Origin of the sequence: Novosphingobium rhizovicinum, assembly GCF_040813635.1 — a bacterium.
Classification (GTDB): domain Bacteria; phylum Pseudomonadota; class Alphaproteobacteria; order Sphingomonadales; family Sphingomonadaceae; genus Novosphingobium; species Novosphingobium rhizovicinum.
In genome coordinates, this window is sequence record NZ_JBFNXR010000052.1 from 1 (window position 1) to 230,686 (window position 230,686).

The following is a 230,686-nucleotide window of genomic DNA, read 5'->3' on the forward strand; positions in this document are numbered from 1 at the left end:
GCGGAGCGCGTGGCAAACGAAGCGCCGGGTGTCTCGCTGCACATAGTCGAGGGATATTCGGGCCACTTGCTGCAATGGCTCAAGCAAGGGGAGCTCGATGCCGCGATCCTCTACGGACCCACCCCCTCTGGGGTGAACGCGACCCGGCTCCTTGATGACGAGCTGGTGCTGGTCGGCACGAGGGCTCACGTTCCCGAAAGCGGCGAACTCCCGTTTCGTGATCTAGCTCAGATCCCTCTGGTGCTGCCGAGCCATATCCACGGCTTAAGGGTAGCAGTCGAGACTGCGGCAGCGAAAAGCAGGACCCAGCTTGCGATTGCCTTTCAATCAGACTCGTTTCAGCTGATGATGGATCTCGTGGAGAGCGGGCGGATGTGCACGATCCTGCCGCCATCTGCAGTTCAAAAACAAGTTGCCAGCGCTCGCCTGCGTACCGCTCGGATCATCGATCCAGCACCGAAGCGCCAGGTCTTCCTCGCCATGCAATCGGGAGCACAATCCCCGCGCGCGGTAATTGCAGTGGAGGGCTTCCTAAGAGAGGAACTGGCGAGGCTGGTGGACATGGGGGTGTTTGTCGGCGCCCGCATTCGGGGAACGGCAGATTAGCGCAGGGGTATAGCAAACAGACATACCCCAGCGACCGACATTGTCTTAGTCATATGTCTCCACGATGAGCTAGGCCGCCGAAAGGCGGAACTCGGAGAGAGGATGAACATGCAGATTGGTGTTGCCTACCCGACGACCGAGGTCGCCGGAGATCCCGACGCGATCCGCAAGTTCTGCCTCGCCGTCGAGCAGATGGGCTACACGCACCTCATGGCCTACGATCATGTCGTGAAGTGCCCGCACGAGGGGCGCGAGCCGAAGTTGACCGGGCCCTATACCGACAAGGACACCTTCCACGATCCGTTCGTGCTGTTCGGGTTTGCCGCGGCGATCACTACGAAGCTGCAATTTTCGACCGGAGTGCTCGTTCTGCCCCAGCGCCAGACAGTGCTGGTGGCGCAGCAGGCGGCAGACGTCGACTTGGTTTCGCGTGAGCGGCTGCGCCTGGGCGTGGGCATCGGCTGGAACTATGTCGAGTTCGAAGCCCTTGGGCAGAACTTCAAGACACGCGGGCGGCGGGTCGAGGAGCAGGTTGAGTATCTGCGCAAGCTCTGGACCACGCCCATCCTGACCTTCCAGGGCGAGTTCGACCGGATCGATCGCGCCGGGATCAACCCGCGTCCGCGCCGACAGATCCCGCTGTGGATCGGCGGGCACAGCGAAGTTGCTTATGAACGCGGCGCGCGCATCGGCGACGGCTTCGTCTTCGCCGCTTCGGGCGAAGGTGCGGTCGAGGCATGGGGCCGCGTCCAGCACCATTTGCGCGAACTTGGGCGGGAAGAGGCAGAATTTGGCCGCGAACTCCTGGCGCTGTTCGCGCGAGACAAGCAGGAAACCGTCGATCACCTGAGGCGCTGGCGTGATGCGGGCGGCACTCACGCGGGCGTACCGTCCATGAACAAGGGCCTGGGCGGCGATATCGACGCGCACATCGACTACGCCGCCGACGTCAAGCGCATGCTCGACGAAGGCTGAGACAAGACCAGCCAAGGAACATCACCATGCAAATCACTGATCTGGCCCCGCGGATCGGCTCGCGTGTCGAGGCCGACCGCTCGGAACTTCTATCCGGAACCTACTCCAAGCAGATCCGACAGCTGCTGGAGCAGCGCGGCGTACTGCTGTTTCCCAAGCTCGGCTTCTCCGACGAGGAACAACTGGCGTTCGCCGAAACGCTCGGCGAAGTGATCCAGCAGGGTATCAAGGGTATCTACAAGATCACCCTCGATCCGACGCTGAACGACACCGCCGATTACCTCCATGCCACGACGCACTGGCACGTCGACGGTGCGCAAGACACCGTTCCAACTCTCGCGTCGCTGCTCACCGCACGTGTGTTGTCGGAGGTCGGCGGACAAACCGAGTTCGCGAATACCTACGCCGCTTACGACGATTTGTCGCCGGAGAAGAAGGAAGTCGTCGACGGCCTGCGTGTCATCCATTCGCAAGAGTATATTCAGCGGGCACTTCACCCGGACCCGACCGAGGCTCAGCTGAGTCGCTGGCGCGAGCACCCGGAGCAGAGCCATCCCATGGCCTGGACTCACCGGTCGCGCCGCAAGTCGCTTTTGCTCGGACTGACCGCAGGCCGTATCGAGGGCAAGAGCGAAGCCGAGAGCCGCGCCATCCTTGACGAGATGCAGGCTTGGGCAACCCAGCCGCAGTTCGTCTATCGGCATCATTGGACCGTCGGCGACATGATCATCTGGGACAATACCGGCGTCATGCATCGGGTGGAGCAGTAACCAGCCGACAGCGGTCGGCTGCTCAGCCGCACGACGCTGGTCGGTGAAGAGACGATCGCCTAGAAAAGGGAACGGGAACGATGCCAGCCTACATTATCGTCTATCGCGAGAGCCCGGTCACGAATCAGGCCGCCATCGACGAGTACTCGCGCCGCAATCGCGATAATGCTTCTGCTTCCCAGGAGAAGTTCGGCATTCGACCGTTGGTCGTCTACGGCGCGTCCGACGCTTTGGAAGGCAGCAATCCCGATGGCATCGTCATGCTGCAGTTCCCGACCGTAGAAGATGCTCGCGCCTGGTACGACAGCCCTGCGTATCAGGAGGCCCTTGCCTACCGCAAGGAAGCCGCCGATTGGCGCGTCGTGATCGTCGAAGGGCTGCCCGGATGAGCAGCGGTGGCACGCGCCAAACGCAGCGGATCGAAAATCTCCCGCCGGAGGCTTGGACACCTGAGGTCGAGGCGTTGTTCCCGATCATGCTCCCTCCGGATTCCTCGGCGAAAGGGTCCGACTTCAATTCCATTCTGCTGCTCGCCCATCACCCCCGTTTGTCGGAGCCGTGGCTGCAGTTCAATGCCAAGGTCGCGCGGGGCTTTACTCTCTCGGCGCGTGAGCGCGAGATCGCCATCCTGCGTGTGGCATGGCGCCGTGGCTCGGAGTACGAGTGGGTCCACCACATGCTTTCCGGTGCACGAGCCGGGCTGACGGTCGCTCATTTCGCGGCGTTGCAGAGTGAGGAGGCATCCGGCGATTGGTCGGAGCTTGAAACCGTGTTGATCCGCGCCACAGATGAAATCTGTCTGTCAGGCGGTGTAGCGGCAGGTACGCTCGCGGCACTGCGCCAGCACCTTAGCACCGAACAGCTTTTCGAGCTGCTGTACGCGACCGGTTGTTACATCGCGCTTGCGGCGATCCTGAACACCGCGGGTGCCGCGGTCGAGCCGCAGATCGCTGCGCAGGCTGCGTCAGCCGGACTGCCGCACTTTGATCCGCTACCTAAAGCGCAGGGACGATCCTCATGAAAAATGCCCAAGCACGTGTCGGACGCCTCGGTATCTGGTCGCTCGAGCTTCGCTTCGGTGATCATGGCGAAGCGGCCGAAGCGGCGAGCGAACTCGACGAACTCGGATACTCTGCGATATGGCTACCGGGCGGTATCGGCGGAGACCTGACTGGCGACCTAGACCGCCTGCTCGCCACAACCCGCACAATGACGATCGCGACGGGCATCCTCAACATCTGGAAGCATGAGCCCGCCGAAGTCGCCGAATGGTGGCACGGGCTGGAGCAAACGAGCCAGCAGCGTGTGCTTCTCGGCCTCGGCGTGAGCCACGCCCATGTGATCGGGGACGCGTACAAGAAGCCGCTGGCGGCGATGCGGGACTACCTCGGCTTGCTCGACGAAGTCGGCTTGCCGAGACAGGCGCGGTGTCTGGCTGCGCTTGGCCCCAAGATGCTGGAACTCGCCCGCGAGCGTACCGCCGGTGTGCATCCCTATCTCATCACGCCGGCCCATACCGCGCTTGCTCGAGAAGCTGTCGGGCCAGACAGGCTGGTCGCGCCGGAGCAGGGGGTTATCCTGGAAAAGGATCCCGTGCGTGCACGCGAAATGGGGCGAGCCGCGCTGTCGCACTACAATTCGTACCCGAATTACCGCAGCAGTTGGCAGCGGCTCGGCTTCTCCGAGAGCGAGATCGATGCCTTAAGCGATCGTCTCATCGACGCACTCTTCGCATGGGGAACGCCAGAGGTGATTGCCGAGCGGGTGGGGGAGCACTTCACCGCCGGAGCAGACCACGTCTGCATTCAGGCGATTACCGGCGGAGGTGTGAGTGTCTCGGCGGCCCGGCCTATCTGGCGCGAGCTTTCCAAAGTGCTGCTGTGAACGTATGATCCGAACCGACGTTTCTATTGTTTTCTGTCGCTACAGTCAAAATTATAGATGCTAGTATTTGCAATGATCAATATGCTTAGCAACGCGGCTGCGAGATGTTAACCGCCGATGTGCGGTTGCGGCCGTGGTCTCGGTGGCGGGCAGCAGGGATAGCAATGATCCGTGAGCATCAGGGCAGTACTTGTGATCAGATTGAGAAGAAACTGTTTTTTGATGCTCGCAATCCTGATGGCGAGTGGCTCGGCGCACGCCGAGTCCGTCTACATCGCAAAAGATGCCTCGCTGCCGCAGGCCGAATATGTGTCGCGCCGGTTGGCCTTTGCGCTGAGAGAGGGGGGGCACACTGTTACGGCTGAGCCGAGGGGGTCCGAATACCTGATAAGCGTTGCGGTAGGCGAGGGGCAACTGGCGCCCGAGGCCTTTACGATCATACCCGAGGGGAGACATATCACCGTTTACGGCGGCGACGCCCGGGGAATGGTTTATGGCGGCTTGGCGCTAGCGGAACAGGTGCGCAGCGGTGTGGCGCTTGATCAGGTGAAACCCAGGACGGAGTCCCCGCGTTTCCCATTCCGGGCTATCAAGCACAACCTCCCTTGGGACAGCTACCGGCCCAGCAAGGCCCTGGATCAGCACCTCGCGACGACACGCGACCTCGCATACTGGGAAGCCTTTCTCGACATGATGGTCGAGAATCGCTTCAACGCCTTGACGCTGTGGAACCTGCACCCCTGGACCTACATGATCAGGCCGCGCAACTTTCCCGAAGCCAGCCCGTACAGTGAGAAGGAACTGGCGGACTGGCGCGACCTTCATCAAGGGATCTTCCGTCTCGCCAAGGAGCGCGGGATAGATACCTACCTCGTCCCGTGGAACATCTTCGTTAGCAAGGAATTCGCCGCGGCGCACGGTGTCGGCCAGCTGAATACCTACCCCTACTATAACACCAAGGGGGATACCTCCGAGCTGATCAAGCGCTATGTCCGTGAAAGCGTCGCGCAGGTGCTTGAGGAATATCCCGATCTCACCGGAATGGGCCTGTCGCATTCGGAAGGGATGGGCGGAATGACCGCGGAGGAGCGTGATGAATAGGTTGCTGACACCTATCTCGCGGCGATCCGCAGCGCGAAGCGTCCCGTCAAGATCATCGAGAAGGTGCCGTCATCGTCCGGTCCGGTGATGGACGGCTCGACCAGCCTCGAAACCGAACAGCTCACGCGCCGGAACCTTGAAAAGATAGACTTTGCCGATGGCCCGGTCTGGCTGGCGGCGAAGTACAACTGGTCCCACGGCCATTCGACCCCAACATTGGTCGGCGTGCACGGCGGCGAGCTCACCGACACCTATTTCAAGCCCGAACCTAAAAACTATAAATTTACCTGGATCGTCCGAAACGAGGACTTCTTCGCACTCCGCTGGGGCGACCCCTCGTTCATCCGCAAGCATATCGCGGAAAATGGTTCGGCTAGTTACATGGGCGGCTACATCATTGGCAGCGAGACCTACATCCCAGCGCTCGACTACTTCACGGCCGTCAAAGATGGGGTGAATTGGCGCTATGCGTTCGAGCGTCAGTGGCTGTTCTATAAGTTATGGGGGCGCCTGACCTACGACCCTGAAACGCCAGACGCCGTGTTCGCGCAGCAATTCCACCAGAAGTATGGTCCACGCGGGCACAACTTGCTCCGCGCGTTCGAACTTGCGTCCAAGACTCCGCTGCGCATCGCTTCGCTGTTCAACTCAACCTGGGATCACACGCTTTATAGTGAAGGGTTGATGGCGCTCGACGAAACGACGACGAGATATATCGGCGTCGATCGCCTGATTGCGCAGCCTGTGCTTGACCCGGCTTACGTCTCGGTGGCGGACTATGTCGAAGGATTGTCGAGAGGGCGCAGGTTTGCCGCTGATCGCGTGACTCCGCCGGTCCTTGCGGATCAGCTCGAGACTGACTGCCGCGAAGCCCTGCGCCTGGTTGCGAAGATTGACACCCGGGGCAACACCGCGCTGATGTACGAAGTCGCCGACGTCAAGACGTGGTCACATTTGGGACTTCACCTCGCCGAGAAATTGCGGGGCGCCACGGCGCTGGAGAGATTCCGGCGGGGTGGCAACGATGCTGACAAGGCTCGCGCCATCACTCACCTCGAGAATGCGCTGGCGCAGTGGGACGAAGTCATCACCATTACCCGCCCCATTTACCGCGACATGTTGCTCACCCATATGATCGGCTCAAGCAAGGCGCTGCAGCCCGACGCGGCATTCCACTGGGCGCTGATCCGCACGCAGGTCGCCCAGGACGTGGAAGTGGCGCGAACCGCCGCACGCCGATGAACATCGATGATCAAGACGAGAGCTGCAATAACATTTGCCTCCGTATGAATGCTCGCGAGCTACAGCCCCAGCATGAAGATGTCAGCGCCGGCAAACGCTCCGGAAAAGAAATGCCGTGGGTGCTCCGGTGCGTTGATACAACGCGGTACATTTTTCCCTCAAGCAACCCGGAAAATTCCTGTTATTTGGTTCAAGACATGAATCTTGGGGAGCTTGGAATGACAAGATTGGTCCTGAATGCGCGTCTGACATCGCCTGCATTTTGCTTGGCCCTGGCGGCCTCGTCGGCGCTCGCCCAACCGGCGCCGACAACCTCCTCCACCCGCGCTCAACCCGCGACGGTGAAGGTCGACTTCAACACGTCGCGTGGCGATTTCCAGCACCCGGAGCGCTACAACAACTTTAGCCGCTGGTCAGCTTGGCAGCCGCAGCGAGATGCCGACGTTCGTTTCCTGAACGAGCAGGGCCTGCATGGTAAAGTCTACAAGGTGTGGGTTGACGCCGAGCGGATCCACGACCTAAAGACCAACGCCTACAATTACAAAGGCCTCGACGACTACCTGGCCGACGCAAGCCTCTTGTCGGACGAACTGCTGATGGTGATGGATACGCGCGTGTCGGTGCGTGACATGAAACGAACGCCTGCTGATATCAAGCCGATCATCAAGCGCATCATGACTGATCTGAAGCGGCGCTATCCGCAGATCCGTTATATCGAGGCGTTCAACGAACCCGATCACAATTTGGCCAAGAACGTGACGCCTGCTGGGCTCTACGACTACTACAAGGTTTATTATGAGGCGGTGAACGAGATCAACCGCGAGCTGCAGCCGCAGGTTCCGCTGGAGATCGGCGGGCCGGGTTACATGCAGTATAACGAGAAGTGGATGTACGCCTTCCTCGATCGCTATGCGGCCGACTCTTCCCCGGACAAACGCCTCGATTTCCTGTCATGGCACGCATACGGCGAATTCCCGGAGGGAACCGGCGACAGCGGCGGCCCACGCGCGTTCCATTTCTACAAGGGCAATCCCAGCGAAGTCGCCGGGCAGCGCAAGCTATTGAACGCGGCGCTCAGCAGCCGCGGCCTCGATACGAAGATCCCAGCCTTCATCACCGAAACGGGTATCTATCCTGGTCCCTCGTTCGATAATCAGAACGACCCGCGGCCGGACTACCTTATCGGCGCGGCCGGTGTGCCTGCTCTGCATTATTGGTACATGGAGCAGCCCGACACCTATCCGTTCAATTGGGTCATTCGCCACTCGAGTGAAGAACGCAAGGATCAGTTGGTCACCCGCTCACGCAATGGCGAGCGCATCGCAGTCCGAGGTAATGACAATGCCGAGGGTTTGCCCACCAACACCTTCACTCCCTACGGCAATGCGATGGCGATGATGGCGAAGCTCAAGAAAGAGCGCGTGACGGCTCAGTCTAGTGCCCTCAAGGATGGCATCGGCGTCTACAGCATCGCCACTAAGGACAACTACGGCGCTGCGGTAATGGTGTGGAACTACCAGCACGTCGGCCAGCAACGCTACAACACAACAATCGAAATGGGCGCTCTGCCAGCCAATCTGCGCGGCAAGAGCCTGTGCCAGCGGATGTACCGGATCGACGACAAAGTCAGCAACTACTGGGCCAACCCGGATACCGCCAACCTGCAGCAGATTGCCACAATAACGGTCAAGCCGACGCAACGGCATAGCGTTTCTGTCGATCTTACCCCGAACGCTCTTCAACTGGTCACGCTGGAGCCAGCGACGTCCTGCGCCAGCTGAGAGGCGCGCTGTCACAAGCGCCTGCGTCGGGTTCACGTCGGCTCCGAAGTCGGAGAGTTTCGGCGAGCGGGTGGGGGCAGCTGGCGCTACACCCCACCCGCTCGCTAGATTACAACAGCGGCGGAGGGCCGGACGTCTAGCGCCATCGCAGCCCTGGATATCCGCGGTTCGCACGAGGATGAAGATCAGAGAGTCGCAAGTCCGTCAGGATGTGGAGCTTCCTTACCCTTGACCTTCTTTCCGGCATCATAGCCGCAAGGGGCTGCCGCTTTCCGTGGTTTTCTTTTACTGCCAGTCGATGGCGCCAGCACTCGGAGAGGCTTCTCGGCCCTCGATCTCACACAGATACATGACCAGCATGGCGTTCATGGCGTGGAGAAGGCCCGCATCGCGCCACGCAAAGAAATATCGCTGAACGGTTGAGGCGGCGGGAAGCACTTGGAAGCAGCCTCCATGCACAGCCACTCGCAACGATGTCGAGCGAGGCACTTAGGACTTCGCGCACATCCGTCGTGCGGCGCCGGCCTCCGCGCTTTGCTGGCGGGATGAAGGGAGCCGCTACCAACCATTCCCGGTCCGTCATATCGCTGGAATAGCGAAATCCTTTGCGGGTATCCTCCTGCCGGGCAATACGCGTCTATGCCATCGATCACTTCATCTCTGGAAACGATCGGCGCGTTGAGCGATAACCGCACATCAGCCTGCCAGCATTGGCAGCCTGATCATCCTTGGCCCTGCCGAGGATCGGTGTTCCTACACCAGCCCGCGGGGCACTACACGGAACTCGAACTGAAGCGGTAAGCGACGGTGTTTAAAGGAAAAATTTAGAAGGGTATTTCGCGGGGTATTGGCGCCCGGGAAGTTGATATTGCATCAGCAAAATCGGTATGTTTGTATATCAACTCGACTCCTTCCCGCTCCGCCGCACGCCTGGAAGAGCCATGGTATCGTCACGCGCGCACTTGAGCCGAAGGGCTTGTAGCTTTCAGAACCTCATCGGTTTCAACAAGAATGAATGTTCCATCTTTCTCAGTGTTAAGCGCACGTCCATCTTCAAGCATGTGCTTTCGCGATCGGGTGCCTTCCGGATCGAGACTATCGGCCGAGGCGCCCTCTGGCAGGTCGCTCATTTCAACGATGACGTATTCTTTCCCGCTTGTCCCGACTGCATTGAACTTGTCCGTGACTCTCCACATCGTGTCCTCCTCTCGCGCAGTGTCATCCGTCGTAACGAACAAGCCGGCACTGCTGATCCCATTAATGGCTCACGCGCAAAGCGGCTGCACTGGATCGGCTTAGATAGAGGGTTTGGTGCAGGCTTGACCTTGGCATCAGCCGGGGGGGGCTTGAAGCCCTGCCGCAGCCCGTTGCCCGTTGCCCGGCTGTGGGCGAAACCCTACATGCGAGAGAAGCAAGCGAGGAGCCTTCATGCGTACACCCGAAGCCATTGCCGGAATGGAATGCCCTGTCTGCCGGGTAGGACTGGCTATGAGTGATCGCCAAGGCATCGAAATAGATTACTGCCCTCAGTGTCGCGGTGTCTGGCTGGACCGCGGCGAACTCGACAAGATCATCGAGCGCAGCGTCCCGGAACCCGCCCGCGGCCCAAGCATGCCGCAAGCGCGACCGCAGTCTCCTTGGCAAGAGCAGGATTATCGCGGCCATGATCCGCGCTATCAGAAGAAGCGCAAGAAGAGCTTCTTCGAGGAACTGTTCGACTGACCGAAGCCGAGGCGCTGGCTCGGACGATCGGACAGTTGGGGATGACGCCAGCGCTTGAGCCTTGAGCATAGTCCCGGCTAACTGCGATGCGCTCTCATAGACGCGCTCGTCCATGAGATCAGCACCGCCGAAGATGATAGCTCGTCCTTCCAGTGGAAGACTACCCCCCAGGTGCGGCCCCGCAGGGTGCGGCTACGTCTGTGTCTGGGCCGGTGTAGTCGCCGAGGCCGACATCATCGGCGGGCGCACTGCGAGGATTGCCTCGTTGCTGAAGCATCGCCGGGTCGAGGCATTCTGCCCGGTGTGCACCCTTACGCCATCGAGGAGATGGCGGCGAGCGCTTCTGAGAAGCGTCGCGACCTGGGTCGAGGCTTCCCTGGCCCGGACCGCCCCGAACGGCTCCCCCTGAATTGCCATGCCTGCGACAGAAGAGCATTGATGACAATCGCAGAGGTAAGCACACGAGCCGACACGATGCCGCAGCACGTTTCATTGACAGCGCTGTTCCTCAAGTTTCTGCGCTTTGGATTGCTCGCCTTTGGCGGGCCGGTGGCCCAAATCGCGATGCTGCGCCAAGCACTGGTGGAAGAGGAGCGCTGGATCGACAAGACGCGCTTCAATCGCCTGCTCGCCGTGTTGCAAGTGCTGCCCGGTCCCGAAGCGCATGAACTTTGTGTCCACATGGGTATGATCGCCCGCGGAAGGATGGGCGGTGTGCTTGCCGGGCTTGGCTTCATGCTACCCGGACTTTTCCTCATGCTCGTTGCGGGATGGGCGTACGTCACCTGGATCGCTGGGCGATCCGCTTGGTCCGGGGTTCTCCTGGGCGTGCAGATCGTCGTGCTCGCCATCATCCTGCGGTCGGTGGCGCGGATCGGACAGCACATCATCGAGAACACGTTACTGGGGGTTGTCGCTGCGGCCAGCCTCCTGGCCACGCTATTCGGCGCACCGTTCTGGATCCCGCTTGTCGCGGGGGGTCTCGTCTATGGATTAGCGCGCCGCCTCCGCTGGGCAGCACTGGTCGTCGCAGGCGCTGTCGTTGCAGCAGCGGCGGCCCACTTCCTGCGGGAGCCGGTCGACGCCATCCCTGCGGCAATCTTGACTGAGCCGGCAGTGGGCGCATTGTTCCTGGCCGGGTTAAAGGGTGGGTTACTCACATTCGGCGGGGCTTACACTGCCATACCCTACGTTCGCGCCGATACCGTGGGCCGCGGCTGGATCAGCGACGCGGGCTTTCTCGACGGCATCGCACTGGCCGGTGTTCTGCCAGCGCCTCTGGTGATCTTCGCGACCTTCGTGGGCTATATCGCGGGCGGTCTGCCCGGCGCCTTGGCGATCACCGCAGGGATGTTCTTGCCCGCTTTCGGGTTCTCGCTGATCCTGTTTGAGCGGCTTGAGGCTATCGTCGAGTGGCCCGCCCTCCACCGGATACTCGAAGGCGTGGCAGCAGCAGTGGTGGGCGTGATAGCGGCAACTTTTGTTCAGCTGGGCCAGGCGACCTGGTCCGCTGCGTCTGAACACGCCATCCCGATTGCGATGTTTGTCGCGGCGCTTCTGGCTGCTTGGCGGCTTAGAGGCACATGGGTAACTCCTGTCATCATTGGTGGCGGCGCGCTCATGGGCCGTTTGCTGCTTTCCGCATAAATCATCGCTGTTCGACCAGAGCCGAAGCCTGCAGCGCTGACCTGCGCCAGTTAGCCTTAGAAAGCGCACACCAAGCGAACACCTTGCTCCGGCCACGTTGCATTTGCGGGAAGGGATGCTACATTGTGCCTGTGCGGGCCGGGCCCCTCTGGCGATTGCTTGTGCAGTCGTGATGTCGGACCGCATCGAGTGCGCTCGATGCTGGTCGATACATGTCCTTTATCTCCGGCAAAGTGTGTCACTCGTTCGCTAGACCAGAACCGAGGGCGCTCGTGCCGCAGCAGGACCTGTCATCGTTCCGCTGCCGCCCATCGCATCCTCACCCTGAGAGCACAGCGGCCGGCTTGTGAGCCGCACGAGGAATACGAATGACCGGAATGAAGTTTCGCAGCATTGGTGCAATTGCGATGGGCTTGGCCGCCTTTGCCATGACGGCAATGCCGGCGGAGGCCAAGCGCGGCGGCAGCTTCGGCAGCCGTGGATCGCGGACGGCTGTCGCACCGGCGACTACGGCGACCGCGCCCAAGCAGGTGGCCCCTGTTCAGCGCTCGATGACCGAGAAGGCGCCCGCTCAAAGCTCTGCCAGCCAACGCGCTGCGGCTTCGGCAGCTCCTGCGAAGCAAAGCAGGTTCGGCGGGATGGGCAAGGGGCTGCTCGGCGGTCTGATCGCCGGCGGCCTGATCGGCATGCTACTGGGCAACGGTTTCGGCGCCTTGAATGGTAGCGGAATCCTCATGGCTCTTCTGCAGGTTGCCTTGATCGGTGGTCTCGTCTGGTTTGGATTGCGCATGTTCCGCCGTCGCCCCGCGATGGCTCCAGCTGGCGCGCGAGCTGGTGCGCCGGGCATGTCCGCTTTCACTGCTTCTCGGCCCCAGGAGCAGCAGCACAGTGGCTGGTCCAAGCCGTTTCCCGCATCCGGTGCATCTGCAGCACCCGTGACGCAGGAACTCGCAATCAGCCTTCAGGACAAGGAGGAGTTCGAGCGCCTGCTGACCGAAGTGCAGGACGCCTTCAGCCGCGAAGATTATGCGCGCCTGCGTGCGAGCACGACGCCGGAAGTCATGTCCTACCTGGCTGAAGACCTCAGCGTGAATGCCGGCAATGGCTTGCGCAACGAGGTTTCGGCGACGGAACTGCTCGATGCCGAAGTTGCCGAAGCCTGGAGCGAAGCTGGCGCCGATTACGCGACCATCGCCATGCAGTACCAGAGCATCGACATCATGCGTGACCGCGACACAGGCGCCGTGGTAGAAGGCGATCCGACAACTCCGACGCGTACAACCGAACTGTGGACCTTCGTCCGCCGCGGTGAAGGCTTCTGGATGCTGTCTGCCATCCAGCAAGCGTAAGCGAAAGATTGGCATTCCAACACGGTACAACCGGCGGGCCGCGAACATGCTTATGTCGCGGCCCTTCGACTGGACGCACGTGGATCAATGTTCGATCGCACGCGCCGCTGCGCATAATGCTCCCTGAATTCATCGCCGCTCTTGTTGTTTCGGCTCTGCTATTGCTAGCTTGCTACGACGCAAATCGGCTGCGCATGGCATAATAGCCGGAAGCACGCGCGCGGGGTCTTGCAGACAAGATGGCCGCGAGTTGATCGCGAACCGGGCTGGGAGGAGAGGGGCATTGACGCAGAAGGTGGCTTTTATCACAGGCGCCGCGCGAGGGCTGGGCCGAGAGATCGCACGGGCCCTGGCGAGAGATGGATGCCGGCTGTACCTCGTCGACGTCCTTGGGGACCGGCTGGAGGACACGGCGGCGGAGTTACTCGCGGCTGGACACGAGGTCGTCTCGCGGCTCGTCGACGTTTCGAACCATCATCAATGCGTCGAAGCCGTGTCGGACTGTGTTGAGCGCTTCGGAGAACTCACGGTGCTGGTCAACTGCGCCGCGATCATGCGTATGGAACCCTTCACCGACACTTCCGAGGAGGTATGGAACCACATCCTGGCGGTCAATTTGTCAGGCCCATTCTTCCTTTGCCAGGCAGCGATCCCGCACCTGATCGCCGCACGCGGGAGCATCGTCAACGTGGCCTCGTCGAACGGACTTATGGGCACTCCGTACACCGGACCCTACAGTGCGAGCAAAGCGGCATTGATCAGCCTGACCAAGACGCTTGCTATGGAATATGTTGAGGAGCCGATCCGTGTTAACGCGGTCTGCCCTGGACCGATGGCTACGGAGATCGCCAGCGAAGCAATGCCCCCGGCGAGCATCAAGCGCGAGAAAGTCGCCCGCTATTCCGGGCAACGCGGTCTGGGCGATGCCGTAGACGTCGCCAATGTGGTTGCATTCCTCGCCTCAGACGCGGCAGCGGGCGTTCACGGGGCAATCTGGACGGCCGATCTCGGCACTTCTGCTGGATAGAAGCTCCATAGAGACGCGGTCGGAAAAGTAGCCGGCCTTGTCATGATCGGTGCGTGCGCCGCTGAGATGGCGCGAGCGACCCGGTGTAGTTCTGAGCACTCGGCTCCAGGTACTGGCCACATAAAAATGGCGGTGTCGCCTTTCGACGACACCGCCATTTTTTGAAGCCAGGCTTCAGGGCTTATCGGATCGAGCGACGCGTGAAGAGGTTCACGATTGCAAGCAGCACCACTGCGCCCAGCAGCGAAACCAGCAGCGAACTCAGGCTGAAGTCGCCTGCCGCGATATTCCCGCCACCGATCAGAGGGTTGAGCAGGAAGCCTGCAAGTAATGCGCCGACAATGCCGACGACGATATTCAAAAAGATACCCTGTTGTGCGTCACGATTCATAATGAGGCTGGCGAGCCAGCCAATGATGCCGCCGATTACGATGGCGAGGATAAGTGTCACAGCTGATTCTCCCTCAGGTTGTGACAGATGAACACTTCAGAGTGGACGCAGGTTCCAAAGCGTTCATTTAACCACACCGGATAGAACCGGGGCGCCGGACTCTTCAGTATGATACCGGCATAGCAAGGTAGGACGACCGCGCGCTGATCCTGTAGCTCACCAAATCCGCTGATCGCGACCCTTCGGCCTTTACCGGTCTGACTGGCGTTGCAGCAAAGGGTCGCTAACGATCAGATGCAATAGCTCGATCGTCGCGGCAATGCCAAAGCCTTGAAACGAAGATCCTTCTGTCCGCGCTCGCGGCGGACGACTGGGCTTCGTCTGGGGGCCCACGACCGTTCGTGCGACCCGAACCGCTCGAGCTTGTCCACATGCTACACTCCTAAAACAGCCTGGCCTTAACATAAGACATATTATCAGACTTCGTAGTCGTAGCCCGCCGCCGCGAAACGCCGCAAGATCGCCTCGCCGGTTCCCGCGCTTGCCCCGGTGATGCGCAACCGGCCGGCTTGCCGTGCGCCCATAGGGATCTTCGCTCGACGTCACTTGTGCATTCATCCGGGGGCCTGCTCCCTCTTGAGCCTCTGCGCCCGTACCCCGCTTCGCGACGACCCAGCGCAGCATGTTGGCTTCACTTAGCCGTACGCTGCACAGGATCGCCAAGGAAATGTGGCCGTTCTGCTTCGCTGACAGACGGGAGCAAATCGCATCTCAGTCTCGGGAAAGTCAGCGCGCACAGCAGTGGCATCGCTTGTAGGGGCCCATCGCGTTGCCTCTCCGGACATGGAGAGGCACGTTCAGACAAATTAAAGAAGTCGCAGCAAGTACGAGAGCGCCGGCAGGTGGCGCCAGTTGGGGGAGAAGCTGGTGGAACATACAGCAGCCCGGTCCGGGCGGAGGATGCTTCGCAAGTTGGCGTTTACGTCTTCGATGATCACCCTTTTCACTGCGCAGCCCGGGCTGGCCCAGCAGCAGGATGTTTCCGCCGCCAGCCCGGCATTACAGGCCGAGGAAAACGACGCCGATCGTGCGGACATCGTCGTGACCGCCCGCAGGCGTGAGGAGAGCCTGGCCGACGTGCCGATCTCGATAACCGCCTTGGGGTCTGCGGACCTCGTGGCGCGCGCGGTGGTCACTGACGCCGACCTGCAGCGCACGGTGCCCGGGCTTACGATCCGGCAGACGCAGGGCAACAACTCGCTCACCTACTCGCTGCGGGGGCAGAGCGCGGACATCTTCAGCGGCTCGCCCTCGGCCGTGGTCACTTATCTGAACGAAGTCCCGATGCCTGTCGCCGGCTCCTCAAGCTTCTTCGATCTGGCTTCAGTGCAGGTATTGAAGGGGCCACAGGGCACTCTGTTCGGGCGCAACGCGACGGGCGGCGCAGTCCTGTTTACCTCCGCCAAGCCGACCAACGAGCTGGAAGGCTTCGTGCGCGGACGCCTCGGCAATTACGATCGCCGCGAACTCGAAGGCGCGCTCAACGTCCCCATCGTGGACGACAAGGTGCTGCTGCGCGGCGCGTTTAACTTGTCCTACGCCGACGGCTTCATCGAGAACCGCTACACCGGGGAGGACCTTGGCCGGATCAATCGTGAAAGCGCACGCTTGTCCCTCACCCTCAAGCCCGCACCAGGTGTCATCAACACCACCGTCGCACAATATGCGAATAGCAGGGGCACCAACACCGGCGCATCCTATACCTACAGTGTCTACGGCTGCGGCGAGACAAACAACGGCTTTGCATTGTCCTGCAGTGCCGGGCTGCTGTTCGGTCCCTCACTCGACTCAGTGCTGGGGCCGGGTGCCTGGGCCGCCTACCTGGCTGCGAACCCCAAGGCCTATGCGCCTGGTCTAATCGCCTACGTGGAGGAGCAGCGGCGCCTTGGCCAATACGTCACCAACCACCCGTCCGGCGCCGATCATTTTGGCGAAACCTGGAACGTCTCCAACACCGCGGAGATCGAGTTCGGCGACAGGCTGCGCCTGCGCAACATCTTCGGCTTCGTCGATGCCTACACTGACTCGCAGCAGCCGCAGCTCGGCGCCCCCTACGCGACGATCCTGACTGCGAACGCGGCCGTCGGGCAGTTCGGCAATATCGAAGACATCCGCTCCTACTCCGAGGAGCTCCAGTTGCAGGGCGAGACAGCGGACGGCGCGCTGGAGTTCATCGTCGGGCTTTACATTCAACGCCAGCGCGCCCGTTCGCTCTATCCGCAGACCTACTTCGACCTCCGGCCCAACGCCGGTTTCCCCACGTATGCCCTCAATCACTTCCGCATCAAGAACTACACCGATGCAGTCTATGCTCAGGGAACCTACAACCTGGAGCAAATCGGCATACCGCGTCTCAGCGTAACCGCCGGACTGCGCTACACCCGAGAGCGAGTGCGCGGGTTGCAACTCGCCGGTTCGGACAACTTCGGCGCGCCCGAGCAGAGGCGCACATACGAAGACCCGAGCTGGGAAGCGGGTTTGGAGTACAAGGCCAGTCCAGACCTGCTGTTTTACCTCAAGACGCGCGGCAGCTTCCGCAGCGGCGGCTACAATGGGACGCTTGATCCGGTTGGCATCGTTGCGCTCGGCGGCAGCAACTTTTTCCGCTCAGAAACGACACAGGACATTGAAGGCGGCGTGAATTTCAGCGGCCGCGCTTTCGGTGGTCCGGCCTCGTTCAGTCTCGCGGTTTTCAACCAGTGGATTCAGGACGTGCAGCGGGTTGAGTTCCCGGACCCCGATGGTCCGGCCGGCCCGCTCGCCTCCATCGCTTTCACCACGAACGTCCCGTCCGAGAGGGTCCGCGGCATTGAGGCCGAGGGCGCGGTGATGCCTGCCGAATGGTTGCGGGTCGGCGGCCAGCTCGCCCTTACCGACGCGGACTTCACCGACAATCAGGTGGTGCTGTTCGGCAGCACCTATTCCTACGGCCCGGTGGGCGACACGCCGCGTGCGTCTGGCACGGGATGGGCCGAGTTTTCGCTGCCGATGGCGCCGAATACCGGCGAGGTGATGCTGCGTGGCGAAGTCTATGCGCAGACGGGGCAATACTTCTCCAACGCCGCCGACAGCATCGCGCCGCGTACGCGGCTACCCGGCTACGCCCTCGTCAACGGCCGCCTGAGCTGGAACGACATCATGGGCTCGAACTTCTCGGCCGCCCTCTTCGGCGACAACCTGCTCGACGAGGAGTACTTCGTCGGTGGCATGCAGCTTGCCGTCGCGCTGGGGCATAATGGGGCGGTGGTGGGCCGGCCCCGCACTTACGGCCTCGAAGTCACGCTTCGTTACTGAGCTGTGTGGTCGGCTGGCTGCTGCGAAAGCAGGCGGTGACCAGCATCATGTTCCGCGCAACGAGGATCTCTAGTTGGAAGATAATCTGGGTGCCGTGAACGTGCAGTTGGGGGACGAAAACATGGCGCAGCGCGACGTCGCGACCGCGATCCCGCCGACATACGCAACTTTCCAGTGGATTGAGCCTGGCGTGCGTATCGCGCGCCTCGGCAGGTCCGCAACGCTAACCGTACGCTTGCGAGGGATCGCTACGGCTTTGTGAAGTCCGGCACTCCGGAGTGGGCTGTCCGGAGTGCGGCAAACCGGATATCCTCTGCACGCTTCCCAGGCTTCAGTCCCTGAGCACCGATGTAATCCTGGTCGACTGGGAGAGTGATCGACCAGTCGCGCACCGCCACGCGATGCCGGATCTTCCAGGCCCCCTCCTCGCGCACCAGAGTGTCGATGAAACGTCCGCCCAGTTGGTTGATGACCTCTCCGCCCTGATCGGCATTGACGCGCATTACCGCCAGAAAGTACGTCTCGGCACCGGCTTCGTCGCCGGTCACCGAGATGGTAGACTGGCCCAGGAGATGCGACAGGCTGTTCACGTGCCGCATCTCATCGGTGATCACCTTCGCAAAATCCGCGCCGCGGCCACTGCGTGGGCCATGATCGTCCCAGCTCTCATCCGCGTAGACGGCCGCCATGGCGGGCTGATCACACCTGTCGCACGCAGCGCAGTACGCGCTCAGGACTTTGCGGATCTCATGATGATCGATCATTTCCTGCAGCACGTTGGACATGAGAGAGTCCTTCCTGGGGTGAGCAGCTACGCGCGCCTAGAAGCCGGCGAACCTCGCCGAAAGCCGGACGAACACTTCGCGGCCGCGCTCGGGAATACAGGCGAGTTCGTCCGTCCCGGCAGCATTGCGGACCTGTGCGCCCGAGAGCGTCGGCAGCAGAACTTGCCCCGTCGCCGCGCTGAAAGTGGTGCAATTTGCCGCGACGTACCTGTTGGTAAGATTGTTGCCGATCAACGACAAGCGCCAGGCGTCGTCATCGGGACCGAAGCTGATGTTCGCGTTGATCTTGGCGTAGCTTGGCTGCGTCAGTCCGGGAATTCCGTCGAAGCGCCCGAGACCGCGCAGGAACTTGGACGAATACAGCGCATTGACGCCCAGGTCCAACCGCATCGCCTCGCCTACAGGCATTTCGTAGTCCACGCCGCCGGTCAGCGTCCACTCGGCCGCCTTGGGTAGCGGCGCCCCTGACAGGTCCTGTCCGGCGAACTGCTTCGTTGTTGGAGTGATCGGGACCCCCGGTGCCAGCGGGAGAGGATCGCGATTGCAGCCATCGGCTATGCGCTGCCCACCGTAGCACGGAGCGTTGTCGAACCCGGTGAAGCGCGCGCGGTTCCAGTTGACCGCCAGCCGAGCGGTAAGCCCGTCGATGGTTGGTGGCGCATAGCTCATATCGAAATCGATACCGTAGACCTTGGATGAGGCGGCGTTGATGGTGCGCACCACCGGGATACCGTTCGCCGCCTGTTCGTTGGCGCCCACCTGCAGGTCGCTGTACTTGTAGTAGTAGAACGCCCCGTTCACGATGAGAGCTCGATCAGCGAGGCGCGCCTTCACGCCGACCTCCCCGCCCCGCACGCGCTCGTCACCAAAGGAATTGTCGCTGTTCGGCACGGCCGCCAAGGTCATGACGTAAGAGCCAGACTTGTAGCCCTGCTTGAGCGCGCCGAAGATCGTGAGGTCTTCGTTTGCCGTATAAGTGAGGGTCAACTCCGGCGACCAGTTCTTGGAGCGCAGATCGGGCCGCAGGATCGGAGTCGGCGTAGTCGCCGAGCCGAAGCTGGTGATGGACGAAGCATCGTCGTGCCGCTTCTCGTCAGTGTAGCGAACACCAGCGGCCAATTCGATGATCTGCGAAGGATGCCACCGCAGCTGCCCGAAGGCCGACAAGACATCTATGCTGACGTCGTTAACGCCGCCGGTAAGGAATCGTGGCAGCCCCAGCGCCCGGTTACCACCAACGTAGATGCGGTTGCTCACTTGCCCGTCCTGATAGAAGCCACCGAGTAGGAAATCGATCGGCGAGTCCGGGAAATCCGATTCAAGGCGGAACTCTTGTGTATAGTCGCGACGGTGGAACTGGTTATCGGACAGGAGCGAAGGCCCTGCAGGTCCGGAGTTCACACCGTTGAGCAGACCATCCACCTCATGGTTGAAGAAACCGGTCGTCGACGTGAGCGTGAGGCTCGGTGCGACCATGTAGTCCACCTGCAAAGTCCCGAAAGTCGTCAGATAGCGCATGAACGGAACGCCGCCGTTGCGCGCTTCGGGAAAGGCCGCTGTGTCGAGGTCTACGATGTAGGACAGCCGGTCCACGGCGCAGTCTTCCCTCGGGTCGATGAAGGGAATGCCGATCGGGGAGGCGACACCGTCGGGACAGCTGCCGAGCGGAGCTCCGCCGCCGATGATGCGCTTGCGGGTATTGTTGATTTTGAGCCGGACGCGCACATCGTCGGTAGGCTCCCACAGCAGGGTGCCACGAAGGATGTACTCCTTGCCGCCATTATAGCGAGTGGTCGTGGGCGTTCTGCCGCCAAGGCCGGGTGCCGCAACCGCGCGATTGATAAAGTAACCGTCGTCCTCCGAGTACATACCGGCAATCCGCACACCAACGGTATCGCTGATCGGTAGCGAGTAGATCAGTTCACCGCGCTTTTCTCTGGCTTGAAAACCGTAGAGAGCACGCGCGATCAGCTCGGTCTCGTCGCCAGGGTCGGCAGTCTGAATGGCGATGACGCCGCCCGGGCTGTTCTTGCCGAAAAACAACGCCTGCGGCCCTTTGAGTACTTCGACCTGAGTCATGTCGAAGAGGCCGACGTTATAGCTGGCACCCTGGGTGAGCTGCAGACCGTCGATGTTGATCGACACCGACTGATCGACGCCGGCGTCGAGCGAACTGGTGCCGACCCCGCGCAGCGACACTTGCGTGCCCACGGTAAGGACATTGCCGCCGATCTGGAGGCCGGGCACCTGCCTCGCGATGCCCGAGACATCGGTGATCTGATTGCGGCTGATCACGTCGGCGCTCAGAACCGTCTCGATCACGGGTACTTCGAGGATCGATTCCTGCCGCCTCCGCGCCGTGACGACGATGTCGCTTGGGCTGACGAACGCTCTGGTAGCGGGTGCCTCCTGCGCGGAAGCGGGAGTCGTGATGTGCCACGCCAGCAGCGACACAGCTGCCTTCAGCAAAGCTGACTTCTTCACCCCTCGTCCTCCCGAATAAGGCACCTGCCGTGCGCGTGACGAGAGCAAGAAATCATCACAACAGTGGCAGGTACTTTGTTATGGAGCCAGGTTACTCCAACTCACTAGCAAGTCTTTGCCTGCGACGGTAAGGGCAATTGCCCGAAAGCGTTACCTGCACAGACAAGTGGCGTTTCGGCTGATATTTGAAGGCGCGAACAGCGTTACGTAGTCGCTATTCTTCGGCGACTGCGTAGACAGTCGCATCACAATTCATCTGTGTGCAACGCGAGCGGCTTTGCTCTGGAACCGCGACGGGAACAATGCAGTGCAGGCGACCGCACCGGCGACAAAACATCAAATTCGCGAAGGAAGATGGATGGCGATGCAACTCGATGACTATCGTTTGCTGGGCCGATCAGGTCTGCGTGTTTCTCCGCTGGCGTCGGGTACAATGACGTACCGTGTTGGCGCGGGCTCCTAGGGGCAGCGGCGACGCCCGCGAGATGATTGATACGTACCTCGATTGCGGCGGCAACTTCATCGATACGACTGACTTCTATGGTCAGATGAGCGGTTCGGAGATTCTGCTCGGTGAGCTGGTGATAGGCCGGCGCCATTGAATTGTGATCTCGACCAAGTATACGCTGACGACAAGCCCGAGCGATCCGAATGGCAGCGCCAACCACCGCAAGAATTTGATTTGCTCGATCGAGGACAGACTAAAGCTGATGGGCACCGCCTACATCAGCGTTGTAACTCAGCACGTCGATCCGCCCGAACGTGTCGAGCGCGCATTCGATGATCGCTTTGCCGCCTTCGGGCGTCGCTACACTATCAGTAGACGCGACCGCCTCGAACCCGGAGGAGCGTAGAGCAGCCGCCGCTTCCACTGCCACACCGACATCGCTGCCCGCACCGCTAAGTGCGCTGCCGTTGTCGTTGATGACGAGCTTGGCGCCTAGCGGCCCCAGCAATTCGGCGTAAGCGCGACCAAGCCCGCGTGCGCCGCCTGTGATAACGACAACTCGATCATCGAAGCGCAACGGATTCATTCGCCTCTCCAGGTCGTCACACCGGGGCCCCAAAGCGGTGCGCCACGGCTTTCACGTAGCGATGGGATCGTGCGCCCGTCCTTGTCTGTGAGGCCATACTCAGCCGCGAGCTCGGCGTTGATAAAGGTGCCGCCTGACCGCGCGCCCACGTTGGGGTCGCTCGCCAGCGCGGCGATCACCCGTCCCGGGAACTCAGGCGAGGAACCCACCGCACTATTAAGCTGCTGCGCCATGCCCGGTGCGGACTTCAGGTTCTCCACCGCTCGCTCGGTGTACGTGAAGCCCTGCCACAGTGAGAGCGCCGTGACGCCGGTTCCGGCGAGTTCGTAACCAATGTCGCGCATCATGCGGTCGGTGGCTGTCTTGGTGGTGCCAAAGATCACGTCATAGGTATAAGTTACCCCGACATAACCCGAGAGTGCGGCGATAAGGCCGGAGCCTTGCGGCACCATGATCTGCGCGGCGTGCCATGCGCAGATGAAGGCCGCGCGCATGCCGGTGTCCCAGATTTCCCATTCGTCCAGCGGCTTTTCCCAGAAGCCCACGCGCTGGGTCATGGCGTCCGGGATAGCCATGGCGTTGTTGACCAGCACATCGAGCCGACCCTGCTCAGCCTTGATCCGCTTGAACACAGCGGCGATCTGCGCATCATCGGCAAGGTCCATCTGTGCAGCGATACCCATGCCGCCACGCGCATTCACCTCCGCGACTGTTTCGGCCAAGGTGCCCGGAAGCGTATGGCCGCCTGGGGCGACTGTGCGGCCGGTGACATAGACTGTCGCGCCTTGCTCCGCGAGCGCGCAGGCCGTGCCTTTACCGATCCCGCGGCTTGCCCCGGTGACGAGCGCGACTTTTCCGGCAAGAGCGCCCATCTCATTCCTTCCCTGGGTTGGCCGGCGCCCGCCGGTTGATCAGCGGCCGCTGGTACGACGGATCTTTCTTGCTGCGTGAGGAGACACCGTTCACTTCGATGTCTGGTACGTCCGCAAAGGGGATGGGCATCGGCGGTGGCAGGCAGCCCCATTCGATGACGTTCGTACGAAGCGCGATCCGCCATTCCCCGCCGCGTCTCTGAAGTCGATCGATGTAGCGCCCCCCGGCAATCCAGAGACTCTCGTCGCGATTACGGCCGACGAACTGATAGTAAGTCTCGCTGTGCGCTGTATCGCAATCAAGATCGATGGTCGTCTGCAACAAGGCATGGTGGGTCAGGACCTGCCCCTGCTCGTGCATCGGGATTGCCCAGTCCCAGCAGTCCGCCGCGCTGCCCACAAAGGGGCCGGCTGCCATCTCCGCATCCGGCCAGAAAGCCGAAAGATAGATCTCGCGGTCGAACCGATCCATGCCACGCGAGAAGCGCGCGAGACACTCCAGGATGTCCTGCTTATCGAGCAGCGCTTCCAGCCGCGCCTCACGGCTTGCGGTCGGGTCACTTGCCACGATAATCCACCTCCGAGATTGGCTTCCAGACGGGCGAGCCCCGCGTCGCACGCGCGGACTCGATCACAGAGCCGTCTGCATCCGTTAGCCCATATTCCCGCGCCAGCTCGGCCGTGATGAACTCGCCGCCCGAGCGCTTCATGATGTCGACATCAGTGGCCAGCGCCGCGATCACCCGACCCGGATGCTCGACGCTGCTGCCGTGCATCGACGTGATGGAGCTGGTCATCTTGTCGCCCATCTTGGCCAGATTGTCCTTGGCCTTCTCGGTCAGCGTCAGCCCCTGCCAGATCGCAAGGCTTGCCACCCCGTGCGGTTCAAGTTCGATCGCCATGTCCCGCGCCATACGGTCGACAGCGGATTTCGAAGTGCCGAACACCACGCCGTACGTGTAAGTGACTGCAGCAAAGCCCGAGATTGCGACAATCAACCCGGACTTCTGAGGCACCATCAGTTGTGCCGCGTGCCAAGCCGCAACATAGTTGGACTTTACGCCAACATTCCACATCTCGAGGTTGGAGAGCGGCTTTTCCCAAAACCTTCTGGGCTCCAGCAGGTCGTCCGATAGAGTGAAGGCGTTGTTGACCAGGACGTCGAGCCGCCCTTGCTCCGCCTTCACTTGCGCGAACAGTGCAGCAACCGCCGCATCGTCTCCATGGTCGCAAGCGACCGCGATCCCCTTGCCGCCGCCTTGCTCGCCGCGTTGGCAGCACTCCGCTGCGGTGGCGCCTACTGTGCCGGGAAGGTAGTAGTCCTCTTCCCTGACAGTGCGGCCGGTCACGTAAACCGTCGCGCCCTGTTCGGCGAGGACGAGTGCGATGCCTTTGCCGATGCCGCGGCTAGCGCCCGTAACAACTGCGACTTTGCCAGCGAGAGGCCCGGTCATGCTTGCTGGCCGGCGAACCAGCGCTCGCTGTAGTCGCCCTTTGCGCGCCCGGGGAAATGCTCGGCGGAGAAGGGATAGCCCATCACTCCCTTCGACCAGTCAGCCGCAGCGCCCCATTCCTGCTCCCAGTCGTAAAGCATGACCCGATCTGCGATGCGCCACTCCTCGCCGCGCTTCTCGAACCGATCGAGATAACGTCCGCCAATGCAGGTGTCCCGGTCCCCCTCGCCCATGGCGACCCGGTGATAGGAGATCACTTGCGTCTCCGCCCGCGCACTATCGCCCGACAACTTCAAGTAGGTTTGGCCCAGCACGTGCTGCGTGTTCTTGATGGCGTCGGCGCCCGGCACGACCCAGGCGAGATAGGTCTCGAAATCCCCAGCATGCACGCCATAGTCGAACCTCGCATCCGGCCACCAGCAAGAGCGGATGAGCTCCGCATCCCGCCTGTCCTCACCCCGCGCGAGACGAACCACGCAGCTGCGGATAGCTTCACGGTGAAGTAGTGCCTGTAATGCGGGTTCCATTGCCTCTCCTCTCGCTAGCTTGTGAGCGTTTGGGCAGACCCTATAACCAAACTGCCATCGGCGCTTGACCAATCTGGACAGAACATCCGCGGCAGGTGGCATCATGCCCCTCACCGTCCCGCCGCTTGCGCCCGTAACTCTGTTGGTGAGACGCCCAGATGGCGGCGGCAGAAACGGGTGAAGACCGCTTGCTCGGCGAAGTCGAGCTTGCCGGTGATCCACAGGAAGCTGAGTTCCGTGTGCCGGACGTAGTAGCGCACCAGTTCGCACCGGACCTGGTCCTTGATCTTCTGGAAGGTCGTACCGCTCTCACGAAGACGGCGGTGGAGCGCCCTCGTGTTCATCCCCAGTTCGGCCGCCACATGCGTGTTCGTTGCAAGACCTACCGGTATCAACCGCAGGATTGCCGCACGCGTGGCCGCCTCGATCGGAGGCGCCTGAACAGGCCAATGGGCTAAGACGTTCGCGATGGCCTTTGAAGCCACGCTCCGATCTTGCCCAACGATCGTGTTCGCAAGATCCTGCTTGCTGAAGACGATACCGTCGACAGGCTGATCGAACAGCACTTCGCAGCCAAAGTTGCGGCGATAAACGGCCGGAGATGATACCGGGCGATGGCGCAGGAGGATCTGGCGGCCTCGGCTCCGTCCGCTGGTCAAGACCATGGCGCCCAGGTGTCCTGCCAGCAGAATATGCTCCATCGCCTGCTCCTGCTGGGCGAAATCCCCTACGATGATCTCATGCGAGAACACGATCCCCTCTCGTCCGGGGATGGCATGGCGGGTGATGCGCGCTGCAGGGCTGTGAACATGGGCAAGCTCAACGACGTACTGCAGCGCTTCTCCGAAAGTTCGCGCACTACGCATGATCGTTCCAAGCGGACCGTACAGGTCGGTGCCAGCCTGATGGATCGCCAGGCGCATGCCGAAATCCAGGCAGCCCAGTCGGTTCGAGGCACTCGCCAGTAGATCAACGAACTGCCTGTAGGTCACACGTGCTGGTCTCTGCGTGCCGCAAGGAATGCCGACCGCGCTGAGCAGATCTTCTGGCGTCGCACCCAACGTGGCGCATAGCTGCGGGAAACCTGCGAGCATTTGCGCTCCGACGAGATCGAAGCCCTCGCCTCCAGCGCTGCCATCCGGCTCTCGGGTGCTGTTGATCATCAGGATCTCGATCTCCGAGGGAGGCGAACTCGGCACATCCGGGCAGCGGCGCCAATACGGACTTCGCTACGCGTCCGAATAAATCAAGCCACCTGTGAGAGCAACGTGTAGCCAACACCAGCTGAGCAATGCGGCGTGGGACTCCGCTTGGGGCCCGAACGCCAACAGCTCAGACGCGATTGAACGTGTCTATCCGCACCGGCCAGGATTCAAATCGCACTCTCCATCATCGGGCGGAGCCTCTCATGAGAAAGCATTTAGCCGGCCCGAGCTTGCACAAAGTACCATCCTGAAGGAGCCGGTACAGGCTGTGCAGCAAACCGCGTGCTTGTGCGTTGCTGACCGGTGATTGTGAGGTTGTAGACTGCTGCTGCATCATGGCAGCAGTAGCGAGGCGTTGGTGCGGCAAGGCCGCCAGGGAGGGGCGTGTTCGTGAACAGACTACCGGTTGGGACAGGCCGCGTTGGTAGAGGAAAGGCGCATTTCGCCGTGGTGCTTCCTCTCGCGCCTGTTTGGCGCGCTGCGGGCGCAGTGGAACCGCGGTTGCAACTCCCTGTGCAGAGCGAGCGAACCCGGCCACTCGGACGCCTGCGAGCAGGTCTCGCAGCTCAACGGCTACTCAGCATCCGTCCATGACGACCACGGCAGCACGCCTATGGGTTCCTTACTGCGGCGCAAGTCCGACGCCTGACGAACTCCTCGCCCGCTGGAACTTCGATCCCCTCCTCCTTGTCGGAATGGCTGGCATCTTCGCGTTGATATGGCGGTTGTCGGTCGACTCGCGCGGACGCCAGTTTCTCTGCGGTGCAGCCGCGCTGGCGTTGATCTTATTTGTATCCCCGTTCTGCGCACTGACTTCCGCCCTGTTCTCTGCGCGGGTGACGCATCACGTCCTGCTTACGGCAATGGTCGCGCCTGCGCTTGTTGCCGCGCTGCCAGCCTGGCGAACATGCTTGCCGGGCTCTCTTGCGGTTTGGACAGGCATTCAGGCGCTGACGTTCTGGTTGTGGCATGCACCGGGTTTCTATGCAGCAGCTCTCTCCAGCGACCTTGTCTACTGGAGCATGCAAATCACTCTCCTGGGAACAGCGGTCGGCTTCTGGGCGGCGGTGCGCCGCGCCAGCAGTCCGGCGGCCATTGCGGCGCTGCTGGCCGCAACCGTGCTGATGGGCCTGCTGGGCGCGCTGATCACCTTCGCAGGGGTCCCGCTTTATGAGCCGCACTACTTTACGACCGCCGCCTGGAACATGAGCCCGCTGGAGGATCAGCAACTCGCCGGCCTGATCATGTGGGCTCCCTCTGCAGCGCTGTATCTGGGAGCCGCGCTGTTCGTGATGAGCCGCTTCCTGAAACATGAGGAAGGCCGAATCGCAGCATGATTGCGCGACTGCAGGCTTGGGGCAGAAGTTATACCAACCGGGGGCGCTACACGCCGGTTGGCATCGTGTTCCACTGGGTCATGGCGGGCTTGATCCTGTTCCAGATCGGGTGGGGGTTCTGGACCGACTGGATGATGCCGGGCGGCGACAAGGTGCATGCCTATCAGATCCACAGCGCCGCGGGCCTTCCCATCCTGTTGCTGGCGATGGGGCGGATCGTGTGGCGGATGCTGATCGATGATCCTTACAACGATGCCGATACACAGGGCCTTCAGACGAAGATCGCTCACGGAACCGCTTTCCTGTTCTACGTGACCTTCTTCACTCTCCCGCTATCCGGCTGGATCATGTGGTCCTCGATCGCGGCGCCGGGGCCGCTCTATCTTGGCGGCATCATTCCCTGGCCGCAGATCCCTCTTGGCGAAATGCCCTTGGAACGACAATTCGTTATCCTCGATCTCGCCGAGGATGTGCACATCGGCTCTATCGTTTTGCTGCTCTTGCTGATTCCGGCACATGCAGGGGCGGCCCTGAAGCACCACTTCTGGGACCGCCACGATGTCCTTCGCGGGATGCTGCCGGAGATTCCCGATTGGGAGGACGACCGGGCAACGCGGAGGCATAAGCGCCAAGCGCCCGACCTTCCGAAGGAGTCAGAAGCTGGCTGACTCTCAACATCACGTCGCCAGAATCGTTTCTCCGGCGCCCCGCTCGCCAGAGCTCGAGCTGCTCGGCAAGGTACCCGCCGGGCTGTCCGGCGAGTGGCGGGTTGGCCGGACCGATTCCCTGTCCTTGATCGCCATGGCAGGTGGAACAGGCCGCAAGGCCGCGCGAGGCGTCGCCTTCATGGTAAAGCGGGAGCCGCGCCTCTGGCGCCCCGCCGTTGCCTGGGAATGGAAGCTGAGCGTAGTACTGCGAGACGGCCTGCCGCTCAGTCGGCGTCAGCCGCTTGGCGATCCATCCCATCTGCGCGTGGTCGCGCCTGCCGTCGGAATAAGCCTCGAGCTGACGAACCAGATAGCCGGCGTCGAGAGCAGCCAATCGTGGCGCACCGGCGCCATTGCCCCGACCATCCATGCCGTGACAGGTAAAACAGGCGTTGGCCGCTCCCGCCTTGGCACCGCTCAGAGCGATCAGATGCCCGTCCTGCGCCAGGCGATCCGTCGATTTGCTCTCTACAGCTGTGCAACCGGAGGTCAGCGCACCCAAGAGGGTCGCGGCGGCAAGGAGGGGGCTACGCATCAACACATGCGCGCAATTGCCAGAAGGAGCTGCTGGTTCCCATCTGTCGGGTTGCTCCCGCTGATGCTTGGCATCGCCGCCTGCAAGGCGCCGCCCGATCAGCGCCAGTTCCTGCCGCAAGCGAACGCGGCCCAAGGCAAGATTGCGATCGAGAGCGCCGGATGCGGCGCATGCCACACCATACCCGGCATAAGCTGGCCCAAAGGCAAGGTCGGGCCCAAGCTGGAAGGTCTCGCGGAGCGGGCGCTACTCGCAGGCGTGCTGCCGAATAGGCCGGATGTCCTCGCGGCCTACATCCGCAATGCGCCGAGACTCGTGCCAGGGTCAGGCATGCCGGCAATGCCGGTTACAGAAGACGAGGCGCGCGATATCGCCGCCTACTTGTACAAACAAGGCGGAGAATAAGATGTTCAATGGTTGGCCGCCGCCTGTGCTGGATCCGGCAGGTCCTTACGCTGGATCGATCAGCCTGCTCAGCTGGATACTCTTTGCCATGGCCGCAGTGGTGCTGCTGGTGGTGCTTGTGGCGCTTTATCTCGCCCTTTTCGGGCGACGAGAGCTGCAACGCAAGGTGGGCGGGAAGACAGCGATCTGGGCGGGAGGAGTGGCCTTCCCGCTCGTCGTCCTCACCGCTCTGCTGGTCTACGGCCTGTCGCTCACCAACCATCTGTCGGACCCCATCAGGGGTGACGAGATGCGGGTCCGCATTACCGGCGAAATGTGGTGGTGGCGGGTCGCGTACTTGAACGCGCAGGGGCAGGAGATCATCCTGGACGCGAACGAGCTGCACATTCCCGCCGGCCAGCCGGTTGTCCTTGAGCTCGAATCCGCGGACGTGATCCATAGCTTCTGGGTGCCCCGCCTTTCGGGCAAGCTCGACATGATACCGGGCCGCCGCAACCTGATGCGTATCCAGGCGAATACACCGGGCACATTCGGCGGCCAGTGTGCGGAATACTGTGGCGGACCACATGCGCTGATGGGCTTCACGGTGATCGCACATGATCCAGTGCAGTTCACGCGGCTGATGGAGGCGCGGCTTGCCAAAGCCGCAATCGCCGTCGACGCGACCTCCGCAGGCGCGCGGCTGTTCGACACGGCGGGTTGCTCGGCGTGCCATCGCATCGCCGGCACCGATGCGAACGGCGTCGCCGGGCCAGACCTGACTCACGTGGGCAGCCGCCGCACGCTGGGTGCCGGTATTCTGCCTAACAACCGGGGGACGCTGATGGGCTGGATCGGTAACAGCCAAGCGATCAAGCCGAACAATCGAATGCCCCCCTATACGCTTCTCTCGAGCGAGCAGCTCATGGCGCTCGCCACATACCTCGAGGCGCAACGGTGACGTCGGAAACGGGGTTCGACCCGCAACTTTTCGATCGCTTCCCCACGGCCGAGGCACGGCCGCAAAGCGAAGTCGACGAACTTGAGCGGATCTGGGCCGCACCCAAGGGATGGGCGCGGCTCACCGTCGTCAACAACAACTATATCGGGTTGTGGTACGTCGCGACTGCGTTCCTGTTCTTCCTGCTGGCTGGCTTGCTGGCGCTGGCGGTGCGCACCCAGTTGTCGTTGCCGCTGCTGGGAGTGCTGCCGCAGGAAACCTACAATCAGTTCTTCACCATGCATGGCACGGTGATGATGTTCCTGTTCGCGGTGCCCGTGATGGAGGCACTCGGCGTCATGCTGCTGCCCCAGATGCTGGCGGCCCGCGACCTACCTTTTCCTCGGCTGTCGGCTTATGCATTCTGGGCTTACTTCGTTGGCGGCCTGAGCTTCTTCTGCTCTCTTTTCGTGGGCTTGGCACCGAACGGCGGCTGGTTCATGTACCCCCCGCTGACGAGCACTACCTACTCGCCGGGGATCAACGCCGACTTCTGGTTGCTCGGCATCGGCTTCATCGAGATCTCCGCGATCGCGGGCGCCATCGAGATCCTCGTGGGCATCCTCAAGACACGCGCGCCGGGCATGACGCTGGCGCGCATGCCACTGTTCGCCTGGGCCATGCTGGTGTTTGCGGCGATGATCCTGATCGCCTTTCCCGCCGTCATCCTGGCGACGCTGTTACTGGAGATCGAGCGCGCGCTGAACTGGCCGTTCTTCGATGCCACGCGCGGTGGCGACCCGATGCTGTGGCAGCACATGTTCTGGTTCTTCGGCCACCCCGAGGTGTACATCATCTTCCTTCCCGCAGCCGGGCTGGTTTCGATGATGGTCGCCAGTCTCTCGAAGACGGAACTTGTCGGGTATCAGCTGATCGTGTTGGCCTTGCTAGGCACCGGGTTCATCAGCTTCGGCGTCTGGGCGCACCATATGTTCGCGACAGGTATGCCGACGCTGTCGGTCGGGTTCTTCTCGGCAGCTAGCATGGCGGTGAGCATCCCCGCCGGCATCCAGGTGTTCAGCTGGATCGCCACGCTGGCAACGGGCAAGCCGACGTTCAACACGCCAACACTGTTTGTGATTGGCGGTCTCGTCACGTTCGTCATGGGCGGATTGACCGGCGTGATGGTCGCCATGGTCCCGTTCGACTGGCAAGTACACGACACCCATTTCATCGTCGCTCACCTGCACTATGTGCTGATCGGCGGTGCGGTTTTCCCAGTGTTTGCCGCGTTCTACCATTGGGTGGGAATGACGAGCAGCCGTCCGCTTTCGGAGCGGCTGGGCAAGTGGGCATTCTGGCTGATGTTCGCTGGCATGCACATCACCTTCCTGCCCATGCACCTGACGGGCCTGATGGGCATGCCCCGCCGCGTCTATACCTACCTGCCGGGAATGCAGTGGGAGTGGACCAACTTGCTTTCCACTGTCGGCGCGTTTGTCCTTGCCGCAGGTGTGGCGGTGTTCCTGCTCGATCTTGCGCGCAACTTCCGCTTCACGGTCGAGGACGACGCAGGAAACACCTACGGTGGCGGCACGCTCGAATGGTTGCCTACCGGGCTCTATTCCACCCGCAGCATTCCCGTGGTGCGGAGCCGGCAGCCTCTGTGGGACGACCCGAACATCTGCAAGGACGTGGAAGAAGGCCGCTACATGCTGCCCTTTTCCGCCACGGGCCTGCGCGAGACGCTGATCACAAGCCCGATCCGCGCCGAACCGCAATATCTCACGATCATGATGGGTCCGTCGGTCTGGCCCTTGCTCGCGGCGGTGTTCACGGCCGGCTTCTTCCTGCTCATGACAGTGCAGGCCTACATGCCAGCGGTGATCTGCCTGCCGCTGGCCACGATATCCATCCTGCGCTGGCTGTGGGATACGGACCGTCCTGCGAAGCAGGCCGAAGTCGATGTCGGAGCAGGCGTCATCCTGCCCACGTATGTCACGGGACCAAGCTCGCACGGCTGGTGGGCGATCATCTGCGTGCTCGTCGTGTGCTTCATGATCTTCGTGATGGCAGTGTTCGGCTATCTCTTCGTCTACGGCATCCATCCGGAGTACTGGACTGCCCCGACCGGACAATGGTGGGCGGTGCCGATCGTCGCGGGGTACGGTGCCGCGGCGCTGCTGGTCCTATACGGCTGGCGATTGCTCACACGGGAGAAATCCACCCTGTGGAGCCCAACGGCCGCCGTGTTGTTCGCGAGCGGGTTCATCTTTGCAGCACTACTGCTCGACTGGTTCAGTTGGCGCGCGCAAGGGATCGATCCGGAGCTGACATCCCAAGGGGCACTCTCGCATGCGATGCTGGCGCTCGAGGCGCAGCTCGTTGCGATCGTACTTCTGATGGCCGGCTACCTGGCCGCTCGAACCAGCCGGGGCTTGGTCACTCGCCCCCTGAACACCACGTTCGACGTGACGTGCCTGTTCCTCCTTTACACCGCAGCCCAAGGCGCCGCGACCACGCTGCTCCTGCGCTTCTTCCCGGGCGGCGTGTAGTGAGCACCTGGCGTTTTCTCCTCGGCGGCTTTCTCGCATGGACCGCGCACTTCTTCGGAGTCTACGTGGCGGCCAGCCTCTCCCCTGGAACGGCTGTCGCGCGGTGGTTGGTCCTGGTAATCACCATCGCCGCGCTCACTGTTGTGGGCTGGATCTCTTGGCGCGCGCTGAAGATTGCGAGAGGGTCCGGTACGGACGATCTCAATCGGTGGCTGGCTTGGATCACCGTTGCCGGTGCGGCGATGGCCGGCGTCTCGATTCTTTACCAGAGCTTCCCGGCATTCCTTGTCTGACTTACGTCCGAGCATCGCCTCAACTTATCCTGAGGCCCGGGCAAGGCTGCGGTTACGTCGTCCCTCGGCCACGAGGTTTCGCCAAAAATCAGCCCCTCGTTGGCCCCAGGATGTCTTTCATCTACAATTCCCGGCAACAGTCCAGATTTACGCGGATGGTATGGCAATGAAGGCGATCGGCATCGATCATGTGGTCCTGCGGGTCAGCGACCTTGAACGCTCGATGGCGTTCTATCGGGATGTCCTGGGTCTGACGCTTGATCGTCGCCGCGACGATCTCGGCTTGATCCATATGCGGGCAGGTTGTTCCTTCGTCGACCTGGTAGACGTCGCCGGAGAACTTGGGCAGCGTGGCGGCTCGGCAGCGGGCGCCCAACGTCGCAACATGGATCACCTATGTCTTCGAGTTGAGAACTTCGATGAGACCAGGATCGCGGCCGAGCTCGAAGCCCTCGGCGTCACCATTGGTGAGGTCGATGTCCGATATGGTGCTACTGGCGACGGTGTCTCGATGTACCTGACCGATCCAGACGGAAATGGCGTAGAGATCCGAGGTTGAAACGGCTTCCTCGGCACTCAGAAGCACGTGCGGGCATGCACCCCTGGCTACCGCAAGCTCTTCTGCGTGTCTGGGAGCTGCTGGCAGCGAACAAACGCTCTCAAGGATAGGACACCGCCATCACCGAGGAATGCCACGAGTCACTGGGTAGATCGCAACGGCGCTTGCTGCGCAGGATCTACAACGGCCGCACGGTTCCCATCATCGTTGATGGTCAGCCGTTCCTGACCTACAAGGAAGCGCGCCGCTACCTTCTTTCTTTGACGCCCGAGGCGCGGGAGAAAGTCTACGCGGCGATGAGAGACATCGCGGCCAGTGAGTAGGGATCCGGCGCAGCTCGCGGCCTTCAGCCTGGTACGATGGTCGTCTGACCTGTGCCGATCAAGGATCGCTCGCTTCAGAGGTCAAACTGGCAGAGATCGTGTCTGCGGCTGCGCTCGCTTCAGCGATAAGCTCGCGCAGTGCCTTTGCCGTGTCTCGAAGCAGATCATCGCTGATGGGCCGCTCCCCATTGATGAACCGCCGGATAGCGCGCTCATCTATCCTGAGGCGTCGCGAAAAAGCGGTGACGCCCCCAAACAGTTGGACACAATGGGCGAAATGATCCTGTCGATCTTGCATCCCGCAGACCATAGCTCGTCTGGCGACTGAGGCAATGCTGGCGGCTTATGCACCTGAACCAGCTTGACGACCTTTCTTCCGCTCCATGTTGTGATCACGGATGCAGGGACTGGTCAGCCTGCGACAAGGGGATAGGCCCCCTCATAACCAAGGGCGCGCGACAATTGCTCGCCTGCGGCCATGAGCGCGTGTTCGATGTCGGCGCGTGCGCGCTCGACCCGGTCGGTGGGGCCCGCGACGGAGATGGCGCAATGCACCGCGCCGGTCGCGTCGAAGCAGGGAACCGCGAAGCCGCTAGCGCCTGAGAAGCTGCCGTTGCGGTCGAAGGCAATGCCTCTGGCCCGGACTTCGGCCAAGGCGCCACGAAGGGCTTCTCTGCGCGTGGTCTCCTCGGTGAACAGCTCCCAGGGTTCGATAGCGAGGTATTCCTTCAGCGCCGAGGCAGGAAGGTAGGCGAGGATCGCCTTGCCGGTAGATGCGCTGTGGAGCGGCCGGACGTTGCCCTGAGGGACCATAACCCGCAGCGCCGCGTTCGAATTGATGACATCCACATAGAACACGGCGCGTCCGTGGTCGTCCAGCAGGGCCAGGATCACAGACTCCCCGGTACGTCTGGCAAGATCCTCGAGCACGGGCCTGGCGATATCGGGAAAGCCCTGGGTTGGCAGAGCCCTGTTCATCATCCGCGCCAGCTTGGCGCTTTGTGGCCCGAGCCGGTAAGTGCCCTGCGTGTTGATGACGTAGCCGCCCTGCTCCAGCGTGCGCAGCATGCGGTGCAGGCTGGACCTGGGCAGGTCGAGGTTCTCGCTCAGATCCGCGAAGGTGCGCCCTGCCCGGTTGGCGCTCAGCGCCATCAGCACTTCCGGCACGCGCAGGATGGCCCGCGCGCCGGTGGCGGCCTCGTTGCCCTCGCTGTCCGGCTTCTGCTCCACCATGATCCCTTCAACAGTGTCGTGCGGCAGGCGTCGCGAAGAAACGATGCCTGCCGAGCGATCAGTAGCCGCTGCCCTGGTTCATCGCAGCTTCTTCTTCCGCGCTTTCACCCGACGCGGCTGGCGGCGTGCCCGCAAAGCCGAGGTTGTCGCCTTCCTCGCCGTACCAGGTGCGGAACTCGGCGAAGCCGGGGACGCACGCAAACGAGCTGTTCGCCTCGGCATCGATGACCACGTGGATCAGCGCCGGCTTGCCCGAGGCAAGCGCGCGTTCGACAGCCGGGGCGATGTCCTCGGTACGGTCGACGTACTCGCCATGGGCGCCGAAGCTCTCGGCCGTCTTGTCGAGGCGGACCTGGTGGTTCCACTTGGCACCCGGCGTGGTGGTGCCCTCGCCGAAGTTCGCCTTGTAAGAGGCGACCTCGATACCCCAGGCATGGTCGACCGCTACGATGCAGATCACCGGCAGGTTCTCGCGCACCGCCGTCTCCAGCTCGGCAATGTGGAACAGGATCGAGGAGTCGCCCGTCACCAGCGCCACTCGCCGGCTGTCGCCGACGGCAAGCTGTGCGCCTACGGCATAAGGCAGTCCGGGGCCGATCGCGCCGTAATTGGAGTTCCACATCGCGTCTCGCGGCGCGTACTGGATCAGCCCGGCGAACCACATACCGGAGGCGCCGCCGTCGCGCACCCACACGGTGTCGGGCGGCAGCACGCGCGAGGCCTCGATCGCCAGGCGGCCGGGATGAATCGGCTGCGAGGCGTCAGAGATCGAGCGGGTGAGTTCGACCTTGTCCGCCACATGGCTGCGCGCCAGGTCTGCCACCAGCGGCGGCAGCGCACGCTCGCCAGCGCCGAGTGCCTCGGTGAGCTGGGGCACGATATCGCGCAAGTCGCCGACCAGCGGCACGTCGATGGGGCGGTTGACGCCAATCGCGGTCGGGTCGCGCTCGATGTAGATCCACTTGCGGTCGGGCTTGCCCTTGGACCAGTGATGGCCACGACCATAGTGCAGGTTCTCGCCCAGCTCCGTGCCGATCGCAACCACCGCGTCGGCTTCACCGGCAAGCCGCGAGGCCCCGGCGCTGCCGTAAGGGAAGGTGAAATCGTCGGTGCCCTCGATGATCGCCTCGACCGCTGGCGTAGTGATGATCGGTGCGCCGAGCCGGCGCGCGAGTGTCGCCACCTGCTGGTGCGCGCGCGAGACGAAGGCGCCCTGGCCCACCACCAGCACCGGGTTGTTTGCGCTCTCCAGGATGCGGACCGCCTCCTGGATCGCGGGCGCGCTGGCGTGCTGGCTGGAGAGACGGTAGCGGTCGGGCGCAGGCGCCGGCGGCAACATCAGCCGTGGCTGCATGACGCTGAGCGGCATCTCGACGAAGGTTGGCCCCGGCACTCCGCTCATCGCCTTGCGGAACGCCTCGTGCAGGACCTCGTCGACCTGCTCGGGGTACTCAATGGTGCCGCAGTACTTCATCACCCCTTCGAAGATCGGCGGCTGGCTGAGGTATTGCATCTTGCCGCGCCGCACGCGCTGCTCGTAGATGCGCTGGCGCTGGGCCATGATGAAGACCGCCGGCACGTTCTCCTTGGCAAGGTACACCGCGCCTGCCGCGATGTTGCCGACACCCGGCCCCTTGTTGATGCCCATGACGCCGGGCTTGCCGGTCATGCGGTAATATCCGTCCGCCATCAGCGCCCCACCCTGCTCGTGATGCGGCGCGATGATCCGCAAGCCACGGCGTTCCGCCTCCAGGAACATGTGGAAGAAGCTGGGGTCGGGAATGCCGAAGATCGTGTCCACGCCCTCGGCGGCGATCAGCTCGACGATGCGCTCGGGTACGGTGTAGTCTTTCATCGGTGTTCCTTGAGATGCACTGGAGTGTCGGCGGTGAATGGAGATGGGCGATGCTTGCCGCTCCACTCGTGCATAGCGCCAGCACGGCTATTCTCAATATTGAAATAGAGTATCAGATACGGTACTACTATCGGTGCTAAGTGGCCATCGAGCGGCTCGGCCGTCCGAGTTATGCCTTCGAAGAGATCACGCATGGTGTGACCGGCCTGGAGATGCTCACCGCACAGCTGACATCGTGTCGCGCCAGTGTGCAATGAACCGCTCGATGTCAGAATCTTCCCCCATGCAAGCACCTTAGAGGTTTGGCACAGGCTGGAGCAACACCGCCGTGCCCAGCGCCGCAACTGGGCCGCTGTTTAAGATAGATGAAGGCGAAGAGCGTCTGAGCCAGCGTCACGAGAACCTTGAGCGAGGTCACCATCACGATGCGTGTGCGGCCACCAATCGCCGCAGCTCGTTGTCATCGCAGCCGGCTGATGTGCATTTCATACGAGCAGATTGGTGGGTATACCGAGCGGAGGGCCAGCGTCGGCCAGTTTGCGGTCCAGCGTTTGCAAGATTGCACCCGCTTCAGACGCGATGGCCAGATGAAGTGCATCGCCGGCACGCAGCCCCAGCGTATGCTGATCGGCATGTTGAGCCGCAGCGCGGAAATGACGTCCCGTGACTGGCAGCAGAGTCAGACTCTCAGCGACCAGCTTGTGAAACATAGCGAGCGCGGCTGCGCGCTGCTCCAGCGTGATCTGACCGGTTCTCACCTTGATGGCAAAGGCGGACGACATCTCGGTGATCGTCCACTCGCTGATCGTAAGGGCAGCAGGGTCTTGCTTCGCCAACCAAGCTTGAACCACCTCTGTGGCCGCTTCGTTGGAGAGAGCGGCGACGATCAAGGACGTATCCAGATAGTGCATTAGTAGCGATCGCCATCCCGCATAGATCGCACCAGTTCCTCCGCGCTCTGAGCCGGGGCCGGCATGTCTGCGGTAAGGGCGCGAAGGAGCGAGATATCGATCGGCCTGCGAGCTTTCGACACGGCGGCGAGCCGAGCGACAGGCTTGCCGCGCCTGGCGATGTCGATGGTGTCTCCGGCCTCGACGCGGTCTACGAGCTCGCTCAAGTGAGCCTTGGCATCCGCCAGATTGATGATGTCCATGTCACGCTCCTGACTATGTAGATAGTCATGTACATCATCTGGTTCGAATTTACTAGGAGAGGCGCATGGAACGTAACCTGGCACGGCAGCAGCTCTACGACATGGTCTGGGAGCGCACGGTCTCGAAGGTCGCACCTGAGCTGGGCATCTCGGATGTCGCTTTACGCAAGCAGTGCGTCAAGCACGCCATACCCTTGCCGGATGCAACCTATTGGGGCGGCTCCACGCGGGACGGTATGTGAAACGAAAGCCGCTTGGCCCGGCACCCGCAGGCGCAAGCTATACGATCATCATCGCCCAGAAAGCGCCTCCGCCGCCGGAAACCATCGCAATTGCTATTGGGGAAGAGCGACAGACTGGCGGGCCGATCGTCGTTCCGGACAACCTTCATCCGCTCGTGGCCAAAACGCTCGCCGCTGCCCGGAAGGCACAGCCGGATCAGCATGGCGCGGTGACAAAGTAGGGCTCGGAGGTCTTCCACATCCGTGCTCATCCAGACACGTTGGAGCGCATGGGAACCTTCCTCAACGCGCTCGTCTATCAGGCCAAGAGCCGAGGCTACCGGTTCGCACCGGGGCGCGATGGCTTGGACGTCATTGTCGACAATGAAGCGATCGCCTTTTCTGTTTATCAGACGATCCGGCGAACCCGCCATGTCGAGACCGAAGAGGAGCGACGCAAGGTCGAGCGTTGGGACGCTCGCCACCGGTATGATTGGGCGAGCTGGCAAGGCCGCCCGACGATCCCCTACTATGACTTTCTCCCAACAGGGGAGATGGTCATCGAGCTCGGGCGCTGGACCAGCTACCAGGGTGTTCAACGCAGGTTTGCCGACACTCGCGTACGCAGGATCGAGGATCGAATCGAAGAGGTTCTTGTCTCGTTTGCCGCCTTCGCAGCGGAAGAAAAGGTCGAACGAGCACAGGCGCAAGAGCGAGCAAGACTGGCGGAGATCGCGCGGCTCGAAAGGGCGGAGCAGGCGCGTCTCGCGAAGCTGGAGGCGGATCGGGTTGAGTTCCTCGAGCAGAAGCTCATGCAAGTCGAAGAGCGAGATCGCTTGGCGGCTTTCGTCGCTTCTCTCGAGGGGCAAACTGACCACCCAGATGATGAACGTTACCGAGAGTTCAAGAGCTGGGTTCAGCGACGCTTGGCCGGTATGAACGCCCGTCTTTTACCCGAAGCAATCGCGCGCGAGTTGGCCGCTTTCGAAGCTTTCGCCTCGACGCGAGCCGGGCCCCGCGAGAGTGGGCCGGATACAACGTTCTGATGGCCCCCTGAGGTTTCGAGCCCGGCACACGATCGGGGACGAGCTGTCGCAATCCGACCGTGATTCCCAGGCGTCGAGGTACGCTGCACCACGTTCCAATCGAACAAAGCGGGGGCCGGCGCGAGCTTTCGGCTTTGCCGATCCAGCGGGCGCTAGCATGCCTCCAAGTCCACCATGCCCTGCGGCCTTTTTGGGTCGAGATCGCCTAACAATCGCATCCCCTGAGAGGGCTTCCAGGACGAAGCTGTGCTCCTATGCTCGTGATCGCCATCTGGTCCCCAAATCGGATCTGATGCAGAACAACGACTTTGCGGCGCGGCCCTCGTGGTCTGAACTGGCGCGCTCTCCAGCGCGCCTAAGCTCTTCACTGGACATGGTAATTCAATCTGAGGGCACGCCGGAGATCGACCCGCAATCGGCTTGCAAAAAGTCCCTCATCGACATGCACACCTTAGCATGTGCCGCAGCGCCTTCTGACAGTCATCCATGCACCTTTGCAGCGTGTCGATGATCTGGTCGTGAACACGCCCATCCTCTCGCGACTGTTTGGCAACGGCTGGGTGCGGCTGGTCGTGATCGATCCGAAGGACAATTCCGCGCGGCGTTGGGTTGCAGGCGATACCATTATCCCGGCGAATGTCGCGCCAAACGGGTGGGCGCAGCACCATTTCGCCCATTGATCGTGCAGCAGAAGGCGGAGGGCAACCTAGCTTGTCCGAGTGTCTGGACACCCCTCCGCCTTCTGCACCCGGACATGCCGGCAGACGGCTCACAGTTCAGGATCGGTCAGCCGGGACCGAGGATCTCGGCAACGGCTTGCGGCCCCGATGCGAAATAGAAGTGGGCATAAGTCGCGGTCAGGCGTCCTGACCGATAGATTGCCTCCCCCTGCTCGCCTCCTGGACGCGTTGCAAACCATGACGGTGCGAGTTCAATGGACGCGTCGGAGTAATGGAATGTGTGCCCCCGGATGCTGCCGCCCGGAAGGTCCGCCTGCTGCAGACCCAACGCGGTCAGGCGCGGGCGCATGGTGGCGGATCCCGGCAAAAGGCCAGCGAGTTCCGCGCGGCGCCCGCCACTGTCGACCACTTCTTCCAGACAATAGAGCATCCCCCCGCATTCAGCGAGGATGGGCCTGTCTGCCGAATGATGGTCACGGACAGACGAGATCATGCGCTTGTTCTGTGAGAGTGCGGCGAGATGGAGTTCCGGGTAGCCTCCCGGAAACCAGATGGCGTCGCACTCCGGCAAGGCGGGGTCGTTCAGGGGCGAAAAGAACCGCAGTTCGGCCCCCAGCGAACGAAGGCAGGCCAGGTTTGCCGGGTAGATAAACCCGAAAGCCTCGTCGCGCGCGATGGCGACGCGCGTGCCCCGAAGAAGAGCGGGCAACCGGGTACTTGGGCCGTCGGACCCGCCGAAGTGCACCGGAGGCGGCAGCCAGGTCGCCGCGTCTGGCAGGCTTGCCGCACTTTTGGCGAGACGGTCCTCCAGGTCGCCGATCTCTTGCGCCTGCATCAGCCCCAGATGCCGCTCGGGAAGAGCGATATCCGCGTTGCGCGGCATGGCGCCCAGCCACTGCACGCCGGAGGGAACGCTCTCCTCCAGCATCGCAGCGTGGCGAGCGCTGCCAACCTTGTTGGCGAGTACGGCCGCGAGATTGACGCCCCGACGGTAGGTAGCGAGGCCCTGAACAAGGGCGCCAAACGTCTGCGCCATGGCGGAGCCGTCGATCACCGCCAGAACCGGCAGGTCAAACCGGTTCGCCAGGTCGGCGGCCGACGGGGTGCCATCGAAGAGGCCCATTACGCCTTCCACAAGGATCAGGTCCGCATCCAGTGCAGCGTCGTGCAACAGGCGCCGACACGCGGCTTCGCCAACCATGAACAAGTCGAGTTGATGCACCGGCGATCCGCAGGCGCGTTCCAGCACCATCGGGTCCAGGTAGTCTGGCCCGCACTTGAAGACACGCACCCGCCTTCCGGCGTCGCGGTGACGGCGGGCCAGAGCCGCGGTGACGAGTGTCTTGCCCTGACCTGATGATGGCGCCGCCACCATCAGAGCCGGGCACGAGCCGGTTGTGCTCATAAGGCGGGGCAAACCGGTAGTGCCAAAGGCGCGCTGCTCACTGCGCGTGGGCCCGGCTCAGGCGGGGCTGCGCGGCCTTGTACACCGCGTAGACAGTGGCGCCGATCCCGGACCACAGCAGAGTGGCAAAAAGGGTGCCCGGGAAATAGCGCTCAAGGCGCGGGAGGAACTCAGCGATGGTTGGATCAGGGTAACGTCCGCCCAGGAAGTAGAAACCGCCGCTGGAGAGCAGCTTGGATACCAATGTGGCGGCGATCAGCAATGCGATCCCCGCTGCTAGTGCTGATCGCTCTTCGCCGAACCCGTCGGCGACCACGCGACCGGCAAACCACATCACTCCATAGGCAGGCAGCAGCATCCAGTAAGCGGGCGTGAAGCAGAAGCCAGAGCCACCCATGACGAATATCGTCCAGACGTCGATGGCAAAGCCGAACAGGAACAACCCGGCAAACGCGCTTGCCCGGCGAACCAGGAAGCCCAGCAAGAAGAAACTGGCAAGGCTGGTATCAGGTAAGTGCACTACGTCGCTCAAGGCATGGCTGCGGGTGGTCAGCATCACCAAGGTAAGCGCGCAAAAGGCGACGAATTCGAAACGCGGGGAACGTGTGGACAGGTGACGGTTCATAAAGGGCTTCCGGTCTGAACGTGGAAACGCGACGCGAGCCCGCAGGCCGCGCCGATCGCACGGGGGGAGCAAGGCGGAACATGCTTCCGCCTGAAGCTGATCAGGGCTTGAACATGGCTTCACGGCTCTCCTTCGACGCGACACACGAATGTCGTCCGCCAAGGGCCACTTTCCGCAAGAACGCGGATCCCTCGTCCGCCCGGTGCATCCCGCCCGCGCGAAGGAACGACGATATCAGGCCGGTTTCCTGACTTTCCGGATCAACGCGCTCTTCGCCGCCTTCTCGAAAGCCGGAGCTTTCAATGGCACCGTGGCGATGCGCTCACCGGTTACAGTTGCGGGAGCAGTGCCGGCTTTGGCGATCATGAACCGCCATCCCGGACTTCCCGATTAAGCCCTTTCGGGCACCCGATACGCCCTCTGCCTAGGCGAGACGGCGGAGCACCGCAAGCGGCAGGTACTTGCATGCCGTCACGTCCCGCAGTAGGGGCCGCGCCGCGACGGGTTCCCCGCGAGGGGATCAAAAGGGAACTCGGGTGAAAACCCCGGGCTGCCCCTGCAACTGTAAGCGGAGAGCCATCCGGCCATTTGCCATTGGGACTTCCTGTCCTGAGAAGGCGGCCGGAACGGCGTTGACCCGCAAGCCAGGAGACCTGCCTGACGCAGTCGTTCTTCATCCGGGCAGGGTGCACCGGGTGTTCGAGGGCCCTTCCGTCAGGAGGGGTCATCCCTCGCGCAACGACAGCAACCGCCTTGCCGGGATCTCCGCGCAAGAGGTGTCATGTCGTGCCCTGCGACCTTGCGGGGGCCCTCACGCGCGCGCCTCCTTGCAACGATCGACCGGCAGGGTCCGACGCCGTTTGCAAGTAGGGGATTTCACCTTGCACCGCATGACCTCTGTGGCCACCGTACTGGCCCTCACTGCCTTTTCCATTCAGCCCGCCCATGCCGACGATGCACCTGACGGAAGCATCGTGGTGTCCGCGTTCCGCACTCCTGTCGCGCAGGAGCGCAACTCCGCCAGCGTGACGGTTCTCGACGAAGAAGCGGTCATCGAGGCGCAGCCGATCACCGTAACCGACATTCTCCTGCGTACGCCAGGCATCAGCCTTTCGCGCAACGGGGGATATGGAACAGCCACCTCGCTGCGCATCCGCGGTGCGGACGCCGGGCAGACGGTGATGGTGATCGACGGAATGCGCCTTGCCGATCCCTCTTCGACCGCAGGCGGATACGCCTTCTCCAACCTGATGCTGGACGACATCGAACGCATAGAGATCCTGCGCGGCCCACAGTCCATCCTGTGGGGCAGCGATGCGATCGGCGGCGTGGTCAATGTGCGCACGCGCCGGCCCGAGAAGCCGCTGGAAGGAAGCATGGCCATCGAGGCGGGCACGCACGAGACCGTGTCGGCCCGCGCGGGCATCGGCGGTACAAGCGAGATGGTGGACTGGCGCATCGCCGCCTCGACCTTCACCACCGATGGCATTTCGGCCCGCGCGAACGGGACGGAGGATGACGGCTATTCCCGTCAGGCCGCGAGCGGCACCGCCACTATCAGGCTCTCGCCCGACGTCTGGCTCGACCTACGCGGCTACTGGGCTGACGCACGCAGCGACTTCGACGGTTTCAGCGGAGACACCGCTGCATATGGCACGACCGGCGAATGGTCGGGCTACGCGGGGCTGAACTTCCAGCTGTTCGACGGCAAGCTGGTGAACCGCCTCGCGGTGCTGCAGACCGAGACGGACCGGGAGAACTACGACCCGAACCGCAGCATTCGCCAGATCACCTTCGACGCACAGGGCCGCATCCGCCGGTTCGAGTATCAGGGCATTTACAAGCCTGCGGACATGCTGGACATCGTATTCGGTGCCGAGCGGGAGGAGCAGCGGATGTCCACCGCTTCGCCCACGAACTCGGCGGCACCCTACACCTTGCAGCCTTACAGGGTCGATACCGACAGCCTCTATGGCCAGTTCCGTATCACCCCCCTCACCGGCCTGACGCTGAATGCCGGGGCGCGGTACGATCATAACTCCCGCTTCGGCGACAATACCGTGTTCAGCGCCGGTGGCGCATTCACGCCAAACGGGGGCGCAACCATTCTGCGGGCCAGCTACGATGAAGGCTTCAAGGCGCCTTCGCTCTACCAGCTGTTCAGTGCCTACGGAGTTGCCGACCTTGAGCCCGAAAAGGCGAAAGGCTGGGAGGTGGGCCTTGAGCACCGTTTCGGCGATATCCTCCACGCGTCGGCAGCCTGGTTCGAGCGGGAGACAGACAACCTGATCGACTTTGCCTATTGCCCCACCAGCGGCGCGCAACCAGCGGTCTGCTACATACCGGGCACGAACACGACGCGCTTCGGCTACTATGCCAACGTCAAGGAAAGCCGCGCGCGCGGGCTGGAGCTTACCGGTTCGGCGCGCTGGAACGTCCTGTTCGTGGAAGGCAACTACAGCTGGATCAAGGCTGAGGACCGGAGCGAGGACAGTGCCTTCTTCGGTCGTCAGCTTGCCCGTGTGCCGCGCCACCTCGCCAATGTGGAAGGCGGCATCGAGCTCCCTGACGGTCTGCGCGCCAGCGTGGCGGCGCGCTATTCGGGTGAGAGCTTCAACAGCGCCACCAGCACGGAGGTGCTCGACGACTACTGGCTGGTTGATCTGCGCGCCCAGTACCGCTTGGCCGAGGCCCTGATCCTGCAGGCACGGGTCGAGAATGTCGCGGACAAGGGCTACCAGACGGCGAGCGGATATTCTGCGCTGGGCCGCACGGTCTACGTCGGACTGCGGAGCCGCTTCTGATGTTGCAGCCGGTAGAGCCAGGCGCAGCCGTCGTCGTCTGCTCCACCTGTCGCGCGACTGCGGACGCGCGCGAGGATGAGAATGGGCGGCGCGGGGGTGCCATGCTGGCAGACGCTTTGCGCGCCGTTCAGCAGGAAGAGCCCGGACTCGCCGGCGTCGCCGTGCAGGAGATGCCATGCCTCTTCGCCTGTTCCCGCCACTGCACGGTGCACATCCGCGCGCTTGGCAAGGTGGGGTATGTCCTGGGTGACTTCACTCCGGACCGGGATGCTGCCCGGGCAATCCTGATATACGCGGCACATTATGCCGCCAGCGAAGAGGGCGTCGTGCGATACGCGCAGTGGCCGGAGGGGGTGAAAGGACACTTCATCGTTCGCACCCCGCCCGAAGGGTACCTGTGCACATGATCGCCTTTGCGGACCGCGCTGCCTTTCTGGCTGCTCTCGAGGATCTGCCCGAGCCTTGCTCGGCCTCCACCATGGCTGCGCGCGCACGCCAGGGCGAATTGACGAAGCCGGCAGGGTCGCTTGGCCGCCTTGAGGAGATCGCAACCTTCATGGCAGGTTGGCAGCAGGTACGCACTCCGCGTCTGGATCGGGTCCGGGGCGCGGTGTTTGCTGCCAACCATGGAGTTGCGGCGCGAGGAGTCAGCGCTTTCCCGGCGGAAGTGACGGCGCAGATGGTCGCCAACTTCATGGCAGGCGGCGCTGCCATCAACGTACTCGCTCGCAGCTGCGGGGCGGAGCTGGCCATCGTGCCGCTCGACCTCGACCAGCCAACCGGCGACATCGCGCGCGAACCGGCGTTGACGGAGGTGGAGTGCCTCGCCGCGCTGAACGCGGGCGCCGCTGTCGCCACGGCTGACACGCAGCTCCTGTTCGTTGGCGAAATGGGCATCGGCAACACGACTCCGGCGGCTGCCTTGAGCGCTGCGGCGTTCGGAGGCGATGCAGCGCAGTGGTGCGGTCGGGGCACCGGCATCGACAATGCGGCGCTATCGCGAAAGATCGAAGCCGTCGATCAGGCGCTCGCCCTCCATCAAGGGCATTGTGCGGACGCACTGGAAACGCTGCGCCGCCTGGGTGGTCGGGAGATCGCAGCGATGGCGGGCGCCATCCTCGCTGCGCGGCTGCAGCGCATGCCGGTGCTGCTCGACGGCTTCATCGCGTGCGCAGCCATTGCTCCGCTCGTGGCACGCAATCCGCAGTTCACCAGCCACTGCCTCGCTGCGCACTGCTCTGCCGAGACGGGGCATGCGCAACTGCTGGAGCACCTGAAGCTTGAGCCGCTACTGCATCTCGGACTGCGCCTTGGCGAGGGAAGCGGGGCCGCGCTTGCAGTGCCGCTCATCCGTGCCGCGCTGGCAACGCATGGCGAGATGGCGACCTTCGACCAGGCTGCGGTAGCGAAGAGCCGGTGACGAGCCGGGTCATCCACTTGTTGCGTCATGGGCCGCCGGTGCGAACGGGGCTGCTGTTGGGTCATGTCGACGAGCCGGCGCAGAATGCGAACTGCCCGCTGATACTCGGTCGCGCACGTGCTTTGCCGCTGCGGGCGCTTGTTTCGTCCGACCTCATGCGCGCTGCGGCGCAGGCGTCGCATCTGGCGGACCAGCTCGGACTGCCGTTGACGTTGAGCCGAAACTGGCGCGAACTCGACTTTGGGGAGTGGGATGGAGAGCATCCCCATACGCTTAGTTCCGAGGCGCTTGCGCGGTTCTGGGATGACCCGGACGGGTGCCCTCCCCCTTGCGGCGAGCGCTGGTCGGACCTGCGAAGCCGGGTTGCCGGCGCTTTGGCCGGCCTGGACACGCACACTCTTGTCCTTGCCCACGCAGGAGCGATGCGCGCGGCCGTCTCGGTGCTGACCGGTCTGGACCATCGCGGCGTCTGGGCTATCGACCTGCCGTATCGCGCCCTGCTGACGCTGCGTATCTGGCCCGATCTGAACGGACAGATCATCGGCTTGGCGGGAGATGAGCTGTGAAAGCGCTGGTGCTGGCCGTCCAGTTCATGACCCGCCTGCCGCTCCCCGCCGTGCAGGCGGAGGCGCGGCATGTCTCTGCGGCGATCCGGTGGTTCCCTGTCGCGGGCCTGCTTGTGGGTGCCTGCGTCGCGGGCGCTGCGTGGCTAGGCTTTCAGCGCGACCCGTGGGCTGGAGCGTTGATCGGCTTGCTCGCCTGGGTCGGCATCACCGGCGCGCTTCACCTCGACGGACTGGGCGACATCGCCGATGCGGCCGGGGCCGGCCATGGCGATCGGAGCCGGGTCTCCGCTGTTCTGGCGGACCCGCACATCGGCAGCTTTGGCGTCATTGCCATTGTCCTGCTGCTGCTGACGAAGCTGCTGCTCCTTTATCTCCTGCTGGCGCAGCCTCGCCCCGGTATGTTCTGGTTGACGCTGGTGGCCATTCCGGCGCTTGCCCGCGTCGGGCCCTTGTTCTGGACGCTGACGCTGCCGCCCCTCCACGCGGGCCTGGGTCGTACCTTCGGAGCTGGCGCGACGTGGGTGGCTCTCGGAGCGTGGCTGCTCGTCGGACTGGCTGCTTGCCTGTTGGCACCTGGCCTGCATACACCTGCCTTGCTGGCCGCGCTGCCGGTGGCAGCGTTGTGGCGCTGGTGGTTGCGCGGCCACATCGGCGGTATCTCTGGAGATGGCCACGGCGCCGGGATCGAAGTGATGGAAGCCGCTTTGCTCGGTGCTCTGGTGCTTGCGCCATGAAAGAGCCTCATACCTTTCACGGGGGGCGCCTGAGCGACGCCTGCGCTCGCTTCGGCGGCGCACAGGCGGACTGGTTGGACCTGTCGACGGGGATCAATCCCTCGGCTTGGGAGCCCTCAAGCGGTGGTGAGCTAGACTGGCGCGCCCTTCCGGACCCCTCGACGCTTGCTGAGCTAGAGCGGACGGCGGCCACTTACTTCGGTGTAGATCCGTCCTTGTGCCTTGCCGTTCCGGGCAGTGAAGCGGGCCTGCGTGCGCTCGGGCAGATCCTGCAGTTGCCCGGCGTTCCACAGCCGCTGTGTTACAGCACGCATGTCCAGGCTTTCGCCAAGCCGTCCCTCGCGGGAGAGCCGACTGTTCGTGTGCTGGGCAATCCGAACAACCCGGACGGCGCCCTGGTGCCCAGGGAGCCGCTGCTGGATGTGCTTAAGGCGCAAGAGGCGGCCGGTGGTTGGCTGCTCGTCGACGAGGCGTTCGCCGACTGCAATCCCGCCTGGAGCATCGCCGACGAGGTGGCCGAGCATCGGCGGCTGATCGTCACCCGCTCGTTCGGGAAGTTCTTCGGGCTTGCGGGTGTGCGGCTTGGTTTCGTGCTTGGGCCCTCTCAACTTCTCACCCGGCTGCGCCACCTGCAAGGCGAGTGGCCCCTTTGCGCTGCCGCAATCCGCTTTGGAACAGACGCCTATGCCGACGCTCCGTGGATAGCCCGGGCGCGCGCGAATCTCTTCGTGGCCGCGCAACGCCTCGACGCTGTGCTGACCCGTCGCGGCCTCGCATCGCGTGGCGAATGCCCGCTGTTCAGGCTGGGCACCGTGCCCTGTGCGAACCATCTGTTCGAAGCGCTCGCGCAGCAGCAGATCCTCACGCGTCCTTTCACCGGACACCCGCACCTGCTGCGCTTCGGGCTGCCCGGAAGCGCAGCTGCGTTGGCGAGGCTGGACGCGGCGCTTGCCGTGGCGGGCGCAAATGGCTGAGCCCATCGCCGTGACTGCTTTCGCGCTCGATGCGATGAGTGGCTGGCCCGCAAGGGTCTACCGTGTGATCGGCCACCCGGTTGGCGGCTTTGCTCGCGTGATCTCCGCTTGCGAAACCCGCTGGAACCGACCCGCCAGACCGGAAGCGCGCCGTCGGCTGTTGGGATTGGTCACCCTCGGACTGCTGATCGCTCTGAGTGGCGGCACGGCGCTGATCGTCGAAAGAGTGATCTACGGTGTGGCCGGTCCCTGGGCATGGCTGCTTGTCGCGATCGCGGCCTGGCCTGCTCTGGCCTTGCGCAGCTTGCTCGACCACTACGCGCCTATTCTATCGGCTCTCTCCCGTGGCGATCTGCCTGCTGCACGGCGCGCTGTCGGCATGATCGTCGGTCGCGATACAGACGCTCTTGACGAGCAGGCGGTCTGCCGCGCCGCGATCGAGAGCCTTTCGGAAAGCTTCTGCGACGGCGTCATCGCCCCTCTTTTCTGGCTGCTTGTGCTCGGCCTTCCGGGCATCTGGGCTTACAAGGCGATCAACACGGCGGACAGCATGATCGGGCACCCGGAAGAGCCATTGCGCGCTTTCGGATGGGCAAGCGCCCGCTGCGACGATCTTGCCAACTGGCTGCCGGCGCGACTTTCCGGCGCTCTCATCTGTCTTGCGGGAGGTGGTGGCTGGCGGGTGCTCCGGCGCGATCATGCGAAACATGCCTCTCCTAACGCGGGATGGCCGGAGGCCGCGATGGCGGGCGCGCTGGGGATCAGGCTTGCCGGGCCGCTGCATTATGATGGTGTTCTCACCGCCAAGCCTTTTATCGGCGAAGGCGGTGAGCCGGATCTCGGCACGATGCGCAAGGCGCGGGCGGTGTTCATCCGCGCGTGCCTGTTGGCCTCGTTGTCTGCAGGAGGTGTGGAATGGCTGCTCTGATGTTGCAGGGCACTGGGTCCGATGTCGGCAAGTCCGTGCTGGTGGCAGGCCTGTGCCGGTCATTGTCGAACCGGGGCCTGCGCGTGCTGCCGTTCAAGCCCCAGAACATGTCGAACAATGCGGCGGTGACCGCAGACGGCGGCGAAATCGGGCGAGCGCAGGCCCTGCAGGCCATCGCATGCCGGGCGGAGCCGCACACGGATATGAACCCGGTTCTCCTCAAGCCTCAGGCGGACCGCACGTCGCAGCTCATCGTCCATGGGCAGGTGCGCGGGACTCTCGGTTCGGCGAACTTCCGCGAGCAGCGCCGCAGTCTCTTGCCCAATGTGCTGGAGAGCTGGCGGCGGCTGGAGCAACAGTGCGATCTCGTCATTGTGGAAGGTGCAGGCTCCCTGGCCGAGATCAATCTGCGGAGTGGCGACATCGCCAACATGGGATTCGCACGAGCAGCGCAGGTGCCCGTGGTGCTCGTGGGCGACATTGACCGTGGAGGCGTGATCGCGTCTCTGGTCGGCACGCGGCTCGTTATCGAGCCGGACGATGCCGCCATGATCCGCGGCTTCATCGTCAACAAGTTCCGGGGCGATCCCGCGCTGTTCGCGGACGGGTATGCCGCTATCGAGGAACGCACAGGCTGGCGCGGCTTCGGCCTTGTGCCATGGCTGCCCGCCGTCTCCCGCCTCCCCAGCGAAGATGCCGTCGTTCTGGAAGCTGGCAGCAGGCGTAAACCGGGCCGCCTGCTGGTCGCCTGCCCCATGCTTCCGCGAATCGCGAACTTCGACGACCTGGACCCGCTCAAGAACGAGCCGGAGGTCGAGCTCGCCATGGTCCCTCCGGGTCGTCCCCTCCCGGCGGAGGCTGGGCTGATCGTGCTCCCCGGCTCCAAGGCGACGATTGCGGACATGAACTTCATGCGCGCGCAGGGGTGGGACATCGACATCCTTGCGCATCACCGGCGCGGTGGGATGATCCTGGGCATATGTGCCGGGTACCAGATGCTCGGCCGGACGATCAGTGACCCCGACGGGATCGAAGGGCCGCCCAGCAAGGCCGATGGCCTTGCGCTCCTTCCCGGTGAGACTGTGCTGGGATCGTGCAAGACCCTGTGCAGCGTCAGAGGCGAGGCGTTTGGCGAGGCGTTCGAAGGGTATGAGATGCATATGGGTGTGACGAGCGCCCCCGAAACGGTGCGTTCCTTCGCGATGCTGGACGGGGCGAGACGGGATGGCATGATCGCTGCGGACGGCCTTGTGATGGGCACCTATTGCCATGGCCTGCTTGCTTCGGGTGGGTTTCGGCGCGCACTTCTCGAAAGGGTTGGCGTGCGGAGTGACGGCACCGATCACGACGCAGTGGTGGACGCCGCTCTCGACGAACTCGCTAGCGATCTGGAGCGGCATTTGGATATCGACGGCCTGTGCGCCCTGGCGAAGGAGCGAGCAAGATGAGCAGGCTCTTTGTGATCGGTGGCGCCCGCTCCGGCAAGAGCCGCTACGCGCAGTCGCGGGTTGAAGCCCTGCCTGGCCGTCTGGCCTTCATCGCAACGGCAGAGGCACAGGACGCCGAAATGGCTGATCGCATCGCGCGGCACCAGGCAGACCGGGGCCCTCGCTGGATGAGCGTCGAAGCGCCGATGGACCTTGCCGCTGCACTTCATCGGGCAGAAGCGGAGGCCGACGTGATCCTCGTCGATTGCCTGACCCTGTGGCTGTCCAACCTTATGCTGGCCGAGCGAGACCTGGACCATGCGGTGGCCGAGTTCGAGGCGGCTGTGTCCGAGTGCTGCGTCCCGCTCGTCATGGTGGCGAACGAGGTCGGTTATGGCATCGTGCCGATGAACGCACTGGCTCGCCGGTTTCGCGATGAGGCGGGCTGGCTCAACCAGCGTACGGCAGCCATTGCGGATGAGGTTATGCTCGTTGCGGCGGGGCTTCCGCTCAAGCTGAAGGGATCTTGATGACAGAGGCATCCGCGCGGCAGCATGTCACACCAGCATGTCACGGCGCCGGAGTGCAGCCGATACATCGGCATCAAGGACACACACCAGGTTGCGCAGCCCTCCCCTGTTGGAGTGGTTCGTCCGGTAACCTTCGTAGAACCGCCGGATGTAACCGGCCTTCTCCAGTTCAGTCGCTACACGGCTGAAGTTGTCAGCGCCGGTCGCGCGCACATGCTCTTCCACTGCCGCATCGACGATCTTCTGTGCCTCGAAAAGATCGTTCGGAAGCTTGGACGCCAGCTCCTGACGGATGCGCTGCTCGATCTTCCTGCGACGCTGATTGCGTCCTGAGATCCGCGCAAGACGCTTGCCGACCCAGACGCGCAACGGAAGCGTTTCGCCGTCGTCCAGAATGAACGGGCCGACCTTGGCGCCCGGTCCGGCCTGCTCGGCCAGCAGGTTCAGGACTGCAAAAGCATAGCGTGGACGGCTGGAGACCTCTGAAAGACGGTCGAGGATATGTCCGACGTTTGTCGCCGATTTCCCCACAGTCTGTGTCTCCTTTGATCTGGCTTCGTTCTCCTCCGTATCTGGCAGAATCGTGTAGGATTGCAAAGAAAAAACCAGGCTTTTCTGCGACTTCTGCCATAGGACTGTCCTAGTGACAGTTTGCCGAGAGGCCGAACCTCGGTGTGCCTAATATCTTGCTAATCCAACGGACACGGTGACCCGTTCGTAACCCGATGAAAATGAGTCACTTTCCAACAAGACCACCGTCGGCCGCTCGGCAAACTGTCGTTGCGACAGCTATGGGCGCGACGCGCGGGTCGAGTTGGGTTTGCCACCGATCGGCTGACCTCCAGGCGCTTCGTCGGGACATCGACAGCGGCGCCTGGAGATCAGCCGGCAAACTGTAGTACGGGACAGTCTCCGCCCGGGCGGAGGAACGAGTCACGCAAGTTGCGGGGCAGTCCGTCGAGCTTCGCCCGCGCCCCTTCAAACGGCGGCCTAGTCGGCGCCCCCGCTTCACACCTCGGCTAGAGAGTGCCCGCACCTTGGGTCAGGGGAATGGATGCTTCATCTGCGAACTCGATGTTGCACATCGTTGCCGTAAATTCTGGCCCTGCCATTGGCCGCCCGTACAGGAACCCCTGTGCTTCAGAGCACCCGCGCGAGCGGAGATATTCGGCTTGCTCGTCGGTTTCCACTCCCTCGGCCACCACTTCGAGACGCAGCGTGCGCGCGAGGGCCAGCACGGCCTCAACGATCGCCTTGTCCTCCTCATCTTCGGGCAAGTGGGTGACGAAGCTTCGATCGATTTTCAACCGGTTGACCGGGAGGTCCTTCAGTGTGGTGAGAGAGGCGAAGCCGGTGCCGAAATCGTCAAAGGCCAGCCTCACACCTAGCATGTGCAATGTGAGCAGTGTCCGCTTTACGTCAGGCCGCGCGGTCAGCGTGATGTTCTCTGTCACCTCCAATTCCAGCGCGTGTGCGGGGAGGCTGTGGCGGCGCAAGATCGTCTGGATGATCTGTGGCAGGTTTCCGGTGCTAAGTTGCTGCGCGAAGAGGTTCACGCTCACCCGAAGTCGCATGCCGCTTCTCCACCATACGGATGCTTGCCGGCAGGCCTCTTCTATCACCCAGGTTCCGGCTGTCACGGCGTGGCGGCTGGCGCCGAGTACATCCATAAAGTCCCCAGGCAGCAGAAGTCCGCGCGACGAGTGATGCCAGCGCAACAGCGCCTCTGCGCCGACCAGCGTTCCAGTCTTGAGGTTCACCTGTGGCTGGTAGAACAGTTCGAATTCGCCGTTGACTGCGCCCAGCGCAACTTCATCTTCCAACTGGCGGCGTGCGCGATAGGCATCGCGATCTGCGCTCGTGTATGTGCAATAGGTCGCCCCGCCTTCCGCTTTCGCGCGATAGAGGGCGAGGTCGGCATTCGCCATCAGCTCCTCGATGCCGGGCCGCGATTGGTCCACGAGCACCAGACCGGCGCTGGCAGTGACATCATAGGCACGGTCGCGAACCGAGAATACATCCCTCTCCAGCGCCTCCAGAATCTCCCGGGCCAGCTCGATGCAGCTTGCCGGGGTCATCTCCCGCATGATGACGACGAATTCGTCGCCTCCAAGACGAGCCACGAACGCTCGATCCTGCACGCTCGCGAGCAGCCGTCGCGCCACTTCGCGCAGCATGTCGTCTCCCGCAGGATGGCCGAGCGTATCGTTCACATGCTTGAAGTGGTCGAGGTCCAGGATGAGCAAGGCCGACAAAGCCCCGTCGGCGGCTGCCTGTGAGCCAATCTCTGTGGCGTGAGAGCGGTTTGCCAGATCGGTGAGGGGATCGCACAAGGCCAGGCGCTGAAGCTTTTGCTGGGCCCGGCGTTCCTCAGTGACGTTCCGACTGAAAAGGATCAGGCCGCCATCGTCAGCCGGATAGGCGTTCGTCTCAAAGTATTCGCCCATCTCCTCGTTCTCGAAGGTGACGACGACTCTGCGGCGTTCCGTCATGGCGGAGATCAGCCCCCGGCCGACTGGCTGGTCGATAGAGTCAGGATAGATTTCCCAGATACTGCGCCCGATCAGATCTGAGTCGCGATGCATCTGGTTGATGGCGTTGCCGTTCAGGAATGTCACGGTCCAGTCAGGGGCGACTATCGCCACGCTATCGGTCGTGTTCTCCAGCGCGCTTTGAAGTCTTTCCTGTCGTTCGACTACGCTATCAGCCAGCGCGTCGAACGCACGGGCGAGGTCGTCGAACTCGGAACCCGCCTCTAGGTGCCCCACCCGTGCTGCGCCGTCGCCTGCGCGCCACGCTCGCACTGTAAGGGCCAACTGCTTCAGCGGACGGCGTACATAACGCGCGGCAAACCACCATGCCCCCAACAGGGCAGCTGCGAGCACCAGCCCAAGCACGACCCAGGCGCGCCTTGCATCAGAGCCCACCTGCGCCAGAGCGTCTTCGCGATCCACGCTGACGGCAACGAGGAACGGGACTTCCGCAATGGCAGAGGGAGGATAATAGGCCAAGATTCGCTGGCGGCCATCGACCCAGCCAATCTCCACGGAGCCGGGCTCTTTGGACCGGAAGGCCTGTTCCAGCACAGGGGGAAGTTGCTTGCCGACCCGTGTCCCGTACGGCAGGTCGACGAGCTGGCGTCGATCGGGGCCGTAGATCATCAGATTGCTGCCGACCGGAAGCCGTGCCTTGCCAAGGTCATCGGCAAGCCTATCCAGGTCCAGCCCTGCGATCAGCACGCCGGTCAGCTCGCCGCTTTCATCCTCGAACGGCAGTGTAAAGTTCAATGTGGGGACGCCGAGTACGCGGCCGACGATATAACCGCCGGTGCCGAACTGGCGCGTTGCAAGCGCCTGTTTGAAGTAGGCGCGATCGGACACGTCGGTGCCAGCGCGGGTGCTGCTGCACCATACATGCCCCTTCGGGCTGGCAACTCCGATCGCGGTGTACATGGGAAACTGCGAGCCCAGTCTACGCAGGATGAGATTGCACGCCTGCGGATCGCCATCCTGCACGGCGGGTAACTGGGCAATACCTGCAAGCAGCTGCCGCGCGCCTTCGACAATCCGACGCTGCTCGGCCCCCGCCCGATAGGCGATCGCCTTGGCAACGCGCGCGACCGCTTCCTGCTGTACGCGCTCCTGGCGCTGGACACTCAGCGCCTGAAGGATGCCGATCGGAATGGCCGCGAAAAGGACGATGAGGGCCAGGCGCTGCATGACGGTCATGCCGAGCGGCTTCCCGGAAGGGCGTATCTCATACCGGGCAAGGGTGACCTCGTGCGATGTTCTGGGGCCTTCTAGCGTGCTGTATATAGTTATAGTGCTATCAAGTCGTTGATAGGACCAGAGCCGTCGAAAGCTTGCGCGATCTACACGTCGCAGGCTCAATCGCAGTTCCGACGCTGGCATCGTCGCACAAGATTTCCGATGACACGTTCGGACGCCGCTCGCACTCAATACCATCGCCAGTCCGAACGATGTGAAGAGTAGAAAAACCGGGCTTCAAACCGCCCCCCGGGCGCTTTCCCGCCTATAATGCGGGGAACACCCTTGGCGTTCGGCGATCCTGTGCTGCTGCAATCGGGAGGGTGCAGCTCCCCGAAAGCAGGACGTGAGAACGATGAATTCCAAACAGTATGTCCGCCAAGGGCTTGTCCTCGGGCTGTGGCTCGGTACGCTTTTCGTTTACCCGTCAGCCTTTGCTGCAGACGCCGAACTTCGGGCCTTTGACCTGGCCGGACACTACATCGGCGACATCGTCTATATCGGTGAAGGTAAGAGTGACGGTCGCACGTTCGTAGTGCATGAAGCCGAAGCGGCGGCCGATATCGACCTTGAACAGCTCGCGGGTGCTCAGGGTTTATCCGCAGGCGTCCACTTTCTGGCCACGGCCGGCGGCCAGCCCAACGAGGCGGCCGGCACCCTTCAGGGCGTCAACAACCTCGAAGTCGATCAGCATCGTTTGAGACTCTACCAAGTGTGGCTGGAGCAAACCTTTGCGGCAGACAGAGCCAGCCTTCGCGTCGGACTAACTGACCTCAACAGTGATTTCTATCAAAACGAGTCGGCGGGCCTCCTGTTGGGCCCAGCATTCGGATTAGGGTCAGAGTTGGCGGCGACGGGGCCGAACGGTCCATCCACCTTCCCCTCCACGGCGCTAACAGCCCGCCTTTCCTATCGGGTTGGCCGCACCGCCTATGGTAAGATCGCGGTCATCAACGCGAAGGCTGGCGTCTTGGGCGAACCAAACGGCATCGATTTCGGAATGCACCACAGTGCGTTGCTGATAGGCGAAGTGGGAACGGTAGGACGCGGAAAGCTGGCGCTCGGCGCGTGGGGCTATACCGAGGCTCAGGACGACATCTATCAGGTCAGGTCCGACGCTAGCCCCGCCAAGCGAACTGCCGCGGGTGCTTACCTGCTGGCTGAGTATCGGCTGACGGAAAAGGAGGCGCCCGGCGTACACGCCTTCTTGCGGGTCGGGCGCTCCGACGGCGCCACGACTCCATTCCGAGGCGGCTTCCAGGCCGGTGTACTTATGAACGGCGCGATCGCAGCCCGGGCCGATTCAAAGGTCTCGTTTGGAGTTCACCAAGGGCAGCTCTCAAAGGGCTTTCGCCGCCTGCTGCTCGACGAGCATGGGCGCAAGGCGGAGTCTTCGGAGTGGGGCCTGGAGCTTACGTACTCGGACAATCTCACTCCGTATCTGGCGATTCAGCCCGACTTGCAGTTCATCCGGCGAAGCTTCGCGGAGAACGGAGAGCGTTCGACGGTCGTATTCACGATCAGAACCACCATCGATTTCAGTGAGCTCGGCTAGGCAGTCTGCCCGCAGCACATCGGCGGCCCAGGCGAAGACCAGCCTAGCCGACCCGTCAGCGCAAGTTTCAGCGGAAGCTGGCGTTCAACTCGATACCAATCGGCGCAGGTCCGCCCGATACGACGCCCGTGTCCGTTTCACTCGGATCGATCCACTGCGCGCAAAGGCACAAGTTCATAGACCTTCTGAAGCCGTGGCTTTCTCCGCGGCATCGATGATCCAGCGGCCGGAATCAGTGGCCTGCTCGTAGATGTCGAGGTGAACGATCTTGTTTTCGGCGTTGAACCGGTAAACGGCGATGACGTTCTTGCGGATGAATGTATCGCCTCGGTAGTGCCGTTCCTCGATTTCCTGGAACAGGGCGTTGCCGACTTCCGTGGAATGGAATTCCGTCATCTCGAAGCGGGTACCGCCTGCCGCCCAGTTCGTCAGGAACTCACAGTATGAGCGGTAGTCGAGCTCTTCCAGGTAGGCCCCTACCCGCTTGAACTCGTCCACGGCGAGGTACTCGGCCATAGGGGCCCAGTCTTCGGGCGAGTTGACGCCGCCTGCGAGCACCCTGCCCTGCGCGGCGACGAACGCATCGACGACTTTCCTGAGCGGCCCCGTCTCCGTAGTCGTGCCTGTAGCTGTAACGATAGGCATAGGCGTGTCCTCTCCTGCTTATTCGTATGTGTTCTTGATGATCTATGCCGGCGCAAGCCGTTCGCCCATGCGCTACAGGCGCGCCCGGATCTCGACACCATAGGTGGCTGGCTTGTTCCAGTTCGCGCCGATCCCGTAGTTGGTATACTGCGCGCCTACGCGGAAGCGGCTGTCGGTCACGTTCTCTCCCCAAAGGGCGACAGTGAAACGATCGGCGGGGTCCGTCCACGCGGCGCGCAGGGCCAGCGTCTGATAATTGCCCTGGCGGAACTGCGTGCCCGAAGGCCCGAAGAACACTTCGGATGAGTGATAGAGGTTACCCGACAAGTTCAGTTCGCCGCCAGCGAGATCAACCGTGTAGCGCGCCCCAATGTTGCCCGTGAACTCGGGTGTGCGCTGCATCGGGACGTTGGACAGGTCCTGCCCGACAATGATGAACGATATTCCGCTGGCAAGGCATGTCGCCTGCACGGCAGCCGACTGCGTCACGCAAGGCGTGTAAATGGGTGCATTTGCGAATTCCTTGTAGCGTGCGTGAGTCCACGCAGCGCCAAGCTGGAGGTCGAGCCTATCGGTGACCCGATACTGCACCTGGCCGTCAAGGCCATAGATCTCGGACTGGGCGGCATTCACTACCTCCGCAGTGCCGGCGCGGTACAAGGAGACCTGCAGGTTCTTGTAGTCGTAGTAGAACCCGGCAAGTTCCGCGCTCAGACCCGCACCTGAGTACTTGGCGCCCACCTCGAACGCGTCAATGGTTTCTGGGCGCACGTCGTTGCAGATGAAGGGCGCGTTCTGACAGGAACCGCCGACGTCGATAATGGCCGCCTTGTAGCCCTTGGTATACGATGCATAGAGGCTCATGTTCTGGTCAGGCTTGTAACGCAGCACCAGGCGCGGCGTAACGCGGTCATCCGAAATGTTGGGCACCGGCGTCTCGACCGCACTGAAACGGGCGTTCCAATACGCATCGACGACTTTGTCACGAGCATAGCGCGCGCCGGCCGTAACGAAGAACTTCGGGCTCAACTCATAGGTCATGTCGAGAAAGGCGGCGTAGCTCTTGGTCGTCGTGCTGGACCCGCCGAGCCGCAGGCGCGCCTCCGGTGTGTTCCCGGCTGCATCGATCGTGGTGATGTAGCGGTCTTTGTTGCTGAAGTAGAACAGCCCCGCCGTCCATTGCAGCCGTGGCCCCGGCTTCGAAGTCAGCAGAAGTTCCTGGCTGACTGTGCGGTTCTTGACTGGAATGCCCATCTGCAAAAGATCGACGCCGGAATAGTCCAGATCGACGGAGGTGTTGACGTCCTCCTGGCGGTATTGCGTGTAAGACGTCAGGTTCGCAAAGCCCAGGTCTGCGCGAATGGTGCCTTGATAAATGTCGCTCTTCGATCGGAAAAACTCCTGCACCGATCCGGTCGCGATCCGGTTCTGATCATATGTAAACTGGCCCGGTGCAGCGAAGCTGGGCTGACCGGGACCGAAATCGCGATCGAACCAGCTCGCCGGGAGCAAAGGCGTGGGATCGTCCACGTCGTTGTGCTGGTAACGCAACAGAACGCTAAGGCCATCCGCAGGAGTGAGCAGGAGACCGGCACGCACTGAGGTGTTCTGATACGCGCCGACGCGCTTGCCTGACGTGATGTCCCGCTGCCAGCCGTCGCCGCTCTTGTAGAGGCCCTGGATGTCGATCGCCACGCCCTCGGCCAGGGCGAAGGTGGCATATGCCTGCGCCTTCAGCTCGTCGAAACGCCCGTAGCTTCCCCGCATCTCTATGGCCGTTTCCTCATCCGGGTCGGCCGTTTGCACGAGTATGGCGCCTCCCGTCGTGTTCCGGCCGAAAAGCGTTCCTTGCGGGCCTTTAAGAACCTGGATGCTCTCGACGCTCAGGAGGTCGAAGTCAGCAGCAAGCGGATTGGGTGAATAGAAGCCGTCGATGTAGATGCCGACATTGCTTCCTCCGCCGGACGTAACGTTCGAGGTTCCGACGCCCCTGATGGTGGGTTGGAAGAAGCCGCTTGAGAAGTCGAACCGGACACCCGGCGAGACGCGGGCGATATCCGAAAGCTCATCCACGTTGGCAGTGGCCAACTGCTCTCCGCCCAGAGTCGTGATCGAGATGGGCACGTCGACGGACCGCTCTTGGCGGCGCTGTGCTGTCACCACGATCTCGCCGTCGGAGATCGCCGGTCCGGTGTCGTTAAGCGGCAGTTCCTGCGCGAGTACCGGGCAGGCGCAGGCTGCCACCGCCACAGCGAGCAACGATGACGTTCGTTCAATTGCTTTCCGCATGTTTCCTCTCCCCAAAGCCGCGACCTGTCCCTGCCGCTGAACTTTCCATAATATGCGCCGGATGGTATGATTAAATGACGAAGTTGGTCAAGAGGCAAGATGTTCGGCCTCCACGCCGCTACGTCAGATGTAGCGCCCCCCGTTCACGCCGATGACCTGCCCTGTGACGAAGCCAGCCTCGTCTGAGGCGAGCCACGCCACGGCACCGGCGATGTCCTCCGGCCGCCCCGCCCGCTGGATGGGGCCTGCGGCAATCTCCGCATCTCTCAGCAGCGGCTGCTTACCGGCGGCGAACGACTGATCGGACATGATCGTGCCGGTAATGAAGCGCGGCGGGATGCAGTTGACGGTGATCCCGTTCGGCCCAAGCTCGTGTGCCAGAGCCTTGGTCATCCCGATCATCCCGGCCTTTGAGGCGGCATAATGTGCCATGCGGGGCGCGCCGGCTTGGGCAGCCATGGAAGATATGTTGATGATCCGGCCCCATTCTGCGGCGATCATGTCGGGCAGCACCTCCTGAGTGACGATGAAGGACCCCGTCAGGTTGATGCGGATCATCCGGTCCCAGGCTTCGTCATCGATCTCAAGAAACGAACTGAACCCCGGGATTCCCGCATTGTTGACGAGGAGCCCTATCGGCCCCAGCTCGGAGCGCAGCTTGGCAAGGGCTTCCTTCACCTGCCCCCGATCCGTGATGTCTGCACCCAGCGCCAGCGCGCGTCCGCCCGCTTCGACGATGGATGCCACCGTGGAAGCGCATCGCGCCTCGTCGAGGTCGAGGACTCCGACCGCGATGCCCATTGCTGCCAAGCGGCGAGCGCAGCTTGCTCCGATCCCGGCCGCTGCTCCCGTTATCAGCGCGACTTTGTTTTCCATGACCCTACTTGCCCCTCATCCCGCCGGTGTCGCTTGTACTAGGCGAATGCCTCTTCACCCATGAGCGTCGTGCGATCCATCATCCGGCCGCTCTCGAGCGGGTAGGGTTCGGCGCGATGTAGCACGCCCGTATTGTCCCAGATGAGGAGGTCTCCGACGGACCATTCGTGCCGGTAGATAAACCGCGGCTGTGTGACCCACGCCATCAGCTCTCCAAGAAGAGCGTCACTCTCGGCCCGGTCCATATCCACGACGTGTGATGCATGGCACCCGATCACCAGCGACTTGCGGCCGCCTTCATGCGTCCAGACAAGCTTGTGAACCTTGGTCGGGATCGATTTCCAATAGGCGACGTGCGCCTCGGTCGGCTCCACTCCCGCGCGGCTCATGGATGTCTCGAAGCTGTGAACCACCCGCAGATCGGCAATCCGTTCCTTCATCTCGGGAGAGAGCGCCTCGTAAGCGGCATAGGAGTTGGCGAACTCGGTCTGGCCGCCCACGCTGGACAGCTTGCGCCCGCTCAGCAGAGAGGCAAACACCGGGATGTCGTCGTGCGTACCATCCATGTGCCAGAGGAAAGAACCCTTCAGGTAATCGGCGCCCGGATTCACGCGCGGATCGATGGATATCTTGAAGATGTTGGCTTCGCCTTCTTCTCGCACTGTACCCAGCAGCCTCGCGAGCTCGACCTGCTGCTCATTCGTGAGGTTCAGCTCCTTGAAGACAAGGACGCCACGCTCCCGCAGCAAGTCGCGCAGCTGCCGCGCTGCCTCAGGCTGGAGCAGATCCGTGGGTGAACCTTCGATTGATGCGCCAATCTCTGGCGTGAGGTGTGTGTATGCGACGGCCATGATCTCTCCCGCGAGGCGCCGATCCATGTCGCGGACCAGCGTAAACAATCCATGTGGACTATTTTGTAAGGATGGGGCCGGATCGCTGTCAAGCCGGATCAGGGAACTCGCGCGCCTACCAGCCGCTGCGGCCGTCGATCAATATTGCCACCATCTGATCGACCCAGGCCTCTCGCTCTTTCGGGGTGACTGGCTGCTCGCTGAGGATCGCGTATGCGTACCAACCCCGCAGGAGGAGAGTGAAGCACTCGGCCACCTTCTCGGGCGCCTTGCAGGGGATGCCGTCGGCTTCGGCACAGCGGCTGATGAATTCCGAGATCTGCGCAACACCCACGGCCGTGCTGCGCTTGGCTGCTGCTGCCACCGCCGGGAAGCGGCTGGCCGACGCATAGATCAAGCGGTTGATGTGGAGGTAATCTCCCTCCAGGCTGTAGACGAGTGCCCGGTTGGCATAGGCGACGAGGCCGCGTCGAAGATCGGGCTTTCCTTGCGATTCCAGTGACGTTGCGGCTGCCATCCGTTCGATCTGCTGGGTCATGATGGCCCGGAACAGGGATTCCTTGCTGGGAAAGCGCCCCAGCAGAGTTGATCTATGCACGTTTGCAGCCGCGGCGATCGATCGCATCGAGGCTTTGTCGAAGCCTTTGGCGATAAACTCCCGCAGCGCGGTGTCGACCAGCAGGTTGTCTATCTCTGCCGCTTCTTCGAGCCGAGGACGCCCCCTCTGGCGAGTAGCAACCACCATTCTGCACTCCGCGTTCGCTCACCGATAGGTCCGCACCGTTAGGGATTGGTGGAGCATTTGGCCACCGTGGGCTCAAACCGGTTGCCGGATGATCCGCGAAAGAACCACGTGTGGCGACATACCCAAGCAAAGGTGCGTCTTGCGGTAATTCATCCAGATGGTACATTTGTCTCCCATAGGACAAGAGTCGCACAAGACCTGTCTGGGAGAGCAAAGCCATGAACCATGATAAGCCCGGTAAGCTGGTGGACGAGGGTCCACGCATCTCGGAGATCGATTTTTCTGGTTTCCTCATGCGGGTGCCCACCGACCGCTACCACTCCGCGGCCTTTGCTGAGCAGGAGCGTGAGAGACTGTGGATGCGCACCTGGCAGATCGTGGGCCGTTGCGACGACGCGCCGGAACCGGGCGACTGGTTTGAGTACCGGCTGTTCGACCAGTCTTGGATCGTGGTTCGCGGGCGTGACCGCAAGCTTCGGGGCTTTGTGAATGCCTGCCGGCACCGCGGCAATGCGTTCTGCGAAGGCAAAGGCCACGCCGCGCGTTTTACCTGTCCCTACCACAACTGGTCCTACGGGCTGGACGGCAAGCTCCTTGCCGTCGCGCGTCCTGATTTCGAAGGCTCCCTGGAGGAGTTCGTAGGCAAGAAGGCGGAACTTGGCCTGCTGGAGGTGCCAGTCGACGCTTTCGGCGGGTTCGTTTTCCTGAACCCCGACAGCGCGGCGGAACCGCTGAGCGAGTTTTTGGGGGAGGCCGCTGGACTGCTCGCGCCCTATCTCATGGAAGAGATGACCCCCTACGGATTCAACGTAAGGGAGGAAATTTCGTGCAACTGGAAGGTCATAATGGATGCTTTTCAGGAAGGGTATCACATTCAGGGCGTGCATCCAGAACTGGTCGCCGCCATGGACGAGTCCCAGGAGCGCTATCATTTCTGCGGGGATCACAGCGTTGCCACCGCACCCTTCGGAGCATCAAACCAGGAAGAGTCCACTCTTGAGGAACTGATCCAGGCAATACACAGTCTCCCGGCGACTTTCCCGGCGGTCGCGGATTCGCTCCCCCGCTTCGATGCCCTGGTGAACGAATATCGTGACGCGCAGGGTACCCTGCCCTCCGGCGTCGAGGTTCCGGTCCGCAGCCTTTTACAGCAGGCGATGCGGGAAACATGGACCGCCAAGGGGCTGGACGTCTCAGGGCTGACGGACAACCAGCTCAGCGACAATCACTTCTGGATCCTCTTTCCGAACTTCTTCGTGACCATTCATGCCGGTGAATGCACCGTCATCATGTCTTTCCCGCACGAAAGTGGCGATCCGAACCGTTGCTATTGGCACGTTCAGAACCTGCAATGGTTCCCGCCGGAGCAAAGGGCGGAGAAGCGCACACCGATTACGGTGGTGCCGCGAGACGAACACTACCCCTACTTCCTCGCGCTTGAGCAGGATTACGAACAGATGCAGCGCCAACAGCGCGGCCTGCGCAACTCCACCCAGAAGTTTCTCTCTCTCACTCGTCAGGAAGTTCGCCTCGCCCATTTCCATGGCACGCTGGCGAGTTGGGTGGAGCAGGACGGCCGCCGATAAGCATCCGATCGTGTTCGAGACCGGCCTGATCTCGGAAGCGATTTCCTGCCGGCTCGACAAGCCCAAGGACACATACCCCTTGGAGCAGATCGCGGACATTCTCTACCGATCGGTCACCTCGTCCGCGCTGGCGCAGGAGTAGAACGAAACAAGCAATCGTGCGCCGGGCGCTGCTCTCGCGGTTTCACCGGATTGCAGCGCCCGGGCCTCACTCGTCATCGGCGGCGTGGCTCAGCGCCTATTCGACGACCACCCGTACTCGATCCAGGTTGCGGATCTGACGATAAGGATCATCAGCGTCGCCTTCCCGTTGCGACATTCCGCGGAACGCTACGAACACGGTGCCGGGTTTGGCGAAGGTATGCGTCGCTTCCACTTCCACCGTCCGCTTCCGGGCCGGCAGCTTGGCTGGCTCTGTGAAGGTGCCCTCGCCCGTGAAGTCCCAATCCGCAGACGTGACGTACCCGGCTTCGGGAGGCACGGCGATGCTCCCTTTGAACGTGACCGGCTGTCCGGCCCGCACCTTCACCGTGTCGCCGCCGTTTACCGTAAGCTTGACGACTGGCTGGATGCCCTTGCGCTCACCAGCATTGGCAGGAACCCGGACCTGTCCTTCCTCTATCGTGTAGTTTGTCGACGCCGGGGGTGCGATCCCCTTCTCCGCCCATAGCGCCACGTCTCGCAATGCTTGCTGCAGCACAGGGACATAGCTGACGATGCGGTTGGCTGCCTCTGTTGTCGGCTCGTCCCCGTGAAGGGCGTGGTCTGTGTACCACAGGCGGAACTGCTGATCAGCGTTGGCCCCCAGGTGATCCTGCACGCGCTGCCGGTACCAGTCCGCCTGCCACGGCATCGCTTCCCGATCGAACAGAGAAGCCGCGACGATCATCTTGCCATCGAACTTGCCTGTCTGAAGCGACCCGGAGGTGGACTTGACGAATAGCGGCCCCAGCAGCATCGGACGCTGCGGGTAGATCGGCGTACCGTCAGCCTTGCGGAACTGATCCCAGACCTTGAACTCCGGCCCGGGTACCTGATGCCGGTGATAGGTCTCCATGGCGAGGAAGTTGGAGTTGTCGATCTTCACCTCGTCGCCGGGCCGGATCTGCTTGGCAAGAGCAGGGTCTACCACCCCCAGCATGACGACGTCGTCCTTGAGGGTGCTCAGCATCAGGCGCTTGCCCGCAGCTGCACCGCTGTTGACGGTGAGATCTCCGCCCAGGAAGTAGACCTGTGGAGGCGTTTGGGCGAGCCGCAAGCCCACAACGTTGTCGGCTTCCTCGGGCGGACCCTTGTAAGCGGTGTCCACCCCGCCGCGATTTTGCTGCGCGAAAGGATCGGTGCTGAGCCCCAGTTGCGCGGCCTCGCGCGCGGTGATCACACCCGCCACTTTCGCCGTATGCTGGATCCGGTCTTGCTTGAAATATTCCGGGTGATCGTGCCCCAGATAACCCGGCTTGGTCCAGAAGTCCGCGAAGTAAGTCGGATCCGCCATGGCCACGCCGCCATACAGCGCAGCAAAGCCATGCAGGCCCATGGTCTTGTATCCGAACCACGACTTCATCGGGAAGCCCATCTGTTCGACCTCGCGCAACACGGAAGCCTCGTACGGCGTGAGCCCGGCATAAGGGTCGCCACTCCCGCCCGGCTCCATCGCGTCGACGATCTGCGGGAACTTGTCACGCAGAACCCGCAAGGCTTGCATGCGTACGGTGAACATGTTGGGGATCGCCATCGTCGACCCGATCACATAAGGGACCGCCCCGTCCCAGACGCCGCGCGTATTCTCAAGCGACCCGATAGTGCGATAGCCGCCGCCACTGCCGCCATAGGCATAGCCGAACGGGCGCTTCCCACCGTACATCTGCAAGGCGACTTTGCGCGAGTATGCGGCCGATGCGGCATTAGCCCGATAGGCAGTGATCGTCGGGTCCCTCAGCGCGTTTGCCCCCTGCGTCAGGTCGATCCGGCCGCCGCCATTCGTTTCGATGAAGTACGCGCCGCTCTCGAACGCGGACCCGATCTTGTTGAACTCGCCAGGGGGCGTTTTCTGCGCCAGGTTCTCGCTATCGGGCACGGGTGTGATGTGCTGGAAGAAGCGCCCCTCGTACTGCTCCTTGGGCGGAAAATAGAACGAGAAACGCGTGTCGGTGCCCCGGAAACCACCATGCACATACCGGTGGCGAACAGGCGCCTCGCGCCACTCATCCACATCGATATAGGGCTGTGCGAACAGGGGATCCGCGTCCGGCGAGTACAAGCTGGAGTCTGTCGAGGGCTTGGTGGCAGGATCTGCGGCCAGCGCGGGCATTGCACCGCCTGCTCCAACCGAGAGCAGCAGAGGAAGAGAGCGCAGCAGCATCACCTTTATCGACGATCGGCTTCGGGATTTGTGCATCATGATAACACCTCCGGGTGGGAGCGGGTTGGCACTGACCTTAGAATTGCTTGCTCACGCCAAGTATGAAGAGGCGGCCCAACGTGAAGCCGTTGGCGTAGCCGTTCTCTTCCGGGTTGTTTCGGCGCAGGATCGGCGGATCCTCGTTGAACACGTTGCGCACATTGAGAGAGAGGCTGAGGTCGCGTAGCAGCTTGCTCTCGCCGGGCACGTCGTACTTCAGGAACAGATCCACCGTGTTGAAGGCGCCCACTCGGTCCTGCACCGGTACCGACGTCGTCGGATCGATGTCATAGCCGCTGCTGTGGTTCCAGGTCGCCTGAAAGCGCGCTGGCCCTACGTCCACGCCTGCGATGGTCTGAAGGCTGAGCTTGGGGTTTTCTGTCCGCAGAACATCGACCTCGGGCGCGTCCGGGCTGATCCGCTCCTTGCGCGTAAGCTGGTAGTTGCCGTTCACGCCCAGATCGAAGCTGCCGAAACCGGTTTGCTGGCGGTAACTGGCTGTGAAGTCCACTCCGCTCACCTTCAGAACGCCGAAGTTGGCCGTGCGGAAGTCGACGGCCTGATAGACGCGCGTTCCACTCGCAATCAGCGGTTCGATCCCCGCGGCACCGTTCGGGGCCAGCGCGGCAAAGGCTCTCAATTCCGCCGGTGACAAGCCGTTCACGTTTGTCGTGATGTTGTCGGGAAAGTTCGTGAAGATCGTCGAGTTGGGCGAGGGTGTTGCCAGAATATCCTTGAAGGTGACGTTGTAGTAGCTGACGCTTGCGTGAAGCCCGGGCAGGAATGGCGGATCCGCATCGAAGCCGACCGACCAGGTCTCAGCCTCCTGCGGCTGAAGCTCCGGGCGCGATCCCTGCAAGGCAACGGTATAGCTGCCCGGCGGTGCGGCTTCACCAGGCCGGTTGAAAGCGACAAAGGCGAACGAGCTGATCTGGTTCTGCTGTGAACCGAGCTGATCGAGGGGCGTCGGCGCCGTGAAAGATGTGCCCCAGTTGCCGCGCAGCGAAAGCCAGTCGACCGGCTTCAAGGTGGCTCCGAACTTGGGGTTGAAGGTGTCGCCGAAGTCGCTGTACCTGTCGTAACGTCCCGATGCGGAGAGCACCAGGCTGCGCAGCCAGCTCAGCGCATTCTCGGCCCCGAACAGCGGCACTTGTACTTCGCCAAAGACGGAATGCACGTCGCGGTCATAGGTGTTGAAGGGGAAGGTGCTGAGCGCGCCAATCCTGATATCGGACTGGTAACGCTGCTTGAATTCGTCCCGCATGTATTCATAGCCCGCCGCCATGCGAACGTCGCCTCCAGGTAGCGTGAACAGTCGCCCTTCCGCTATGGCGCGCATGTTCAGCAGGTCGTCCCGCGCCTGTCCGGCAATTTCGTTGTCCAGCAGGTCCGCGATGAGCGCGCTGTTGGTCGCCGCGATGTTGTAGGGATTGATGGCGGTGGCCGGATCGCTCGACCGACCGGCGGCATTCAGGCGCGGGATGCTGACGCCGGGCGAGCTAAAGGCGCTGTTGCTGGCGCTGTAGTTGAACAGCCCGCGCAACTGCCAGTCGTCGTTCAGCTCCTTCCTCAGCTCTGCGTTGAAGCCCCAGACCTCAGTCAGAGTGCTAGGATGCTGAGTGCCGCGGCCCACCGCAGGTGCGAAGCTGAAGCTGACCGCCTGGCGTTGCGCGATGACACCGCCGCCCGGTATGGGCATGACACCTGGCGGCACGAAGTAATAGGGATTGCTGGGCGCCATGTTCACGGTGCCATCGAAGGTCGACGTCGATGTCGTTTCTCTGCGGCTATAGAAGGCGCGAACGTCGAGAGTGGTCGTATCGTCCAGGTTCTGGAACAGGCCGGCGATCACCCCGTGGCGTTCCGCAGCCGGGACCACCGTCCGGTCCCGCACGGTATCACAGGCGTTGACCGTGTTAGGGGCGAAGTTGGGCCCGGCATAATTGACCGATGACAAAGTGAAGTTCGCGGGAACGAAAACGGTGTTGATCGAGAGGTTCGGCTGATCGCAGGTGCGGCCAAGCGGGACATAGGGTTCGGAGGCATAGCTCACACCCCGGATGAAGTCCCGGTCCCGCCCGAACAGCGGGTCGTTCTTGGTGAATGTGTAAGAGACGTATGCCGAGCCGGTGCCCCGGTCCTTGCCCGCCGTGACACTGGCGTCGGTTTGCCAGTAATCGTCGGCAAAGCCATATCGCGCGTCCACCCTCAAGCCGTCGAAGCGTCGGCGGGTGATGAAGTTGATGACGCCGGCCACCGCATCGGCACCATAGGTGGCCGAACCGCCTTCCGTGGCCACCTCGACACGCTCAATCGCGCCGGTGGGGATCGCGTCCGGATCTATGGAGGCCTGCCGGACACCGGAACTGGCGATCCTGTGTCCATCCACCAGGATCAGCGTGCCCGAACTCGATGCGTTGCGTGGCGAGATGTTGCGGATGTTGGGTCGCGAAACCTGGATCTGGTTAACTGCAATTGCCAGGTCCGCAGCGGGAACCCTGTTGAAGTAGTTTGTGACCTGGGGGATCGTCGCCAGCAGTTCGTTCGACGTTGCAGCGCCAGTGCTCACGATAGCCTGCTGGCCCAGAGCAATCACGTTGGACCCCACGGGTGCCGATCCCCGCAGAAGCGTACCTGTCACCACGATGTCGCTGTCGACGGGCCGTTCGGATGAAACGTTCGCCGCGCTGCCGACGCTTTGCTGTTCGAGAACTTGCGTCTGCGCGTCTCGCCTGTCGCTCTCACTGACGACTTGCGCGGCTGCCGTGCTGGACATCCACGGCATGAGCAGCGAAGCGGCAATGCCTCCGACTGCTGTTCCGACCTGAAGGCGCGTGCGCTGCGACACTTTCCCGATCATGCTGCTCTCCCTGACGTGCCTGAGTCTTCCGCTCGGCGTGAGAGCAGAGTTGCGCGCCCGAGCGGTTCCGTCAATATATTTCAGAATATGAAAGAAAGTGCACCAATGACCGGAGCTGCACCGCAGAGCGCCATGATGTCCGTTCTGAAGGTGCTGCGTTCGGGAGAGCCGGTCTCGCGTGCCGATCTTCCTGCTCGCACCGGCCTTTCGGCAGGGACCATCACGTCGACCACCGCTGCATTGGTGAAGCGCGGTCTGATCGTGGAGAGAAAGGCTGCGGCGGTGGGCCGGGGGCGGCCACGGGTCTATCTGGAGCTTAACGGCGCGGGGGGAACGGTAGTCGGGGCACGTCTATCGGAGCGGCGCGATTTGCAGGTGAGCTTCGTCAATCTTGCCGGGGTCGAGCTCCACTCGACGACCATGCCGATCCACCTGACAGGCACTCTCTCCGGCCTTGCGCAACGGATCGCATCGGCCTTGCAGGAGGCGATCTCTCTCGCGCCGGTCGGTGGCATCAGGCAAGTCAGTTTGAGCTTACCGGCACTGGTCGACAGCGAGCGGGGCGACGTCCACTTCATGATGACCTACAGGTCCGAGCCGGTCCCGTTTGCCGCGATCATCGCAGAGCGGATCTTGCTGCCAGTGACGGTTGAGAATGACAGCAATCTGCTGTCTCGTGCCGAGCATTGGTTCGGCCGTGCACAGCTCTATGACGACTTCACCTTGATCAGCGTGGACTATGCCGTCACCTCCGCGCGTTATAGCAATGGCCTGCCTTGCAGTGGCTCCTCGGGGTTCACGCCGGAACTGGGGCATGTGAAGACCAGCTACGGCCCGAGTGCCAGGCCTTGCTATTGCGGAGCAGCGGGGTGCTGCAGCGCGTACAGTTCGATGGGGGGGCTTGTGCTCAATCCTGACGAATGGGCCGAGGCAACGCCTTCCCTGCTGGATCTGGTGGACGAGCGGATGGACCGGCTGATCCATGCGGCATCGCAAGGTGAGCCGCGCGCTCTTCAGTCACTCGCGGATGCGGGAGAGCACCTTGGGCGCCTGGTCGCGGATCATATCAACGGAGTCGATCCCGGCATGGTGCTCCTGATCGCGCCCGACGAGCTTTACGTGCGTTTCGCGCGGGATCAGTTTGAGGCGGCCTTGACTGCCAACACCATCCCGGAACTCAGGCGCCGGACCACGATAGTTTTCGCCACGCGCAGTCCGGACTGGCATTGGAAGGGCCTCGCCGCTCTCGCCCTCGAACGGGTTTACCTGCAGAGTGATCGGGCAAGCCTTCCTGCCGGCGCCGCCTTCGGGTAACGCGCTGCTTTGGCGTGCCCGCAAGGGCACTCGTAGGGATCAATCATGCAGTCTGCCGATGCGCCTGGATCAGGGAGTGGCGCGCCTCCGCAGGAGGTCTACGGACCGGATGAGGTCGGCATGTTCTTCGGTGCCCTGGCGTCCGCGAGAGACCGTTTCGGCCACGTCATCAGGGATCTGGCGCGGGAATATGGCATCGGTCCGCGCGGTCCGTGGATGGTGGGTGTGATCGGCCGGCAACCTGCGTCCCCACACCAGCTCGCCGAGTTCTTCAGTATCGGCCGCAGCCTCGTCACTGCGGAACTGCGCCAGCTGCAGAGCGCCGGACTGATCGCGTACTCGAAGAGCAAGAGCGACGGCCGCATGGTCACGCTCTCGCTAACGTCAAAAGGCGTTGAACTGCGCGAGCGTGTGACGGCGAGCCTTGGGCGAATGCTGCAGCAGCGGCTTGCAGGCTATTCCAAGCGTGAGGTCATGCAGTGTGCCCGCCTCCTGAACGACTTTGCGCAAGGCAATCCCTACGCGACCTTGGCAGTGGAAGAGGATCCTGAGGACTGATCGCCTGCCGAAGCGCCAAGGTGCCAAAGCGCCAGGTTGTCAGGCAGGCTCGGCCGCCGGACCGGCGGATACTGCGCCAGAAGCGCTCTCCTTGGTCCTGCGCTTTTCGAAATCGGCTTCGAACCTGGGGCGCATGGTGCCGCAAATTCGGTCCCAGATGGTGGTGTAGCCGCCGAAGTTGCCAGTGAAGTAGCGATGATGCTGGTCATGGAACGTGGCCGAGATGAACCACTTGGTCGCCCTGGTGCGGTTCCACCAACGCGGCAGGAACTCGTATCCCGAATGGACGTACAGACCCATCAGGATATTCGTGGGCGTGATCAGGGCCACCGTGGTCTCATGAACCGTGAAGCAGGCGAGGAACAGCGGGACGAAGCCGCCATTGATCAGCGACTCCAGCGGATTGACCGACAGCGTTGTCAGCATGTTCGGCGAAGTCGACTTGTGGTGCAGCTTGTGCACCCAACTGTAGACTGGCTCCTTGTGCATCCAGCGGTGCAGCCAGTAGAAGTAAGTGTCGAACAGTATAAAGTACGCAACGTACTCCAGCGCTGTCTGCCACCAGGCTACCGGTGCAGAATTGAACGTGATCCAGCCATTGGAGCGTAGCCAGTGGTTCGCTCCGCCGATGACGGTACCGCTGATCGTGAGGGTTATGACGGCGAAGAAGGCCTCGTTGCGAAACACCTTCCACTTGAAGCCGCGAGGCTGGATCTTGCGCGCCTTGAAGAAGCCGCTGATCACGCCGGCGGCGATCCCTGTGACTACGAACGCAGCAAGCCACAAGGACAGCATATCCTCGCCACTGATAAGAGCCTTGAACACGCGACTTTCCACCTCTTGCCGGTAAGCTGCTGCAGCTGATATAGTTCAAAAGATGAACTTTGTCCATCGGCTGACCGTTTTGAGCCGATCAACGCGACACAGACTTGATTGGCAGACGAATCTGGTCAATCCACATAGGCCGCAGTGGTATAACACTTGGGCCCGAAAGACCCACTGGGAGAGAGCTGAATGACAAGAACAAAGCTCGTTGGGGCAGCAATTCTGTTGGGGCTGGCTCTTCCTGTCGGAACGACTCCCGCTGAGGCCCAGTCGCGCCAGACCGTAAAAAGCGGCGCAGTGCGTCAGGCCGTCCCCCTGAACCAGGGTTGGCGTTTTCACTTCAACGATTCGGGGAGCAATCCCGGTGAGGAGGTGCTGCAATCCGGCTTCGATGACAGCAGCTGGAAGCCGGTCAGCGTCCCGCACAGCTGGAACCGCATCGGCGGATACGGCGCCAAACCCTCTGAACCCGGCAACTGGCAGGGAATTGGCTGGTACCGGCTGTCTGTAGAGGCTCCGGCTGCCGCGCCCGGTATGCGTCAGTACCTGGATTTCGCTGCAGTTTCGAAGATCGCCGAAGTCTGGGTCAACGAGCAAAGAGTGGGTGGCCATGAGGGTGCGTTCGCGCGCTTCCGCCTTGATGTCACGGATGCCTGGAAGCCTGGTCAACGCAATCTGATCGTCGTCAGGGCAGACAACTCAAAGGTTGAGCCCGGCAGCGCCACGTCCGAGGTGATCCCGCTGGCGGGGGACTTCTTCGTCCATGGCGGCATCTACCGGGACGTGTCGCTGCTGCAACTGCCCCCCGTGTCCATCGACCCGCTCGATTACGGCGGTCCCGGCGTCTATGCGCGCGCCACCTCTCTGACCGACGAACTGGCGACCGTCGAGGTGCGAACCCGGTTGCGCAACTTTGCCGACGGCCGCAAGGTCAGGCTCCTCACGCAAGTGATCGACGCCGCGGGCAGGACCATCGCACGTGAGGAGCGTTCATTGAATGTGGCGCGTGGCGCAAGCGAAGCGAAAGCCGACCTTTCGATCCGCAGCCCACATCGCTGGAACGGTCGCGCCGATCCCTACCTCTACACCGTCCGCTCCACGCTTATGGATGGCTCGATAGTGCTGGACAGCGTGGAGCAGCCGCTGGGCCTGCGGACGTTCCGCTTCGATGCCGACAACGGGTTCTTTCTCAACGGCCAGCACCTCAAGCTACACGGCGTTTCGCGCCATCAGGACGCCCTACGTGCAGGCTGGGCTCTGTCTCCCGAACAGCACGCGCAAGATATGGCGCTCATCGAGGAACTGGGCGCCAACACGGTCAGGCAAGCACATTACCAGCATGCCGATGAGTGGTCCGAGTTGGCAGATCGCGCCGGAATGGTGGTATGGGCCGAATTGCCCTATGTCACGTCGCCCTCGCTCAAGGGCGACAAGGGCAGCGCAGCGCTCTGGGCCAATGCCGAGCACCAGCTTCGCGAGCAGATCCGCCAGAATTACAACCATCCGTCCATCGTCATGTGGTCGGTGGGCAATGAGGTCGATTCAGCGAAGGGTTTTGGCCAGAAGGGTGAGCCACCAAAGCCGCTGGCCCTGCTCCAGCACCTCAACGCGGTGGCCAAGCAGGAAGATCCGGGCCGTCCCACCACGATGGCGGATTGCTGTGAAGGCCTCAGCATGATCGCCACGGCTGGCGAAAAGCTGGCCGGCACCACCGATCTGATCGGCTATAACCGCTACTTTGGTTGGTACTACCCCAAGCCGCTGGAGGCCGCGGCGCAGCTGGGCCAGACGCTGGACAAGCTGCACGCCGAACATCCGAAGCTGCCGATTTCACTGAGCGAATACGGTGCGGGCGGTGCAATCACGCAGCACAGCGACGATGTGAAGAGCGGCTTCGTCAACTTCATCGGCCGGCCTCACCCCGAAGAGTACCAGGCCTGGGTGCATGAACAGTCATGGCCTGTTCTGGCGGAGCGAGACTTCGTTTTCGCAAGCTGGGTATGGGCGATGTTCGACTTCTCCAGCGATCTTCGTGGCGAGGGCGATTCTTACGACTTGAACGACAAGGGTCTCGTCACTGCAGACCGGAAGGCGCGCAAGGACGCGTTCTGGTTCTACAAGGCAGCCTGGAGCGACGCGCCCGCGCTGCATATCGCGGGTAAGCGCTACGTAGATCGTGCATACCCGGTGATGGACGTGAAAGCCTACGCCAATGCGCCGGCTGCGCAGTTGTCGTTGAACGGCCGTCCACTCGGCACGGCGGCCTGTGTGAACTTCGTGTGCGAATGGAAGCGAGTGCCGCTGCGCCCCGGCCCGAACAAAGCGGTGGTGACCGCATCCGTTGGAGGCAAGACGGTGCGGGACACGACGGTCTGGAACGGGCCCGCCGCAAATGCCGGTATTCGCATCGACGCCGGCAACCTGGCTGGGCGAGTGATCCAGGGCAAGCGGTTCGGGTCCGACACATTCGTGTCCGGCGGAACACCGATGGTCCTCAACATGGGATCGTTCGGCGGGCGTTCGCTTGGGCCTGAGCGCTCCGTGCAAACAAGTTCGCCCGAGCTTTTCGACTACTGGCGCGAAGGGGAAGCCTTCTCGTACGCTGTTCCGGCAGCGAATGGGGCCTGGAAGGTCACTTTGCACCTGTTCGAACCCAAGGCGGATACAACCCGCAAGGCACTCACGGTCAGCGCCAACGGGGAGCCGGTGATCGAAAACCTGGATGTGGCCTCTGCTGCCGGTGGGCCCCTGCGAGAGCTTGTGCGCGAATTTCCCGTGACTGTCAGCGACGGCGTGCTCCGGCTCGACTTCAAGACGTCGGGCGGCAAGACCTCGGTAGCAGCAATTGAGCTGACAAGGTGAAGGACACAGCCGCAGGGAAAAGGAAGCCGGTCCCAAGACTGCGCTGGTGGATCATCGGTCTCGTCACGCTGGGTACGATCCTGAACTACCTCGCGCGTTCGACGCTCTCAGTCGCAGCGCCGACGATCAAGAACGAGTTCAGCCTTACCACGGAACAGTATAGCTGGGTCGTGCTGGCCTTCCAGGCGGCTTACACGGTGATGCAATCGGTATCGGGCGCAGTGCTGGATGCGCTGGGTACGCGCCTGGGCTTTTTCCTGTTTGCGATCGGCTGGGCTCTTGCCAACATGGCGCACGGGCTTGCATCGGGCTGGCAGAGCCTCGCGTTTTTCCGGGGCCTGCTGGGCGCAACCGAAGCCGCCGCGATCCCGGCGGGCACCAAGACGGTTGCGGAGTGGTTCCCCGCGCGCGAACGTCCGCTCGCGACCAGTGCCTTTCAGATGGGCACCAGCGTCGGCAACATGGTCGCGCCGCCGCTGGTGGTCTTCTGCATTCTCAACTGGGGGTGGCAATCGGCATTTCTGGTAACGGGCGGCCTGAGCCTCGTCTGGGCTTTTCTGTGGTGGTTTGGCTATCGCTCTCCGGAGGCACACTCACGGCTTGCCGGTTCGGAACTCAAGATGATCCGCGACGGGCAGGTGAGCGGGGAGCTCGGTCAGCGTCCTGCAACGCGGGGAGCCGTTCTGCGGTCGCGCGGCTTCTACGCCATCGCTATTCCGCGCTTCCTCGCCGAGCCGGCCTGGCAGACGTTCAACTTCTTCATCCCGCTCTATCTGGTCTCGGTCTGGGGCCTCGACCTGCAGAGCATCGCCATGTGGGCCTGGCTCCCCTTTCTCGCAGCAGACTTCGGCTCGCTGGCGGCCGGCTTGCTGCCGCCGGTGCTGATGCGGCGTGGCGTCGACCTTATCGCTTCGCGCAAGATCACGATGACGATTGGCGCAGTGTGCATGATCGGTCCTGCGTGCATCGGTCTTGCCGGATCGCCGGGATTGGCTATCGCGCTCTTCTGCGTTGGCGGCTTTGCCCATCAGATGCTGAACGGCGCCCTCATCACCTTATGCTCCGACGTCTTCGACCCGCGCGCCGTTGCGACGGGTAGTGGCATGGCGGGTACATCCGCATGGATCGGCGGCATGCTGTTCACCTTCGTCATCGGCCAGAGCGCTGACGTCTACGGCTATAGCCCACTTTTCGTGGCTCTGGCTGCGCTGGATCTTCTCGCTGCGGCTGCCCTTTGGTGGCTCCTGCGCGGGTTCGGCGGACCAAGGAAAGGCAGGCCCGCCTGATCGCCCGCCGCCAGATCCGCCGCTCTGCGCCCGGCGTCAGGTACGATAGGGAGCGGAAGGATCGCGCGCAGGAATGGCGCCGCGCCGCATGACGGTCCAGGCCGCCAGCGCGTGCCCTGCCTTGGCAGCCTCGGCCGGATCGCTGCCGCGCAGCCGAGCCGCGAGATAGCCGCCCTTGAACGCGTCACCAGCGCCGCTCGTGTCCACCGGCTGCAGTCGTGCCGGCACCGGAGAGTGTTGCCCGTCCGGCAGCAGGCAGCCATCGGATCCAAGCTTCACGACGACCTCGCCGCAGCCAAGTCGCTGCCAATGCGCGTGGACAGCCTTGGCATCGATGGCCCCGGAGAGCTCCGCTTCGTCGCTGAAGGTCGGGAGTCCGATACTTGCGACGGCGATGGCCTCATCGCGCGCTTCGATCGCCGTTTCGGTCGTCTCCCATAGACGCGAGCGGTAGTTTCCATCGAACGCGACGCGTCCGCCGTTGTCTCGCACACGCCGGGCAAGGTCGAGCAGTTGCCGCCGTCCGGCTGCGGGCAGCACGGCAAGGGACACCAGGGAAAAGCTCAGGAGATCGGCGCGCTCCGCCTGCGCCAGTACGGCCTGCACGTCCTCAAGGTCGAACAAAGCCTTGGCGGCGGAGGCATCTCGCCAGTAGCTGAAGGTCCGTTCGCCCGCTTCGTCCGTGCTGATGGCATAGAGGCCCACGTTCCGCGTCGGATGGTCGAGGATCAGGCTGGTATCCACGCCCTCGGCCTTCAGCTTGGTGCACACCTGCTGACTGAAAGGGTCACGCCCCACAGCGGTAAGATAGGCGACGTCATGCCCGGACCGCGCAAGATGCACGGCCGTGTTGGCAGTATCGCCACCGAAACCCAGCTGCCAGCCGCCGCCGGGATCAGCGGACAGCTCGACCATGACTTCCCCAACGCAAACGACCCGTGCCATGTCGGTCAGCTTACCAGTTCCACATCGTGCCGTCTTCCAGCCGTGCGACAGGAAGATAAGCGCGCTTGTACGGATACCTGGCGGCCAGATCCTCGTCGATGTCGACACCGTGCCCCGGCGTTTCACCACAAATCAGGTGGCCATCTTCGAAGCGATAGTCGTGCGGGAACACGGCATCGGTCTCTTCGGTATGACGCATGTACTCCTGGATGCCGAAGTTCGGCACCCAGGTATCGAAATGGAGCGCACAACCCATCGTGACCGGCGAGAGGTCGGTTGCACCGTGGCAGCCGGTGCGGACCTGATAGAGGCTCGCGAGATCGGCAATCCGGCGCAAGTGGGTCAGCCCCCCTGCTCCGACGACGGTGGCCCGGATGTAATCGATCAGCTGGTTCTGGATCAGATCCTTGGCGTCCCAGATCGTGTTGAAGATCTCTCCGACCGCGAGCGGGGTGACGGTGTGCTGACGCACCAGCCTGAACGCCTCCTGGTTCTCGGCGGGGGTGCAGTCCTCCAGCCAGAAGAGCTGGTACGGCTCCAGCATCTTGCCCAGGTTCGCCGCCTCCTGCGGCGTGTAGCGGTGATGGCCGTCGTGCAGGAGGTGGTAGTCGAAGCCATAGGTTTCGCGCAGCTTCTCGAACATCTTGGGCACGTAGTTGAGTGCCTTGCGCGTGTCCCATCCCGTGACAGTGGGCAGCGCAGCATCGGCCGGCTCATAGTACAGCTTCCCGCGTCCGACGCCGTATGCATCCTTGATGCCCGGTACTCCGGTCTGCGCGCGGATCGCCTTGTAGCCCATGTCGATATATTGGCCGACCGCCTCCACAGTCTCGTCGACATCAGATCCGTTGGCATGTCCATAGACGAGTACCCGGTCCCGGCTCTTGCCGCCGAGCAGGTCGTAGAGCGGCATGCCCGCCATCTTGGCCTTGATGTCCCACAGCGCCATGTCCACTGCCGCGATGGCGCGCATGGTGACTGGTCCTCGGCGCCAGTAGGCCCCACGATACAGATACTGCCAGATATCCTCGATCCGGCGCGGGTCCATGCCGATAAGGCAAGGTATGACATGGTCTTCCAGGTACGAGACCACCGACAGTTCGCGCCCGTTGAGAGTGCCGTCACCGATGCCGTACACGCCCTGATCGGTCTCGATCTTCAGGGTCACGAAGTTGCGGCCTGGGCTGCAAACTATCACTTTCGCCGCCGCGATTTTCATGCTTCGAGTCTCGTTTGATCTAGGTGAGCCAGGACCCCTGGCATAGATGCATTACCACTTGCAAGAAAGTGGTAGGACCGCAATAGAAAGCTGCATGTACATGTCTCTTACCGACCAAGCGAAGCGCAACGTCCAGGAGTTCAGTTCAGCCGGCGAGGGTGAAACCCGGCTTTACAAGAACATCGTTCGCGCACTGCTGGATGACCTACATGCCGGCGTTTACGCCGTTGGGGACAAGATGCCTGCCGAGCGTGACCTCGCCCTGCGCATGGGGGTCAGCCGGCCGGTGGTGCGTGAAGCGATGCTCGCGCTGGAGGTTCTTGGCCTTATCGAGGTGCGCCTGGGCGCCGGCACATTCGTAATCCGCCTTCCCGGTGAGAGCGACGCGCCGGAGTTCAGCGTCAGCCCCTTCGAGCTTCTGGAAGCGCGCCTCCTGTTCGAGGGCGAGGCTGCGGCGCTTGCCGCCAGCCACATCACCGACGAGGAAGTCGCTCAGCTCGAAACGCTTGTAGAGGAAATTCAGCGGGAAAACCGCCAATCGGACGGCAAGGAAGACGCCGATCTGCAGTTCCACCTCGTCATAGCCCGGGCAAGCAGGAACGCCGCCGTAGAACGTACGATCCTCGACCTGTGGACTCTCCGTTCGACCTCACCCGAATGCAAGCTGCTGCAGGAAAAGGCACGGATCGCCAACGTCCGCCCGGTCGTCGAAGAGCATAACGCGATCGTCGAGGCGCTTCGGCAGAGGGACCCCACGGCAGCACGGGCGGCCATGCGCGCGCATCTGGACGCGGTCCTTCAGCACCTGCTGTTCGCGGTCGAGGAGGACGCGGTGGCCGAAGCGCGCCGTTCCGTCGCCAAGACGCGCGAGCGCTTCCAGCGCAAAACCGGCTTCTAACCGCGAGAAGGTCCGACCGATCCCTGCTCTCAATCTTCACGATGACCGGCTCTTTCCGGTCGATGCCGCCACGCGATCGATCGCGCGCCGCCTTTATGAAGAGGTTGCGACACTGCCGATCATCAGTCCGCACGGCCACACAGACCCAGCCTGGTTTGCTGATGACGAGCCGTTCGGGAACGCGACCGAACTGCTGCTCAAGCCGGATCACTACCTGTTCCGGATGCTTTATTCGCAAGGTATCCCGCTTGAGCATCTTGGCATCGGCAACCCCGAAGCCGATCCGCGAGAAGCATGGCGGATGCTCGCGAGCCATTACCACCTGTTTCGCGGCACGCCTTCACGCCTGTGGTTCGACTGGGTTCTCTCACAAGTATTCGAACTAAAGCAGCGGCTTACCGCCGAAACCTCGGACTTTGCGTACGATACCATCAACGAAGCTCTGGCACAGCCGGGCTTTCGTCCGCGCGCCCTGTTCGACCGGTATCGGATTGAAGTCCTGACAACGACGGAAAGCCCGCTCGACACGCTCGAGCATCATCGCACGATCGCCGGCAGCGACTGGTCCGGCCGGGTCCTCACCGCATATCGGCCGGATCCTGTCGTCGATCCGGAGTTCGAGGGCTTTCAGCACAACCTGGACCGTCTGAGCGAACTCACCGGCCACGATTGCCGCAAATGGGAGGGGTATCTCTCCGCCCATCGCAAGCGGCGCGCATTTTTCGCCGCGCATGGAGCCACGTCCAGCGATCACGGTCATCCCACCCCCCGGACCGTCGATCTCTCGATAAACGAAGCCGAAGCGCTCTTCGCGCGGGTTGCTGGTGGTCAAGCCAGTGGTGCCGATGCCGAATTGTTCCGGGCGCAGATGCTGACGGAGATGGCGCGTATGAGCCTTGACGATGGACTGGTCATGCAGATCCATCCGGGCTCTTTCCGCAATCACAACACGCCGCTGTTCTCGCGTTTCGGACGGGACAAGGGCGCCGACATCCCGATGCAGACGGAATATGTCCGCGCTCTTCAGCCGCTCCTCGCCCGCTACGGGAATGAGCGGGACCTCACGATCATCCTTTTTACGCTCGATGAGACGGCTTACTCGCGCGAACTGGCTCCGTTGGCGGGCCACTATCCGGCGCTTCGCCTGGGGCCTGCATGGTGGTTCCATGACAGTCCGGAGGGCATGCGCCGCTACCGCGAACAAGTGACTGAGACGGCCGGATTCTACAACACGGTCGGTTTCAACGATGATACCCGCGCGTTCCTGTCGATCCCTGCCCGACACGACGTGGCAAGACGCGTCGATTGCGCCTTCCTGGCAAAGCTCGTCGCCCAACATAGGCTCGAAGAAGACGAGGCCGCTGAGCTTGCGGTTGATCTGGCCTACAACCTGCCGAAAAAAGCCTACAAGCTGTGAGGCTGTCTCCCGACACGGCAGGCCGACTCCCCTCTGACATATCCCGCTTCTCCTACGAACGGGATCATCAGCAAGGCGGTATCGTCCACTTCGGCATTGGCGCATTTCACCGCGCGCACCAGGCTTGGTACACGGACCTCGCCATGGATACGGGTGACAAAGACTGGGCGATCACGGGCGTGTCCCTCCGCTCTCCAAGTGTCGCTGCCCAGATGAACCCACAGCAGGGCCTCTTCACGGTGACGGAACGATCGGCGAAGGGATCCCGGACTCGCCTGATGGGCGCCGTTCGCGAAGTGCTGGTGGCCGGTACGGGCTCCGCGGCTTTGTCCAGCTTGCTAGCCGCTGGCGAGACGCGGATTGTCAGCTTTACCGTGACCGAGAAGGGCTACTGCCGGGCTCCCAACGGCTCGCTTGATCTCGATCTGGCAGCGCAGGGTAGCTTCTACCCCGTCCTCGCAGAGGCCATGGACGTGCGCCGGGAAAGCGGTGTGCAAGGATTCACGCTGTTGAGCTGCGACAATCTTGCGCAGAACGGGCAGCAGCTTCATCGCCTGATGAGCGAGTATCTGACCGCACGAGCGAAGCATTTGCTGCCGTGGTTCGAAGCCGAGTGCCGCTGCCCCTCCTCCATGGTCGATCGCATCGTCCCCGCCACGACTGCCGAGGACCGGAGCGCCTTGGCCGCACAGCTCGGGATGGACGACGAAGCAGCAGTCTTCACGGAAGCCTTTACCCAGTGGGTGATCGAAGATGATTTCGCTGCCGGAAGACCTGCGTGGGATCGGGTTGGCGCGCAACTGGTTGCCGACGTCGAGCCCTACGAGACAGCCAAGCTTCGCATGCTCAATGGCAGCCATTCTGCGCTTGCTTACCTCGGTCTGGAACGCGGCCATGTGTTCGTTCACCAGGCGATAGCGGACGCGGAGGTGCGTACACTGGTTGAGCGCCTCATGCGCGAGGAAGCGGCGCCGACGGTCAGCGCCGGGCCGGAACAGGACTTGGAGCGATACGCATCCTCGCTCATGGAGCGCTTTGCAAATCCGGCGCTGAATCATCGGCTTGAGCAGATTGCGATGGATGGAAGCCAGAAGATCCCGCAGCGCTGGCTCGATACTCTGGCCGAGCAGGCGCGGCGGGGCCGCTCCTGCCCCGCGATCCTGACTGCCCTGGCGGCATGGTTGCGCCATGTGCGGCAACACCAGCGATCGGCCGACGATCCTCTCGTTCCTGAACTGCGGCGCCTCTGGCAACAGTACGGGAGCCGGGACATCGCGCAGCGTGTCTTCGGAAGCGGCGGTCTGCTTGCGAGCGCGTGGCAACCCTCACAGGAAGATCTTGCATTCCTGATGACTGATCTCAGCCGGCCCTGAATGCTCGATCAGCGGGCGGAGAGTTCCTGAACCGTCGCTCTGATCGTCTCTGCAATAGTCAGCGAGGCGGGGGAACGAGTCCGTTCCCGCAGGTAGATCAGGCTGGTGCGCGTCTCAACAATCGCCAGGTCAGAGATTTCGAGTTGCACCAGATCGCCCCGATGTAGTTCGCCGCGGATCAGTGCCGGAGTGACCAGCCATGTGCAATCGGTCTCCAGCACCACGTCGCGCAGGATGTTGAAGTTGTCGCTGACGAACGCGCCCGCGCTGTTCGCCGTGCTTCCAGTCTGGTGATCGAAAGAGCGTGCTGAGGGATATGCGTCCAGGTCCCGCTGCAGCAGGGCGGTCCGCTCCGTCAGGGGGTGCCCTCTGCGCACAGCAATGGCTAAAGGCAGCACGCCCAGATGCTCCTCGGTCACTCCGGGGACGAGGCTGAGTTGCCAGACATTCCCCACGATCAGCTCGATCGTTCCTTCCAGCAAGGCATCCAGCATCCGGTCGGGTGAGCCCGTCCGCGTCAGGACGGTGAGATGAGGGTTACGCCGCAGCATGGCCGCGCCCAGTTTTGGCAGCAGGAGGCTGGCCATCAGCGGACCCATGCCCACGCCGGTCTGGCCCGCCTCTCCCCATCCGAAACGGCGCATGTCGCGATCGAAATCCTTGGCCGAGGCAATCAGTTGCCGCGCATGTTCCACGGCCAACTTGCCTGCGCGGGTGAGCGTAACCCCTCCCCTTCCGCGGTCGAACAGGCGCAGATCGTACTCTTCCTCGAACGCCTGGTTACTCCGGCTGAGCGCTGGTTGCGAGATGTGGACTTCCTCTGCCGCGAGCGAGAAACTCCCGGTTCGGGCAACTGCAAGGATGTGATTCAATCGGGTGAGACTATGCATGCGCGCAAGGTATCCGATGCGCAGATCAAATGCATTAGACAGCGTTTCGACATCATCGGTAAACTCCCGCGCGAACGGGAGAAGAATAATGGATATCCGGGCCTACATGGGGTTCGTAACCCTGGGAGCGATCGTGGTGCTGCTCGCCGAAGTGGCTGCAGGTCGGCATAGAGGCGTCTACAAGCGCAAGGGCGAATTCCCACTCATCGGCCTCAACATGGCGGTTGGAAGATTTCTGATCGGACCCAGCATGGCCGTCGTGATCGCGCTGGTGTGGGGTGCCCTTCTCCCTCGATATAGCGAGGCACTTTCGGACATTCCCTTGTGGTTGGCGCTGCCCCTCGTGATGCTAGCGTCCGAATTCTGTTTCTACTGGGTGCACCGGTGGGCGCATCAGGGCGTCAGGAACCGCTCGCTGCTCTGGATGATCCATCGCACTCACCACTCGGCCACCTACATGAACGTCAGCGTGTGGATGCGGCTCAACATCTTCTGGTACGTCATCATTCCGAATGCCTGGACGATGAGCCTGGCAATCTATCTCGGCATGGGCGAAGCGGCCGGTCTCACGATGGCTCTCAACGCCGCCTGGAACGTCGTCACACACAGCGATTTCAGGTGGGACGACGCGGTGCGCCGCCACCCCATATTCGGTCGCGCGTTCCGTGCCGCCGAGCACATCATCGTCTCACCCGGGATTCATCACACGCACCACGGCTTTGGGAGGGATGGAGCTTCCTACCGCAACTTCGGCGTCATGCTCTCCGTTTGGGACTGGGCCTTTGGAACCCTGCACATCCCGGATGGCAGACCGTACAAGTACGGGTTGCCGGGCCACGATGCGCACTGGCTGGAGGAATTGGCATATCCGCTGGTGCGGATAGACCAGTCCCGCAAGAACGCGGTGCCGAGTGGGACACAGCCTTTCGCTGCCGATAGGGAGCCGGCTTAAGCGGACAAGCACCGGACGAGAGGCGCTTAAGGGCGCGCTAAGGCCGCCTTAAGCGCGCCCTAAGAGCATCAGGATAGGAAGAAGTGCGGATTATCCCGCTGCCGCGCGGACGATGCAGCGGAATCCTACATGCCCGGTGGTGGTGTCGATGGGCTGGGGGTAGCGGGCAGCGGGGCGATAGCGGCGGCAGTAACTCTCCGCGCACAAGTGCGATCCGCCCTTCAGCACCTTCCGCGGGGTCATCGGTGCCGGTCCCTTCTTGTCCATGCTGCCACCCCGCGATCCACCGCGCGGATTGGTCGGCACGCAGCACTGTCCCTTCTTCTTGCTCCCAGTCTTTGGCGACGCAAACCAGTCGTCTGTCCACTCCCAGACGTTGCCGATGAGGTCGTAAGCACCGTACCCGTTCGGAGGGTAGAACTTGACCGGCGAGGTGCGCAGCCAGCCATCCGCCAGCGTGTTTCCATGCGGGAACGCGCCCTGCCAATAGTTCGCCAGCATCGCGCCGTCGGGCGCCAGTTCATCGCCCCAGGCGTAGTCGGCGCTGTCGAGCCCGCCACGCGCGGCGAACTCGAACTCGGCCTCGGTCGGTAGCTGCTTGCCCGCCCATGTCGCGTAAGCCACGGCATCCGAATGGCTGACGTGGACGACGGGATGATCGTCCAGCCCCTCGATCGAGCTTCCTTCACCCTCGGGGTGGCACCAGTCCGCGCCGAAGCAGAACCGCCACCACGATAGCGAGTGCAGGTCGACCGGCCACGACGGCGGCTCAAAGACGAGGGAGCCCGCTCGATCCATTCCTGGCAGCATGCCCGCGTACTTCTTGGCGTCGGGTGCGATCTCGGCGAAAGTGACATGGCCAGTCTCCTCCACAAAGCGGCGGAACTGCGCGTTGGTGACTGGCGTCTCGTCGATCCAGAACGGATCGACTTGCACCCGGCGCACAGGCGCCTCTTCGGGGTAAAAAGCCTCCGATCCCATCTGGAAGGTTCCGCCCGGCACGAACACCATACCGGGCTGCCCTCCATCGGGAGCAGGAACGTCAGTCAAAGGTGACGCTGACATGGGGTATGTCGCCTTCGATCCGGCCGCGCGGCGTGACGTATTCCGTCACCGGTACGCCAAGGTCCCTGCCGATGTCGAGCATCTCGCCACCACCTGCCGGGGTAAGCACGCTGGCGGGCAAGCTCACGCGCCCAAACTCACGCCCTGACGAACTCAAGACCACCTCCGCAGGACCGCCCGGTTGCGCAACGGCGAAGCGCATGGTGAGCTGGGTTTTCCCACGCGGGAGTGCCTTGTCGGCTTTCACGGTGCGGATCTCGTTCGGATCGGTCGACCGCGCCCAGGTGAATGCCGGCCGCCCCTGGTCGAGGTAGAGACTCCAGCCGCCGAACCGGCTTGCCAGCGCCACGATAGCGCCTGAAGAGTCCGCCTTGTCCAGCACCAGATCGGCATCGAGCGTAAACGAGCGCCCGAACAGGATCGGTTGCCCCATCGCCGGGATGCTGACGTCCTTACCCCAGAAGTCAAACCTCTTGCGACCCCCTCCCATCAATGCCGCAATCGCCTTACGATCGATCCGGCCAGCTCCCATGCGATGATCCAGTGGGTACACGTTGTAACGCTCGGCCTCGCGCTCCCACAGGCCAAGCATTGCTTGTAGTTGTGCAGGGTGCTGCGCCGCGACGTCGGTCGACTGTGACCAGTCCTCGCGCAGATCATAGAGCGTCCACTTGATTTGGGGATGCGTGTTGGACGGCAGGTTTTCCCAGGATGGTCGACCATCGTCGCCACTGAGGAACCAGCCATTGTGGTACAGGCCGGCCTTTCCAGTCATCTCGAAATACTGGGTGCGCGGCTTGTTCGCATCGCAGGCGCCGGACAAGCCATCCAGAAGGCTTATCCCGTCCACCGGCTTCTGCTCGATCCCATTCACCAGGCGCGGCGCCGGGAGCTTCGCTGCCTCCAGCACGGTCGGCACAATGTCGATGACATGGCTGAACTCGCCGCAGATCGAGCCGGGTCTGGCAACATGACCGCTCCACGACAGAATCATGCCGTTGCGCACGCCGCCCAGCATCGAACCGTACTGCTTCACCCAGCGCAAAGGTGTGTTCATGGCGAGTGCCCAGCCGACCGGATAACTCTGGTAGGTCATCGGACCGCCAAGCCGGTCGATGTTCGCCTGCATCCAGGCTTCGTCCTCATCGTGGACGGCCATCGAGCGAAGTTCGTTGATGGTACCTTTGGGGCCGGCCTCGCCACTGGCGCCGTTATCGCCGTTGATGACAGCTACAAGGGTGTTATCGAGCTGGCCCATCCGGCGCAGCTCTTCGATCACCCGGCCGAGCTGTTCATCCTGGTAGGCCAGCTGGGCGGCAGCGACTTCCATGGTCCGGGCGGCAAACCGTTTCTGGCCGGGCGTGAGCGAGTCCCACGCCGGGATCTCCGCCGGTCGCGCGGTCAGCTTCGTGCCTCGCGGGATGATGCCCATCGCCAGCTGGCGGCGCCAGATCTGCTCCCTGACCTTGTCCCATCCTTGGTCAAACTTGCCTTTGAAGCGAGCGATCCACTCTGCCGGTGCCTGGTGCGGGGCGTGAGTGGAACCGGGCGAGAGATACACGAAGAACGGCTTGTCCGGCGCGCCCGCTTTCTGGTTGTGAACCCAGCGGATGACGTCGCTCGCCAAGCGGTGGTCAAGCAGCTCTCCATTGCCTTCCTCAGGCGCGACCATGGCTATGCCGCGATAGAGGTTGGGCTCGAACTGGTCCGTGTCGCCATGCGGGAAGCCATAGAAGTATTCAAAACCCAGTCCCGTGGGCCAGTTGTCGAACGGTCCAGCCTCACTCCGCTCATTACCGGGCACGTTGTGGTGCTTACCGAACATTGCCGTGTTGTAGCCGTTCAGCCGCAGGACTTGTGCTATCGTTGCGGTTTGCGGCAGGATCGTTCCGCCATACCCGGGAAAGCCAGTGGGCATGTCCGAGAGGAACCCGACGCCGGCATTGTGATGATTGCGCCCCGTCAGCAGCGCAGCCCGGCTGGGTGAGCAGATGCCGGTTGTGTGAAAGCGGTTATACCGCTGGCCGACCGCTGCCAGTCGTTCCATGTTCGGCGTTGGCACCGGACCACCAAAAGCGCTCGCCATCGAGAAACCAACATCGTCGGACATCATGACGAAGACATTGGGCGCGCCCGCTGGCGCAGTCACACGGCGCAGGGGAGTGGGGGTGGAGTCGAGCACATTCTGCGCGATCTTGCCGGTGAAGGGCGGTGCGGGAATGGGAAGAACATCGCGCGTCTGCTGCGCAATCGCAGGTGACGCGATACCCAGCATAGTAGCGGCCAGCATCAGTCCGAGCCGTTTTTTCATCGCATTCTCTCCCGCAACTCAGATGAACATAGCCCTCCGGGAAGAATGCTGTCTAATGCATAGAGAGTTACCTGCTCATGCCTGCGAGTAATGGAATGGATCTGACAAGATTGCGTCATATCTTGGCGGTTGCCCGGAACCAGAGCTTCTCGCGCGCGGCTGAGGAGGAGGGGATCACACAGCCTGCGCTCAGCCGCTCGATTGCTGCTTTTGAACTGAGGCACGGCCTCCGCCTGTTCGACCGTGGACGGGGCGGCGTTCGTCCCACGCCTGCAGGCCTCCTCGTTATCGATCAGGCGACCAAGGTACTGGCAGCTGTCGGCGATCTTGAGCGCAGCCTCAGGCATTATCCGGATGGCGAAGTCGAAAGGATCGCGTTCGGCCTTGGCCCGCTCCTGTCGAGCCTGTTTCTGCCGCGCCTGGCGAGCACACTTCTTGCCCGGTTCCCCGGTATTCAGATGGTTGCCATGACGGATACCCCTGTTCGGTTGGTGTCCGATCTGCTTGCGGATCGAATTGAGCTGATCATCGGCAACAACTGGAACATGGGGCGGGTGTCCGGGACCGAAGTCGAGCGGATCGGCGCCCTTGAGCTGGGAGTGATGGTCCGTTCCAGCCATCCTCTTGCCAAGGCTCCGCAGGTGACCACCGCGCAGCTTGAGGACTATCCGGTCGCCAGCGCCGTGGAGCCGACGAGCGGGGGATTCCAGGCGTTAGGCGGATCGTTCGTGAACGATAACTTCCATGTTTTGCGAGAGACCGTGCTGCAAACCGATTGCGTCTGGATGTCCTCGCCTGCGTTTGTCGCCGACGATCTGCGCGCGGGACGACTGGTCCAGCTTCCGCTTACGGGTCCAGCGGTCGCCGACACGAATATCTGTCTTGTCTCCAAGCGTTCGCGCACTCCCTCATCCGCGTCCGTCGCGCTGGTCGGGGCGGTCAGGTTGATGTTAGACCAGGCGGCCAGTACGCTGCTGTAGGCGGGGCTTGCTAAGCTGGCTTCCCAGCTCTGTCGTGCATCAAAGGGCAGTGCAAGAGAGCAATGACCTCTTTAGTTGCATTGGTCTTACACTTTGGTAAGAGAGTGGCAGACCAATACGAATCTTGGGGGGAGTGTCATGAAAATCATCAACTCGTTGGTGCTGACGGGGGTCAGCGTGCTTTCGCTCACCGCCGCGACAGCTCATGCGCAAGCAAGCGCAGACCAAGCATCGGTAGTAGAAGACCGCTATCAGTCCGGAGACCTTGCACCGACCAATGAAATCATAGTTTCTGCCCGTCGTCGTGCTGAATCTGTGCAGGATGTTCCCCAGACCGTTAACGTCGTCACAGCTGAACAGGTCGACAAACTAAACCTGCGCAGCTTTACGGATATTCAGAACGTCGTTCCGGGACTGCAATTGCAGAGTTCGTCGGCCTTCTCGAACCAGGCGACTGTCCGCGGCATTGCCTTTGCCCCTGAAGCGAGCGGCAACAATCCGTCCGTCGAATTCTACTTGAACGACGCGCCGATCTCGTCGGCTTTCCTTTTCCAGACCACGTTCGACTTCGGGCAGCTAGAACTGCAGCGCGGTCCGCAAGGTACGCTTCGCGGACGCGCATCGCCGTCCGGCGCGATTGCGGTCACAACCCGCCGCCCTGACCTCACCGAAATAGGCGGATACATCAACGGCACGTACAGCAGCATCGACGCTCGCAAGCTGGAAGGTGCGCTGAACCTGCCCTTGGTGCCCGACGTCCTCGCGGTGCGCTTGGCCGGCGTTGTCGATCGCAACGATGCGTCTCGTGTTCGCACAGTGGCAGAAGATCTGTACCCTGATCTGGTGGACGGCGGCGCCTACCGCCGCAGCGAAGGCTGGCGCGGTAGCGTTCGCTTTGAACCAGTGAACTGGGCCTCGCTCGATGTCATGTACCAGCGGCTGCACAGCAAGGGGCATCGTTTCGAGCAGGTCATCTCGGAATCCCTGATCAACCCCGCCGCCCCCGCGTCGACCGCGCCGCTGATCGGTGCGTTTGATCGCCGGGCCATCGACGAGCAGGGATCGTACGACCGTCAGGACCAGGAGGTGTTCATCGTCAACGGCGAAGTCCGCTTCGCCGGTCAGAAGCTGAACTACGTGGGTTCCTGGAATGACCAGGACAACGGAATTATCGCCTCGCAGGACAATGCGAACTTCTTCTCCAGCCCGCGCGTAAACGTCGTGCGCCGCTCGGCAGGAGACCCCACTGGCTTCGATCCGGTGTGCCAGAATGAAGTGAAGTCCCAGTTCGCGACCTTCACCACGGGTGCCTACAACCAGTGCACTCACAGCATGTCCGAGCGGCGCTCGCATGAACTTCGCTTGTCGTCGGACGAGCGCATCGGCGGCATTTTCGATTACGTGATCGGCGGGTTCTACGACCATAACGAGAACCCGAGCAATCTGACGGTCGAAACGCCCGTCCTGCTCAACCCGAACGCGGTTCCTGCCAACGTTCTCACGGTTGCTCGCGTTGCGATCCTTCGCCGCGGCGAGGCGACTGAAAAGTCCGTGTTCGGTAACCTGACCGCGCACTTGCTTGACGACCGGCTCGAGATCTCGGGCGGCCTCCGGTACATCGACTACAAGTCCGATTCACTGCCGACCCTGCAAAGTTCGGCCACCGGCAGCGTCACTTGTGCCGAGTACGCGAACCTGCGCTGCAATGCTCTCGGAGTGGGTGTAGAGGAAGACGAGAACGCGACCATCTACACCGGCTCGATCAGCTATCGGGTCACTCCGGACATCATGGTCTACGCACTGACCGGCTCGTCATGGCGGCCAGGCCCGCGTGTGGTCGGCAACTTCTCGACCGTTCAGAGCGAGCGTGAACAGTCGTTCCTGAACCTGCCGCCTGAGCGTTCCAAGTCATACGAGGTCGGCGTGAAGACGTCGTTCCATGGCGGCCGCGGCCGTTTCAACCTCAGTGCGTTCTACCAGGACTTCGAGAATTATCCGTTCCGCGGCCCGCCGATCTTCTACATCAGCACCAATGAGTCGAACGGCGTAGCTGCTCGGTCGGTCGCCACATTCAACTTCGTCTCGCCGGTCCCGGTCGAAGTGAAGGGCGTCGAAGCCGAAGCTTCCTATCAGATCATGGATCGTTGGAGCCTTGGCCTCAATGCCAGCTATGCGGATGGCCGGATCAAGAACGGTACGATCGCTTGCAACGACCTCAACGGGGACGGAATTCCCGACCTGAGCCCGGGCACGCCAACACTCGCCCAGTTGCAGGCTGCAGTCGGTCCGGGCCAGACGATCTCCCAGTGCAGCGGCATTGATCGCCGGGCGACCCAGGCGCCCAAGTTCAGCGCCAATGTTCAGTCGGAGTACGCATTTGACGTAAGCGGCAACACCGATGGTTTCGTGCGGGGCCTCTACTCGTTCTTCGGCAAGACGCAGAACGACCCCGACAATACGCTCGACAACGTGGATGCGTACGGTCTGCTCAATCTCTACGCCGGCATTCGCGACAAGAACGGAGCATGGGAACTGGCTTTCTTCGGCAAGAACGTCACGCGTGAACGTGAGATCCTGTCGGTCGGCAATACTCTCGTCACCACCACCGTGCGGTCGATTACGTCGGCCGGCGCTGTTACCTCGCCTTATCGCCAGATCAACGTCACGGCTCCACGCGAGTTTGGCGTCAACCTGAGGGTGGCCTTCGGCTCGCGCTGATGAGGCAAAGATCGCAACTGGACCCGCGACCGTGCATCTCGTGGGTTCACTTGCGCCAACCGCGTCTGTCCCGACGCGATGAAGTGGTCGCACGTGTGTTCCTGGTCCCTCACCTTGAACACACGTGCGACACTGCATTTGACGCTCACGCTTTGTCGACAAGCATGCGCTTCTGCGCCCGCTCTCGTCGCATCAGCGATACCCTGCACGCGCAGACACACTGATCCCTTTCAGCTCTGGAGAGACACCCATGACGCCATCGCCCACCAGAAGAGTGGCCATTCTCCTCTCGCTTCTTGGCTCGGTCGCGGGTTGCGCGCAGACAGGCGGTGGCGGCCCCGCCATGACCGGGCCAGCGATAGATCGCTTTGCCGTCTCGACCGTCCCCTTCGATCCCAATCTCGACCTTAGAACCGGCACTTACACGCCTTCCGGCAGCGTGCTGGTCTCGTATGCCGACAAGGGAGTGGAAGATCGCCGCCAAGTCAAATTGGCGACCATGGATGATGACGGCACCGATTTCCGTCCGTTCTTTTCGGGCCAGATACCCGAGCGCGCGAAGGACAACGGCATTCGCTTCATGGTCTTCCCGGACAACAAGCGCATCTTCCTGGGCGACTTCGTTCTGGAATGTGCGACGGTCCTTGAGCAATGCACCGATCCGAAACTCATTCCGGTGCAGTATCCCGCCGAAGTCGCCGGCGGCGATCATGTTTCGCACCGTTGGTCGGAGATGATCGTCGCGCCGGACAATCGCCACATAGCCTGGACTACTCTGCTGTCGAACTACTCGGCCGTGGTCTTGACTGGGGAGCTGCAAAAGTCGGGTGCGACTTACATCATCGCCAAGCCGCAGATCATCAGCACCCTTGATCCCTTCCAGCCCGATCCCGCGCACCCGGACGGCGTACTGCCCAAGCCTGTGCTGGGCGGCGAGGTAAAGCAGTTCGTCCATGGCGGAACGGCTCTGTCGGTGGTCGGCGCCACGCGCCGCGACATCCCGGACTCTGTCGTCCAGAGCCTTCTTGCTCCGGAACGTCAGGCCATCACCGACACGCCGGGATACACCGAAACGACGATCTTCTCGCCAGACGAGCGGCTTGGCATCACCATGACCACGCGCTTTTCGGAGCAGACAGACCCCGCGATACTGGGGCTCGTGCCGCGGCCTTATCCGGACAGCATGAACATGGGGCTGAGCATGCTTGCCTACACTTACTCTGTCACCGGAGTACGGCGCGCGCGTCCGGGCAACATCGGGCCCGCCCTGATCGACATCGAAGCGTCCAAAACCCAGGACAACTACCAGGGCCACAACCTCAGCACGGACAAGGACTGGGTCTACCGTTCACCGATGTCCTGGCATCCCGGAGGCCAGAAGGCGATGTGGCAGGAAGGAAGGCGAACAGGAGGATCGGAGCGGATCCAGATCGTCACACTGCCTGATTATCGCCCGGCGGCGCCGGTCCCTGGCAAGATCACACCCGATCGCATTCCGTACGGGTCTACGGATCTCTCGGTGATCAAGGACTATGCGAAAGCGGCGCGCGATATCGACGTGAAGGTCTACGGGAAGCGCTCGGGGTACATCACGTATCGCCGCACGCCGGCCGGCGTGATCGAGAAGAGCTACTTCGACTTCAGTGACGATGGGCGCAGCGTCTACTCTGGCACCGAGAGGCTGGCAGCCAACCCCATGGGCCGGTCTACGTACACCGCAAAACTTCAGCTTTCCGGGCCGCAGCCTGGACGGATGGACCTGAAGATGACCTTCGGACCACTCACGGGTGAACTTCCGGCCAAGCTGATCTTCGGCCCCGATGCCTCGGGCGAGCCGCTGACGCACGGCTTCGCGGAGTTCAACGGCCGCCGTATCGAGGCAAGTTCGCTTGTTCCCTGAGCTTACCTGACCGGTTGCAGTTCAGCGCAGACCATTGCGCATCATGGTAAGAAAAGTTATCCAGACGCTCAATTGTCACTGCTGGCGGAATCATGTTCCTGCATTCACGCCAGCAGTGACGAAGGCCCGCCGGGCCTGTGAGAGCCCTGGAAAACATGCTGACAGACGAATGGCGGACTTCATCGGATAACGAGCATGAGCCGCGCGACAGGGCTGCGCGGACTCTGCTCCGCTTGATGTTCGATGCCGCTGTAGCTTCGGCAGACCCTCTCAAGGTGTTGCCCGCGCACCTGCCCGAGCCGCCAGGGGGGCGCTGTGTCGTCGTCGGCGCCGGTAAAGCCGCCGCGGCGATGGCGCTTGCTGTTGAGAGAGCATGGCCCGACGTCCCGCTCTCCGGCGTCGTTGCGGTTCCTTACGGATCAGCCGTTCCGTGCGAGCGCATCCGGGTACTCGAAGCCGCGCATCCAGTGCCGGACGAGAACTCCGTCGTCGCCGCGCGCGAAGTTCTCGCTGCTGTCGAAGGCCTCGCAGCCGATGACCTCGTCCTGGCTCTCATATCAGGGGGCGGATCATCGACGATGTGCCTGCCTGTTTCGGGACTGACCCTGGCGGACAAACAGGTTACCAATCGGCTGCTCCTGGCCTCAGGTTTGGATATCCGCACCATGAACGCCGTTCGTCGCAGGCTCTCGGCGGTCAAGGGAGGCAAGCTTGCAGCCGCCGCCCGTCCCGCGCGTGTCCTGACGCTGGCGATCAGCGACATACCGGGAGACGATACCGCGGCCATTGCGTCAGGGCCGACCGTCGTCGACCCGGCGGCTGAGGAACTGCCCTGGGATGCAATCGTGACAAGATTGGGACCCGCCCTGCCCGCGCGCGTCGCCAACCTCCTTCGGGCAAGGCCGAAAGCCTCTCCAGCGCCCACTCACGGAAAGGTCATTCTGGTCGCCAAACCTGCGGCCTCTCTGCAGGCGGCAGCGGAGCTCGCACGGCAGCACGGAATCACCCCCGTGATCCTGGGCGACGATATCGAGGGTGAGAGCCGGAAGGTCGCTCAGGCCATGGCTCGAGGCATCGCACCTGTGGCGAGCCCCACCGTCTTCATCTCCGGCGGTGAGACAACCGTCACCCTCGGATCTTCCGGCGGCGGGCGCGGCGGGCGCAACACCGAGTTCGCGCTAGCGCTCGCCTGTGAGCTGAAGGGTGCTGCGGATGTCTGGGCCCTGGCAGCCGATACGGATGGCGAGGACGGCATCAATCTCGGCGCTGCCGGCGCGATTGTCTCGCCAGGAACGTTGGACAAGGCGCGGACCCTGGGACTGAACCCTCTGGACTGTCTGGAACGACACGACAGCGGGAGCTTCTTCAAGGCGTTGGGCGACCTTGTCGTCACCGGACCCACGCGAACCAACGTCAACGATTTCCGCGCCATCCTCGCGCTTCCCAAGAACGCGAAACTCTAATCTTCAGGAGAACGTCATGAATATCGGCTTCATCGGTCTTGGCATCATGGGGCGGCCCATGGCCGGTCACCTGCAAGCTGCAGGGCACCGGCTCGGCGTGGTGCAGCACCGCACGCCGCTTCCACAGGAGTTCACGAAGGCCGGCGCCAAAGTGTGTCAGACGCCGCGTGAAGTCGCAGAGAACGCCGAAGTCGTCATTCTGATGGTGCCCGATACCCCTGACGTGGAGCGGGTACTCTTGGGCACCGGCGGTGTCGCCGAGGGACTGAAGCCGGGCACGCTCGTGATCGACATGAGCTCCATCGACCCGATCGCCACGCGGGCGTTCGCCTCTCGCATCCTTGAGCTCGGCTGCGATTACGTCGATGCGCCCGTATCGGGCGGCGAGGTCGGAGCCAAGAACGCGGCCCTCACTATCATGTGCGGCGGCTCACCCGAGGCCTTCGCCAAGGCGCTGCCGCTCCTGGAACTGATGGGCAAGAATATCACGCACGTCGGCGGCGTCGGCGATGGGCAGGTGGCCAAGGTCGCCAACCAGATCATCGTCGCCCTGAACATCGAGGCCGTAAGCGAGGCTCTGGTCTTTGCCGCCAAGGCCGGGGCCGATCCGGCCAAGGTGCGCGAGGCACTGCTGGGCGGCTTCGCCTCCTCCCGCGTGCTGGAAGTGCACGCCGAGCGCATGATCAAGCGCACGTTCGAGCCAGGCTTTCGCATCGAACTGCATCAGAAGGATCTCAACCTTGCACTCTCCAGCGCACGGTCGCTCGGGATGGCACTGCCGAACACGGCAATGGCCCAGCAATTGTTCAGCGCGTGCGTCGCGCGCGGCGGCAAGGCATGGGATCACTCTGGCATGGTTCGCGCGATCGAGGCACTGGCAGAATGCGAGCTGGCCGAGTAACTTGGGGTAAGGGTCATCTTACAGCACGGTAGTGCGCGGGTTAGACAACCGGCGCGCGCCGCTCGGGCCTGTCAACTCCAGGAGGTCGCCGTGCCGCTTACTTCAATCAGACCCGCCAAGCTGGCGGATGCGGTCGCCGACCACATACAGGAACTCATCCTGGAAGGAGCGCTGCCACCCGGCGAGCGGCTTCTGCCTGAGCGCGAACTGGCCGTGAAGCTCGACGTTTCACGGCCTTCCCTGCGCGAGGGGCTGGAAAAGCTCATCGAGCGGGGACTGCTTGAGACGGATGCGAACGGGGCGTGCTACATCAGCAAGTCCATCGGCAAGTCGCTGCGCGACCCGCTGCTGCTCCTGTTCGATAATCCGCAGGGTCGCTTCGACTGCATGGAGTTTCGCGCGGCCGTCGAAGCCGAGGCGGCGCGGCTGGCGGCGCAGAGAGCCTCATCGGTGGACCGGGCGACCATCGAGCGGCACTTTCGCGCCATGGAAGCGGCGCACGAAGCCGGAGATGTGGCAGCGATCGCCGGGGCGGACGGCGACTTTCACTTCGCGATCTATGCCGCCTCTCACAACGTCATGGTGCTGCAGGTGATGCGCAGCCTGGAGGACATTCTGCGCTCCCACGTCCACCTGAACCGCCAGAATCTTTTCGAACATCGGCGGGCGCCCGAGGCGCAGCTGGCCGAACATCGCGCCGTGTTCGACGCGATCATGGCAGGCGATCCGGACGAGGCGGAACGTGCTGCCCGCCAGCACATGGTCTCAACGATGCGGACGCAGCGCGAGATCCATGAAGAGGAACAACGGCTGATGAGCGCGACGCGCAGGCTGGCGCGGCATGAACTGCTGGCCCCTGCCAAGGGGCGCGAGCGGGCGCCCAAAGCTGCCGCTCGCTAGCGCGGCGGCGTGTAGACATCCTCTCGGGTCAACGTGTTGAGCATCGGCTCGCCCGCCTGGAACCGCCGGATGTTCTCACAGATTATGTCGAGAGAACGCGCCGTTCTATCAGGAACCTGAGGCGTAACATGAGGTGTGATGAGGACGTTGGGTGCGTCCCACAATCTGCTGTCGGCAGGTAAAGGTTCGATCTCGAACGTGTCCAGACCGGCGCCGGCGATCCGCTCTTCGTACAGAGCCTGCGTCAACGCGGCCTCGTCGATGACCGGACCTCTCGCCATGTTGATAAGGTAGCCTTTGGGCCCAATCAGATCGAGCTCGCGTGCGCCGATCAGATGATGCGTCCTGTCCGACAAGCCGAGGGCAAGAACAACGAAGTCGCTCCGCTCGAGGAGATCGTCGAGAGTCTGGTCCGCATCGGCGCTGTACATTTCGTCCACGCCTGCCGGCGCTTCAGTGGCCCGCCTCCGATAGCCGAGCACCCGCATTCCGAATGCCTTCGCCCGTGTGGCGAGTTCCTGCCCCGTGTTGCCCATGCCCACGATGCCCATGGTGCGGCCGTAAAGTCCCCGCAGATCGTTCTGCCCCGCCACGCCCCACTGATGCGCCCGCTGCGCATCGAGAAACGCGGGATAGCGGTAAGCCAGGGCCAGTGCGAAGAACATGGCATGTTCGGCAAGCACCGGCGCCGAGCGTCCGGCCGAACCGGTCACGGTCAAACCGTGGCGCATGGCTTCAGGCCGCGCGGCCCGGTTCAATCCGGCATGATCGATGTGGATCCAGCGCAAGGACGCCTCGCGAAGGACCCATTCTTCGGGATCGGCAGCAAGAAGCGCCACATCCGCGCGGGACAAGGCCTCTGCGAAGCCGTCGCTCTGCGGGTTGGCGAAGCGCAGAACCGTCGCTCCCTCCAATGCCTTTTCAAGGCGCGCCCAATGCCCCGCCTGATAAGGGAGCGTGGTGACGACCGTGTGCCCGTTCATCGCCCTTTCTCCGCTCACGCCGTGGCTGCGGGCAGGACGACCGCTTCGAAATACTTTACCGGCGGCAGATCGACCCAGCTGTAGCCCTCACCATCACACCCGGACAAGGTCAGCGTACTGCCATCCACCAGAAGCCGGACTTCACCGGCTGCGCGGTGGATACCCAGTCGCAAGCCATGCAGCGCAGGCGGCTCCTCGTAGGCGCTTTGCCGCTGACCGGCATAGTTCACCACGTGAACCACGCGCTCGCCAGCGCCCCGGTCCTTGACGCGCAGAGTTATCTCCACCGGACCCGCACCAAGAAGCTTCACCGGCGGTTGCGATGCCGCGCCGACAAGCTGCGCGACAAGCTCGCGATGTTCGGGCAATCCGTCGCGGAAATAGAGCCACTCCGGAAGCCAGGGCAGGTAGTGCGTCCGCCCCGCGCCAAAGCTCTGGCTGACCACGCCCGGATTGCTATCGGGTTCGAGCTCATCGAAGCAGAGTTCCGGCGGGCCATACTTCGGCTGCGGCAGCAAGGTGAGCATGCACCCCGCGGCGTCGCGGCGATCCGCATGCCAGTACCACCCGTCCAGGTGCAGGAGACGAGTGTGCGGAAAGTCCAGTTCGTCCTCGCCGATGCGCACGTAAGTCTCAAGGGTGCTGGCAGCATGGCTCACCCGCGTCACCGGCAAGCTCCTTAGCGCGAACTCGTCGCGCTTGCCGCCATGCTCGTCATAAAGGCCGGTCTCGCCAGTTGCGATCAGCGTGCCGCCTTGCGCCACGAAGGCATCCAGAACGGCTGCTTCGGCATCGCTGAGGCAAGTCGTGCTGGGGAGCAGGATCGCGTCATATTGCGCCAGCTTTGCGGCGATGTCGGCATCGCCCATGACCTGATCGCTTACGAAATCGAAGGGGATGCGCGCTTCCAGCAGAAGACGATAGGCACCGCGAAATGCGTTCGTGCGCAACTTGCCGGTGGCCGTCGCGCCCGCATGCAGATCAGCCGCCCGCGAGTGATAGAGTGCGACTTTGGCGCCGGAGACGGTTCCGGTCAGGTGCTGCCCGTTGCGCGCGTGCCAGTGCATGAATTGGCGGACCGGCTCCAGCGGCTCGGTGTTCTCCTGATCGAAAGTGCCGAACAGGTAGTAGTCGATCTGCGCCCCGCCGGCGATCTGCTGCCCCAAGCGGAGCAGATGATTGTGCGGCGTTTCCGATGCATACCGCCACTGATAGTCGAGGAAGTTGGTCGATGCGCAGGAGTAAGGCTTCCCCCTTCCTATCGATGCGGCCCAGCGCGTAAGCTCTCCGGGTTGGTGGGGCCACTCGGGCGCCGGACGGCTTACCGCGCGCTGTATTTCCAGGCGCATGAAGTCGTAGCTTCCGTGGCCATTGCCCATCACCCCCGTCTCAGGCCGCAGACGCTTGACGGTGTCGTAGAGCTTCTGCGACGCCGCCCTGCTGGTCCGCTTCTTGAACTCCAGATAATCGGCAAAAGCCGGGTCGCTGAACTCTTCGCGAGTGGGAAGAGCGCGCCCGAACATCTCCTGAAAGCCCGTCTGGCAATTGCGGCAATGGCAGATCCCGCGATAACGGCCGCTGTAATCCACGGGCTGATAGCCGGTCATGTTGAAGAACACGCCGTCCAGATCATAGCGCTTCAGTGCCTCGTCCAGAATGCGGTGGGCGTAGTCATGCGCCCAGCCCCCATTCACGCACGCCTGATAGGTGCCGTTGTACTCCTGCGGTTCGCCCGCTTCATTGTGCACGAACCATTCCGGATGCGCCTCATAGGCGACGCGGGTGCCCTTCGAGAGGTCGAAGCGCCCGATCATCCGCAGCCCTTCGGCCCTGGCGGCCTTCAGCATATCTCCGGTGAGATCGCGCGTGAGCAGAGGATTGCGGGCCTGCAGGGGTAGCTCGGTCGGGTAAAAGGCAAAGATGCCGCCGACGTTGAAGGTAAGCGCAGTCGCGCCGAATTCGCGAACCTGCCTCGCCAGCGCCAGAGGATCGAGACCGGCGTCGATCAGGCGCAGGTTCGTCTGCACGATGCGGTACGGCTGCTCCCACCAGGGCGTGCCCTCGGCCTGCATCATTTCTGCTCATTCCCTTCCGAAGCGAACGGCACAGCGGCGTCTTCTAAGCCACTGCGTGCTGCGATGACCCGTTCCGTACGATTGGTAAGTTTTTTTGTCCATATGCCTCTCGACGTCTGGCCCGGGCCTTTCAGCTGCGATAAGGCTGCTCCAGCAAAAGAACAGGCGAGGACCTCGCCGACAAGGTGAGAGACGAACTTGACGTACTTGACCGAGTTCCGCCTGAACTGGCGCTCCGTACTCGCCACATTCATCGGCATATCTACAGGGTCGGCACTCAGCCACTACACCATGAGCCTGTTCGCGCCCGAACTCATCAAGGAGTTCGGCTGGTCAAAGGCGCAGTTCGCCCTCGTCGGGTCCTTGCCGTTCGTGACGATGCTGCTGACCCCCTTCATGGGGCGTTTCGCTGATCGGGTGGGCGCACGTATTGCCGCTATCGTCGGCTTCGTGTCCATGTCGCTCGGCTTCTTCGGCCTCAGCGCGATGACGGGCAACATATACGAGTTCTTCGCGATCTGGCTGGTGCAACACATCTTCGGAGTGCTGTCCACGTCGCTCGTTTTCTCCCGGATCATCGTCGAAAGGTTTGACAAGGCGCGGGGTACCGCACTGTCGCTCCTGATGATGGGGCCACCCATTACGGGAGCGGTCGCGGCGCCGCTGCTGGGCATGCTCATCACAGATTACGGTTGGCGGTCAGCCCTTGTCGCGCTGGGCATAGTTTCTGCCTTGGGTGGCGTGACTTTTACGGTGATGCTGGGGCGGCGGTCCCGCTCGGGCAAGGCCGGGGCGGAGCCAAAGCCAGTCCCGCCCAAGCTCAGCCGGGAAGAACTGAGCACGCTGGTGAAAAACCGGACCTTCCTCCTCCTGGTCGGCGGCATGTTCCTCATCAACGTGCCGCAGGTGTTCGCTGCGTCGCAGATCAAGCTGATCGTGCTGGCCAATGGCGTGCCGGATACGCTGGCGACTTGGATGGTGTCCCTCTACGCGGTGGGAGTGATCATGGGCCGGCTACTGTTCGGCCTCGCTCTTGACCGTGTCAGCGCGCACATTCTGGCGCTTTTCGGGCTGAGCCTCCCGGCAATCGGCTATGTCATACTTGCCGCGCCTATCAGCCTGGTGTGGCTTCTTGCCTTCGCAGTCCTGATTATCGGCATCGCGCAAGGCGCCGAAGGCGATCTGGCCTCCTACATGATCTCGCGCCATTTCGACCTGAAGAACTACAGCCTAATCCTAGGATTTGTGAAGGCGGGCCTCGACGGCGGCGGCGCCCTGGGCGCGGTGATCCTGAGCTATACGCTGGCAGTAAGCGACAGCTACTCGCCCTTTCTTCTCTTAGTGGCCGTGACGACACTGTTGGGTGCGTTCAGCTTCTTTATGACTGGCCCGGACCGGAGCCGCAGCAAGCCGGTTATTCCCCTGGCGACAGAAGCGGTTTAGCTTCGGGCGCTAGGACAAAGCGCCTGCGGCTGGGGTCCGCCGTAGGCCCAGTCGAGCAGTTCGACAGTGTGGACCACCGGAGTGCCGGTCCGCGTACCGATCTGCGTCGCACAGCCGATATTACCGGTGACGATGACGTCCGAAGCCAGGCGCTCCAGCGTAGCGACCTTGCGCGCGCCGAGTTCGCCGGCGATCTCCGGCTGCAGGATATTGTAGGTGCCTGCCGAACCGCAGCACAGATGCGCGTCTGCGGGCGTGCGAACCTCGAATCCCGCAGCGGCAAGCAGCCGCTTGGGGGCGTCCGCGATCTTCTGACCGTGCTGCAGAGAGCAGGCGGCGTGATACGCAACGGTGATGCCCTTTGCCTCCGCCGTGGGAAGGTCCGCTCCGGCGAGAAACTCGGAAATGTCCATGGCGAGAGCAGAGACAGCCGCTGCCTTGTCCGCGTAGCGCGCATCCTCGCGCAGCATGAAGCCGTAGTCCTTGATCGTCGTGCCGCAACCCGACGCGGTGACGAGAATAGCCGCCAGCCCGCCGCGCTCAACCTCCGCGATCCAGGCATCGACATTGCGCCGCGCGGATTCCAGCGCCTGCGCCTCGCGTCCCAAATGATGGACGAGCGATCCGCAGCAGCCCTCTCCGCTTGCCGTGACAACCTCGTAGCCCAGTCTGGTCAGCAGCCGGACTGTGGCTTCCCGAATCTCGGGCTTGAGGACCGGCTCCGCGCACCCGCCAAGGAGCGCCACTCGGCCCCTGCTCTCGCCGCGCGCAACGGGAGCCTCTCCGCGCGCTTCGCGAGGCGTCTGCTCCGGCGCCAGTGCAAGCATGGCCGACAGCGGCTTCAGCGCGTCAGCCTTGGCCATCCAGCTTTGGAATGGGCGTCCGAATTTCGAGAGGCGGAGCGCAAGCCGGAAGCGATCCGGGTGCGGGAGCACATAGGCAAGCAGGTTTCGATACAGGCGCTCACGCAGGGGCCGACGATAGTTCTGCTCTATGTATGCGCGGGCGTGATCGACCAGGTGCATGTAATTCACGCCGGAGGGGCAGGTTGTCATGCAGGACAGGCACGACAGGCAACGGTCGACGTGCTTGACCATTTGCGGGGTCGGCTCACGCTCGTTCTCGAGCATGTCCTTGATGAGGTAGATGCGCCCCCGGGGGCTGTCGAGCTCGTCACCCAGAAGGACATAAGTGGGACAGGTCGCCGTGCAGAACCCGCAGTGCACGCACTTGCGGATGACAGCCTCGGAACTGGCCATGGCCGGGTCTGCAAGTTGCTCAGGCTTGAAGGCGGTTTGCATCAGAAACGTCCGGTCTCGAAAATACCTTGGGGGTCGAAGGAACGGCGCACCCGCTCCTCCAGAGCTGCGACGCCCACAGGCGCGGGGTGGAAGGCAGGTGTTTCGGCACGCAACGCCGGGTCAGCGCGCACCAGAGTGGCATGGCCGCCAGCCTCGCGCGCGGCGGTGCGAAGCGTCGCGCTTTCACCCTCGACCACGGCGCAGACCAGTCCGCCGCCCCAGTCGAGCAGGTACCGGCCACCCATTTCGCGCACCCGCCGCGCGATGGCCGGTCCGGCCGTGGGCGGAACGCTGATACGCCATAAAGGGCCGGTGCCGAGCGCGGTCACGTTCGTAACCTCTTTCCACAGCCGCGCGGCGAGAGGCTCCGGCAGGCGCTGGACCTCCCCCTCGAGGCCCAGCAGCGCTTCGAGCTGAAGAGCGCGAGCCGCGACCGAGGGCCGTACACCTTGCAGGCGAAGCAGCGTGACCGTGCCGACTTCCGGATCGCCGATGACGTGTGCCGCCGCCGCTACTTCTGCCGGTGAGCCGAGCGCGCGCGCCATGACGGCAACTGCGCGATCATCCGGCAAGTCCCGCAGCGCGAGGGTCAGTCGCTCAGGGGGCTTGGGCAAGACTTTCAATGTCAACTCGGTCAGGACCGCAAGCCGCCCCCAGCTGCCCGCCATGATCTTCGGCAGATCATACCCAGTGACGTTCTTCACCACTTTGGCCCCGCCCACGAAGGCTTCGCCACGACCAGAGACCGCTTTGAAGCCCAGGAGGTGATCGCGCGCGCTCCCGCTGGTGAGACGCTGCGATCCGGCCACACCGGCTGCCACGACGCCGCCTATCGTAGCCGCTCCTTCGTCCATGCCGTAAACTGGGCCATGGTCGAACGGATCGAAGGCGAGAGCCTGCCCCAGCTCGTTCAGCGCCGCTCGCACGTCGGTCAAAGGCGTGCCGGGCAGGACCGTGAGAACCAGCTCCGGCGGGTCATAGTCGACGATCCCGGACAGCCCCCGCATGTCCAGGATACGCGCCGGCTGAACGGGCTTACCGAACCCTGCCTTGGTGCCCCCGCCGCGGATCTCGACCGTATCCTTCGCCTCAAGCGTGTTCAGCACGCATTCGCGCACATCCTCTGCCGTGGAGGGCTGCATCGTGATCGTCATCGCTTCAGAACCGCGGCAGTTCGGGGAACGGCAGATTTCCGGCGTGGACATGCATGCGCCCCAGTTCGGCACAGCGGTGCAAGGTCGGGAACACCTTGCCGGGGTTGAGCAGCTGTTCAGGGTCGAACGCGCACTTGATCCGCTGCTGGTGTGCCAGATCCACCTCGGAGTACATTTCCGGCATGAGGTCGCGCTTCTCCACGCCCACGCCGTGTTCGCCCGTCAGCACGCCACCCATCTCGACGCACAGGCGCAGGATGTCGTTTCCGAAGGCCTCCGCCCGGTCCAGTTCTCCGGGCTTGTTGGCATCGTACAGGATCAGAGGATGCAGATTGCCGTCCCCGGCGTGGAAGACATTGGCGACGCCAAGCCCATAATGCTCCGACAGCTGCCGCATCCTGTCCAGCACCTCAGGGAGGCGCCGGCGCGGGATAGTCCCGTCCATGCAGTAATAGTCAGGCGCCAACCGTCCTACCGCCGGAAACGCGGCCTTTCGGCCTGCCCAGAAGGCGGCGCGCTCTTCCTCGCTGCGGCTGATCCGCGTCGAGACGGCGCCGTGCTTTTGCGCAATGCGCTCTACCTCCTCGATCAGGTGATCGCACTCGGCCGACGGCCCGTCGAGTTCGACGATGAGCAAGGCATCGACGTCGAGCGGATAGCCGACCTGAACGAACGCTTCGGCAGCGTGGATCGCCGGGCGGTCCATCATCTCCATGCCCGCCGGAATGATGCCACTGCCGATCACCTCGGCCACGCATTCGCCAGCACCGACGACGGTGGAAAAGCCGATCAGCAACGCGCGGGCCGTTTCCGGCTTCGGCAGGATGCGAACGGTGACCTCTGTGACGACGCCGAGCAGGCCTTCCGAGCCGACCATCAAACCCAGCAGGTCCAGCCCCGCCGGATCGAGGTGCCGGCCTCCCAGGCGGAGCACTTCGCCGTCCATCAGCACCATTTCGATGCCGAGCACGTTGTTGGTCGTCAGACCATACTTCAGGCAGTGCACGCCGCCCGAGTTTTCGGCCACGTTGCCGCCAATCGAGCAGGCAATCTGGCTTGAGGGGTCCGGCGCGTAGTAGAAGCCGCGTTCCTCCACTGCGCGCGTGATCGCCAGATTGGTCACCCCAGGCTGCACGACCGCGATGCGATCCTCATAAGAGATGTCGAGGACGCGCTTGAACTTGCCCATCCCCAGCAACACCGCGTCGGCGAGCGGCAAAGCGCCCCCGGACAGCGACGTTCCCGAGCCGCGCGGCACAACCTTCACACCATGGGCATGGCACCAGGCGAGGACAGCGGAGACCTGCTCCGTCGTTTCGGGCAAGACGACCAGCATCGGCGCCTGCCGGTATGCCGTCAGCCCATCACTCTCGTAAGGGCGAAGCTCGTCAGGATGGTCAATCACGCCTTCGCCAGGCACGATCGCGCGCAAGGCCCGCGCGATCTCGGCGCGTCTGCCGATGACACCGGCATCGGGCTCGGGCATGCGCAATGTCACGACATTCACCTCACGTAGTTCGCTGCGAAAGCCGAAATCGGCGCAAAGCCATCTCTCCGCAAGCGAAAAGCGGCGCGCTTGGACAAAATAGTTTACCGCATCGCGCTCAAGGATCGGGAACGTAGCTGGCCTGTTGTGCCAGCGTGATGTCGCGGGCGATGGCTGGTCGCAACAAGGCCCAATGAAACAGGTTGTCGTCGGTGCGCTGGTTGTCGGGCGGATTGTAGTGCGCCAGCGGCATGTCCTTGTAAATCGGCCTTGTGATCGCTGCGACCGTGTCCCAGTGGGTGAGTGACCGCTGGAGATGTGCGATTGCCGCGGCCTTCTTCGCGGGATCGCCAGACTGTCGGTACATCTCCAGATCCACTGCGCCCCGCAACTTGGCAGCGTAGTAGAGCCCCAGGTTGGCCCATGTCTTCACATCGGCCACTTCGTACATCAGCGAAGTGTCGTCGGAGGCGTCGATTGCCTGCACCAATTGGAGCGCACGTGCATTCTCATCCTCAAGACGGTTGGCCAGGTCCAGCGGCGTCACCTGCCCAGTCTGTGCTGTCGCGCCCATTCTCAGCAAGGCAACATAGTCCTTTACCGACAACCAGTTCGCCAGAAGGGGCTTTTGCTGGATGAGGCGGTCGACGGACTGGGGCTCCAGCCCGTTGCGCCCCAGGACCATCATGCCCTCACCGTAGAGCGTGAAGTCCCAGGTGAAGTCCGTTGCCGTCGCGAAGTGCAACTGCGTGGAGGATGCAAGCGCATATGCATCGAGCAGGGGCCGCGCCTGTTCTCCATAGCGGCGGACAAAGTCCTGTCGGAACAGATCGTCGGACGTGTCAGGGGCATAGAGGAGGCGCCCCCACAGCTTGTAGAACAGCCACTGACGCTCGAACGCATAGCGCCAACTGACATCGGCACCGTCGACGGTGAAGTAATCCTTCGCGGGAATGTAGTTTTCAGACCCGACGAAGTAGCCGCCTACGTAGGCTGCATTGGCGTTCTTGCGAATGTGCTCGCGGATGAAGCCGGGGACGCCCCAGCGTAGGGCGTAAAAGTCCTCGTTGCGGGCCATCCAAGCCACTTTGTAATTCGCCGGTGGCGGATCGAAGTACGCGTCGTTCAGCGGCCCTCCATGTGTCTTTACGAGCGTGGTGCTGGAATGGGCATGCGACCAGTTGAACTTGATCTCCAGCCAGACAGGGTCGGGGAAATCGTCCAGACCCTCAATTGCCCTGCGGGTGAGCCGCTCGGTTTCGACACTCGTGGAGCCACCCTGGCCAAGATCGGACGAAAGCGGCGCGCGAAAGATCATTTTTGCCGGCCGCTTCGCTGCCCGCATGCCGGCGATAAAGGTCTCGTCGATCCAGGCCTGACGTTCCTGCGGCGTCATTCCTCCCATCTGCTCGGCAAGCGTGAAGCCAAGGCCGGTTAGGTCAGGATACTCATTCAACACCTGCGTCACGCTCTCACGCGTGTAGCGCTTCACCAGTTCGCTGGTCTCCCCCGTCCCTTTGTAATTGGGCCAGAAGTTATTGCCTTTCAGCTTATGCGCCTTCGCGAACTCGGGGCTGACCAGCACGTTCCAGTTAACGACGTACGTTTCAATGCCCCGAACCTTGGCCATGTGGAAGATGGCCTTGTAAAGCTTGCGCCACTCGGCAAGTTCCGCATCGGAGAAGCGGCTTGCCTCAGGGAAGTTCTTTGCCCGGATCATGTACGGGAACGGATGCAGGTTCCACAGCGTCAGCGCATTGAACCGGTTCTGCACCATCATGTCGAGAAAGGCTTCCCAGTAACGGGTGTCCCTCACCGTCTCGTAATGAAGGTCCAGAGCAGAGCTAGACCGATAGGAGTCCCACGGCAGGTTGAACTTGATCGCACGGAAGGGCAGCGCCGGCGCCTCTTCGGCGGACGAAAGCCGATCGAGCGCCGTACCATTGCCGATCTGCTCAGCCAGCGACAGTGCCCCGTAGATCAAGCCAGCACCGTCCCCGCCGGAAACCGCGATGGCGCGCTTGTATGCCGCGACGCGGAAAGCCTCGCGCTTCAGGGCACCCGGCGTGACGGCAAGGGAAACGGTGAAGTCACCCTCGCCCTCCGGTCTCGCGACGACCCGATGCCCTTGCGAGCGCAAGGTTGAGGACAGGCGCGCTGCTGCATAGCGCGCCTGCTCATCCGCTCGATCGAAGCGGATAACGACCGGATCGGCAAAAGCCGGCATCGCTACAAGCCAGGCGCAGGCCAGCGCTACCAGCCATGCCCTCAAATCCAAAACCTTCATCTGGATCGCCCCCAAGCGAGCCGCAGCCTACTTTGCGGCCGCTCCGGATTGCGCGGGCTCAAGCACGACCAGGTGAAGCGCGTTGGCGGGAAGATCGATCGTCAGGTTCTGGAGCGCCTTGGGCTGAACGACAGTCTCACTCACTTTCTGCAGGTTCGCCGTCGCCGGATCGGCCCAGTAGTTGCTCGTCTTCGCATCGATACGGAACATCTGCTGCCGCACGGGCTTGCCCGCAAGGCTGGCAGGCAGATCGCGCATGTTGATGTTCACGCGATAGTTCTGCGCGTTTGTATGCTGATAATTCCACACCATGATCGCGGCGCCGGTGCCGTCTTTCGTGGCGATGGAATACACCCCCTGGCCATCGGTCAACGCATCAGACGTCGCAGCAACCCGCTCCTTCTTGAGCTTCGACATCATTTTCAGCGTGTTGCCGTAGGGCGTGAATGTATCTGTCGGAGGCGGAACACCCTCCCCGACACGCGTGACAAGCTGGTCCTTGCGCTCCTCGGTCTTGTGCCTCACCACCCAGTTGAACGGATAAGTGCCGGGCTGATCAAGGAACCAGTAGATGAGCGATGGAACGCCTGCTGCGCCGATCAGATAGTCCGGCTTGGGGTCGTCCTTATTGTCGAACGAAGGCCCCGGATAGATGCCCAGTTCGGTGATCAGCCTGGGCGTCTTGCGGTCCAGACCATAGCGGGCGAACTCCTGCTCAAGGCGCTGCCGCTGGTTGGCCACTTCGCTGGGGTTACCCTTGTAGAAATGGTAGGCGCGCGGGCCGTTCGTGTCCGCATTGCCTTCGGGAAATTCGCCATATGCATGGTAGGAGATGAAGTCGATCCGCTTCTCGGGAGACTTGTCTGCCTTGTAATCGCTGAGAAAAGCACGCAGCCACGGCTCGTTGTACATCATCAGGCCCGGACCGCCGATTTCCAGCGGAATCTTGGGCTTTAGCTCTCGATTGATCTCGTTCACGGCCTCATAGTACGGCACGTAGTAGGCGTAGAGTTGCTCGGGCTTCAGAGCTTTGGCCAGATTATGGTCCGGCTCGTTGAAAGCCTCGATGTAACGGATATTCGGAAAGCGCTGCTTCAACTCGCGCATGATCGTCTTGACCACCGGCTTGATCTGCGCGGGCGTCGCTCCACGATCCCGCACAGCGACACGCGTGTCCATTACCACCAGCAGGTTGTCCGACAGCCGGCTGAGATCGCCCAGGTAGTCCAGCACCGGCTCATAGTTGTATGTGCCAGTCGCCTCATCATGGATGATGTGCGCATCGATCCAGACGCGATAGACCTGTCCGTGCAGCCCCTGCTCGTTCAGGAATTCCACGTCTGCGTCCCGCTGTTCCGCAAAAGTCGTGGGGCGGCTTACGTTGTTGTAGCGCTCCGTCCTGATCAGTTCGCCGCGTGACTTGGAGAAGTCGACGGCCACTGTTGCGGGACGTGCCTCGGGCCGGGCGCTTTGCTGGGGCTGCGCAGCCGCCGGGTATGTCGCTGCACCCAGCAGCAAAAGCGCAGCGGCGAGATTGTATTTCACTTTGCCTGACATGCCATCTCCACATCTCATTCGGAATCCCGCCACTTTGGGCGGTGAGTGCCGATTATGACTTGAACTCAGTGTGCTGCGCAGGACGGGTTTGCCGCCTTCGGCATCGCGACGAAGTTGACGCTGAGCGGCGCCAGAGTCACAGACCTGCTTTTGCCGCGCCTCGGCTCCAGCGAAGGCAGCTGGTCGTCCGCCGTCAGAGCCAGCGGCTTCCCGTTCAACAGCACGGTCCTGCTCTGCAGTTCCGGCGAGGTCAGCGCATACACCTCCGCACCGACTGGCGTGGCGAGAGTGCGGCTTTGCTGCTTCAGATTAAGCGCGATCAGCGAGACGCCGCCGTTCACGCCGCGCATACAGTGCGCATAAAGATGCAGACCCTCCTGCTGCTCGCCCGCATCCAGAACCTGCGTGCCCATCAGCCTGCGCCAGAGCACCGCAGCCCAATAGCTGGCGTTCGGATCCAGCGTCTTTTCGTCGATGATGCCATTGCTGCCGCTGATGAGGGCGTGGGTGAATGCTGCATCCAGCCCCTGTTTTGCCATGCGTGCGTGGAAGTCGACGTAGCGGAACACGTCGAGGAAGGTCGGCTGCCAGGTTAGGCCACCGCAAGCAGCGCCACCCGTCTCGGTCAACCAGATAGGCGCTCCGGGCGCATAGCGATCCCGTAGCTCCTTGTGTCGCTGCAGTTCCGCGTCCGGGCGCGAGAGCCAATCTTCCGAGAGCGCCTGGTCCGCACTCACCCCTTGCGGCGAAGTTGGCGGTGCGCAGCGCTGCGCGAGGGCCGGGTAGAAGTGGTAGGAGACGATGTCCACTTTGGGCATGGGATTGGCGGCGAAGTACTGCGCGCTGCTGGTGCTGATAGAGCCCACGCCGGGTATGCCCAGCGTAGCAGTCCCCGGACCGGCGAGCTTTACGTCGGGCGCAGCCTGCTTCATGAATCTGCTGAATGCCGCATAGTCGCGGGCGAACTCTTCGGGCGTGTGCCCCTTCAGAATGCGTGGAGGTTCTGGCGCATTGGGCTCGTTGAACAATTCGGCTGCATAGATCTCGCCGCCGATCGAGCGGGTGTAATCGAGCCATGGCTTTGCCATCAGCGGAGTCCATGCATGGGCGCCGTCCCGCACCCCAGGGCTGTTCGCGAACGATGTCACGATCTTGGCGTCGACGGCCTCGGCGAAATCGACCGCGCCTTTCCACGCCGGGCGCGAAAGCACGACGGTAAAGCCCTCGGGCGCCTGCTCGGGCGCAGGGCTGTCACTGTCGTGGAAGTAAACCGAGTTCGCCGTCGTGCCGCTGTAACGAATGTACAAGGGGGCCAGCGCGCTCGTAAGCCTGCGGAACTTCTCGGAGGTCAGATCCGTAGGCGCTCTGGCTTCGCGCACTGCGGAAAAATCGCGCGCTGCTCCCGTTTTCTGACTGGCCTTGTCTTTCTCAAGCTGATCGTAAGACTTCCAGGTCTCTCCACCGGTCAGGTGCGAGAACCCGATCTGGTAAGACTGAAAGCGTTCGTCGATGGTTCTGACCGGGGGATAGCTACGTGCATCAATGCGCACCGGCGCGTGCCCGGATGATGAGCCCGCGTGAGAGGTGCCAGCAGCTGCAAGCACCAGCACACTTGCGCCGCCGATCAGTCGCGTCACTATTCCCAGCATGTTATCCTCTCGCTCGTTCGTTCGAGACTGAATAGCACCCCTGAGGTTTTTGGTAAGACCTTTTTACCAAATGTGGTCTTATAGCATGATCGCCATCACCGTTGCCTCGCCACTTGCTCGGGAGAGACCTGAGGCGCGTTATTCCCGAAACTGCTGCGAAGGTAGGTCGCCAGCGCGGCTACGTCCTCGTCCGACAGCCGCTTGCCAAAAGGCTTCATGGTCGTTCTGCCCGAGGCGAACGGCGGGTCCGGCAGATCAGGGCCGTAGAGGATCACATTGATAAGCGAAGACGGATCTTCGGCCTGGACCAGCGCATTGCGCGCAAGCGGAACGCCGAGGATGCGGTCTCCCTTGCCATCGGGCAGATGGCAGGTGCCGCAATGCACGGTGTAGACGACTTCGCCCTCTTTCATCCTTGAACGAAACGCGGACCAGTCAGTCCTCGCCGGACCGGGCGCGACATCTCGCAAGTAAGTTGCGATTGCCTCCGCATCCGACTTTGTGAGGTGAGCGGTGGACTCGTAGACTTCCGTCATCGGGCCATGAACGACCGCGCGCGGGTTCTTGCCCGTGAGCAGGTAGGACTGGATGTCCTTGGCGCTCCATTCCTTCAGCCCATGCACGCCCGACGTCAGATCCGGCGCAGACCAGCGCCTGTACGCGCCGCTTGCCACCTGATCGACATAGACGCCGCCGCGCAGGTTTCGGCTCTCGTCCGGCGCTCCCAGCATGTTCCTGGGGGTATGGCACGCCCCGCAGTGCGCGACCGCCTCGACGAGATAACCGCCACGGTTCGACTGGGCAGAGCGCGTGTTGTCGGGCGTGTAGGGAGCGTCGTCGTGGAACAGGGTCTTCCAGAAATGGAGCAAGGCCCGATTGCCAAAAGGAAAGTCCATCTCATTCTCACGAGCGGGCTGTGCGACAGGCGCAACCGAGCGCAAGTAGAGATAAAGAGAGGCGATGTCCGGATCGCTCATCTTGGCGAAGGAAGTATAGGGAAACGCCGGATAGAGATGCGTCCCGTCTGGCCGAACACCATGCTTCATGGCGGCATGGAACTGTTCGTAGGTCCAGGTCCCGATCCCGTGGTCTTTGTCCGGAGTGATGTTGGTCGAAAACAGCGTCCCGAATGGCGTCACGAACTTGACGCCACCTGCGTAGGCTGCGCCGCCCGGCGTCGTGTGGCAGGCAGCGCAGTTGCCCACTTTGGCGAGATAGGCTCCGGCTGCTGCGCTGGCCTTATGTGCCTGCAAAGGGGCGGGAGCGGCGACCGCAACGGGTCGAAAGACATAGGCAGCCAACGCTGCCCCGGCCGCAAGCAGGACCAACAGGAGCCATCCCAGCCGTCGTGCCCAGGCCCCGAACCGGGATTTCGCGGGCAGCGGCGGCGTATCGGTAGTCACTGCTTCCCCTCGTCGGTTTTCGCCTCGTCGAAAGGCCTCTCATCGAAGGGGATGCCAGCCAGGCGGATCCAGTTCACGGTTCTCTCCCTCAGAAACGCCGCCGCATTAGGATGCTGGCTGGCCTGCCAGTTGATCATCGATCCCGTCATGTGCGCCATAAAGGCGTCGACAGCGGCAGGCTTGGGCAAGGCGGTCTCGGGCATGGCCCTGGCAATCATCTGCCGCAGCGCCTGCCCTCGCCGCTCTTCAAGACTGAGCAGGATCGGGTCGTGGATGTTCACGTTATAGCGGAACATGAAATTGGAGAACCGCTCCCGCTCCTTGATCATTCCGCCGATCAGCTCTGTGATCGCGATCAGCCCCGCAGCGCCGGGTTCCGGTGAGATCTGCGCGAGCCGCGCCTCGTACTGAGCAGCCATGCGGTCCATCAGAAGGCGCTTGATATCGTCAAGGGAACCGAGGCGCTGACTGATGGCCGCGCGTGAGACCCCCACCCGGCGCGCAATTTCGGACATCGTCAGGCCATGCGCACCCAGTTCGGTCAGCACTGCCTGTGTCGCGTCGAGGATCTGATCATCGGTGACCGACAACGGGCGTGCCATGAATTGAGTTTGCTTTCCTGATCAAGCCTGCGGGTGACGCCATGCTGATATGGCCTGTTGCGATTTCTATCAACCCTGTTACTTACAGAGGTGTAAGGAATCGCAACAGACGATTCCGTGAAGTGACGGAGAGCCATGTTGCCACTGCGCCCGACTGCGCGAAAACGAGGCGTCCTTCTGGGCGTAACGGCGCTGGCCGCGGCCGGAACTCTGGCTTATGCGCTCTGGCCGGCGCAGAGGTTATCCGCCGAAGGCGGGTCATTCGTGCGCGACGGTGAGGCCGGGTTCGTAGTCACCGATTTCGCCTATGCGCTCGGTCCGGATACCCAGGACACCAAGGCCTGTCCCAACGGCATGTCGTGGGACGTATCGCAGGCCTTCGCCGCCACTCCCGAAGGCAAGAGGCGGCCGGGCGAAGATGATGAAGCCTATGGCAAACGCCTGGAGGATGGCGGCAAGCGCCTTTCTGCGACGCCGGACGGCAAGAACTACTGCCTGCACCCCGAACTCGCACCGACCGACGTCCATGCTCAGGTTCTGGCCCACCCGGATGCAAGGGCCGACGGCATTGATCTGGACGGGAAGATATCCCGCTCGCCCGCCGATGCGCGGAGCGGCCGTCTGGACTTTGTCGGACGCGATGGCGCGAAAGGCGTGGACAATCAGTTCTGGCGGGCTGTCGGCTGCAACCGTTCATACCAGAGCGCCGGCCAGTCCAATGGCTTCGCGGTCGAGATGTACACCGGCTCCTGGGGTATTCTGTTCAAGCTGGCAGACGTCGACGATCTGCGTAACGACGACGACGTGGAAGTGGGCATCTTCGCCAACGCCGATCCCATTCAGCTCAGCCCCACGCGCAAGGCTCTCGAATATGCGACCTATGCGATGGATCAGGACCCCAGGTTTCGCGCGTCCACGCGGGGCCGGATTGTCGATGGGATGCTCACAACCGATCCGGTCGACGTCCGCTTCCATCATGTGGTGAACGGAATGTACCTGGAGCGTCCGCTGCGCGATGCGCAGATCAAGGCCACGCTCACTCCGCAAGGAGTCCTCAAGGGCTATCTCGCGGGCTATACCCCTGTCGTCGAGCTTTATGATTACCAGTTCGGGTTTCGCAATGCCAAGGATGCTGCGGGGAAGCCCTCTCCTCCAGGACGGATCCTGGGCTCCTCAAACGGCGCCGCGCGCGTCCTGGGGCATACCTGCCCAGGCATATGGCAATCGCTGCATCGATTGGCTGACGGCCATCCGGACCCCGCCTCAAGCGCCTTCACCTCCATCTCCACGCAATATCGCTTCGAGGCCCGGCCCGCCTTTGTAGTCGATGTCGAGACGCGGGGATCGAACGACAAGCTGGTGCGCAATGACTGACCGCGTTCTGTCTTCGAACCGCCTTCGCGGCGCTCTGTTGCGGCACAAGCGAGCCTTAGCGATCGGCGCCTTGGTGCTGGCGCTGGTTTTCCTGGCCGGTGCGCAATTCTTCGAGCCCTCGGAGCCTGAGCCGGTCGGAGGCCCGCCGATGGTGCGGCGCCTGACGGAAGAACAGTACCGTGCGAGCATAGCTGATGCCTTTGCGCCCGATGTCCCCATCGTTGGGCGCTTCGAACGGCCCGTGCGCGCCGAAGGCATGATTGCGGTTGGCACGGGGCAAGCCGGCATGTCGCCATTCGCCATCGAGCAATACGATGCCTCCGCGCAGACCATTGCCAGCACGGTACTTGGTGAGCGCCGCGCCCAGTTCCTGAAGTGCGGGCCGAAGAATCCGCAAGTCTTCGACCCGAACTGTGCCCGGTCGTTCCTTACGCAGAAAGGGCGGCTTCTCTTCCGCCGTGCACTTTCCGATGAAGAGGCCGACAAGTATGTCGATCTTGCGCGCAAGGCGGGACGGCAGCTCGGAAACTTCTACCAGGGCCTTGAACTGAGCCTCTACACCATGCTCGTCTCGCCGGAGTTCCTGTTCCGGGTCGAGCGCATGGCGCCCGCCGCGGATGGCGCTCACCCGCAGCTCGATCCGTATTCCAAGGCATCGCGGCTCAGCTTCTTCCTGACCAACTCCGCGCCTGACGATGAACTGCTGCGAGCGGCCGAAAGCGGCGAACTCGACAGTCGCGCGGGTGTGGACCGTCAGGTGTCCCGCCTGATGGCATCGACCCGGTTCGAAGGTGCAGTCCGTGCCTTCTTCGCCGACATGATGCAATTCGATCGTTTTGGCGACCTCTCCAAGGATCCGGAGATCTATCCCGCCTACAACTCCGATCTGGCGCAGGACGCACAGGAGCAGACCCTGCGCACCGTGATCGAGCACCTGATCACCGATGAGGGGGACTATCGGGACCTGTTTACCACCCGCAACACGTTCCTGACCCGCAATCTGGGCATCGTGTACCGCACGCCGGTGCCGCAGCGGGGCGAATGGGTGCCCGTGACCTTTTCACCTTCCGCAAACCGCGCCGGCATCCAGTCGCACGTGTCCTTCCTGGCCCTTCACTCGCACCCAGGGCGGACCTCTCCTACCTTGCGGGGCTATGCGGTGCGGCAGGTCTTCCTCTGCCAGGACGTTCCGGACCCACCGGCAAACGTCAACTTCACCGCTATCGAAGCCACCGCGCACAAACCGAACGTGACGGCTCGCGACCGGATCTTCCAGCATGCCACCGAGCCATCCTGTGCCGGCTGCCACAAGGTCATGGACCCGCTGGGTCTAACGCTGGAAAACTACGACGGCCTGGGCACCTTCCGTCGCCATGAGAATGGCGCGCTGATCGACACGAGCGGCTCTCTCGACGGGACCGACTTCGACAGCACGAACGGGCTTGCCTCGGCGCTTCACGACCATCCGGAGACGCCGCGCTGCGTGGCCGAGCGCATGTACAAGTCTGCGGTCGGGCGCGATATTACCTGGAAGGAGCGCTACTACCTCGACTGGCTGATCTCCGGCTTCGAGGACGATGGCTACCGCATCCCGGCTCTGATGCGCCGTATCGCGACCAGCGCGAACTTCTTCACCGTCACTCGTCCTGCACCCGCCGGAACCCTCGCCTTCGGCGCGAGTGGCGGCAAATCACAAGGAGGCAAGCTATGAGCTGGTTATCTCGCCGGACCGTCCTGCGCGGCGCCATCGGCGGTGCTGCAGTGGGCGTTTCCCTGCCGCTGCTCGACTGCTTTCTGGACAACAACGGCAAGGCGCTGGCCGCTACCGGGCAGCGGATCCCTGTTCGCTTCGGGACATGGGTCTGGGGTTGCGGTTTCATTCCGGAAAAGTGGATCCCTGCCAGCGTCGGGTCGGAATACCTGATGCCGGCCGATCTCGCGCCGCTTGAGCCCTACCGTGACAAGTTGGCCCTGTTCAGCGGCTTTGACGTGAAGCTGGACGGCGTGGCAAACAAGCCGCACATCACGGGCTGCCTCGGCCTGCGGACGGGCATTCCCGTGCCCAATGAGGACGTGAAGGCGCCCACTCTGGACGTGCTGATCGGGCAGGCGATCGGCAAGGACACGCGCTTCCGGTCGCTGGAGGTTTCGACCTGTGGCCTCAAGAAGTCATACTCCTACCATGCGGCAGGATCACCCAATCCCAGCGAGACTTCTCCGGCGATGCTGTATCGGCGCATCTTTGGCGAAGGCTTCCAGGATCCGAACACTCTGGACTTCCAGCCAGACACCCGCATCATGGCCCGGCGCAGCGTGCTCTCGGCAATCACCGACGACCGGCAGAAGCTGATGCGCACAGTGGGCGCAAGCGACCGGCAACGGCTGGACGAGTACTTCACTTCCGTTCGCCAGATCGAGCAGCAGCTTGACCTGCAACTACAGCCCCCTGCCCCGGTCGAGGGCTTCACCCGGCCTGCGTCTCCCGAGGGCGACGGCGCAGGGTCCGAGATGGGCCAGGTCATGACAACGCACCGGATCATGGCCGATCTTCTGGCAAAGGCACTTCAGGTCAATCAGACGCGCGTCTTCAACGTGCTGTTCTCCGACACCGCCTCAAACCTGCGACGTGAGGGGGAGACCACTACTCATCACACGCTGACGCATGAAGAGCCGGTGGACGCCAGCCTCGGCTATCAGAAGGAACACTCCTACTTCGCCACCGAAAGCATGGTTGCGTGGAAGGAGTTCCTGGATGCTCTGGATGCCATACCAGAGGGCGATGGCACCCTGCTCGACAATTGCCTGGTACTGGCGCACTCGGACTGCTCAATCGCCAAATCGCACGCGGTCGAGGGCATACCGACGATGATCGCTGGCAATGCAGGCGGTGCGGTACGCACAGGCTATCACCTCGCCGGCAAGGGCGATTCCATCGCTCGGCTCGGCCTTTCCGTTCAGCAGGCGCTGGGTGTTCAGGTGGAGCGCTGGGGCCAGCTTTCGATGGAGACGAACCGGACTGTCACCGAACTGGTCGCCTAAAGGGACGGCAGCCGTCGGGACTAGCCCGGTCGCCGCGATCTGCGGGGCCATGGCCACTATCATGAGACATACGTGCGTCTCGACGGTCAGTGGCTCGTCAAGAACTTGCGTATAGCCCGGACGCGTGTGGAAGCCTGACTAGCTCTCAGTGCAGCATCTGCTGCAAACCCCGCGCAACGCAATGCTCGGCATGTTCCGCCACTCTGACTTCCAGACCACTGAGATCGGTGATCATGGCGCCGAGCCACGGCAGGTAGGCGCTCCCGCCGGTGAGCGTCACGCCGAACTCGCACACGTCGTGACTTAGCTCTGGTGGCGTTTGCGCGAGGCAGTCCTTTACCGCCTCTATGATGGGGCGCGCATGTTTGCGGACGACTGGATCAAAGTCGGAGGAAGGCAGCGTCAGGACGGTCGGCAGACCGCTTCCCAGGCGCCGCCCCTTCAAGCTGACGAGGGAAGCGGCATCGTCGGTACCGGTCGCAGACAGCTCCAGCTTGACGCGCCGCGCGGTTTGCGCGCCGATTGTGACCCGGTGCTCCATGTGCACATGATCGGAGATCGCGCGATCGAGCGCGTCCCCTCCTACCCGGACGGTCTTGCGCACGGCAACGCCGCCGAGCGATATGACGACGACTTCGGTGGTGCCCGCACCGCACTCGATCAGCATCGACGCACGCGCCTCTGCGATGGGCAGACCCGCTCCGATCGCAGCCGCCATCGGCTCGCTCACAAGACGCACCCGCCCGAAACCGCCCTCCTCGGCAGCGGTGAGAAGCGCACGGCGCTCAACCTCGGTCGCGTCTGCGGGGATCCCGATCAGAGTCGGGCCTGCCCGCAGCCTGCTCCTGCCCACCACCTGGCGGCGTGCATACGTGAGCAGGGCGCAGGCGGCTTCGAGATCCTGGAGAACGCCCCGATAGAGCGGCCGTTGAACCTTCAGCCCCTGGGGCGTGCGGTCCAGCATCAGCTGTGCTTCCGCACCGGCGGCGATCAGCGTCGAAGGCGTTGCCCGGTGATCGAAACAGCAGACTGACGGCTCATCGAGAAGCACGCCATCCGCCGCTGAGATCACCCTGATGTTTGCCGTGCCGACATCGAACGCCAGTTGCGGTCTCGCAGACCAGGAAAATAGCCGTTTCATGGCAACATCAAACGCCTGCAGCCTGCCGGTCGCCTGCGGCCTCACATGGACTTGCCTGCGCGACTTTGACGATTGTCAGGCTCCGTTCCGCGCCGCTGCGGTCGGGCCACATGATCGACGCGCCGGTGCGCATTCCGATCAGACCGGCACCCAGCGGAGTCAGGATGGAAATGCGATTGGCAGCGGTGTCCGCCTCTCGCGGATAGACGAGTTGCACCGTACGCGATACGCCGCGTGCATCGTCGACGAACTCGACTGTCGAGCCCATCGTGACCACATCTTGCGGCACTTTGTGCGGCGGATACGTCTTTGCCCGCAGGATCTCGTCCAGCAGCAGTTCGGTCGTGAGAGGGTGCCGCTCGCGATTGCCCATCGCCAGGTCAGCCAAGGCGTCAGCCTCTGCATCGATCATATGGATCTGCGGTTTTTTGCTCTGTCTGCTCATAATAGCGCTCCGAAGTCGAAGTCCTGACGGCGCTTTCGCCGTCGACCCGAGGCCCCGAGTCCGGGCACATCGGTCCGGGACTCGGGGCTAGGAACCTGCGAGCAGTTGGCCCCAGTCTGAGCGGAACAGGCATTTGTGGAGGTTCATCTTGGATTGGAGATGGGCTTGCAGGTGTAAGAAGTCAATGCAGCCGGGCTCGCCGATACACCGGCCTGTTCTGCCCGTCCTGGTGGCGGATGATCATTGAAGGTGTTAGGCGCGCGCCTCGTGAAACTCGAACGAGAAATGCTGCGATGATCCAACCCTGCCCGACCTTCAAAGACAATCTTGAGCAGTTGCCCCCTGTGGACGGAGTGCGGCGGATCGACCTTGTCGACGCTGACGGAACTGTCGTTGGCAGCATAGAAAACCAGCCGGGCAAGCAAGGTTCGCTCGCGGTGTACCAGTACCTCGGGCAGGTCTTCCCAGTGCTTGATGCGGAAGCGGCTGAGCACGGATTGGCGGTGTTCGGCGAGCATACCGCAGACGCACGCGACCGCCCTGGCGCGCATCCGAACGTGGACCGCCTGATAGCAATTGCCACGGGTGGTGCGCCTTTGACGATCGCGATCATCCGCGACTCTCTCTGACAGATCGCCTGGGCCCGTCAGCTGCCAGAGGCGGTCCAGGCCCTCGCCACGTCTGATCGCCGATATCGATCAATAAAATCATCTTTATCGGTTTCCCCGATGACTGGCTTCTCCATAGAACCTCGAGAGGTAACGATCTTCGGGGAGACTGGGCGGGATGAGAGGCTATTTCGTAATTGCATTGATAGCCTTTGCCAGCCTCGTCAGCCTGGCGGGAACAGCTCGGTCAGCCTCCCCGGCTCTCGCGCAGGAGGGCAAGAAGCATTTCATTCGCTGCGCGGCCTGTCACACGCTTAGCGCGGAAGCGCGGCAGATGTCAGGTCCGCACCTGCAAGGCATTGTCGGACGCAAAGCCGCCAGTGTGAAGGGCTTTGCTTACTCCCAGACCATGAAGGGCAAGACGCTTGTCTGGGATGAGGCGCATCTCGACGCCTTCCTGAAGGCCCCAAGAGAAACGCACCCCGGCATGTGCCTCACCTTCATGGGACTGCCGCGGCCTGAAGATCGCGCCGCGCTCATTGCCTATCTGAAGACGCCAAATTGACACAGCTCATTGGCGCAATCTCTGCGCCGCATACGCTCGCATATCGAAACAGGAGGAAGCACCCATGTTAAAGTCAGCAGTATCGCTGATGGCGATAGCCGCCGTCGGCCTTTCATCAGTCGCCTATGCCCAAGGCCCGTCAGAGCCCAAGCCGCCGTTGAAGGCGGAAGAGGCATCGGTCCCGATCGACAAGCCTGGCGCGACGAACGACTGGTGGCCCCGCACTCTCGACCTGACGGCCCTGCGCCAGCATGAAACCCAGGCCAATCCGTACGGCGCGGACTTCGATTATGCGAAGGAGTTCGCCACGCTCGACATCGAAGCGGTGAAGGCTGATATCCGAAAGGTGCTCACCACCTCGCAGCCCTGGTGGCCGGCTGACTACGGGCACTACGGTCCCTTCTTCATCCGGATGGCGTGGCACGGCGCCGGAACTTACCGCACCTGGGACGGTCGCGGCGGTGCAGATGGCGGCGAACAGCGCTTCGAGCCGCTCAACAGCTGGCCCGACAACGTCAGCCTCGACAAGGCCCGCCGGCTGGTCTGGCCGATCAAGCAGAAGTACGGCCGCAAGCTCTCGTGGGGCGACCTGATGGTCCTGACCGGCAACGTCTCCATGGAGGACATGGGCTTCAAGACGCTCGGCTTTGCGGGCGGCCGCGTCGATGCCTGGCAGCCGGACGTCGTGTTCTGGGGACCTGAAGCCAAGATGCTCGGCGATCAGCGCCGCGACGGCAAGGGCAACCTGAAGGGCCCGCTGGCGGCCACGCAGATGGGTCTCATCTACGTCAACCCGGAGGGCCCCAACGGCAACCCCGACCCGCTCGCCGCTGCAGCCGACATTCGCCGCGCCTTCAGCGCAATGGCCATGGACGATGAAGAGACCGCTGCCCTGATCGCTGGAGGCCACACCTTCGGCAAGGCGCACGGCGCTCACAAGGTCGAGGAATGCGTCGCGGGCGACCCTGGCGTTTCGTCCATCGAACAGCAGGGGCTTGGCTGGGCCAACAAGTGCGGCAAGGGCCACTCGGAAGACACGATCACCAGCGGCCTGGAAGGCGCGTGGTCGGCCAATCCGATCGCCTTCACCACGCAGTTCCTGGACAACCTCTACGGGTTCGAGTGGGAGAAGCACAAGAGCCCGGCCGGCGGCTGGCAGTGGCGGCCCACCGACGCCTCGGCAGCGAGCCTCGTCCCTGACGCTCACGTCAAGGGCAAGACCCACGCGCCGATGATGTTCACCACCGACATCGCGCTTCGTGAGGATCCGGGCTTTCGCAAGATCACGACGCGCTGGCGCGAGGACCCGCAAGAGTTCGCCAACGCCTTCGCCCGCGCATGGTTCAAGCTCACGCACCGCGATCTTGGCGGCCAGGCCCGTTATCTCGGCAACGACGCGCCTAGCCAGAGCTTCCTCTGGCAGGATCCGCTTCCCCAGGCCGATTACGCGATGATCGATGCGGGTGACGTGGCACAGCTGAAGTCGCAGCTGCTGGGCGCCGGGCTCTCGACCAGCGAGATGGTTCGGGCCGCCTGGGCCTCGGCATCGACCTGGCGCCAGACGGACATGCGCGGCGGCGCCAACGGCGCACGCCTAAGCCTCGATCCACAGCGCAACTGGGCCGTCAACGACCCGGCTGAACTGAAGAAGGTACTGGCAGCCTACACGCGCATCCAGAACGGTTTCAACAAGGGTCGCAGCGACGGCAAGAAGGTGTCGCTGGCCGATCTCATCGTTCTGGGTGGCAACGCGGCTGTCGAGCAGGCAGCACAGCGTGCCGGTCGGAAGGTGACGGTGCCGTTCACTGCGGGGCGCGTCGATGCCACGCAGGCGCAGACCGACGTGACGTCCTTCTCCTACCTGGAGCCGAAGGCAGACGGGTTCCGCAACTACTACAATCCGGCGAAGGCGGACTTCGGACCCGCTGAATCGCTGGTCGACAAGGCGGACCTGCTCGGGCTGACAGTTCCGGAGATGGCGGTGCTGGTGGGCGGCATGCGCGCGCTCGATGCCAACTCCGGAAAAGCAAGGCACGGCGTCCTGACCGACCGTCCGGGTACGCTGTCCAACGACTTCTTCGTCAACCTGCTGTCGATGGATACCGCCTGGTCGAAGTCGAACCGGGGACCGGGCCTGTACGAGGGCAAGGACCGGAAGACCGGCGCCGTGAAGTGGACGGCGACGCCCGTAGACCTGGTGTTCGGCTCGAACTCCGAACTGCGCGCGGTGGCCGAAGTCTATGCTTCGGACGATGCAGATCAGATGTTCACCGACCACTTCGTCCGCGCTTGGGCGAAAGTCATGGACGGCGATCGTCTCTGATCGAAAGCTCCTGTTTGTGACGGAGGCGGCGGAGCTTGGCTCCGCCGCCTCTTTCGTTTCTGCCAGGTTGCCGGTTTACGACTGTTCTTACGGGCAAGGCGGCTTCGGTTGTCATCCCAAGGGCAGGCACTATTAAGGGCTGCACGGCAGGAGACGGGTGTGGCCGCACGACGAGCGGGTTTTCGAGATGCAACAGTGTGGCTGGCAGAAATCGTCGGGCCGGACGCAGCCTATGTCAGGCTGGGCCTGGTCTATACGGTCGCGATTACGTTGCTGGCGCTGGCGACTCCCATCTCAGTGCAAGTCCTCATCAACAGCGTGGCTTATACGGCTGCGCCAACCCAGCTATGGACCCTCGCCGCCGTCCTCCTCATCCTCCTGCTGATCGTCGCGGGACTGAGCGCGCTGCGCGTCTGGGTCATGGCTCTTTTCGAACGACGGGTGTTCGCCCGGGTCGTGGCAGAGATCACCGTCCGGGCCGTTTACGCGCAGAACCCGTTCTTCGGCGACGAACGACGCACCGACCTGTTCAACCGGTACTTCGACCTGACCGTCGTGCAAAAGGCAGTGCCGAGCCTGGTTATCGGGGCCTTCACGATCCTGCTCCAGAGCGCGGTCGCGCTGGCCATTACGAGCTTCTACCACCCGTTCTTCCTGGCCTTCAATGCCATCCTGCTTCTGCTGCTGCTCATGGTCTGGCTGGTCTGGCGACGTGGAGCCATCACCGGCGCAGTAGCGCTCAGCCACGCCAAGCATGATACGGCCCGCTGGCTCGAAAGCGTCGGCAGTTCCAACGGCTTTTACAAGTCGAGCCGACACCTCAGCTTTGCCATGGATCGCTCCGAGGCGATGACCGAAGGCTACGTTGACGCGCATTGTCGGTACTTCCGCTACAGCTTCGCCCAGACGCTCTCGTTCCTGCTGATCTATGCCGTGGCCAGCGCCGCGCTGCTGGCACTGGGAGGCAATCTGATCCTGTCGGGGCAGTTGTCGATCGGGCAACTCGTCGCGGCAGAGCTGATCCTGTCGGGCGTGTTCTATGGCATATCCCAACTCGGCTGGTACCTCGACACGCTGTATGACCTGACTGCATCGTGTGAGGAGCTCTCACTGCTATTTGCCATCCCGCAGGAGCCGGTCGTGACGACCGGGCAAGGGCCCAAGGATGGCGCGGTCCGCCTGCGCGACGTGCGGATGCATGATGCGTGCTTCGATTTCGAACTGCGCTCGGGCGAGCGTCTCGTGGCCGCTGCGGAGCCCGGGGTGGAGCGCATGCTGACGATGCTGCTCAAGCGGCACGTCGCGCCCGACCGGGGCCTGGTGTCTGTGGGGGGAGCGGACCTCGGGTCCCTTGACATGTATCTGCTGCGCTCGGCCATCACCGTGCTCGATCGGCCCACAATCGTCGAGGTGACGATCCGCGAGTACCTCGCCCTCGCCGCGCCGGGCGCCTCTGCGGACGTCATGCTGGATGTGCTGGACCTGGTTGGTCTGGGCCAGCGGGTCGCCACCCTGCCGGCCGGATTGGACACGACCCTGGCGTCATCGGGCTGGCCGCTCACCATTGCCGAGGTGATGGAACTGAAGCTGGCCAATGCCCTGCTCAGCCGCCCGCGCGTCCTGATGCTGTCGCCCCTGTTCGACGTGATGCGTGTAGAGCGTCTGCGCCGCGTGCTCGATGGCTTGCGTGAAGCGGGGACCACGGTGCTTCTGTGCACTGGCCGTCCGGAAGCCATCGAACTTGATGGCTGGTTCTGGCTTGGCCGACAAAGCCAGCGCCGACTGGGAAGCCTGAAGGAGCTGCAGGAACTGCTCGACGGACGGGAGGCGGGCCATGCCAAGCCGGCCTGAGCACCTGTCGCACTTCCACACCCTGCGCAGTCTTCGGCCCCCGCGCGCTGCTCAGACGCTGGCCTGGCTTGTGGCGGCGGGCGTGGCGGCGGGCATCGCACTCCTGCTTCTCACACCTTGGGTGCAGACCGCGCAAGGCCAGGGAGAGGTCATCGCGCTGGACCCGGACGATCAGGCCCAGGCCGTCACCGCTTTGGTGCCGGGGCGCGTGGAGCAGTGGTACGTTCAAGACGGTCAGGCGGTCGAGCGCAATGACCCGATCGCCCGAGTGGTGGACGTCGATCCCAATCTCCTTGCACGCCTGGCTGCCGAGCGCGACCAGGTAGAAGCGGAGATCGCCGCGGTGCGTCAGGCGCAGGCGGTGGCGGAAATCGACGTGGCCCGTACCGGCCAACTTCTCGCAGAGGGGCTGGCCGCCCGCCGCGACTTCGAGCAGGCGCAGATCAAGGTCGCAGAGACGGCGGCGAAGCTTGCGGAGTCCAGGGCGAAACTCAACCGGATCGATGTTCAGTTGAACCGCCAGTCTGCGCAAGTGGTGCGTGCTCCGCGTGACGGGAGAATACAGCAGCTCAACGCCACGGCCGCCGGCGGTCTGGTCTCGGCAGGCACTGTGCTGGCCGTGGTTGCGCCGGAGCGTGTCGAACGGGCAGTCGAGCTGTACATCGACGGTCGCGACATTCCGCTGGTACGGCCCGGCAGCCCGGTGCGGCTGGAGTTTGAAAGTTGGCCCGCGATCCAGTTCAGCGGCTGGCCTGCTATCGCCCAGGGCCTGTTCGACGGGCGAGTGCGGATGATCGATCCCGCCGCAACGCCGACCGGGATGTTCCGCGTGCTGGTTGAGCCCGTGCCGGGTGGCACCGGGTGGCCGGATCGCCGTTTCGTGCGGCTCGGAAGCAAGGTGCGTGGCTGGGTGCAGGGTCAGACAGTGTCCGCCGGTTACGAGCTGTGGCGCCTGCTCAACGACTTTCCGCTGGATTTTGGCGAGAGCTCGGCGCCGGGCGCGCAAAAGGAAGGAGCGGTCCAGAAGGACGATCGTGAGGCGGCGCTCAAGGCCGGCAAGGCCAAGTGAGCACCCTTCCCGCCCCGAGAGGCGCTCTGCTGATGCTTGCGGCTGCAAGCCTGCTCCCGGCAGCGCCAGCCTTCGCCCAATATGGCCCCGTCGTCACGTCGGGCCGACCATACGCGGCGGCGGACCCCCAAAGCGCCGAGCCGCTGACCTTGACGGAGGTTCTGCGCGTCTCTGCCGCCTCCGCGCCTCAGATCGTGGAGGCACTGGCTCGCATCCGGCAGGCCGAGGGCCGCGCGCTCTCCGCCGAGGGTGCGTTCGACACCGTATTTGATGTCGATGGCCGCACCCGTGCGCTCGGTTATTACGACGGCAGCGCACTCGACGCCAAGGTGAGGCAGCCTCTCACCGAGAATGGCGGCTACCTGTATGGCGGGTACCGAGTCTCGCGTGGGTCGTTTCCGATCTACGAGGATGAGTACTACACCAACCGTCTGGGCGAACTTAAAGTCGGCGGCTTGTACTCGTTGCTGCGCGACAGGCTTGTGGACGAAAGGCGGACCCGGCGCACTCTTGCCGCCGCCGACCTCGACATCGCCCGCTTCGAGGCACAGGCGACGGCAATCGGCGTTCAACGCCGGGCCATGGACGCCTATCAGACGTGGGTGGCCGCCGGGCTGCGCCTGCGGGCCTATCGCGGCCTCCTCGAACTGGCTGAGAGCCGGCGCGCAGGCATCAGCCGACAGGTCGAGCTTGGCGCCAAGCCTGAGATACTGCTGACCGAGAACGAACAGAACCTCGTGCGACGGCGCGCTCTGGTTCTTCGAGCTGAGCAGGAGTTTGAAAGCGCGGCCAACAGCCTGTCGCTGTATTACCGTGACGCATCGGGCCAGCCTGTGGTCGTCAGCCCGCGTCGTCTTCCAAAAGACGCCGATGCGGCACTTGCCGGTCCGCCAGTGGAGATCCTGGGGCCAGCGGCCATGGCCCGGCCCGATCTGCAGACGATGCTCGCCCGTATCGATCAATCGATGGCCAAGCTCGCGCTTGCCCGGAACGACCTGCTCCCCAAGCTGGATCTGCGGGCTGAGGTCGGCAAAGACATAGGGGACGAAGGGCTCGGCGGCAGGAGCCGGACGCCCTTTGAGACGGTGGTCGGCTTCAGGTTTTCGGTGCCGCTGCAGAACCGGACTGCAAAGGGCAAGATCGACGAAGCACGAGCGGAAATCGACGCCCTGAACGCACGGGCGCGGTTCCTTCGTGACCAGATCGCGGTGGAAGTCGAAGGCATCACCATAGCCGTCGATGCAGCCGAGCGGCTGGCGCAAGCCGCAGCGCAAGAGCAGCAACTGGCGGAACGCCTGGCCGAGGGGGAGCGTCGGCGATTTGCGCTGGGCTCAAGCGACTTCTTCCTCGTCAACCAGCGCGAGGAAACCGCCACCGATGCGCAGGTACGGCTGATCGATGCCCAGGCGCGGATCGCCGCTGCTCGCTCGGAACTGGCGGCTGCTACCGCTGATCAGGAGGCGCTGGGGCTGACGCTAGAGGAGAATTGAAGATCAGGAGGCAGGCTGCGGGATGTGCCGTTCGCTGCCTTGGAGCAAACCGCGTGGCCGGTTCCGCACGAACCTGCACCTTATGGCAGCACCGTCGCACCGTGCGGGGCCACACGCGGGCGATCTACAAGCTCGACATCTCTGTGGCTGAGGCCGAACTCCTCAAGCGTGTAGCGGTGCTGCGCCAGCTTGCGCTGGTCTGTGTCCGCCAGATAACGCGCCATTCTCCGTTCCACGTCGGGAAGGAGCGGCATGTCCAATGCCCGGTAGACCCTGGTCATGGCAGCGCGCCAGTCGGCTCCGATTTCGTCGAAGGCGATGTCCACTTGTGGAACCTCGCTTCTTGCCCTTGCTTGGGCTGTGCGCCGTTGCCGGAGCGCCACCTTGCGCAGCCACTCCCTCCCGATCCACCCAGGGTCCACGCTGTTTGACTGCAGTTGCATCTGATTGCGCACGAGGGACGATGAGGATGCAACAAGCGCGCTGGCAGGACGATCCAGGCACACCAGGCGCGCATCCGGGAACGTGGCGAGCACCGCATCGAGATCCTGTGTCAGCTGGGGAAGCTTGAGCACCCAGGGACGATGGGTGCGCTCGCGCCGGAGCCAGGCGACGGTTTGCAGCAGGCGCCTGAACTCGGCGTAGATCGGCCGGGTGTCCATGGCTTCGCACGCTGCGGCGAAGCTGGGAATACGCCACTGGGCTTCGAACGCGGAACCGAAGATCGAGATGTTGTGAAGTCCAATCTCCTCGTCCGCTTGCGTGGTGCCAGTCGGATGAAGCGTATCGAACTGCGGATTGAGCCATCGGGCCATCCGAAGACCGACCCAGGCCCGCAGCAGCCGGTCATCGACCCGGCGCATGCGCGGCTTGAGAGGCAGTGGATTCCAGCTCTCGAAGAAGCGCATGTGAGTAAGCCGGGGATCGCAGGCGAGCAACCTCTGCATACGCGTGCTGCCTGACCGCATCTGCCCGAGCACGATGATCGGGGCCGCAAACGGCTGCGAAAGGATCTCTGGATGGCGCTCCCACAGGGCATGCATGCGCGCGCGATCCGCAAGTGCCGAAACGAGCTGGCCGTAAGCGATGACTGTCCCGAGCGGCGACAGCCGTGCCTCCCCGTGGAGCGCATGGACAAGGCAGTCGAGACGTTCGCGCCAGCCAGCCTCGTCGCCAAAGACGTTCAAGCCGGTGCGTTTCCGGGCAACCGAGATCATGGCGTCCGGCTCAAGGACGGGTCGGGAGAGCCATCCTCGCTGCCATGCCCGTTCCAGTGCGGTGCTGATGCGCCCCAGCCGGCGATCGTCCGATGAAGCGTGGTGACGTGGTGGTGAAAGGCCGCCAGGAACTGGAACGGCCGGCTGAACGGTTGGCGGCATCGCCCTCAAACACCCATGGTGGAGGTTTGTGCCTCCTTTACCGCGTCTTCTCCCATCGGCATGGGATCATCGGTGTGGCCACAGCTGTCAAGTTCAATAAGCCGAGGCCCTGCGGGTGGCGCTCATGGGCGAACAATCTGCGCAAGCGACAAGGTTTATGTCGAGATTACCAGCATCGCGTGCGCCGATGGACCGTTGGTATTGCTGCGAGGCGGTACACTAAACATCGGGGCCGGCGGATACTGGGCTTTGACATCCACCCTGCTTCGAAACATCTTGCCCTGAAGCGTTAGAGCATGCCCCGGCACCGTCGGCGCATGCCCTTCGCGTCTGAGCTGCGACGTCCTCAGATGCTCATCCGGGTAACCCCTCGACGATCACCACGCGCCAGTCGGCGGCTTCCTTGCGGTAGGCCAGGGCCTCTTGATAGGCCGGGCTGTCGTACCAGGCGCGGGCATCTTCGACGGTCGGGAACTGGAGTACGACGATGCCGTCCGGGTTCTCTCCCTCTACAGCTTCCGATGCGCCGTAGACCACCAAGGGGCGGATGCCGAACTGCTGCTGGAAGGCGGCGGCGCTGTCGCGGTTCCTGCGAGAGTATTCCTCGATCGCGCCCTGATCCCGAACCGGGCTTTCGCGATAGACGATGATATAGGCTGGCATTGCTCTCTCCTCAGTGCGCTCCGATATTCGCGCTGTCGTTCTGACCGGGTGAAGTCAGGCTATCGGACCTTCGCCGATGAGCACAGCGCCTGACCGATTTGCATCGCTCGTCCCGAAACTCGCTTTAGATCAGCCTTCGTCCAGCATGCGCTTGACGTCGGCGACGTAATCGATGTGCGCGTCGATATCGCCGCCCAAACCCTTGTTCATGGATGGAACGCATCCGTGCGTGCCGCCCGCGTCGCGCCAGCGCCGAAGGTGGTCGACCGCCTCTTGCTTGTCGCGCGCGAACAGCGCCAACAGCTCGCGTCCGAAGGAAGCCTCGTCCTTCCCGAGCTCGCGCAAGTGATGCTGTACCCGGCTCCACTGCTCCAGGGCGCCTTCACCGGGCGCCGCGAAAATGAACCCGTCACCCAGCCGGGCGCCGCGCTCGTAGGCTGGTTCGCTGTGGCCGCCGAGCCAGAGGGGGATCTGCCGGCGCGGACGCGGGTTGATACCGGCACGGTCGATGCGATCGAACTGGCCCTCAAAGGTCAGTACCGGCGTCGCCCAGAGCTGGCGCAAAAAGTCGATCTGCTCCTCGACCCGCCGCGCACGTGTCTTGAAGTTCTGGCCAAGCGCCTCGAACTCCACGTAATTCCACCCGATGCCAACGCCCAACCGCAACCGCTCGCGCGAGAGCAGATCGACGTCCGCCGCCTGTTGGGCGACCAGAGCCGTCTGCCGCTGCGGCAGCACCAGCACGCCGGTCGAAAACTCCAGCTTGCTGGTGATGGCAGCCGCAAATCCGAACAAGACAAACGGATCGTGGAAGGTATCCTTGTCTGTGTAAGGTCCGGTCAGCTTTGGCTCGCGGCCTTCGTGGGGGCACTTGACGACGTGGTCGTAGGCCATGAGGTGCGCGTAGCCCATGTCCTCGACAGCAAGGCAGAACTTGCGGATCGCATCGGGATCTCCGGCGACCTCGGTCGTCGGATAAGCAACGCCAATCTGCATGTTCTCAGTCCTCTCCAAGCCCGAATCCTCACCCCGCCTTATCTCAGGCTACCTATATACTTCCAAGACAATGTGGGCCGTCGGGCATAGCTTCAGCCTATACCCTAGCTAAGACCGTCGCTTGCGTCGGGCGCGCATTGCTGAAGACACCTTTTCTCGAAGAGCCGCGGCACCTCGTCCCTCAGGAACCGACGTTATAGCAGCGAGCCGCCGTCGACCGGATAGATCTGTCCGGTGATAAAGCTTGCTCTCCCAGAAGCGAGGAAGGCCACCAGTCCGGAGACTTCCTCAGGCGTCGCGAAGGGTTTCCCAACGAACGTGCGACGTTGGCGGATCGCCTGATCCTCCTCGTTGATGGTCGAGGCATGCTTGGCGAAGAAGTCGTTCTCGGGATTGAAGCGGCTGCCCTTGCTGAAGGCGGCAGGATCAGTGGCGAATGTCGCGTAGGGCGCCACCGCATTGACCCGCACGCCGTGCTGCCCGACCTCTTTTGCCAACACAGCCGTAAAGCTGTGCACGGCCCCTTTCATGGCGGAATAGACCGGCAGCATGTAGTCGCCGACCAGCCCCGCCGTCGATCCGATGTTCACGATAGACCCGCTCTTGCGTTGGATCATCGTCGGCAGAACAGCATGCGTCATTCGCAGCACCGTCCCGAAGTTCAGATCGATGTCCTCGTCCCACTTCTGAGGGTCCGAGTCCGCGAACAGGCCCTGATCGACATTGCCGCCCAGGCAGTTCACCAGGACTTCAACAGGCCCCTGCTTTTCTGCTTCGGACAAGATCAGCGCCGGGGCCGACCGGTCGAGAAGGTCCGCCTTGACGAATGTTGCGGAGCTTGCACCGCGCTCACGCGCTGCTTCCACAAGCTTGGCCCCCGCCTCCTCGTCGCGCCCCACGGCGATCAGCTTCACACCTTCGGATGCAAGTTCAAGTGAGATGCCGCGCCCAATATTGGCCGTTGCAGCTGTGACGATGGCCACCCGCCCGGAAAGATCCAAGTCCAACATTTCCTCCTCATGAAATTAGTGACGATCGCAGTCCGCGTACCGCGACCCTCACCGATGCACGATCAGGCCATTCCTGTTCGCGCAGACCGCGACGAGCGCCGCAATGTCATCGGGGTGCCTCTGCCAAGGCCGCGGCCATGAGCGGGCGCGCGTCTCTGATCGGATCGCGACCATCCCAGTTGGCAGCCGCCTCACGCATCGCATCGAACCAGCCATCGAAGAGGCCGGGCCTGAGGAACTGGTAAAGCACCGGGTTGTCGATGCCATCAGGCTCACAATAAATCTCGATGGACCAGTCGCTTCCAGGCTCCCGCAGATCCTGGACGATGGTGAAGGGCGTGCCTTCATCCGCGAGCATGGCCAGCGTCTTGTCGAAATCGTCCGAGTAGTAGGCGATGTGGTGCAGTCCACCCGTGGGATTGCGTTCCAGGAACTCGCCGTACGTGGACTTCTGCTCGCCAATGGGCGTGATGATCTCGAAGCAGGTATCGCCAGTGTAGACAAAACCGATCTTGATGCGGAGATGATGCTCCTCCCCGCGAAAGATGCTCATCCCGCTGGTCTCTTCGCCCATCACAAAGAACGGCCCCATGCCCGCCGCTGCGAAGCGCGCCAACGCCAGATCGAAGTCCGGATAGACATAACATTGATGCACGGGTTTCCCGAAAAGCCTGCTCATATCGCCATCTCCCCTTCGCCTTGCGACTATGTCGTCATGGGCTTGAACGGCCTGCGCATGTCGTCCCCGAGTCTGTTCACTGCCGTTGGTTCACCTTTCCGGGTGCGACATTCCGATCGGCCTCCCTTTCCTTGAGCGTGTGACCGCCGCTCGTCCAATGAATAGGGAAACCGGCATTGATGAATGCAACGCATAAGCGATATCCATCAAGGTTGAGGTGACGGTACAGCCTGCGCAACTTCCTCGATGCGTTTACGGAATGCCCCTTCGATCTCCACGACAGTTGGGGACAACGTGCGGCGAACAAGCGAATATCGAAAGACTTCGGTCGCGCGCTCTTCAAGTTCTTCGGGCAAGGGCAACTGTGCCAGAACGCCATTCACGATGTCTTCGGCCACCACGTAGGAACAGGTCAGCCAAATGGCGTCCGTCTCCTTGACGAGCGAACGCGCTGCGGCCAGATCGCCGATGAATTGCATGCTCGCAGCAAGCCGCGCCCGGACAGTGGCCGCGGTTTGGCTGCTGACCTCTGTCTTGTTCGAGACGAGGAGGGGGAAGTCCCTCCTGCCACTGCCTTCCCGCAACAGCGGATGATCCTGACGAACGATCAGGCTGACGGGGAAGTGGCCGAGCGATTCCCGTTTCACCGGCATGCTTGCTGGTATCGGCCAGACCGAGCTCCACTCTGCGCAGACCATGAACTCGATCTCACCCATCGCGAGTTGCAGCCATAAGTGTTCGGGTTCGGCAACGATCACTTCGTGGGCGAATTCGGGCATCTCGCGCAGCCGTGGGGCGAGCGCGGGCAACAGGACAGCTGCAGGCACCGCCGGCAGGCCGAAGCGGGTCCGCCCCTCCTCACCCCTGGCGACAAAGCCCACTTGATGCTCAAAGTCCGTTGCGCTTATCAGTAGCGCCTCAGCCTTTTCGACAATCCAGCGCCCCTGCTCCGTCAGCATGACGCCGGCACGGTCGCGATCGAACAACCGCACGTCCAGCTCTCGTTCGAGCGACTGGATCGCACGGCTCAAGGCCGATTGGGAGAGGCCCAGATCCTCGGCCGCGCGAGAGTAGCTAAGACGCTTGGCCAGGACGACGAGATAACGCAGTCGGCGCAATTCCAGCATATGCACTCCACGCATTACAGCAGTGATGCGTATTCATTGGACGCTTGAATTTGTGAATGCAACCTAGCCTCAAAAGCGGATGGAGATCTGCGCAGGGGAGAGGAGCAAACATGGCGGAATATCCGCATCTGCTGTCGCCAGGGCGCATTGGCCCGCGCGAACTGAAGAACCGGCTTTGCCGGACGACTATGGGCAAGAACCTCTCCATCCACAACGGCGCAATTGGCGAGCAGAGCGTCGAGCGAAGGCGCAGGTTGCCCGCAAGGGTGGCGACGGTCACACCCGCAGCAAGGCAAGTCATCCTGCGCGAACCGCGCAGAACGCTGCTGAAGCGCCCAGTCCGGTAGCTCTTCAGCGCCGAATTCCTCTTCATTCCGCGATGGACGCGGACACGCACCCGACTTTCGATAAAGAAGGAACAAGCATGACTGTGGACGACATCATTTCCGCCGCGCAAGCCAGGACGGGCCTGACCGACATCGGTGACCGTTCGGTTCTGGAAGGCTTGGAAAAGCTGCTGCACGCCTACGAAACCGAGGCCAAGTTCACCGAACAAGGCCGTCAGATGGCCTATAATGACCTTGTCACGTGCATGTCATCGCGCATGCAGATCGAGGACTGGCTGGCACGGCATCCTGAACTTCTGTCCCGCCCTGTCGAAAAGCCGATGTTCGTGTTCGGCCTGCCTCGCACCGGCACGACACTGATGATCAATCTGCTTGCCTCGGACCCGGCACGGCGCAGCTTCCTGCGCTGGGAGATTTACGAGCCCATTCCGCCTGCGCGCCCGGAAGAACTGCACGCCGGACGGCGTTACGAGGAAAGGCAGGCGATCTGCGAGATGGCGCTGGAGCACGTGCCCCAGATTGCCGCGATCCACATGGAGTTTGCCGACAGCCCGACCGAGTGCCAGTTCCTCATGACCCCCAGCTTCTGCTCTCAGGTCTATGAAGCACTCGCAGAGATTCCATCCTATAGGCAGTGGTTTCTGCACGAAGCGGATTACCTGCCGGCCTTCCGTTTTCACAAGCGCACGCTGCAGGCGTTACAACACTACACCGGTGGGCGCTGGACGCTGAAGAACCCTTGGCATCCGCTGTTCCTGGATCCGCTGACCGAGGTCTACCCCGATGCGCAGCTGGTGATGACGCACCGCGATCCCGCTGAGGTCGTCGGTTCTTGTTGTAGTCTGCTCAAGTACTCCCGCCAGGTCTATTCCGACGATATCGACCTTCAGGCAATCGGACGCGATCTTCTGGACACCTTCCGGATCATGGTCGACCGGCAAAGGGCATTCCGCGAAAAGCATGGGCGCAATGCAATCCATGACGTCCAGTACGTGGACACGGTTCGCGATCCGATCGGCACCGTGCGCAAGATCTACGAAGCCTTCGACGAGGAACTGACCCCCGCCGCACTGGACGCAATGAACACCTACATGGCCGAAAATCCCAAAGGCAAACACGGCAAGCACGAGTACTCGCTTGCCGACTACGGTCTCTCGACCGGACAAGTACGGGAAGCGTTCAGCGACTACATCGAAGAGTTCGACATTCTCATCAAGGAGCATTGAGGCGGGCGATCGAGCGAGAGGCCGTGCCCTGCGGAGAGGGCAAACGGCCTCACTTCTTCTCGTTCGCTGCGCCGTCATTGCCGTAGGGTCCGCTTCCGGGGGCCGGAGCGGACCATGCATCGTGCTTGTTCCGCCAGGCGAACCGGCCCCTGGCGGACTTTACTCTCCTGTTTCAGGACTTATGTTAGCGTGCTGAAAAATCTGGAGTTGTTAGTGAAATCTCCCCTCATTGCCGCCGCTCTTGTTTCCCTGATGTCCTCATCCGCATTTGCCCAGCCTGCCACTCCCGCTTCGCAGGTGCTTACCGCCAATCCGCTGCTGGCACGCTGGACCGGCCCCTACGGAGGGGTTCCGCCCTGGGATAAAGTAAAGCCTGAGCTTTTCCCTCACGCGCTGGCTACGGCACTGGATGAGCGGCGGCAGGAGTATGACAGGATTTCTCAGAACCCCGCTGCTCCCACCTTCGCGAACACTTTCGTTCCGATGCAGAACGCCGGTGAACGGCTGTCGCGCGTGTTGACCTTGTTCTACGTCATGAAGAGCAACATGAACACGCCTGCATATCAGGCGCTCGACAGCGAGTGGTCGCCAAAGCTCGCGGCTGCTCAGGACGAGATCACCTTCAACCCCAAGCTCTTCCAGCGCATCGAAGCGATCTATCAGGCGCGCGACAGGAGCGGCCTCGATGCGCAGCAAAAGCGTCTCGTCACCCGCACGTATGACTCCTATGTGCGGCAAGGCGCCAAGCTGGATGCTGAGCAGAAGGCTGAACTTTCGCGCATCAACCAGCAACTCGCGGCGTCCTTCTCCGAGTTTTCCAAGAAGCTGCTGGCGGACGAAGGCACCGCGATCCTCGTCACCGACGAGGCACAGCTCGCAGGCGTGCCCGATAGCGTGAAGGCCGTCGCCAAGGCAGCGGCGCAGCAGCGCGGAGAGCAAGGCTGGGCTATCGTCAACACGCGCTCTGCCGTCGATCCGGTGCTGACTTTCGCAAGCGACAGGAACCTTCGCGAGAAAGTCTGGCGTGCTTACGTCAATCGCGGCGACAATGGCGATGCGAACGATACCAATGCCACGATCGCACGCATCGTAAAGCTGCGCGCGGACCGTGCCCACTTGCTCGGATTCGCGAACCATGCCGAGTGGCGGATGCAGGACACGATGGCGAAGACGCCTGCCGCAGCTACGGACCTGATGATGCGCGTGTGGCCTGCGGCCCGCGCCCGCGTGGCCGAGGAAGTACGCGATATGCAGGCCATCGCCGACAAAGAGGGCGCCGCCCTTCGCATCGAACCGTGGGACTACCGCTATTATCAGGAGAAGGTGCGCAAGAGCCGCTTCGACCTCGATCAGGCGGAACTGAAGCCCTACTTTGAGCTGAACAACATCATCCAGGGTTCGCTTTGGGCTGCAAACCAGCTTTACGGCCTCAACTTCAAGGAGATCACGGGCGCGGTTCCGGTGTTCGAGCCGAACATGCGCGTCTGGCACGTCACGGACCGGAATGGCCAGGAAGTGGGGCTATTCTATCGCGACGATTTCGCCCGGACCGGTAAACGTTCAGGGGCATGGGCCAACACCTATCGCAGCCAGCGCGACCTGCCGCCCGCCAAGACGGTTCTGTCGTCGAACAACAACAACTTCGCCAAGGGCGCGCCCGGTGAGCCTGTGCTCATCAGCCTCGACGATGCGGAGACGCTGTTCCACGAATTCGGCCACGCGATCCATGCCATGCTACAGGATGTCACCTACCCGGATCTGGCAGGCACGCCGCGCGATTTCGTCGAGTTCCCGAGCCAGGTGAACGAGCACTGGCTCCTCACCCGCGAAGTGCTCGACAAGTTCGCGCGTCATTACAAGACGGGCGAGCCGATGCCTCAGGCCTTGCTGGACAAGGTGAAGGCGGCCGAGACCTTCAACCAGGGGTTCGCCACGGCAGAATACCTCTCCTCCGCCATCGTGGACATGAAGCTGCACACATTGGCTGATGGCGTGGTGGATCCGGACGCTTTCGAGAAGACGGCGCTGGCGGAGATCGGCATGCCGAAGGAGCTGGTGATGCGGCACCGCCTGCCGCAGTTCAACCACCTGTTCTCGTCGGACAGCTATTCCGCTGGCTACTATAGCTACCTGTGGTCAGAGACGATGGACGCCGATACCTTCGCCGCATTTGAGGAAGCGGGTGGCCCCTGGGACAAGCAGACGGCAGAGCGCTTCGCCACGATCCTGCTTTCCACCGGTAATGAGACAGATCGTGCCGAGGCCTATCGCGCGTTCCGTGGCCGCGACCCGGATGTGCGTGCGCTTCTGGAGCAGCGGGGCTTTCCCACGAACTAACGCCTGGCTCCGGCAGGGGCTTTCGGATCGGAGGTGCGGTAGTCCTACGCTACCGCGCCTCCAGCTCCGAGATGCCGGTTAGCAGGCCAGCGCGGGAAATCTCGCCCACGTGTGTCTCGACGATCCGCCCTTGCCCGTCCACGAACAGAGTGGTCGGCAGGCCGCCCGCCGCGACTCTCTGCGCGAGGTCGGCGCCGCTATCCAGCAAGATGGCATCAGTGGGAATGCCGCGGCCCAGCATGTGGTTGCGCACCACCTCGGCAGGCTCTCCCTGATTGACGAGGATAACAGGCACGGTGCTGCTGCTGGCGATGTCAGCCAGCATCGGCAGCTCGCGACGACAGGGCGGGCACCATGTTGCCCAAAGATTGATGACCATCGGCCGCCCTGCCATGTTCTCCATGTCGAAGGGCCGGCCATCGATCATCGTCATCGGCGGCAGACCGGGGAGCGGTCGCGGCTCGGGCCTAAGCAAAGCAGACCCTGTGAACCACAACACCCCTGCTACGGCCAGCGCCCCCAGCGCCTGCCCCATGGCGCGACGCGGGCGGAGGCGCCAAGCTATGACGATAGCAGCCGCCAGCAATCCGGCGGGCGCGGAAAACCCGCCCTGCCAGACCGCAAGGATGGAGTACGGATCGCTGGCATAGGCGTCATGGTGCTGAGCCACGTAGACCAATCGCGCCGCAACGATGCCTGCTCCGACCGCCAGCGCCGCCACCCCTGCATAGTCTCCGCGCGTGCGTGCCATTATGCGTTCCAGGGCCATGACGAAGCCCATGATAAGGCCGACAGCCAGTAGGCGATCCGACGCCAAGGCAAGCGGACCAAGCTGCACAACTTCGTTCATGTCGGCACTCTAGTGGCTTTTGATCAGGGCGTCTGTCTGTTTGCAGCGGGCTACTCTGCCGGGCTGACCGGAGGCTCCAAACCGCCACCCAGCGCGGTGTAGAGCGTCACCGCATTCTGAAGCTCCGTCGCGCGCAACTGGATCAGCGCCTGTTCCGCTGCGAACAGGTTGCGCTCAGCGTCGAGCACTTCGAGGTAGATCGCGATCCCGTTTTCATAGCGTAGCCCTGCTGTGCGGGCCAGGCGCCGCTGCGCCTCCAGAGTGCGCGTCTGGCTCTCGATCTGCTCGGCCAGGCGCTGCCGCGCGACGAGCGCATCGGCAACCTCGCGGAAAGCGCCCTGCACGGTACGCTGGTAGGCGGCCGCCAGTTCCTCGGCCCGCGCACGATTGACCTCCAGCTGGCCTTCACGGCGTCCCCAGTCGAAGATGGGGAGGGCGCCCGCACCGCCGAAGCTCCACGACCTGTTGCCACTGTTGAAAAGGGCATCGAGGCTATTGCTGGCAAAGCCGAACAATCCCGTGAGAGAGATCGAGGGGAAGAACGCAGCGCGCGCGGCGCCGATATCGGCATTGGCGGCACGCAGATTGTATTCGGCTTCGAGCACATCGGGACGGCGCGTCAGCAGATCGGATGGAAGACCCGGCGCAATCGGTACAAGCTGAGCCGAAAGCGAGGCCGGAGGCGGCAGGGGTTCCGTTACAGGCCCGCCCGTGAGGACATCGAGCAGGTTGCGCGACTGCTCCGTTTGCAGTTGGATCTGTGCCAGTTCCGTCTCGGCCTGCGTGAGCAGCAGCACGCTCTGGTCGTAATCGACCGTCGAGGTAACGCCCGCATCGAGCCGGAGGTTGGCGATCCGCACGCCTTCGCGGCGCCCTTCGAGGCTACGTTCGGCAAGGCGGATGCGTTCTTCGCCCGCGCGGATATCGAAGTAGGCCGCGGCCACTTGCGCGATGAGGGAGAGGCGGAACGCCCTCGCCCCTTCTACCGAAGCCAGCCAGCGTTGACGCTGCGCCTCGCTCAGGTTGCGCACGCGTCCCCACAGGTCGAGCTCAAACGCGCTGACGCCGACGTTCGCTGAGAACTGGTTGAAGGTGACGCCATCGGGCGCTCCCTCTGGCAGGGCCGCGCCGCTGGCTCCCAAAGCCGAGAGGGGCTGCCGCGCCCGTGTACCGCTGGTGTTGGCGTCTACCGTTGGCAGGCGATCAGCGGCCTGAATGCGATATTGCGCCCGTGCCTGCTCTATTCGGGCGTACGCCTGAGCAAGATCGCGGTTTCGTTCAAGCGCGGTCTGCACCAGCTCCTGCAAGCGCGCGTCGCGGAAGAAGGCCTGCCATGACAGCTCGCTGGCAAGCGCCACCGCCTGTCCCTCGGGAGGGCTCGTCTTGGGGTAGGCAGGAGCTATCGGGGGCGGCGGACGATCGAACGCCGGCGCAAGGTTGCAGCCGCCCAGCACCATGCAAGCGAGGATTGCCGCCTTACGCATGCGCGTTTCCTTCGATTGCCGACACATCTTCATGGTTCGCCAGCCAGCGCGCATCCTCGCCCTCGGGGTCCTTGCGCTTGCTTAGATAGCGCCGCGTCAGGCTGTAGAAGACCGGAGTGAAGAAGATGCCCAGCGCGGTCGCCGCGATCATCCCGCCCATCACGCCGGTGCCGACCGCGTGCCTGCTGGCAGCACCGGCACCGGAGGCGATGACCAGCGGCACCATGCCGAGAATGAAAGCGAGGCTGGTCATCAGGATCGGACGCAGGCGCTGGCGGGATGCTTCGAGCGTCGCCTCGTCCGGCGACTTGCCACTGTCCTCGTCCTCAAGCGCAAACTCCACGATCAGGATCGCATTCTTCGCGGCGAGGCCGATGATCGTGATAAGGCCGATGTTGAAATAGACGTCCGCGGAAAGGCCGCGAAGCGCAGTGAACAGGACGGCTCCGAGAATGCCGAACGGAACCACCAGCAGCACCGAGAGCGGGATGCCCCAGCTGTTGTAGAGCGCCGCCAGCAGGAGGAAGACAACGACGACGCTGAGACCAAGGAGCAGTCCGATCTGTCCGCCCGCCTGCTTTTCCTCGAAGGCGGTGCCGGTCCATTCGAAAGCGAAGTCTCCGCCCTTCAGTTCTTCGCGCGCGATCCGCTCCATCGCGTCCAGTGCGGCGCCAGAGGACTCGCCCGGAGCAGCCGCACCCGAAATCGTAAGCGAAGGATAGCCGTTGTAGCGTTCCAGCTGGATCGGGCCGGATCTCCACGATGAGCGTGCGAACGCGCTAAATGGAACCATCTGCCCGTTCGCATTGCGGACCTGCAGCGCCATGATGTCCTCTGGCGTCATGCGCGCGCTGGGCTCGGCCTGCAGGTAGACACGCAGCGTATTGCCGTCCTGCGTGAAGTCGTTGGCATAGGAAGAACCGAAGGCGATCGCGAGCGTCTGGTTCACGGCATTGATGGACAGACCCATCGCCCGCGCTTTCACCCGGTCGATATCCACGAACAACTCGGGTGCGTCACCCTGGCCGTCCGCCCGGACTTGCGCCAACAACGGCTCCTGGGCCGCACGGGCCAGAATGGCGTTACGCGCGGCAATCAAACCTTCCCGATTGTCACCGCTGCGATCTTCGACCTTCATCGAAAAGCCGGTGGCGTTGCCCAGCGCCTGTATGGGTGGCGGAGACAAGGCGAACACCGTCGCGCCCGTCAGTCCATGCGCGAACCTTTGCAGGTCTCCGACAAATGTCTGCACCTGATCGGCTTCGGATGTCCGCTCACCCCATGGCTTCAGGTCGACGAACGAAAGCGCCGCGCTCTGGCTCTGCCCATAGAAGTTGAAGCCGATCAGGGACATGACATTGCGAACCTGAGGCTTGCTGGCGAGAAAGGCTTCTGTCTCGGTCACCACAGCCTCGGTGCGCTCCATCGTCGCTCCCACCGGGGCCTCGTAGTTGACCATGAAATAGCCTTGGTCCTCCTGCGGCAGGAAGCCGCCCGGCAGCCGCGTGAACAGCAGAGCTGTGATGACGACCATCACGGCAAACACCGCCATCCAGCGCATCGGTGCGCGCATCATCCGCCCGACCGTGTGCGAATAGCGCGTCGTGGTCCGAGCGAAACGGTCGTTGAACCAGGCGAAGAAGCGCTGCGGCCAGCCACGAATGCCCGGCCGCGGCTCGCGGTGCTCGGGCGTGTGGGCCTCCTCCTTCAGTAAAGTGGCGCACAAGGCGGGGGTGAGCGTGAGCGCCAGCACTGCCGAGAAGAAGATCGAAACTGCGAGCGTCACGGAAAACTGGCGATAGATTCCGCCGGTCGAGCCGGGAAAGAACGCCATCGGCACGAACACGGCGATCAGCACCAGCGTGATGCCGATGATGGCGCCGCGGATCTGCCCCATCGCCTTGATCGTGGCCAGGCGCGGCGGAAGACCCTCTTCCGACATGATGCGCTCCACGTTCTCGACCACCACGATCGCATCGTCGACGAGAATGCCGATGGCGACCACCATCGCGAAAAGCGAGAGCGTGTTGATGGAATAGCCGAACAGATACAGCCCAAGGCACGCGCCAAGCAGCGCGATCGGGACGACCACGGCGGGGATCAGCGTGGCTCGCCAGTTCTGCAGAAACAGGAACATCACGAGGAACACCAGCACCATCGCCTCGACCAGAGTGTGAATGACGCTGTCGATGGAGGCGTTGATGAAGGGCGTGCTGTCGAATGCCACTTTCCAGCTGAGCGCCGGCGGGAACGCACTCTGCAGTTCCGCCATCCGCTCGCGCACAAGGTTGGCGGTTTCGACGGCGTTGGCTCCAGAGGCGAGCTGGATGCCCAGCCCGGCGATTTCATCGCCGTTCAGCCGCGCCTTGAACGTGTAGCTTTCAGCGCCCAGCTCGACGCGCGCGACGTCGCTTAGGCGCACGGTCGATCCGCCCTGGTCGGACTTGACGATGATCTCTTCGAACTGCGCGGCTTTGGAGAAACGGTTCTGAGTAACGATCTTCGCCGTGAACTCCGTCTCGCGGGCGATCGGCTGCTCTCCCAGGCCACCGCCAGCGGTCTGACTGTTCTGCTCCTGAACGGCGGCCAAAACCTCGCCAGGCGTGAGCGAGTAACCCGCAAGCTTCGCCGGATCGAGCCAGATGCGCATGGCGTACTGCGATCCGAACAGCTGAACATCGCCTACGCCCGGAATGCGGCGCAGCTCGTTGACGATGTTGTTGCTGGTGTAGTTGCCCACCTGAAGCGGCGTCATCGAACCATCGGTGGAGAGTACCGCCAAGACCATCAGGAAGCCCGAAGTACTGTCGGTAATCTGGATGCCGAGCTGCCGAACCGCCTCCGGAAGGCGCGGTTCGGCGCGATTGAGGCGATCCTGCACCTCGCTTCGCGCCACATTGATGTCCGTGCCGGATTCGAAGGTGACGGTGATCTGGCCCGTTCCGTTGGAGCGGCTGCTCGACGACATGTAGAGAAAGCCGTCGAGGCCATTCATCTCCCGCTCGATGACCGAAGTCACGTTCCTGTCGAGCGTCTCGGCGTCCGCGCCGGTGTAATTGTAACTGAGGTTGAGCGCTGGCGGAGCGACTGAAGGATATTGCTCGACCGGCAGGCTGATCAGCGAGATCAATCCGCCCAGAGCAACGAAAGCAGCGATGACCCAGCCGAAGACTGGCCTATAGACGAAAAAGCGGTTCATCGGCTCAGCCGCCCTGCCCGGCCGCGGCGGCGGTCTGGCGGGTCGCGGGACGGGCCGGTGCCTGCGTCACCTTCTGGCCCGGCTGAACTTTCTGCCATCCGTTGGCGATGATCCGCTCACCCGGTTTCAGCCCGGAACTGATCACCCACCTGCTGCCCAACATGGCCCCAAGTTCCACGTTTCGCGCAGTTACGGTCCCGTCCGTGCCGACGACGGAGACCACAGGCTGGTCGCCCTTCATCTGGACGGCCCGTGCCGGAATGACAACGCCACCCTGGCGCATGCCCATTTCGATGCGCCCGCGTACGAACTGGCCGGGTGACAGCAGCCCGTCCGGATTGATGAAGTTGGCCCGGATGATCTGGCTTCCCGTTTCCGGAGAGACGACCGGGCTCGCAAAGTCCAAGTGGCCGATGGGACCATAAACCTCACCGTTCTCCAGGACGAGCTTGGCCTCCACCGCGTCCAGCGCGGGAACCTTGAGCTTGCCCTGGCGGATATCGGATATCGTGTTCAACACGGCGGCATTCGACGCGCTGAAGACCGCATACACCGGCGAAACCTGATCGACGCGGGTCATGAGCGTTCCCTCCGCGCCGCTGACGAGCGCGCCTTCGGTCACTTCGGCAGCACCGGCGCGGCCCGCGATAGGCGCGCGAACGGTCGTATAGCTGAGCTGAAGGCGCGCACGCTCCAGCGCCGCACGAGCTTCCGCCACTTGCGCGCTCGCCTGCCGCAGGTCGGACTGCGCGGCATCGTACTCCTGCGCGCTGACCGCCCGTTCGTCGATCAGCGGTCCATAGCGGATCACAATCGACGATGCGTTCTCCCGGGCGGCAACGGCCCGCTGAAGAGCGGCTTCCGCGGACTGCACTTGCGCGCGATAATCGCGCGGATCGATGCTGAAGAGCGGCGTGCCGGCAGCGACAAAGGCGCCTTCCTCGTAGTGACGGCTCAGCACGATGCCATCGGTGCGAGCCCGCACTTCGGCCGTGCGAACCGCCTCGATCCGTCCAGGAAGTTCAATAAGGTTGGGCACCGGCTCCGCCTTAAGCGTGACGATGTCCACGGGAACAGGCGGGGGCGCTACCGCAGCTTCCTCACGCCCGCAGGCCGACAGGAGCAGGGAGCCGGCTGCGACTAACAGCCACGTTATTTTTCTGAGCAAGAACTCACCATGGAAGCGACCAGGATTGGTGACGAACACCCCTCTATCCTGTGCAGGACAATCGGACAAGCTTTGTCCGTTTATTATCGCCCCCTTTTGCGCTAACGGGTTTGCGGGGAGAGATGGAATGCGATGGGATGCGCGGAATAGCCGGGAAAAGTTGATCGCGGCGGCGGCCAAGGTGATGAGAGAGCGGGGCCACACCGTCCCACTTCAGGAGGTGATTGATGCAGCCGGGTTGGGGCGTGGGACCCTGTACCGGCACTTTGCGGATCGCGAGTCGCTGATCATCGCTGTCATCGAACACGATCTGGATGCCGCAAGCGAACTGATCGAGACCAGCGCGGACAGCCGTACGCTGTTCTTCGATTTCCTGGAAACCCGCAGCGCCAGCGCGGCAGCCTTTCTGCCGGCATTGCTATCGATCGACAGTGAGCGCCTCCGCTCTTTCACCGAGGCTACAAGGCCCCGCTACGACGCTCTCCTCTCGACCGTCGTAGACCGCGCCCGGGAGGCAGGAGTGATCCGGCACGACTACACTCCGCAGGATCTTGCCCTCACCATAGAGATGCTCAGCCTTGCTCGCCAGCGATGCTCGGGCGAGAGATCAAGACTGCCGGCGCGACTGCTCGATTTCCTGATGCAGGGCGTGGGTTCGCGCACCCAAGAGCCTCTCGAGCTGGAGGGAAACGGCGCGCCTTCTCGCCGCTCGTAAGCGGCATTACCGGTCCTCACACGAAAGTTGCACCAGCGGCCGCCACCAAGGCGGCGGCCGCGCGTTCATGGCTTCCCCTGCACGTTGAAATGGAGCAACTTTCTTGGAAGAAGCCGCCGGCTGGATTGCCCCTGTCGCCACCATGATTGCCGCCATGATGACGGCTGCCAATCTCGGCGCGCGTGTCACAGGCTCGGGCTTCGTCGTTTTCACGGTCGGCTCGATTTCCTGGTCCATTGTCGGGTTCACCTCCGACCAGACGAATCTGCTGGCGACGAACAGCTTCCTCACTCTCGTCAATCTGGTCGGGGTCTGGCGTTGGTTGGGCAAGCAGCGCGCCTACGAAGACGGGGGCAAGTCGGCCACTGAAGCGAGCCGCCGCTCAGCTTATCCGACGCTGTTCACTGCTACGGGCGTTGCCGGCATGCCGGTGACGTCCAAGGACGAAGAGCCAATCGGCCATGCAGTAGAGGCTCTGGTCACCTGCGAAGACGGAAGTGTAAGCTATGTCGTGATTTCCTCTCACGGCGTGGGTGGCATCGGCGAGGAACTCCGCGCCGTGCCGCGCGACGATATTGCCTTCAACTGCGACAGTCTTGAACTGAGGCGCTCCCGCGACTGGTTCGAAAACCTGCCACCGCTCCCGGAAGGAGACTGGCCAGCGACCCCGGCCCACCTCGTGGACGGCAACAAGTGAGCGACGCGACGCGGGGGACGGGTGAGATCGCGCTCCAGCTTTTCCGCGCTCTCGAGACGGGCGACCTCCTCTACCTTGCAGACGACGAGCAGCAGGCCGAAGCCATAGCGGTCGCCCTCAGCGCGCTCGCCCCGAGCTTCCCGGTCGTTTTCCTGCCCTCCAGCGACACATTGCCCGGAGATCGCGCGCCAGCATCTCCCGCCAATATCGGCCGCCGGGTGTCCGCTCTGCGCCGGCTGCGACGGCTGTCCCAAGTCCAGGAGCGTAGGCATCTAGCCACCATCATGAGCGGCGAGGCCGCCGCCCGGCTATACGCGGACCCCGTTGCGTTCGACGCGGCACCACCACTCCTGCGAACGGGCGACACAATCGACGTCGACAGCTTTGCAGGGCAAATGGAAGCGCTTGGCTATGTCATTGACGACCGTGTCGACGAGCCCGGAGAGGTGGCGGTGCGCGGAGACGTGATCGACATCTTCCCCGCCGACGCCGGATCGCCCGCCCGCATCGATCTCACGAATGGGCAGATCGCGGGTATCCGCCGCTACGACGCTGCCACCCAGCTTACCGACGAGGCGTGCGAAACGCTCGAGATTGGCCGCGCCATAGAGCCGGAGACCGGGGCAGGAACAACCATTCTCGCTCACTTGCGCCCGGCGAGGGTCTACCGGTCTGCCAAGGCGGAAAAGCGTCGCGAACGCTTCCTCCGCCTCGCTGCGGAAGCCGCCGGAGACGGCAAGATCGATGCAGCCTGCGAAGAGGCTTGGGCGAAGGACCTGTCTCACTGGACGGGGAACGCTGCCGACCTGGTCGAGACGAGCCCGGTTCCGCGCTTCTCGGAACAGCGCGCTCCGCTGCGTTCGCTCAAGCGCTTCGCGATACCGCTGCTCGACCAGGGCAAGCGCCTCATCATTGCCGGTGGCGAGCGGGACATCCGGTTTCTGCGCGCGAGGGTGGCAAAGCTGCTCGGAGCGCAAGTTGAGACCATCGAGAGCCTAGCAGCCCTGGATGAGCTCCCGCCAGAGACGCTTGCCGCACTGGTAGCGCCTATCGACCGCGGCGCCATGACGGAAACGCTCGTGGTGGTTGCGGCGGCCGATCTTCTTGGCAGCCGCGCCGTGCTTGGCGAAACGCCGGAGCCCCTGACCACCGGGCTCGCGCGAAACGGCGGCGATATCCGCGCCGGAGACGTCGTCGTGCATGAGGATCACGGCGTCGCCAAAGTTACCGGCCTTGAGCCGGCGCCCGGCGACGAAGAGGCCGAGGTCATCGCACTCGAATATGCCGGCGGTAACCGTCGCCTCGTGCCCTTGACGGACGCTGGGCGCATCTGGCGCTATGGCGCGGATGCCGAGGCGGTGACGCTCGACAAGCTCGATGGCTCCAGCTGGGAAAAGCGACGCGCTTCAATCGATGAGGCCCTTGCCGCGGGTGCCCGGGAACTCATGGCGCTGGCAGAGGAGCGCCGCCGGATCGAGGCGCCCGTGATCGAACCTGGACCCGCGCAGTACGAGCGCTTCGTCGCGAAATTCCCGTTCAACGAAACGGCCGATCAGGCGCGCGCCATACAAGCCGTCCGGGACGACCTTGCAAGCGGCAGTCCCATGGATCGACTGGTGATCGGAGACGTCGGGTACGGCAAGACAGAAGTCGCTTTGCGCGCTGCGGCGCTCACGGCATTGGCAGGCTATCAGGTCGTCATTGCAGCACCGACGACAGTGTTGGTCCGCCAGCATCTCGAGACGTTCAAGCGGCGTTTCGCTGGGACAGATGTGAAGGTCGGCTCGCTTTCACGCCTTTCCAGCACAGCAGAGAAGAAGGCAGTGAAGGCTGCTCTCGCCGAAGGGACGCTCGACATCGTCATCGGCACGGGCGCGGTGATGGCCAAGGACGTGAGCTATGCAAAGCTGGGCCTTGTCGTCATCGACGAGGAACAGCGCTTCGGCACTGCTGACAAAAAGAAGCTGCGCGTGCGCCCCGACATTCACCTGCTGGCGATGAGCGCAACACCGATCCCCCGGACTCTCCATCGCGCGATGATCGGGCTGCAGCAGATCTCGGTGATCGCGACGCCGCCTGCACGGCGCCAGCCGATCCGCACGAGCCTGGCCAATCCGGATGACGGACTGATCCGCACCGCCTTGCTGCGGGAACGCGCTCGCGGCGGGCAGAGCTTCGTCGTTGTGCCGCGCATTGAGGATATGGCGCCAGTTGCCGAACGTCTGAAGCGCGTCGTTCCCCAACTCGACCTGATTGAGGCACACGGCAAGCTGCCAGCCGCCGAGATCGACGAGGCGATGGTTCGTTTTGCCGATGGCGACGGTGATGTCCTGCTTGCGACCAACATCATCGAGGCCGGGCTCGACGTGCCCCGCGCCAATACCATGATCGTATGGCGCGCAGACCGCTTCGGCCTGGCCCAGCTTCACCAACTTCGCGGCCGCGTGGGCCGAGGCATTCGGCGCGGACAGCTCATGCTCCTGACCGAGGGCAGCGACATTGCCGAAAGAACGATGAAGCGGCTGCGCACGCTCGCGACGTATGACCGCCTGGGGGCGGGGTTCGAGATCAGCGCTGCCGACCTGGACCAGCGCGGCGCCGGAGACCCCTTGGCTGACACCCAGGCAGGGCACATGAAGCTGATCGGAGTCGATCTGTACCAGCACCTTTTCGAGGCCGCACTCAAGCAGGCGCGTGGCGAGGAGGCCCGGCTTTGGGTGCCAGAGCTCAACCTCGGGAGGAGCGGCGCCCTGCCCGCCGAGTGGATCCCTGACCCGGACGTTCGGCTTAGCCTCTATGTCCGGCTCGCGCGAACGAGCGAGGAAGCGGAACTGGATGCTCTTGAGGAAGAACTCATCGACCGGTTTGGCGCCCTGCCTCCCGCCGCCGCAAATCTTGTCGAGATGGCACGGATCCGCTTGCTGGCTCGCGATGCCGGTATCAGCAGGGTCGATGCAGGCCCGGCCGCGATCGCTCTGACGCCGCATAGCACAAGAGCCACGCCGCCCTCTGGTCACGGACTGGCCGCCAAAGACGGGCGTTGGCTCCTCAAGGAACAGACCGAAGAAGACAATCGGACCGGACGGGTAGCCGCACTCCTGGGAGACCTGGGAACGTAAACAGCCCGCCTGCGGCCTGCAGAGGACGGGATAGTCCCTGCAGTGCGCGGACGGGCAGCCAACGGCTTACGGGGCAAAGCGGGTGATCAACACCCGCAGGTCATGGCACCAGTTTCACCTCGGGAAGTGCCTGCAGTTCTGCAACGGTCATCGACGTCTGCAAGTCCGTGTCATTCCCACGGGCAACCGCTCTGAGGCCAGAGACAGGAACATGCACGAACCTGTCCGGGTTGCTGTCTTCGATCTCGATCAGCAGGCGATCGACATTACCTGCCGTGTCGCGTTCGATCCTCACAACGTCACCGAGTTCGACATTGTCGGCACCGATCAGGTCTGCATCGAGCAGTTGAAGCTCGGTCAGGCCGAGGGCCACCGTCTCGTTTCCGGCGGCGGTCGCCTGTGCCTCTGCCGCACGTTCCATCTTGTCCTCGGCCACGTCCCCGCTGTCATTGCAGCCCGTTACGGCCATGGCCATCGCAATTGCTGCCAGTCCTGCCCGCATGACTTCTCTCCTTCTCCAGACAACACGTTCGTCGGTGAACTCGCGGACCGAGCGTCGAGTTCCTCATGGCTACAGGGGCTGCTCTTGGATCTGGATCATCGCTGCTGCTGGGTGTACCGCCTTGTGCGGTACATATCGGAGACCGCCTTTCCATGACGCATCGCGCTGCACGCCTTCCCGTGACTCTCCTCGCAGCCCTCCTCGCCTCCACGACAGCCATCGCGCAGGAGCAGCCGTCCGGCGTCGATACCACTGCGTTCGACACGACCGTCAAGCCGGGGGACGATTTCGAACAGTACGCCAACGGCGCGTGGCGCGCGCGCACGGAAATTCCGGCCGATCGCTCCTCGGTCGGCATTTTCCTGACCGTCTCGAAGATTGCCGAGGACCGCACCGCCGCGATTGTCGCGGATGCGGCCAAGGCTCCCGCAGGCAGCGACCAGCGCCGCATCGCCGACTACTACGCGGCCTACATGGACACGGCGGGTATCGAGAAGCGGGGCATTGCGCCCCTGAAGCCCGCGTTCGCCGAAATCGCAGCGCTGAAGAGCAAGCAGGACCTTTCGCGCATGCTGGGCGCGCGGACCCGCGTGGATGTCGACCCGCTGAACGCCACCGATTTCTGGACGGGCAATCTCTTCGGCCTGTTTGTCACCCAGGCGCTGGACGAGCCGACCAAGACCGTGCCCTACGTTCTTCAAGGCGGCTTGGGGATGCCGGACCGGGACTACTACCTCTCCGACGCGCCCGCCATGCGCGAGGTTCGCGAGGCCTATCGCACCTATGTGACGAGCCTGTTCCGGCTGGCGGGCTTCGACGAGCCAGAGGCGCGTGCAAGCCGCGTGATCGATCTGGAGACAAAGATCGCAAAAGCACACGCCGATCTCGTCACCAGCCAGGATGCGCACAGGGCCGACAAGCCGTGGAAGGCGTCCGATTTTGCAGTGAAGGCGCCGGGGCTGGACTGGGCCGCCTTCTGGCCGGCAGCGCGGCTCGGCCAACAGCAGGAGTTCATCGTCTGGCAGCCCGCAGCGATCACCGGCCTGTCGGCGCTGGTAGCCAGCGAGCCGCTGGCGGCTTGGCAAGACTGGCTTCGCTTCCACCGGATGGATGACGTCACAGCGGTTCTGCCCCGTGAGTTCGATGAGGCAAGCTTCGCATTCAAGGGCAAGGCACTGAGCGGCACACCGCAGCAGCGACCACGCGAGAAGCGGGCCCTCGATGCCGTCAACAACGCGCTGGGCGGGCCGATTGGCCGCATTTATGTCGAGCGGTTCTTCCCGGCTTCTTCCAAGGCAGACATCCAGCAAATGGTGTCCGGCATGCTGAAGGCATTCGACACCCGTGTGGCCGCGCTCGACTGGATGAGCCCGACGACGAAGGCGGAGGCCCGCAAGAAGATCGCAACCATGATCGTGGGCGTCGGCTATCCGGAGCGCTGGTCCGACTATGGCAACCTCGCCGTCCGCGCTGACGATCCGGTCGGCAACCGGGAGCGGGCCGAACTGGCGAACACCGAGCGCCAGCTTGCGAAGATCGGCCAACCCGTCGATCGCGGCGAATGGTGGATGACGCCGCAGACGGTGAACGCCCTCAACCTGCCGCTGCAGAATGCCCTGAACTTCCCGGCGGCGATTCTGGAGGCTCCCTTCTACGATCCCGCACGCGACGCGGCGGCGAACTACGGCGCCATCGGAGCGGTGATCGGGCACGAGATCAGTCACGGCTTCGACAATCTGGGTGCTGATTTCGATGCGACGGGGCGGCTGCGCAACTGGTGGTCTGCCGAGGATATGGCGCGCTTCGAAGCGAAGGGAGAGGCCCTGGTCGAGCAGTACAATGCTTACGAGGCCCTGCCGGGTCTCTACGTCAACGGCGAGCAAACTCTGGGTGAAAACATCGCCGATGTCGCAGGACTGACCGCTGCCCTCGACGCCTATCACGCGTCTCTCGGGGGCAAGGCCGCTCCGGTGATTGACGGGATGACTGGCGACCAGCGGCTTTTCCTCTCCTTCGCGCAGACGTGGGCTGCCAAGTTCCGCGACAAGGCTTTGCGTGCCCGCGTTCAGGGCGACGTGCACGCACCTGCGCGGTTCCGGGCGCAAACCGTACGGAACCTGGACGGCTGGTATGACGCATTCGGCGTGAAGCCGGGCGATGCGCTGTATCTGCCCCCGGAGAAGCGCGTGCAGGTCTGGTAAGGGCGCCTGCGTGGCGAGATCGACCGTCTCGCCACGCGCGTTATTCTGCAACCGCGCGGTTCGCCAGCGGTTCGTCTTTCAGGGAGCCGAACGCTTCCAGGAGGATGACCTTATGTCCACGGACAAGAAGCCGCTCGATCCGCAGCCGGATCGCGAACCACCAAGTGACGCGGACTCCTGCAAGCAGCATCAGGATGACATCCTTGACGAGGGGCTGGAGGACACCTTTCCCGCCAGCGACCCTCCGTCGATCATCTCTCCACACCCGAAACCCTGCTGACAAGGAGAGAGGCGTAGACCGAGGTCGCCTCCGAGAGTTCCCAGGTCTGCGATCCGTCATGCCCTGAAGGGTGGTGCGGGAAGCTGCCGCGCTGCCAGTTTGGCGGTTGGCCCGCCGCTAAATAGCGCTATTGAAAGGGAATGATCAAAAGAACGCTGGCGTGCGTGACGCTGATCGCCGGATTGGCGCTGTCCGCCTGCGGCTCCGAAGAAGACACGAAAGCTGCGCAGCCGCCAACGCGCGTGGTTGCTCAGACCGTGCAGATGCTGCCTGAACAGGGTGAGGTGGATGCCATCGGCACCGCACGCGCAGTGACCGCGGCCGAACTGTATCCGGAGGCGGCCGGCCTCATCACCGCAGTGCGCTTTTCCGCCGGAGACCGTGTGGCACGCGGTGCCCCGCTGGTTCAGCTGGACGACCGGCGTGAGCGGCTGGCGGTGAGGCTGGCGCGCGTCGCCGTGGCAGAGGCCGACCAGTTGCTGGGCCGCTACCGCCGGATCGAGGACACCGGCGCTCTGTCCGCCAGCCAGATCGAAGCAGGCGAGACCGCGCTCCAATCGGCCAAGATTCAGCTGGAACAAGCCCAGGTCGCGCTGGCGGACCGCACGGTTCGTGCCCCCTTTTCCGGGTTCATGGGCATTCCGCAAGTCGATCGCGGCGACCGCATCACGCCGACGACTCTGATTGGCACGATCGACGACCGCTCCACTCTTTTCGTTGACTTCCCCGCGCCCGAAGCCGTCTTCGATGAGCTGCAACCCGGGGCAACGGTGGAGCTGTCACCCTACTCAGGCCCGAAGCGGACCATTCAGGCCCGCGTCCAGGCGGTGGACAGCGCAGTGACGGCAGAGACGCGCAGCTTCACTGTGCGGACCGTCATTCCCAACCGCAACGATGCCTACAGACCCGGTATGAGCTTTCGCGCCAAGTTCGCAGCACCGGGCCAGACACGGCCAGCAGTTCCGGAAAGCGCAGTCGTGTGGGGCGGCGATGGCTCCTACGTGTGGGCTGTTCGCTCAGGCGTAGCCCGGCGGGTGCCGGTCACCATCGCGGCCCGGAGGAGCGGAATGGTGCTGCTGTCAGGCAAGTTGCGGCCTCAGGAGCGGATCATCGTCGAGGGTGTGCAGAAGGTCCGGGAGGGGCAGCGCGTGACGCTGGTTGCGCCTAGACGGCCAGAGCCGCAACAGGCGACGGTACGCGCTCCGAAGCCGCCGCAACGTGACGGCGCCTCGTGACCGAGCGCAACGACCTTGCGATGCTGGCCGTCAAGCGGCCGCTGCTGATTGCCGTCCTTAATCTTCTGATCGTGATCGCGGGCCTTGCCGCAGTCTTTGGCGTAGAGATCCGCGAACTTCCCAATGTCGACCGGCCGATCATCTCGGTGAATGCGACGTTCCCGGGTGCCTCGCCACAGACGATCGACTCCGAAGTGACGAGCATTCTGGAAGATGCGGCGGCGCGGGTTACAGGTGTACGCCGTATCCGCGCGTCGAGCGAGGAGAACAACGCCCGCGTCCGCGTGGAGTTTTCGCCCGGCGTCGATCTGGACACGGCAGCCGCCGACGTGCGCGAGGCGGTGAGCCGCGTCACCGACGACTTGCCAGAGCGTGTGGAGCAAGTCCGCGTGGTCAAGGCGGATGAAGATGCGCAGGCGATCATCCAGCTTGCCGTTTCAAGCCGCCGCTACGACGAAGCCGAGCTGACCACGATCATCGACAACGACATCGTGCCCGAGCTGCTGACCGCGCAGGGCGTGGCGAGCATCGCGCAATTCGGAGCCCGTGTGCAGCAGATGCGTGTGGCCGTCGATCCGGTGCGGCTCAACCGCTACGGGCTCACCGTGGGTGACGTCGCCGATGCATTGCAGCAGGCGCCCTACGACGTACCCGCCGGCAGCTTTCGCTCCGACGCGCAGGAACTCGTGGTGCGGGCGCAGGCCACCGCCGCCACGCCCGAGCTGGTGCGCGAGGTCATCGTGCGCGGCACCACGCGCGTCGGTGATGTGGCCGAGGTGTTCCTGGCGCCCGCCGATGCGACCAGCTTCGTCCGCCTGGACGGCCGCTCCATCATTGGCTTAGGCGTGATCCGGCAGGCCGGGTCCAACACCATCGAGATCTCCAATGCCATCGAGAGCGCGGTCGAGCGGGTGAGCGGGCGCTTTCCCGAAATCACCATAGCCGTGATCTCCGACGATGCGGACTTCATCCGCGTATCGGTAGAGGAAGTGCTCGTCACGCTGGGCTTCACGATCGTGGTGGTGATCGTCACAATCCTGCTGTTCTTCCGCTCGTGGCGCGCGACCTTGATCCCGGCAACGGCCATCCCGATCGCGCTTGTCGGTGTGCTCGCGGGCATTTGGATGGCCGGATTCTCGATCAACCTGCTGACGCTGCTGGCGCTGGTGCTGGCCACCGGGCTGATCGTGGACGATGCCATCGTGGTGCTGGAGAATGCACAGCGGCTGCAGAACGAGGGTTTTGGCCGCAAGGCTGCCGCCGTGCTGGGCACGCGACAGGTGTTCTTCGCCGTGATCGCGACGACAGCGGTGCTGATCTCGGTGTTCGTGCCGATCTCCTTCCTGCCATCCGATGCGGGGCGCCTCTTCCGTGAGTTCGGATTCGTGCTGGCGCTGGCGGTCGCGATCTCGTCCTTTGTCGCGCTCTCACTAGTACCGGCCCTGGCCGCGAAGATGACGCTGACCATTACCGATCAGCAGGAGAGCCGGCTGACCCGGCTCGGGTCTGCACTCAACACGCGCTATGCGCATGCGGTGCGCTGGTCTCTGGACCGTCCCAAGCTCGTGATCCTCGCATCGGTCGGGGCGGCACTGGCTGCGGGGCTGCTGTACCCCACGCTTCGCAACGAACTCGTGCCGGAGGGTGATCGCGGCGTGCTGGAGGTCTATGCGACGGGGCCGGACGGCGTGGGTCTTGCCTTCATGGATGGCGAACTGGACGAAATCGAGGAAGCGCTGCGCCCCTTGCAGGAGAGCGGTGAGATCCAGTCAACATTCTCGATCGTGGGGCGGTACGATCCCAATCGGATCCAGGTCATCGCAGAGCTGGCTGACTGGGGCGAAAGGGAGCGCAGCCAGGGTGAGATCGTCGATGCCCTGCGTGCCCCGCTTGAGCGTATTCCCGGCTCCCGCGTCAGCCCGCGCGGGCGAGGGTCGCTGAACATCGGCGGTGGCGGCGACCGCATAGAGGTTGCACTGACAGGCACGGACTACCCGGAGATCTACGAGCGCGCGCAGGCCCTTGCCGAAGCGATTGACACCCGGTCCGACATGCTGGCGAACGCGGAGATATCGTATCAGCCCACACAGCCGCAGATCGCACTTCAAGTGGACCGCCGTCGAGCGGCCGAACTCGGAGTGGACCTGACCCAGCTGTCCGGAACACTGCGTGCTATGGTCGGCGGCGAAGAGGTCGTGGATCTGAACGTCGGCGACCGGGCGCTGCCGATCCTGCTGACGGCTGAGACAACTTCGATCACCAGCCCGTCCGATCTGAACAATCTGTACGTGCGCACCGGCAGCGGCGGACTGGCTCCGCTGTCGACCATCGTCACCATTCGCGAAGAAGGCGTCGCGGCCGAACTCGACCGCGTCGCCCAGCGGCGGGCAATCGAAGTTGAGGCGGACATCACCTCAGGAACCATCGGCGAGGCGGTGGTCGAGATCAGGCGGCTTGCGCAGGAAATCGGCGTCGAAGGGAGCGAGCTTGTCCTGCAAGGAGAGGCAGAGACGCTCGAAGAGACGTCGAATGCGCTGGTGCTCACGTATGGCTTTGCCCTTCTCGTCGTGTTCCTGGTGCTGGTGGCACAGTTCGAAAGCCTGACCAGCCCGCTCGTCATTCTCCTGACGGTCCCGTTTGCGCTGGCAGCGGCAGTCCTCTCGCTGTTCCTCTCGGGCATTTCGCTCAACATCTATTCGCAGATCGGCCTTGTGATGCTGATCGGCCTGATGGCGAAAAACGGGATCCTCATCGTCGAATTCGCCGACCAGCTTCGCCATGAAGGCAAGTCGGTGCGCGAAGCCGCCGAGGAAGCAGCCTCGCTGCGCCTTCGCCCGATCATGATGACGCTGATCTCGACCGTGATCGGTGCCGTGCCACTCGTGATCGCAAGCGGAGCGGGGGCGGAGGCGCGGGAGTCGATCGGCTGGGTGATCTTCGGCGGCCTTGGGCTTGCCGGCATATTCACGTTGTTCCTCACGCCCGTGCTCTATTCGGTCGTGGCCCGGTGGGGTAAGCCGCGCAGCGTCGACCTCACCCGCCTGCGCCGGGAACTCGACGCCGTTGATGAGAACGGCAAGCCGATGGCGGCAACAGCATGATGCGCGACGGCCGCCTGCTCATCCTGGCCGGTTCGGTTGCCCTCTCCGCCTGCGCAGGCACGGCGCCTTACACCCCGTCCGCGCCGCCAGTGGCGCTGTCACCGGAATTCGTCACAGCGTTCCGCCCTCCCGCCGGAGACAATGCGACGTGGTGGCGCGGCTTCAACGATCCCGTGCTGGAGGCGCTCGTCCGGCGCGCACTCGACCAGAACCTGACGATCGCTGCCGCCCGCAGCAGGCTGGAAGCGGCGCGCGCAGCAGTGCTGGCAGAGCGATCGGACCGGCTGCCTTCGCTCAGTGCGGACGGGGCAGTCGAACTGCTGGAAGGCACGTCGGATCGCACCACCTTGGGCGGCAGCGCCGGAACCAGCGTGCTGTTCGATCCGGATATCGGCGGCCGATTGTCGCGGGAAGTTGAGGCGGCAGCCGCGCGGGCCGACGCAGCGCGCTACGTCTTGGCAGACGCACGCCGTCTGGTCGCTGCAGCGGTTGCGCAGCAATACGTCGAGCTGCGCCGCTCCGAAGCGCGCCTCGTACTGTTGGAAGAGTCGACAGAGTTGCAGCAACGCACATTGCGCATAGTCCAACTGCGGTTCGAAGCGGGACTTTCGGCCAACCTGGATGTGCGCCGCGCCGCCGCAGACCTCGCGCAGACAGAGGCCCAGCGCGGCGTCCTGCTGCTGCAGCGAGCAGAGGCGGCACGAGCGCTCTCGGTGCTCCTTGGCGACAGCCCGCAGCCCCTGCCCGCAAGGCCCGATGAGCCGCGGATACCGGCGTTTGCAGGCGGTCCGCCTACAGGCGTGCCTGCCGATCTGCTACGCCGAAGACCAGACCTGCTTGTAGCCGAAGCCAACCTTGCAGAGGCAGCCGCGATGATGGGTGCGGAACAGGCCGATCTGCTTCCGGCGCTCGCACTCACCGGGCGCATCGAGATCGGCGACGGGCTCGTCAGCGGGATTTTCGACGAGGTGTTCGGCTCTCTTGGCGCGCTCCTCGACATCCCGCTCTTCGACGGGGGAAGGCGCCGCGCCGAGATCGTGGCCGCACGCGCCGAGGCAGACGCGCGGTTCGATGAGTACCGCCAAACGCTGCTGGACGCGTTGCGCGAAGTGGAGAACGCGCTCGTTGCCATTGAGAGCTACTCCGATCGTTCGGCCGACCTGCGTAACGCGATCGAGCAGAGCGAGGCGGCGTTCAACCAGTCCAACGCATTGTACCGTGAGGGCCTTGCCTCGCTGTTCGATGTGCTGGACTCTCAACGTCAGCTGATCGGCAGCCGCCAATCCCTGATCGACAGCGAGGCGCAGATCGCCTCTGCCATCATCGACTTGTACAGTGCGACAGGTGCGCCTGCCGATCCGGAGCCCGGCGAAGCCCTTTGACGGCAAAACTCCCCAAACACCTCTGTTCGTCGCCATTCCAGCCTGTTAGCCTGCGGCTACACAGACCGGGAACATGCCCGGCACGGGAGAGCGGTGGAGATGGAAACGGCAGGCGCCGACGAAGCGTTCGACTTCGTCATCGTGGGAAGTGGCGGTGGTTCGATGTGCGCGGCCATCGCGGCACGCAGCATGGGCCTGACTGCGCTCATACTCGAAAAAACGCCGCTGGTCGGCGGCACCACCGCCAAGTCCGGCGGTATCATGTGGGTCCCGAACAATCGCTTCATGAAGAGGGACGGGATCGAGGACAGCACCGAGAAGGCAATGACCTACCTCGACCATGTCGTCGGCGATCACAATGACACCCCCGGCGCCAGTCGCGAGCGGCGGCTTGCCTATGTCACCCGGGCGCCGCGCATGGTGGATTTCCTGGTTGAGCAGGGCCTCCAGCTAAACCGCCATCCCTGCTGGCCGGACTACTATGACGATCTGCCGGGCGGCATACCGGAAGGCCGCACCGTCTATGCCGAACTCTTCGATACCGCAGAACTGGGCGAGGCGCGAAAGCTGCTTCGCCCTAACTTCGTGCCCGTCCCGGTAAAACCACGCGAAATGTGGGATCTTCCCCTGTACAAGACCACCGGAGCGGGCAAGCGGGCCATGGCCAAGGTCGCGCTGCGGATGGCAGCGGCAAAGCTCACCGGCCGCAAATGGGCCAACAATGGGGCGGCGCTGCAAGGACGCATGTTCAAGCGCGCGCTTGAGCTTGGCGTGGAAGTCCGCGTCAACGCAGGCGTCGAGCGGTTGATGGCCGACAGTCGGGGACGCATCAGCGGCGTTGTGGTGAACATCGACGGCACCGCGAAAACCATCGCCGCGCGATCGGGCGTGCTCATCAATGCGGGCGGGTTCGCCCACAACCAGCGCATGCGTGACCGTTATCAGCCCGGCACTTCCGCAGAGTGGACCGCCACCTGCGAAGGCGACACTGGCGAGATGATCGAGGAGATGATGCGGCATGGAGCTGCCATCGCTCAGATGGAGGAGATGGTGGGCAACCAGGCCGCTCTCCCGCCCGGCAATCAGGGGGTGGCCCTGGTCGTCACCGAGCTGACAAAGCCCCATGCCATCGTCGTGGACGCCTCGGGCCAACGCTACACGAACGAAGCGCAGTCCTACATGTCGTTCTGCCAGGCGATGCTGGCGCGGGACCACGAAGTGCCCGCTGTGCCCAGCTGGATGATCTTCGACAGCCGCTTCATGTCCAAGTACATCGTCGCAGGCTCGCTGCCGGGCACCAAAAAGCCGGCTGCCTGGTATGATGAGGGCTTCCTCGTCAAAGCGGACAGCCTGGCAGCGCTTGCCCAGGCCTGCGGTGTCCCGCCTGCAACTCTCGAAGCCACCGTCGCCCGCTTCAACGGTTTCGCGTGCGAAGGCATCGATCGGGACTTCAACCGCGGCGGCCGTGCTTACGACCGGTTCGTCGGAGACAAGGCCCATAAGCCCTCGCCCACTCTGGGAACACTGGAGCAAGGCCCGTTCTACGCCTACCGACTGTACCCGGGCGATGTCGGAACCTACGGCGGCGTCGTGACCGACTGCGAGGCGCGGGTCCTGCGAGAGGATGGCTCCGCGATCCCCGGCCTCTATGCCACCGGAACCTCCACAGCGAGCGTCATGGGCAGAGCCTATCCGGGAGCAGGCGCCAGCGTCGGCCCCTCTTTCGTCTGGGGCTACGTCGCCGCTCTTCATGCCGCCCGCGCGTCGTCGGAGAATACGGCGGCCCACGCGGCATGAGCAGCGCGCAGGAGCAGTGCACGCAGGCAAGTCTCCCGATGACGCTGGGGCAGATCGATGCAGCATGGCTGACATCCGCCCTGCGCACGCGCTTTCCCGATGTCCGTGTGCGCCAGCTGACGATTGCCGAGGTGATGCACGGCACTTGCACCAAAGTGTGGATCGATCTGGAGACCGACGGTGCCCAGCTGCCGGGCAGGCTGATGCTCAAGGGCGGTTTCGAACCGCACAGCCGTGACTGGTGGTCCATGCACCAGATGGAGGTGGGCGGATACCTGCACATACTGCCCGAACTGCGCCTGCCCAGCCCCACGTGCTACTTCGCAGCCTATGACGAGGGCCAGAAGCAAGGCGTTATCGTCATGGAAGACCTGGTCTCTAGCGGTGCGCGGTTCTGCCACGCGCAGCACCCGGCCGGGTTGACCGAGACACGCCAGCGGCTCGCCACCCTCGCGGCTTTTCACGCGCGCAGCTGGCAATCAGAAAGCTTCGCACCCGGTGGCGACTGGCACTGGGTCCAGGATGTTGCCTGCGACACCCGCGATTACGCGCGTGCATTCCTCCAGCCCGAGGTGTGGACCCGATACACCGCTCTACCCCGTGGCGCCGCCGTGGCGCGGCGCTTTCACGATGCCGCCTGGCTTGGCGAGGCGCTGGAGAAGCTCGTCACCGTGTCGTCCTCGCTACCCCATTGCGTACTTCACGGTGATACGCACCCGGGCAACCTCTACGTCGCAGCCGATGGCACTCCCGGCTTCTTCGACTCCCTTCCCGGCCATGGACCGGCGATGTCCGAGGTCGCTTACCACCTTGTCTGCGCTCTGGATGTCGAGGACCGTCGCTCGTGGGAGCGCGAACTTGTCCGCTTCTATCTGGACGCGCTCGCAAGTCAGGGTGTCGAGCCGCCCACGGAGGAGGAAGCGATGACCCAGTATGCGATATTCCTGGCCCGCGCCTACTTCATCTTCATCATCAACGCGTCCGAGTTCCAGAAGGAAGCCGTAAACACGGCCTACACCGCACGGATCAGTGCGGCGATGCTGGACCATGATACTGCTGGCCGCCTCTCAGCTCTTTGAAGGCGGACACAAATTGAAGAGAGACAGCACCCGATGAGAGTAGCGGTCTATCACGGAGGCCAGTCAGCCATCACCATTGACGAGGTGGCGACGCCGCAGCCCGGACCAGAAGACGTCCTGGTGGAAGTGGGCTTTTGCGGCATCTGTGGCAGCGACGTTTCGATGACATCGGGCGCCGGGTGGGACTACGAGCCCGGCACTCACCTGGGCCACGAGTATTGCGGCACAGTTGTTGAGCTTGGCTCACGCGTTCAGGGCTTGCGAACGGGCGATCTCGTAACCTGCGTGCCCAACGGCTTTTGCGGGGCTTGCCAGGCGTGTCGTGACGGCAGGCTGCTATCGTGCCGCAACGGCAAGCCGCAGATGGGCGGAATGGGCGGTTACGTGGCCGTCCGAGACGCTTCGGCTGTTCGACTGTCCGGAATGGTCGGTCTCGACGAGGCCGCCCTTGTCGAGCCGCTCGCCTGTGCGCGTCATGGTCTGGACGCCGGTAATGTTTGCGGCGGTGACCACGTTCTCGTCGTTGGCGCAGGGCCTCTTGCACTTGCCGTCATTCATAATGCAGTGCTTCGGGGCGCGCGAAAGATTGGCGTCCTCTCGCGCTCGGCACGCGGACGCGATCTGGCGCTGCAATTCGGTGCCAGCTATTTCCTCTCCGAAGAGTACGACGGTCCCGAAGCCGCTCAACGCATCCTTGCCGACCTTCCTGATGTCGTGGTCGAATGCGCCGGTGCGCCGGGATTACTGGCGCGATCGGCCGAACTCGTGCGGCCCGCCGGAACTGTGGTCAGCATGGGAATGTGCGGCAGCGCGGAACCGCTACTGCCGATCCTGTGCACCTTCAAGGAACTCAAGATGGTGTTTCCGCTCGGCTACTCGCTTGCCGATTTCGAAGCCACCATCCGCGAGTTCGATCAGGGGGCGGTAGACCCCGCGAGCATGGTCAAGCGTGTCATCGGGCTCGACGCACTGCCAGCGGCTCTCGCGAGCATGAGAGAGGGCGGCAACGAAGGCAAGATCCTCATCGATCCTCGTATGTAGCCGCCGTATTTGGCCACCCCGCGCGGCGTTCATGCGCGGCTTGCCGTTCGCACCTCAACCAAGCGCTTGCAGCACCCGCAAAGCTGCTGCCCTGACCTCGCGCGCCTGCTCAAGCGCCGATCGACCGGCCTGTGCCCGGCTGACGCTGGGGCACTCGACGCCGTAGGGGACATCCTTCGGAAGCAAGTTCAGCATACCGAGCAGCGGAAACTGGCCCTCGCCCGGATAGGTGCGCTCGCAAACGGCGCCCATGCCGACCTGCTCCTCCGGCATCGGTATCGGCCCGTCGCACAGCTGCACATAGCGGATACGCGACAGGTCGATGGCGGAAAGATCGTCTATCGAGCCGCCGCCGCCGATGACGTGCCAGGGGTCAAAGGTGATCCCCACATCCGCACCGGAGGCGACGATCAGTCGCTCGGCCTGGGACAGCGTAGTGGTGTGGCCGCCCGCGACTGGCTCCAGATTAACGCCCAGCCCCACCTCTCCCGCAACTTCGGCAAAGCGCGCGAGGAGGTCCGCAGCCGCACCTGCATCCGGATTGCTGTAGTTGATCGTCAGCGCGGTCTTGGCGCCCAGTCTGACGCCACGTTCCAACGCATCACGATAGCTGTCGATCGCCTCCAGCGAGTGCAGGTCGAACACCTCCAGCGTCACGACGTTAAGGCCAGTGTCTTCCAGGACGCGTGCGCACTCCTGCTCCTTGTCGGCCGATAGCAGCGCCGAGGGGAACAGCGGCGGCGCCTGGACCCATAAGCTCACCGTGTCGAAGCCTGCCCCGGCTGCGGCTTTCAACATCTCCATCGGCTCAGTGTCAGTAAGCGTCAGGCTGTCCAACGAGAGGTGCGGTGGGTTCATCGGGATGTGCCTTCCTGTTCAGGCGCTTGCACGCGGTGAGGTCGGTGGAGACGTGCGCAGNNGGAAGTAGGCATCCGCTGCGCACGCGGCCTGATCAAAAGCGAGCGCTTAGCTCGACGCCGTATGTGATCGGCGCGCTCCAGTTCGCGCCGAGGCCGAAGCTGTTGTACTGTACCGCCGTAACATACCGATTGTCGGTCAGGTTATCGCCCCAGACAGCAAGCGTGTACGTGTCGCTGGGGTCGGTCCACTGAACCCGCGCCGACAGCACCTCGTATCCCTCCTGGGGGAACTGGATGCCGGACGGGCCGAAGTAGAATTCCGACGTATAGTACAGGTTGCTCGAAAGCTGCAGCTCGCCGCCGCCAAGATCCGTGCGATAGCTCGCACCGACGTTGCCCGTGAACTCGGGCGTACGCTGCATCGTGGTGTTCTCGAGCGTAATGCCGGACGGAATGACGAAGCGAAACGCGCCCGCACCCGGCGCATAGACCGGCGCGTTATTGAACTCCTTGTATCGGGCGTGAACCCAGGATGCCCCGGCATTCAGATCGAACTGCGAGGTCACGCGCAGACGCAGCGACCCTTCGACGCCGTAGATCTCCGAGCTGGCGGCGTTGGTGATGTTCGCGCGTCCATCCGCAAGGTAGCTGGAAACCTGCAGGTTCTTGTAGTCGTAATAGAAGCCTGCGGCTTCGAGCGACACCGTGCGATTGTCGAACTTCGCCCCGATCTCGTATGCGTTCACCTTCTCCGGCTCGATGGGGTTACACGCGAAGTCAGGCGGATTCTGGCAGGACCCGCCAACGTCGATGACTGCGGCCTTGTAGCCCTGCGTGTACGACGCGTAGATGCTGGTTTCCTCGCTCGGCTTGAAGCGAAGCACGAAACGCGGCGTCACCTTGTCGTTCGAGATGGAAGGAACGGGGAACTCAGCGGCGCCCACGTTGTAGTAGGCGTCCGTGACCTTGTCCTTGGCATAGCGCGCACCGGCGGTCACGAACAACTGCGGGGTAATCTCGTAAGTGGCATCGATGAAGGCGGCGAGGCTCTTCGTAGTGGTGCTTGAACCGCCCAGGCGGGTCGGGCCGGTCGGATCTCGAGAGATGCCGTTCGTGTCCGCGAAGGTCCGGTAACGGTCCTTGTTGCTGAAGTAGAACAGACCGGCGGTCCACTGCAGGGCTCCGCCCGCCTTGGAGTTGAGCAGAAGCTCCTGGCTGAACGTCTTGTTCTTTACCGGAATGCCGATCTGGAACAGGGGAATGCCCGTGGCATCGAGGTCCTGCGACTGGTCGCCGTTTTCCGTCCGGTACTGCGTGTAGGATGTGAAGTCCGCGAAACCCAGGTCCAGCTTCAGCGTGCCCTGGAACACGTCCGACTTGGAGACGAACAGCGCGGGTCCGCTTCTCGCGACAAGATCGGGATCGGTCACATAACTACCCGGCGGCGCGATGAACGGCGCACCCACGCCGAGGACGGGGTCGACATAAGTGTTGGAGATGACGGGGCGTGGATCATGCTGCTCTGCATGCATGTAGCGCAGCAGCAGTGAGCCGATATCGCCGATGTCGAACTTCAGCCCTGAGCGAACGGAGTAGTTGTTGTACTCGCCGATGTTATCGTCGCCGTTAAGAACATTGGTCTGGAACCCCTGCCCGTGATTGTAGAGCCCTTCGATATCGAAGGCGACGCCCGAAACGACACCCGTGGTGCCATAGAACTGGATCTGCGTTTCGTTGAAGCGGCCATAGGAAGCCTTGAACTGGCCCGAGGTCTCGTGGCTCGGCTCACCCGTCTGGATGAGGATGGCACCACCGGTGGTGTTGCGACCGAACAGTGTGCCCTGTGGCCCCTTCAACACCTGAACGCTCTCGATATTGAGCAACTGCGTGTTGGCCGAAAGCGGATTGGGCGAATAGAAGCCGTCCAGATAGATGCCGACGTTGGACCCGCCGCCCGAGGTCACCACGGCAGTGCCGATGCCGCGAATGGTCGGCTGAGTGAAGCCGGCGGCCTTGTCGAAGCGCAGCGAGGGTGTGACCCGCGCGATATCGCTCAACTCACGCGCGTTCGCAGTGGCGAGCTGGTCCGCGCCCAAGGTGGTGAGACTGATCGGCACGTCGACCGAGCGCTCTGCCCTGCGCTGCGCCGTGACGACGATCTCGGTCGCGGCAGCAGGATCTGACCGAGCGGCCTCGGTGGCCTCCTGCGCGCCCGCCGCGAACGGCAGCAGCACGCTGGCAAACGCAATCGCGATAGTCGCTGATCGCAGCTGGTATGCACTTCTCATGATTTTCCCCCCAACCGCAGCACGATTCTGCGGAGAGCCGCGCTTTGCGCCCTTATCGCGCGGCAAGATCGTTCGTCAAGTTGTTAGCACAGGCGCAACCGCGTAGTCTTCCGCGCGAAGCTGGCGTCAACCTTGCTCTCAGGCGGGGCGCAGGTGCCCGACAATCTGCGGCAACTTGTCCGTCGTGACGATTCCGGGCGGTGCCGCGGCAACCGCCGGAATGACGTTTACCGGCCTGTTCGCCGTGTACTTGCCAGAGGCGCGCACATCTTCCTCCACCGGCATCGGAAGCCGGATCGTCATATCGACGGGCGCATCTCCTTCCACCCGGAAGCGCCAACCGTCGTTGCCCAGCAGATCCCACGCAGGCTCCAGATCCTCGGTCACGAACCAGTTGGACCGAAACTGCACCAGAGGCTTTCCGTTGTGCAGTCCGGTGATCGATATGCGCTGCCCGCCCACGCTTCCGGCAGCAATCGTAGACTTGTGCAATGCCGTCTCGTGCCGACAGTAAGCGGGTTCCATACTGTACTCGAAGCTGTCCACCGACAGGCCCAGCGACGATGCAAGAAGCGCCAGAGAATGCTCGAACACCGCGTGTTCGGGGCATCGCCGAGCCGCAAACTGCTCGGGCGTCTCGCCAAAGCCCATAACCTCGGTCAGCATCTCCTCGGAGCATCCCTCGCGGCAGTTGGCAAATTCCTCGATTCCGATGAAATCGATCCGCCGACATAGCGATGCAACCGCGATCGGCAGCACCTCGGTTATGAAGCCGGGGCTGGAGCCTGTGGCATGCAGACTTGCGCGGCCCTGGGCACAGGCAGCCTCGATGCGGGAACGAAGCCCGGTCTCCATCATCTCAGGATTGAAGAACTCAGCGCGCGTGGTAACGATGTTGATGCCGGATTCCAGCAGGCGGCACACCTCATCCACGTTCGTGCTTTCGGGCATGTAGAGCACGCAGTCCGGCTCTGCAGCAAGCACCGCCTCGATGCCGCTGACTGCCGTAACCCCGACCGCCGGGAGGCCACAAAGCTCACCGGCATCGCGCCCCACCTTGGCTTCGGAATAAACGCGGGCACCGACCAGTTCGAGCTGCGGATGTTCGATGACAGCCTTCATCGCGAACATGCCAACGGTTCCGGTCGCCCACTGCACAACCCGGATCGGCTTTGTAGATTGCATCCTGTATCTCCCGAGCCGGCGCGGCCCTTCATGATTGCTCCAGGATCGCTGACTTGCCCTGGCGCGGCTTTGCTATCACGATGACGAACAAAGACGCAAGCCACCCGCTACACGGTGGCAATTCACCTGGAGAGCGCTGCGCTCAACGTGTCTTGACAATGCCGCACGCTCGCTAACACAATGACGAACGCGATGGCGAAGAGAGATGACCTGATGACCCTGCATGCCGAACTGAACCAGGCCCCCACTGCAGAGGCCCTGATCGCCGAGGCGAGGCGCGTCACTGGCCTCGACGATCTGGGCGGCCCCGCCCGCAATGCCGGGCTAGAGGCTTTCACCGCGTCCCTTCGCGATGAGACCTGGGCAACGATGACGGGTCGGGCGCGGGAACTGTGCGCAGACTTCCTGCTCCACTATCTGTGCACGCGGCTGCGGCTCGTCGCGGATCGCAAGGCGCACCCCGGCATCGCGCAGGAGCGGATCGAAAAGCCGCTGATCGTCGTCGGCCCTCCACGCTCAGGATCGACGCTGATGCACACCCTGCTCAGTCTGGACCCTGACGCGCTGGCGCCCGAACACTGGATCTGCCGTGAACCCTCGCCCCCGCTTGTCGAAGGCGCGCCCTCCGCCGAGCGCCGCCAGGAAGCGGAAAAGCGCATGACAGAGCTGTTCGGGCTGATCCCCGACATCTTCGTCACGCATCCCTACATGATCGAAGAGGGAGCAGGAGCGCTGGCGGAGTGCGGGAGCGACATCCTCAACATGGTCTGCACCAGCCAGCAGATGTGGTGCTTCTGGGGTGGCGCCACTTACAAGCGGTACCTGCTGGAAAGCGATCACACACCCGCGCTCGGCTTTCATCACGATTTCCTGCAGCATGTGCAGCATGGGCAGACTGGCAAGCACTGGGCGCTGAAAGGCTCGGACCACATGCTATGGATGCGAGAGCTTGCCGCACAGTACCCGGACGCCAAGCTGATCTGGACGCACCGCGACCTTGCGCAGCAGCTCGGTTCGCTGGCGAGCGTGCAATCGATCCTTCTGGGCCTGCGCGGGCATCCGGTCAGTCCGGAGCAGCGCCGCGCACAGGGCAAACGCGCGATCGAGTTGCAACACGCCGCCGTAGAGAAGGCCATGCGCGCCCGCCAGGAGATCGGCGAGGAGCCTTTCATCGACGTCTCCTACCATGAGCTCATGGCCGCGCCGCTGCGCACGGTGGAACAGATCTATGCCGCAGCGGGACGCACTGTTTCTGCAGAGCACGCCCGGCGCATCGAAGAGTGGCTGGAGAACAACAACCAGACCCGGCACGGCGTCCACAAGCACTCTCCCGAAGAGTTCGGCTTCGACCGCGACGAGATCAACGCGCAGTTCGCTCCTTACGTGGAGCGCTACGGCCATGGCTTCGGCATTCGTCCCGAAGTGGTGGCCTGAGCGCTTTGCTCGTGCAGGATTTGTCCGGCGAGCTCGATCCCGCCCTCGAATGGTTTCGCTCCAGCAGGCCCGTGGATCCTGCCATGCGCGATTCCGCGACATTGTGGATCCTCGAAAGGAGTGGCCGTTTCGCACTGCCGCGCGTAGCCTTCGACAGCATCGGAGAGACCTGGGAGAGGCCGTGGGTTCAGCTCAACTACGTTCAGCAGGACGGCCAGACCCTGCGGGTATGGTCGCAGGAGCCGGGGAATATAGAGCTCAACGGCCAGGGCCTACCCGCCGTCCGGCGCGCAGGAGGCCTGCGGTTCGAGTGCATCGAACCGTTCCGGCGCTGGACTCTGGACTTCGATGGTCGAACGGTCCGGTCAAGCACTGCGCAGGAGATGGCTGGCCCCGAAAGCACGGCTCCATCACATCTGACCTTTCATGTGGAAGCCGAGATGGTTGCCCCGCCATGGCTCATGGGCGGCATGACCGCTGAGGCTGCCCGCCAGATGGCGCGAGGGGACGCCGGAGCATTGATGGGCGGCGTTCGCTACGAGCAGCTCTGCACGGTCACCGGCTGGATCGAGGTCGAGGGCAAGCGACAGCCGATCGAGGGCACGGGAATGCGGGTACGGCGCCAGGGTGTGCGCCACATGGGAAGCGCCATGGGGCACTGCCAGCACTCCGCCGTCTGGCCCTCCGGCCGCGCTTTTGGTGCCATCGTGATGGCGCCGGGACCGGAGGGGCCGGTGGTGTTCAACGAGGCCTTCGTCATCACACCTGACGGTCGCAAACTGGCGGCGACCGTCAGCGAGGCACCATGGATGCGCCAGCTGATCGAGCAGGATGATGCCAGCCTGCTGCTGTCCACCAGCGAGGGAGATGTGCGCATCATGGGCGAGACCCTGCTTTCCATGTTCGATCACCACAAATTCGAAATGGCCGATACCTCAGTCCTGCATCAGGGCACCGCGCGGTACAGCTGGGACGGCGAGGAGACCATCGGCCTGATCGAACGCTGCACGCTGCGCGAGAAGCTCACATGAGGACAGCTCTGGTCACCGGCGGCGGCGCGGGAATTGGCGAAGCAACGTGCCATCGCCTTGCGCGGGACGGGATGAAGGTCGGTGTTCTCGGGCGCCGGATCGAGAACGTGAACGCAGTAGCCGACGCCATCATCGAAGCGGGCGGTGAAGCCATCGCCGTGAAGGCGGATGTCGCTAACCGGGAGGCGGTGGAGCAAGCCGTGGCGCAGGTTCGCGCGGCCTTCGGGCCTATCACCGTACTCGTGAACAACGCAGGCGTGGAGGAGTTTACGCCCTTCGAGCAGATCGACGATGCGGCCTGGGATCACGTCCTGGAGGTCAACCTGAAAGGCCTCTACATCGTCACGCAGACCGTAGTGCCGGACATGGAAGCTGCCGGATGGGGCAGGATCGTCAACCTGACCGGGCTGGGTGCCCAGATCGGAGCGGCGAACATGGTCCACTACACGGCAAGCAAAGGGGGCGTCATGGCGATCACCCGGTCGCTTGCCGTCGAGCTTGGGCGCAAGGGCATCACCGTCAACGCGATCTCTCCCGGCCTTGTGCTCACTCCGATGGCTCAGCGCGCCATCGATGCGAACCTGCTCCCCTTCGCGTACGAGCAGATCGTGGCGAACTACCCGATCCCGCGCGTCGGCCAGCCGCATGAGGCGGCTGCCGCAATCGCCTACTTCGTGTCCGAGGATGCGAGCTTCACAACCGGTCAGGTCATCGGTGTGAATGGTGGAAGCTGCCCCTGAGATGCAGGCCGATCGGCATTGACCGGCAGGGAACCCCTCGCTAACACAACGACGAACAAACGGATGGGAGATGGATATGGGAGTGCTCGAGGGCAAGGTCGCTATCGTCACAGGCGCGGGTCAGGGAATTGGAGAGGCGATCGCCGCCGGCTATGCTCGTGAAGGCGCCAAGGTGCTGATCACCGGCCGCACCCTGAGCAAGCTGGAAGACGTCGCAAAGAAGATCTCCGATGCGGGCGGCACCTGCCAGGTGCTGGATGCCGTTGCCGGGGAGCTCGAACAATCGAAGGCTACGGTCGAGAAGGCGATGTCCGACTGGGGCCGGATCGATATCCTGGTGAACAACGCGCACTCTTTCACCGATTACCTGCCCTTGTCGGACCCCAAGATGGAGGAGAACTGCAAGGTGGACTTCCAGTCGGCATTCTTCGGATCGCTCCAGCTGATGCAGGCCTGCTATCCCCATATGAAGGAGCAAGGCGGCGGATCGATCATCAACATGGGATCGTCCTATGGCATCCGTTGCGAGCCGGGTTTCCTGGCCTACGCAGCCAGCAAGGAGGCGATCCGCACCCTTACCAAGACAGCCGCGCGCGAGTGGGGACAGGACAAGATCCGCGTCAACACCATCCTGCCGAGCGCTCTTTCGCCCAAGGCGATCTGGTACCTGGAAGAGAGCAAGAGCTACGATGCCGAGCTGGCGAAAGTCGCCATGGGCCGCTTCGGCGCGCCCGAGGACATCGCACCGACGGCGATCTTCCTGGCAAGCGACGCCTCCGACTTCGTGACCGGCCAGACGATCGGTGTCGAGGGCGGCGCGGTGATGCTCTAAGCACCCGGACACCATACGATGAGAACAAGAGTTGCCCTCGTCACCGGCGGCGCATCGGGCATGGGCAAGGCAACGAGCCTGCGCCTGGCTCGCGAGGGTCGCGCGGTCGCCGTGCTGGATGTGGATGGAGGGGGAGCCCAGGCGGTAGCCGGGGAGATCGTGGCGCAAGGCGGCCAAGCCGTCGCCGTTGCTGCGGATATTTCCGACCGTGCCGGTGTGCGCGCGGCGCTGGACAGCGTGCGTGCGCAGCTCGGCCCCGTCACCATCCTCATCAACAACGCAGCGGTCGAAAACTTCTCTCCGCTTGGCGAACTGGACGATGTCACCTGGGATCGGGTCATGGAGGTGAACCTCAAGGGCTTCTACATCGTCACGCAGGAAGTCCTGCCGGACATGGAAGCGGCGGGATGGGGTCGGATCGTCAACCTGTCTGCCATCGGAGCGCAGACCGGCGCGCCCGATATGGCGCTCTATACCGCCAGCAAGGGCGCGATCATTGCGATGACACGGTCTCTGGCCCTGGAGCTGGGCCGCAAGGGCATCACGGTCAACTCTGTGTCGCCCGGCTTTATCGATACGCCGATGTCCCGGCGGGCCATCGATGGTGACCTGTTTCCGGTCCCCTACGAGCAAATACTGCAAAGCTATCCGATCCCACGCCTGGGACAACCGGAAGAGATCGCCGCCGCCTGCTGCTTCTTCGTCGCAGAAGACGCCGGGTACATCACAGCGCAGCTACTGGGCGTAAACGGAGGCGCCGCAGTTTAGAACAAGCGCACATAAAGGAGAGGACACGACAACGATGCAAAAGTTCATCAACCACGTCGATCACGTCGCATGGATCTCGCGTCCCGAGAACCTCGACGCCAATGTCGCGCAACTCGAAAAACTAACCGGCGCTACACTGACCCGCTTCGCACGCAAGGACATGGGCTTCACCATGTGCATCAGCTGGGAAGCCGGTCTCGAAGTTGTCGCCCCCATGGAGGAGCGCACTGATTTCAACACCTGGCTGTGGAGCGAGCTGGAGACCAAGGGCGAAGGCGTCACCTCCGTCGTGTTCGGCGTGCGTGATCTCGATGCGCACAAGGCACGGCTGGAAAAGCTGGGCTTTGACGTAGGCCCTCTGCTGGACGACCACCCGGACTCACCCTGGCACGACAAGCTGGTGCTCTGGGAGCGCGTAGCCGGGGAGGCGATGAACACCAACATCATCCTTGGCGATATCGATTATGAGGACGGCCTGATCCCGTTCGGCGATGCGGGGCGCGCCTGATGGCGGTGCCTGATGTAAGCGAGCGGTCCATTGCCGAACTCGTCTCTCTGAAAGGCCGCGTCGCGGTCGTGACAGGCGGCGCACAAGGTCTGGGACGCGCCATGGCACGCCGCCTTGCAGAGGCTGGCGCCAAGGTCCTGATCGCCGATCTCAAGATCGACGTGGCGGAGAAAGCCGCGCAGGATCTGTCACAACGCTACGGCACGCAGGTGATCGCCACGCAGCTGGACGTGACAGTCTCGGATTCGATCCGCGCCGCGGCCGATCTTGCACAAAGCGAACTCGGCGGCCTCCATGTCTGGGTGAACAACGCGGGCCTTTATCCCAACGTGCTGCTGGGCGACATGACCGATGCGATCTGGGACCAGACCTCGGCAGTCAATCTGAGGGGCGTCTTTGTCTGCTGCCAGGAAGCGGCCAGGCGTATGATCGCGACCGGGACCAAGGGGGTCCTCATCAACGTCGTCTCGACCGCGGGTTTCAAGGGTGTTGCGCCGGGCATGGCGGCCTATGTGGCCACCAAGCATGGCGTGCGTGGCCTGTGCAAGCAGCTCGCCATCGAACTGGCCCCGCATGACATCCGCGTGCTGGGTGTCGCGCCCACGTTCTGCGAGACCGAAGGCAATATGGCCGCCCTGGCCGAATTGCCGGAGCGTGTGCGAACGGAAATCGGCGCCACGCTGAGCTCCGCGCTGGGCAGGGTCGGTGTTCCCGATGACATCGCGCGGGCTGTGCTGTTTGCGGCCTCCGACCTTTCGATGTTCATGACGGGAAGCACAATTCTGGCCGACGCGGGTGAGACCGCTTGATCTGATAACGGAGAGAGAGAGGGGCGTATGGTCGATCGTCTGGCCGCCGAGTTGGGCATACGCCGCCTTCATGCGCTGTGTGCGGACGCTGTATGGCGCAGGGACCCCGTCGCATTCGGCGGATGCTTTACCCAGGAGGCCGAGTGGAAGATCGCCGGCCTGCGGGTACGCGGCCGCGAGGCGATCGGCCGCGCCTTGCTTGAACTGGGCGCGGGCAACGAGCGCGTATTGATGAGCTTCAGCCATCCCATCCTGGACATCGAAGGTGGTACGGTAAGCGGGCGAACCTACGCCGTTGAGCGCGCCTTCCTGAAAGGCGGTGGCGCGGCCAGTTCGATCGGCATCTACTACGAGCGCTTCGCCCAGAGCGGCGCCGACTGGCTGTTCGCTTGGCGTCACTTCGATTTCTGCTATTGGGGGCCTGTAGACCTGTCCGGGGAGCTGTACGGCTTCCAGGACTATGGACCGCCTCCGACGATGCCCGCCGACGAGCAAACGACGGCGGGTCTTACGGTCTGACGGACCTCTTCACCCGATCGGCCCGGACTCATCGAGGTGGGATCAGGCTCACTGGCGCGAGATCGGGTCGAACTCTATGTGCAGATCGGCCAGGCTGCGGAAGCTGTAAGTCGGCTCGAAGCGAAACTGGCGGGCACCTGCCGGACCGTGATGCTTCTCCGAAATCCAGAAGTTGGGGATACGTTCAAGCAGCTTTTCAAGGGCGATGCGCGATTCCATCCGCCCCAGCGGCGCGCCAAGGCAACCATGCACACCCCGGCTAAAGCCCATGTGATCGCGCACGTGGGGCCGATCGATGTCGAAGGTTTCAGGGTTCTCGAACTTGTTCGGATCGTTGCTCGCCGCCGCCAGCAGGACAGTCAGGATCGTCCCTGCCGGAACGTCGACTCCGCCGACGCGGGTATCCTGAAGCGCAAGGCGGTAGGAGACCTTGACGGGCGCATCGTAGCGCAGGCACTCTTCGATGAAGTCCTTGATCCGCCCCGGCTCCGCGCGCAAACGCGCCTGCAGCTCCGGATTGTCGGCCAGGATCAGAATGCCCATCGCAATCAGGCGCGAGGTGGTATCCTGCCCTGCCCCGAACAGGAACCGCGCAAGGCCGGAGAGGATCTCGAAGTCCGGCTCCGAACCGTCCTTGAACTTGGTGCGAACCAGTTCGGACATCAGGTCGCCGCGATCGTTCTCCTGCCGGTCACGCAGATAGCCGTCGAACAGCGGCTTCATCGCTTCCAGCGGGTCCGGACCGATCTTGCCGATGTCGCCTTCCAGCTGGCTTGGCGGCGCACCGATCTGCTCCAGCAGAAGCGGACGATGCTCCATCGGAATGCCCATGAGATCGGAGATGGCATAGACTGTCGTGGCGTGGGCGAACTCGGGATTGACGTCGCACGCCCCCTTGCCGATGAAGTTGTCGATCAGCCGGTCGACCAGTCCGTAAAGATATTCCTCGTTCTGCTTCAGCCGCTTGTATGTCAGCAGTCCGCCCAGCAGCGCGCGGTACTCCGTGTGTTTCTTTCCATCGAACGCCACGAGGTGATCGGCCCACGGCATTTCGGCGCGGTGTGCGTCGAGCTGTTCACGGATGTCGGAGCCCTCCGGCTTGAACGGCAGGCCGGGGATCGGCCCCACGACGGAGGCGGCGTTCGAATAGATGCCCTCCTTATCGTTGAGAACCTCCTGCGCCTCCTCGAAGCCGGTCACCATCAGCGTGTTGTGGTGCGGCTCCCAGGTGACGGGGCCCCGCTGCCGGAGGATGGTGAAATAGCTCCTGGGGTCCTGCACGACCTCAAGGTCTTTGTAGAAGTTGGGCTCGTGGCTCCCCATCGCATCCTCTTGCCATCATTGTTCGTCATATTGTTAGCCAAGTGATGTTAGCGGGAGGCGCCTTTGTCAACCGCTTTCGCGCGAAGCGGAGCCAAGGGTGCACCGAGGGCACGGGCCCAGCGCTTGACAGACCATGGTCTCGCTAACATTCTGACGAACACTATTGTGGAGAGGCCAGCAGGAGCGACATGGATGAGTACGATGCAACTTGAGGGCATGACCGCTCTCGTCAGCGGGGCCAGTCAGGGGATCGGCTACGCCACTGCGCGTTTGTTGGCCGAGGATGGCGCGCGCGTGGTGATGATGAGCCGCAAAGCCGCGCCGCTTGAGGAGGCACGCGATCGTCTGCGCAGTGAAGTTCCGGGTGCCCTGATCGAGACCTGTGCCGGGAACGCCACCAGCGAAGCGGACGTGCGGGCCGCTCTGGATCAAGCGCATCGACTTGCCGGACGGCTGGACATCGTCGTTTCCGTCGTAGGCGAGCCGGTGTTCAAACCCCTGCTCATGCGCGAGCTGGAAGAGGTGCGCCGGGAATTCGACATCAACTTCGCGTCAGCCTTTCTTGCGGTCCGGCACGCCGCACCGCTCATGAAAGCGGGAGGCTCGATCATCTGTGTCTCCTCTGCGGCAGCGGTGCAGGCTGGCTGGGGGCTGAGCATCTACGGCTCCGCCAAGGCCGCCGTGGAGCGCTTTGTACGGGCCGCCGCCTTCGAACTGGGTGGTGCCGGCATCCGGGTGAATGCCGTTCGGCCCGGCCTCACCCTGCCTCCTGAGCGTGAGACAGAGTTCGCACAGATGGTTCGCGAATACGTCAGCGAAACGCCGCTGCGGCGGGTCGGCCGGCCGGAGGACGTTGCGCGCGCCGTGCGCTTCCTTGCCGGTCCCGACGCGGGCTGGGTGACCGGACAGACACTTTCCGCAGACGGCGGCCTGGAGCAGGGAAAAGCTCCCGATCCCATGGACGACTTCTTCGGGAAGGACGCCATGGATGAGATCCGCGCCGGAAGAGTCCTCCAGACCAACACCTGATTTTCCATGTACGACGCAGCGGGATTACGGCGGTGCGGGATGAGCGAGGCCTCGCGTTCACTCACCCCGCCCCTTCAATCGCGTCAGGACGCCCGATCACCCGCATAAGGGCGATCGGGCTCCCGCAGGGATCAGGTGCCGAAGTTGTAGCGCAGGCGCACGCCGTACATTCTGGGTGCGCCGTACTGCTTCGCGTCGAAGCCATATGCGTTAAGCCCGCCGGTGACACTGACGAGATAGCGCTCATCTGTGACGTTGGTGGCAAACAGCGCCAGGTCGAAGTCGGAACCGCCTACCCTGTCCCAATTCAGATTGAGATTGAGCAGGTTGGATGATGGCAAGACGCCGATCACCGATTCCTCGTTGGCGACCTGCTCCGACGTGTAGGTGTACGTGGCGCCCAGCGAGACCCTGCCGACACCCTCATCAAGCGGCAGTGTGTAGGTCGCGGTGGTCGTCAAACGATGCTTGGGCGAATAGGTGAGCGGCCCACCCTCTTTAGCGTAAGCTTCGAAGAACACATAAAGAGTCCCCGTCAGATCGGGGATCACCAGTTCCTTGATCTCGGTGTCGAGGTATGTGTAGCCAAGGCTCAGGTTGAGGTTGTCGAACAAGGTGACAGCCGCATCGACCTCAATGCCCTTCAACGTCGATGAGCCCGCATTGACGATGCCTGCGGCGCCGGAAAGGCCGCTGTCGGCGCGAGGAACCAGGCCGCCGAAAATCTGCTGGCCCTTCAAGTCATTGTAGAACGCCGCAAGGTTGAAGTACCCGCGCACCCCGCCATGGAAGCTCGTCTTGGCGCCGATTTCATATGCATCGACGGTCTCTGGCTCCCAGGTCTCCAGCCCCACTGTCGTGAAGTTGAGCCCTCCCTGCCGATAGCCGCGGGCATACTTGGCATAGAGCAGGATATCCCGGTTGGGCTTGTAATCGAGATTGATGAGCCAGGTCGGCTCTTTCGAATTCACCTCCTGGGTGACGCGGCACTTCGACAAGTCGCCCGAGCCGTCTCCACCCGCGACCTGGCCAATGCCGGGGATGATGACGGGAGGCGCAATGTTCACGTTGGGGCGTGTAATGTTGTCATTGCAATCGAGCGAGATGAGCTGCTGTCCAAGCCCGGGGATCGGCGCGTACGTATAGCGCGTACTCTCACTCACGCCGGAGATCTTGTCGAACGTATAGCGTACACCGCCGGTCAGCGTCAGCGCGTCAGTCAGGTCGTAGCTGGCTTGTGCAAAGATCCCGTGGTTGTCGAAATCGAACTTTGTGCGCGATTGCGAAATCAGGGCAAAGCCGATCGGTGTGGTGCACTCAAGTGCAGAAGGATTGGTGCAGTTGCCGTAGATGCCGGTGCGCTGCTGGCTCCAGCCGATGGGTCGGCTAAACTCAAGATAGCCGCCCACGACGAAATCCAGCTTGCCATCTGCCGATTGCCCCTGGACCTGCAGCTCCTCGGTAGTGGTGGACTGGCCGGCACTGGGGTGCCCCGGTGACACATCAAGCTCGATCACGTCGAACGGTTGTCCTCGGGTCGCCGCAAGCTGTCCGGTCAGTGGAAAGGGCAGCTCCGGCACGAAAAAGTTGTCGCTGTTCAACGAGAACGAGGAATGCTCGCGGATTTCTCCGTAGCTGACAATGTTCTTGACCGTGATGAGGTCGCTGGCCCGCCATGTCGTGGTGTTGATGATCTGCCATTGCTCAAGCTTGAGGAATGGGTCCCGCGCGCCCACGTCCACGTCAAGCGGCCCGTCGCCGCGCGCAGCCTGGCGATCGATCTGGTCACATGCCGCCGCCGCGGTGACCACACGCTGGAAGCTGAAGTTCGGATTGCCAGGGGTCTTGATGCCGCTGGGATCGGTGAAATCGATCGGGTTGCGATCGCACACGGCCAGCCGCGCGGCATAGCCATTGGTGTTCGACCGGCTGTAGTGCGCAATGGTGTAGTTCTCGAGATCGGGGGTCAAATCGCCTACGACGCTCAACCTCAGGTACGTGTAATTAAGATCGGCGTATGCGTCTGGGCCGACGTCAGCCTGGTTCTTCAAATAGCCGTCGCGCTTGTTGCGGTCGAACGCCAACCTGACCTTGAACGTCTCGGCGAGCGGCACGTTGATGGCACCCTGGACGCGCTTCTGGTCGTAATTGCCGTAAGTGCCTTCGATCATGCCTTCCAGCCTGTCGGTCGGCTTGCGCGGAACCAGAAGCACAGCGCCGCCGGTCGTGTTGCGTCCGAACAGAGTGCCTTGCGGTCCTTTGAGCACCTGCACGTTCTGAAGGTCAGTGAAGGCGCCCGCTCCCACCGTGCTGCCCGAAACGGTGCCTCCCTGCGCACGGACGCCCACAACATCGGCGAAGTACACGCCGACCGTGGGCGCGGTGCTGATCTCCTGATTGAAGCCGCGAATGGCGAACGATGACTTTTCCGGGCCGTACCGCTGATTGATCGAGAGGGACGGCGTGTAAGTTGCCAAGTCGGAAGCGACCGCAACGTTGCGATTGTTGAGCTGCTCCTGATTGAACACCGTGATCGAAATCGGCACGTCCTGGAGGTTCTCCTCCACGCGGCGCGCCGTGACGATAATCGCCTCGTCGTCGATGCGCGCCATGCCCTCGCTGGTCTGCGCCAGCGCCGGTGTGCCCGCCGCCAGTGCGCCAAGAGCGCCGCCAAGCCACAGGGCCGCCTTGTAGCCATTCTTCATCATCGTCCTCTCCCCTTCATGGCACCGCCGGTATTCTTTTGTTGGCGGCTCATCTTCGCGCACCGCCAGTCATGGCGGTCACGGATGTCGCGATTCCGGTGGGGGCAGATGACGGTCAACGACTGCAAAGGCACCCAGGAATACCGTGCCAGCGCCGCTCAGCCGCTCCTTCCCCTCCCCTGTCGTCTTTTCGTTCGTCGTGATGTTAGCCAATTGAATTGCACGATCAAGACGAAAGATCGTCGAACGACGAGCAAGGCGCACGATCGGGAGAGCAGCTTCCGCTTTGCGTTGGCTGGAGACGGCTTGGCGGCGCCGCAGCGCCGTACGGCCTGCCGCTCAGATCTTGAGAGTTGGCGCCCCGGCGGCGATGATTTCCGCGTGATGGCGGAGCGTCTCCGCCACCATTCCGGCGGGCATCGGACGATGGAACAAGTATCCCTGGCCCTGATGACATTGGTGCGAGAGAAGATAGGAGCGTTGCGCTTCTGTCTCGATCCCTTCGGCCACGACCTGCAGGGAGAGGCTACGGGCCAGTTCCACCACTGCGGTGACGATCGAACCGATTTCGGGATCTTCAAGCGCTCTGGAGATGAACGAACGGTCGATCTTCACGACATCGACAGGCAAGTCGCGCAAGTGGGATAGCGATGAGTAGCCGGTGCCGAAATCATCGAGTGCGATCTGCACGCCCGCATCCTTGAGCTTCTGCAGCGCGCGAATGACGTAATGCGTTCCCCGGTCAAAGAACACATGCTCGGTGACTTCGATTTCGACGTCATGAGGAGGAATGCCGATAGCCGCCATCGTGCTGAGCAGGCGTTCGGCATAGTTGTCGCGCAGAAACTCGGCTGGGGCGACATTGATGGAAACGCGGCCCACTTCCACGTTCTGCGCACGCCATCGCGCCAGATCGCGCAGCACGCTCGTGTACATCAGCTCGCCGAGGCCCGACGCAATGTCGTATTCGCGAAAGCTCGCGAGGATTGTTGCCGGCTCCTGAATCCCGTTTGTCGCGTGCTGCCAACGCAGCAAGGCTTCGAAGCCGAGAATTCTGCCGGAATGCAGCTCGATTCTCGGTTGATAGAAGGGAACGATGGAAGCCTCGCGCAGAACCGTACGGGCAAGGCTCAACTGCGATGCGACCAGCTGCGCCTCTTCGCGCAGATGGCTGTGGAACATCCGAAGGCCGCCGCGTCCTGTTTCCTTTAGCGCATAGAGCGCGATGTCTGCGCTCTTGAACAGTTCGTGCCCACTTGCCGCATCGTCGGGGAACAGCGCCGCACCGATGCTGGCACCGGCAGAGATAATTCGGTCTTCGTAGGCAAAGGGGGCCTGCATCTGCTTGAGGATCTTATCGCCGATCTGCGCAAGTTCCTGAGGCCTGCGGATGTCGTCGACGATAACGGCAAACTCGTCGCCGCCAACGCGCGCAACGATGCCACGGGGCTCAACGCATTCGCGCAGACGCTCGGCAAACCCGATCAACAGGCAGTCCCCGGCCGCGTGTCCCAGCGAATCGTTCACGTGTTTGAAGTGGTCCAGATCAATCAGCAGCAGCCCGACCGCTGCGCCTTGCGTCGCAGCGCCCGCCGTCGCTTCCTGCAAGCGCGACTGGAACGAGCGGCGATTGGGCAGGGAGGTCAGCGCGTCGTGCTCGCTGGCCCATCGGATCTCTTCTGCTTGCATGCGGGCGCTCGTAATATCGCGCGCTATCGCAAGCAGGCGAATGACCCGTCCCGCATCGTCCAGCATGGGCGTGAGCACCACGTCCCACCACTTCGGGGTTCCGGCAGCGGTAAGGGCACATTCCGTGAACCTGGCACTACGGCTGTCGTTCGCCTCGCTGAGTGCAGAACCGATCGTCTGGCGCACGCCCTCCGGCCACAACTCGGCCCATTGCTTCTCAAGGAGGAGCTCTGGCTGGGAGATCTCAAGCATCCGCAAGCCCGGCTCGTTGATGAGCTTGATCTCTCCGCGCGTACCCAGGATCATGATCCAGTCGGCACTGGCCTCCAGGATACTCTGGTGGACGAGCTGCGTCTCCCGAAGCGACTGCCGTAGCTGCTGCAGCGCCGTCACATCGAACGCCGAGATCATGACGCGCGGCTCTTCCACGCCTACCGAGATCGGAGTGATCGTCAGGTCGAGCCAGCACTCCACGCCAGATTCCGCGACCATTCGGACTTGAAGCCGCTCCTCACGCTTCTCAGCGAACACACGCGCAACGCACGCGCGAGCGGCAACGGCTGACTCGTGCGGAAGCTGATCAAACCAGTTCTGGCCGACGCTCTGCACAAGTTGCACGTCGTTTCGGTTGTGAGCATCGAACGCGTGCTCATACATGATGGTCCCGTCCGGCTCGACGACATGGACTGTGATCTGCGCCGCCGCCGCAATAGAATGGCTGAGGGATCGGGTGCGTGCGAGTTCCTGCCGCGCATCATGATCTTCGGTGAGGTCCGTGATGGACCCCACCATGCGAAGCGGCTTTCCATCCTGATCGCGGATAACAAACCCGCCATCTCTGACCACAACGTAAGACCCGTCAGCCCGCATGAAGCGGTATCTGCTGCTCCAGCGGTCCCTACCCGATGCGAGTGCCTCATCGAGGCTCTCCACCACACGAGCGCGATCGACTGGATGGACACGCTGGCGCCACCACTCGATTTCGCATCGCAAGTTCTGCAGGCTATAGCCGAACTGGCGCAGGGCATCGCTCCAGTCGATGCTGCCCGCGCGGACGTCGTAATCCCAGATCAGATCCTTGGTCGCGTTGGCCGCAAGACGGTACCGCTCTTCTGCCGCCCGTAGCCGCTCTTCCGCCTCCCGCCTGTCGCTGATGTTGCGAAAGCGCAAGATCATGTTGCCATCGATTGCGGTGGCCTGAATCTCGTACCATGCATCCAGCCAGTCGAGTCGGGCCTCGAACGACACGGGCTTGCCTGAGTCGGCCGCCTCACAGCACAGCCGGGTCAGTTCGTCGCCTTTGCCCCCTTCCACCACCTCGGCAAGAAAATCCTCGCCCAGTTGCGCCGCATACTGCGCCATTTCCTCACGCGCACGGTCGTTCAGGTAGATGGGCTGCCGATTTCCGTCGACGACAACGATACTGTCGCTCGACGTTTGCAGATAGCCGAGCAGCGTCGAGAGCGGGACGCTGTCCTGAACAAAAGAGGGAAGACCGGAGACGTCCATAGCCCGGTCGTAAGAGCCGGTGCTTGAAATGTGCTTAATTTTACAGACCGGTCGCACAAGAGTTGTGCCGCTACTGCCGAGACGCGAGAGAGGCCGAAAGGGTCACGCAGTGGCGCGGGCTTCCATCCACTAGCCTGCAGGCATCAGTCGCCGAATAGTCTTGGGTTACGGGCGATAAAGCGCGCGACCCAGCCGTCGACGTACGAAGTTCGCGAGAGTCTCAGGTATCGCCAGCCCGCCAGACTGATCACTGCGGCACCGACAGCGTTGACGATCAGATCGAACATCGTGTCGGTCAGGCCCGAGCTATCGCCCAACATGGGCTTTTGCATAGTCATCCCGAACAGCTGGTCCATAGCGAACTCGAAGATTTCCCATACCGCCCCGATCGCTTGCGAGAAGGAAAAGGCAAACAGCGCCAGGAACGATGGACGCATGTGCAGATCCACCTGGCTGTCTTCGTTGAGGATATAGACGATCAGGAAACCCAGCATGCCCATCAGCAGGCCTGCGGTCGTATGCAGAAGCAGATCCCACCACCAGTACCGCTCGTAGTAGTCTTGCACCTCTCCCAGAAACAGAGTGGCGAACGCGAACAGCATAGCCAGGATCTGTATCTCGGGCGGAATGAGAGCCAATGACCGCGAATGGAGCAGCGTGGGCGCCAGCATGGCGATCATGATGGCGGCGACAAGGAAGACGTGGATCCACTGCCGATCCAGCACCAGGAACGTGAGTTCGACGACCATCACCACTTGTAGAACGACAAGGATGGCAAGATGCGCGAGCTTGGCTTTCCTGTCCGCCTGCAGGTTCGTCCTCTGTTTTGTCGGCTGGTTCTCCGGCGACATTTTCTCGGCCCCAGGATGCAGCTTATTCATCGTCCGAGCGCTGCGGCACCAGCAGAACGTCGCAATCGAGGCACTCGACAAGCGCCCGCGCCGTGCTTCCCAGAACCGCGGCCACCAGCCCTGACCGGCCCCGTGTTCCCACGACAGCCAGATCGATGCCGTTCACCTGCACATGGTCACTGACGACACGGCATTCATCGCCATAGTCGACCGTGACGTCGAGGCGCTCACGAAGCGCGGGCGGGAAGGAAGCGAGAAAGCGATCGAGTTCATCTGCGATCTCGGCCTGTTGCGCGGCGGCGGGTTCGTCGCGCCCGCGGATGGCTTCCCACCGGACATGGTAGGCATGGACCAGAGAAAATGTCGCGCGGGGAAATGTTGCCAAAGCCACGCGCAGGGCCTCCGTCGAGGAAGTCGAGAAATCGGTCGCGACGGCGATCCGGCGGTATTCTGCCGCGGATTGTTCCTTGACCACGAGCACGGGCAAGCGGCTGGAGCGCGCGACCCTTTCTACCGTGCTCCCGACTAGGTAGTCGCTCAGGCCATCCCGACGCGACAGGCCGGTCACGATGACGTCTGCCTCGAACTGTGTGGCAGCCTCCAGCACGGCCTGCGCGACATCGCCGGTCGCTACCTTTGTCGCGACCTCGAAGCCCTCGCCGCGCACCTCCTCGCGCAAGCTGGCTTCAGCCCGCCCGGTCGCCTCTTCCAGCACAACCAGGTTGGCGCTTTCTCCGGACAGGACATGCAAGAGGACGAGCCTGCCCCCCCACTCCCTTGCGAGCAGGGCTGCACGCTCGCGCGGCCGGTCACAACGACCGGCGAAGTCGGTCGGGAACAGGATAGTGGTGGGCACGGTCATCAGGGCTCAACACACCTATAGGAGGACAGTTGCAGGGACTTTATCGGACCACCAGGACCGGCACATGGCCATGTGCCACAACCTCCCAGGCCTTGCTCCCCAGCAGGAGCCGGCCAACTCCCCGGCGGCCGTGCGAGCCCATGACGATGAGATCGCAGTTGCGTGACTGCGCCGCGTGAAGGATGGCCTCGGCGGGTTGCGCGTCTGCCACATGGACCAGCTCCGCCTGAACTCCGGCGGCTTTGGCCGATTCCCTGGCTGCCGCAAGGATCGCGTTCGCCGTCTCGTCCTGGGCAGCGCCATGATTGGTCATCATCGTATCGCTGGGCACCATGCCGAAGGCGTCGCCGGCATAGAGCGGATACGGCTCTGTCACCGTAAGGACGGTAACCTGGGCCCCTAGCTGGCGTGCAAGGTCGACCCCGTGATCGACTCCCTTCTGCCCGACATCCGAACCGTCCGTCGCAACCAGAACGTGCTTGTACATCATGCTCTCCCTTCCAAAGGCTCATCGGCCGGGCGGCACAAGCTCTGCACCCCAGGGCCCCGTGAACGCCTTGCGCACTATGTCACGAAAGAGCGCCCGTCCCAAACAGCACCAGGGAAGCGAACAGGCTGACCACACCGGCAGCACCCGCATAAAGCAGGGCCAGCGGCAGAGTGCGGTGCAGGATTTCGCCCTCTTTCCCGACCAGCCCCACCGTTGCAGCACCGGCAACGATGTTGTGGGGTGCCACCAGGTTGCCCGCAGCCGCGCCAACCGCCTGGGCTGCCGCGGCAAGCATCGGCAGAATGCCGGCTCGCTCTGCAGCACTGGCCTGAAACCCGCCCAGCAGAATGTTCGATGCCGTGCCGGAGCCGGTCACAAAGGCGCCCAGCGTCCCCAACAGCGGAGCGACCAGGGGCAGGGCGTTGCCGAAGGCCTGGGCAGTGGCTGCGGCCAGAAGCTCGATCATGCCGGCATGGACCATGGTTCGCGCAAGCGTGAGAACCGCAAGCAAGGCCAGAGCGACGCGCGGCAACCGTCGCGCCGCGTCGCGCGCGGCACCGGAGATCAGGACCCGCGTCTCTCGCTGAAGCATGCCGCTGAAAAGGAACGCGAGCATCAGCACGGTGCCAGGATGGTAAAGGGGCGCCACCGAGCCTGCGTAGCCGCCTTCCATCGACCAGTGGATCTCCACCGCGCGAAGGGCTTGAGAGAGTGGCGGCACCAGCCTTGTGATGAGGATCAGGCCGACGACCACGAGATATGGCAGGGCAGCGCGAAGCAGGCCGGAGGAAGACGGGAGCTGCGCCCGGTCCTCGATCGTGCCCCTTCCCCTGCCTCCTCCCCTCAAGCGGGAGAGAAAGACAGCGAATGCGCCACCCCCGATCAGCGCCGCGCCAAGGGAGGGCAATTCGGGGCCGGTCGTCCAGGCGAGCAAGGCGGACGGTACGAAGAACAGTGCAGCCGCGCCCAGCGCCCAGCCAAGCGAACTCCAGAACGGAATAACGGACCCGGGCGTGGCTATCCTTACCACCATCAAGACCATGATCCAGCCTACGCTGGCGTTGAGCAGCGCAACGGAAAGCGACAGCGCATTCGGATCGAGCCCGGTCTCTGCCAGCAGCGGCGCCATCGGTGTTCCGATCGCGCCGAACGGCACTGCCGCGGCATTGCCCACGATGGCCAGCAGCAACGCCACCTGCGGACTGAAGCCGGCGGTGACGAGCAGAGGTGCGGCAAGGGCGATCGGTGTACCGAAGCCGGCCGCGCCCTCCAGGAAGCACACGAAGAACCACGCGATCAGCAAGGCGACCATGCGCGGATCGTTGCTCAGCCCGGCGAGTGCCCGCCCGAACAGCGCGGTGCCTCCGTTGCGCACCTGAAATTCGTGGATGCACAGTGCCGGGAAGATGATCCACAGGATGGTCGCCGATTGGAACAGCGCTTCCAGGAACGGACCTGCGATTGTGTAGATCGTTGGAGATTCGAACCAGAAGGCCGTCACCACTATCGCCGCCCCGGCAGCGACGGCGCCCGCTGACGCAGCCGACCAGCGAGCCCCGATCAACAGGGCGAGCAGCAGCGCGATCGGAACTAGCGCCAGCGCAATCTGCATCGGTTCAGGCGGACAGTTCGACGGGGTTGGCAGGCACGCCGGTACCTTCGAACGTCGTCAGGTTTTCGATCGTCGTTCTCGCAATTTCCGCCATCGCCTCGGCAGTGAAGAAGGCCTGGTGGCCGGTGATGAGGACGTTCGGGAATGTGAGCAGGCGCGCGAAGATGTCGTCCTGCAGGACTTTGTCGGACAGGTTCTCGAAGAAGAGATCGCCTTCCTCCTCGTAGACGTCGAGGCCGAGGTACCCGATCGCTCCCGATTTGAGACCATCGATCAGCGCGACCGTATCGACCAGCGCGCCCCGTCCCGTATTGATGAGCATGACGCCTCGCTTCATGCGCGCCAAGGCGTTGCAGTCGATTAGGTGATGGGTCTCCGGAGTCAGGGGGCAATGCAGCGTCACAATATCGGATTGCGAAAGCAGCTCCTCCAACGAGGCTTCTTCGGCCCCGATGACGGAAAGTTCCGGCGAAGGCGCAGGATCGTGAACAAGCACCCGGCAGCCAAAGCCCTTCAGAATGCGCGCGACCGCCAGGCCAATCTTACCGGCGCCGACGATGCCCGCCGTTCGCCCGCACAGATCGAAGCCGAGCAGACCTTCAAGCGCAAAGTTGCCCTCCCGCACGCGGGCGTAAGCGCGATGGATCTTGCGGTTGAGCGACAGGATCAAGGCGACGGTATGTTCCGCAACGGCGTCAGGCGAATAGGCGGGAACCCGCGCCACACTCAGACCCAGCTCAGCGGCTCTGGCCAGATCGACATGGTTGAAACCGGCGCTGCGCAGCGCGATGAGGCGGGTTCCATCCCCCGCGAGCGTCTCAAGAACCGGGCCGCTCAGCACATCGTTCACGAAGGCGCAGACCGCGTCGGCACCTGCCGCGAGAGCCACGCTCTCCTCGGTAAGGCGAGCTTCGATATAACGCATCTCGTGGCGGCTGCCTGCCGCCGCGTTCGCTTCATCGAGGAAGCTCCGGTCATAGGATTTCGTGCTGAAGACTGTCACGCGCATGGTCGATCCTGTTGTTAGTGTCGAACCCGTCGTCGGAGCGCGGTAGGGTAACAGGAGGCGCCTGCCAGTTCCAAGGGGCTTCAGGTAGAAACGTGCACTCCAACAGAGACCTCATCCCTGCTGCTCCATGAAAGGCAATCGTCGGCTGTACGGTCACTTCATCCCCCCTGCCGCGTACCCCCGGTTTGTCCTGAACTGTGCTGTCTGCCATGATCCTGATCAATCTGCGCAGTCGAACAGCATGTTACGACATGATTGCGTGCGGAGGTCCGGCGAATGGCAGATAGCGGCAGCGGTACAAGAGGCGCATTCCAGTGAACGCTTGCGACGACCAGGGCGAGACGATCGCCTTTCTGTCCCGGGCCGGCAGCTTTGGCGCTGCCGGTTCCGTCGACCGGATCGATACGCACGCTGCCATCATCTTTCTTGCCGGGGACCGCGCCTACAAGCTCAAGCGAGCAGTTCGGTATCCCTATCTGGACTTCTCAACCGCAAACAAGCGCAAGGCTGTTTGCGAGGCGGAAGTCGCACTGAACCGCCGCACCGCGCCGGATATTTATCTCGGCGTGTGCAGTGTCGGCAGACAGGCAGACGGAACGCTTGCGCTGGATACGGGCGAGGCGATCGACTGGCTGGTGGTGATGAGGCGCTTTGCCCCTGAGTGCCTGCTGGCCAAGATGGCGGACAAGGGACCGCTAGGGCCAGAACTGGTCCGAGATCTTGCCGACCAGATCGCCACCTTTCATGACATGGCGGAAGTGGCTGACGGAAACGGCTCGGACCGCGTGCGCGCTGTGTTGGACGGGAACTTGACCAGCATGACGGCGCTGGCGGAGGGGCTGCTGCCGATGGAGGACTGTGAGCGGCTCCATCGGCGCAGCCTTGATGACGTGGACCGCCTTTCACCCCTGCTCGACCGACGCGCGGAGACGGGGCACGTCAGGCATTGTCATGGCGATCTGCACCTTGCCAACATCTGCCTGTGGCAGGAGCGGCCAACGCTTTTCGATTGCCTGGAGTTTGATGCCGCTCTCGCGACTACGGACGTGCTCTACGACCTCGCCTTCCTGTTGATGGACTTGTGGCACCGCGGGCTGCACGCCGAAGCATCGCCTCTGTTCAACCGCTACTGCGACATGCGCGAAGAAGACGATGGACTGCCAGCGCTGCCCCTGTTCCTGTCGATGCGCGCAGCGGTGCGGGCTCATGTCCATGCGAGCGCGGCAGAGCGGCACGATCGTGGCGAGCGGCGCGAAGCGGAAGCGCGGACCGCCCGCGCATATCTGGCTGCGGCGATGGGGTTCCTTGACCGCAGCAAGCCGCAACTCACCGTCATCGGTGGGCTTAGCGGCACGGGCAAATCAACGCTCGCGGGCGCACTTGCCGCTGAACTGGGCGATCCTCCCGGCGCGCGCTGGCTCAGAACCGACGTGCTGCGCAAGCGCATGGCGGGCGTATCTCCCGAGACGCGGCTTTCGCCTGAAGCCTACACGAAAGAGCAGAGCGAGAAGGTCTATGACCGGCTCGCCACAAAAGCCCGTGAGATACTGGCAGGCGGGACAAGCGTCATCGCCGATGGCGTATTCGCCGCCGAGGCAGAGCGCAACGCGATGACAGCGGCCGCGACCGAGGCAGGCGTGCCCTTCGTCGGGCTATGGCTCGAAGCGCCGGTCGAACTGCTACGAAGCAGGGTGAGTGCGCGAACGGGCGACGCCTCCGATGCCGACGCGCCCGTGGTGGAGCGCCAGCTCGAGTACGAGCTGGGCGACCTGAGCGCGTGGCATCGGATCGAGGCGACAGGCTCGCCAGGAGAGGTCCTGGCCCGCGCCAAGCGTGAGCACCCCCTGCCCTGACGATCAGGCGTCAACGCGATCAGAGAAGTCTCACCCCACCCTTGACTCCATATTAGACATTACTAAATTAGTGATACCTAATGGAGAGTCGATGTGAGCAATGCCGAAGTTCCTCAGTCACGCTTCTTTCGCCAGGCGAGCGAAGCTGCGGGGCTTCTCAAGGTCATGGCCAATGAGACACGCCTCCTTGTCCTTTGCCTGCTGGCAGAGGCGGGAGAGCTGTCGGCAGGAGCGCTCACGGAGCAAGTCGGGCTGAGCCAGTCGGCGCTGTCGCAGCACCTGGCGAAGCTGCGGGAGGAGGGCCTCGTGGCGACACGCAAGGAGGCGCAGTCCGTGTTCTACCGCGTGTGCGACCCCAAGGCCGGGCAGGTCTTGGCCGTGTTGCATCAGATCTTCTGCCCCGAACTCGGCGAACTGCCGACGCCGGACGCCAAGAATGGAGAAAGCGCATGATCCGCGATGAGAATATCGAAAGAGCTGCCGAGCAGGTGAATGCCGTTCTGGCAGGCCAGCTTCGTGCGCCTCACGTCAAAGCCTTCTTCCATGAGCCGACGTTCACCGCGACCTACGTCGTAAGCGACGACGCTACCAGGCGTGCGGCGATCATCGACAGCGTGTGGGACTTTGATCAGCCCTCCGGCCGGACCAGCTTCGAGTCCGCAGACGCGATCATTGCCTATGTGCGCGAACAGGGCCTGACGATCGACTGGATCCTGGAAACGCATGCCCATGCCGATCACCTTTCGGCTGCGCCTTACCTGCAGGAACAGCTCGGCGGGAAGCTTGCGATCGGGCGCGAGATCGTGACCGTGCAGGGTGTATTCGGCAAGATCTTCAACGAGGGCACCGAGTTCGCCCGCGACGGATCGCAATTCGACCGCCTGCTGGAGGATGGCGAGACTCTGATGATCGGCGAAATCCCGCTGATCGCGCTCCATGTTCCCGGACACACGCCGGCTGACATGGCCTACCTTGTGGGCGATGCGGCGTTCATCGGCGATACGATGTTCATGCCGGACTACGGCTCCGCACGCGCCGACTTTCCCGGCGGTGACGCTCGCAAGCTTTATCGCTCGGTCCGGCGCCTGATGCGCCTGCCGGACCAGACGCGCGTATTCCTCTGCCACGACTACAAGGCACCCAATCGCGATACCTTCGTCTGGGAAACCACGATGCTGGCCGAGCGGACCGCGAACGTGCACCTGCATGAGGACGTCAGCGAGGATCAGTTTGTCGAGATGCGCACGCAGCGCGATGCGACGCTGGACATGCCGCGCCTGATCCTGCCTTCGATCCAGGTCAATATGCGCGGTGGCCATTTGCCGCCTCCGGAAGAGGACGGTCATTCCTACCTCAAGGTTCCGGTGAACGTGCTGTGACGCTGCCGGGCTTTCCTGACGCGGCCCCGCTGCACGGCTTGGTCGGCGGCGTGCTGATCGGCCTTGCAGCCGCGCTCATGTTGCTGGGTGCCGGGCGGATTGCAGGGGTCTCCGGCATTCTTGCGCGCGGCACCGGCATCGCCTCGGGCGGCATGGCGCGGACGAGCGCGTGGGGGTTTCTCGTTGGGCTGCCACTTGGCGCTCTGGCGATCCGCTTCGCAACGGACTGGGAGCCGGCCAGGTTTGCCGGCTGGCCTACCCTTGTTCTGGCCGGTCTTGCGGTGGGTTTCGGCACTCGCCTCGGCAGCGGCTGCACCAGCGGCCATGGCGTGTGCGGTGTCAGCCGCCTTTCACAACGCTCGCTGCTCGCCACTGCCACCTTCATGGCGACCGGCATTGCGAGCGTTTCCGTCATGTCCCTGCTCGGAGGCTGATATGTCCTTGGTGCGTAAACTTCTGCCGCCGCTTGCCTCCGGATTGCTGTTCGGAATGGGGCTGACCGTATCGGGGATGACGAACCCGCAGCGCGTCCGCGGATTTCTGGACGTCTTCGGCGCCTGGGACCCGACGCTGGCCTTCGTCATGATCGGCGCCATTGTGGTCATGGCTGTTGCCTGGCGAATGCAGGCCCGCATGATGAAGCCGGTTTTCGGTGACACCTTCTCTCTGCCCGACCGCACCGATCTTGATCCACGCCTTCTGATCGGCGCCGCTGTGTTCGGCATCGGCTGGGGCATCGCCGGACTGTGTCCTGGCCCTGCGATCGCCTCGCTGGCGCTGGCGCCCTCCGCCGCCCTTCCCTTCGTTGCCGCCATGCTCGCGGGCATGTTGCTGCAGAAAATCACGATGGAACGAAAGGTCTCCAGATCATGATACAGCCAAAGCGCCTGTCGGACCGCCTCTCTGTCATGCCGCAGATCGACCCGGACGATTTGCAAGAACTTGCGGATGCAGGCTTTCGCTCGGTCGTCAGCAATCGGCCTGACGGTGAGGAAGACGGCCAGCCCAGTTGGACGGAAATCGAGCACGCCGCCCGCGCGGCAGGGATGGAGGCGCGACATATTCCGGTCCGTCCCGGTGCGATCACAAACGGCGATATCGCCCGGTTTGCGCAGGCTCTGGAGCAGATGCCGGCTCCGGTTGTCGCGTTCTGCCGAACTGGAACACGTTCGGCAACGCTGTGGGCCCTCAGCAACAAGGACGCCCGCTCCGCCGAGGATCTGATCCACACTGCGGCCGACGCCGGGTACGACCTGTCGTCCCTGCGCGACCGTTTGAACCTGGACTGATCGGACAAGTGGCAGGGCGTCCATGAAGCACCTCGCCCGCTACGTCCCGATCCTCGATTGGGGGCGCGGCTATAGCCGGGAAACGTTGACGAACGATCTGGTGGCCGCGGCCATCGTGACGGTCATGCTGATCCCGCAGAACCTTGCCTATGCGATGCTGGCCGGGCTGCCGCCGCAAGTGGGCCTCTACGCTTCGACCATCCCGATCATTGCCTATGCCCTGTTCGGCACCAGCCGGACGCTCGCGGTCGGTCCGGTGGCGGTCATCTCACTGATGACGTTGACCGCGGCGAGCAGCGTCGCCGCGCCGGGCAGTGCCGAATACATCGCAGCCGCACTCGTGCTTGCCTTGCTCTCGGGGCTGATCCTGTTGCTCATGGGCATCCTGAAGCTGGGCTTCCTTGCCAACCTGCTGTCCCATCCCGTGGTCTCGGGGTTCATCACCGCGTCGGGGATCATCATCGCCACCAGCCAGTTGAAGGGGATTTTCGGAATTCCTGCCGCTGGCGAGGCGATTCCTGAACTTGCCAGCACGCTTTTTGCCAACCTGCGGCACACGAACCTGCCCACCCTGCTGATCGGGATTGTGTCGATTGCCTTCCTTTTCTGGACTCGCAAGGGCCTGAAGCCAGTTCTGACCGCCACCGGGTTGCAACCGCGCGCAGCGGATCTCATCGCCAAGGCGGGCCCGATCGCCGTCGTCGCAGCGGCGACCCTGGCCGTTGTCCTGCTCGATCTGGAGGAGCGAGGCGTCAAAGTCGTCGGTGATATCCCGCAAAGTCTGCCGCCGTTTACGAGCCCTGCATTCGACGCAGACTTGTGGCGGCAACTTGCCATCCCTGCGCTCATCCTCTCGATCATCGGCTTTGTGGAGTCCGTCTCCGTCGCCCAGACTCTCGCGGCCAAGAGGCGACAGCGGATCGATCCCGATCAGGAGCTTATCGGCCTGGGCGCCGCCAACATCGCCGCCTCCCTGTCCGGCGGCTACCCTGTGACCGGGGGCTTCGCACGGTCCGTGGTGAATTTCGACGCCGGAGCCCGAACACCGGCCGCAGGGGCATTCACCGCCGTTGGCATTGCAGTCGCCGCCCTGTTCCTGACGCCGCTGCTTCGCTCCTTGCCCATTGCAACTTTGTCCGCAACCATCATCGTTGCCGTTCTCAGCCTCATCGATCTTCGGACCCCACGCATGATCTGGCGGTATTCGCGAGCGGACTTCGCTGCGATGGCGGTGACAATCGCAACGACCCTGCTTGTCGGAGTGGAACCGGGCGTAATTGCCGGTGTCGCGCTGAGCCTCGCCCTGTACCTGTGGCGCGCGGCGAGACCCCATGCCGCGATCGTCGGGCGGGTGCCCGAGACAGGGCACTTCCGCAACGTGAAGCGCCACAAGGTGATCACCGATCCGAATATCCTGACCATCCGGATTGATGAGAGCCTGACTTACCTCAACGCGCGCTGGCTGGAGGAGTTCGTCTCCGAAGCCGTGGCGGAACACCCGCGAGCCAGGCACCTTGTGCTCATGTGCTCGGCGGTGAACTCGATAGATGCCTCGGCGCTCGAGAGCCTGGAAGCCATCAACCATCGCTTGCTGGACGCAGGCGTCAGGCTGCACCTTTCAGAAGTGAAGGGACCGGTCATGGATCGGCTGGAGCGATCGTCCTTCCTCTCCGACCTCGGCGGGCAGGTGTTCCTCTCACAGGATCAGGCGTTTGGATATCTTACGAGCGGAACGGACGAGGGCGAGCCCGCGCAGAGCAACGATCTCTGGATGGCCCGCGGCCTTATCTGACCGTTAACCGGGCCTAAAGCGGCCCTTAAACGCTCCACTATCGGCCCGCAATTGCCCGTCCTTGCGGCGGCCCCGTTCAGAGCCGCCGCGAGCGGCCTCAATGGTCGAACGGCAGGGGCTGGTAATCCGTGAAGCCTTCGGCTCCGCCACCGTAGAACGTCGACTGATCCGGTTCGTTGAGAGATGCGCCGATACGCAGGCGTTCAGGAAGGTCCGGGTTGGAAATGAAGGGACGCCCGAAACTGATGGCATCTGCCACCCCCTTGCTGACGTCAGCTGCCGCCGATGCGCCATCGTAAGACCCGTTGCCGATGTACGCCCCGTCGAACAACGGGCGCAGCCTGTTCAGCAAGGCGCGTTCGTCAGCACTGCTCTCCTTCACGAACTGACCGATCACGTGAAGATAGGCCAGCCCGCGCCCCGACAGCATCCGGTAAGCGGCGCTGAACGTCCCCTCGGGATCGCTGTCGCGCATGTCGTTGGCTTGGCCGAGCGGCGACAGGCGCACTCCTACCCGGCCGGGTTCGAACACGGCGCACGCGCGCTCGATCGCCTCGCGCAGCAGTCGCAGGCGGTTTTCCACCGGACCGCCGTAGTCATCATCCCTCCGGTTCGATCCGTCCTGGATGAACTGGTCAAGCAGGTAACCGTTCGCGCCGTGTACTTCGACGCCATCGAAGCCGGCTTCCTTCGCACAGCCGGCGGCGTTCTCGAATTCGTCGAGGGTGCGCGCGATGCCATCGGCATCCAGGGCCACCGGCTCGGAAGTGGCCGAAAAGCCCTCGCGCGTGAAGGTCATCGCATCGGCCCGGATGGCACTGGCGGAGACTGGCTGCGCACCGTCCGGCAAAAGCGAGACATGGCTGATCCGGCCCACGTGCCATAGCTGGCAGACGATCCGCCCGCCTGCCGCATGAACAGCTTCGACGATCGGCTTCCAGGCCTCCACATGATCGCGGGTATAGATGCCGGGCGTGTCGATATAGCCCTTGCCCATGGCCGAGACCTGCGTGGCCTCCGAAACGATCAGTCCAGCCGAGGCACGCTGCCGGTAGTATGTCGCGCTGAGAGGCTTCGGCCTGCCGTCGGGCTCAGCCCGGTTACGGGTGAGCGGTGCCATGAGGACGCGGTTGGGCAGTTCCAGGGCGCCTGCACGCAAGGGCTGATACAGAATGCTGGTGTCGGTCAAGAATGTCTCCGTTCTCGCATGATGTGTGCGTGTCGTAGATTCAGCGATGCGCTGCGCGGTGCGCTTTCAGGGTCTTTTCAACAGCGTCGAGCGCGCTGAGAAGCTCCGCTCTCCATCCCCCCTGCGGCAAGGTGCGGATGGCCGAGTGCGCGGCGCAGACGATGCGGGTGTCCGACCATTCCTCGGCCAATAGGCGTGCCCAGGCTGCGTACTCATCGGCGGCGCCAGGGCGGTTCTGGAGCGCCTTGGCCAGCATGGGGTGAAAACGCAGCTTCGGCTGAGGCAGGATCGCGCGCAGCAGGCGGGGCGGCTGGAACACGTTGATGGTGTCATCCACGTGGACGATGCCGCTTGCGCGATGGCGGACAAGAACCGACGCGACGTGCACGCTCTCATCCGGGCAGATGAAGTCCACGCCTCGCGGTACGGAGAACGCGAAGTCCTCTTCGAACTCCGCCTGCACCGCCGCGTCCTCGATGACGCCCTGCTCCCACGGCAGATCGGGCAGTTTATCGCGGTGCCGCCGCGTCCCGATCAGGCGCGCCTCGGGAAAGAGGCCATGGAAGGCCCGGCAATGCAAAGTGTGGAAGGGGTGCACGTTGATGATGGCGTCAACCTTGCGCCCGCCGTCGGTCAGTGACAGCAACTGCTCTCGGTCAGCGCCATCTGCGGAATAGCTGTCGAGGATGATAAACCGGCCGTTCGCCCGGCGCGCCACAGACATCTGGGTGCCGATGTCGATCACACCGGCGATCTTGAACTTGCCACGCAGGTTCCAAAAGCCATCCGATAGCTGACGCATGACCGAACCTACCTTCTGAGTAATGAGAAAGCCTGAGTGATGAGAAAGCGGCCGGCGCCGCCCAACGATCTGAAAGCCAACGATCTGAAAGAATGACCGGGCCTTGCTAAGGTTCCGCCATGGGGCATGCGCGGAATGTGTCCGCGGACGTGTCTTGGCCGCGGCGGACCGTCAGGATTGCTTGAGAGCCCGAGCCGCGAACTCCGCAGTCACCGCTCGTACGAAGGGTCACTCCGATCGCGACTTCCGCGCATCTGGTCCGGCGGCACCAGCCCCTGCCTGACAACCTCGACGCGGTCCGCATCGACGATTGAGCGGCGGTGAGCGATGCGCCACTCGCCGTTCCTGCGCTCCAGCCGGTCGACATAACGCACGTTGGCTATCCAGTCCCTCTCCGGCTCCCCACCCTCAGGCGGCAGGCGGTGGTACGCGATCGCGTAATGCTCTGCGAACGCAGTGTCCCCGCGCACCTCGACGAGCTGATTGCAGACGCAGTGGTTGGTCGAGGCAAAGCTGGGCAGGTTGGCCTTGGCGTATGCGATGAAGCCGTCGATGCCACCGACGTATTCGCCATGATCGTCGACCGCATCCGGGTGGTAGCAGGACCGGATCAGATCCCAGTCCATGCGGTCAACGCCGCGGCAATAGCGCAGATGCAACCGTTTGATTGCGTCCTCGTCGAGGAGGGACTGAACCGCTGCATCGGTCATCGTGGATACTCCCGCTTCGCTGGATCTGACCTCGTGCCGTTCTTCGCTTGAGCGGCGCCACAGAGGAGGGACACCCGTGATCAGCGCGCCAGCCTTCAGGGACGCATGAATGCACCACCATCTACGGCGATCACCTGACCGGTTATGAAGTCCCCATCGTCGGACATGAGCAATGCGCTGACCGCCGCGATATGCCGCGGACGGCCCAGCCGCTTGACCGGGGCCGCGTTGGCATAGCCGGTCAGATGCTCTTCGGAGAGCACTGCCTCCAGATCGGCATGAACGATCAACCCCGGCGAGATGGCGTTCGCACGAATGCCCTCCGCTCCATGCCGCGTCGCGACGTGCCGCATCAGCGGAAGGATAGGCGCCTTGCTCATGGCATAGCCCATGAGATCAGCCGCTCCGTTGTAGATCGAGTTCGTCGCCGTGTAGACGATCGATCCACCACCGCGCCGCACCAGGGCGGGAATGGCTGCGCGCGTGCAGACCAGATAGCCGCGCGCGTTCACGCGCATCGCCGCGTCATAGTCGTCCAGATCCTGACCCAGCACGTCGGTAGGCTTGCCATTGGGCCTGGCTATGTCGAGGCTGGCGAAATTGATGTGAATGCCATCAAGGCCGCCAAAGCGGGAAACGGCAAGTGCCACGATCTCCGCCGCAGAAGCCTCGTCCGCGCCGTCGAGTGCCGTCGCCACAGCCGTGCCGCCACGGCTGACGATCTCTTGTGCCACGCGCTCCGCACCATCCCCATTGATGTCGCCGACGACGATCGTGGCGCCCTCATCGGCCAGATAGTTCGCGATGCCGGACCCGATACCGCCCGCACCCGCGACTATGATGACCTTACCCTCAAGCCTGCCGGCCATGTTCCGTTATCCTCTTCCCGTTGCCTGGCGCGGAGATGTCCGGCGTTACGGCGCCGCGGCGGACAAAGACGAGACGCTTGCCGTGCCGCTTGCGGGCCGAGCCCGGTCCTTGCGGAAGTGCGGCATGACTTCCTTGGCGAACAGGCGCAGTTCCTCGATCTGCTGGTCGGGATCGGGCACGCCGGTCGGAGTGATGAAAAGGTACTCCGGGTCAGTCAGGTCGCGGATGCTTTCCAGCTCGCGAATACAGTCGTCGGGCGTTCCAACAACCGCACGATGCGGCGCGAATTCCTCGAGGTTGACGGCCTTGCCACCGAACACCACTTCGCTGGATTCTGCATCGCGATCGGGCATCGCGCCAAGATCACCGTAAGCCTGCCAGACCTGGATGACATTGGTCAGGAAGTTCGGATCGATCTTGTCGCGACTGGGCACGACATGCACGTCGCGCATCAGGGCGAGAGTCGACGGTCGGCCATGCTCCTTTGCCATGGTGCGGTAGCGGCCCACCTTCTCCGCCAGATCGAGCATGTGATCCGCGAAGCTCGCCTCCCAGCCATCGGCAATCCGCGCCGCGCGCTGCATGGCCGGCTCGCTGACCGCGCCGATCCAGATCCGGGTTTCGATCGACGGCAGCGGGGGCGGTGTCACGGTGATGTTCTCAAGCTGGAAGTGCTTGCCTTCGAACGAGAACTCACCGCCCGCGAGCGCGAGACGCAGGATCGCGATGCACTCTTCCAGGCGGCTCGCCCGGCTCTTGAAGCGCCAACCCACATTCTCGAACTCGTCGGGCTTGTACCCGATGCCTGCCCCCAGGATGAAGCGGTTGTTCGAGATTTCCTGGAGCGTGTTGATCTCCTCGGCGAGCTCGACGGGATGGTGTGCAGGCACCAGCATGATGTTGGTCGCGAATTCCATCCGGCTGGTGCGTGCCATCAAGGGCGCGAGCATCGTCAGCGGCGCGGAAGGCTCGGATGCGGAATCTCCGCCGAACGCGGTCTTGTCGGAGAACCGGTGCTGCCCGCACCAACCCAGATCGTACCCGAGATCCTCCATCTCCTCCACGTAACGGTAGAGCTTCTGGTACGGATTGGACGAATTGCGATCGATAAGCTTGCGGTTGATGATGATGCCGAACTTCATCCCGATCTCCCTTGCCCTTTGCGGGTCCACTATCCCCGAGCTGTTTCTCCAGGCCGCTCAACCCTGCGACTGACCTTCCCGGCAAGGCCGTCCCAGACGGATGGGAGCGGCACGCACCAGCGGTCATTCGTCACTATGTTAGCATGCGTACGCGCTTGCAATCCGTCTTTCAAGCGAAGCGTTCGATGCGCTCCCACTAGCCCGCGCCACCAGCCGATAACCTGCGCCAGAGCTTTTGCAGCGGGGCCAGTAGCCGCGCGATCAGTGAAGGCTGGGCCTGCCGGACCGGCTGCTGTGGCCGGGCCTGCTGAGCCCGCTGGGCGTCGCCGCTTGCGTGCTCGATCCCCTCCGCCAGCTGGCGCCCGAAAGCGAGCGCGAACTTCGGCAATAGCGGACCGCCCATCGCCTCCCACATCGGAGCCATGGGCCCGGTGCCTTCCACCTGAAGGGCGAGTGTCATCTCGCTAGCAGTGTCACTCGTGGAGACCGCATGATACGAGCCTCGGCCAATGACCGGGTCGCCCTGCAGCTTGAAGGTGAAGAACACCCGCTCGGGTCCATCCCACTGATCGACGTGAACGTCGACCTTCACCGTCCTTACCAGTGCGCCGACTCCGACTTTCAGCACCCAGCGCGAGTCATCCTCGCTCAAGAGCTCACAGCTCTGCAGTCCGGGCATCAGGCTCGCCCAGTTGGGAATGGTCTTCACGTATTCCCAGGCCGCCTCGATCGGCGCGTCGACGGGGACGGTCTGCCTGGTCTCGATCATGCCGGGACAAGCTCCGTGCGAAGCCGCTCCGCTTCCTGCTCCAGCAGGCGGCTTGGGTCGCCGCAAGCGTGGCGCGCGGCGAGCCAGCCGTACGTCATGCCCCGCGCGTTCGAAACGCCGCTTTGCATGACCGCGCCCGTTTCCATGCGCGCGACCGAGTTACCGGCGGCATAGAGCCCCTCGATCGGCTTGTCGTCCCAGCCGACCACCCGCATCTGGTAGTCGGTCAGCAGGCCTGTCGACGGGATTGCCGTGCCGCCCATGCGCTTGAGCTCGACAGCATAGAACGGACCCTTCTCCAGCGGCCCCAAGTTGCCGTTCGGCTTGTGGTTCGGATCGCCCGCCATCCACAGGCTCCAAGGATGGGTGCCGCGGCCAAACTCCGGGTCTTCGCCACGCTCGGCGTGACGATTGAAGGTAGCGACCGTCTCGCGCAGCCCTGCGGCGTCAACGCCGATCTTCTGCGCCAGTTCTTCAAGCGTGGGTGCCACGGCGCCGAAGCCTTCGGGCCAGTCCTGTCCCGGTGTGATCGAGACGAACGGGTATTTCTCCCGCGCCTGGCTGTCGAGCACCGCCCAGCATGGGAAGTTGGGGTGCGTCTGGTCGCCACCGTCGATGCGGTCCACCTCGTAGTAGAACGAGCGGTAGAACGATTCATTGCCGAAGCGTTTGCCCTTGCGGTTGACGACGATGGTGTGCGGCAGGCCCAGCGCGGCCAGCGCCGTGCGCCAGAGCGGCGCCCCCTCCTCGTCCTCCTCGCCGGGCACGGTGAAGCCCAGCGAGGTTATATCGGGCACTTTCGCGATGCGCGCGCCCAGCGGACCGGCAAGCCGGAAGTTCGCGCCATCGACGCTGGAGAACACCATCGATCCCAGATCCAGCTGCATGCCCAGGGTCCGGTTATAGTCCTGCCGCCGCTCGTACGAACTCACCGCCACCACAACGCCCTTGCGCGCCTTGACGAACACGTCGCGCCCTTCCCGCCTGACCCGGACACCGACCACCCGCTCACCGTCCGAGATCAGTTCCTCAGCCGAAGCGCCGGTCCACAGCGGAATGCCTCGGTCGAGCGCGCCCTTCACGAAATAGGCGGCAAGCCCCGGACCGAGGCAGCGCTGGTCGCTGGTGAGGCGTTCGCCCATCTTAGCGAAGTCCCACTTCATCATGTTGGCAGTGCCGCCCGCATCGAAGATGTCCGCGTGCGTCATGCCATAGGGCATTTGCGGGGACAGTCTGGTCCTGTCCTGCCACTCGCCGAGCGAGGCGCCATCGAAGGGGATCGCTTCAAGCATCCGCCCCTCTGCCACGCCGTGATCGTTGGCCTTGTAGTAGTAGTCGGGACAGCCCTTGATGACCTCCATCTTCAAGCCGATCCGGTCCTCGAAGAACTTCAGGGCGTGTCTTGCGTGGATCACGAGGTTGAGGACGGCAAGGTCGCTGCCGTAACCCATGGAGAGGGTCTGGAGGTAGCGATAGCCCTCGTCGACGCTGTCCTCGATCCCTGCCGCCTCGGCGAGGTGATTGCCGGCGACCCAGACCTCTCCCATGGAAAGGGCAGTCACACCGCCAACCTGCTCCGATTTCTCGACCACCAGTGCCGTCGACCCCAGGTCATGCGCTGTGATCGCGGCGCACAAGCCGCCCGCGCCCGAGCCGATGGCGACAACGTCGTATTCAGCGTCCCAGCTCTCGGGCAAATTCCGCAGCATCTTCAGCTCTCTCCCACGTCGCGCTCCGAACGCCCGGAATGGCGGTCGATCGGAAGCTCTTATCTGTTTGTGAGACAGTGGGTGCAGGATCAGGCACCGCGCCGCAACGCTCCCGGGTTGCAGGTTCGTGCCGGCGTTTCACCATGGCGTGCAAATGCGGCACGCCCGCTGCCACGATATCAGTGGATCTTCGAGGAAGCGGTATATCCGTCGATATGACAGAGGCCCGCGCGCGATCGCATGCGGTATTCGGAAGGCGTGATCCCCTCTGCACGTCGGAACGCATTGCTGAAGTGCGCTGTGTTGCAGAAGTGCAAGACGGCCGCGATTTCCTTCACGCTAAGGCGGTCCTCAGCCAGCATGCGACGCGCCTTGCCAAGCCTTTCCAGCGTGATGAAGCGCTGCAGCGCCTCTCCCGTAGACACCTTGAACATGCGCATGAGGTGCCCGCGGCTGATGCCGCAAATCGCCGCCAGCTCCTGGATTGAAGGATAGCCCTGTTCCAGCGCTGCATCCAGGCGTTCGCGGATGCGACGCAGCTGCCATGGCGCAAGACCGTGAGCGGACGGCGCCGAAGGATGCGCCCCGCCGTGCATCTGCCCCAGCCGTGCCATTTCGATGGCAATCATCGTGCTCGCGGCCTCGATCATCTGTTCCGAGCCGAAGCCGGGGTCGATCAGCTCGCGGTGGATGGTCGTCATCATCTTCTCGACCGCCGGACTCGACAGTGTCAGAAAAGACCCTGCACGGTCGTACCAGCCGTTCGCATCGATCTGAGTCGCCTCCTCGAACAAAGCCTTGTCGAAAAAGCAGTTCAACGTGCGCAGCGGCCGTTCGATGGGATACATCGTGATGGCACGGGTGGACGGCATGAAGCCCAGCGAGCGCACCTGCGGATATACCTCAAGGTTGCGCACGCTCTCAGTCACGAGCCGAAGCGCGGAATGCCCTTCGGAGATGCGCTGACAGACGACATAGCTCTCTGCCGGACAGACCCAGGCTGCCGGCGCTATCCACTCGGTGGCTCCGATTACGATGGAGCCGCCTGCAAGCGGAACTTCCTTTTCGATGAGCACGCGCATGATGGCTACTTCACGCTGGATAAGGGGCCTTGCCATACCACAGTACGCCCGTTGCAGCGGCAATGCACGCCTCTACTCGCGCGGACGAAACGAAGCGGGCAATCCGGCACCCCTTCAGAGATTTCTGTCAGGGCGTCTCCTCGGCAATGGGTTGATAGTCGCGCCGCGCGAAGACCCAACTGCCGTTGTTCTTGACCAGCTCGTCACGATACTGGCCCACCAACTTGTACAGTCCGCCTGTTTTCAGCCGGATGATCTCACGCGCGACGCAGCGGCAGGTCGCTCGATCTCCTTGCACCTCGATGGAGCCGATCTCGGTCAGGAAGCCGACTTTGTCGAACGCGACCCAGAGCTGGTCCCACTGCTCGCGCAGCTCGGCCCTGCCCTGCCGGGTGAATACGTGCGTATTCCACTGCGCATCCTCGGCAAAGCAGGCGACAAATGCCTCAGGATCGGCGCAGGCACTCGCATCCGAGTAAGTGGCATAGAGTTCGCGTATCGCTTCTTTATCTTCGCGCGGTCCGGTAAACGGCATCCACAATCTCCCGTGTGTTCCTGATGTCAGACGGCCACCCGCTGCACCCAGCGATCCAGAGCCGCATGGAAGTGCGCGACACGCGGCTCGCTCCTGGTGAGGAGCATCTCCGTGTAGAGACGGTTGCGCAGGCCATCCTGCTGTATCGGCATCTGGTCAAAGTCCTGCTGCAGGACCCAGTGATAGGGATAGTGCTCTCCCGCCGGCATGGTCTTGACCGGTTCGGTCTTTGCCGCCCGCTCGCTCTCCGGCACCCATTGCAGAAACATGACGTGCCACACGCAGCGGTTGTGGTCGCCGCTCGGATGGGGCTCGTTGACGATCACGGTCGCATCCCCGGCACAGACCTGGATGAACACGTTGGGGAAGAACAGCCAGTACTGGTAGTCCGTCATCTGCGTGTCGGTCAGGCCGCTCACGTCATAACCCTTGCCGGTCAGCTGCTCCCGGATCGCGCGCTGGAACAGTGTCTTGGGCGTCAACCCGGCGGGCATGACCAGCTTCCCGTCTGCATCGCGGTAAGTCTCGATCACCTCTGCAAAGCGCGGCAAAACCTCTGCGTAGAGCGGGAACTGCTCGGTCGGGACGTTCAGGATGTCCTGCCGCTCCTGTTCGGCGTCATCGCAGACCTTGCCGAACGGGACCGTGGCCACGCAGTGATCTCCGAAGACCTCGAAACGCTCTCGCGACGTGTCGGACAGGCCCAGCAACTCGGGATGGACACCCTGAATGTGGTAGGATTCGCCGAAGGCGTCCATCACCACCTTCCAGTTGCAGGCCATCTCCTCGCGCACGTTGATGCCGACAGCCACCCACTCGTCCATGCGATAGGCAGCGAGCACATCCTTGGCATCGCCCAGGAACGTGGCCAACGGAGGCGCATCGCGGTCGGGGTTCAGGAAAATGAAGCCCGCGAAGCATTCTACCGAGACCGGGATCAAGCCCAGCTCCTGCTTGGGCGCAACGAACTCTTCCAGAGGACCGTCGTAGTCCGGATGCGCGATGGCGAGCGCCTTGCCGTCAAGGCCGTATGTCCAGTTATGATAGCGGCAGGTAAAGCGTGAGCCGTTCCCCTTGCCTTCGCAGAGCCTGTTCCCGCGATGGCGGCAGGCGTTTACGAAGCCCCGCACTTGTCCATCCTTGCCCCGCACGAGCAGGAATGACTGGTCCTGGATCTTGTGGACTTTCCAGTCGCCGATATTGGGGATCTCTTCCGCGCGTCCGGCAATCTGCCAGACTTTCATCCACAGCTGTGCGAGCTCGCGCTCTGCGTAATCCTCACAGCTGTAGCGGTCGGTCGGGATTCGCATGTCCCAGGCGCTGAAGTCGACCTCCGACATCAGGCTGGCACGGTTCATCCACTCGCCGGGCTTTGCGGCTTCGACATTCATCGCAACATCCTCATCACCTGGACGCCTGCATCTCGTCAGCAGGCTGTTCCTGGAGCTCGCGCACAATGGCGAGCCTTTGTGAGAACTATGCTCGTTCGACGCTTCGCGGCGCAACAGCAGGCCGTTTCAGATTTGCGGCAGGCTTTCACGTCCGTGCGTAATTCTGCGCGTTCGAGACCAGCACCTGCGAAAGCCGCCTGACCCTGGCAGCCCCACGCCGACTGCGCGGTCCCATGGCGGGTAGGCGGACCAGCATCTTGACAGCGCCCTGCCTTGCTAACATTCTGACGAATGAAAAGCGCAAAGCCGCTTTACGGGACAGCACGCGGCAGCCCTAAGGAGCATGTCGCCTCGGGAGAGTGACATGACTGAAGCCATCGCCGACACCTTCACCAAGGTCGCGTCCGGTATCTACCTCGAAGGTCTGGCCGTCGACCATCAGCGCGACGTGATCTGGTATAGCGACGTGATCGCCGGCGGCATCCACGGCGTGAAACCCGATGGCACCAAGGTGACCTCGTTCAATCCCGATCGGATGTGGACCGGCGGCGTGATGATGAACGTCGACGGCGCGGTGCTCTCCAGCGGTGAAGGCGGGATCATGTGGAACGATCCGGAGAGCGGAAAGTCAGGCTGGCTGATCGACAGCATCGGCGGCAAACCGATCAACGGCATCAACGAGATGGTACCTGACGGCGAGGGCGGCATCTTCTTCGGCACCAATGACATCGAAATGGTCATTCAGGGCCAGCCAACCCGCCCGACCGAACTCTATCGGCTGAGCGCGTCGGGCGATCTGACCAGACTGGCGGAAGGACTTGGGTTCACCAACGGCATCATGTTCGATCCCCAGCGCCGCCGCTTTTACTGCAACGATACGTTCCATTGCACCTGGGCCTTCGACGTGGCGGACGATTTCAGCATCTCCAACAAGCAGTGTTTCCTTGAGAAGGAGGACGTCGACGGCATGTCTCTCGACGCCGACGGGAACCTGTGGGTGACGGGCTTTCGTTCGAACTACTTCACGCGGCTTGCTCCTGATGGCCGCGAACTGGCACGCTACGACACCCCAGCCGGTTCGATCACGCAGCTGCGCTTCGGCGGCGCCGACATGCGCGACGTCTACTTCAACTCGGTTCCTGCCGACGGCGGCGACACCCTGAAGGAGGGAGGCGCAATCACGGCCCAGAACTCATTCCTGTTCCGCGGACGTTCCGAGAAGCCCGGCTTCAAGATCGAACCCGCGCGTTTCACGCTGCGCTGACCATCTTTGCGGCATCTGAAGGCGACCCCACAAACGGGTGAGCGCGGCTGCCCATGTCAATGAGCGGCGGGAGCTTCACAGCGTCGCTTCAGGGCTTTTCCATGGCTGCCAGCACGTCTTTGGCAACGGCAAGCATGTCCACTTTTCCGTGCATCACGACATCCCCCATGCCGCTGGCCTCATAGATCAACCCGCGCAATCCATGCCGGTCGATACTGCTGACGATGATGTGTGCAAGCTGCTCGGCGGTCACTGCGGACTTTCTCTGAAGGATACTTGATGGGCGAATCACCCGCCCTGCGGGCAGAGCAGATTACCCGTAGAAGCGAGCGGCGCTGGAATACGAACGCGTGCCGATCAGCCCGCGCTTTCCACCTTTGGCGCCCACAAGCAATGGGAAGAACAGCATCGTGCGCTAAAGCGCCACGAAGCGTGCGGTTTCATGAAGGTTCTGCCGCGTTCCCGCCCGCAAGGTCATCGTCCGGAAAGGTGCCGTCGCTCCAGGCCCATTGCGCTTCACCGTCAAGGAACGGTTCGACGACCGAAATTGCACGGCTGACGAAGAGTTCCTTTTCGCCAACTGGCGCGACATAGTGCATGGCGTCCTTTGCATCCTGCAACGAAGCGCCCCGCGCAATCATCCAGGTCGCGAGATATTGGGAGGCCAGGCAACCGCCTGCCGTCGCGATGTTCCCGTGCGCCACGAAAGGTTCGTCGATCACGCCCACGCCGGCCTCCACCACCCACGGCTTCGTGGTGAGATCGGTGCAGGCAGGCAGATTGCCGATCAGCCCCAGCTTTGCCAGCAGAAGCGTGCCCGAGCATTGAGCGCCGACCAGTTGGCGCGCAGGGTCGAGATGGATCTGCGACATCAGATCCCTGTCAGCTGCTATGTCCTGCGTCCTTATTCCACTGCCGATCAGGACGGCATCCGCGTCGGCTGCAAACTCCAGCGGCTTTTGGCGTTCCACGGTGACACCGTTCATCGAAGTCACCCGCGGCGTCGGCGCCGTGATGTGCGCTGCCCAGCCCTGTGCCTTCATGCGGTTCAGAATGGCCGCCGCGACGAACGAATCCAGTTCGTTGAACCCGTCGAATGTCAGAACTGCGATTTGCATGAACGCCTCCCCGGCGATGGTTGAATGCCCCGGCTGTGTGGCGGCTTGAACGTCGCGTTACTGTTCCGCTAAGTCGTGGCACCTGCTGGCAACTACCTTTGCCTGCAGAGACACAAGAAGCGGGCGTCAGCTGCGGCTGGCGGGTTCAGGGGATATCAAGCGTGGCAGAAAGCGACAAGCGCAAGGCTTCGGACGTCTTCATCGAGTGCCTGGAGCAAGAAGGCGTGGAGTACGTCTTCGGGGTTCCGGGCGAAGAGAACCTGGACTTCCTCGATTCTCTTTCGCGGTCGAGCCAGATCAAGCTGATCCTCAACCGGCATGAACAGTGCGCTGGCTTCATGGCAGCCACTTACGGCCGCCATACCGGCAAGGCCGGCGTGTGCCTGTCTACGCTAGGGCCGGGTGCCACGAACTTCGTCACTGCCGCGGCCTATGCGACGCTCGGCGGCATGCCGATGCTGATGATCACGGGCCAGAAGCCGATCAAGAAATCCAAGCAGGGCCGCTTTCAGATCCTCAACGTGGTCTCGATGATGCAGCCGATCACCAAGTACGCGCATCAGGTGGCCTCGTCCGACAACATCCCCAGCCGCGTGCGCGAAGCCTTCCGTATCGCCGAGGAGGAGAAGCCGGGCGCCACGCACATCGAACTGCCCGAGGATATCGCCGACGAACACACCGAGGCGCGCCCGATCCCCCGCTCCATCGTGCGACGGCCCACGGCGGACGTGAAGTCCATCGTGCAGGCGGTAGAGGCGCTGCAAGCGGCCAAGCGCCCCGTGCTGGTCCTGGGAGCCGGGGCAAACCGCAAGATGACCAGCAAGATGCTGGGTGAGTTCGTCGAGAAGACCGGAATCCCGTTCCTCACGACGCAATTGGGCAAAGGCGTAATTGACGAGGGGCATCCCCGCTTTCTGGGCTGCGCGGCGCTCTCGTCCGGAGACTTCGTGCACCGGGCGATCGATGACTCCGACTGCATCGTCAACATCGGTCACGACGTGATCGAGAAGCCGCCGTTCTTCATGCTCAACGACGGCAGCCGGACCGATTGCAAAGTCATCCACGTCTCGACCAAAACCGCCGAAGTCGATCCCGTCTACTTCCCGCATGTCGAGGTGATCGGCGATATCGCCAATGCCATGTGGCAGATGAAAGAAGCGATCACACCCTCGCCCAAGTGGGACTTCCAAACCATGCTGCGCTATCGCCAGGCGGAAGTCGAGCATACGGCCAGGCTGGCCAGCGATGAGCGGTTTCCGATCTTCCCGCCTCATCTCGTGTCGCAAGTCCGACAGGCGCTTCCGGACGATGCGATCGTGTGCCTGGACAACGGGATCTACAAGATCTGGTTCGCGCGCGGCTATTGCGCCCGCAAGCCGAACACCGTGCTGCTCGACAACGCGCTGGCGACGATGGGCGCAGGGCTCCCGTCCGCGATGGCGAGCGCCATGGTCTATCCCGACCGCAAGGTCATTGCCGTCTGCGGCGACGGCGGTTTCATGATGAATAGCCAGGAACTGGAGACCGCCGTTCGGCTGGGGCTCAACCTGACTGTGCTGATCCTCAACGACAACGCATTCGGAATGATCCGCTGGAAGCAGGCGAACATGGGCTTTGCCGACTTCGGGCTCTCCTATGGCAACCCCGATTTCGTGAAGTACGCGCAGAGCTATGGCGCTGAGGGCTACCGCGTCGAAAGCGCAGCGCATCTCAAGGAATTGCTGGAGCACTGCCGCGACACACCGGGCGTGCATCTGATCGACTGTCCGGTGGACTACTCAGAGAACGATCACCTCCTCAACACCGAAATCAGGGAGCTGTCGGCGAAGCTCTGAACGGCGGCGTCCGGCGACATGGCGATGGCCCTCATCTGAGAGTGGCGGCCACCGTATAATTTCCGGCTTCCGCTTGCCGCATCAAGTGGCCAGAGGGGGCGTCATGAGTGTGGCGGTTACTCCAGGCAGAGCGATGCCGGGCCTTTTCGTGCGCGCGCTCGTCCCGCGCAGAGGCGACCTTGCGCTGCTGGCAGTCTATGCGCTGGCCTTCGCGTTGCTGCACTGGTCGGCCAGCCCCTGGGGTGGGGCGGGCTTCTTTTCACTATGGTACCCTGCCGCAGGGCTGCGCTTTGCGGTGCTGTGGTATCGCGGCGCCGCGCTCGCGCCCTGGCTGATGGCCACCGAACTGGGAGTCGACTTCCTCACGGGAACGATCTCCTTGACGTCGCCGATGCTCCTGCAGGAGGTAATCGGCGTACTACGGCCGGGCGTGGCTTACGCCGCCGCAGTCGGCATGGTCCATTGGCTCGTACACCATCGCAAGGGCGCGCTCACTCTGCCGCCGCTGGCGTTCGGGCTTGCCGCTGTTTGTGCCCCGGTGTTCAACGCGCTGAGCGTGCTTCTTGCCGAAGCACTGGTGCCTTCTTCTTCGACGGCTTACCGGGCTGGAGCGGACATCGCAGTCGCTCTGACCGGTTTGACGGTCGGCGATCTGCTCGGCGTTCTGGTGCTGGCCCCGGCGCTGCTGTGGTTTGCGGGAGTGCTCGATGGTTCAACGCCGCCCCGCATTCCCCCTCCCCGCGCACAGCCTGTGCTCGAAAGCATCGCCGTGATGGGCGTATGCCTCCTGCTGGCGGCGCCGCTGTGGCGCGCGGGCCTGGGGGCGCAGCCCCTGCCTACCCTGCTCGCGGGCGCGTGGATCGGCCTGCGGTTCGGACGGGCCGCTGCCTGGCTGACCATATTGGCCGAAGTGCTGGTATTTCTCCCTTACTCGATCGGCTCGGTCGGGAATTCGTCCCGTCTCGACCTTCATCTGGATATGGCTGCCGTCGTCCTCATCACATGGCTCGCGGGCAGTTTCGCAGACGCGCAGAACGCCTCGAATGCGCTTTTGACCAAGCGAAATCGCCTCTTGTACCAGGCCGAACGCCTCAAGACCCTGCGCGCCATGTCGGTCGCGGTGATCCATGAGATCAGCCAGCCGCTTTCCACGCTGACCATCGAGGCCGGGCATCTGCGAGAACGCACCGCCGGGCTTGATGCGGACATCACGGCCAGCGCCGAACTGGTCGATCGCAAGGCGCACACTCTGTCGGAGATGGTGCGCCGCCTGCGCAGGTTCGGCGGGCGCGACGTGGACGAGCCGTCGGTCGTGCCCATCGCCATGCTGATCGACACGGCACGGCAGATCGTGGCCTCGGACCTGAAGGCCAGAGCCGCCAGGCTGGAGGTCGCGCCGATCTCCCCGGACTTGTCGGTTCAAGCGCAGGAAATCGAACTGACGCAAGTGCTCGTCAACCTCCTGCGCAACGGTGCGGCCGCCGCGTCGGGCCGGACGATAGACCTCACCGTTCAGGACGAGCAGGAGAACGTGAAGATCATCGTAGCCAATCCAAAGCCCCATCCAGGCGCATCAGCGGTTCAGGAGCCGGGCATGGGCGTCGGTCTCATCATCGCGCGAACCATCGTCGAGGCACACGGGGGCACTCTCGTGCGTGAGGACACTTCGCAAACGGTTCACTTTGTCCTCACGCTACCTCTCGCCGGAGCTATCGCATGAACGCCCAGAGCCACGCGACCGTCGCCGTCCTGGATGACGACCGGGATTTTGCGATGTCTGTTGCGCGCCTGCTCGGCCGCAACGATCATACCGCCCTAGCATTCTCCGCCCCTGCCGAGCTGCTGGAGGCGCTGCCCGGATCCTCCATCGGTTGCGTGGTAAGCGACATTCAACTGGGCGAGATCGACGGCTTTGTCTTTGCCGAAACACTGCGCGCCCATGATACCGCCCTGGCCCTCGTCTTCATGACCGCGTGGCCGACGACGGCCCATGCGGTCGATGCGGTTCGGCGGTACGGTGGGCTCGACTATCTGGAGAAGCCAATTGACGAAGGACGGCTTCTGACGGCGGTTTCGGAGGGCCTCGCCTGGTCGGAGCGGGAGCGGCGCATCGCTGCCCTTACCGGGCAGCTTACGCGCCGCGAACGCGAGGTCTTCGATCTACTGGTACGCGGCCATTCCAACAAGGAAATCGCCGACCGGCTCGCGATCTCCGCACGCACGGTCGAAGACCACCGCGCGGCCATTGTCTCGAAGACCCGCACGAATGGCCTGGCTCAACTTGTCGCGCTCAGTCGAGGTGAATCGATCTGAGCGCATCAGGGTACTCCGGGAAATTTCCGGATCGATCAAAGACCTTGGGACGAGGCAAAGGAGCTTCAAAGCAGAACACGCTGCACCGCTCGTCCGGTCAGCCGTGTTCCGCAACCGAGGCGACCCGAGGCACGTCCCAATCTATGCGGTGGACAGCCTCTCCTTTGCCGGCGAGCTGCCGCGACGCGGCTCGCCGGTTTTTTCCCCTTACTGCGCAGGTTTCTGTGCTGTGCAGCTAGTGAAGGTGAAGACGCGCTGAAGCGCTGATCCTCGCTCGCTCGAGCCTGCCGGCTCCATGAATCTCAACTGCAGCCACGCTCTAGAATGCGGTTCAACTCGGCACCCAGAAGGATGATGTAGGCGGAGATGTAGAGCCACGTCAGGAAGATGATCACTGCGCCAAGGCCGCCATAGGTCGCGTTGTAATTCCCGAAATTCCGCACGTAGAAAGCGAAACCGACCGTCGCCGCAATCCAGCCCACAGTGGCGAATGCAGAGCCGGGCTTGAGCCAGCTTTCGGGACACGGCGGACGGCTGGGCGCAAAGCGGTATATGGTCGAGATGGTTACACGCACACCAAAGGCCGCTGCCAGCCAGAAACCCAGCTGTAGAGCGGTACGCACGGCGCCGCCCAGATCGGGCAGAATGCTTTGGAGGAGCGTGAAAGCCGAAATCGCCAGGCTCGCGAGGATGAACATGCCGACCAGGCCCAGCGCAACCACGATCGCGACCACCGTATGCCAGATGAACGAGCGGCTTTCCTCCACCTCGAAGACAATGTTGAGCGCGGTGACCATGGCTCCTGCACCTCGCATCGCGCCGTAAAGAGCGAGGGTGAGTGACAGGAACAACCCCACGCTCACTCCGGCGTCCGCAGCGTCCACCATGCTCTGTAACTGAACGCCGATGATCCTCGCCGCCTCATCCGGCATGATGCTGGCCAGAACTGCGATGTGCCTTGCCACCTGGTGTGGCTCGGCAATCAGCCCGTAGCTGAGAACGACGGCGGTCAGCGTCGGCACGAAGCTGAGAAATCCGTAGAAGGCGAGCCCCGAGGCAATGAGGCTGAGGTTGTCCTTGCTGGCTTCCGCCATGGTGGCTCTGCCGATCGTCCACCACCTGCGGATCGCAGACGGCTGATCTGCCAGCTCGCGAGATGAAAGCGGCTGCGCCATTACGGCTTCCCGTCGATACAGATCGTTTCGCCCGGCTCCAGAGTGCGGCTAGGCGAGATCCCTTCGAGATATAGCAAAGTCTCCGCTTCGCGCTGGGTCATGCCCATCGCCGCCGAATGCGCCATCAGTTGAGCAATCGACATCGATCCAGAGCCGGCCATGCCGTTCGCAGGGGCGGTCAGCAGGATTCCGGAGCAGGCAGCTTCATCGCCGCCGCCCGTGCAGGCCGCCACGAGCAGGCATGGCAGGATCGAGAGGTGCACCCAAAAACGTTTCATCGCGACGGTGGCTAACATCCAAACCGTGCGCAAGGCTACCCGGATGTTCCGGATCGCCGGCAAAGCACCCTGCACCTGCAAGGCACATTGGCGAACACCTGTCTTGCCGGCGCGTGCGATCCCTCTGCAGCAGGGCTCGCGATTTTCAGGTCACAGATTTTCGATGCCGGGTTTTCCCGTCACGGGGCGCGATAGTAGCTGCTGGCCGAATTCGCATCCTGCACATCGTATGCAAACCAGGCCTGCGCGGCATAGTCGTACACCTGTGCGACGCCATCAGCCACTTGCGCCGAATAAAAGGTGGATGTGCCCCGATCATACCCTTTCACCGTCGCGCCCTCGACTTCGAAGGACACGAAGGTCTTGTCGCCAGCATCATGAATCTCGGGCAAAGTGCCCCCGAACTTCGCGGCGCGGTCGCCATCGAAGCCCTGGAGCTGATCGCCACGGAATTCCGCAGCGATCTGCAGATCCCGTCCTGCCGAATGGTCGTAAAGGCCTGCCACTTTCTTGTCAGTGAGATAGGCGAAGGCGGCGGCGGCAACCATGCCGCGAGTGTGAGGCTTCATGCTCCCACTTGGCGCCCGCCCGCGCCGTAAATCAAGCCTTGTTCTGGCCGATCCCTCTCCCCAAGGCGGCCACTGCATCGGACTTGAATGCCGAGACGAGCGGGCTCTCGGGTCCGACTAACTCGAAACCGTGATAGGCGCCCGGCACCACATCAAGGTCACACTCGACGCCTGCAGCACGCAGCCGCGCCGCATAGGCGGTGCACTCGGGATAGAACAGATCGAGTGTTCCGACCCCGATCCAGGCGGGCGGCATTCCCGAAAGATCCTCTCGCCTGGCAGGAGCCGCATAGACGGCCACGTTTTCTCCGCCGGGCTCTTTGCCCAGATACGCGCTCCAGCCCATGCGGTTATTGGCCGGAGTCCACATGAACCGGCCTCGCCCCGCATGATCGGCTTTGTTGACGGTCCGGTCGTCGATCATGGGATAGATCAGAAGCTGGAACGCAGGCTTGATCGGGCCTTCATCCACGGCGCGCTGGACAAGGGCCGCCGCCAGTCCGCCGCCGGCGCTCTGCCCTCCTATGGCGATGCGCGCTGTGTCGATACGCAGTTCGTCGGAAGCTCTGACGAGCCAGGAAAGCGCAGCGTGACAATCGTCAAGAGCTGCCGGATAGGGATGCTCGGGCGCCAGACGATAGTCGACGCTGACGATCAGCACGTCCAAGTCCTGCAATATGCGCGCATGGAAATCGGCGTCGATTTCAGGGCTCCCGATCACGTAGCCGCCGCCATGCACCCACAACAGAACGGGCCGCTCGCGCGGCGGCCCCTCGCGTTCAACAAGGGCGACACGTACGTTCGGCGCGCCTGAGGGTCCGGATATGTAACGCTCGGTCGTGCGAATGCCGGCAGCAGGCTTCGCAGCCATCCGCGAGATGGCGAACCGCACTGCCGGAATGGACCACCGGTTAAGAGGCAGACCCGCAAGCAACCCTGGCCGCCGAAGCTCTGGCGCCACCTGGCCCAGCGCGCGCGATCGCCCGGCGACCTTAGTCGCCGCAAATGCCGCTCCGGCAAGAGCGCCCCATTTGGCGGCACTTGATAGCTTCGACATCCGCATCTCTCCCCTTTTTCTTCTACCGAACTGAACGCGCCTGCATTCAGTCTGATCGGAGACGATACCCTACCCCGAGTTCGTTGGCGATAACGCTTCCGACAGGGCCTGGCGCTTCCAGCTTCTGCCGCAGGTTGCGGATGACGATGCGAAGATACTCGATGCGCGGGTCTTCATCGGTGCCCCACGCCGCCGCGATGATGCGCTCGTGCGTGACGACGCGGCCGATGTGCCGGGCCAGCACCGCAAGCACCTCGTGTTCCTTGCGGGTGAGGTGCAATGCTTCACCCGCACGGCGCACGGTGCGGCTGTCGAGATCGATGGTCAGATCGCCCTTCTGGATGATCTTGGTGGTGGTTTCCGACGTCCCGCGATGGCGCAGCGCCACTCTCAGCCGCGCCAGCAGTTCCTCCGTGTCGAACGGCTTGGTGACGTAGTCATCCGCGCCGAGGTCCAGCGCCGTAACTTTCTCTTCCGTCGCTTCGCGCGCCGAGACGACGAGGAGGACACCGCTGTCAGGACCGCGCAGCAGCGGGATAAGACTGAGACCATCGCGATCGGGAAGGCCAAGGTCGAGCAGAATGGCGCCGGGGTGGTGCGCGGCCGCTTGCGCCAGCGCATCCCGCCCGTTGACGGCCTCGACGACAGCGTAACCCGCCCGCTCAAGCGTGTTGCGCAGCAGCCGGCGAATTGCGGCATCGTCATCGATCACAAGAACTCTGGCGAGCATTTCAGGACACGCTTTCCTGTGCGACATCGCGCACGATGAGGGAGGCTGGGAAGATCAAGGCAAAGGAAGCGCCGCTCCGGTCATCACGATTGCGGGCTTCGACGCTCATCCCCATGGCTTCTGCGAAAGCCTTGACGATCGCGAGTCCCAGACCTGTGCCGCCGACGATCCGGTCCGATCCCTCAAGCCGGCGGAACGTCTCGAACACTTCTGCCTCCCGTCCAGGCGGCAAGCCGGGGCCCTGGTCCAGCACGGCCAGACGCAAATGGCCGAACAGGTGGCGCCCTTCGATCACGATCTCTGTGCCGGGGTCACCATAGCGGCCTGCGTTGTCGAGCAGGTTCAACAGACAGTGATGAAGCAACTGCGGGTCCACCCGCACCAGCGGCAAATCTGGCGGAACGTCGAGCCGTAGCGGGTGCCCCTCAAGCGGGCGGCGTGCATCATGGGCAGCGCTGGTGACGGCGTCGCTGAGGTCGGTCGCTTCGATGTTGAGCTTCAGGGCTCCCGCCTCGACCCGCGCCATGTCGAGCAGGTTGGCGACGAAGCGGTTGAGGCGCGCCGACTCCGCCTTGATGGTGGCGATCAGGTCTGGAGTCGCGCCATGATCCAGTTGATCGGCGGCAGCGATCACCGCGGTAAGCGGCGTGCGAAGATCGTGGCTGACCGATGAAAGCAGCGCCTGACGAAGCCGGTCGCGCGTACGCACGGCATCGACATCGCGCATTTCTTCCTCAAGCCGCAGTCGTTCGAGCGCCAGTGCAGCCTGATCGACGAGGCCGGTCAGCAGCGGCAACTGATCGGCCCGAAGCGGATCCCCACCGTCTTCCTTCGCCAACCCGAGCACGCCAAGCGTCTTGTCGCCAGCGCGAAGTGGCTGGAAGTACCAGTCGGACGCAGCGAGAGTTCCGGAGCCCTTGCCCGCAGGGGCGCCCGTGTCGAACGCCCATTGCGCCGCTGCCAGCTCCATGGTCTCAAGATCGTAGCCCTTGCCGCTGGCTGCTTGCAACGACAGCTCTCCGCCATGCGGGACCAGCAGCACGGTTCTCAATCCGAACAGGCGCGCGACATCCTCGCAGATCGCGCGTCCGAGTTCGATCGGATCGCCGAGCGGCGTCAACCGCCGGAGAAACCCGGCGAGCGCTGCGTTGGTGCGCGCACTGGATGACGCTATATCAGCCTGCGCGCGCACCCGCGCCGTCAACTGACTGGTAGCGATGGCGACCCCGAGCAGCACGATGATCGAGATCACATTCTCGGGATTGCTGACCGTCAGCGTGCCCGTGGGCGGCAGGAAGAAGAAGTTGTAGGCGAGACTTGATGCGATCCCCGCAAAAAGCCCCGTGCGCAAACCGAACAGGGTTGCGGCCACCATCACCGGAAGCAAATAGAGCAGTGTGACGTTGCCCAGGTCCAGGACATGGAACAGGCCGCTGGCGATAGCCGTGATCCCAGCAACCATCGCCGTGGTCCAGGCATAGCCGCTGCGCGATCCCCACGGGCTGCGGATGTGAGGGCGATCGTTCCGGGTCGGCGGCGCCTCAAGCGGCAGGACATGAACTGCGACGCCGGGCGTTTCGCGCACCACACGGTCCACCACCGAGCCGTGACGAAGCTCGAACCAGCGGGACCGCTTGGATTTGCCGACGATCAGCTGGGTCGCGCGCGCATCGGTCAGGTATGCCTTCAGGCCATCGACAATCGACGTGGCGGGTACGGTTGCAACCACACCCCCGAGCTGGGTCGCGAGGTTCATCACCGCAGCGATCCGGCGATGTTCGTCTTCACCGAAACACTGCGCACGCGAGGTTTCGATGAAGACCGCCGTCCAGGGCGCATGAAGGGCATCGGCAATGCGCTTGGCGGCGCGGACGAGACCGTCGGCGCCCGGCTGCTCACTGAGCGCGACTACGATGCGTTCGCTGGCAGCCCAGGTGCCACCCACCCCCAGCGCCCGGACATGGTCAAGCATCTGCGCGTCGACTGCTTGTGCTGCGCGGCGCAGGGCCAGCTCCCGCAGCGCCGAGAGGTTCGACTTGGAGAAAAAGTGCGTGAGCGCTCGCGTAGCCTCCCGGGGGAGATAGACCTTGCCCGCCTTGAGGCGGGCGATCAGCTCATCGGGAGGAATATCGACAACCTCGATCTCCGCCATATCCAGGATACTGTCAGGCACGGTTTCCCGCACGCGCACCCGTGTGAACGATGCAACGACATCGTTCAGGCTTTCGATGTGCTGAATGTTGAGTGTCGAGTAGACATCGATCCCGGCGGCGAGCAGTTCCTCGACGTCCTGGAAGCGCTTCGCATGACGGCTGCCGGAAGTGTTGGTGTGCGCCAGCTCGTCCACCAGCACCAGCTGCGGCGCGCGTTCGAGGACCACGTCGAGGTCCATCTCGTAGAGAACGTGGCCTTCATAGGGCACCGCGCGGCGAGGAATGATCTCCTGTCCGCGAAGGAGCGCTTCAGTCTCGGCGCGGCCATGAGTCTCCACGACTCCTACCACGACATCTCGACCTTCGGCGCGCTGCACCGCGCCGTCGGACAGCATCTCATACGTCTTTCCCACCCCCGGTGCAGCGCCGAGGAAGATCTTGAGACGGCCTCGGCCCTCCTGCGCAGCGTGGCGCAGGAGGGCGTCGGGATCCGGTCTGCCGCTTTCGGACCGACCCATCAGCGCGTGAGCGCGTCCAGCGAGCGGTTGAGTGCCAGCACGTTGACGTGCGGTGCGCCCAGCAAGGAGGTTTCGGTCTGCTGTTCAACGAGCGCGCGCACCCGCTCCACCGGCAGATCGCGAACTCTTGCGATCCGCGGCGCCTGCACCAGAGCGGCTTGTGGCGACAGGTCTGGATCGAGGCCCGACCCGCTGGCGGTGACAAGATCGACGGGGACCGGACCGCTCACACCTTCGGCACGGCGCTTCTCCACATCGCGCCTGACGCGGTCGGCCAATGCCTGAGACGTGGGGCCCAGGTTCGAGCCGGACGAGGCAAGCCCGTCATACCCGTCGCCAGCCGCGGAGGGCCGCGTCTGGAAGTAACGTTCGGACGTGAATGCCTGGCCAATCACGGTCGAGCCGATAACCTTGCCATCCGCGTCACGGATCACGCTGCCATTCGCCTGTTGCGGGAAGATAGCCTGTCCGATGCCGGTGATCGCCAGCGGATAGGCAATCCCGAGAAGAACCGCGAACAGGATCGTCAGGACGATCGCGGGCCGCAGCGCCGAGGTGAAGTCGTTACCCATGATTGCCACTCCTTAGGCGAGCCCGAGCCCGCCGACCACGAGGTCTATGATCTTGATGCCGATGAAAGGCGCGACGAGGCCACCCATGCCATAGACGGCAAGGTTGCGCGCCAGCAGCGGCCCGGCACCCATAGGCCTGTAAGCCACTCCCTTGAGCGCCAGCGGCACCAACAGCGGGATAATCAGCGCGTTGAAGATGATGGCGCTCAGGATCGCGGACTGCGGCGTGGCGAGACCCATGACATTGAGTACGCCCAGGCCGGGATAGAGTACCACGAACATGGCCGGGATGATGGCGAAGTACTTTGCCACGTCATTGGCGACCGAGAATGTCGTCAGCGCCCCGCGGGTCATCAGCAGTTGTTTGCCCAGACCTACGACCTCGATCAGCTTCGTAGGGTCGCTGTCGAGATCGACCATGTTGCCCGCTTCGCGAGCGGCCTGAGTGCCGGTGTTCATCGCAACGCCGACATCGGCCTGCGCCAGCGCGGGGGCATCGTTGGTGCCGTCGCCGCACATCGCAACAAGCTTGCCGCCCTCCTGCTCCTTGCGGATCAACGCAAGCTTGTCCTCCGGCGTCGCCTGCGCAAGGAAGTCATCGACCCCGGCTTCGGCAGCGATGGCGGCGGCGGTCAGCGGATTGTCGCCGGTGATCATCACCGTGCGGATGCCCATCTGCCGCAGCTCACCGAAGCGTTCACGAATGCCTGCTTTCACCACGTCCTTCAGGAAGATCGCGCCGAGCAGCTTGCCATCCTGCGCCACCGCCAGCGGCGTTCCACCCGCGCGGGCGATCTCGTCGGTTATCCGCCGCAGTTCGGTGGCGGCGGCAGTTTCTCCCAGGCCGGGATTGGCCTTGAGTACAGAATCCACTGCGCCCTTCTGCACCAGGCTGCCGCCGATCTTCACACCGGAAATGCGGGTCTGAGCCGTGAACGGGATGACCTCGGCTCCCTGCGGCAGAGTAGCAGTCGCGACCCGGAAGCGTTCACGCGCAAGCACGACGATGGAGCGTCCCTCGGGCGTTTCATCCGCAAGGCTCGCCAATAGGGCAGCTTCGGCCAGGGTCTGCGGCGCGATTCTGCCGACCGGGCGAAACTCACTTGCCTGGCGATCGCCAATGGTGATCGTGCCCGTCTTGTCGAGCAGGAGCACGTCGACGTCGCCCGCCGCCTCAACGGCTCGGCCCGACTTGGCGAGTACGTTGAAGCGAACCAGCCGGTCCATGCCCGCGATCCCGATTGCCGAAAGCAGGGCCGCGATCGTAGTCGGGATGAGAGTGATCAGGAGGGCCGCCAGCATGGAGACGGGGATGCTGCCGCCCGCATAGCTTGCAAAGCCGGGAATGGTGCCGACGGCAATCAGGAAGATGATCGTGAGCCCCACGAGCAGCAAGGTGAGTGCGATCTCGTTCGGCGTCTTCTGGCGCTCGGCGCCCTCCACCAGGGCAATCATCCGGTCCAGGAAGCCCTTGCCGGGTTCCGCCGTCACTCTGACGCGGATCTCATCGGAGATGACGCGCGTGCCGGCCGTAACGGCGGAACGATCGCCGCCAGCCTCGCGGATCACCGGCGCGCTCTCACCCGTGATTGCCGCCTCGTTGACCGACGCCACGCCGGAGACCACCTCGCCATCCGAGGGGATCAGGTCGTTGGTTTCCACCAGAACGACGTCGCCGACCTTCAGCTGGTTGGCCGCAACATCGTCGTACGCACGTCCAGCGCCCTTCAGGCGCTTGGCAGTCAGTTCCGCCTTGGTTGCGCGCAGCGACGCCGCTTGCGCCTTGCCCCGACCCTCCGCCAGCGCCTCGGCGAAGGTGCCGAACAGAACGGTCAGCCATAGCCAAACGACAAGCTGCAGCTTGAAGCCGGTGCCAAGGTCGTCCTGCCCCACCACGAGCAGCACGGTCATGAGCGTGGCCACGACGGCGGTGACGAACATCACCGGGTTGCGGACCAGCTCCCTGGGATCGAGTTTCGTGAACGACGCCTTGATTGCGGGCACGACGAGGTCGGCCGTGAACAGGCTCTTTGTCTGGGTCTTTGCCATGTCGGCCCCCGATCAGAACAATTGGCCGCGGATCATCGCAAGATGATCGGCGATAGGACCGAGCGCGAGGCTCGGCAGGAAGGTGAGGCCGCCCAGGATCAGGATGATGCCCACCAGGAGCCCCACCCACAGGGCGCCCGTCGTCGGGAAAGAGCCTGCACTCTCGGGCGTGTACTTCTTGGCGGCCAGGCTGCCGGCGATAGCCAGCATCGGCACGATCACGAAGAACCGCCCCAGCCACATCGCAGTGCCCAGCAGACCGTTGTAGAAGGGCGTCCCCGCGCTAAGACCAGCAAAAGCCGAGCCATTGTTGCCCGTCGCCGAGCTATAGGCGTAGAGGATCTCCGAGAAGCCATGCGGCCCTTGGTTGAGAGGCCCTGCAAGGCCGCTCGGAAGAACCGCGCTGATAGCGGTGAACACCAGGATGCAGAGCGGCAGGATGGCAATCGCCAGCACCGCCAGCTTCACTTCCTTCGCCTCTACCTTCTTGCCGACGTATTCGGGGGTGCGCCCCACCATCAGCCCGGCGACGAACACCGCAAGAATGGCGAACAGCAGGAAGCCGTAGATGCCGGCACCCACGCCCCCGATGACGATCTCACCCAATTGCATGTTGAACAGCGGAATCATGCCGCCCAGCGCGGTGAAGCTGTCGTGCATGGCGTTGACGGCACCGCACGACGCGGCGGTGGTGACAACCGAGAACAAGACGCTGGCGGCAATGCCGAAGCGCACTTCCTTGCCTTCCATGTTGCCGCCCGAGGCGCCAAGCTCTTGCACGATCGGGTTGCCTGCCGCCTCTTGCCAGTAGGTGACGGTCACCCCCGCGAAGAACAGCACCAGCATCGCAGCCAGGATGGCCCAGCCCTGACGCGTATTGCCCACGGCTTTGCCAAAACACCAGGTAAGCCCGAAGCCGATGACGAAGATCGACAGCATCTGGACGAAGTTGGTGAGCGCGGTGGGGTTCTCGAACGGATGGGCGCTGTTGGCGTTGAAGAAGCCCCCGCCGTTGGTGCCCAGCATCTTGATCGCTTCCTGGCTGGCCACCGGGCCAAGCGCCAGCGTCTGCCGGGCCCCTTCAATCGTGTTGATGTCCACGGACGCGGCAAGAGTTTGCGGCACGCCGGAAGCGATCAGGAAGAGCGCGTAGACAATGCAGATGGGCAGCAGCAAATAAAGGGTGATGCGGGTCACATCCGCCCAGAAGTTTCCGAGCAACTTCATCTCGCGCCGTGCGAAACCTCGAAACAGAGCAAAGGCGAGCGCGATTCCGGTCGCAGCCGACAGGAAGTTCTGGATGGTCAGACCCAGCATCTGGCTAAGGTTCGACAGCGTTGCTTCGCCGGAATACCACTGCCAGTTCGTGTTGGTGGTGAAACTGATCGCGGTGTTGAACGCGCCATCGGGTCCAACCGCGCCGTATCCCAGGCCATTGAGGGGAAGTAGCCCCTGCAGCCGAAGAACGGCATAGGTAAATGCCATCAAGGCGAAGTTGAACAGCAGCATGTGCACGGCGTAGCGCCGCCAGCTCTGCTCTTCGTCGGGGTTGATGCCGGCGAGCTTGTAGAAGCCGCGCTCGACCGGTCCGAGCACGTAATGAAGCGGCGTCCGACGCCCTTCGTAAAGCGCGAAAAGCCACAGGCCTACCGGTTTGGCCAGCGCGAGCAGTATGGCCACGTAGCCCAGGATGAGAATCCAGCCCTCAAATGTCATGATGCCGTCCCCTCAGAAGCGTTCGGGGCGGATCAGCACCGCCACGAGATAGGCAAGAAGGCCGAGCGCGGTCAGCGCAGTCAGCCACAAATCGAGTGTCATGGCGTCACCTCACGCATTGTCGCACAGGCGAACGTAGGCGAGCGTGGCCGCGAACAGCCCGGCCATAACGGCCATCCAAAGCAGGTCCTGCATGGTGCCCCCCCCTCAGAACGCGGCAGTGAGAGATGCGACCAGCGTGCTTCCGGCGATGTTTCCGGTGCCGTCCTGACCCTCGCTGAAGCTGGGCCGCAGGTATCTCGCCTCTCGAGTGGAAATGTCGGTATCGACATAGGAGAGGTTGAGGGTCAGGTTCCTCCACGTCACATCCGCGCCGAGTGACCAATCCCAGTACTTGCCTGTAGGGGCGATGGCCGTGGCGTTGGGCGCCAGACCGCCCTGTCCCCAGCTGTGGCCGATATGCGCCTTCGCAGCGATGGGAGTACCGGGGATCGCCGCCGCGGCATCTCCCCACAGATAGAGGTTGTCATCCTTTACGCCCGGGGCGTTGTACACCCCCCGGACCGCATCGGCACCAGTGTTGTACCACTTGCCGAGCGCCTGCTGCTCGGGCGCGTAAGCGGCACCGGCCGTCAGCGTTGCTAGGCCGGCGATGCCCGTCAGCTTGATGAAAGACTCCGCAAAGTCGGTGTTGTCCGCGCCGCCCGGATACATGTACCAGGTCAAGCCGATGTCCAGAGTCGCGGTTTGCGAAAGCGGCGCTCTGAACCCGCCGATCAGGTCCAGCTCCATGTTCGCGCCGCCGAAGGTCCCCCAACCTGCCAGGTTGGACGCCCAGGCGCCGACATAGAAACCGCTCTCGTGCCCGACGGTGAAGCCGCCTTGAACGGCCATGTTCTGATCGGATTGCGAGACACCGCGAAAACGGTAGTCAGAAGTGAGCGTTGCAGAACCACTGACCGTGATCGCGGGTGCTACAGCCTCTCCCGAGGACCCATCCTCTACAATCGATTGTGCTTGAACGGCGAGAGGCCACGCGAACAATGCGATCGCTGTGGCCGGAAGAACCAACTTCATCAACGTGCCCCTTGGATGGCTTTCCCCGACCATCGGGGCGCCGTGTGGGACACGCGATTAGGCGCATGCTGCGTTGCAAATCGAGAGCGATTCAGGGCTTTCGCATATAGCTCGCATATAGCGGGTCAATTCCGCGCGGGTGAACCGCATGCAGAGCTTCGATTGCACTCCTGCCGTCTGAGAAATCTCCAGAGGAAAAGGTCAGGCGACGCTTTACCGCGTCTGACCCTGCTCACACTCTCCCGCAGCCACCGGAGATGGCGTGCTGCCAGTCTCCAGCAAATACAGCATGGGACGCGGGACATCGATGATCGCCCGATGCTCCTTCAGCACGTCTTGCCCGACGATCCCCGCGACGTCCTCTCCGCCGACGCGGCTGAGTTGACCAAGGAGGCGGCCCATGTCCGCAATCACGACGCGGTCCTGACTGATCTCGAGCAGTCCGAGTTGGAAGCTGTCGACCTGCGCCAGCCTTGCAGACCTTCCGCCCGCAGACTTTACTGCGGCGGCAGCCCCAGCCAGCCCGCCGTTTCCGGACAAGCCGAACTCCTGACTACGGCTGCTGTCGATAGCGGTGACGTTCGCGCCGGTGTCCAGAACGAAGCTGCCACGCGTGCCGTTTATGGTGGCCTCGATCAGGTGATGACCGGTCGAGACTTCCTGGACGGGGATAGCCGTAAAGCCGAGCAGACATAGAGCATGGTCTACTGTGCCCGCCTCCTCCGGCCGATACTCAGGTGAAGGTCCTTGAGCCTCTCCGCAGCCACTGAGACAAAGCAGTGCCGCGGCCATCGTTGCAATCCGGCCAGTCATCCAAGCAGAATAGCGCGCGCCGGGATTGGTTCCACACGCAGTCATTCGTCGGCTCTGCGCACGCGGTCCTTGGGACGGAATGTGCCGTCAGAGCGTTTCGCTCTCTTCGATAGCCGCTTCGATCATCGCTGCCCAGACACCGGCATCGCCGGCACGGGCCATCGCCTCTGACGGCTCTCGCATAGTGCGAAGAACTGCGTCCGCCTGCTCCATGTAAGCATGCCAGGTCTCGTCGACACTGATTGACGCGGACGCTTCAACGCCCTCTGCGTTTGCGCTGTGATCGAGGCCAGCCAGTGCACGTGCGATGCGTTCTGCAAGTGCGGTAGTTGCGACGTCCATCTTGTTCTCCTTGCCAGCGATCAACCGCATACATGAACGGCTTGTTCCCGCCGGGATGCGCTCGCCTGCGGTTGGTCATGCGGACGTGCTGGAGAATTCCGAATCATTCTATCTGAACTTCGCGATGCCGGCCCTCGCAAGCGTTCATCCCCGCACTTCGAACTCAGCCACCCAGGCGGACATCATCGATCACGGAAGCCATCTGCGTACGGCCAGCCGCGTGCGCCTCGCGGTAGCACTTCATGACATCAGCGCTGGGCAGGCGGCCATGCTCGACATTGCAGGCCTTACGGGCGGCGCGATCAATGCGGCGGGCGAGAGTCTTCTGATCCTTGGCGCTGGTGAGGTCGAGATCGCCGTAATGGACCAGCACATCCTTGGCCATCACGGGAGCGGCGGTGGCGACAGTCGCGAGAGCGGCGGCGGCAGCGAAAAGTGCGGTCTTCATCATCGTACTTACTCCTTTGAGTGAGCCACCTGAGAAGAGTTCCGAGCGGCTCGATGACCCTCTTGTGCCGCACCGATGGGGGGCCCGCATCTCGAGGTCGACTACCGCGCGGCTCACGTCGACAAGCAACGATGCGAGCCGATGAGCGGCATTCTCATGCCGATGAACTGCATGCGGTGCACAGGTCACACGTTCCGATACGATTTGGCCGATACGATCTGGCCGAAACGAACTGCGCGCTTCGCGCCCCGCCTGCGAAAAAGCGCAGGTTGCACTCAGGCGGACTTCGCCCGATCGAGAATGGCGCGCCGCAGGACTCGCGTAAGATCCTCGATCGAATAAGGTTTTTGCAGCAGCTCGAACCCGTGGCTTCCTTCCTGCGCGAGCACATGGCTATACCCGCTGGTCAGAATGACAGGCAGTCCGGGCTCGCGGCGGCGGATCTCCAAGCCAAGTTCGATCCCGCTCATACCTGGCATCACCACGTCCGAGAAAACGGCAGCATAGTGCCGGGGACTGTCAGCGATGAACTGCAGGGCGGCATCTGCATTCGGCGCCCAGGTGGTGGTAAAACCGAGCTCAGCGAGCAGATCGGTGGAAAATGCTCCGACCTGCTCATTGTCCTCAACGACGAGAATGTCACCTCTTCCATTCGCTTCCTCGGCTGGCTGAGCAGCCGTGTCTTCCCCGAACTGGGCCGGGACACGCGGGAGGAACATGGTAAATGTTGTTCCCTCCCCGACGTCGCTCTGCACCGCGACCTCACCCCCGGACTGCTTGGCGAAGCCGTAGACCTGGCTGAGCCCCAGCCCCGTACCTTTGCCGACGTCCTTGGTGGTGAAGAACGGCTCAAAGATCTGGGCGAGCTTGTCTGCCTCAATTCCGGAACCCGTATCAGAGATGCGCACGGCCACGAACTCGCCAGGGCTCGCCGAATGACCGCGAACCGGTGGGACGCTGTTCGTTGGCTCGACCTCGATCGTAAGTTCGCCCACCTCGTTCATGGCGTCGCGCGCATTCACCGCCATGTTCACGAGGGCGGTTTCGAACTGGCTGGTGTCCGCTTCGACATAGCAGACCTCGCAATCTGTTTGCATCACAAGGTTCACCCGGCTGCCGACGACAGTCGCCAGCATGTCGCGGATACGCTCGATGCGCTGGCCGACGTCGAACACCTCCGGCTTGAGTGTCTGCCTCCGCGAGAAGGCCAGCAGCTGGCTCGTGAGCTTCGCCGCCCGGTCGGCCGTATCGGAGATGGCTTCGATGTACCGCGACCGCTTCTCCTCAGGAAGGCTGGGCCGGCGCAGCATCTCGGCCGCGCCGCGGATCACGGTCAGCAGATTGTTGAAGTCGTGAGCCACGCCGCCGGTAAGCTGGCCGATGGCCTCCAGCTTCTGGCTCTGGCGCAGCGCATCTTCGATCTTCATGCGAGCGGAGACCTCCTCCAGCACGCGCTGCTCCAGCGTCTCGTTCAGTTGACGCAGCGCAGCTTCCGCCTGCCTGTGCGGTGTGAGATCGTGGATAGCGCCGACCATCCGACGCGCTCGCCCCCTTTCATCCCGCAGCACAGTGCCGCGGTCGAGCACCTCGGCGTAAGTGCCGTTCTTGCGTGCGAACCGGTATCGCGCTGTCCACCCTTCTTCCCCGTCGGCGATTGCGCGCTCAAGACCATGGAGCACGCGGTCGCGATCCTCAGGGTGGACCTTGCTCTTCCACCACTCGCTAGTCTGCTCTATCTCATCCGTGGCATAGGCGAAGAGCGTCTCCACCGCCTCGTTCCAGCTGAGGTGATCCGTTTCGAGGTTCCAGTCCCAGATCACGTCCTGGCTTGCCCGCGCAGCCAATCGATAGCGCTCTTCCGCTTCGCAGAGCGCTACCTCGGCTAGCCTTCGGTCGGACTCATCCCGGCCGATCTTCAGGAAGCCGATCTCCTCGCCCGGCGCGCCCTTCAAAAGGTGCGAGGAGCCGTTGATGAAAACGCTGCTGCCGTTTTTGCGCATGTGCCAGCGCACGTCATCGGCGACCTGCGCCTGCCTTGCCGCCTCGGCCTCTTTTGCGGGAACGCCTGCCTTCCGATCCTCTGGCGTGAAGAGGATGTCGACCAGCTGGCCCACGACCTCTGACTGTTCGTAGCCAAAAGTCTTCTGGGCCCCAGGGGACCAAGTCGCGATGCGCCGATCAGGCGCAAGTGTCATAATCGCGTAGTCGGTGGCGGAATCGATGATCAGCCGCAGCTTCTGCTCACGATCGCGGAGAGCTTCCTCCGCCTCGCGTCGTTCAGTCACCTCAAGGACGAATTCGACCACCTCTTCCGGGCTGACCCGCCGAGGAGCGAACAGCCCCCACCACCGGCTCCCATCTTTGCGGAAGTACTGCTTCTCGTACGGGATAGCCTCGCCAAACGTGTTCACCTGATCAACGGCTTTCTCGGACGCGGGCCAGAACTCTCTGGGCGTAAGCTCCTGCCAGGTGAGGCCAATGGCTTCGTCACGCGTGAAGCCACTCATCCGCAGGAATGCGTCGTTCACCTGAGTCAAGCGGAAGTTCGCGCCCCAGTAGATGATGCCGACCGTCCTGATCTCGAAGCTGCTCTGGAGGCGGCTTTCTGCGAGCACCCGTTCGGTGACATCCGAACCCTCGATGAAGACACCGATCACATCGCCGCCCGGATCCTTGATGGGTTGAAGGATCAGGTCCAGAATGCGCTCCTCGCTCGTGCCTGGCGCGCTGGACCCGACTGGAAGCCGCGCACCTTCAAGCCGGATCGGCTCGCCGGTTCGATAGGCCTCGTCCAGCCGTCTCACCGCCGCTGCGGAAAGCTCGCGCGGAAGCACCTCGGCTGCGATGCGGCCGACAGAGGATGTTTCGCCGAAAAGGCGCTGAAAGGCTTGATTGGCAAGGACGATGCGGTGGTTCGGTTCACGCAGCAGGGCCATCAGGCTTGGCGCCTGCTCGAACATCTGAGCAAGGCGCTCACGCTCATCACCATGCGTGAGCGATTCTTCAGGTGAACTGTCGCGGCTGATCATAAAAGGGCAAACGCCGGCACGGTCATAAGGTGCCTGAGGGCGGCTGTCCGGGTCAAGCCGCCCTCACGCGAGTAGCCGAAGCTCTCGCTGGTGAACGAATTGCTGCGTCGTCATGCACTTCCACCGACAAATCAGACGCGCCGCGCTTTAATCGGCCCGAAACAGTTTCCTGCTGCCCCGCTCAGCCGGAGGAATCTTCACTAAGGGAAATGGCTTGCGCCGGGCACTGACTGGCTGCCCGGCGCATCATATCCTCGTCTTCCGGCCCTACCTCACTCACCAGCACGGTGGCGTAGCCGTCCTCATGGAGCTCGAACACCTCTGGAGCGATCCCCGTGCAGATCCCGAAACCGGCGCATATGTCCGGATTGACGTGGACCTTCATGGTCAACCTGCCTCGACCGGATCGAATTCGAGACCGATGTGCGTCAAACCGCGAAGGATGAAGGTCGGCAGGTAGCTGTAGCGTCGAGCTCCGGCGGGGCCGTGCACCTTCTCGGAAATGCGGATATCGGTGGTGCGGTCAAGCATGCGGTTGAGCGCAACAACCGTTTCCGCACGGGCCAGCGGAGCGCCGGGGCAGGCATGGCGGCCGGCGCCGAAGCCCACGTGGAGGCGCGCGTTCTTCCGCTCTAGCTGGAACTCGGCGGGGTTCTCGAACTTGCGGGCATCGCGGTTGGCGGCGCCGTTGGCGATGAACAGGAAGGTGCCCGCCGGAACGTCGATGCCCCCAACGGTGGTCGGCCTCTTGGTCAGGCGGAAGTCGCCCTTGACCGGCCCCTCGGTCCGCATGCACTCTTCCACGAAGTTGGGGATGAGGCTGCGGTCCTCGCGCAGGCGCTTCTGGATGTCAGGGCGGTCGCCAAGCAACTGGAAGGCGTAGCTCAGCAGCCGCACTGTGGTTTCCTGCCCGGCGGCGAACACGTTGGCGGCAATCCTGGCGACATCCATGGGTTCAGGCACCGAACCGTCGGGGAACGTGGCCTTGGCCAGCCCGGTGAGGACGTCCTCCCGGGGGTTGCGTCGGCGCTCCTCGATATACCCCGAGAACTTCTCGTAGAGGAATTCCAACGGTCCATGCGTCACTTCGCCGTCGGTGCCGCCGACCACCGCGCCGCCGCTTTCCTGTTCGACCCGGATCAGGTGCTTGCGAAACTCGACCCGGTCCTCGGGAGGTACGCCGAGCAGGTCCGAGACGACGAGCACCGCGAAAGGCTGGGCGAACGCGTTCATGAACTCGCATTCGCCATCGGCAATGAAGGTGTCGATCTGCTCATCGGCCAGCTTCCACATGAACTCCTCGTTCTCCTTGAGGCGTCGCGGCGTGATCAGCGACATCAGCAAAGAGCGATGAGCGGTATGGGTCGGCGGGTCCATGGTCGGAAGCTGATCGTGAAACGGCGTCTTGTCGCGCCATGTCTCGATCAGCTCGGATATGTCCTCGTTGCGGTGCTCGTCCAGCGGGATCGGGCAGCCCGCGAATGGCCCGGTCGTAGACATGCAGGAGGAGAAGCGCTCTGGATCGTTGTAGATCTCAAGCGCCTCCGCGTAGCCGGTGACCATCACGATACCGTTGTGCGGCTCACGAAAAACCGGAGACTGCTCGCGCAGGTAGTCGAAATAGGGATAGGGATTGGCGACCCACCGATCGCTGCGGAAGAAATCGTGCGCTTCAAAGTCCCGGACCTGATCGTTCATGTTGGCTCCTTACCGGACGCAGCCGGCCTCCTCACCGTCCGATCGGCTGCGGGCCAAACGAACGCCACAAGGATAGCCGAACCCGCGCGCCCGGCAACCGTCGTTCCGCGAAACTTTTGCTCCGCCACACGCGCGATGGTTTGGTACGGTCCCATCCCGCTCAGCGCGGCGCGGCCGGCGCGGAGCCGGTCGCTGAGTTGAAAGCTGGATTGTCGAAGTCGAGCGGCGCGGGCTTTACGTCAGCTGGCGGATTGGCGCTTTCCACCCAGGCGCGGCACAGCATGTCGCGCAGCATCGCGGCTCCAGCCGCGGCGCGCTCATAGACCATCTCGCGAACGTCGCGGTCGGCGGCATCGGCAAAGCCGTCGCGCTGTTCCAGCCGGTAGACCGCCGCAACCTTGTCGCCGGATTCTTCGAGGTAAGCGAGCACAAGGTCGAACATGTCGCCCCTCTGGCGTGCAGGAGCGCCCATCCGTGGGAGGATGTCGGCGGCGGTCAGTCCGATCTTGTCGACAAATTGGCTTTCGAACCGGCCGTGGACGCTCCGATCCGTCGTGAAGCCTTCGGGATTGTCTCCGCGCCAGCCGTCCGAGTGGATGGAGTTGTGCATCGGGTTCGCACCGTCGCCGATATAGTGGCCGAGACGCGCCACATCGAAGGCGCAGTTCTGCTCGGCGAACTTCGGATCGCGTCCTTGCGAGGCAAGTTTGCGCACTTGTCGCATGCACACGACGATGCGGTCATAGGCTTCCATCGCGGCATAGGGCAGAGTGCCTGTCCAGCGCACATTGGTGCGGGCGGCTGTCTGGGGATCACTGTCCTTGATCTGCTGATGACGATCATACAGCGCCAGCACGAATTCGTAGCGGCTGCGCGGGATCGGTTTCAGGAAGGTGAACTGTTCGCGAAACCAGCCATGATTGGGATCCTCGATGATCTTGGAAAAGCCCTCGGCATTGCCGCGCCAACTGTCCGGCTGAGAGGCCGAAGCAGCGATATAGTCGGCATACTTCTTCAGGAAGACCGGGCCGTCATCGGGTATGGCCTCGATCGCGGCCGTGTCGATGACCGCATGGCCTCGCTCTCCCCAGGCAAGAGCGGCGTGAGGAACCAAGAGGGCAAGCCCGGCGGCGGCGGCGAGAATATGGCGCATGTGAGATCCTGTTCTTACGGGTCCAGCGGATCGCGAGGATCGATCCGGGCAGAAATGGCGGCGGGACGCCATTCGAGGGCGGTGGGGCTTATCCGGCTGCCGGCGCTGCCGGGCTGGTAGCCCAGTTCCCGTTCGTTGCGGGCGACGAATGCGTGGCTGCCGATATTGGCGCTCTGCACCGGATTGCAGACGACCAGAGTGTTCTGCGTCAGCGGTGCCTCCATGGCCATCAGCAGCCGGGCCGCGTTGCGCATGTTGGTGGTTGTGTGCCGCGCGTGCGGTTCGATCACGATGCGATCGGCCGGGATGCCGTAGCGGTCGATCAGCGCGGCGCGCATCTCCACCGCCTCTGCAAAGGGAGTTGCGAACGGATGCGCGCGGCCGCCGGACACGATGATGAAAGCCGCCTCGCCGCGCGCGAACTGCTGGGCCGCTAATCGCAGGTGGTATTTGCCGCCGGGGCTGAGCGGCATTTCGTCCAGTTCCGGGCCGATCCCGGTGACGATCAGTGCACTGTAGCGAAAATCATCCCAGTTGGTCTGTCGAGCGCGAGCAAAGGCGGCGGCGTTCAGGCCGCTGTTCAGCGGAAGGAAGCCGACCGCATCGGTGCGGGTGCTCCCGTCGAGCAGAGCCAGCGCGAACTCCTGCGACATATCGAGCGGCTGAACCGAACCAAGGCGCGGCATTTGCGACATCCACGCCGCTGCCTGCAGCCAGGTGCGGCGTTCAGTCGGGCTGATGGTGCCCGCGCCGTCAATCGCGGCATAGCTGGGCGCTTGGCCCAGACCGTAAGTGCGCAAGATGACGTTGATGCCTTCCAGTTCACGTCGTGCTTGCGCGGATATGCCATCGTCGAAAGCCGGGAGCCCCGTCGGCAAGGCGCTGGCAAGAGCCTCTATCTCAGGGTCCTGCCAGATCAGCGCTTGCGCCACGCAGCCCGGCTCCTGCTGGCAGGCGGTAAGCCGCTCGGAGCGCGCGGACATCAGGTCACGCACTGCGGACCGGTGCATCAGCCCAGTCATGCCATCCTGATCGCGTCCCAGTGCCGTGAGCAGCGGGAACAGTCGCTGAGAAAGGGCGTCCAAGGCCGCATCCGCCACGGGGGCCGGTTGCACCGCTTGCGCCACGGCTGACGGAGCCGCTACGCAAGGGATGGCACAGGCAGCGGTGAGAACCGCTGCCTGCATTACAACCCACTTTCTGCTCACCAGTCGAAGCCCAGCACCAGGCGGAAGTTGCGGCCGAAGATCGGACGGCCGTAGATCGCCTCCGCGCTGCCCTGCCCCGCCAGCGAGTCCGTGCGGGTGTTGCCTTCGGTCAGCCCCTTTTCGTTGAACAGGTTGTCGCCAACCACCTGCAGCTTCCAGGGGCCCCGGTTCAGCGTGACCCCGGCGCCCACCGTGCCATAGGCGGGCAAAGCGGTGTTGTTGTAAAGATCAACATAGCGTTTGCCCATGTAGGTATAGCGACCATAGACCGACACTTCCGTTTCGCCGGTGACAAAGTCGAAGGACGGACGAATGTTGCCGTAGACCTTCGGCTGGCGAACGATCTGGTTTCCTTCTACTTGCTCGGGGTCAGCACCCGTCGCGCTGGCGAAGTTCTTGTACTTGGGATCGCTGATCGTCAGCGCACCATTCAGCGTGAACCAGGGGGTCACCGCCAAGGCGCCATCGAACTCGACGCCCAAAATCTGCGCCTCTCCGATGAAGGGCACGTTGACATCGTTGCGCCCTGTGGTCGGGTCGAACGCCAGGAACGAGGCATTTAGCGGATCGAAGTTGGAATAGAAGCCGGTGGCATAAAGATAGGAACGGCCGCTCGCCAGCTTCAGGCCCACTTCGTACTGGTCCGCAATGGTGGTGATGTAGACCGGATTGGGGTTCACATCCATCGCCGACTGGACGTTGGGCGGTGTCTCCAGGTGCGAGGCCCGGGCATACATGCCGACACTGTTGCTGAAATCGTAATTGGCGCCGACCGTCCAGTTGGTCGCTTCGGTCTTGAGGTCGCGGTTGACGATCACGCCGGTGAAGCCGCGCGTGGCGTCATCGGCCAGGGTCGTGGCATCGCCAAGATTGACCTGCTCGGTCAGGGCGCCCCATCCTTGATAGTCATAGCGCTCGTGCCGGATACCGGCATCGATGCGCAGGCCATCGACGATCTCCCATGTGTCATTCGCGTAGATGGCGAACATCGAGCCATCGGAATCGCCCTGATTAAGCGTGGCGGCATAGTTCAGCACGCCGTTGTCGGTAACGCGGCCGATCTCTGTTCCAGCAGGGTTATAGGCGACCAGATCGAGCGTGCGCGGCGTGCCCGCAACCTCGATCAGGTAGTTCTGATAGGCGTAGAAGCGGTCCTGGCCATAGAAGCTGCCGTACAGGCCGGCAGTCAGATCGTGGCTGCCGAAACCGGTCTCGATCCGCTTGGCAACGGACAGGTTGCCCTGCGCCGAATAGAAGTCGGACGCGATGTCGCGGTACTGGCCCTGCATGACGAGGCCTGAGGCGCTGTCCGGATCGTAGGCCGTGCTGGTGCCGGCGAGCGTATAGCCGAAGGAGCCCACCGGTCCGAACGCTGCCGTCGCACGGCCAAGATAGCCGGCGGCAAAGCTGTCTGCATCGGCCGGGTTCGTGGTAGAGTAAAACGCCGTGAAGCGGTTCTTGCCCTGTGTGTACCCCACCTTCGCGGAGACAAGCCACCCATCGAAATCCGCTTCGTACTGCGCACCGACATTGAACATGCGCATGTGCCGTCCGTCGGCCAGGTCGGTCGTGCGGCTTTCCGTCAGCCCCTGCCCATTGCGATACGGAATGGTGACATTGCGGAAGGCGGGCGAGTTCATCGTGCCTTCGAAATAGTCGATGTACGGATCGAGGCTGACCGACGGGTCGCGAGGATCGGCGATCGGGATCGGCAGGTAGAACACGTTCTTGTCGTTGACGTAGTTCGCGCTCAGCTTGACGTAGCCGTTGCTGAGGTCGTGCCGGATGTTGGCGCGGATCTGCCCGCCACGGTCGTTGGGGAAGCCATTGTCACGGTAGCCGTCATGATGGCGGATAAAGCCGCCGATGGCGTAATACGTGTCGCTGCCAAGCGGACCGGACTGGTAGGCGTCGAGGCGATAGAGCCCCGTGTCGCCGAGCGTTACCTGTGCAGCGCCCTTGGGTGTCGCGCTACCCTCGCGGGTAATGGTGTTGATGATCGCGCCCGAGTAACTCGAGAACACGGGCGCCGGGCCGCCGCGCACCACTTCGAGGCGCTGCGTCATGAGATCCTGCTTCAGGATCGCATCGCCGCGGAAGAACACCCCGTCGTTCTCATGGAACAGCGGGAGCCCGTCTTGCTGGAAGGAAACGAAACCGCCATCATTGGGCAAGCCGCGAATGCGGTAGATGTTCTGCACCTCACCGCCGGTGATCTCTGTCTGGAAGCCCGGCAACTGACCGATCAGGTCAGCGAAGTTGACAGGGGCGATCTTCTCGATCGCATCCTGCCCGATCGTGTTGATGGCATAAGAGGCGTCGAAACGTCGCTGTGCGCGGGCGGTACCGGTGACGATGATCTCCGAACCTGCAGGCCCGTTATCACTTGCCGTGCTCTGGGATGCGGTGCGCGGTGGCGACGCAGCCAAGTCTTGCGCAACGGCCGGATTGAAAGCGAACGTGCAGAGAGCGACGGCCGTGCCGCTCACCAGGATAGACTTACGCATTATTCCCCCTGTTCAGGATCTGGTCTGACTTCGTGCGACCGATGCGGGCGCCTTTGGCGGAATATTGTGACAGTTCCGGGTAGAGAGCGGCCTCAAAATCGCTAACGAATGCGATTGGATCACAGGCCTTGGCATAAACGGCGGCTAACCAGGCCGCGTGGCGAAACTGCAGTCGCCATGATGTACCTATCTTCTCAATATCTCGATCTCTTAATTGTTACAGTTCCGAGTCATTTTTCTGACCAATTTGCATTATGATGTTTGATGTACGGGTGACATCTTATAAACTTATTGGATCTACTTGCACCTCCGCACGGCCGAGCCGTGCATGAAGGGGGTCGCCAACATGTTTCAGAAAGTAGCAGCTCTTCTCGCGCGGGGGCGCGACGCCATACTCGGCTCTCTTGAGCGCCGCCTGCTTACTGCCCTCGTGCTGATCATTGCCTCGACTGTCGCTCTTCAGGCGGTATCGCAAAGCCGGGCGGTCGCGCTGGGCAGCGAAAGCGAGAACCTTGGCACCTCAATCACCATGGCCGAGCACAGCACACAGTTGCTCAAGCTGGTGGTTCGTTTCCGCTTGCTATCGCACAGTGCCGCCGAGAGCGCGGCTTCCGACGCCCCCTCGCAGCTCGATGAGCTGACCGACGTGGCGATGGACATCGGCCAGACCGTGAACAAGCTGCGGCTCGACGGCGCTCATGGCTTTGACTGGAGTGCCGAGCGCGCCGCATTCGACGATCTGGACCGCGTCGTAGCAGCCGTTACGAACTCGGCTGGGGCGGCGGAGGCAGGCGAAGGCCGCGTTGATGCCATGCTGGCGGCCGCGGCCGGGCTGGCGGAGCAATCACAGCTGAAACGTGACGAAGCCTACGCGAAACTCGAGCGCTCAACTCACGATTGGCACTCTCGAGTGATCCTGCTCGGCACGATGATCGTGGCAATTGCGCTCGGTGCTCTCTTCGACGTCCTTTACAACATCCTGCCCGCTTTGCGCCGGATGCACGGGGCTCTGCATCGCCTTGCCCAAGGCGAACTTGAACTCGCCATGGAGAAATTCAAGCTGCGCGAACTCGACGCGCTTTCCAGGTCGCTCGAGACCTTCCGCCGCAATGCTCTGCAAGTGCGCGATCTCGCCTTTACCGACCCGGCAACCGGCCTTCCGAATCGCCGTGCTTTCGTGGAGCGCAGCATGCGGCATCTGCGCGACACCAAGAGAACCAATCGCAGCGTCGTCGTCGCATTCG

General features: G+C 63.1%; 196 protein-coding genes, 2 pseudogenes and 2 riboswitches (1 of these 200 cut by a window edge). Of the genes and pseudogenes, 98 read left to right on the plus strand and 100 right to left on the minus strand.

What is annotated here, in order from left to right; all coding sequences use genetic code 11:
- The 9 genes from ABUH87_RS14320 to ABUH87_RS14360 all read left to right on the plus strand — a co-directional run.
- The coding region (locus ABUH87_RS14320; protein WP_367774716.1) for a LysR substrate-binding domain-containing protein at positions 1-606 on the plus strand (606 nt) is incomplete at its 5' end.
- A 102-nt stretch (positions 607-708) separates the two neighbouring features.
- Entirely contained in the window at positions 709-1,581 is an 873-nt protein-coding gene (locus ABUH87_RS14325) for an LLM class F420-dependent oxidoreductase (protein ID WP_367774717.1), read from the plus strand.
- Between the two features lie 26 nt (positions 1,582-1,607).
- Entirely contained in the window at positions 1,608-2,351 is a 744-nt protein-coding gene (locus ABUH87_RS14330; protein ID WP_367774718.1) for a TauD/TfdA dioxygenase family protein, read from the plus strand.
- 80 nt (positions 2,352-2,431) lie between these two features.
- On the plus strand, positions 2,432-2,740 hold the full coding sequence (locus ABUH87_RS14335) for a DUF1330 domain-containing protein (RefSeq protein ID WP_367774720.1): 309 nt from the start codon (positions 2,432-2,434) through the stop codon (positions 2,738-2,740).
- A complete protein-coding gene (locus tag ABUH87_RS14340) occupies positions 2,737-3,372 on the plus strand; it encodes a carboxymuconolactone decarboxylase family protein (protein WP_367774722.1) in 636 nt (211 codons plus the stop codon). The genes ABUH87_RS14335 and ABUH87_RS14340 overlap by 4 nt, the downstream gene beginning before the upstream one ends.
- On the plus strand, positions 3,369-4,235 hold the full coding sequence (locus ABUH87_RS14345) for a TIGR03620 family F420-dependent LLM class oxidoreductase (protein ID WP_367774724.1): 867 nt from the start codon (positions 3,369-3,371) through the stop codon (positions 4,233-4,235). The genes ABUH87_RS14340 and ABUH87_RS14345 overlap by 4 nt, the downstream gene beginning before the upstream one ends.
- Positions 4,236-4,454: 219 nt before the next feature.
- Complete coding sequence (locus ABUH87_RS14350) at positions 4,455-5,336, plus strand: hypothetical protein (protein WP_367774725.1); 882 nt, start codon at positions 4,455-4,457, stop codon at positions 5,334-5,336.
- 63 nt (positions 5,337-5,399) lie between these two features.
- Positions 5,400-6,578, plus strand: a complete 1,179-nt coding sequence (locus ABUH87_RS14355; protein ID WP_367774726.1) for a hypothetical protein — start codon at positions 5,400-5,402, stop codon at positions 6,576-6,578.
- Positions 6,575-8,359, plus strand: coding sequence for a GH39 family glycosyl hydrolase (locus ABUH87_RS14360; RefSeq protein WP_367774728.1), 1,785 nt, complete (start codon positions 6,575-6,577; stop codon positions 8,357-8,359). The genes ABUH87_RS14355 and ABUH87_RS14360 overlap by 4 nt, the downstream gene beginning before the upstream one ends.
- 138 nt (positions 8,360-8,497) lie before the next feature.
- On the opposite strand, the pseudogene ABUH87_RS14365 reads toward ABUH87_RS14360, so the two are convergent.
- A pseudogene (locus ABUH87_RS14365) lies at positions 8,498-8,990 on the minus strand (transposase); the annotation flags it as partial.
- A gap of 319 nt (positions 8,991-9,309) precedes the next feature.
- Positions 9,310-9,555, minus strand: a complete 246-nt coding sequence (locus ABUH87_RS14370; protein ID WP_367774730.1) for a hypothetical protein — start codon at positions 9,553-9,555, stop codon at positions 9,310-9,312.
- 232 nt (positions 9,556-9,787) lie between these two features.
- Here ABUH87_RS14370 and ABUH87_RS14375 point away from each other — a divergent pair, with 232 nt between their 5' ends.
- The 4 genes from ABUH87_RS14375 to ABUH87_RS14390 all read left to right on the plus strand — a co-directional run bounded on the left by ABUH87_RS14375 (position 9,788) and on the right by ABUH87_RS14390 (position 14,104).
- On the plus strand, positions 9,788-10,081 hold the full coding sequence (locus ABUH87_RS14375) for a TFIIB-type zinc ribbon-containing protein (protein ID WP_367774732.1): 294 nt from the start codon (positions 9,788-9,790) through the stop codon (positions 10,079-10,081).
- 438 nt (positions 10,082-10,519) lie between these two features.
- Entirely contained in the window at positions 10,520-11,728 is a 1,209-nt protein-coding gene (chrA, locus tag ABUH87_RS14380; RefSeq protein ID WP_367774733.1) for a chromate efflux transporter, read from the plus strand.
- Positions 11,729-12,096: 368 nt separating this feature from the next.
- Positions 12,097-13,077 carry a TIM44-like domain-containing protein gene (locus ABUH87_RS14385; RefSeq protein WP_367774735.1) on the plus strand — a complete coding sequence of 327 codons (981 nt, stop codon included), beginning with the start codon at positions 12,097-12,099 and terminating at the stop codon, positions 13,075-13,077.
- A 283-nt stretch (positions 13,078-13,360) separates the two neighbouring features.
- Complete coding sequence (locus ABUH87_RS14390) at positions 13,361-14,104, plus strand: SDR family NAD(P)-dependent oxidoreductase (RefSeq protein WP_367774736.1); 744 nt, start codon at positions 13,361-13,363, stop codon at positions 14,102-14,104.
- A gap of 181 nt (positions 14,105-14,285) precedes the next feature.
- Here the strand turns inward: ABUH87_RS14390 and ABUH87_RS14395 are convergent, their stop codons facing one another.
- Entirely contained in the window at positions 14,286-14,555 is a 270-nt protein-coding gene (locus ABUH87_RS14395; RefSeq protein ID WP_367774737.1) for a GlsB/YeaQ/YmgE family stress response membrane protein, read from the minus strand.
- A gap of 930 nt (positions 14,556-15,485) precedes the next feature.
- On the opposite strand from ABUH87_RS14395, the gene ABUH87_RS14400 reads away from it, so the two are divergent.
- Both ABUH87_RS14400 and ABUH87_RS14405 read left to right on the plus strand, forming a co-directional pair.
- Positions 15,486-17,849, plus strand: coding sequence for a TonB-dependent receptor (locus tag ABUH87_RS14400; RefSeq protein WP_367774739.1), 2,364 nt, complete (start codon positions 15,486-15,488; stop codon positions 17,847-17,849).
- 73 nt (positions 17,850-17,922) lie between these two features.
- Positions 17,923-18,111, plus strand: a complete 189-nt coding sequence (locus tag ABUH87_RS14405) for a hypothetical protein (RefSeq protein ID WP_367774742.1) — start codon at positions 17,923-17,925, stop codon at positions 18,109-18,111.
- Here the strand turns inward: ABUH87_RS14405 and ABUH87_RS14410 are convergent.
- Together ABUH87_RS14410 and ABUH87_RS14415 are read right to left on the minus strand one after the other, a co-directional pair.
- Positions 18,098-18,634 carry a nuclear transport factor 2 family protein gene (locus tag ABUH87_RS14410; protein WP_367774743.1) on the minus strand — a complete coding sequence of 179 codons (537 nt, stop codon included), beginning with the start codon at positions 18,632-18,634 and terminating at the stop codon, positions 18,098-18,100. The two genes, ABUH87_RS14405 and ABUH87_RS14410, sit on opposite strands and share 14 nt — an antisense overlap.
- A 36-nt stretch (positions 18,635-18,670) precedes the next feature.
- Complete coding sequence (locus ABUH87_RS14415) at positions 18,671-21,118, minus strand: TonB-dependent receptor (RefSeq protein ID WP_367774744.1); 2,448 nt, start codon at positions 21,116-21,118, stop codon at positions 18,671-18,673.
- Positions 21,119-21,603: 485 nt separating this feature from the next.
- Between ABUH87_RS14415 and ABUH87_RS14420 the strand changes: the two genes are divergently transcribed.
- Positions 21,604-21,720 carry an aldo/keto reductase gene (locus ABUH87_RS14420; protein ID WP_367774745.1) on the plus strand — a complete coding sequence of 39 codons (117 nt, stop codon included), beginning with the start codon at positions 21,604-21,606 and terminating at the stop codon, positions 21,718-21,720.
- Positions 21,721-21,819: 99 nt separating this feature from the next.
- Here ABUH87_RS14420 and ABUH87_RS14425 read toward each other — a convergent pair whose 3' ends face one another.
- The 6 genes from ABUH87_RS14425 to ABUH87_RS14450 form a co-directional block, all read right to left on the minus strand.
- Entirely contained in the window at positions 21,820-22,152 is a 333-nt protein-coding gene (locus tag ABUH87_RS14425) for an SDR family NAD(P)-dependent oxidoreductase (RefSeq protein WP_367774746.1), read from the minus strand.
- Entirely contained in the window at positions 22,149-23,024 is an 876-nt protein-coding gene (locus ABUH87_RS14430; protein ID WP_367774747.1) for an SDR family NAD(P)-dependent oxidoreductase, read from the minus strand. Before ABUH87_RS14430 ends, ABUH87_RS14425 begins: the two co-directional genes overlap by 4 nt.
- A 1-nt stretch (position 23,025) precedes the next feature.
- Complete coding sequence (locus ABUH87_RS14435; RefSeq protein ID WP_367774748.1) at positions 23,026-23,592, minus strand: nuclear transport factor 2 family protein; 567 nt, start codon at positions 23,590-23,592, stop codon at positions 23,026-23,028.
- Positions 23,582-24,478: an SDR family NAD(P)-dependent oxidoreductase gene (locus ABUH87_RS14440; RefSeq protein ID WP_367774749.1), complete on the minus strand. Its 897-nt coding sequence runs from the start codon at positions 24,476-24,478 to the stop codon at positions 23,582-23,584. Before ABUH87_RS14440 ends, ABUH87_RS14435 begins: the two co-directional genes overlap by 11 nt.
- Positions 24,475-25,005 (minus strand): nuclear transport factor 2 family protein, encoded by a 531-nt coding sequence (locus tag ABUH87_RS14445; protein ID WP_367774750.1) that lies wholly within the window; start codon positions 25,003-25,005, stop codon positions 24,475-24,477. Before ABUH87_RS14445 ends, ABUH87_RS14440 begins: the two co-directional genes overlap by 4 nt.
- Positions 25,006-25,115: 110 nt before the next feature.
- Positions 25,116-26,168 carry an AraC family transcriptional regulator gene (locus tag ABUH87_RS14450; protein ID WP_367774751.1) on the minus strand — a complete coding sequence of 351 codons (1,053 nt, stop codon included), beginning with the start codon at positions 26,166-26,168 and terminating at the stop codon, positions 25,116-25,118.
- A gap of 632 nt (positions 26,169-26,800) precedes the next feature.
- Between ABUH87_RS14450 and ABUH87_RS14455 the strand changes: the two genes are divergently transcribed.
- Together ABUH87_RS14455 and ABUH87_RS14460 are read left to right on the plus strand one after the other, a co-directional pair.
- Positions 26,801-27,547: a cytochrome c oxidase assembly protein gene (locus tag ABUH87_RS14455; RefSeq protein WP_367774752.1), complete on the plus strand. Its 747-nt coding sequence runs from the start codon at positions 26,801-26,803 to the stop codon at positions 27,545-27,547.
- Positions 27,544-28,215, plus strand: a complete 672-nt coding sequence (locus tag ABUH87_RS14460; protein WP_367774753.1) for a cytochrome b — start codon at positions 27,544-27,546, stop codon at positions 28,213-28,215. Before ABUH87_RS14455 ends, ABUH87_RS14460 begins: the two co-directional genes overlap by 4 nt.
- A gap of 76 nt (positions 28,216-28,291) precedes the next feature.
- Here ABUH87_RS14460 and ABUH87_RS14465 read toward each other — a convergent pair.
- Positions 28,292-28,789 (minus strand): annotated as a pseudogene (locus tag ABUH87_RS14465) (c-type cytochrome); the annotation flags it as partial.
- Positions 28,790-28,852: 63 nt separating this feature from the next.
- Between ABUH87_RS14465 and ABUH87_RS14470 the strand changes: the two are divergent.
- The 6 genes from ABUH87_RS14470 to ABUH87_RS14495 all read left to right on the plus strand — a co-directional run bounded on the left by ABUH87_RS14470 (position 28,853) and on the right by ABUH87_RS14495 (position 33,843).
- A complete protein-coding gene (locus tag ABUH87_RS14470; RefSeq protein WP_367774755.1) occupies positions 28,853-29,194 on the plus strand; it encodes a c-type cytochrome in 342 nt (113 codons plus the stop codon).
- Between the two features lies 1 nt (position 29,195).
- A complete protein-coding gene (gene coxB, locus ABUH87_RS14475) occupies positions 29,196-30,134 on the plus strand; it encodes a cytochrome c oxidase subunit II (protein WP_367774757.1) in 939 nt (312 codons plus the stop codon).
- On the plus strand, positions 30,131-32,668 hold the full coding sequence (locus ABUH87_RS14480; RefSeq protein WP_367774758.1) for a cbb3-type cytochrome c oxidase subunit I: 2,538 nt from the start codon (positions 30,131-30,133) through the stop codon (positions 32,666-32,668). The genes coxB and ABUH87_RS14480 overlap by 4 nt, the downstream gene beginning before the upstream one ends.
- Positions 32,668-32,961: a hypothetical protein gene (locus tag ABUH87_RS14485; RefSeq protein WP_367774759.1), complete on the plus strand. Its 294-nt coding sequence runs from the start codon at positions 32,668-32,670 to the stop codon at positions 32,959-32,961. Before ABUH87_RS14480 ends, ABUH87_RS14485 begins: the two co-directional genes overlap by 1 nt.
- Before the next feature lie 166 nt (positions 32,962-33,127).
- Positions 33,128-33,520, plus strand: coding sequence for a VOC family protein (locus ABUH87_RS14490; RefSeq protein WP_367774760.1), 393 nt, complete (start codon positions 33,128-33,130; stop codon positions 33,518-33,520).
- A 164-nt stretch (positions 33,521-33,684) separates the two neighbouring features.
- The gene (locus ABUH87_RS14495; RefSeq protein ID WP_367774761.1) at positions 33,685-33,843 is read left to right on the plus strand and encodes a hypothetical protein; all 159 of its coding nucleotides are present in this window, start codon (positions 33,685-33,687) and stop codon (positions 33,841-33,843) included.
- Positions 33,844-34,254: 411 nt separating this feature from the next.
- Here ABUH87_RS14495 and ABUH87_RS14500 read toward each other — a convergent pair whose 3' ends face one another.
- The 4 genes from ABUH87_RS14500 to ABUH87_RS14515 all read right to left on the minus strand — a co-directional run bounded on the left by ABUH87_RS14500 (position 34,255) and on the right by ABUH87_RS14515 (position 38,084).
- Positions 34,255-35,076: an IclR family transcriptional regulator gene (locus ABUH87_RS14500; protein WP_367774762.1), complete on the minus strand. Its 822-nt coding sequence runs from the start codon at positions 35,074-35,076 to the stop codon at positions 34,255-34,257.
- Between the two features lie 58 nt (positions 35,077-35,134).
- The gene (locus tag ABUH87_RS14505) at positions 35,135-36,931 is read right to left on the minus strand and encodes a thiamine pyrophosphate-binding protein (RefSeq protein WP_367774763.1); all 1,797 of its coding nucleotides are present in this window, start codon (positions 36,929-36,931) and stop codon (positions 35,135-35,137) included.
- A 485-nt stretch (positions 36,932-37,416) separates the two neighbouring features.
- Positions 37,417-37,842: a type II toxin-antitoxin system VapC family toxin gene (locus tag ABUH87_RS14510; protein WP_367774765.1), complete on the minus strand. Its 426-nt coding sequence runs from the start codon at positions 37,840-37,842 to the stop codon at positions 37,417-37,419.
- A complete protein-coding gene (locus tag ABUH87_RS14515) occupies positions 37,842-38,084 on the minus strand; it encodes a type II toxin-antitoxin system Phd/YefM family antitoxin (RefSeq protein ID WP_367774766.1) in 243 nt (80 codons plus the stop codon). Before ABUH87_RS14515 ends, ABUH87_RS14510 begins: the two co-directional genes overlap by 1 nt.
- Before the next feature lie 65 nt (positions 38,085-38,149).
- Between ABUH87_RS14515 and ABUH87_RS14520 the strand changes: the two genes are divergently transcribed.
- The 4 genes from ABUH87_RS14520 to ABUH87_RS14535 all read left to right on the plus strand — a co-directional run bounded on the left by ABUH87_RS14520 (position 38,150) and on the right by ABUH87_RS14535 (position 40,031).
- Positions 38,150-38,326, plus strand: coding sequence for a hypothetical protein (locus ABUH87_RS14520; RefSeq protein WP_367774768.1), 177 nt, complete (start codon positions 38,150-38,152; stop codon positions 38,324-38,326).
- Positions 38,323-38,547 carry a hypothetical protein gene (locus ABUH87_RS14525; protein ID WP_367774770.1) on the plus strand — a complete coding sequence of 75 codons (225 nt, stop codon included), beginning with the start codon at positions 38,323-38,325 and terminating at the stop codon, positions 38,545-38,547. The genes ABUH87_RS14520 and ABUH87_RS14525 overlap by 4 nt, the downstream gene beginning before the upstream one ends.
- A gap of 48 nt (positions 38,548-38,595) precedes the next feature.
- Entirely contained in the window at positions 38,596-39,351 is a 756-nt protein-coding gene (locus ABUH87_RS14530; RefSeq protein ID WP_367774773.1) for a hypothetical protein, read from the plus strand.
- Between the two features lie 458 nt (positions 39,352-39,809).
- Positions 39,810-40,031, plus strand: coding sequence for a hypothetical protein (locus tag ABUH87_RS14535; protein ID WP_367774774.1), 222 nt, complete (start codon positions 39,810-39,812; stop codon positions 40,029-40,031).
- A gap of 106 nt (positions 40,032-40,137) precedes the next feature.
- On the opposite strand, the gene ABUH87_RS14540 is transcribed toward ABUH87_RS14535, so the two are convergent.
- A complete protein-coding gene (locus ABUH87_RS14540) occupies positions 40,138-41,436 on the minus strand; it encodes a cobyrinic acid a,c-diamide synthase CobB (RefSeq protein ID WP_367774775.1) in 1,299 nt (432 codons plus the stop codon).
- Positions 41,437-41,473: 37 nt separating this feature from the next.
- Entirely contained in the window at positions 41,474-42,061 is a 588-nt protein-coding gene (locus ABUH87_RS14545; protein WP_367774777.1) for a hypothetical protein, read from the minus strand.
- 220 nt (positions 42,062-42,281) lie between these two features.
- Positions 42,282-42,488: riboswitch (cobalamin riboswitch) on the minus strand.
- A gap of 58 nt (positions 42,489-42,546) precedes the next feature.
- Positions 42,547-42,736, plus strand: a riboswitch (cobalamin riboswitch).
- A 215-nt stretch (positions 42,737-42,951) separates the two neighbouring features.
- Here ABUH87_RS14545 and ABUH87_RS14550 point away from each other — a divergent pair.
- The 9 genes from ABUH87_RS14550 to cobU are packed head-to-tail and all read left to right on the plus strand — an operon-like array spanning position 42,952 to position 51,444.
- The gene (locus tag ABUH87_RS14550; RefSeq protein ID WP_367775173.1) at positions 42,952-44,865 is read left to right on the plus strand and encodes a TonB-dependent receptor plug domain-containing protein; all 1,914 of its coding nucleotides are present in this window, start codon (positions 42,952-42,954) and stop codon (positions 44,863-44,865) included.
- Positions 44,865-45,272 carry a DUF1636 domain-containing protein gene (locus ABUH87_RS14555; protein ID WP_367774779.1) on the plus strand — a complete coding sequence of 136 codons (408 nt, stop codon included), beginning with the start codon at positions 44,865-44,867 and terminating at the stop codon, positions 45,270-45,272. Before ABUH87_RS14550 ends, ABUH87_RS14555 begins: the two co-directional genes overlap by 1 nt.
- Positions 45,269-46,285, plus strand: a complete 1,017-nt coding sequence (cobT, locus tag ABUH87_RS14560; RefSeq protein ID WP_367774781.1) for a nicotinate-nucleotide--dimethylbenzimidazole phosphoribosyltransferase — start codon at positions 45,269-45,271, stop codon at positions 46,283-46,285. Before ABUH87_RS14555 ends, cobT begins: the two co-directional genes overlap by 4 nt.
- The gene (locus ABUH87_RS14565; RefSeq protein ID WP_367774782.1) at positions 46,282-46,851 is read left to right on the plus strand and encodes a histidine phosphatase family protein; all 570 of its coding nucleotides are present in this window, start codon (positions 46,282-46,284) and stop codon (positions 46,849-46,851) included. Before cobT ends, ABUH87_RS14565 begins: the two co-directional genes overlap by 4 nt.
- On the plus strand, positions 46,848-47,585 hold the full coding sequence (locus tag ABUH87_RS14570) for an adenosylcobinamide-GDP ribazoletransferase (protein ID WP_367774784.1): 738 nt from the start codon (positions 46,848-46,850) through the stop codon (positions 47,583-47,585). The genes ABUH87_RS14565 and ABUH87_RS14570 overlap by 4 nt, the downstream gene beginning before the upstream one ends.
- A complete protein-coding gene (locus ABUH87_RS14575) occupies positions 47,582-48,559 on the plus strand; it encodes an aminotransferase class I/II-fold pyridoxal phosphate-dependent enzyme (RefSeq protein ID WP_367774785.1) in 978 nt (325 codons plus the stop codon). The genes ABUH87_RS14570 and ABUH87_RS14575 overlap by 4 nt, the downstream gene beginning before the upstream one ends.
- Entirely contained in the window at positions 48,552-49,487 is a 936-nt protein-coding gene (gene cbiB, locus ABUH87_RS14580; RefSeq protein ID WP_367774786.1) for an adenosylcobinamide-phosphate synthase CbiB, read from the plus strand. Before ABUH87_RS14575 ends, cbiB begins: the two co-directional genes overlap by 8 nt.
- Positions 49,475-50,935, plus strand: coding sequence for a cobyric acid synthase (locus tag ABUH87_RS14585; RefSeq protein ID WP_367774787.1), 1,461 nt, complete (start codon positions 49,475-49,477; stop codon positions 50,933-50,935). Before cbiB ends, ABUH87_RS14585 begins: the two co-directional genes overlap by 13 nt.
- A complete protein-coding gene (cobU, locus tag ABUH87_RS14590) occupies positions 50,932-51,444 on the plus strand; it encodes a bifunctional adenosylcobinamide kinase/adenosylcobinamide-phosphate guanylyltransferase (RefSeq protein WP_367774788.1) in 513 nt (170 codons plus the stop codon). The genes ABUH87_RS14585 and cobU overlap by 4 nt, the downstream gene beginning before the upstream one ends.
- Before the next feature lie 27 nt (positions 51,445-51,471).
- Here cobU and ABUH87_RS14595 read toward each other — a convergent pair whose 3' ends face one another.
- Positions 51,472-51,975, minus strand: coding sequence for a hypothetical protein (locus tag ABUH87_RS14595; RefSeq protein ID WP_367774789.1), 504 nt, complete (start codon positions 51,973-51,975; stop codon positions 51,472-51,474).
- Positions 51,976-52,463: 488 nt separating this feature from the next.
- On the minus strand, positions 52,464-55,172 hold the full coding sequence (locus ABUH87_RS14600; protein WP_367774791.1) for a bifunctional diguanylate cyclase/phosphodiesterase: 2,709 nt from the start codon (positions 55,170-55,172) through the stop codon (positions 52,464-52,466).
- A 394-nt stretch (positions 55,173-55,566) separates the two neighbouring features.
- Here ABUH87_RS14600 and ABUH87_RS14605 point away from each other — a divergent pair, with 394 nt between their 5' ends.
- The gene (locus ABUH87_RS14605) at positions 55,567-56,766 is read left to right on the plus strand and encodes a carbohydrate porin (RefSeq protein ID WP_367774792.1); all 1,200 of its coding nucleotides are present in this window, start codon (positions 55,567-55,569) and stop codon (positions 56,764-56,766) included.
- Positions 56,767-56,940: 174 nt separating this feature from the next.
- Here the strand turns inward: ABUH87_RS14605 and ABUH87_RS14610 are convergent, their stop codons facing one another.
- From ABUH87_RS14610 to ABUH87_RS14630, 5 genes are all read right to left on the minus strand, one after another.
- Complete coding sequence (locus ABUH87_RS14610) at positions 56,941-57,411, minus strand: hypothetical protein (RefSeq protein WP_367774795.1); 471 nt, start codon at positions 57,409-57,411, stop codon at positions 56,941-56,943.
- A 72-nt stretch (positions 57,412-57,483) separates the two neighbouring features.
- Positions 57,484-59,700: a TonB-dependent receptor gene (locus ABUH87_RS14615; protein ID WP_367774797.1), complete on the minus strand. Its 2,217-nt coding sequence runs from the start codon at positions 59,698-59,700 to the stop codon at positions 57,484-57,486.
- A 123-nt stretch (positions 59,701-59,823) separates the two neighbouring features.
- Complete coding sequence (locus ABUH87_RS14620) at positions 59,824-60,576, minus strand: SDR family NAD(P)-dependent oxidoreductase (RefSeq protein ID WP_367774798.1); 753 nt, start codon at positions 60,574-60,576, stop codon at positions 59,824-59,826.
- Positions 60,577-60,614: 38 nt separating this feature from the next.
- Positions 60,615-61,427, minus strand: a complete 813-nt coding sequence (locus ABUH87_RS14625; RefSeq protein WP_367774799.1) for a TauD/TfdA dioxygenase family protein — start codon at positions 61,425-61,427, stop codon at positions 60,615-60,617.
- A 115-nt stretch (positions 61,428-61,542) separates the two neighbouring features.
- Positions 61,543-62,172, minus strand: coding sequence for a TetR/AcrR family transcriptional regulator (locus ABUH87_RS14630; RefSeq protein ID WP_367774801.1), 630 nt, complete (start codon positions 62,170-62,172; stop codon positions 61,543-61,545).
- Between the two features lie 218 nt (positions 62,173-62,390).
- On the opposite strand from ABUH87_RS14630, the gene ABUH87_RS14635 reads away from it, so the two are divergent.
- Together ABUH87_RS14635 and ABUH87_RS14640 are read left to right on the plus strand one after the other, a co-directional pair.
- Positions 62,391-63,758 (plus strand): aromatic ring-hydroxylating oxygenase subunit alpha, encoded by a 1,368-nt coding sequence (locus tag ABUH87_RS14635; RefSeq protein ID WP_367774802.1) that lies wholly within the window; start codon positions 62,391-62,393, stop codon positions 63,756-63,758.
- A gap of 10 nt (positions 63,759-63,768) precedes the next feature.
- The gene (locus ABUH87_RS14640) at positions 63,769-63,900 is read left to right on the plus strand and encodes a hypothetical protein (protein ID WP_367774803.1); all 132 of its coding nucleotides are present in this window, start codon (positions 63,769-63,771) and stop codon (positions 63,898-63,900) included.
- Between the two features lie 96 nt (positions 63,901-63,996).
- On the opposite strand, the gene ABUH87_RS14645 is transcribed toward ABUH87_RS14640, so the two are convergent.
- Together ABUH87_RS14645 and ABUH87_RS14650 are read right to left on the minus strand one after the other, a co-directional pair.
- Positions 63,997-66,159: a hypothetical protein gene (locus ABUH87_RS14645; RefSeq protein WP_367774804.1), complete on the minus strand. Its 2,163-nt coding sequence runs from the start codon at positions 66,157-66,159 to the stop codon at positions 63,997-63,999.
- Between the two features lie 37 nt (positions 66,160-66,196).
- Positions 66,197-69,019 carry a TonB-dependent receptor domain-containing protein gene (locus tag ABUH87_RS14650; RefSeq protein ID WP_367774806.1) on the minus strand — a complete coding sequence of 941 codons (2,823 nt, stop codon included), beginning with the start codon at positions 69,017-69,019 and terminating at the stop codon, positions 66,197-66,199.
- 105 nt (positions 69,020-69,124) lie between these two features.
- Here ABUH87_RS14650 and ABUH87_RS14655 point away from each other — a divergent pair, with 105 nt between their 5' ends.
- Together ABUH87_RS14655 and ABUH87_RS14660 are read left to right on the plus strand one after the other, a co-directional pair.
- Positions 69,125-70,333, plus strand: coding sequence for an ROK family protein (locus ABUH87_RS14655; protein ID WP_367774808.1), 1,209 nt, complete (start codon positions 69,125-69,127; stop codon positions 70,331-70,333).
- Positions 70,334-70,378: 45 nt separating this feature from the next.
- Complete coding sequence (locus tag ABUH87_RS14660; RefSeq protein WP_367774809.1) at positions 70,379-70,891, plus strand: MarR family winged helix-turn-helix transcriptional regulator; 513 nt, start codon at positions 70,379-70,381, stop codon at positions 70,889-70,891.
- Positions 70,892-70,930: 39 nt separating this feature from the next.
- Here ABUH87_RS14660 and ABUH87_RS14665 read toward each other — a convergent pair whose 3' ends face one another.
- A complete protein-coding gene (locus ABUH87_RS14665) occupies positions 70,931-71,716 on the minus strand; it encodes a sterol desaturase family protein (protein WP_367774810.1) in 786 nt (261 codons plus the stop codon).
- A 189-nt stretch (positions 71,717-71,905) separates the two neighbouring features.
- On the opposite strand from ABUH87_RS14665, the gene ABUH87_RS14670 reads away from it, so the two are divergent.
- Together ABUH87_RS14670 and ABUH87_RS14675 are read left to right on the plus strand one after the other, a co-directional pair.
- Entirely contained in the window at positions 71,906-74,578 is a 2,673-nt protein-coding gene (locus ABUH87_RS14670; protein ID WP_367774812.1) for a glycoside hydrolase family 2 TIM barrel-domain containing protein, read from the plus strand.
- Entirely contained in the window at positions 74,575-75,864 is a 1,290-nt protein-coding gene (locus ABUH87_RS14675; RefSeq protein ID WP_367774814.1) for an MFS transporter, read from the plus strand. Before ABUH87_RS14670 ends, ABUH87_RS14675 begins: the two co-directional genes overlap by 4 nt.
- A gap of 36 nt (positions 75,865-75,900) precedes the next feature.
- Here the strand turns inward: ABUH87_RS14675 and ABUH87_RS14680 are convergent, their stop codons facing one another.
- A complete protein-coding gene (locus ABUH87_RS14680) occupies positions 75,901-76,809 on the minus strand; it encodes a sugar kinase (protein WP_367774816.1) in 909 nt (302 codons plus the stop codon).
- A gap of 10 nt (positions 76,810-76,819) precedes the next feature.
- On the minus strand, positions 76,820-78,028 hold the full coding sequence (manD, locus tag ABUH87_RS14685) for a D-mannonate dehydratase ManD (protein WP_367774821.1): 1,209 nt from the start codon (positions 78,026-78,028) through the stop codon (positions 76,820-76,822).
- A 100-nt stretch (positions 78,029-78,128) separates the two neighbouring features.
- Here manD and ABUH87_RS14690 point away from each other — a divergent pair, with 100 nt between their 5' ends.
- Genes ABUH87_RS14690 through ABUH87_RS14700 form a run of 3 tightly spaced genes read left to right on the plus strand, consistent with a single transcriptional unit; the run spans position 78,129 to position 81,716 of the window.
- The gene (locus ABUH87_RS14690) at positions 78,129-78,926 is read left to right on the plus strand and encodes a FadR/GntR family transcriptional regulator (RefSeq protein ID WP_367775174.1); all 798 of its coding nucleotides are present in this window, start codon (positions 78,129-78,131) and stop codon (positions 78,924-78,926) included.
- Between the two features lie 19 nt (positions 78,927-78,945).
- Positions 78,946-80,343 (plus strand): glucuronate isomerase, encoded by a 1,398-nt coding sequence (gene uxaC, locus ABUH87_RS14695; protein ID WP_367775175.1) that lies wholly within the window; start codon positions 78,946-78,948, stop codon positions 80,341-80,343.
- Positions 80,340-81,716: a mannitol dehydrogenase family protein gene (locus ABUH87_RS14700; RefSeq protein ID WP_367774823.1), complete on the plus strand. Its 1,377-nt coding sequence runs from the start codon at positions 80,340-80,342 to the stop codon at positions 81,714-81,716. The genes uxaC and ABUH87_RS14700 overlap by 4 nt, the downstream gene beginning before the upstream one ends.
- Positions 81,717-81,724: 8 nt before the next feature.
- Here ABUH87_RS14700 and ABUH87_RS14705 read toward each other — a convergent pair whose 3' ends face one another.
- Positions 81,725-82,606 carry a LysR family transcriptional regulator gene (locus ABUH87_RS14705; RefSeq protein ID WP_367774825.1) on the minus strand — a complete coding sequence of 294 codons (882 nt, stop codon included), beginning with the start codon at positions 82,604-82,606 and terminating at the stop codon, positions 81,725-81,727.
- Between the two features lie 88 nt (positions 82,607-82,694).
- Here ABUH87_RS14705 and ABUH87_RS14710 point away from each other — a divergent pair, with 88 nt between their 5' ends.
- Entirely contained in the window at positions 82,695-83,558 is an 864-nt protein-coding gene (locus ABUH87_RS14710; RefSeq protein WP_367774827.1) for a sterol desaturase family protein, read from the plus strand.
- A gap of 90 nt (positions 83,559-83,648) precedes the next feature.
- On the opposite strand, the gene ABUH87_RS14715 is transcribed toward ABUH87_RS14710, so the two are convergent.
- Entirely contained in the window at positions 83,649-84,569 is a 921-nt protein-coding gene (locus ABUH87_RS14715) for a formylglycine-generating enzyme family protein (RefSeq protein WP_367775176.1), read from the minus strand.
- A 31-nt stretch (positions 84,570-84,600) separates the two neighbouring features.
- On the minus strand, positions 84,601-86,934 hold the full coding sequence (locus tag ABUH87_RS14720) for an arylsulfatase (protein ID WP_367774830.1): 2,334 nt from the start codon (positions 86,932-86,934) through the stop codon (positions 84,601-84,603).
- Positions 86,935-87,044: 110 nt separating this feature from the next.
- On the opposite strand from ABUH87_RS14720, the gene ABUH87_RS14725 reads away from it, so the two are divergent.
- The 6 genes from ABUH87_RS14725 to ABUH87_RS14750 all read left to right on the plus strand — a co-directional run bounded on the left by ABUH87_RS14725 (position 87,045) and on the right by ABUH87_RS14750 (position 95,796).
- The gene (locus tag ABUH87_RS14725; RefSeq protein ID WP_367774832.1) at positions 87,045-87,914 is read left to right on the plus strand and encodes a LysR family transcriptional regulator; all 870 of its coding nucleotides are present in this window, start codon (positions 87,045-87,047) and stop codon (positions 87,912-87,914) included.
- A 138-nt stretch (positions 87,915-88,052) separates the two neighbouring features.
- Positions 88,053-90,632, plus strand: coding sequence for a TonB-dependent receptor (locus ABUH87_RS14730; protein WP_367774836.1), 2,580 nt, complete (start codon positions 88,053-88,055; stop codon positions 90,630-90,632).
- Between the two features lie 250 nt (positions 90,633-90,882).
- Positions 90,883-92,532 carry a hypothetical protein gene (locus tag ABUH87_RS14735; protein ID WP_367774839.1) on the plus strand — a complete coding sequence of 550 codons (1,650 nt, stop codon included), beginning with the start codon at positions 90,883-90,885 and terminating at the stop codon, positions 92,530-92,532.
- A 155-nt stretch (positions 92,533-92,687) separates the two neighbouring features.
- Positions 92,688-93,995, plus strand: coding sequence for a glycerate kinase type-2 family protein (locus ABUH87_RS14740; RefSeq protein WP_367774840.1), 1,308 nt, complete (start codon positions 92,688-92,690; stop codon positions 93,993-93,995).
- Positions 93,996-94,011: 16 nt separating this feature from the next.
- A complete protein-coding gene (locus ABUH87_RS14745; RefSeq protein ID WP_367774841.1) occupies positions 94,012-94,896 on the plus strand; it encodes a 2-hydroxy-3-oxopropionate reductase in 885 nt (294 codons plus the stop codon).
- 90 nt (positions 94,897-94,986) lie between these two features.
- Entirely contained in the window at positions 94,987-95,796 is an 810-nt protein-coding gene (locus ABUH87_RS14750; RefSeq protein WP_367774842.1) for an FCD domain-containing protein, read from the plus strand.
- Here ABUH87_RS14750 and ABUH87_RS14755 read toward each other — a convergent pair.
- Positions 95,793-96,779 (minus strand): D-2-hydroxyacid dehydrogenase, encoded by a 987-nt coding sequence (locus ABUH87_RS14755; protein WP_367774843.1) that lies wholly within the window; start codon positions 96,777-96,779, stop codon positions 95,793-95,795. The two genes, ABUH87_RS14750 and ABUH87_RS14755, sit on opposite strands and share 4 nt — an antisense overlap.
- A gap of 14 nt (positions 96,780-96,793) precedes the next feature.
- Positions 96,794-98,854, minus strand: a complete 2,061-nt coding sequence (locus ABUH87_RS14760; RefSeq protein ID WP_367774844.1) for a beta-galactosidase trimerization domain-containing protein — start codon at positions 98,852-98,854, stop codon at positions 96,794-96,796.
- A gap of 198 nt (positions 98,855-99,052) precedes the next feature.
- On the opposite strand from ABUH87_RS14760, the gene ABUH87_RS14765 reads away from it, so the two are divergent.
- On the plus strand, positions 99,053-100,297 hold the full coding sequence (locus ABUH87_RS14765) for an MFS transporter (protein ID WP_367774845.1): 1,245 nt from the start codon (positions 99,053-99,055) through the stop codon (positions 100,295-100,297).
- Here the strand turns inward: ABUH87_RS14765 and glcF are convergent.
- From glcF to ABUH87_RS14805, 8 genes are all read right to left on the minus strand, one after another.
- Entirely contained in the window at positions 100,294-101,598 is a 1,305-nt protein-coding gene (gene glcF, locus ABUH87_RS14770) for a glycolate oxidase subunit GlcF (RefSeq protein ID WP_367774846.1), read from the minus strand. The two genes, ABUH87_RS14765 and glcF, sit on opposite strands and share 4 nt — an antisense overlap.
- Positions 101,598-102,803, minus strand: a complete 1,206-nt coding sequence (locus tag ABUH87_RS14775; protein WP_367774847.1) for an FAD-binding protein — start codon at positions 102,801-102,803, stop codon at positions 101,598-101,600. The genes glcF and ABUH87_RS14775 overlap by 1 nt, the downstream gene beginning before the upstream one ends.
- Positions 102,757-104,250, minus strand: coding sequence for an FAD-linked oxidase C-terminal domain-containing protein (locus ABUH87_RS14780; RefSeq protein WP_367774848.1), 1,494 nt, complete (start codon positions 104,248-104,250; stop codon positions 102,757-102,759). The genes ABUH87_RS14775 and ABUH87_RS14780 overlap by 47 nt, the downstream gene beginning before the upstream one ends.
- A 106-nt stretch (positions 104,251-104,356) precedes the next feature.
- Complete coding sequence (locus tag ABUH87_RS14785; RefSeq protein WP_367774849.1) at positions 104,357-106,525, minus strand: glycoside hydrolase family 20 zincin-like fold domain-containing protein; 2,169 nt, start codon at positions 106,523-106,525, stop codon at positions 104,357-104,359.
- A 27-nt stretch (positions 106,526-106,552) separates the two neighbouring features.
- The gene (locus ABUH87_RS14790) at positions 106,553-108,082 is read right to left on the minus strand and encodes a glycosyl hydrolase (RefSeq protein WP_367774850.1); all 1,530 of its coding nucleotides are present in this window, start codon (positions 108,080-108,082) and stop codon (positions 106,553-106,555) included.
- A gap of 65 nt (positions 108,083-108,147) precedes the next feature.
- Complete coding sequence (locus ABUH87_RS14795; RefSeq protein WP_367774851.1) at positions 108,148-109,731, minus strand: hypothetical protein; 1,584 nt, start codon at positions 109,729-109,731, stop codon at positions 108,148-108,150.
- 95 nt (positions 109,732-109,826) lie between these two features.
- Positions 109,827-111,134, minus strand: coding sequence for a c-type cytochrome (locus tag ABUH87_RS14800; RefSeq protein WP_367774852.1), 1,308 nt, complete (start codon positions 111,132-111,134; stop codon positions 109,827-109,829).
- Positions 111,131-111,736, minus strand: coding sequence for a TetR/AcrR family transcriptional regulator (locus ABUH87_RS14805; RefSeq protein WP_367774853.1), 606 nt, complete (start codon positions 111,734-111,736; stop codon positions 111,131-111,133). The genes ABUH87_RS14800 and ABUH87_RS14805 overlap by 4 nt, the downstream gene beginning before the upstream one ends.
- Before the next feature lie 135 nt (positions 111,737-111,871).
- On the opposite strand from ABUH87_RS14805, the gene ABUH87_RS14810 reads away from it, so the two are divergent.
- From ABUH87_RS14810 to ABUH87_RS14820, 3 genes are read left to right on the plus strand one after another with little or no spacing between them, the layout of a single operon-like run.
- Positions 111,872-113,110 carry a hypothetical protein gene (locus tag ABUH87_RS14810; protein ID WP_367774854.1) on the plus strand — a complete coding sequence of 413 codons (1,239 nt, stop codon included), beginning with the start codon at positions 111,872-111,874 and terminating at the stop codon, positions 113,108-113,110.
- The gene (locus tag ABUH87_RS14815; protein ID WP_367774855.1) at positions 113,103-114,821 is read left to right on the plus strand and encodes a DUF1592 domain-containing protein; all 1,719 of its coding nucleotides are present in this window, start codon (positions 113,103-113,105) and stop codon (positions 114,819-114,821) included. The genes ABUH87_RS14810 and ABUH87_RS14815 overlap by 8 nt, the downstream gene beginning before the upstream one ends.
- Positions 114,818-116,149, plus strand: a complete 1,332-nt coding sequence (locus tag ABUH87_RS14820) for a DUF1552 domain-containing protein (RefSeq protein WP_367774856.1) — start codon at positions 114,818-114,820, stop codon at positions 116,147-116,149. Before ABUH87_RS14815 ends, ABUH87_RS14820 begins: the two co-directional genes overlap by 4 nt.
- A 145-nt stretch (positions 116,150-116,294) precedes the next feature.
- On the opposite strand, the gene mreB is transcribed toward ABUH87_RS14820, so the two are convergent.
- Both mreB and rnk read right to left on the minus strand, forming a co-directional pair.
- Positions 116,295-117,290: a rod shape-determining protein gene (gene mreB, locus ABUH87_RS14825; protein ID WP_367774857.1), complete on the minus strand. Its 996-nt coding sequence runs from the start codon at positions 117,288-117,290 to the stop codon at positions 116,295-116,297.
- A 7-nt stretch (positions 117,291-117,297) separates the two neighbouring features.
- Entirely contained in the window at positions 117,298-117,735 is a 438-nt protein-coding gene (gene rnk, locus ABUH87_RS14830) for a nucleoside diphosphate kinase regulator (protein ID WP_367774858.1), read from the minus strand.
- Between the two features lie 293 nt (positions 117,736-118,028).
- Between rnk and ABUH87_RS14835 the strand changes: the two genes are divergently transcribed.
- The 6 genes from ABUH87_RS14835 (at position 118,029) to ABUH87_RS14860 (ending at position 125,641) form a co-directional block, all read left to right on the plus strand.
- Complete coding sequence (locus ABUH87_RS14835) at positions 118,029-118,364, plus strand: DUF2322 family protein (protein ID WP_367774859.1); 336 nt, start codon at positions 118,029-118,031, stop codon at positions 118,362-118,364.
- A 157-nt stretch (positions 118,365-118,521) separates the two neighbouring features.
- A complete protein-coding gene (locus ABUH87_RS14840; RefSeq protein WP_367774860.1) occupies positions 118,522-118,908 on the plus strand; it encodes a c-type cytochrome in 387 nt (128 codons plus the stop codon).
- A gap of 64 nt (positions 118,909-118,972) precedes the next feature.
- Positions 118,973-121,231 carry a catalase/peroxidase HPI gene (gene katG, locus ABUH87_RS14845; protein ID WP_367774861.1) on the plus strand — a complete coding sequence of 753 codons (2,259 nt, stop codon included), beginning with the start codon at positions 118,973-118,975 and terminating at the stop codon, positions 121,229-121,231.
- Positions 121,232-121,390: 159 nt separating this feature from the next.
- Positions 121,391-123,082 carry an ATP-binding cassette domain-containing protein gene (locus tag ABUH87_RS14850; RefSeq protein WP_367774862.1) on the plus strand — a complete coding sequence of 564 codons (1,692 nt, stop codon included), beginning with the start codon at positions 121,391-121,393 and terminating at the stop codon, positions 123,080-123,082.
- Positions 123,066-124,151: an efflux RND transporter periplasmic adaptor subunit gene (locus tag ABUH87_RS14855; protein ID WP_367774863.1), complete on the plus strand. Its 1,086-nt coding sequence runs from the start codon at positions 123,066-123,068 to the stop codon at positions 124,149-124,151. The genes ABUH87_RS14850 and ABUH87_RS14855 overlap by 17 nt, the downstream gene beginning before the upstream one ends.
- Before the next feature lie 32 nt (positions 124,152-124,183).
- The gene (locus ABUH87_RS14860; RefSeq protein ID WP_367774864.1) at positions 124,184-125,641 is read left to right on the plus strand and encodes a TolC family protein; all 1,458 of its coding nucleotides are present in this window, start codon (positions 124,184-124,186) and stop codon (positions 125,639-125,641) included.
- An 80-nt stretch (positions 125,642-125,721) separates the two neighbouring features.
- Here ABUH87_RS14860 and ABUH87_RS14865 read toward each other — a convergent pair whose 3' ends face one another.
- The 6 genes from ABUH87_RS14865 to ABUH87_RS14890 form a co-directional block, all read right to left on the minus strand.
- Positions 125,722-127,020, minus strand: a complete 1,299-nt coding sequence (locus ABUH87_RS14865) for a sulfotransferase (RefSeq protein ID WP_367774865.1) — start codon at positions 127,018-127,020, stop codon at positions 125,722-125,724.
- A gap of 354 nt (positions 127,021-127,374) precedes the next feature.
- The gene (locus tag ABUH87_RS14870; RefSeq protein ID WP_367774866.1) at positions 127,375-127,683 is read right to left on the minus strand and encodes a DUF1330 domain-containing protein; all 309 of its coding nucleotides are present in this window, start codon (positions 127,681-127,683) and stop codon (positions 127,375-127,377) included.
- 129 nt (positions 127,684-127,812) lie between these two features.
- Positions 127,813-128,697: an LLM class F420-dependent oxidoreductase gene (locus ABUH87_RS14875; RefSeq protein WP_367774867.1), complete on the minus strand. Its 885-nt coding sequence runs from the start codon at positions 128,695-128,697 to the stop codon at positions 127,813-127,815.
- A 176-nt stretch (positions 128,698-128,873) separates the two neighbouring features.
- The gene (locus ABUH87_RS14880) at positions 128,874-129,689 is read right to left on the minus strand and encodes an SDR family NAD(P)-dependent oxidoreductase (RefSeq protein WP_367774868.1); all 816 of its coding nucleotides are present in this window, start codon (positions 129,687-129,689) and stop codon (positions 128,874-128,876) included.
- A 106-nt stretch (positions 129,690-129,795) separates the two neighbouring features.
- A complete protein-coding gene (locus ABUH87_RS14885) occupies positions 129,796-130,368 on the minus strand; it encodes a VOC family protein (protein WP_367774869.1) in 573 nt (190 codons plus the stop codon).
- A 206-nt stretch (positions 130,369-130,574) separates the two neighbouring features.
- Complete coding sequence (locus tag ABUH87_RS14890; RefSeq protein WP_367774870.1) at positions 130,575-131,495, minus strand: LysR family transcriptional regulator; 921 nt, start codon at positions 131,493-131,495, stop codon at positions 130,575-130,577.
- A gap of 110 nt (positions 131,496-131,605) precedes the next feature.
- Between ABUH87_RS14890 and ABUH87_RS14895 the strand changes: the two genes are divergently transcribed.
- From ABUH87_RS14895 to ABUH87_RS14905, 3 genes are all read left to right on the plus strand, one after another.
- Positions 131,606-131,842: a hypothetical protein gene (locus ABUH87_RS14895; protein WP_367774872.1), complete on the plus strand. Its 237-nt coding sequence runs from the start codon at positions 131,606-131,608 to the stop codon at positions 131,840-131,842.
- A 77-nt stretch (positions 131,843-131,919) separates the two neighbouring features.
- Complete coding sequence (locus ABUH87_RS14900) at positions 131,920-133,068, plus strand: sulfotransferase family protein (protein WP_367774873.1); 1,149 nt, start codon at positions 131,920-131,922, stop codon at positions 133,066-133,068.
- Between the two features lie 213 nt (positions 133,069-133,281).
- Positions 133,282-135,405 carry a M3 family metallopeptidase gene (locus ABUH87_RS14905; protein WP_367774874.1) on the plus strand — a complete coding sequence of 708 codons (2,124 nt, stop codon included), beginning with the start codon at positions 133,282-133,284 and terminating at the stop codon, positions 135,403-135,405.
- A 49-nt stretch (positions 135,406-135,454) separates the two neighbouring features.
- On the opposite strand, the gene ABUH87_RS14910 is transcribed toward ABUH87_RS14905, so the two are convergent.
- Genes ABUH87_RS14910 through ABUH87_RS14925 form a run of 4 tightly spaced genes read right to left on the minus strand, consistent with a single transcriptional unit; the run spans position 135,455 to position 142,106 of the window.
- Complete coding sequence (locus ABUH87_RS14910; protein WP_367774875.1) at positions 135,455-136,255, minus strand: prolipoprotein diacylglyceryl transferase family protein; 801 nt, start codon at positions 136,253-136,255, stop codon at positions 135,455-135,457.
- Positions 136,256-136,305: 50 nt separating this feature from the next.
- Positions 136,306-137,739, minus strand: a complete 1,434-nt coding sequence (locus ABUH87_RS14915) for an efflux transporter outer membrane subunit (protein ID WP_367774876.1) — start codon at positions 137,737-137,739, stop codon at positions 136,306-136,308.
- Positions 137,732-140,938 (minus strand): multidrug efflux RND transporter permease subunit, encoded by a 3,207-nt coding sequence (locus tag ABUH87_RS14920; RefSeq protein WP_367774878.1) that lies wholly within the window; start codon positions 140,936-140,938, stop codon positions 137,732-137,734. The genes ABUH87_RS14915 and ABUH87_RS14920 overlap by 8 nt, the downstream gene beginning before the upstream one ends.
- A gap of 4 nt (positions 140,939-140,942) precedes the next feature.
- Positions 140,943-142,106 (minus strand): efflux RND transporter periplasmic adaptor subunit, encoded by a 1,164-nt coding sequence (locus ABUH87_RS14925; protein ID WP_419956712.1) that lies wholly within the window; start codon positions 142,104-142,106, stop codon positions 140,943-140,945.
- Between the two features lie 127 nt (positions 142,107-142,233).
- Between ABUH87_RS14925 and ABUH87_RS14930 the strand changes: the two genes are divergently transcribed.
- The 3 genes from ABUH87_RS14930 (at position 142,234) to ABUH87_RS14940 (ending at position 146,637) form a co-directional block, all read left to right on the plus strand.
- Positions 142,234-142,821, plus strand: a complete 588-nt coding sequence (locus ABUH87_RS14930) for a TetR/AcrR family transcriptional regulator (RefSeq protein WP_367774880.1) — start codon at positions 142,234-142,236, stop codon at positions 142,819-142,821.
- 142 nt (positions 142,822-142,963) lie between these two features.
- On the plus strand, positions 142,964-143,518 hold the full coding sequence (locus ABUH87_RS14935; RefSeq protein WP_367775177.1) for a PRC-barrel domain containing protein: 555 nt from the start codon (positions 142,964-142,966) through the stop codon (positions 143,516-143,518).
- Positions 143,515-146,637 (plus strand): TRCF domain-containing protein, encoded by a 3,123-nt coding sequence (locus tag ABUH87_RS14940; RefSeq protein ID WP_367774881.1) that lies wholly within the window; start codon positions 143,515-143,517, stop codon positions 146,635-146,637. Before ABUH87_RS14935 ends, ABUH87_RS14940 begins: the two co-directional genes overlap by 4 nt.
- 100 nt (positions 146,638-146,737) lie before the next feature.
- On the opposite strand, the gene ABUH87_RS14945 is transcribed toward ABUH87_RS14940, so the two are convergent.
- A complete protein-coding gene (locus ABUH87_RS14945) occupies positions 146,738-147,139 on the minus strand; it encodes a PRC-barrel domain containing protein (protein ID WP_367774882.1) in 402 nt (133 codons plus the stop codon).
- Positions 147,140-147,291: 152 nt separating this feature from the next.
- Here ABUH87_RS14945 and ABUH87_RS14950 point away from each other — a divergent pair, with 152 nt between their 5' ends.
- Positions 147,292-149,340 carry a M13 family metallopeptidase gene (locus tag ABUH87_RS14950; protein ID WP_367774883.1) on the plus strand — a complete coding sequence of 683 codons (2,049 nt, stop codon included), beginning with the start codon at positions 147,292-147,294 and terminating at the stop codon, positions 149,338-149,340.
- Between the two features lie 40 nt (positions 149,341-149,380).
- Here ABUH87_RS14950 and ABUH87_RS14955 read toward each other — a convergent pair whose 3' ends face one another.
- A complete protein-coding gene (locus ABUH87_RS14955) occupies positions 149,381-149,530 on the minus strand; it encodes a hypothetical protein (RefSeq protein ID WP_367774884.1) in 150 nt (49 codons plus the stop codon).
- A 230-nt stretch (positions 149,531-149,760) separates the two neighbouring features.
- On the opposite strand from ABUH87_RS14955, the gene ABUH87_RS14960 reads away from it, so the two are divergent.
- From ABUH87_RS14960 to ABUH87_RS14985, 6 genes are all read left to right on the plus strand, one after another.
- Positions 149,761-150,855 (plus strand): efflux RND transporter periplasmic adaptor subunit, encoded by a 1,095-nt coding sequence (locus tag ABUH87_RS14960; RefSeq protein ID WP_367774886.1) that lies wholly within the window; start codon positions 149,761-149,763, stop codon positions 150,853-150,855.
- Positions 150,852-153,956, plus strand: a complete 3,105-nt coding sequence (locus ABUH87_RS14965; protein WP_367774888.1) for an efflux RND transporter permease subunit — start codon at positions 150,852-150,854, stop codon at positions 153,954-153,956. The genes ABUH87_RS14960 and ABUH87_RS14965 overlap by 4 nt, the downstream gene beginning before the upstream one ends.
- Positions 153,953-155,338: an efflux transporter outer membrane subunit gene (locus ABUH87_RS14970; RefSeq protein WP_367774889.1), complete on the plus strand. Its 1,386-nt coding sequence runs from the start codon at positions 153,953-153,955 to the stop codon at positions 155,336-155,338. The genes ABUH87_RS14965 and ABUH87_RS14970 overlap by 4 nt, the downstream gene beginning before the upstream one ends.
- Positions 155,339-155,437: 99 nt before the next feature.
- On the plus strand, positions 155,438-157,135 hold the full coding sequence (locus ABUH87_RS14975) for an FAD-binding protein (RefSeq protein ID WP_367774890.1): 1,698 nt from the start codon (positions 155,438-155,440) through the stop codon (positions 157,133-157,135).
- Positions 157,132-158,214 carry a phosphotransferase gene (locus tag ABUH87_RS14980; RefSeq protein WP_367774891.1) on the plus strand — a complete coding sequence of 361 codons (1,083 nt, stop codon included), beginning with the start codon at positions 157,132-157,134 and terminating at the stop codon, positions 158,212-158,214. Before ABUH87_RS14975 ends, ABUH87_RS14980 begins: the two co-directional genes overlap by 4 nt.
- A 33-nt stretch (positions 158,215-158,247) precedes the next feature.
- Positions 158,248-159,255 (plus strand): zinc-dependent alcohol dehydrogenase, encoded by a 1,008-nt coding sequence (locus tag ABUH87_RS14985; RefSeq protein WP_367774892.1) that lies wholly within the window; start codon positions 158,248-158,250, stop codon positions 159,253-159,255.
- A gap of 54 nt (positions 159,256-159,309) precedes the next feature.
- On the opposite strand, the gene ABUH87_RS14990 is transcribed toward ABUH87_RS14985, so the two are convergent.
- From ABUH87_RS14990 to ABUH87_RS15000, 3 genes are all read right to left on the minus strand, one after another.
- Positions 159,310-160,113: a sugar phosphate isomerase/epimerase family protein gene (locus tag ABUH87_RS14990; RefSeq protein WP_367774893.1), complete on the minus strand. Its 804-nt coding sequence runs from the start codon at positions 160,111-160,113 to the stop codon at positions 159,310-159,312.
- Positions 160,114-160,207: 94 nt separating this feature from the next.
- Positions 160,208-162,403, minus strand: a complete 2,196-nt coding sequence (locus ABUH87_RS14995; protein WP_367774894.1) for a TonB-dependent receptor — start codon at positions 162,401-162,403, stop codon at positions 160,208-160,210.
- A gap of 138 nt (positions 162,404-162,541) precedes the next feature.
- Complete coding sequence (locus ABUH87_RS15000) at positions 162,542-163,588, minus strand: NAD(P)H-dependent amine dehydrogenase family protein (RefSeq protein ID WP_367774895.1); 1,047 nt, start codon at positions 163,586-163,588, stop codon at positions 162,542-162,544.
- 192 nt (positions 163,589-163,780) lie between these two features.
- Here ABUH87_RS15000 and ABUH87_RS15005 point away from each other — a divergent pair, with 192 nt between their 5' ends.
- The 8 genes from ABUH87_RS15005 (at position 163,781) to ABUH87_RS15040 (ending at position 170,229) form a co-directional block, all read left to right on the plus strand.
- Positions 163,781-165,022, plus strand: coding sequence for a sulfotransferase family protein (locus ABUH87_RS15005; protein WP_367774896.1), 1,242 nt, complete (start codon positions 163,781-163,783; stop codon positions 165,020-165,022).
- Positions 165,023-165,105: 83 nt separating this feature from the next.
- Positions 165,106-166,053, plus strand: coding sequence for a hypothetical protein (locus ABUH87_RS15010; protein WP_367774897.1), 948 nt, complete (start codon positions 165,106-165,108; stop codon positions 166,051-166,053).
- Complete coding sequence (locus tag ABUH87_RS15015) at positions 166,050-166,793, plus strand: SDR family NAD(P)-dependent oxidoreductase (protein WP_367774898.1); 744 nt, start codon at positions 166,050-166,052, stop codon at positions 166,791-166,793. Before ABUH87_RS15010 ends, ABUH87_RS15015 begins: the two co-directional genes overlap by 4 nt.
- Before the next feature lie 76 nt (positions 166,794-166,869).
- Complete coding sequence (locus tag ABUH87_RS15020; RefSeq protein WP_367774899.1) at positions 166,870-167,625, plus strand: SDR family NAD(P)-dependent oxidoreductase; 756 nt, start codon at positions 166,870-166,872, stop codon at positions 167,623-167,625.
- A gap of 18 nt (positions 167,626-167,643) precedes the next feature.
- Positions 167,644-168,393, plus strand: a complete 750-nt coding sequence (locus ABUH87_RS15025) for an SDR family NAD(P)-dependent oxidoreductase (protein WP_367774900.1) — start codon at positions 167,644-167,646, stop codon at positions 168,391-168,393.
- Between the two features lie 34 nt (positions 168,394-168,427).
- Positions 168,428-168,901: a VOC family protein gene (locus ABUH87_RS15030; protein ID WP_367774901.1), complete on the plus strand. Its 474-nt coding sequence runs from the start codon at positions 168,428-168,430 to the stop codon at positions 168,899-168,901.
- Entirely contained in the window at positions 168,901-169,710 is an 810-nt protein-coding gene (locus ABUH87_RS15035; protein ID WP_367774902.1) for an SDR family NAD(P)-dependent oxidoreductase, read from the plus strand. The genes ABUH87_RS15030 and ABUH87_RS15035 overlap by 1 nt, the downstream gene beginning before the upstream one ends.
- A 27-nt stretch (positions 169,711-169,737) precedes the next feature.
- Positions 169,738-170,229, plus strand: coding sequence for a nuclear transport factor 2 family protein (locus ABUH87_RS15040; protein ID WP_367774903.1), 492 nt, complete (start codon positions 169,738-169,740; stop codon positions 170,227-170,229).
- Positions 170,230-170,277: 48 nt separating this feature from the next.
- Here the strand turns inward: ABUH87_RS15040 and ABUH87_RS15045 are convergent, their stop codons facing one another.
- Positions 170,278-171,552, minus strand: a complete 1,275-nt coding sequence (locus ABUH87_RS15045; RefSeq protein WP_367774904.1) for a cytochrome P450 — start codon at positions 171,550-171,552, stop codon at positions 170,278-170,280.
- A gap of 192 nt (positions 171,553-171,744) precedes the next feature.
- Between ABUH87_RS15045 and ABUH87_RS15050 the strand changes: the two genes are divergently transcribed.
- Complete coding sequence (locus ABUH87_RS15050) at positions 171,745-172,581, plus strand: SDR family NAD(P)-dependent oxidoreductase (RefSeq protein WP_367774905.1); 837 nt, start codon at positions 171,745-171,747, stop codon at positions 172,579-172,581.
- Positions 172,582-172,712: 131 nt separating this feature from the next.
- Here ABUH87_RS15050 and ABUH87_RS15055 read toward each other — a convergent pair whose 3' ends face one another.
- The 7 genes from ABUH87_RS15055 to ABUH87_RS15085 form a co-directional block, all read right to left on the minus strand.
- Positions 172,713-175,289: a TonB-dependent receptor gene (locus tag ABUH87_RS15055; RefSeq protein WP_367774906.1), complete on the minus strand. Its 2,577-nt coding sequence runs from the start codon at positions 175,287-175,289 to the stop codon at positions 172,713-172,715.
- Between the two features lie 336 nt (positions 175,290-175,625).
- A complete protein-coding gene (locus tag ABUH87_RS15060; protein WP_367774907.1) occupies positions 175,626-178,484 on the minus strand; it encodes an EAL domain-containing protein in 2,859 nt (952 codons plus the stop codon).
- Between the two features lie 143 nt (positions 178,485-178,627).
- Entirely contained in the window at positions 178,628-179,365 is a 738-nt protein-coding gene (locus ABUH87_RS15065) for a DUF2238 domain-containing protein (RefSeq protein WP_367774908.1), read from the minus strand.
- The gene (locus ABUH87_RS15070; protein WP_367774909.1) at positions 179,358-180,197 is read right to left on the minus strand and encodes a universal stress protein; all 840 of its coding nucleotides are present in this window, start codon (positions 180,195-180,197) and stop codon (positions 179,358-179,360) included. The genes ABUH87_RS15065 and ABUH87_RS15070 overlap by 8 nt, the downstream gene beginning before the upstream one ends.
- A 40-nt stretch (positions 180,198-180,237) precedes the next feature.
- Positions 180,238-180,687, minus strand: a complete 450-nt coding sequence (locus tag ABUH87_RS15075) for a universal stress protein (protein WP_367774910.1) — start codon at positions 180,685-180,687, stop codon at positions 180,238-180,240.
- A gap of 79 nt (positions 180,688-180,766) precedes the next feature.
- Positions 180,767-182,299, minus strand: a complete 1,533-nt coding sequence (locus tag ABUH87_RS15080; protein WP_367774912.1) for an L-lactate permease — start codon at positions 182,297-182,299, stop codon at positions 180,767-180,769.
- Positions 182,300-182,303: 4 nt separating this feature from the next.
- Entirely contained in the window at positions 182,304-183,308 is a 1,005-nt protein-coding gene (locus ABUH87_RS15085) for a 2-hydroxyacid dehydrogenase (protein WP_367774913.1), read from the minus strand.
- A 314-nt stretch (positions 183,309-183,622) separates the two neighbouring features.
- Between ABUH87_RS15085 and ABUH87_RS15090 the strand changes: the two genes are divergently transcribed.
- From ABUH87_RS15090 to ABUH87_RS15120, 7 genes are all read left to right on the plus strand, one after another.
- Positions 183,623-185,161, plus strand: coding sequence for a bifunctional aminoglycoside phosphotransferase/ATP-binding protein (locus tag ABUH87_RS15090; protein WP_367774914.1), 1,539 nt, complete (start codon positions 183,623-183,625; stop codon positions 185,159-185,161).
- Between the two features lie 93 nt (positions 185,162-185,254).
- Entirely contained in the window at positions 185,255-185,614 is a 360-nt protein-coding gene (locus tag ABUH87_RS15095) for an ArsR/SmtB family transcription factor (RefSeq protein WP_367774915.1), read from the plus strand.
- Positions 185,614-186,540: an MBL fold metallo-hydrolase gene (locus ABUH87_RS15100; RefSeq protein WP_419956713.1), complete on the plus strand. Its 927-nt coding sequence runs from the start codon at positions 185,614-185,616 to the stop codon at positions 186,538-186,540. The genes ABUH87_RS15095 and ABUH87_RS15100 overlap by 1 nt, the downstream gene beginning before the upstream one ends.
- Complete coding sequence (locus tag ABUH87_RS15105; RefSeq protein WP_367774918.1) at positions 186,537-186,974, plus strand: YeeE/YedE family protein; 438 nt, start codon at positions 186,537-186,539, stop codon at positions 186,972-186,974. Before ABUH87_RS15100 ends, ABUH87_RS15105 begins: the two co-directional genes overlap by 4 nt.
- 1 nt (position 186,975) lies before the next feature.
- Positions 186,976-187,413 (plus strand): DUF6691 family protein, encoded by a 438-nt coding sequence (locus ABUH87_RS15110; protein WP_367774919.1) that lies wholly within the window; start codon positions 186,976-186,978, stop codon positions 187,411-187,413.
- Complete coding sequence (locus ABUH87_RS15115) at positions 187,410-187,829, plus strand: protein tyrosine phosphatase family protein (protein ID WP_367774920.1); 420 nt, start codon at positions 187,410-187,412, stop codon at positions 187,827-187,829. The genes ABUH87_RS15110 and ABUH87_RS15115 overlap by 4 nt, the downstream gene beginning before the upstream one ends.
- A gap of 22 nt (positions 187,830-187,851) precedes the next feature.
- The gene (locus ABUH87_RS15120) at positions 187,852-189,621 is read left to right on the plus strand and encodes a SulP family inorganic anion transporter (RefSeq protein WP_367774921.1); all 1,770 of its coding nucleotides are present in this window, start codon (positions 187,852-187,854) and stop codon (positions 189,619-189,621) included.
- Positions 189,622-189,718: 97 nt separating this feature from the next.
- Here ABUH87_RS15120 and ABUH87_RS15125 read toward each other — a convergent pair whose 3' ends face one another.
- The 10 genes from ABUH87_RS15125 to ABUH87_RS15170 form a co-directional block, all read right to left on the minus strand.
- A complete protein-coding gene (locus ABUH87_RS15125) occupies positions 189,719-190,810 on the minus strand; it encodes an alkene reductase (RefSeq protein ID WP_367774922.1) in 1,092 nt (363 codons plus the stop codon).
- A 40-nt stretch (positions 190,811-190,850) separates the two neighbouring features.
- Positions 190,851-191,612, minus strand: coding sequence for a hypothetical protein (locus ABUH87_RS15130; protein WP_367774923.1), 762 nt, complete (start codon positions 191,610-191,612; stop codon positions 190,851-190,853).
- A gap of 209 nt (positions 191,613-191,821) precedes the next feature.
- Positions 191,822-192,322: a nuclear transport factor 2 family protein gene (locus ABUH87_RS15135; RefSeq protein WP_367774924.1), complete on the minus strand. Its 501-nt coding sequence runs from the start codon at positions 192,320-192,322 to the stop codon at positions 191,822-191,824.
- Positions 192,323-192,417: 95 nt separating this feature from the next.
- Complete coding sequence (locus tag ABUH87_RS15140; RefSeq protein WP_367774925.1) at positions 192,418-193,191, minus strand: SDR family NAD(P)-dependent oxidoreductase; 774 nt, start codon at positions 193,189-193,191, stop codon at positions 192,418-192,420.
- Positions 193,192-193,236: 45 nt separating this feature from the next.
- Positions 193,237-194,334 (minus strand): LLM class flavin-dependent oxidoreductase, encoded by a 1,098-nt coding sequence (locus tag ABUH87_RS15145; RefSeq protein ID WP_367774927.1) that lies wholly within the window; start codon positions 194,332-194,334, stop codon positions 193,237-193,239.
- 196 nt (positions 194,335-194,530) lie between these two features.
- The gene (locus ABUH87_RS15150) at positions 194,531-195,103 is read right to left on the minus strand and encodes an SRPBCC family protein (RefSeq protein WP_367774928.1); all 573 of its coding nucleotides are present in this window, start codon (positions 195,101-195,103) and stop codon (positions 194,531-194,533) included.
- On the minus strand, positions 195,100-196,812 hold the full coding sequence (locus ABUH87_RS15155) for an FAD-binding protein (protein WP_367774930.1): 1,713 nt from the start codon (positions 196,810-196,812) through the stop codon (positions 195,100-195,102). Before ABUH87_RS15155 ends, ABUH87_RS15150 begins: the two co-directional genes overlap by 4 nt.
- A 179-nt stretch (positions 196,813-196,991) precedes the next feature.
- The gene (locus ABUH87_RS15160; RefSeq protein ID WP_367774931.1) at positions 196,992-197,930 is read right to left on the minus strand and encodes a helix-turn-helix domain-containing protein; all 939 of its coding nucleotides are present in this window, start codon (positions 197,928-197,930) and stop codon (positions 196,992-196,994) included.
- A gap of 91 nt (positions 197,931-198,021) precedes the next feature.
- A complete protein-coding gene (locus tag ABUH87_RS15165; RefSeq protein ID WP_367774932.1) occupies positions 198,022-198,429 on the minus strand; it encodes a nuclear transport factor 2 family protein in 408 nt (135 codons plus the stop codon).
- Positions 198,430-198,455: 26 nt separating this feature from the next.
- Positions 198,456-199,820 carry an aromatic ring-hydroxylating oxygenase subunit alpha gene (locus ABUH87_RS15170; protein ID WP_367774933.1) on the minus strand — a complete coding sequence of 455 codons (1,365 nt, stop codon included), beginning with the start codon at positions 199,818-199,820 and terminating at the stop codon, positions 198,456-198,458.
- A gap of 364 nt (positions 199,821-200,184) precedes the next feature.
- Between ABUH87_RS15170 and ABUH87_RS15175 the strand changes: the two genes are divergently transcribed.
- Positions 200,185-201,084 carry an SMP-30/gluconolactonase/LRE family protein gene (locus ABUH87_RS15175; protein ID WP_367774934.1) on the plus strand — a complete coding sequence of 300 codons (900 nt, stop codon included), beginning with the start codon at positions 200,185-200,187 and terminating at the stop codon, positions 201,082-201,084.
- Positions 201,085-201,172: 88 nt separating this feature from the next.
- On the opposite strand, the gene ABUH87_RS15180 is transcribed toward ABUH87_RS15175, so the two are convergent.
- Positions 201,173-201,337 (minus strand): hypothetical protein, encoded by a 165-nt coding sequence (locus ABUH87_RS15180; protein ID WP_367774935.1) that lies wholly within the window; start codon positions 201,335-201,337, stop codon positions 201,173-201,175.
- Between the two features lie 187 nt (positions 201,338-201,524).
- Positions 201,525-202,202, minus strand: a complete 678-nt coding sequence (locus ABUH87_RS15185) for a DJ-1/PfpI family protein (RefSeq protein WP_367774936.1) — start codon at positions 202,200-202,202, stop codon at positions 201,525-201,527.
- 161 nt (positions 202,203-202,363) lie between these two features.
- Here ABUH87_RS15185 and ABUH87_RS15190 point away from each other — a divergent pair, with 161 nt between their 5' ends.
- From ABUH87_RS15190 to ABUH87_RS15200, 3 genes are all read left to right on the plus strand, one after another.
- Entirely contained in the window at positions 202,364-204,037 is a 1,674-nt protein-coding gene (locus tag ABUH87_RS15190) for an acetolactate synthase large subunit (RefSeq protein WP_367774937.1), read from the plus strand.
- A gap of 103 nt (positions 204,038-204,140) precedes the next feature.
- Positions 204,141-205,757: an ATP-binding protein gene (locus tag ABUH87_RS15195; RefSeq protein ID WP_367774938.1), complete on the plus strand. Its 1,617-nt coding sequence runs from the start codon at positions 204,141-204,143 to the stop codon at positions 205,755-205,757.
- Positions 205,754-206,350: a response regulator transcription factor gene (locus ABUH87_RS15200; protein WP_367774939.1), complete on the plus strand. Its 597-nt coding sequence runs from the start codon at positions 205,754-205,756 to the stop codon at positions 206,348-206,350. Before ABUH87_RS15195 ends, ABUH87_RS15200 begins: the two co-directional genes overlap by 4 nt.
- A 302-nt stretch (positions 206,351-206,652) precedes the next feature.
- Here ABUH87_RS15200 and ABUH87_RS15205 read toward each other — a convergent pair whose 3' ends face one another.
- From ABUH87_RS15205 to ABUH87_RS15300, 20 genes are all read right to left on the minus strand, one after another.
- On the minus strand, positions 206,653-207,525 hold the full coding sequence (locus ABUH87_RS15205; RefSeq protein WP_367774940.1) for a YihY/virulence factor BrkB family protein: 873 nt from the start codon (positions 207,523-207,525) through the stop codon (positions 206,653-206,655).
- Complete coding sequence (locus ABUH87_RS15210) at positions 207,525-207,803, minus strand: hypothetical protein (RefSeq protein WP_367774941.1); 279 nt, start codon at positions 207,801-207,803, stop codon at positions 207,525-207,527. Before ABUH87_RS15210 ends, ABUH87_RS15205 begins: the two co-directional genes overlap by 1 nt.
- A 179-nt stretch (positions 207,804-207,982) precedes the next feature.
- The gene (locus tag ABUH87_RS15215; RefSeq protein WP_367774942.1) at positions 207,983-208,372 is read right to left on the minus strand and encodes a hypothetical protein; all 390 of its coding nucleotides are present in this window, start codon (positions 208,370-208,372) and stop codon (positions 207,983-207,985) included.
- Between the two features lie 31 nt (positions 208,373-208,403).
- Complete coding sequence (locus ABUH87_RS15220) at positions 208,404-209,429, minus strand: alpha/beta hydrolase (protein WP_367774943.1); 1,026 nt, start codon at positions 209,427-209,429, stop codon at positions 208,404-208,406.
- A 46-nt stretch (positions 209,430-209,475) separates the two neighbouring features.
- Positions 209,476-210,159, minus strand: coding sequence for a response regulator transcription factor (locus ABUH87_RS15225; protein WP_367774944.1), 684 nt, complete (start codon positions 210,157-210,159; stop codon positions 209,476-209,478).
- A 1-nt stretch (position 210,160) separates the two neighbouring features.
- Positions 210,161-212,830 (minus strand): DUF4118 domain-containing protein, encoded by a 2,670-nt coding sequence (locus ABUH87_RS15230; RefSeq protein WP_367774945.1) that lies wholly within the window; start codon positions 212,828-212,830, stop codon positions 210,161-210,163.
- Positions 212,830-213,402, minus strand: coding sequence for a potassium-transporting ATPase subunit KdpC (gene kdpC, locus ABUH87_RS15235; protein WP_367774946.1), 573 nt, complete (start codon positions 213,400-213,402; stop codon positions 212,830-212,832). Before kdpC ends, ABUH87_RS15230 begins: the two co-directional genes overlap by 1 nt.
- Before the next feature lie 12 nt (positions 213,403-213,414).
- Positions 213,415-215,451: a potassium-transporting ATPase subunit KdpB gene (gene kdpB, locus ABUH87_RS15240; protein ID WP_367774947.1), complete on the minus strand. Its 2,037-nt coding sequence runs from the start codon at positions 215,449-215,451 to the stop codon at positions 213,415-213,417.
- Between the two features lie 12 nt (positions 215,452-215,463).
- Positions 215,464-217,167, minus strand: a complete 1,704-nt coding sequence (gene kdpA, locus ABUH87_RS15245; protein ID WP_367774949.1) for a potassium-transporting ATPase subunit KdpA — start codon at positions 217,165-217,167, stop codon at positions 215,464-215,466.
- A 12-nt stretch (positions 217,168-217,179) separates the two neighbouring features.
- Complete coding sequence (gene kdpF, locus ABUH87_RS15250; RefSeq protein WP_367774950.1) at positions 217,180-217,269, minus strand: K(+)-transporting ATPase subunit F; 90 nt, start codon at positions 217,267-217,269, stop codon at positions 217,180-217,182.
- A gap of 105 nt (positions 217,270-217,374) precedes the next feature.
- Entirely contained in the window at positions 217,375-218,244 is an 870-nt protein-coding gene (locus ABUH87_RS15255; protein WP_367774951.1) for a TorF family putative porin, read from the minus strand.
- Positions 218,245-218,457: 213 nt separating this feature from the next.
- Positions 218,458-219,036, minus strand: a complete 579-nt coding sequence (locus ABUH87_RS15260; protein WP_367774952.1) for an aspartyl protease family protein — start codon at positions 219,034-219,036, stop codon at positions 218,458-218,460.
- A gap of 108 nt (positions 219,037-219,144) precedes the next feature.
- Positions 219,145-219,399 (minus strand): hypothetical protein, encoded by a 255-nt coding sequence (locus tag ABUH87_RS15265; RefSeq protein WP_367774953.1) that lies wholly within the window; start codon positions 219,397-219,399, stop codon positions 219,145-219,147.
- Positions 219,400-219,562: 163 nt separating this feature from the next.
- Positions 219,563-219,850, minus strand: a complete 288-nt coding sequence (locus ABUH87_RS15270; protein WP_367774954.1) for a UrcA family protein — start codon at positions 219,848-219,850, stop codon at positions 219,563-219,565.
- Between the two features lie 272 nt (positions 219,851-220,122).
- Complete coding sequence (locus ABUH87_RS15275) at positions 220,123-222,876, minus strand: PAS domain-containing hybrid sensor histidine kinase/response regulator (RefSeq protein ID WP_367774955.1); 2,754 nt, start codon at positions 222,874-222,876, stop codon at positions 220,123-220,125.
- A 181-nt stretch (positions 222,877-223,057) separates the two neighbouring features.
- A complete protein-coding gene (locus ABUH87_RS15280) occupies positions 223,058-223,261 on the minus strand; it encodes a ferredoxin (protein ID WP_367774956.1) in 204 nt (67 codons plus the stop codon).
- A 2-nt stretch (positions 223,262-223,263) separates the two neighbouring features.
- Positions 223,264-224,574, minus strand: coding sequence for a cytochrome P450 (locus ABUH87_RS15285; protein WP_367774957.1), 1,311 nt, complete (start codon positions 224,572-224,574; stop codon positions 223,264-223,266).
- Between the two features lie 160 nt (positions 224,575-224,734).
- Positions 224,735-225,727 (minus strand): phospholipase C/P1 nuclease family protein, encoded by a 993-nt coding sequence (locus ABUH87_RS15290; RefSeq protein WP_367774958.1) that lies wholly within the window; start codon positions 225,725-225,727, stop codon positions 224,735-224,737.
- Positions 225,728-225,741: 14 nt separating this feature from the next.
- Positions 225,742-226,914 (minus strand): YdcF family protein, encoded by a 1,173-nt coding sequence (locus ABUH87_RS15295; protein ID WP_367774959.1) that lies wholly within the window; start codon positions 226,912-226,914, stop codon positions 225,742-225,744.
- Between the two features lie 17 nt (positions 226,915-226,931).
- Positions 226,932-229,442 (minus strand): TonB-dependent receptor, encoded by a 2,511-nt coding sequence (locus tag ABUH87_RS15300; RefSeq protein ID WP_367774960.1) that lies wholly within the window; start codon positions 229,440-229,442, stop codon positions 226,932-226,934.
- A 346-nt stretch (positions 229,443-229,788) separates the two neighbouring features.
- Here ABUH87_RS15300 and ABUH87_RS15305 point away from each other — a divergent pair, with 346 nt between their 5' ends.
- A protein-coding gene (locus ABUH87_RS15305; RefSeq protein WP_367774962.1) for a putative bifunctional diguanylate cyclase/phosphodiesterase crosses the window boundary here: on the plus strand, positions 229,789-230,686 show its 5' portion. The gene runs 1,208 nt beyond the window's last position; the window shows 898 of its 2,106 coding nt (coding positions 1-898); the start codon lies at positions 229,789-229,791; its stop codon lies beyond the right edge, outside the window.

Excerpts from the sequence above, each read along its gene's own strand:
- ABUH87_RS14325 (WP_367774717.1), top strand. The coding sequence starts at position 709 with ATGAACATGCAGATTGGTGTTGCCTACCCGACGACCGAGGTCGCCGGA.
- ABUH87_RS14330 (WP_367774718.1), top strand. The coding sequence starts at position 1,608 with ATGCAAATCACTGATCTGGCCCCGCGGATCGGCTCGCGTGTCGAGGCC.
- ABUH87_RS14335 (WP_367774720.1), top strand. The coding sequence starts at position 2,432 with ATGCCAGCCTACATTATCGTCTATCGCGAGAGCCCGGTCACGAATCAG.
- ABUH87_RS14340 (WP_367774722.1), top strand. The coding sequence starts at position 2,737 with ATGAGCAGCGGTGGCACGCGCCAAACGCAGCGGATCGAAAATCTCCCG.
- ABUH87_RS14345 (WP_367774724.1), top strand. The coding sequence starts at position 3,369 with ATGAAAAATGCCCAAGCACGTGTCGGACGCCTCGGTATCTGGTCGCTC.
- ABUH87_RS14360 (WP_367774728.1), top strand. The coding sequence starts at position 6,575 with ATGAACATCGATGATCAAGACGAGAGCTGCAATAACATTTGCCTCCGT.
- ABUH87_RS14370 (WP_367774730.1), bottom strand. The coding sequence starts at position 9,555 with ATGTGGAGAGTCACGGACAAGTTCAATGCAGTCGGGACAAGCGGGAAA.
- ABUH87_RS14375 (WP_367774732.1), top strand. The coding sequence starts at position 9,788 with ATGCGTACACCCGAAGCCATTGCCGGAATGGAATGCCCTGTCTGCCGG.
- chrA (WP_367774733.1), top strand. The coding sequence starts at position 10,520 with ATGACAATCGCAGAGGTAAGCACACGAGCCGACACGATGCCGCAGCAC.
- ABUH87_RS14385 (WP_367774735.1), top strand. The coding sequence starts at position 12,097 with ATGACCGGAATGAAGTTTCGCAGCATTGGTGCAATTGCGATGGGCTTG.
- ABUH87_RS14400 (WP_367774739.1), top strand. The coding sequence starts at position 15,486 with ATGATCACCCTTTTCACTGCGCAGCCCGGGCTGGCCCAGCAGCAGGAT.
- ABUH87_RS14410 (WP_367774743.1), bottom strand. The coding sequence starts at position 18,634 with ATGTCCAACGTGCTGCAGGAAATGATCGATCATCATGAGATCCGCAAA.
- ABUH87_RS14420 (WP_367774745.1), top strand. The coding sequence starts at position 21,604 with ATGATTGATACGTACCTCGATTGCGGCGGCAACTTCATCGATACGACT.
- ABUH87_RS14425 (WP_367774746.1), bottom strand. The coding sequence starts at position 22,152 with ATGAATCCGTTGCGCTTCGATGATCGAGTTGTCGTTATCACAGGCGGC.
- ABUH87_RS14430 (WP_367774747.1), bottom strand. The coding sequence starts at position 23,024 with ATGGGCGCTCTTGCCGGAAAAGTCGCGCTCGTCACCGGGGCAAGCCGC.
- ABUH87_RS14440 (WP_367774749.1), bottom strand. The coding sequence starts at position 24,478 with ATGACCGGGCCTCTCGCTGGCAAAGTCGCAGTTGTTACGGGCGCTAGC.
- ABUH87_RS14445 (WP_367774750.1), bottom strand. The coding sequence starts at position 25,005 with ATGGAACCCGCATTACAGGCACTACTTCACCGTGAAGCTATCCGCAGC.
- ABUH87_RS14450 (WP_367774751.1), bottom strand. The coding sequence starts at position 26,168 with ATGATCAACAGCACCCGAGAGCCGGATGGCAGCGCTGGAGGCGAGGGC.
- ABUH87_RS14455 (WP_367774752.1), top strand. The coding sequence starts at position 26,801 with ATGACGACCACGGCAGCACGCCTATGGGTTCCTTACTGCGGCGCAAGT.
- ABUH87_RS14460 (WP_367774753.1), top strand. The coding sequence starts at position 27,544 with ATGATTGCGCGACTGCAGGCTTGGGGCAGAAGTTATACCAACCGGGGG.
- ABUH87_RS14470 (WP_367774755.1), top strand. The coding sequence starts at position 28,853 with ATGCTTGGCATCGCCGCCTGCAAGGCGCCGCCCGATCAGCGCCAGTTC.
- coxB (WP_367774757.1), top strand. The coding sequence starts at position 29,196 with ATGTTCAATGGTTGGCCGCCGCCTGTGCTGGATCCGGCAGGTCCTTAC.
- ABUH87_RS14490 (WP_367774760.1), top strand. The coding sequence starts at position 33,128 with ATGAAGGCGATCGGCATCGATCATGTGGTCCTGCGGGTCAGCGACCTT.
- ABUH87_RS14500 (WP_367774762.1), bottom strand. The coding sequence starts at position 35,076 with ATGGTGGAGCAGAAGCCGGACAGCGAGGGCAACGAGGCCGCCACCGGC.
- ABUH87_RS14505 (WP_367774763.1), bottom strand. The coding sequence starts at position 36,931 with ATGAAAGACTACACCGTACCCGAGCGCATCGTCGAGCTGATCGCCGCC.
- ABUH87_RS14510 (WP_367774765.1), bottom strand. The coding sequence starts at position 37,842 with ATGCACTATCTGGATACGTCCTTGATCGTCGCCGCTCTCTCCAACGAA.
- ABUH87_RS14515 (WP_367774766.1), bottom strand. The coding sequence starts at position 38,084 with ATGGACATCATCAATCTGGCGGATGCCAAGGCTCACTTGAGCGAGCTC.
- ABUH87_RS14520 (WP_367774768.1), top strand. The coding sequence starts at position 38,150 with ATGGAACGTAACCTGGCACGGCAGCAGCTCTACGACATGGTCTGGGAG.
- ABUH87_RS14530 (WP_367774773.1), top strand. The coding sequence starts at position 38,596 with ATGGGAACCTTCCTCAACGCGCTCGTCTATCAGGCCAAGAGCCGAGGC.
- ABUH87_RS14540 (WP_367774775.1), bottom strand. The coding sequence starts at position 41,436 with ATGAGCACAACCGGCTCGTGCCCGGCTCTGATGGTGGCGGCGCCATCA.
- ABUH87_RS14545 (WP_367774777.1), bottom strand. The coding sequence starts at position 42,061 with ATGAACCGTCACCTGTCCACACGTTCCCCGCGTTTCGAATTCGTCGCC.
- ABUH87_RS14550 (WP_367775173.1), top strand. The coding sequence starts at position 42,952 with ATGACCTCTGTGGCCACCGTACTGGCCCTCACTGCCTTTTCCATTCAG.
- ABUH87_RS14555 (WP_367774779.1), top strand. The coding sequence starts at position 44,865 with ATGTTGCAGCCGGTAGAGCCAGGCGCAGCCGTCGTCGTCTGCTCCACC.
- cobT (WP_367774781.1), top strand. The coding sequence starts at position 45,269 with ATGATCGCCTTTGCGGACCGCGCTGCCTTTCTGGCTGCTCTCGAGGAT.
- ABUH87_RS14575 (WP_367774785.1), top strand. The coding sequence starts at position 47,582 with ATGAAAGAGCCTCATACCTTTCACGGGGGGCGCCTGAGCGACGCCTGC.
- cbiB (WP_367774786.1), top strand. The coding sequence starts at position 48,552 with ATGGCTGAGCCCATCGCCGTGACTGCTTTCGCGCTCGATGCGATGAGT.
- ABUH87_RS14585 (WP_367774787.1), top strand. The coding sequence starts at position 49,475 with ATGGCTGCTCTGATGTTGCAGGGCACTGGGTCCGATGTCGGCAAGTCC.
- cobU (WP_367774788.1), top strand. The coding sequence starts at position 50,932 with ATGAGCAGGCTCTTTGTGATCGGTGGCGCCCGCTCCGGCAAGAGCCGC.
- ABUH87_RS14600 (WP_367774791.1), bottom strand. The coding sequence starts at position 55,172 with ATGACCGTCATGCAGCGCCTGGCCCTCATCGTCCTTTTCGCGGCCATT.
- ABUH87_RS14605 (WP_367774792.1), top strand. The coding sequence starts at position 55,567 with ATGAATTCCAAACAGTATGTCCGCCAAGGGCTTGTCCTCGGGCTGTGG.
- ABUH87_RS14610 (WP_367774795.1), bottom strand. The coding sequence starts at position 57,411 with ATGCCTATCGTTACAGCTACAGGCACGACTACGGAGACGGGGCCGCTC.
- ABUH87_RS14615 (WP_367774797.1), bottom strand. The coding sequence starts at position 59,700 with ATGCGGAAAGCAATTGAACGAACGTCATCGTTGCTCGCTGTGGCGGTG.
- ABUH87_RS14620 (WP_367774798.1), bottom strand. The coding sequence starts at position 60,576 with ATGGAAAACAAAGTCGCGCTGATAACGGGAGCAGCGGCCGGGATCGGA.
- ABUH87_RS14625 (WP_367774799.1), bottom strand. The coding sequence starts at position 61,427 with ATGGCCGTCGCATACACACACCTCACGCCAGAGATTGGCGCATCAATC.
- ABUH87_RS14630 (WP_367774801.1), bottom strand. The coding sequence starts at position 62,172 with ATGGTGGTTGCTACTCGCCAGAGGGGGCGTCCTCGGCTCGAAGAAGCG.
- ABUH87_RS14635 (WP_367774802.1), top strand. The coding sequence starts at position 62,391 with ATGAACCATGATAAGCCCGGTAAGCTGGTGGACGAGGGTCCACGCATC.
- ABUH87_RS14645 (WP_367774804.1), bottom strand. The coding sequence starts at position 66,159 with ATGATGCACAAATCCCGAAGCCGATCGTCGATAAAGGTGATGCTGCTG.
- ABUH87_RS14650 (WP_367774806.1), bottom strand. The coding sequence starts at position 69,019 with ATGATCGGGAAAGTGTCGCAGCGCACGCGCCTTCAGGTCGGAACAGCA.
- ABUH87_RS14655 (WP_367774808.1), top strand. The coding sequence starts at position 69,125 with ATGACCGGAGCTGCACCGCAGAGCGCCATGATGTCCGTTCTGAAGGTG.
- ABUH87_RS14660 (WP_367774809.1), top strand. The coding sequence starts at position 70,379 with ATGCAGTCTGCCGATGCGCCTGGATCAGGGAGTGGCGCGCCTCCGCAG.
- ABUH87_RS14670 (WP_367774812.1), top strand. The coding sequence starts at position 71,906 with ATGACAAGAACAAAGCTCGTTGGGGCAGCAATTCTGTTGGGGCTGGCT.
- ABUH87_RS14680 (WP_367774816.1), bottom strand. The coding sequence starts at position 76,809 with ATGGCACGGGTCGTTTGCGTTGGGGAAGTCATGGTCGAGCTGTCCGCT.
- manD (WP_367774821.1), bottom strand. The coding sequence starts at position 78,028 with ATGAAAATCGCGGCGGCGAAAGTGATAGTTTGCAGCCCAGGCCGCAAC.
- ABUH87_RS14690 (WP_367775174.1), top strand. The coding sequence starts at position 78,129 with ATGTCTCTTACCGACCAAGCGAAGCGCAACGTCCAGGAGTTCAGTTCA.
- ABUH87_RS14705 (WP_367774825.1), bottom strand. The coding sequence starts at position 82,606 with ATGCATAGTCTCACCCGATTGAATCACATCCTTGCAGTTGCCCGAACC.
- ABUH87_RS14710 (WP_367774827.1), top strand. The coding sequence starts at position 82,695 with ATGGATATCCGGGCCTACATGGGGTTCGTAACCCTGGGAGCGATCGTG.
- ABUH87_RS14715 (WP_367775176.1), bottom strand. The coding sequence starts at position 84,569 with ATGGTGTTCGTGCCGGGCGGAACCTTCCAGATGGGATCGGAGGCTTTT.
- ABUH87_RS14720 (WP_367774830.1), bottom strand. The coding sequence starts at position 86,934 with ATGAAAAAACGGCTCGGACTGATGCTGGCCGCTACTATGCTGGGTATC.
- ABUH87_RS14730 (WP_367774836.1), top strand. The coding sequence starts at position 88,053 with ATGAAAATCATCAACTCGTTGGTGCTGACGGGGGTCAGCGTGCTTTCG.
- ABUH87_RS14735 (WP_367774839.1), top strand. The coding sequence starts at position 90,883 with ATGACGCCATCGCCCACCAGAAGAGTGGCCATTCTCCTCTCGCTTCTT.
- ABUH87_RS14740 (WP_367774840.1), top strand. The coding sequence starts at position 92,688 with ATGCTGACAGACGAATGGCGGACTTCATCGGATAACGAGCATGAGCCG.
- ABUH87_RS14745 (WP_367774841.1), top strand. The coding sequence starts at position 94,012 with ATGAATATCGGCTTCATCGGTCTTGGCATCATGGGGCGGCCCATGGCC.
- ABUH87_RS14755 (WP_367774843.1), bottom strand. The coding sequence starts at position 96,779 with ATGAACGGGCACACGGTCGTCACCACGCTCCCTTATCAGGCGGGGCAT.
- ABUH87_RS14760 (WP_367774844.1), bottom strand. The coding sequence starts at position 98,854 with ATGATGCAGGCCGAGGGCACGCCCTGGTGGGAGCAGCCGTACCGCATC.
- glcF (WP_367774846.1), bottom strand. The coding sequence starts at position 101,598 with ATGCAAACCGCCTTCAAGCCTGAGCAACTTGCAGACCCGGCCATGGCC.
- ABUH87_RS14775 (WP_367774847.1), bottom strand. The coding sequence starts at position 102,803 with ATGTCCACGCCGGAAATCTGCCGTTCCCCGAACTGCCGCGGTTCTGAA.
- ABUH87_RS14785 (WP_367774849.1), bottom strand. The coding sequence starts at position 106,525 with ATGAAGGTTTTGGATTTGAGGGCATGGCTGGTAGCGCTGGCCTGCGCC.
- ABUH87_RS14790 (WP_367774850.1), bottom strand. The coding sequence starts at position 108,082 with ATGTCAGGCAAAGTGAAATACAATCTCGCCGCTGCGCTTTTGCTGCTG.
- ABUH87_RS14795 (WP_367774851.1), bottom strand. The coding sequence starts at position 109,731 with ATGCTGGGAATAGTGACGCGACTGATCGGCGGCGCAAGTGTGCTGGTG.
- ABUH87_RS14805 (WP_367774853.1), bottom strand. The coding sequence starts at position 111,736 with ATGGCACGCCCGTTGTCGGTCACCGATGATCAGATCCTCGACGCGACA.
- ABUH87_RS14810 (WP_367774854.1), top strand. The coding sequence starts at position 111,872 with ATGTTGCCACTGCGCCCGACTGCGCGAAAACGAGGCGTCCTTCTGGGC.
- ABUH87_RS14815 (WP_367774855.1), top strand. The coding sequence starts at position 113,103 with ATGACTGACCGCGTTCTGTCTTCGAACCGCCTTCGCGGCGCTCTGTTG.
- ABUH87_RS14820 (WP_367774856.1), top strand. The coding sequence starts at position 114,818 with ATGAGCTGGTTATCTCGCCGGACCGTCCTGCGCGGCGCCATCGGCGGT.
- mreB (WP_367774857.1), bottom strand. The coding sequence starts at position 117,290 with ATGAAACGGCTATTTTCCTGGTCTGCGAGACCGCAACTGGCGTTCGAT.
- rnk (WP_367774858.1), bottom strand. The coding sequence starts at position 117,735 with ATGAGCAGACAGAGCAAAAAACCGCAGATCCATATGATCGATGCAGAG.
- ABUH87_RS14835 (WP_367774859.1), top strand. The coding sequence starts at position 118,029 with ATGATCCAACCCTGCCCGACCTTCAAAGACAATCTTGAGCAGTTGCCC.
- ABUH87_RS14840 (WP_367774860.1), top strand. The coding sequence starts at position 118,522 with ATGAGAGGCTATTTCGTAATTGCATTGATAGCCTTTGCCAGCCTCGTC.
- katG (WP_367774861.1), top strand. The coding sequence starts at position 118,973 with ATGTTAAAGTCAGCAGTATCGCTGATGGCGATAGCCGCCGTCGGCCTT.
- ABUH87_RS14855 (WP_367774863.1), top strand. The coding sequence starts at position 123,066 with ATGCCAAGCCGGCCTGAGCACCTGTCGCACTTCCACACCCTGCGCAGT.
- ABUH87_RS14860 (WP_367774864.1), top strand. The coding sequence starts at position 124,184 with ATGCTTGCGGCTGCAAGCCTGCTCCCGGCAGCGCCAGCCTTCGCCCAA.
- ABUH87_RS14865 (WP_367774865.1), bottom strand. The coding sequence starts at position 127,020 with ATGCCGCCAACCGTTCAGCCGGCCGTTCCAGTTCCTGGCGGCCTTTCA.
- ABUH87_RS14870 (WP_367774866.1), bottom strand. The coding sequence starts at position 127,683 with ATGCCAGCCTATATCATCGTCTATCGCGAAAGCCCGGTTCGGGATCAG.
- ABUH87_RS14880 (WP_367774868.1), bottom strand. The coding sequence starts at position 129,689 with ATGTTGGACTTGGATCTTTCCGGGCGGGTGGCCATCGTCACAGCTGCA.
- ABUH87_RS14885 (WP_367774869.1), bottom strand. The coding sequence starts at position 130,368 with ATGAGCAGGCTTTTCGGGAAACCCGTGCATCAATGTTATGTCTATCCG.
- ABUH87_RS14890 (WP_367774870.1), bottom strand. The coding sequence starts at position 131,495 with ATGCTGGAATTGCGCCGACTGCGTTATCTCGTCGTCCTGGCCAAGCGT.
- ABUH87_RS14895 (WP_367774872.1), top strand. The coding sequence starts at position 131,606 with ATGGCGGAATATCCGCATCTGCTGTCGCCAGGGCGCATTGGCCCGCGC.
- ABUH87_RS14900 (WP_367774873.1), top strand. The coding sequence starts at position 131,920 with ATGACTGTGGACGACATCATTTCCGCCGCGCAAGCCAGGACGGGCCTG.
- ABUH87_RS14910 (WP_367774875.1), bottom strand. The coding sequence starts at position 136,255 with ATGAACGAAGTTGTGCAGCTTGGTCCGCTTGCCTTGGCGTCGGATCGC.
- ABUH87_RS14915 (WP_367774876.1), bottom strand. The coding sequence starts at position 137,739 with ATGCGTAAGGCGGCAATCCTCGCTTGCATGGTGCTGGGCGGCTGCAAC.
- ABUH87_RS14920 (WP_367774878.1), bottom strand. The coding sequence starts at position 140,938 with ATGAACCGCTTTTTCGTCTATAGGCCAGTCTTCGGCTGGGTCATCGCT.
- ABUH87_RS14930 (WP_367774880.1), top strand. The coding sequence starts at position 142,234 with ATGCGATGGGATGCGCGGAATAGCCGGGAAAAGTTGATCGCGGCGGCG.
- ABUH87_RS14935 (WP_367775177.1), top strand. The coding sequence starts at position 142,964 with ATGATTGCCGCCATGATGACGGCTGCCAATCTCGGCGCGCGTGTCACA.
- ABUH87_RS14945 (WP_367774882.1), bottom strand. The coding sequence starts at position 147,139 with ATGCGGGCAGGACTGGCAGCAATTGCGATGGCCATGGCCGTAACGGGC.
- ABUH87_RS14950 (WP_367774883.1), top strand. The coding sequence starts at position 147,292 with ATGACGCATCGCGCTGCACGCCTTCCCGTGACTCTCCTCGCAGCCCTC.
- ABUH87_RS14955 (WP_367774884.1), bottom strand. The coding sequence starts at position 149,530 with ATGCTGCTTGCAGGAGTCCGCGTCACTTGGTGGTTCGCGATCCGGCTG.
- ABUH87_RS14960 (WP_367774886.1), top strand. The coding sequence starts at position 149,761 with ATGATCAAAAGAACGCTGGCGTGCGTGACGCTGATCGCCGGATTGGCG.
- ABUH87_RS14970 (WP_367774889.1), top strand. The coding sequence starts at position 153,953 with ATGATGCGCGACGGCCGCCTGCTCATCCTGGCCGGTTCGGTTGCCCTC.
- ABUH87_RS14975 (WP_367774890.1), top strand. The coding sequence starts at position 155,438 with ATGGAAACGGCAGGCGCCGACGAAGCGTTCGACTTCGTCATCGTGGGA.
- ABUH87_RS14980 (WP_367774891.1), top strand. The coding sequence starts at position 157,132 with ATGAGCAGCGCGCAGGAGCAGTGCACGCAGGCAAGTCTCCCGATGACG.
- ABUH87_RS14985 (WP_367774892.1), top strand. The coding sequence starts at position 158,248 with ATGAGAGTAGCGGTCTATCACGGAGGCCAGTCAGCCATCACCATTGAC.
- ABUH87_RS14990 (WP_367774893.1), bottom strand. The coding sequence starts at position 160,113 with ATGAACCCACCGCACCTCTCGTTGGACAGCCTGACGCTTACTGACACT.
- ABUH87_RS14995 (WP_367774894.1), bottom strand. The coding sequence starts at position 162,403 with ATGAGAAGTGCATACCAGCTGCGATCAGCGACTATCGCGATTGCGTTT.
- ABUH87_RS15000 (WP_367774895.1), bottom strand. The coding sequence starts at position 163,588 with ATGCAATCTACAAAGCCGATCCGGGTTGTGCAGTGGGCGACCGGAACC.
- ABUH87_RS15005 (WP_367774896.1), top strand. The coding sequence starts at position 163,781 with ATGGCGAAGAGAGATGACCTGATGACCCTGCATGCCGAACTGAACCAG.
- ABUH87_RS15010 (WP_367774897.1), top strand. The coding sequence starts at position 165,106 with ATGCGCGATTCCGCGACATTGTGGATCCTCGAAAGGAGTGGCCGTTTC.
- ABUH87_RS15015 (WP_367774898.1), top strand. The coding sequence starts at position 166,050 with ATGAGGACAGCTCTGGTCACCGGCGGCGGCGCGGGAATTGGCGAAGCA.
- ABUH87_RS15020 (WP_367774899.1), top strand. The coding sequence starts at position 166,870 with ATGGGAGTGCTCGAGGGCAAGGTCGCTATCGTCACAGGCGCGGGTCAG.
- ABUH87_RS15025 (WP_367774900.1), top strand. The coding sequence starts at position 167,644 with ATGAGAACAAGAGTTGCCCTCGTCACCGGCGGCGCATCGGGCATGGGC.
- ABUH87_RS15030 (WP_367774901.1), top strand. The coding sequence starts at position 168,428 with ATGCAAAAGTTCATCAACCACGTCGATCACGTCGCATGGATCTCGCGT.
- ABUH87_RS15035 (WP_367774902.1), top strand. The coding sequence starts at position 168,901 with ATGGCGGTGCCTGATGTAAGCGAGCGGTCCATTGCCGAACTCGTCTCT.
- ABUH87_RS15040 (WP_367774903.1), top strand. The coding sequence starts at position 169,738 with ATGGTCGATCGTCTGGCCGCCGAGTTGGGCATACGCCGCCTTCATGCG.
- ABUH87_RS15045 (WP_367774904.1), bottom strand. The coding sequence starts at position 171,552 with ATGGGGAGCCACGAGCCCAACTTCTACAAAGACCTTGAGGTCGTGCAG.
- ABUH87_RS15050 (WP_367774905.1), top strand. The coding sequence starts at position 171,745 with ATGAGTACGATGCAACTTGAGGGCATGACCGCTCTCGTCAGCGGGGCC.
- ABUH87_RS15055 (WP_367774906.1), bottom strand. The coding sequence starts at position 175,289 with ATGATGAAGAATGGCTACAAGGCGGCCCTGTGGCTTGGCGGCGCTCTT.
- ABUH87_RS15060 (WP_367774907.1), bottom strand. The coding sequence starts at position 178,484 with ATGGACGTCTCCGGTCTTCCCTCTTTTGTTCAGGACAGCGTCCCGCTC.
- ABUH87_RS15065 (WP_367774908.1), bottom strand. The coding sequence starts at position 179,365 with ATGAATAAGCTGCATCCTGGGGCCGAGAAAATGTCGCCGGAGAACCAG.
- ABUH87_RS15070 (WP_367774909.1), bottom strand. The coding sequence starts at position 180,197 with ATGACCGTGCCCACCACTATCCTGTTCCCGACCGACTTCGCCGGTCGT.
- ABUH87_RS15075 (WP_367774910.1), bottom strand. The coding sequence starts at position 180,687 with ATGATGTACAAGCACGTTCTGGTTGCGACGGACGGTTCGGATGTCGGG.
- ABUH87_RS15080 (WP_367774912.1), bottom strand. The coding sequence starts at position 182,299 with ATGCAGATTGCGCTGGCGCTAGTTCCGATCGCGCTGCTGCTCGCCCTG.
- ABUH87_RS15085 (WP_367774913.1), bottom strand. The coding sequence starts at position 183,308 with ATGCGCGTGACAGTCTTCAGCACGAAATCCTATGACCGGAGCTTCCTC.
- ABUH87_RS15110 (WP_367774919.1), top strand. The coding sequence starts at position 186,976 with ATGTCCTTGGTGCGTAAACTTCTGCCGCCGCTTGCCTCCGGATTGCTG.
- ABUH87_RS15115 (WP_367774920.1), top strand. The coding sequence starts at position 187,410 with ATGATACAGCCAAAGCGCCTGTCGGACCGCCTCTCTGTCATGCCGCAG.
- ABUH87_RS15120 (WP_367774921.1), top strand. The coding sequence starts at position 187,852 with ATGAAGCACCTCGCCCGCTACGTCCCGATCCTCGATTGGGGGCGCGGC.
- ABUH87_RS15130 (WP_367774923.1), bottom strand. The coding sequence starts at position 191,612 with ATGCGTCAGCTATCGGATGGCTTTTGGAACCTGCGTGGCAAGTTCAAG.
- ABUH87_RS15135 (WP_367774924.1), bottom strand. The coding sequence starts at position 192,322 with ATGACCGATGCAGCGGTTCAGTCCCTCCTCGACGAGGACGCAATCAAA.
- ABUH87_RS15140 (WP_367774925.1), bottom strand. The coding sequence starts at position 193,191 with ATGGCCGGCAGGCTTGAGGGTAAGGTCATCATAGTCGCGGGTGCGGGC.
- ABUH87_RS15145 (WP_367774927.1), bottom strand. The coding sequence starts at position 194,334 with ATGAAGTTCGGCATCATCATCAACCGCAAGCTTATCGATCGCAATTCG.
- ABUH87_RS15150 (WP_367774928.1), bottom strand. The coding sequence starts at position 195,103 with ATGATCGAGACCAGGCAGACCGTCCCCGTCGACGCGCCGATCGAGGCG.
- ABUH87_RS15155 (WP_367774930.1), bottom strand. The coding sequence starts at position 196,812 with ATGCTGCGGAATTTGCCCGAGAGCTGGGACGCTGAATACGACGTTGTC.
- ABUH87_RS15160 (WP_367774931.1), bottom strand. The coding sequence starts at position 197,930 with ATGGCAAGGCCCCTTATCCAGCGTGAAGTAGCCATCATGCGCGTGCTC.
- ABUH87_RS15165 (WP_367774932.1), bottom strand. The coding sequence starts at position 198,429 with ATGCCGTTTACCGGACCGCGCGAAGATAAAGAAGCGATACGCGAACTC.
- ABUH87_RS15170 (WP_367774933.1), bottom strand. The coding sequence starts at position 199,820 with ATGAATGTCGAAGCCGCAAAGCCCGGCGAGTGGATGAACCGTGCCAGC.
- ABUH87_RS15175 (WP_367774934.1), top strand. The coding sequence starts at position 200,185 with ATGACTGAAGCCATCGCCGACACCTTCACCAAGGTCGCGTCCGGTATC.
- ABUH87_RS15185 (WP_367774936.1), bottom strand. The coding sequence starts at position 202,202 with ATGCAAATCGCAGTTCTGACATTCGACGGGTTCAACGAACTGGATTCG.
- ABUH87_RS15195 (WP_367774938.1), top strand. The coding sequence starts at position 204,141 with ATGAGTGTGGCGGTTACTCCAGGCAGAGCGATGCCGGGCCTTTTCGTG.
- ABUH87_RS15200 (WP_367774939.1), top strand. The coding sequence starts at position 205,754 with ATGAACGCCCAGAGCCACGCGACCGTCGCCGTCCTGGATGACGACCGG.
- ABUH87_RS15205 (WP_367774940.1), bottom strand. The coding sequence starts at position 207,525 with ATGGCGCAGCCGCTTTCATCTCGCGAGCTGGCAGATCAGCCGTCTGCG.
- ABUH87_RS15210 (WP_367774941.1), bottom strand. The coding sequence starts at position 207,803 with ATGAAACGTTTTTGGGTGCACCTCTCGATCCTGCCATGCCTGCTCGTG.
- ABUH87_RS15215 (WP_367774942.1), bottom strand. The coding sequence starts at position 208,372 with ATGAAGCCTCACACTCGCGGCATGGTTGCCGCCGCCGCCTTCGCCTAT.
- ABUH87_RS15220 (WP_367774943.1), bottom strand. The coding sequence starts at position 209,429 with ATGTCGAAGCTATCAAGTGCCGCCAAATGGGGCGCTCTTGCCGGAGCG.
- ABUH87_RS15225 (WP_367774944.1), bottom strand. The coding sequence starts at position 210,159 with ATGCTCGCCAGAGTTCTTGTGATCGATGACGATGCCGCAATTCGCCGG.
- ABUH87_RS15230 (WP_367774945.1), bottom strand. The coding sequence starts at position 212,830 with ATGGGTCGGTCCGAAAGCGGCAGACCGGATCCCGACGCCCTCCTGCGC.
- kdpC (WP_367774946.1), bottom strand. The coding sequence starts at position 213,402 with ATGGGTAACGACTTCACCTCGGCGCTGCGGCCCGCGATCGTCCTGACG.
- kdpB (WP_367774947.1), bottom strand. The coding sequence starts at position 215,451 with ATGGCAAAGACCCAGACAAAGAGCCTGTTCACGGCCGACCTCGTCGTG.
- kdpA (WP_367774949.1), bottom strand. The coding sequence starts at position 217,167 with ATGACATTTGAGGGCTGGATTCTCATCCTGGGCTACGTGGCCATACTG.
- kdpF (WP_367774950.1), bottom strand. The coding sequence starts at position 217,269 with ATGACACTCGATTTGTGGCTGACTGCGCTGACCGCGCTCGGCCTTCTT.
- ABUH87_RS15255 (WP_367774951.1), bottom strand. The coding sequence starts at position 218,244 with ATGAAGTTGGTTCTTCCGGCCACAGCGATCGCATTGTTCGCGTGGCCT.
- ABUH87_RS15260 (WP_367774952.1), bottom strand. The coding sequence starts at position 219,036 with ATGGCCGCGGCACTGCTTTGTCTCAGTGGCTGCGGAGAGGCTCAAGGA.
- ABUH87_RS15265 (WP_367774953.1), bottom strand. The coding sequence starts at position 219,399 with ATGGACGTCGCAACTACCGCACTTGCAGAACGCATCGCACGTGCACTG.
- ABUH87_RS15270 (WP_367774954.1), bottom strand. The coding sequence starts at position 219,850 with ATGATGAAGACCGCACTTTTCGCTGCCGCCGCCGCTCTCGCGACTGTC.
- ABUH87_RS15275 (WP_367774955.1), bottom strand. The coding sequence starts at position 222,876 with ATGATCAGCCGCGACAGTTCACCTGAAGAATCGCTCACGCATGGTGAT.
- ABUH87_RS15280 (WP_367774956.1), bottom strand. The coding sequence starts at position 223,261 with ATGAAGGTCCACGTCAATCCGGACATATGCGCCGGTTTCGGGATCTGC.
- ABUH87_RS15285 (WP_367774957.1), bottom strand. The coding sequence starts at position 224,574 with ATGAACGATCAGGTCCGGGACTTTGAAGCGCACGATTTCTTCCGCAGC.
- ABUH87_RS15290 (WP_367774958.1), bottom strand. The coding sequence starts at position 225,727 with ATGCGCCATATTCTCGCCGCCGCCGCCGGGCTTGCCCTCTTGGTTCCT.
- ABUH87_RS15295 (WP_367774959.1), bottom strand. The coding sequence starts at position 226,914 with ATGCAGGCAGCGGTTCTCACCGCTGCCTGTGCCATCCCTTGCGTAGCG.
- ABUH87_RS15300 (WP_367774960.1), bottom strand. The coding sequence starts at position 229,442 with ATGCGTAAGTCTATCCTGGTGAGCGGCACGGCCGTCGCTCTCTGCACG.